Below are 230686 nucleotides of genomic sequence, written 5' to 3'. Positions count from 1 at the left end.
GCCACTATACGGCGGGCGATCTGTTCGGGGCGATCAGCATCCTCAACGGTACGAGCCGTTATAGATTTCAGGCCGAGCAGGAAAGTCTGTGTTATCTGCTGCCCCGCCGGCTTTTCGAGGACATTTGCACCGCGTACCCCGCCTTCGATAATTACTTCCGCCAGCATCTGGCCGAAAAGGCGCGCCATGTGCTCCAGCGGCGGGCGGAAGGGGGCATGAGCATGGCGCGCTTCATGCTGGCCCGGGTGGCGGAATGCATGCGTGAGCCCGTCATGGTCGAGGGGCATACCACGATTGCCGAGGCCGTCACGCACTTGCGCGAGCGTCATGCCGACAGCCTACTGGTCAATCATGCGGGGCGCTGCGGTATGGTGACCAAGACCGATCTTCTCGATGCGCTGGTTCAACAAGGCTTGCCGCAAACGTCCGAAGTAGGCGCTATCGCGCATTTCACGCTGATCACTTCGTATGCCGATGATTACCTCTTTACCGCGCTGGTAAGCATGACACGTCACGAGGTCGCGCGTGTCGTGGTCATGGAGGGCACGCAGGTAGTGGGCGTCGTCGAGCTGACCGACGTTCTGGGCTACTTCTCGAGCCGTGCGCATGTCGTCAGCCTGCAGATCGAGCAAGCCGAGGATATCGATACCCTGGCCCGTGCCAGCGCGGATCTCCCACAACTGATTCAGGCGTTGATGGCGCAAGGGGTGAAGCTGCGCTTCGCCATGGAGCTCATGGCGGCGCTCAATGGGCGTATCATCCACAAGGCATTTCGTTTTCTGATGCCCGAAACGCAACGGGAGCAATCGTGCCTGTTGGTCATGGGCAGCGAAGGGCGCGGCGAACAGATCCTCAAGACCGACCAGGACAATGCACTGATTCTGGCCGATGGCAGCGACTGGCCGGGTATCGAAGAAGCCATGGGGACCTTGACCGACACACTGGGCAGGCTCGGCTATCCACCGTGTCCGGGTAACATCATGGTCTCCAATCCGCAGTGGGTGGCGAGCGAGTCGGCATGGCGAGGCAAGATTGCCCGCTGGGCTTCGAGCCGCGATCCGGATGCGTTGATGAATCTCGCCATCATGCTCGACGCCCATGCCATTGCCGGCAATGCGAGCTTGCTCGAGGGCTTGCGCGAGCATCTGTTTGCACGCGGTTCCCACGATGAGTTACTGCTCTCGTACTTCGCGCGGGGAGTCTTGCGCTATTCCACGCCGCTGACCCTGTTCGGCACGCTCAAGCGCCCGGAGCATGGCATCGACATCAAAAAAGGGGGGCTCTTTCCCATCGTGCATGGTGTGCGCACGTTGGCACTGGAGCGGCGTATCGCGGCCACCTCGACGTTTGCGCGTCTCGAGGCCCTGGTCGAGGATGGTCGTCTCGATCGGCCTTTTGCCGATGATCTGGGCGAGGCCATGGCGCTGTTTTCCGAGCTGCGCCTGCGTCAGCAGTTGGAAAACCTGGAGGGGAGCGACACGTCGCAGGAGTCCAACCGCGTCGTCGTTCAGCGCCTCAGTGGCTTCGAGCGTGACTTGCTGCGCGAGGCGTTGCATACGGTCAAGGAATTCAAGCAGCGCTTGTCGCAGCGTTTTCATCTCGAGTATTGAGGTCTCGTCAGGCAAGGGCCACGAACGGTCGAATCAAACCACGCGGGCTATCGTCAGGGGCATACGGGAGGTTGCGATGATAAAAGCATTACGTCGTGCCGGCGATCGGCGCCGCCAACTGGGTGGGCATCATGCCTGGCGCTTCGCGCCGTATGGCGGCAGCGAGGTCATCGCCCTGGACTGCGAGACGACCGATCTCGACCCGCGGCGCGCGGAGTTGGTGGCGCTGGCGGCGGTCAAGGTGCGTGATGGCCGCGTGCTGACCAGCGAATCGTTGGACTTGCGCCTGCAGCGGCCGGAGAGCTTGTCGGGGGATTCCATTCGTATTCATGGCTTGCGCGGCGTCGATCTGTTGGGTGGCGAGGCGCTGGGCGATGCACTCGAGCGTTTGCTCGACTTCATCGGCAATCGTCCGTTGGTCGGCTGGTGCATCGCTTACGACGTGGCGGTCATCAATCGCCACTTGCGTCCGCGTACGGGGTTCGATCTTCCCAACCGAACATTGGATGTCTGTAAGTTATACGCACGTGAACGTCGGCGCGTGCAACCGGATATCGAGCCGGATATGCGTTTCGAGGTCATGAGCGAGGCCTTGGGCGTACCGGTCATCGGACGGCATACGGCGTTGGGTGATGCCGTGACCACGGCGCTGATGTATCTGCGTTTGTGTCACGGACGCGCGCTCAGCGCCTGAGTGGCCATGCTTGAGACTTCGTCGTGATCGCCTGTGGTGATAACATGGGAGGGTTCACTTACCACGGCAGGTCAAAGCGCTATCGTCATGCACGCACTCACCGGCCAAGACAAACTGGCATTCAACAAGTTGCAAAAACGCCTGCGGCGCCAGGTGGGAAACGCCATCGTCGATTACGGCATGATCCGTGACGGCGACAAGGTCATGGTATGCCTCTCCGGCGGCAAGGATTCCTACACCATGTTGGATATCCTCATGAACCTGCAGCGTAACGCGCCGGTCTCGTTCGAGCTGGTGGCCGTCAATCTCGACCAGAAACAACCGGGCTTCCCCGAGCACGTGTTGCCCGAATACCTGGAAGGCGTGGGCGTGCCTTACCACATCGTCGAGCGTGATACCTATTCGGTAGTCAAGGAGAAGACCCCGGAAGGCAAGACCACCTGCGCGCTTTGCTCGCGGCTGCGGCGTGGCACGCTCTATGGATTCGCCGAGGAGATCGGTGCCAACAAGGTTGCGCTGGGTCATCACCGCGAGGACATGCTGGAGACGTTGTTCCTCAATATGTTCTTCGGCGGCACGCTCAAGTCGATGCCCCCCAAACTACTCTCCGACGACAACAAGAATGTCGTCATCCGGCCCTTGGCGTATTGCCGTGAGGCTGATATCGCCGAGTACGCCGAGTGGCGCGAGTTTCCAATCATTCCCTGCAACCTGTGCGGTTCGCAGCCCAATCTTCAGCGTCAGGTGGTCAAGGAGATGCTTGCGGAGTGGGAAGAAAAATACCCCGGGCGCCTGGAGACGATGTTCAAGTCGATCACCAATGTGGCGCCGTCGCAGCTGGCCGACCGCAACCTCTTCGATTTCGAGGGGCTGGAAGACAAGCAACGCGAATTCCAGAATAAGCGTATCGAGGCATTCGATGTGCTGGCGCGTGAGGCGTGACACTCACTCGCGGACAGGTGTCTCGCCGCGCGCTATGGCAGCGAGGCGCTCGTACTCGAGCAATGTGATTTCGCGGCGTGCCGCTCGAAGCAACCCGGCCTGCTGGAAACGACTCATCAAACGGCTGATGGTTTCCACTGCCAGGCCGAGGTGATTGCCGATATCGGCACGCGCCATGGGCAGGCGAAAGCGCGTGGGGGAGAAACCGCAGCGCTGGAAGCGGCGCGACACGTCGATGATGAAGCTGGCGAGGCGTGCCTCGGCGGTGTGGCCGGCGAGTCGGCAAAGCCAATGTCGGTCGTCGTGAAGCTCGCGGCTCATGCTGCGGTAGAGCGCATGGCGCAGCTCGGGCAGATCAACGGAGAGGCGGTCCAGTTGAGCGAAGGGAATCGCGCATACGGCCGTGGTTTCGAGGGCTTCGACGATCCCCGGATGACCACCGCTGGCGAGGCCGTCCAGACCGACGAGTTCGCCAGGCAGGTAAAAGTGGGTGATGCGCTCCTCGCCGTGTGCTTGCGCGACGCTTTGCTTGAGGCTGCCGCAGCGCACCGCGAAAAGATGGGTGAACGGCGTCGTGGCATCGAAGAGCGTTTCCCCACGCTTGAGGGGCGCGCGTCGCCGAATGATGGCGTCGAAATCATCGAGATCGTCGAGCCCCAGCGCCAGCGGCAGACACAGCGAATTGAGCCGGCATGTTTGACAATGGGCATGCATCGGCGAGGCCGGAATGGCGGTGTCGTCGGTCATGGCGTTTTCTCCTAGGACGCGCCTACCTTAGGGTAGTGCTTGAACCCCGTCAAAGCTGCATAGTGACGCACCCTGCCACCTAATGAGAACTGGCTGACATGAGCTTCGAGCATGCCTATGCCGCGACGCCACGCTCGCTGACGTCATTGCATGAGCGCGGCGTCTCGCCCGGCGTCGCGGCGCAGCATTATTATGTGGACGACCTTGGCCCTCTGGAAGTACGTGGCGAGCCGCGTGTGGGGCGCTTGTTGCTGACCCACGGCGCCGGGGCAGGGCAGACATCGCTTTTCATGCAGCGCTTGCGCGAGTCGCTGGCACTGCATGGCGTGCAGGTCTGGGCCGTCGATTTCGCTTATATGCAACAGATATGGCACGCAGGGCGTCGGCGCCCACCGCCGCGTGTCGATCGCTTGGTCGAAGAGCTGGCCGTATGGCGCGATGCCTTGACCCCGATCGCCGGCGAGACACCATCGTCGCTGTGGTTGGGCGGCAAGTCGATGGGTGGGCGCGTGGCGAGTCTGTTAGCGGCACGTGATCAAACGGCGGGCCTGGCGCTGTTCGGCTATCCGTTTCATCCGCCCGGCAAGCCCGAGCGCACGCGACTGGCGCATTGGCCGGATTTGACCTGTCCCACCTGGGTGTTGCAGGGCACGCGAGACCCGTTCGGGGGGGACTGCGAAGTCCGTGAATATGCCTTGCCAGAGACGGCGCACGTGCATTTTCTCGACGATGGCGATCATGACTGGCAACCGCGACGGCGAGCCGGGCATGATCAGGCAGCGTTGATCGAGGAAGCGGCGCGTGTCGTGGCCGCCGCCATGCAGGCGAGTGAATGAATCGGATGAATGTAATCGGTTGACTTTCCACAGTCTCTCTGTAGAATGCAGCGCCACGTGACCAGGGGTGGTTAGCTCAGTTGGAAGAGCACCAGCCTTACAAGCTGGGGGTCACTGGTTCGAGCCCAGTACCACCCACCATTACGCGAAATGCGTTTCGAGTGATGGGGACACGTAAAAGAAGAATGCAGCGGACCGGTAGTTCAGTTGGTTAGAATGCCGGCCTGTCACGCCGGAGGTCGCGGGTTCGAGTCCCGTCCGGTCCGCCAGTTCTTCATCGGAAAGTCGACAATGTGTGATTAGCGTTGTATTCAGCGGACCGGTAGTTCAGTTGGTTAGAATGCCGGCCTGTCACGCCGGAGGTCGCGGGTTCGAGTCCCGTCCGGTCCGCCACGATTTCCTCGCCGACGCGTCATTGACGATAACGCATGTAAAAGCAACATGTAGCACCAAGCAGTATGCGATCCGGGTGGTTAGCTCAGCTGGTTAGAGCACCAGCCTCACATGCTGGGGGTCACAGGTTCGAGTCCTGTACCACCCACCAATCCGATCACATCGGAACAATGCGGACCGGTAGTTCAGTCGGTTAGAATGCCGGCCTGTCACGCCGGAGGTCGCGGGTTCGAGTCCCGTCCGGTCCGCCACGATCGCCATCGGCCAACCCTGAGTCATCGACTTGGGGCTTTGTCGTTTGTACCTTCCTGTTTCACGCGCGGATGCGTCTGTCGCGCTATCACATCAGCGTCTTCCCCACTCGCGTCGTCCTGATAGGCTCGGCACCAGGCGAGGGCCTGTGCATAGACGTCTTCTGCAGCGTCGGGGTGCGTCAGCATGTCCAGATGAGCGTAATCCCGCCCCTGACCGTTCTCACGTCCCAGCACGTGTAGCGCATGCCGATGTGGGCCGCATTCCTCGACGAAGCGCGCCACGTCTCGGGGATGCCCCAGGGCCTGGTCGCGCTGGCCGGCAAGATGCAGCGTGGGCGGCAATCCTCCCTGTGCCAGGGCGGCGGCGTAATCGAAGCCATCCTCGGCGTCCCGCCAAGGCGTTTCACGCACCCAGGCGACGCTGTCCGCGTGACTGGCGGCGTATTCGTCGTCACTGCCCCAGCGTAGCGAGCGCGCCGGCAGGTAGCCGCATAGGCCACGTGCCAGCGGTGCGAGCCCCTTCCAGATAAGGTCGATATAGAGCCACTTGCTGGGATTCTGGACGCGTACCCGACGCTTGGTGCCGAAATAGACCTGGCTGGCGATAAGCTCGCGACTATCGGGGACGCGCGCCAGATGTGCGGCGATCAAGACGCCACCCCAAGAATGCGCCATGACATGGCAGCGTGACTGGCCACTCAGCTCCAGGCAGGCGGCCAGTGCAGCGGCGACTTCATCGAGGATGACCGCGCGCTGCGAGAACGAAACGCCACGTGCCGGGCGCGGCAAGGCTCTGCCGCGGCCGCGTTGGTCGATCACCATGACGTCGTGCCCCTGCCGGGCGAGCCAGGGCGCCAGCCCCTTGCCGCTACGGCTGTGGAAAATGCGCCCCGATTCGACGGCACCATGCCAGCACAGGATGGGCAGGCCGTTAACGCGCTCGGGCTGGAAGCGGGTGAGATGCAGCTCGCCGCCGGTGGCGACGGGGATGCGATGTCGAGAGCTCTGGTACTCCATGCGGGCCTCGCTTGTCTGGCGTGGGAAGGCAGTCATGTCTGCGCCCTTGGTCGGGATTGTTTCCCGCCGTCGTGTCGCTACACTGTTCATACAGTTGTTTGAAAATGTATGGTGGTTTAAAAACGAGTGCAAGCGAGGACGCGCCGTGACTCATTACCCGCATCTCTTTCGTCCGCTGAACGTAGGGCCCGTGACGCTCGATAACCGCATCCTGATGGGCTCGATGCACACCAATCTCGAGGAAGCTCCCGATGGCTTCGCGCGTCTGGCGGCGTTCTATGCCGAGCGTGCACGGGCAGGCGTCTCGTTGATCGTCACCGGCGGCATTGCCCCCACCCCGGAAGGCGCGGTGTTCGAAGGCGCCGCCAAGTTGAGCGAGTCTCAGGAAGTCGAGGCGCACCGGCAGGTGACGCAGGCGGTACATGCCGAGGGCGGCCACATCTGCCTGCAGATCCTGCACGCCGGGCGTTACGCCTATTCGCCCGCCTTGGTGGCGCCCTCGGCGCTCAAGGCACCGATCAATCCGTTCACGCCCCGGGCGTTGAGCGGTGATGAGGTGGCGGAGCAGATCGCGGCCTATGTCAATTGCGCCAAACTGGCTCGCGAGGCGGGTTACGACGGCGTCGAAGTCATGGGCTCGGAAGGTTACCTGATCAATCAGTTTCTGTGTCGGCGCACCAATCACCGCGACGATGAGTGGGGCGGGGAATTCGAGAACCGCATGCGGTTCGCGGTGGAGATCGTGCGCCGCATTCGACAGGTGTTGGGCGATGACTTTTTGATCATCTTTCGATTGTCGATGATCGACCTGGTCGAGGAGGGTAGCAGCCACGACGAGGTCGTCGCCCTGGGGCGCGCGATCGAGGCGGCGGGCGCCAATCTGATCAATACCGGAATCGGCTGGCATGAGGCGCGGGTGCCGACCATTGTCACCAGCGTGCCGCGGGCGGCCTTCACCGAGGTCACGCGGCGCCTGCGTGAAGTGCTCACGGTGCCGTTGATTGCCACCAACCGCATCAATATGCCCGAGGTGGCCGAGCGCGTGCTGGCCGAAGGGCACGCCGACATGGTCTCGATGGCGCGCCCCTTTCTCGCCGATCCCGAATGGGTGACCAAGGCGCACGAGGGACGCGAGGCGTTCATCAATACCTGTATTGCCTGCAACCAGGCCTGTCTGGACCACACCTTCCAGGGCAAGTTGACCTCCTGCCTGGTCAATCCACGTGCCTGTCACGAGACCGAATTGACGCTCACGCCCGTGACGACGCCGCGTGACATCGCAGTGGTCGGAGCCGGGCCGGCGGGGCTGGCGACCGCCGTGTCGGCGGCGCAGCGCGGCCACCGCGTCACGCTGTTCGAGCGCGAGGCCGAGGTCGGGGGGCAATTCCGCTATGCGCAGCGCATCCCCGGCAAGGAAGAATTCCGCGAGACGCTACGTTATTACCGCAACATGCTCGAGGCGCTGGGGGTGATGGTGTACCTGAATACATCGGCCGAGGCGCAACGCTTGCGGGCCTTCGACGTCGTGGTGCTGGCATCGGGAGTCGCGCCCCGGGCGTTGTCATTGCCGGGTAGCGAGGATCCGCGTGTGGTGGATTATCCCACGGCGATCATGCACCCCGAGCGTGTCGGCGAGCGCGTGGCGATCATCGGCGCGGGTGGGATCGGCTTCGATGTGGCGGAACTCTTGACCCATGCCGAGCATCCCGCACTGGATCGTGAGACGTGGTGCGCCGAGTGGGGCGTCGATCTGTCGTTGGCGGCGCGGGGCGGTCTCGTGGCACCGCAAGCGCCGCAGGTGCCCCGTGAAGTGACGCTGCTGCAGCGCAAGACCAGCAAGCCTGGCAAGGGGCTGGGCACGACTACCGGCTGGGTGCATCGGGCTGCGTTGCGCCAGCGCGGGGTGCGCATGCTCAGCGGCTGCGAGTATCTCGGCATCGACGCTGCAGGGTTGCATATCATGCATGACGGCCACCCAGAATGCCTTGAGGTAGAGACGGTGGTGGTGTGTGCCGGTCAGGTATCGGTGATGGACCTCGAGGCGCCGCTGACGGCAGCCGGCTGCGAGGTGCATGTCATCGGCGGTGCACAGGAGGCGGCGGAGCTCGATGCCAAACGGGCCATCGATCAGGGTACTCGCCTGGCGGCACATATATAAGAGGGTGTTTACAAAAGGACTTCGTTCGTCCGTTTTGTAACTCCCCCTCTAAGAAAGTGCGTGTATAAGAAGGTGTTCACTAGCGGGCTTCCGATGTGAAGCGGCGATGAGTAGACTGGATCGAGACGCAATTTTTTGCAGGTTAACGGCAGGTGTTGGCACCCGGCGCCTGGCGTTACGTTTCAAGCGTCTTTCTTCTCGCCACACATGAGGACAATAAGGCATGGAATCCGACTGTACGCCGCTTTTTCTGGCCAGCGACAATACCTCCGGCATTTGCCCCGAGGCGCTCGACTACCTGTTGCGCGCCAACGAAAGCGATGATCTCGCCTATGGCAACGATGCCTGGACCCAGAAAGCTGCCGACCGTTTTCGCCGTTTCTTCGACTACGACTGTGAGGTGTTTTTCGTCTTCAATGGCACCGCCGCCAACTCGCTGACACTCGCTTCGATGGGGCAGAGCTATCATAGCGTCATCTGCCACGAACTGGCGCATATCGAAACCGACGAATGCGGCGGCCCGGAGTTCTTCTCCAACGGTGCCAAGCTGCTGACGTGCGCCGGTGCGGATGGCAAGTTGACGCCCGAGGGCATCGAATCACTGGTGACGCGGCGCAGCGACATTCACTACCCCAAGCCGCGCACGATCTCGCTGACCCAAGCCACCGAGGTAGGCACCGTGTATACCCGCGATGAGCTGATGGCGATTCGTGCCATGGCGGATAAACATGGTCTGCACGTGCATATGGACGGGGCGCGCTTTGCCAATGCTTGTGCGTCGCTGGGGGCTACCCCGGCAGAGCTCACCTGGCAGGTCGGCGTCGATGCGCTGTGCTTCTCGGGGACCAAGAATGGTTTGCCGATGGGCGAAGCGGTGGTCTTTTTCAACCACGCCCTGGCGGAAGACTTCGACTACCGCTGCAAGCAGGCAGGGCAGTTGGCCTCCAAGATGCGTTTCATCGCCGCGCCTTGGCTGGGGCTGCTGGAAAGCGGTGCCTGGTTGCGTAATGCCGAGCATGCCAATGCCATGGCGGGATATCTTGCGGAGGGCTTCGCGGCCTTGCCGGGGGCCGAGCTGATGTTTCCTGCCCAGGCCAATAGCGTCTTCGTGACGCTGCCCGTCGCAGTCCTCGAGACACTGCGTCAGCGCGGCTGGACGTTCTATACCTTCATCGGCGCAGGCGGTGCGCGCTTCGTCTGTGCCTGGAATACCACGCAAGCGCTGCTCGATCGCTTGCTCGACGATGCGCGCGATGCATTGTCCGCTGCCTGATCGAGTGCCAGGGCGAGGGCACCGATATGCTCTCGCCTTTCCCGCCGTTTGCGGATTTCAACGAACCAATGGCCGTTTATGGGCTCTCATGTCCAGGGCCGTGCCGCTGCGTTGAAAGGAAATACGTTTCGCATCGCCCCCTTTCTTCTCCATCCGTCTACGCTGATACATAGACAGCCCAGAATCCGATGAGCGACCCCGGGTCGTGAAAGGAGGCGTTTGATGAGTATCTTCGATCATGTTCAGAACCGTTACGAGCGCGTTCAGCAAGAGGAGATGAGTCTTCAGGAGTATCTGGAACTCTGCCGCCGGGAGCCAAGTGTCTATGCGAGCGCGTCTGAGCGTATGCTCGAGGCGATCGGCGAGCCGGAGGTCATTGACACCGCCAAGGACTCGCGGCTGTCACGTATCTTCAGTAACAAGGTCATCCGTCGTTATCCGGCGTTTTCCGAATTTTATGGCATGGAAGAGGCCATCGAGCAGATCGTGGCGTATTTCCGGCACGCCGCGCAGGGGCTGGAAGAGAAGAAGCAGATTCTGTATCTACTGGGGCCGGTAGGTGGCGGTAAATCCTCGCTGGCCGAACGGCTCAAGCTGTTGATGGAACATGTGCCGTTCTACGCCATCAAGGGTTCGCCGGTCTTCGAGTCGCCGCTGGGACTGTTCTCGCCGGAAGAAGACGGCGAATTGCTGGAGAAGGAATACGGCATCGCGCCGCGCCATCTGAGTGCGGTGATGTCGCCTTGGGCCGCCAAACGCTTGCAGGAATACGGCGGCGACATCTCGCAGTTTCGTGTCGTGCGGCTCTATCCGTCGCGCCTCAATCAGATCGCCGTCTCCAAGACCGAGCCCGGTGACGAGAACAATCAGGATATTTCCTCGCTGGTGGGCAAGGTCGACATTCGCCAGCTCGAGCTCTATTCCCAGGACGACCCGGATGCCTACAGCTTCTCCGGTGGCCTGTGCAAGGCCAACCAGGGGCTGATGGAATTCGTCGAGATGTTCAAGGCGCCGATCAAGGTGTTGCATCCGTTGCTGACGGCGACGCAGGAGGGTAATTACAACCCCACCGAGGGCATGGGGGCGATTCCCTTCGATGGCATCGTCCTGGCGCATTCCAACGAGAGTGAGTGGCAGACGTTCCGCAACAACCGCAACAACGAAGCCTTTCTGGATCGCGTCTACATCGTCAAGGTGCCGTATTGCCTGCGCGTGAGCGAGGAAATTCACATCTACAAGAAGTTGCTCGAGCATTCATCGCTGAATGCCGCGCCCTGTGCGCCGGATACACTGCGCATGCTGGCGCAGTTCTCGGTGCTATCGCGCCTCAAAGAACCCGAGAATTCGAGCATCTATTCCAAGATGCGGGTCTATGACGGCGAAAATCTCAAGGATACCGACCCCAAGGCCAAGTCGCTTCAGGAGTACCGCGATGCGGCCGGCGTCGACGAGGGCATGGAAGGCCTGTCGACGCGTTTCGCCTTCAAGATTCTCTCCAAGGTCTTCAATTTCGATACCCACGAAGTCGCCGCCAATCCGGTGCACTTGCTGTATGTGCTGGAGCAGCGTCTCGAGCAGGAGCAACTGCCCAAGGAAGCCTTCGAGCGCTACCTGCGGTTCATCAAGGAGTACCTGGCGCCGCGTTACGTTGACTTCATCGGCAAGGAAATTCAGACCGCCTATCTCGAGTCGTACAGCGAGTATGGGCAGAATATCTTCGATCGTTACGTCACCTATGCCGACTTCTGGATTCAGGATCAGGAGTATCGCGATCCTGAGACCGGCGAGTTGTTCAATCGTCAGGCACTCAATGAAGAGCTGGAGAAGATCGAGAAGCCGGCGGGTATTTCCAACCCCAAGGATTTCCGTCACGAGGTGGTCAACTTCGTGTTGCGCGCACGTGCCCAGAACAACGGCATGAACCCCAGTTGGCAGTCCTACGAGAAGCTCAAAGGTGTGATCGAGCAGAAGATGTTTGCCAACACTGAGGAACTGTTGCCGGTCATCTCCTTCAACGCCAAGGCCTCGACCTCGGATCAGAAGAAACATGAGGACTTCGTGGCGCGCATGGTCGACAGAGGGTATACCGAGAAGCAGGTGCGCCTGCTATCGGAGTGGTATTTGCGGGTTCGCAAGTCGCATTAGCCTGAGCTACGAGCTACGAGCTACGAGCTACGAGCTACGAGCTACGAGCTCGAGTCTATCGACAAATATTGGCGACGAGGTGAGCGGCATGACCTACTTCATTGATCGACGCGCCAATGCCAAGCACAAGAGTGCCGTGAACCGGCAGCGCTTCCTGCAGCGCTACCGTGGCCATATCAAGCGCTCGGTGGAAGAGGCGGTCAACCGACGCTCGATCACCGACATGGAGCGTGGCGAAAAGGTTTCGATCCCCACCAAGGACATTTCCGAGCCGGTATTTCAGCACGGCCCCGGCGGCTCACGGACCATCGTCAGCCCCGGCAACAAGGAATTCGTCGAGGGAGATCGGTTGCGGCGTCCGGGGGGTAACGGTGAGGGCGGCACAGGCGAGGGCGGCGTGTCCAATCAAGGCGAGGGCATGGACGAATTCGCGTTTTCCCTGAGCCGCGAGGAATTCCTCGATTTCGTCTTCGATGGTCTGGCACTGCCGCATCTGGAACGCAAGCAACTGCGGGATCTCGACGAGGTGCGACCGGTGCGTGCCGGGGTGACCCGCGATGGCGTGCCATCGCGAATCAACATCGTGCGTTCGATGCGCGAGGCGCAGGCGCGGCGTATCGGCATGCGGGCCCCCATCAAGCGTGCCCTGCGCGAAGCCCAGGAAGCGTTTCAAAAGGAGGAGCGCAAGGACCCGGTACTACGCAATCCGACGCGCATTCACGAGCTCAAGGCCGAAATAGAGCGTCTCGAGAAGCGCCTGGAGGCGGTGCCGTTCATCGATACCTACGACTTGCGCTACAACAACCTCGTCGACCAGCCGCAGCCTTCCAACAAGGCGGTAATGTTCTGTGTCATGGATGTTTCCGGTTCCATGACACAGGGTCACAAGGACATCGCCAAGCGTTTCTTCCTGCTGCTTTATCTCTTTCTGGAGCGCAACTATGAGAAGGTCGAGCTGGTGTTCATCCGTCACCACACCGCAGCCAAGGAAGTCGATGAGGAGGAGTTTTTCTACTCCCGGGAGACCGGGGGGACCATCGTCTCCAGTGCGTTGACCCTCGTCGACGAGATCATCACCGAGCGTTATTCACCCGCGCAGTGGAATCTTTACGTCGCCCAGGCCTCCGACGGCGATAATTGGGACGATGACTCGACGACCTGCCGTGACCTGCTCATGTCGTCGTTGATGGCCAAGCTGCAGTACTACACCTATGTGGAAATCACGCCGCATTCGCATCAGGCGCTGTGGGAGGAGTACGAGCGCGTGCAGGCACGCCACCCTGAGCGCTTTGCGATGCAGCAGATCGTCGAGCCGGGCGACATCTACCCGGTCTTCCGCAAGCTGTTCCGTAAGCGTATAGCGCAATGAGGCGCCGCGCCGAGGAGGTGACATGAGTACCGAATCGACCCCCATCGCGACCGGCTCGGATTGGAATTTCGAGATTCTGACGGCTTATGAGCGCGAGATCGCCAGGTTCGCCAAGGAATACCGCCTGGATATTTACCCCAACCAGATCGAGATCATTACCTCCGAGCAGATGATGGATGCCTACGCCAGCGTGGGCATGCCGGTGGGCTATCATCACTGGTCCTTCGGCAAGCAGTTCCTGTCCGTCGAACAGGCCTATCGGCGCGGTCAGATGGGTCTGGCCTACGAGTTGGTCATCAACTCCGATCCCTGCATCGCCTACCTCATGGAAGAGAACACCTTGATGATGCAGATACTGGTCATGGCGCATGCGTGCTATGGCCACAACTCGTTCTTCAAGGGTAATTACCTGTTTCGCACCTGGACCGATGCCTCGGCGATCGTCGATTACCTGGTATTCGCGCGCAAGTACATCGCCGAATGCGAACAGCGCCATGGCGTTACGGCGGTGGAGCAGCTCCTGGATGCCTGTCATGCACTGCAGAACTATGGGGTCGATCGTTACAAGCGTCCCTCGCCGATCTCCTCCGAAGAAGAGGCGCGCCGCCAGCAGGAACGTGAAGCCTATCTCCAGGCACAAGTGAACGCCCTGTGGCGCACGATTCCGGGGAAAGCGCCACGCGATGAGTCGGAGGTGTTTGCGGAGGATGGCGACGATCCGCTGGGGCTCCACCAGTACGGGCGTTACCCCCCCGAGCCGCAGGAAAATCTGTTGTACTTTCTGGAGAAGAACGCGCCGCTTCTCGAGTCGTGGCAGCGGGAAGTCGTGCGTATCGTGCGTAAGCTGGCGCAGTATTTTTATCCCCAGCGTCAGACCCAGGTGATGAACGAGGGATGGGCGACGTTCTGGCACTATACGCTGATGAATCGGCTCTACGACGAGGGGCTGATCGACGAAGGCACGATCCTCGAGTTTCTGCATTCGCATACCGCCGTCGTGCAGCAGCCGGGATTCGATAGTCCGCATTTCAACGGTATCAATCCCTATGCTCTGGGGTTTGCGATGTTTGCGGACATTCGCCGGATCTGCGAGACACCCAGCGAGGAAGATCGCGAATGGTTCCCGGAAATCGCCGGTAGCGATTGGCTGGACACGGTGCATTTCGCGATGCGCAACTTCAAGGACGAGTCGTTCATTCAGCAGTTCCTGTCGCCCAGGGTGATTCGCGATCTCAAGCTGTTCAGCCTCGTCGATGACGATCGTGATGAGATGCTCACCATCAGCGCCATTCACGATGAGCGTGGCTATCGGCGCGTGCGCGAGGCGCTGTCCACGCAATATGCCTTGTCGCTGCGCGAGCCCAATATCCAGGTCTGGGAGGCCGATATTCGCGGCGATCGTTCGCTGACCCTGCGCCATGTCCAGGATGCACGCCGGCCATTGGGCAAGACCCTGTATCCGGTATTGCGCCACCTGCATCAATTGTGGGGATTTGCGGTCAAGCTGGAATCGGTGGAGGACGACGAGGTCGTGCGCCGCTATCAGTGGCCGCTCCCCGGCGACGCGCGAGAAAGCGGCTGAAACGCGTCGCTAGCCGCAGCGCGCAGGGCTGATATACTGCTTGCGCGCCGTCGGCGAAGTGCCGTGCCGGTGCGTCTTGAGCGTGCCGGTCACAGGCTGGCGCGACGCCCCGAGTGCAGTAGGCTGTAGGAGAGTGTCATGCAAAGCGCGGTGATTCTGATCGACGTGGAAAAAGGCCAGATCAATGCGGTCGCCCAACGGTTGGCCGAGCTGGAAGGTATCAGCGAGGTATTTTCCACCTGTGGCCGTTATGACCTGGTCGCCATCGCCCGCACGCGCGACTTCGAGTCGTTGGCGCAGCTCGTGACCGAGCGCCTGATGGAGGTCGAAGGGATCCATGAGACCGAGACTCTGAATGCCATGCAGGTGCACTCGCGTCACGATCTCGAGACCATGTTCTCGTTGGGCTGGTAGCGGCGCCCTCATCGCCCCGTATAATTACCCTCTTCACGTTTCGTTTTCGCAGGACAAGGACACGTCGCCGGCATGATCGCCGTTATTTCTTATCAGTGTCGGCGCTTGGTGCGTGGCGCGGGCATTTCTCTGATTTTCGCCGTGGTCGGGTCCGGCCTGTGGTATTGGCAGGAGCGCGAGGTTCGCGATCGGCTTAGCTGGATGGGCGTGCCCGAGTGGCAAACCACCAGTTGGCAGGGATTCAACCGGGTGCTGCGCAGTGATGCCTTCCTGGTGGGGTGGTCGGATATTCGGGTCAGCCCTTTATGGGTTAGTTATGCGCTTCATGAAACGCCTGATGCGCCGATCGGTGATCGCCCGCATGGCTTTGCGCGGGACTGGCGCTCGTTGTGGCCGGTCATCTCGGATCAATACACGCACAGCGGCTACGACCGCGGCCACTTGGCCCCCAACTATGCCATTGCACGCGTACATGGGCGTGCGGCGCAGCTCGATACCTTCCAGATGACCAACATCACGCCGCAGCGCCCGGACTTGAACCGGCGCGTGTGGCAACGCCTCGAAGAAGTCGTGATGGATGACTTCTTACCACGCTTCGGGCAGCTTCGCGTGGTCACCGGTCCGGTCTTCGATGAGCGCTTCATGCATCGGGTGGGTTTCACCCAGGTGCCATCGGCGTTTTACAAGATCATCGTGGCGCCTGGCGAGCACCCGCAGGCGCTGGCGTTTCTGATTCCGCAGACGGTGAGTGGCGACGAGCCGCTCGATCGTTTTCTGGTCAGTATCGACGAGCTCGAAGCGAGAACGCGGCTCGATTTCTTTCCGCGCCTGCCGGAAGATGTCGAAACGCCCTTGGAAGCGAATATCGAGACAAAGGGGTGGGCACTGCAGCGTGTCGCACGGCGACCCGGGCGTTACCAATAGAATAATGGAAGTCTTACAGAGAAGGGAGCTTCGAAACGTCGTAAAACAGCATGCACGTTGGTGCCCAGGAGAGGACTTGAACCTCCACGTCCATACGGACACTAGCACCTGAAGCTAGCGCGTCTACCAATTCCGCCACCTGGGCGCGTCATGAAGCTTTACTGATGTTTTTGATGGTGCCCGGAAGAGGACTTGAACCTCCACGTCCATAAGGACACTAGCACCTGAAGCTAGCGCGTCTACCAATTCCGCCATCCGGGCGTTGCCATGTATCGATCTGGCGGGAGATCGATGGTGCCCAGGAGAGGACTTGAACCTCCACGTCCATACGGACACTAGCACCTGAAGCTAGCGCGTCTACCAATTCCGCCACCTGGGCAAGGCGCGATGTATAATACCCATTTTGAGCGTGAATGCAAGCTACCTCTCCATGCCGCATATCTTTTGTCATGCAATGCAGGTGGCCGCCATGGTTGGGTCGACTGGCTGTGCCCGCTATAATGGCGGCATGATTGAATTTCATAACAACGCCATCGGCGCACGACGTTTACTTGCCACCTCGCCTGTAAGGAAGTCATTACCATGAACCCTTGGAAACTCAGTGACGATCCGCATGCGGAACGTGAAGCGAGTAAATACGATAACCCGGTCCCCAGCCGCGAATACTTGTTCGCCCGCCTGGAAGAATACGGTAAGCCCATCACACCCGAAGACCTCAGTAGTATGCTGGTGGTGGACGACGAAGAGCGCCTGGAAGGCGTGCGTCGCCGGCTTGCTGCGATGGAGCGTGAAGGTCAGATACTACGCAATCGGCGCGGGGCCTATGCCCTGATCGACAAGCTCGATCTCATCAAGGGGCGAGTCCAGGGGCACCGTGATGGCATGGGCTTCCTGATTCGAGAAGATGGCAAGAAGCCCGACCTGGTGATGCCGCCACGTCAGATGCGGCGTGTCTTCGATGGCGATCAGGTGCTGGTGCGTGTCAGCGGTCGCGATCGACGTGGGCGTGACGAAGCGACCATCGTCGAGGTCCTTGCTCGCAACACGCAGTCGCTGGTGGGTATCTACCGCCAGAATACCGCCGAATTCGGCGTGCTGATTCCCGAAAAATCACGCATCGCCCAGGAAGTCATCATCCCGCATAGCGCCAGCGGTGGTGCGCGTGACGGGCAGATCGTCTCGGCCCGTATTACCCAGCAGCCGGCGACGCGTGTACAGCCGGTGGGCGAGGTGACGGAAGTGCTCGGCGAACGCATGGATCCAGGGATGGAAATCGATATTGCCATCCGTAGTTACGAGATCCCCGCCGAGTTTCCGCCCGAAGTGCATGCGCAAATCGCCGATATGTCCACCTCCGTGGACGAAGCCGACAAGGCGCATCGCATCGACTTGCGTGATGTGCCGCTGGTGACCATCGACGACGAGTCCGCCAAGGACTTCGACGATGCCGTCTGTGCCTGGAAGACCAAGTCCGGTAGCTGGAAGCTGCTGGTGGCGATCGCCGACGTGTCGCACTATGTGCGTCCGGGCAGTGCCCTGGACCAGGAGGCGATCACGCGCGGCACCTCGGTCTACTTCCCCGGTCAGGTCGTGCCGATGCTGCCGGAGTTGCTCTCGAACGGGTTGTGCTCGCTCAATCCCGAGGTCGACCGCCTGGCGCTGGTCTGCGAGATGAACATTTCGCCGAACGGGGCGATCAGCCGCTATCGTTTCTACGAGGCGGTCTTCCAGTCCCATGCGCGCCTGACCTACAACAAGGTCGCCGGGATCCTCGATGACGAAGGCTCCGAAGGCGAGGCATTGCGCGAGCAGTATCGCGACCTCGTGCCGTCGCTCAAGAACCTCAAGAGTCTCTACACGATCTTGAGGGAAGCCCGCGAAGCACGTGGCGCTATCGATTTCGAGACCACCGAGACGGAAATAGTCTTCAACGACGCGCGCAAGATCGAGAAGATCGTGCCGCGTACGCGCAATGACGCGCACAAGATCATCGAGGAGTGCATGCTGGCCGCCAATGTGGCGACGGCGCGCTTCCTCGACAAGCATGATCTGCCGGCGCTGTACCGCATTCACGAGAAGCCCTCGCCGGAACGCCTGGACAAGTTGCGTCTGTTCCTCAACGAGTTGGGGCTGTCTCTGGGCGGGGGTGATGACCCCACGCCGCAGGATTATCGTGATCTTGCCGAGACGATCAAGGGGCGCCCCGACGCTGACGTCATCCAGACGGTGATGCTGCGTTCGATGAGTCGCGCGGTCTATTCGCCGCAGAACGATGGTCACTTCGGTCTGGCGTATCCCGCTTACGCGCATTTTACTTCGCCGATTCGGCGCTATCCGGACTTGCTCGTGCACCGCGCCATTCGTTCGGTGATTCGCGGGCCGCGGCAGACCAATACGGTGCTGCGTGCCGAAGGCGCCCCGGTAGAGCCACCCAGCAAATGGGCACCGTACAGCTTCGAACAAATGCTCGAGCTGGGTGAGCATTGTTCGATGACCGAGCGTCGTGCCGACGATGCCACGCGTGACGTGGAGGACTGGCTGAAATGCGAGTTCATGTCGGACAAGCTCGGTGAGGTCTTCGAGGGCACCATCGCCTCGGTGACGCAGTTCGGCGTTTTCGTGCGTCTCGACGACGTCTATGTCGAGGGGCTGGTCCACGTGACCTCGCTGCCGTCCGACTATTATCACTACGAGGCCGAGAAACACCGTCTCAAGGGTGAGCGGAGCGGCATGTCCTATCGGCTGGGCGATGGTGTCACCGTGCAGGTGGCACGTGTCGATCTTGACGATCGCAAGATCGACTTCGAGCTGGCCGATGAGAAACCGCGTCCGCAGAACCCGGCCCGGCGCAAGAAACCCGCTAACGATGGCGCATCGGTACGCGGTAAGCAGAGCGCAGGACAAGCCGGCAACGCGGCGAAGAAGGAGCGTGACGGCAACAAGCCGCGTCGTCGTTCTCGAGGCGGCAAGGGCGGTGGCAAGGGTGACAAGCGTTGAATAAGCGCCATGGAACGGGGGGTGAAGCATCATGAAAGCTAAACCTTCCCGGGGGCGTGTCGCGACGCCTGAAGGCCTGGACGCCGTGTATGGCGTGCACGCCGTGCGTGCATTGTTCGAGCGAGGCCAGCCGCCACGCGAGCTGTGGTTACAGGAAGGGCGTGCCGAGGCACGCCTGGAAAGCCTTCAGGAGCACGCCCGTCAGGCTGGCATCAAGTGTGTTGGCGTCGCCCGCGAAACGCTCGATGGCGTGGCAAAAGGCGCTGTGCATCAAGGCGTGATTGCCTTTGCGCCACCGCTGCAGGCCGAGAGCGAAGAGGCGCTTTGGTTTCGCCTGGGTGCCTGGCAGCAGCCGGCTCCGCCGTTGCTGTTGATCCTCGATGGAGTGACCGATCCGCATAACTTCGGTGCCTGCCTGCGCAGCGCCGATGCCGCAGGTGCTCATGGTGTCATCGTGCCCAAGGATAAGGCCGCACCCCTCAACGCGACGGTGCGCAAGGTGGCCTGCGGCGCTGCCGATATCACACCTGTCTATCAGGTCACCAACTTGTCGCGGGCGATGGCGCGCCTCAAGACGCATGGGGTATGGATCGTCGGTACGGCGGGCGAGTCGGCGCAGAACCTGTACGAGGTCGACTTGATGGGGCCCGTGGCCATTGTCATGGGCGCCGAAGGCAAGGGCATGCGCCGTCTGACGCGCGAGGGCTGCGACCTACTCGCCAAACTGCCCATGGCGGGGAGTGTGTCGAGCCTCAATGTGTCGGTTGCCACGGGCGTGTGTCTGTTTGAAGCTGTGCGTCAACGCCATGTCTCTTGAATGTCTGGATGAGCGAGACAAGTTGCAAGCACGCGGGGTGATCACTACAATTGATCGGCTTTCCGGGCATCGTTTCGCGTGTCCGAAAACATAGAGAATTTCTCTCCTTGCTTCTCGTGGTCCGTAGCCCTTGTACTTGGTACTTGTGAATGACGGGCCTCGCGGAAGCTGTCAAACCGTAAGGAGCTATCATGCGTCATTACGAAATCGTGTTCATGGTCCACCCGGATCAGAGCGAGCAGGTGCCGGCCATGGTCGAGCGCTATACTGGGCTCGTTACCGAAAACGGCGGCACTGTGCATCGCCTGGAAGATTGGGGACGTCGTCACCTGGCCTACCCGATCAACAAGATCCACAAGGCCCATTATGTACTGATGAACATCGAGTGCAGCGGCGAAACGCTCGACGAAATCGAGAATATCTTCCGCTTCAACGATGCCATCATTCGTAGCCTGGTGGTGCGTTGCAAAGAGGCGGTCACCGAAGCATCTCCGATGATGAAGCCGGCCGAAGAAAAGCCGCGTCGTCGTGAAGAGAAAAGCGAGCGTCCGAACGCTGAGCGTTCCGAAACGAACGCCGATGCTGATGCCGACGCCGAAGCTGAAGCCAACTGATTCGTACCTCTGGAGGATAAACCATGGCACGCTTTTTCCGTCGCCGTAAGTTTTGCCGCTTCACCGCCGAAGGCGTGAAGTACATCGATTACAAGGATCTTGATACCCTCAAGTCCTATATCACTGAAACCGGCAAGATCGTACCCAGCCGTATTACCGGCACCAAGGCTCGTTATCAGCGTCAGCTGTCCACGGCCATCAAGCGTGCTCGTTATTTGGCGCTGCTGCCCTATACCGACAGCCACCAGTAAAACAAGGCGACTGGCGCGATGCAGGCACTGGCCCGTTGGGTGATGCGCGGTACGCCGCAGGCGGCGATGGTCGCTTTGATTGCGGCGCTGATTCCTTGGTTGTTCTGGCTAAGTGCCGCCGTCGCTGCTTTGGTAACGTTACGTCGTGGTTTGGGTCCCGGTCTGCCTGTATTGATTGCCGCCGCGCTACCTGCCGGCTGGTGGTGGGTACAGGGGGATGCCGTTCCGCTCGCCAGCGTTTTGCTGGTGACGTTGATGGCGACCATACTGCGCGCGCGGATGCATTGGGGCGAGACCCTGATTGGCGGCATGCTGGTATGTGTGGTGCTGGTGCAGTCCGGTATATTCCTGCCGCCCAGTGGGGCGGGGCCGTTGCTCGAGCAGGTCCGCCAGAATTCGGCGGAAGTCGATACCATGCTGACCGAGTTGAGTGCCCAAGGTGTCTCCAGCGAACAGTTGGCGGGCATGTTGATCGGCGGCGTGACAGGCCTAGTGGTACTGCTTGCGGCAGTCGCTTGTTTGGCACTAGCGCGTAGCTGGCAAGCCGGGCTGTACAATCCCGGCGGCTTTCGTGACGAGTTTCACGCGCTGCGCTTGACGACCAAGGAGCTTTTGCTGCTGGTGGGCGTTGGCGTATTGGGCGTGCTGGTATCCATGCCAATGGCGACGATGCTGGTGTGGATACCCCTGCTCGTAGCAGGCATTGCGTTGGTGCATGGTTGGATTGGATTGAAGGGGATGAGCGGGTTCTGGTTGATCGGCTTTTACGCATTGCTGCTGACGACCTGGCCCACGATTCTGGTTGTGCTGTTGCTGGCCGCTGTCGATACTTTCGCGGACTTCCGCGCACGCTTGGCCGGCAACCACTGATGAGAGGTTAACGAGATGGACGTCATTCTGCTCGACAAGATCGGCAAGCTGGGCAACTTGGGTGACCAAGTCGCCGTCAAGGCCGGTTATGGCCGCAATTATTTGGTGCCCTATGGCCTTGCCGTGCCGGCCACCAAGGAAAACGTTGCCGCTTTTGAAGCGCAACGTGCCGAGCTCGAAGCGCAAGCCATCGAGCGTAAGTCCGAAGCCGAAGCGCGCGCTGAACAGCTGGCTGACATCGAGCTGTCGTTGGTCGCCAAGGCGGGTGAAGAAGGCAAGCTGTTCGGTTCCATCGGCCCGCGCGACCTGGCCGACGCACTGACGCAGGCGGGTCTTGATGTACTCAAGAGCGAAGTGCGCATGCCGGAAGGCCCGATTCGCCGGACCGGTGAGTATGACATTACGCTGAAACTGCATGCGGAGGTCACGACCAGCGTGCGTATCGTGATCGTCGCCGAGTAAGCGATCGCGGCGATATGCCGACATGGGGCGCGAGGGGTAACCTTCGCGCCCTTTTTATGCCATGAGCCAAGATCCTGGGATACGTGAGGCAGGGTCCATGAGATGCAACAGTATGGTCATCACGTCATCATAGAGGTGGCTGACATGGTTAACGTGTACTTCGCCGACTTTCGATATCGACTGGTCAGGAAACGAGCATGAGCGAATACGTCGAGCACGACCAGGAAACTGCGGCTCTCAAGGTGCCACCGCACTCGCTGGAAGCTGAACAATCAGTACTCGGCGGGCTGATGCTGGACAACAGCGCCTGGGATACGGTCGCCGAGCGCCTGACCGCCAACGATTTCTATCGCTACGAACATCGTCTGACCTTCAATGCGATGGCGCAGCTCGCCGACGCAGGGCATCCGCTCGATGTGGTCACGCTCTCGGAGGCGCTGGAAAACCGCGATCAGCTGGAAGGTGTGGGCGGATTGGCTTACTTGGCCGAGCTGGCGCGCAACACGCCATCGGCGAGTAACATTCGTGCGTACACTGATATCGTGCGCGAGCGTGCGACCTTGCGCAAGTTGATCCAGGCGGCCAATCAGATCGCCGAAGGCGCCTTTGCCCCGCAGGGCCGGCCCTCTGATGAGCTGGTCAACGAGGCCGAGCGCCTGGTGTTTCAGATCAGCGAGGATCGTCCCAAGACCGGTGGGGCGATCGGCATGAGCGACCTGCTCAGCAAGGCCGTCGATCGTATCGACGAGCTTTTCAACATGCAGGGAGAGATGACGGGGCTTTCCTCCGGCTTTCGGGATCTGGACGAGATGACGTCGGGCCTGCAACCGTCGGATCTGGTAATCATCGCCGGGCGTCCTTCCATGGGTAAGACAACATTCGCCATGAATGTGGTCGAGCATGCAGTCATCTCCAGTGACAAGCCGGTCATGGTATTTTCCATGGAAATGCCCGCAGAGGGTTTGATGCTGCGCATGCTCTCTTCGTTGGGGCGTATCGATCAGACGCGCGTGCGGACCGGGCAACTGGAAGACGAGGACTGGCCGCGCTTGACCTCGGCGGTCAATCTGCTCAAGGACAAGCAACTCTTCATCGACGATACCGCCGGGCTTTCGCCCAACGAGATGCGCTCACGCACGCGGCGTCTGGCGCGCGAGCACGGTAACATTGGCATGATCATGATCGACTATCTGCAGCTCATGCAGATCCCCGGTTTCTCCGAGAACCGTACCGGCGAGATTTCCGAAATCTCGCGCTCTCTCAAGTCATTGGCCAAGGAGTTCAACTGTCCGGTAATCGCTTTGTCACAGCTCAACCGCTCGCTTGAGCAGCGGCCCAACAAGCGCCCGGTGATGTCGGATCTGCGCGAATCGGGGGCCATCGAGCAGGACGCCGATGTCATCGCGTTCGTCTATCGCGATGAAGTCTATAATCCCGACAATCCCGACAACCACGGCCTGGCGGAACTTATTATCGGCAAGCAGCGTAATGGTCCGATCGGGACCGTGCATATGGCCTTCATCGGCAAGTACACACGCTTTGAGGATCTCGCTCCCGACAGCTACGGTCAGCATATGGGCGAGTGATGATGGTAAGTAAAACATGCCGGTGTTGCCTTATAATGCCGGCGAGCAAGTGAACAGGAGGGGAGATGGCGAGCGGATTTCAACGTGGCAAGAAACGTACCCCCAAGCTCGAGGGGCGTGGTCGACTGGAAAGCGTCGAGCGTGAAGGGCCGTTCAAGGAGTGGTTGGGGATGCCCGATCTCTACCGTTATTCCCTGGTCGTCGATGGTGAAACCTACAGTTATCAGACCGAGGATGCCGAATTGCCCGTCGCGATCGGTGACCGAGTGGTGTTTCGCTACAAGGAAACTCGCGCGGGGAACTGGGTCGATCGTAATTCGCTCGGAGTGGCGATCGATCCATCCACATACCAGCGCGATTCTTGATACATGGCGCTGTGCAATACAGGGGGCCGGTACGCCGGCTCCTGGTGAGTCAAGGGCGGCTGGCCGGCGCGCGTGTCACTACTTGAGCATTGATATCTTTTGCTTCCTTCCTGTCTATCTCCCTCGTCATGCGCCCGAGTGGTGGAACTTATCACGGGGCGATGCGTCTCAATAAGTACGTTTTTCCTCTTCTCGGTCCAGGTTTAGGCGCATCGTGTGCCCCTAACCGAGACGTTTACCGCTATCTCCGCCATACTCATATGCAACATTTCTGTCATCTCGGCAAGGCAAGCTGGGCGTGCGCCATAGCAGGTAGCGATGTCTTGTCGAGTTTATTTTCTCAAGGAGAAATCTATGGAAATCAAGGAACTAAAACACTTCGTGGATGCAGAGCATGACTTCGAAATTCGCGTCATCAGTCATGCGGGCAGTCGTCTGTACCGCGTCGAGATGGAGGATATCGAAGGCCAACGCTACCCGCTGATGCGACGTGGCAAACCGATGTTGTTTCGCGCCCTGGATGATGTCTATGCCGAGCTCAAGCGTGCAGGCATTCATCGCGCCTATCTCGTACAGTGGGTTGCCCATGACGAGGTGATCGGACGAGATACGCATTACCAGTCCCCACTGACTTCGCGCATGCCGTTGGTGTTTTGACATACCGCGCATGACGTCATCCGAGTCGCGTTCGGCGCTCCACTCACCCACCGCAATGCTGAATTTATAGCCCGGCTGGCAGCCGGGGCCTAGGTGCGAAGGCACCGGGCATTTCCCTCCTCACGACGTTATCCTCGATTGCTTCCACGCGCTTTTTCAGGGCATGCCTCCCAGGCAAGCCAATACTGTGTGTTAAAGTCTTGGACATAATTTATCCAATTATTGTACAAATCGTGTCTATAGTATAACGCGATAAGCTCAACGTGCCCGTGGCTTGTTACACTGTCCGGCAAAGGTCTTTTACAGGAGAGGTTTCATGGGGTCAGCTCCCTTCGGCGTCATGCTCGTCAATCTTGGCACGCCCGAGGCCCCGACGGCGTCAGCGGTGCGTCGCTATCTGGCGGAATTCCTCGGCGACCGGCGTGTGATCGACCTGCCGCGTGCCAAATGGCTACCGATTCTGCATGGCATCATCCTGCGTATTCGGCCGCCACGTGTCGCCAAATCCTATGCGGCTGTGTGGCGGGAGGATGGCTCGCCGTTGCTCGCCATCGGACGTCGCCAGCAACGCGCACTGAAGGAGCGGCTAGCAACGCGTATGGGGACCGAGATCCCCGTCGAGCTGGCGATGACCTATGGTAAGCCGAGCATGGAGGAAGCCGGCCTGGCGCTGCGTGACGCCGGGGTCGAACGCATCCTGGTGCTGCCGCTGTACCCGCAGTTTTCTGCCACGACGACGGGGGCGGTCTTCGATCGCTTGGCGCGCGCACTGGCGCCGTGTCCGCATTTGCCGGAACTGCGTTTCGTGCGCGATTACCATGATCATCCGGCCTATATCGAAGCGCTGGCGGAAAGCGTTCGCGAGCATTGGGCGACGCATGGTCGGCAATCGCGTTTGCTGTTTTCCTATCACGGTATTCCCAAACGCTATGCCGATACCGGCGATCCTTATCCACGTCATTGCGAAGAAACCAGCCGTCTGGTAGCCGAGGCACTGGGGCTCGAGGCGGATGAGTGGCGACAGACTTATCAGTCGCGTTTCGGGCGCGAAGAGTGGCTCAAGCCGTATACCGACGAGACCTTGAAGGCGTGGGGTGGCGAGGGTCTCAAGGGCGTTGATGTGATCAGCCCGGCCTTTGCCGCCGACTGTCTGGAAACGCTGGAAGAACTGGAAGTCGAGAACCGTGGATATTTCGAAGAGGCGGGCGGCAGTGACTATCAATACATCCCCGCGCTCAATGATCGTCAGGATCATATCGACTTGCTGGCCTCGCTCGTCGAGCAACACACCCAAGGCTGGTAACGCCACTGACCGTTTTGGCAAGGCGTTTATAGGCAAGGCGCCCGATGGCGAATGCCATCGGGCGTCGTCAGTTGGACGTCAGACAATGTTCAGGCTGGTTTGTAACTGTTCAGGGTAGCTTGGAACTGCCCTGGGGCGATTCCTCGGAGGTGTGCTCATCGTCGTCTTCCTGAAGCTCCTGGGGATTGCCGCGGGTCCTGGGATCGCGTTCGAGCTTTTGATGCAATGCGCTCTTGCTCAGTAGATGCGCGGAGACGGGGGCGGTAATGAACAAGAAGATGGTAATCAGCAGCTCCTGCAGGCTAGGGCCGCTGTCGAGCAGGCTGAAATAGGCGATCGAGGCCAGCAGTACACAGCCCACGCCCAGCGTGGAGATCTTCGAGGGACCGTGCAGACGCATGTAGAAATCCTTCATGCGTGCCAGCCCTAGCGAGCCGATCAAGGCGAAGATACTACCGGCGATCAAGAAGAAGGCGATGATGCCTTCCATCAACGTATATAAGGCAATCATGGTCTCTCCACTATTCGATGATGTCGCCGCGTAACAAGTACTTGCAAACCGCTACGGTGCTCACGAAACCGAGCATGGCGATGAGCAGCGCCGCCTCGAAATAGGTGCGGTGCCCCAGCCAGATACCGAATAACACGATCAAGGCGATGGAATTCACATACATCGTATCCAGCGCGAGGATGCGGTCGGGTAGGCTGGGGCCGACCGCGACCCGGTACAAATTGAGTATGACCGCGATCGCGAACAGCACCACGCTGACCTTGAGAGCAAAATCTAGCATTCGAAGATCTCCTTGAGCGTACGCTCATAGCGCTCATGGATATGACGCTTCATGTCGTCGATATCGTCGACATCCAGAGCATGGATCAGCAGGGTCTTGCCATCCATGCGCAGGTGCGCCGATACCGTTCCCGGCGTCAGGGTGATGGTGCTGGCCAGCATGGTGATCGTGAAATTCTCCTGTACCTCGAGCGAATACTCGACGAAGGCGGGGCGTGCCCGTCCTCGCGGATCGAGTATGACCTTGGAGGCCTCCAGGTTGGCGACCACGATATCGAGCAGTACTCGGAAGAAATAGCGCACCATGAGCCAAGGTTTCTTGATCCTGGGTTGTTCTTCCCAGAAGGGCTTGGTGATCAGCGGGATGACGATGGCTAGAAAGCCGCCAAGCAGCCAGTGTCCCAAGGCGATGCTGTTCATCAACAGCAGCCACACGATCAGCAGCAAGACGGATAGCAGGGGCATCGGCAGCCACTTGCGAGGACGAATCATGCATCACCTCCAGTGTCGTCGCGGGCGATGATGGATTCTACATACGCGTCGCGGTCGAGCAATTGGGCGGCGGTCGCCTGAGTAAACGCTGTAATGGGTCCAGCAAAGGCCACCATGAGCGGCGCACCACCGATCAATATGAGCGTGGCGGTGACGCGCAGCGGGCCGAGCGTGATGCCGGTCTTCTCGCCCGACGCCCGCCAGAAGATGGTCGAGCCGGTACGTGATAACGCTATCAAGGACGCTAGCCCGCTACCCAGCAGAATCGGCCACAGCCAATACTGTTGTGCCGTCGTCGCCGCCTGAAGCAGCAGGGCCTTGCCGAAGGCGCCGGATAAAGGCGGTAAACCGGCCATGGCGATGGCGGCGGCGAAGAACAGCAGACCCAGTGTGGCGGGTTGCGTCAGCGTGCGCGATTGTACGATGCGTGCGCCCGCCTTGCCGCGTTGCTGGGCGATGGCATCGACCAGCAGGAACAAGCCGCCACTGACCAGGGTGGTGTGGATCAAGTAATACAGCAGCGCACCCAGCGCGGCTTCATTATGCATGCCGATCCCCGCTAGCAGGGTGCCCACCGAGACCAGGATCAGATACGCCACCTGAGTGCGCATGTCACGTGCGGACAGCACGCCCACGGCACCGAGCGCGAGCGTGGCCAAGCCTAGCCACCATATCCATGGCTGGGCGAGGTTTGCCAGAGGACCGGCTTGCTCGCCGAAGATCAGCGTGTACACCCGGATGATCGAATAGATCCCGACTTTGGTCATGATCGCGAACAGGGCGGCTACCGGTGCCGGCGCGGCGGCATAGGCGCGCGGCAGCCAGAAATATAGCGGCAACATAGCCGCCTTGAGCCCGAACACGATCAGCAGCAACAAGGCGCCGGCCTTGACCAGCCCCAGGTCGGCGGTATCCAGCGTGGGCACGACCGCTGACATGTCGGCCATGTTGAGCGTCCCCATGGTGCCATAGAGGATGCCCAGCGCGATCAGAAACAGCATTGACCCGAGCAAGTTGAGCGTCACGTAATGAAAGCCGGCATGCGTGCGTGCCTTGCCGCCGCCGTGCATCAACAGCGCATAGGAAGCGATGAGCAGGACTTCGAAGAAGACGAACAGGTTGAAGAGATCGCCGGTCAGGAAAGCGCCGTTGATACCCATCAGTTGCAGCTGAAACAACCCGTGAAAGTTGGAGCCTTGTTCGTCGTCACCGGCGCAGGCATAGAGCAAGCTGCCCAGTGCCAGCAATGAGGTGACCAGCACCATCAGGGCGGACAGGCGGTCGAGTACTAGAATGATGCCGAATGGCGGCTGCCAGTCGCCCAGGGCGTAATAGCGGATGGTATCGTCGGTACTTGCGGCGACCAGCAATATCCCCACCACCACCAGCGCGATCGTCGAGAGCACGTTGGCTGTGCGGCGCAAGGTGAGTGCGCCGCCACGGTGGATCAGTAATGCCACCCCCGTAAGCAGCGGCAACAGAACCGGTAGAATGATCAAGTGCTGCATCAGGACTTGTCCTCCCGTGGCTCGTCGACACGGTTGCCGTTGACGTGGTCGCTGCCCACGTCACCGCGCACGCGCATGGCGAGAATCACCGAGAAGGCGGTCATGGCGAAGCCGATGACGATGGCGGTAAGCACCAACGCCTGCGGTAGCGGATCGGCGTACTCACCGCCGCCATCGCCGATCACGGCCGAGCCGTCGGTGGTCAGCCCCCCGGTGGAGAACAAGAACAGGTTGACGGCATACGACAACAACGTCAGGCCGACGACCACGGGGAAGGTGCGCCCGCGTAGCGCCAGGTACAATCCGCTGGCGGCCAGGATCCCCGTGGTGGTCGCGAATAGCGCTTCCATCACGCTTTCTCCTTCTGCTTGGAGGGACGGTGCGACGTGGTCACCTTGCCCAGGTTGGCAAGAATCATCAGCGTGGCACCGACCACGGTAAGGTAGACACCGAGATCGAACAGCAGGGCCGTGGCCAGCTCCATGTCACCGATCAGCGGGATGTGGAAGTGGCCGAAGGACGAGGTCAAGAACGGATACCCGAAGGCCCAACTGCCAACCCCGGTCAACGCGGCAATGGCGACGCCGGCGACGGCGATCGGTTGATACTGGAATGACAAGCGCTGCTGGGCCCATTCGACCCCATGGGCGATATACATCAGGATCAGCGCCACCGCCGTCACCAGCCCCGCGATGAAGCCACCGCCCGGGGCATTGTGGCCACGCAGGAAGATGAACACCGAGACCAGCAAGGCCATGGGCAGCAGCGACTGGGAAACCGATGCCAGGATCATGGGGTAGCGATCCGGCGACCAGGGCCGTCCTTCGCTGTCGCTGGAAGGCATGAACAGACGCAGGCGATTGAGTAGCTTGTAGATGCCAATCCCCGCGATGCATAGCACCGTGATTTCGCCCAGGGTATCGAAGCCACGGAAATCGACCAGAATCACGTTGACCACGTTATGCCCGCCACCGCCGGGTACGCTGTTCTCGAGGAAAAAGTCGGAAATCGAGTTCAAGGGGCGCGTCAGCAGGGCATAGTTGAGGCTGGCCACCACGCCACCGAAGCCCGCCGCCAGCAGGACATCGCGGACGATGCGCGACGCACTCGACTCTTTGGGAGTCTTCTGCGGCAGGAAGAATAGCGCCAGCATCAAGAGGATCACCGTGACCACCTCGACCGCCAACTGAGTCAATGCCAGGTCGGGCGCCGAGAAGCGCGCGAAGATCAGCGATGCCATCAAGCCGACCACCGACAGCATGATCAGCGAAATCAGGCGACGACGATGCAGGAAGGCCGTCGCCAGACCGGCGAAGCAGGTGATCACGGCACCGACGATGATCAAGGGACTGGCCTCTTGCGTGGCCAACTCGCCTTTCAAGGTTTCGATCCCCATCAAACTCATGCCGGCGACGACCAGGGCGCTGATCACCACCCACAGCATGTAGCGTTGCAGCGAACCGTTTTCGAGGGTATCGATAGCCCACTGAGTGAAACGTACCAGGCGCTGAACGGCATTCTCGAAGATTGCCAGCGAATCGCGTGAGGCGAATTGACGATGGAAGGCGAACAGGTGCTGGCGTAGCACGTATACCAAGAGGCCACCGAGCAGCGCGATCGTGCTCATCAGCAAGGGCAGATTGAAACCGTGCCAGATGCTGAGGTGGGGCTCGGGAGCGGGCATCGTCATGGCCGCATCGGTGGCGGCCGTCAACAGTCCCGTGGCGGTCAGGGCGGGGAATAGCCCCACGACCACGCACACGATAGCCAGCACCAGGACCGGCAGACGCAGCAGGAAAGGCGCCTCATGCGGTGTCTTCTTGAGATCGCGTGGCTTGCCGTCGAAGAAGGTATTGCGCACAAAGCGCAATGCATACGCAGCAGACAGGATACTGGCGACTGTGGCCAGGGCGGGGATCAGCCATGCCAGACCACCGAGAAGCGGTGTCTCCAGCGACTCGGTAAGCATCATCTCCTTGGAGAGGAAGCCATTTAGCAAGGGAAACCCGGCCATCGAGGCCGCAGTGATGGTGGCCAGCGCAGTGGTCATCGGCATGTAGCGCCATAACCCCTTGAGCTTGCGAATATCCCGCGTGCCGCACTCATGATCGACGATGCCGGCGGTCATGAACAGCGCTGCCTTGAAGGTCGCATGGTTGAGGATATGGAAAAGTCCGGCGACCAACGCCATCTGGCTGTTGAAGCCGAAGAGCATAGTGATCAGCCCCAGGTGACTGACGGTCGAATACGCCAGGATCGCCTTGAGATCGAGCTTGGTGAGAGCGAAGTAGGCGCCATACAGCATGGTCACCAACCCGGTCAGGCTGACCAGGTAAAGCCACTCTTGCGACCCAGCCAGCGCTGGATGCAGGCGAGCCAGCAGGAAGACCCCGGCCTTGACCATGGTCGCCGAATGCAGAAAGGCCGACACCGGCGTTGGTGCCGCCATGGCCTGGGGTAGCCAGAACTGAAACGGAAACTGCGCCGACTTGGTGAATGCGCCGAGAAGAACCAATAGCAACGCTGGCAGATAACGCGGATCCGCGAGGATGACATCGCGGCTATCGAGCACCGTCTGCATGTCGAAGCTGCCCACGATCTGGCCAATCAGAATAAAGCCGGCAAGCAGTGCCAGGCCCCCCATGCCGGTGACGGCCAGCGCCATGCGAGCGCCTTTGCGCGGAGCCGATTGGTGGCTCCAGAAGCCGATCAGCAAGAATGACGACAGGCTGGTCAACTCCCAGAACATCCATAGCAGGATCAGGTTGTCGGCCATCACGATGCCCAGCATCGAGGTCATGAAGAGCATCAAATACGCATAGAAGCGCGGCATGTTGTCCGCTTCCGCCAAGTAGTGGCGCGCATAGAGAATGATCAGCAGGCCGATCCCCAGGATCAGCAGCACGAACAATAGCGATAGACCATCGAGGCGCAAGGCGAGGTCCAGGCCCAGGGCCGGCACCCACGAGAAGGCCAGGCGTGGGACCTCGCCAGCGAGCACGCCGGGCGTCTCGCGTAAGGTAACCAGCAGTGCGATGAGTGGCATCGCGGCGGTCAACAGGGCGCATTGATGGCGCCGCTGGTTCGAACCCAGCAATGGCAACAGACTGCCAAGCAGCGGCAACAGCACGATCAGTAGCAATGACATGCAACTTGCTCTTGTCGTTTAACGTTTGAGGGTACCCGCGACCGTCCGGGCGGAGGTTCGGATACGAGTATGGACGGCGGCAGCGCGAACGTCAGTCGCGCACGACGGGAGGGTCCGTCAGATAAGGGCGTCTGATACCTCGGGGTGCCAGCATCCAGGCAGGGGTGCGGTCGGTTGCATCGCCGGCTGGCATGTATGACAGACGATGGGCACCGTAATGGCAGGGCATGCACAGCGGCAGGCAGCCGGGCAGGAAGTGTCCTGTCATGGTGTCTCTCCTCCTTCGGAACGCTTCGGCGCGAAGCTGTGTGTACAGCGGCTTGTATTGATTGATGATTTGTTGCGTCGGGCGCCAAAACGAGATGGTTGATCGAATGTACCATGCACCTTCCCGGCCTCGCTATAGCCTGGGCGCCGAAAGATGCAGTGGTGGATGTTATCCCTGGCGCGTTCGCTCTGGTGGCAGCGTCGTCGCCTAGGTAGCATGACCGTGCCCGGCAGCTATGCTTGTCGGTCTGATTCGGTCCGCGTCGCTCGGCGCTTGGCCTCATCGTCGTCATTGACAAGGAACGACATATGAAACGACCCATTTGCAGCCTCGCATTGGGGCTTTGTCTGGCGGGATGCCAAGGCATGGCGACCAGCGATACCACAGCTTCCTCGACCCAGGTCGATAGCGCGCCGGCGAAGACGCCGAGTATCTCCGCCACTCAGGCCGCAGACGACGAACAGGCATCGACCCGGGGGATGCGCCAGGAGTTCGCCGCCTGGGTGGAAGATTACCGGAGACATGCGGCCGCAGAAGGCATTGATGCCGTCACGCTGTCGGCGGCCTTCGACGATGTCCGCTTCCAACCGCGTATCGTCGAGCTCGACCGCTCGCAGCCAGAATTCTCCCAGCCTGTGTGGGCGTATCTGGACACGGCGGTCTCCGATCAGCGCGTCCGCCAGGGGCGTGCAAAACTCGATGACCACCGCGACGCCGCGATGCGCGCTGAGGATCGCTACGCGGTGCCGGCCGACATATTGACGGCGATCTGGGGCGTGGAGAGCAACTACGGTAGCCATTTCGGCAGCTTTTCGACCATCGATGCGCTGGCCACGCTAGGATTCGAGGGGCGGCGTCAGGACTTCGCCCGTCGCGAACTGCTCGCGGCCTTGAAGATTCTGCAAAGCGGCGATATCGACCGTGAGCACATGCGCGGCTCCTGGGCGGGTGCCATGGGGCACACGCAATTCTTGCCGTCGAGTTTCCTCTCCTATGCGGTCGACGCCGATGGTGATGGTCGGCGTGATATCTGGGGCAGCGTGGACGACGTGATGGCCTCGACGGCGTATTACCTCGAAGACGCCGGCTGGCAAGGGGGTGAGCCGTGGGGCGTGGAGGTCACGCTGCCCGAGAATTTCGATTACGCGCAGAGCGAGCTCTCGGTGCGTCATTCCAGCGATGAATGGCGCTCGCAAGGCGTGCGTGCACGCGGTGATGAGTGGCCGTCGTTCGACGACGCCTCGGTGATTACCCCGGCGGGCGCACGTGGTCCCGCCTTCATGGTGGGCGCTAACTTTCGCGTCATCATGCGCTATAACGCCTCCACCAGCTATGCGCTGGCTGTCGCGACACTGGCCGAACGCATTGCGGGTGGTGATGGTATTCAGGGCGACTGGCCGCGCGATCTCGAACCGCTGTCGCGCACCCAGGTCAAGGAAATGCAACGTCGACTCAACGCGCAGGGCTTTTCTACCGGTGGAGCGCCGGATGGCATCGTGGGCCCCAACACGCGTCGTGGTCTGCGTGCATTTCAGCACAGCCAGGACATGACGCCGGATGGTTTCCCTACGCATGCCTTGCTGGAAAGATTGCGTGACGCAGGCGAATCGTGAGCGACCCGCCCCCTGGCTGGAGCGCCGAGGTGGTGGGCTAAGAGGTGTCATGTCGCGGGAGGCGTTGAAAAGAGCGAGGTTAGAATAGCCGTGCCAGCAGGGCGGTCACGGCGGTCTCGACGCGCAGGATACGCTCGCCCAGGTGCACGCCTTCGAAACCGAGGGCTTCGAACCGCTCGACTTCGTAAGGCACGAAGCCGCCTTCGGGGCCGATCGCCAGGGTGACGGGCTCGTCGAGGCCGCGTGGGCAAGTCGTTGCCATGCCGGGGTGCGCGATCAGCGCGCGACGCCCGCTCAACTGCGCGGGTAGGCGATCCTCGATGAAAGGCTTGAAGCGCGGCTCGAATGTCACGCTCGGCAGATGTGTGTCGCGTGCCTGCTCGAGCCCGAGGATGAGATGATGGCGGACCTTCTCGGGCGTCAGTTCGGGTGATTGCCAGTAGCTTTTCTCGACGCGCCGGGTATGCAGCAGGGTAAGCTGTTTGACGCCCAGCGCGGTGACATGCTCGAGCGTGCGCGCCAGCATGCGTGGACGCGGCAGCGCCAGCAGCAGATGAACCGGCAACGGCGCGGGGGGATTGCGATCCAGGGTGACCGTGAAGATGGCACCCGTATCATCCAGTGATTGCAGCCGCCCGTGCCCCAGCGCACCGCCGATCAGGCCCACGCTCAGTTCATCACCGGGCACGGCACGGTGTATTTCGCGCAGGTGGCGCAGGCGCACGGGGTCGCGCAGATGCATGCGCTGGGCGTCGAGGCGATCATTGTCGTCGAAGAGAATGAGGTTCATGAAAGCTCCGCGAATGGCGCGCGTAGTCTACTAGTATGCCCCCGTGCTGTCGTGGGTGGCTTGCGCTGCTCGAATGTCGGTGCACAATGCAATGACAGCCTCAGTAAGGACTGCGCTGTGCGCGTGATACGCAAGTATGCCAAAAGCGGTGAAGATCTGACCCGGTCCATCCTGCTGTCGATCATCACCGAGCAGGAACAGCGTAACGACAACGAGGCCGATGTCTTTTCCAACGCCTTGCTCGAACAATTGATCCGCATTTACGCCATGGCACAGCCCTTGCCGCTGGCCCGTTATCTCGAACAGGGCACGCAATTGATGCTTGAGCAGCAGCGCCGTATGCAGGATCAGTGGCAGCAGGCGATGATACGCCGGAACGCTGATGTCCCGTCCTGTGGTGGCGCACGCTTTCTGCCATAATGGCCCGATATTTTTCGTCATAGCTCCATAAGGTCTTATCCAGATGAAGGTTTTGATCATCGGCGGCGGTGGCCGCGAGCACGCACTCGCCTGGAAGGCAGCCCAATCTCCACGGGTCGATGCCGTTTTCGTGGCGCCGGGCAACGCCGGCACGGCGCGCGAGTCGAAACTCACCAACGTGGATATTGCCGCCACCGATTTGGTGGGGCTGGAGGCCTTTGCGCGTGACAGCGGTGTGGAGCTGACCATCGTCGGTCCCGAAGCGCCACTGGTCGAGGGCGTGGTCGATCGCTTTCAGGCGGCGGGACTGGCGATCTTCGGCCCCACCCAGGCGGCCGCCCAGTTGGAAGGCTCCAAGGCCTTCGCCAAGGACTTCCTGGCCCGGCATGCGATTCCCACCGCTGCCTATGCCACCTTCACCGATATCGAACCGGCGCTGGCCTATGTGCGCGAGCAGGGCGCGCCGATCGTCATCAAGGCCGACGGCCTCGCCGCTGGCAAGGGAGTGATCGTGGCCATGACGCTGGAGGAAGCCGACGCGGCGGTGCGTGACATTCTCGCCGGCAATGCCTTCGGCGATGCCGGTGCGCGGGTGGTGATCGAGGAGTTTCTGGAAGGCGAGGAAGCCAGCTTCATCGTCATGGTGGATGGCGACCACGTATTGCCGATGGCCACCAGCCAGGATCACAAGCGTGCCGGCGATGGCGATACCGGCCCCAATACGGGGGGCATGGGTGCCTATTCGCCGGCGCCTGTGGTGACCCCGGCGGTCGAGCAGCGCATCATGGATGAGGTCATTCTGCCCACGGTGCGCGGCATGGCAGCCGAAGGACAGCCCTATACGGGCTTCTTGTACGCCGGGCTGATGATCTCGCCGCAAGGCGCGCCCAAGGTGATCGAATACAACTGCCGCTTCGGTGATCCGGAAACCCAGCCCATCCTGATGCGCTTGAAATCGGACCTGGTGGCGCTGTGCCTGGCGGCGACCCAAGGCCAGCTTGCGACCCAGCAATGCGATTGGGACACGCGCGCGGCGGTGGGCGTGGTCATGGCGGCCGGCGGTTATCCCGACGCTTACCGCAAGGGTGATGTCATCGACGGCTTGGAGGGGGCCGAGGCCGTTGGCTGCAAGGTATTCCATGCAGGTACTGCCTTGCGCGACGATGGTCGGGTCGTGACCAGCGGTGGCCGCGTGCTATGTGTGACGGCCTTGGGCGCGCGTGTCACGGTGGCGCGCGCGCATGCCTACGAAGGCGTGGCGGCGATCGACTGGCCCGATGCGCTGTATCGCCGCGACATCGCCCACCGCGCGGTGGCCCGGGAGCGCGATGACGCCAACGCATGAGGCGTTCGGCATGCCGCTCTACCAATGATAAGCGACGAGCAGGGTAACGCGACATGGAAGCTGTACGATCGAGCAGTGCCGAGCGCGTGGCCAGCATGCGCCGAGTATTGAGAGTTTTGCGAAGCGGAGAAACGCCCCATGTCGCGTGAATATCCGATCATCGCGGTGACCGGTTCCTCGGGGGCCGGCACCACGACCGTCAAGCGCACATTCGAGCGGATGTTCGCGCGCGAGGACATTCACGCGGCGTTTGTCGATGGCGATGCCTTTCATCGCTATACACGCGATGAGCTGGCGCGCATCTTCGAGGAGGAGCCTAGCCGCAAGTCCGAGCTGTCGCATTTTGCCGTGGAAGCCAACCTGCTCGACCGTCTCGAGGGCCTGTTTCAGGAATACGGCGACTTGGGCATGGGCATGCATCGCCATTATATCCATGCCGAGGACAAGCAATATATCGAGGCCGGATATCAGGTGGGCACCTTCACCGAGTGGGAGCCGGTGCCCGGCGGCACCGACCTGCTATTCTACGAAGGCCTGCATGGCGGGCTGGTGACGCATGAATACGATATTGCCAAGCATGTCGACCTGCTGGTCGGCGTGGCGCCGACAATGAATCTCGAGTGGATCCAGAAGATCCACCGCGACACCAATCTGCGCGGCCATTCCCAGGAGTCGGTGATCGACACCATTCTGGGGCGCATGCACGATTACGTGCGTTATATTCAGCCGCAGTTCTCGCGTAGTCACATCAACTTTCAGCGTGTGCCGACGGTGGATACGTCCAACCCTTTCGAGATGCAAGACATCCCCACCGACGCCGAGTCCATGGTGGTGATTCGCTTTCGCGATCCGCACTCGGTGGATTTTCCGTATCTACTGACCATGATTCGCGACTCTTTCATGACGCGCCCGCATACCCTGGTCGTGCCGGGGGCGCGCATGTCGCTGGCCATGGATTTGATTCTGGCGCCGCTGGTGACGCAGTTATTGGATCAGCGCCGCTTTCGTTAAGTATTTTGCAAGCGGGGCCTAGGCAGCTATTTCTACATCGACGCGAAGAGGAAAGGCTCATGGATTGTCTGTTCTGCAAGATGGTCAACCGCGATATCGAGCCCGATATCGTCTATGAGGACGATCATGTGTTGGCGTTCAATGACATCAACCCCCAGGCGCCCACACATGTGCTGATCATCCCCAAAAAGCACATTGCTACGCTCAACGACATCGAAGCAGGCGATCTGGCGTTGGTCGGACGGCTACAGTATACCGCCGCACACCTGGCGCGGGATCTCGGCTTTGCCGAGGACGGTTATCGCGTGGTGATGAATTGCAATGACCATGGCGGCCAGTCGGTCTATCATGTGCATATGCATTTGATGGGCGGTCGTCGCTTCACTTGGCCAGCGGGCTGACCGTAACGCGCCGGCATCTTGCGCGTTTCTTCCCAGCGATGGACGCATCGATGCTACCGGGTCGCTCCTCGAGTGGCCCGGTTTTACGATGCTCGCGCTTTTACACTCCGCTTCGTTGCATGGAGACTCCCATATGTCCCGTCAGCTTTCCCGCACCGACAATTTGATTCAGCAGTTCGATACCATCCTGCGTACGCTGGTGCCGCATGCCGCCAGTGCTTCTCGTGCCAACCCCGCCGTGGGCAAGCAGGACGTTGAAATGACCGATGCTGAACGTCGCCATGCTGCGGGACTGATGCGCATCAATCATACCGGCGAGGTATGTGCCCAGGCGCTTTATCAGGGCCAAGGGTCAACCGCCAAGCTGCACGAGACGCGCGATCAAATGGAACAGGCGGCGGCCGAGGAAATCGACCATCTTGCCTGGTGCGATGAACGTCTGTGCGAGCTCAATGATCGGACCAGCTATCTCAATCCGGCGTTCTACGCGGCGTCTTTCGGTATGGGCGCGCTCGCCGGGGTGCTGGGCGATAACATCAGCTTGGGCTTCGTCGCCGCCACCGAGGAGCAGGTGGGGCGTCACCTCGACGATCACATGAACAAGCTGCCGCAGGGCGACAGGCGCTCGCGGGCGGTGCTTGAGCAGGTGCGCACCGACGAAGCGCATCACGAACGCTGGGCGCTGGAGGCGGGCGGATCGCGCTTCCCTGCCCCTCTCAAGCTGGGCATGCGGGTGATGTCGCAGGTAATGACCAGGTCGGTTTATAAGCTATAAAGTATAAGTTATAAGATGGCAGTCGGAAGGAACCCCAACGACAAACCCCCGTCGACATTGACCGACAGGGGGTTTTTTTCTGCTTCCAACTTACTGTTTAGTGCTGCGCCGTCATGCGGGTCATGTCGTCACGCACACGCCGCATGGGCTCACGCCTCGACGATCTCGTAAGAGTGCGTCATCTCGACGCCGCCGCGCGCGAGCATGATGGACGCGCTGCAATACTTGTCGGCGGAGAGTTCCACCGCGCGCTTGACCTGGGCCTCCTTGAGGCTGTGTCCCGTCACCGTGAAATGCACATGGATCTTGGTGAATACAGAAGGCGTGCCCTCGGCACGTTCGGCCTCGACGCTGGCCACGCAGTCGGTCACGGCGGCACGTGCCTTGTCGAGAATCTGCATGACATCGAACGAGGTGCAGCCGCCCAGGCCCATCAACATCATTTCCATGGGGCGCGGACCGGTGTTGCGACCGTCGTGCTCGGGATTGCCATCGAGCACTACGCTATGGCCACTGCCGGCCTCGGCGACGAACTGGCGACCGTCGGTCCACTTGATGCTGGTTTTCATGGTCTGGGATTCCTCATCTGTCTGCGTGTAGCGCACGCCGGTGCGTGGTCGGGAAACTACTTTGCATGGTAACGGGCGTGGCGTGTCTGTGTCGCCTCTCGCCGTACGTCGCGTCCACTCAATGTGGGGATGCTCGTGGCCGATCTCAAATGCCGCGCAGGCGGGTGTCCAGCGTCTCGAGGCGCTCGGGGGTGCCGACATCCACCCAGCCACCGCGGTGATGCGTGCCGCCGACACGTTGCGAAGCAATCGCCTCACGAAGCAGGGGCGCCAGCTTGGCGGGTACGTTGTCGGGTAGCGAGGCGACGAGCGCGGGGTCGAGTATCGCCAGTCCGGCGTAGGTTAGGCGTGTCGTGCTGTCGAGCCGCACGCGCCCTGCATCGTCGAGGGCGAAGTCGCCCTCGGCGTGGTGGTCGGGATTGGCGACCAGTACCAGATGGGCGAGGTCGTCCTTCAGTTCGGGTAGCGTCTCCAGCGCGATATCGCACCAGACGTCACCATTGATGAGCAGAAAGGGCGCCTCGCCCAGCAAGGGCAGTGCGTGGCGAATGCCACCTGCCGTCTCGAGGGGCGTCGTCTCGTGGCTGTAGGCGAGCGATACATCGAAACGTTGGCCGTCACCGAGCGCTTCGACGATCTGCTCGGCGCGATAGCTGACGTTGATGACGATATCGGTGATGCCCGCTGTCGCGAGGCGCTCCAGATGGTGCACGATCAATGGCTTGTCGGCGACCGACAGTAACGGCTTGGGGCAGTGGTCCGTGAGGGGGCGCATCCGCGTCCCCATGCCGGCGGCGAGGATCATGGCTTTCATGCAATGCGCTCCTCCAGGGAATGGTCGATGCCACGGCGGTCGAGTTCGCGGCTTAGCGCGGGGGCGAAGATGGTGTCCACCCAGGTGAGGAATTCACCGTGCGCGGGGAGCGCCGTGAGTCCTTGCCGCAAATGCGTCAGGAAGTGCGGCAGGCGCTCCAGATAGCGCGGCTTGGCATCGCGCAGCGTCAGGCGGCAGAAAATCCCCAGTACCTTGAGCGAGCGTTGCACGCCCATGGCCTCGACCTGCCGATGAAAGGTATCGGCGTCGATGGACGTCAGGCGTCCATCCTCCAGCGCCCGCTGGCGGAAATTCTCTATGAAGTCGGTCATGCGCGCCTGTGGCCACAGACGATAGCGTCCGCGCAGCAACGAGACGAGGTCGTAGCTGAGCGGTCCATTGACGGCATCCTGGAAGTCGATGAGCCACAATGCGTCCTCGTGCAGCATTAGATTCATGGCATCGAAGTCGCGGTGGACGGCAACCCGGGGCTGGGCCAGAGCGCTGTCGATGAGTGACTCGCGCAGGGCGTGCCAGCCGGGTGGCGCGGGAAGCTCGAGCAGTTGCGTGAGGCACCACTCGGGGAAAAGATCCAGCTCACGCGCCAGCAGGGCGCGGTCATACTCGGGCAGGACGTCGCGGGGTGCCTGGCGCTGCATACGTTCCAGCAAATGCAGGGCACGCTCGAACCAGGTGAGGGCATCGGCTTCGCTTCCCAAATGCTGATGCATGACGTCGTCGCCCAGATCCTCGAGCTCGACGAAGCCGGCCTCGAGATCGACGGCATACAAGGCAGGTACCGGCAGTTGGGCCTCGCGCCAGGCGCGAGCGATGTCGACGAACGCTTGGCTGTTCTCGTGTTCGGGGGGGGCGTCCATCAGTACACGTCGGGTTCCGTCGGGTAGACGGAAACGATAGTAATGGCGGAAGCTGGCATCGCCGGCGACGTCTTCCAGCGGGCAGGCGTCGAAGGGTAGGGCGTGTTGCCGGGCGACCCAGCGTTGCAAGGTTTCCGCGCGCTCGTTCATGCAGGCTCCTCGTGGGTTGCGTGTTGACGGGCCTGGTTCGCCGCCGCATGCTGGGCGTCGATTCCCTGGCGCGTTCTCCATTCGTCGCGCATTGCCGACGCTCATTGCGCCGCGTGATACGTCTGCGTGCCGCGCTTGGTGTGTCTTCGCGAGGCAGACGCACGCGACAGGGACTGTATAATACCGATTCCACTCGGCAAGGACACAGAGGACCATGGGCAAGCGATTCTTCTGGACTGCCCTCTCAGGCTTGATGACCGCCGCTGCCCACGCAGCGCCTCCCGCTCCCCTGCCCGCGCAGCAGATGGACTGGCAGCCTTGGGGCGATAGCGCGCCGCAAGGCGCGTTGTGTAGCGGACGGTACGTCGAGCCGGGATATCAGCTACCCGCCGGCGACACGCCTCGGCAGATCCGCACCGATTCCGCTGATGCGGCCTATGGCGACGATGGCGGCACCATGCTGTCCGGCGAGGTGGCGCTGCGGCGTGGCGAGACGCAACTCGAGTCGCCGCGCGTGCGTGTCAACGCCGAGCGCGATCATGCCTTCGCCGAGGGACCGACGGCGGTTCGCAACCCAGGACTGCTGGTGCGCGGGGGCGATGCCAGCATGGCGCTGGATAGCGACGCCGCCCAAGTCGACGACGCGCATTACGTCGTTCACGATCAGCGTTTGCGCGGCGACGCCGTCGAGCTTCAACGCCTGGCCGACGGCCGCTATCGCCTCGACGATGCCAGCTTCACCACCTGCGAGCCGGGTAATCGCCTGTGGCGCATGGTGGGCAGTGACGTGACCCTGGATCGTACCGAGGGCTTCGGTACCGCGACCAATGCACGCCTGGAGATGGGCGATGTGCCGGTGTTCTACTGGCCATGGGTGCGCTTTCCCATCGACGATCGTCGACAAAGCGGCTTCCTATGGCCGACGCTGGGGCTCTCGGGCGATGGATTCGACTATACCCAGCCCTACTATCTCAACCTGGCGCCCAATTACGATGCCACCTTGTCACCGCGCTGGATGAGCGAGCATGGCGCCATGCTGGGCGGTGAGTTCCGTTACTTGTTCGGTAGCGATCAGGGAACGGTCGAAGGCGCCTACCTGGCCAGCGACCGGGGCGGCGAAAGCGACAATCCCAACGATCCCGATGACGCCTTCGAAGACGAAGCGCGCTGGTACATCGATTATCAGCATGCGGGACGCTTCTCGTCGCAGTTGGATTATCAACTGGCCTATGGTGCGGCCAGCGATGGCCGCTACTTCGATGATTTCGGGCGCAATTTCGCCGAGCAGGATACCGATCACCTGGATCGTCTGGCGCGCATGACCTATCGTGGCGATACTTGGCGCCTCGACGCGCGTGCCCAAGGGTATCAAAAACTCGACTACCCACTCGACGAGGATGACAAGCCGTTCTATCGGCTGCCCAGCCTGAGCGCGGATGCCCGCTGGAGTCAGGACAACGGCTTCTACCAGGAGTGGAATTCCAATGCGACCTACTTCTGGCGCAACCTCGACGGTGTCGACAGCCAAGGGTTCTGGACGGATGAGGAAACCGGCAATCGGCGTAGAATTCCAGAGCGTGAGGCCGCCAATGGCTCGCGCGTGCATCTGACACCGGCGCTGGGGTGGCGCGCCGATCCCAGTTGGGGCTTTTTAGAGCCGCGTGCGCAGCTCTGGCAGTCGAGTTATCAACTCGATTACGGCAACCGCCAAACCGACCGCGACGAGGACCCTTCCCTGGTGGCGCCGGTGCTGTCGATGGACTCCGGGCTAATTTTCGAGCGCGACACCACAATATTCGGTACCGATTGGCGTCAGACCCTGGAGCCGCGGCTCTACTACGCCTATGTGCCGGAACGTGACCAGAGCGACTTTCCCGACTTCGATACCAGCGAGCGTGCCGTCTCCTGGGGGCAATTGTGGTCGCCTTACCGCTTCTCCGGCGCCGACCGGCTGGGCGATGTCAACAAGCTGTCCTATGGTGCGTCCACCCGCTTTCTGGAAGATGCTACCGGGCGTGAACGCTTGTCGCTGTCGGTGGGTCAGAGCAGCTATTTCTCCAATCGCAACATCGATATGAACGGCGACCCCGACACCTTGCCGGATCGTGAGCGTAACTATCAGGACTGGTACAACGCCACGCGGGACCGCTCGCCGGTGATCACCGAACTGGAATGGCAGATGACCGAGCGCTGGCGTAGTCGCTATTCCTGGTTCTACGATCCCGACCGCAGCATGACCGAGAAGGCCTCGGCGTATGTGCAGTATCAGGATCCCGCCGGCCACGTATTGAACCTTGGCTACAATTGGCAACTCGAAGGGTTCCAGCCGCAGGACGATGCCGAGGATCGTCTGGGCTACAATCGCGAAGATTATGACGTGTCGTTCGCGTACCAGGCGACGCCGAGTCTGGACCTGATCGGTCGTTTCTTGTATGACAACACCAATGACCGCGCCCTGGAGCAATTGGCGGGTGTCCAGTTCAACGACTGTTGCTCCGCCGTACAACTCGTCTGGCGCGAGTGGGTCGAAGACAATGACACTGCTAATCGTATCGATGACGACTACACGGATCGCGGACTGTTCCTGCGCTTCGTCTTCAAGGGCTTGGGGGGCGTTGGTCAGGAAGCCGACAGTTACTTCGAGGAAGCCATTCCCGGTTATCGGGCGACGAGCTTCTAAGCCACATTGGTATCTATTCACTGCCGGTTCAGGCATGCGCCGGCGACAAGACAGTAACGTAGAGAGGACTTCATGCGCTTGAGATCGTTCGCCTCCCTGGGCTTCATGCTACTGATGGTGTTGACACCACTGGTGGCGCTGGCACAGCCCCAGCCGCTGGACCGCATCGTGGCGGTCGTCAACAAAGATGCGATCATGCAGAGCCAGCTCGAGGATCGCATTGCCCAGGTGAGCAAGCAGATGGCTAGCCGCAATGTGCCCGTACCGGACGAGGAGGACCTGCGTCGCCAGGTGCTCGACCGCATGATCGTCGAGCAGATCCAACTGCAGATGGCCGATCGCGCCAATGTGAGCATCGACGATACGCAGCTCAATGCCGCCGTGCGCGAGATCGCCGAGAACAATGACATGTCGCTGGATGAGTTCGCCGACTCGCTCGAGCAAGACGGCATGTCGCTGGCGGCGGTACGCGAACAAGTACGCCGTGAGATGTTGCTGCGCCAGGTGCAACAGAGCCAGGTTGCCAGCCGCGTCAACATTACCGATCGCGAAGTGGAGCGCTATCTCGAACAGCAGGGCGGCCAGGGCGGCCAGGGCGGCCAGGGCGAACAGCAGACGGTGGTCACCGAGAACCAAGTGCGTCATATCCTGATCGGGACCAATCCGAATCGTAACGATGAGCAGGCCAAAGCGCTGGCCGAAGAAGTGCGTCAACGGATCGCGGAGGGTGAGAGCTTTGCCGAGCTGGCGCAGCAGTATAGCGACGACGATGGCAGCGCCCTCGATGGCGGCGAGCTGGGCTGGGTGCGTCCCGGACAGATGGTGCCGGCGTTCGAGGATGCCATGAACGACATGGATGTCGGCGAGTTGTCGCAGCCGGTGCGTTCGCGCTTCGGTTATCACGTGATCGAGCTCGAAGACCGTCGCCAGAAGGACGTGACTCGTGATGCTCAACGCGAACAGGTCCGTCAGACTCTGTTCCAGCGTAAGGTGAACGACGAACTCGAAGCCTGGACGCAGGAAATCCGTTCCGGCGCGTATATCGATAACCGCCTGGAAGACGGCCAACAGTGATGACGTCTTCTCCGGTGCTGGCATTGACGACCGGCGAGCCGGCGGGGATCGGCCCGGATTTGACGCTGGCGTTGGCGGCGGCCTGGCAGGATCACGAGACACGCCTCGTTGCCATTGGCGATCCCGAATTGCTGGCCGAGCGCGCCGCGCACCTGGAACTGGTGGTGCGCATCGCCCCATTGGCCGACGGGGCGCCGGTGCCTGCGCTGCGTGACGGGGTCTTGCCGGTGTGGCCGGTACGACTGCGCGCCCCGGTCGAAGCCGGTCGGCTCGACCCCGCCAATGCCGCCTATGTGCTCGAAACGCTGGATGTCGCCATCGCGGCTTGCCGTGATGGCCTCGCCGATGCCATGGTCACCGCACCCTTGCACAAGGGCGCGATCATCGAGGGCGGCTATCCCGGCTTTACCGGCCACACCGAATACCTGCGCGATGCCTGTGGTGTCGAGGAGGTAGTGATGATGCTGGCCACCGAGCGCACCGAGCCGCCCTTGCGCGTGGCGTTGGCGACGACGCATCTCCCCCTGCGTGAGGTGGCCGATGCCATCGATGCCGAGAGTTTGCGCCGCGTGACAACGATTCTGGATGCGGATCTACGCTGCCACTTCGGCATCGCGCGGCCGCGTATCCTGGTGTGCGGTCTCAACCCGCATGCCGGCGAGGACGGCCACCTGGGCGTCGAAGAGCGTGATATCATCGCGCCGGCGCTGGCCGAGCTACGTCGCGATGGGCTCGATCTCATCGGCCCCTTGCCGGCCGATACGTTGTTCACACCGCATCATCTGAAACACGCCGATGCTGTGCTCGCCATGTATCACGACCAGGGCTTGCCGGTACTGAAATACGCCGGTTTCGGCGAAGCCGCCAACGTGACGCTGGGGCTGCCGCTGATTCGCACCTCGGTCGATCACGGCACGGCGCTCGACTTGGCCGCGAGTGGCCAGGCCGACGCTGGTAGCTTGTGGGTGGCGCTCGATGTCGCCGCCAGAATGGCCCGCCGCGGCCATGTCGCACCTGAATGAATGCCCGATTGCCCCAAGGAATACGCCACCTCCATGTCCAATCGCCCTCCGGTCCACCAGGCCCGTAAACGCTTCGGCCAGAACTTCTTACGCGATCCCGGCGTCATTCAACGCATCGTGCATGTCATCGCACCACGGAGCGATCAGCGCTTGATCGAAATCGGCCCCGGGCAAGGTGCGTTGACGGAGCAGTTACTGGATGCCGCCGGCGTGCTGGAGGTCATCGAGCTGGACCGTGACCTTATTCCGGGGCTGCGGGTGCAGTTCTTCAATTATCCGGGATTCGTCATCCACGAAGGGGACGCGCTCAAGTTCGACTTCTCTGCTCTCGCGGCGGAAGGGGAGACGCCCGGCAAGCCGCTACGTGTCATCGGCAACCTGCCTTACAACATTTCCACGCCGCTGATCTTTCATCTGTTGACGGCGCGCGATGCCATCGCCGACATGCATTTCATGCTGCAAAGGGAAGTCGTCGAGCGTCTGGCGGCGACACCGGGCAGCTCGGCATGGGGCCGCCTGTCGGTCATGGCGCAGTATTATTGCCGCGTGGACAATCTGTTCGTGGTCCCGCCGGAGGCCTTTACGCCGCGCCCCAAGGTCGAGTCGGCGATCGTGCGTCTGGTGCCGCACGCCGAGCCGCCGCATGTCGCGCATGATGAGGCGTTGTTCGGTGACATTGTGCGCGAGGCCTTCGGTCAGCGTCGCAAGACGTTGCGTAACAACTTCAAGGGGCGTCTCGACGATGCGGCTTGGGATACCTTGGAGATCGACGCGGGTCGACGCCCGCAGACGTTGAACGTCGAGGAACTGGTGCGTATCGCCAACCATGTCGCGGGAGCGATGCCATGAACGAAGTGGCTGCGGATGTCCAGGTGGAGGTCGAACCCGCCTACCAGGCAGGTGAATCCGCCCCCGCCGAACAGCGTTATGTCTTCAGTTATACGATTACCGTGCACAATCGTTCGGGGCGCTCGATACAGCTGCTGGCGCGCCATTGGCAGATTACCCAGAGCAGTGGCAAGGTGCAGGAAGTGCGCGGCAAGGGGGTCGTCGGGCAGCAGCCATTGATCGGCCCCGGCCAGCGCTTTCGCTATACCAGCCGCGCGGTGCTCGATGGTCCGGTGGGCGTCATGGAAGGCAGTTACACCTGCCTGGACACGACCGAGCAGCGCGCCTTCGAGGTCCCCATCGCGGCCTTCCGTCTCGCGGGGCCCAACCAGATACACTGAGTGTCGGGAGAAATATGTCGACATATGCTATCGGCGACCTTCAGGGTTGCCATGAAGAATTCGCGGCGCTGCTCGAGCGGATCGCCTTCGATCCGCAGCGCGACCGCCTGTGGCTGGTGGGCGATCTGGTCAACCGTGGCCCAGGGTCGCTTGACTGTCTACGTGCCGTTAAGGCGCTGGGCGACAGTGCCCGGGTAGTACTGGGCAACCACGATTTTCATTTGTTGGCGGCGGCCTGGGCCGACGCACCTCTCAAGCGTTCCGATACGTTGCAACCGATTCTCGAGGCCGATGACCGCGACGAGCTGCTCGATTGGCTGCGTCGCCAGCCGCTGTTGGTGCATGATGCCGCGCTCGACGCCGTCATGGTGCATGCCGGACTGCCGCCACATTGGTCGCTGACCCAGGCGAGCGATTATGCCGCCGAGGTCGAGGCGGTGCTGCGCGGCGATGCGGTGGGCGACTTCCTGGCGGCGATGTACGGCAATTCACCGGCGCGCTGGTCGGAGGACCTGCGTGGCATCGAGCGTTTGCGGGTCATCGTCAATACCTTCACGCGCATGCGCTTCATCGCCGCCGACGGCACGCTCGACTTCGATGCCAAGGAAGGGCTGGATAGTGCGCCCGAGGGGTTCGCGCCCTGGTTCACCTACCCGCGCCATGATGACCCGCGTATCGTCTTCGGCCACTGGGCGGCGCTGGAGGGCAAGACTCCCGACGCCCGTGTGCGTGCCCTGGCGCTGGATACCGGCTGCGTGTGGGGCAGCGAGCTGACCGCGGTCGATCTGGAAAGCGGCGAACGCTACGTCGAGCCGGCCCATCCGCGGCGTTGAGTCTACCCTCAAGGAGCGATTACATGTCCGACGAGACAAACTTTACCCACCTTGCGCCGACTACGTTGGCTGAATGGCTCGATAGTGCCCATGAGCTGACGCTGGTCGATATCCGTGACCCGTTGAGTTATTCACAAGGGCATATTCCCGGCAGCCACCACCTCGACAACGCCAGCGTGGCGGAATTGTTCGAGCAGGCGCCGCGCGAACGCCCGATGGTCGTGGTCTGTTATCACGGTCATTCCAGCCAGCAGGCGGCGACCTGGCTGGCGGCCCAAGGCTTTAGCGATGTCTATAGCCTGGACGGCGGCTTCACCGATTGGGCCGCGCGTCATCCCGAACGGGTCGAGCACTGAGCCCATGAACGCGCCGCGCGATCTGCTCGAAGGTTTCGCCGTCTACCGGGTCGGCGGTGCGGTGCGCGATGCGCGCCTGGGCTGGCCGGTCACCGACGAGGACTGGGTCGTGGTCGGCGCTACGCCGGACGCACTCAGCGCGCGGGGATTCATTCCCGTGGGGCGCGACTTTCCGGTCTTTCTGCACCCGGTGACCCACGAGGAATATGCCCTGGCGCGTACCGAGCGCAAGCAGGGCCATGGGTATACCGGGTTTGTGGTTCATGCCAGCCCCGAAGTGACCCTCGAGGAAGACCTGGCACGCCGCGACCTGACTATCAACGCCATGGCGGAAGACGCTGCGGGGCATCTGGTCGATCCTTTCCAGGGTGCGCGGGATCTCGAGGCGCGCGTGCTGCGTCATGTCTCCGAGGCGTTCGTCGAAGACCCCTTGCGCGTGCTGCGCACGGCGCGCTTCTGGGCGCGCTATCGCGAGTTGGGCTTTGTCATTGCCGACGACACGAAGCGCTTGATGCGCTGGCTGTGCGACAGCGGCGAAATCGGCCACCTTGTCGCCGAGCGTGTCTGGCAGGAGACCGTCAAGGCACTGGGTGAACCGCGTCCCATCGCCTATTTCACAGCGCTGCAAGAGTGCGGGGCTCTGGCCGTGTGGATGCCGGAACTGGACGACGACGCCGACCTCGCGCGGGGCGAGGCCGCGATGGCGATCTTGCCCGCCAACGACGACCCCGCGATGTGGCGCTGGGCACGCTTGCTCGAAGCCCTGGCCGATGATGCGCGTGAGGCCTTGTGCGAGCGCCTGCGCGTGCCCAATACGTGGCGCGATCTCGCTCGCCAGGTGGCACGCACCCGGGCGCTGTGGCAGACGGATAAAGACCGTAGATTGGAGGGCGCCGACGTATTGGCCTGGTTCGATGCCATCGATGCCTGGCGGCGGTCCGAACGTGTCGAGCCCTTGCAGCGTTATCTGGCGCTGGAAGCACCGGCGTTGGCCGAATGTGTGGGTGAGGCTTGGCAGTTCGCGAGTGCGGTTCAGGCGCAGGCGTTGCTCGAGGAAGGCTATCGCGGCAAGGCGCTGGGGGAAGCACTGGCGCAGCGTCGCCTGGCGAGTATCGACGACGTGGTCAGGCTGTATAAGCTGTAAGCCTTGGCCGTGATCGAGATGCGCGAAGCGGAAAGATAGAAACAGCGAGCGGCAAACGCAGAAGGGGCTTTCTAGGCCCCTTCTGCGTTTTCATGCGTTGCGTGTAGGAAGTGGCATTACACGAACAGCCCGATGATCAGCGCCATGACCAGGCCCACCAGCCCGATCAGGGTCTCCATCACCGTCCAGCTTTTCAGCGTCTGCGCCTCGGTCAGGCCGAAGTAGCGGTTGACCAGCCAGAAGCCCGAGTCGTTGACGTGGCTGAGCACGGTGGCCCCGGAGGCGATGGCGATCACGATCAAGCCGAGTACCGGCCCTTCCAGGCCCAGTGTCGAGATCAAGGGCGCCATCAGCCCGGCGGCGGTAATCATCGCCACGGTGGCGGAGCCTTGTACCACGCGCACGGCGGTGGAGATCAGGAAGGCGAGCAGAATCGGCGGCAGCGCGCTATCGGCCATCATCTGGCCCATGACATCGCCGACCCCGGAATCGATCAGCATCTGCTTGAAGACGCCGCCGGCACCGGTGACGAGGATGATGATGCCAGCGGGTTCGAGCGCCTTGGTGGCGACTTCCATGACATTCTCGCGGCTCATGCCACGGCGCGTGCCCAGGAACACGAACGACAGCAGTGTCGCCAGCGTCAGTGCCACGAAGGGATGACCCACGAACGCGAGGGCGGCGACGACCGGGTTATCGTCGGGCAGCACTGCGCCGGAGACGGTGTTGAGCACGATCAGCACCAGCGGCAGCAGAATGATGGCGAGGATCAGCTTGAAGCTCGGCAGGCCGGTGCTGTCGATCTCGTCCTTGGGCAGTTCCATGTAATCGGGAATGCCAACGTCGATATGCTTGGCGATATAGCGTCCGAAGATGGGACCCGCGATGATCATGGCCGGCAAGCCCGCCATGGCGCCGAAGAGGATGACATAGCCCAGGTCGGCGCCGATCAGCTCGGCCACGGCAATCGGCCCCGGCGTCGGGGGAATGAACGAATGGGTAACTGCAAGCCCGGCGAGGAGCGGGATACCATAGTAGAGCAGGGAGCGCCCGGTGCGGCGTGTCAGGGCATAGACCAGCGGCACCAGAATGATGAAGGCGACATCCAGAAAGACCGGAATCGCCACCAGGAAGCCGGTGACCCCCATGGCCCATTGTGAGCGGTTTTCCCCGAAGCGATTGAGCAATGTGCTGGCCAGGCGGTCGACCCCGCCGGAGACTTCCAGCATCTTGCCGAACATCGCACCAAGACCCACGACGGTGGCGACGAAACCGAGCGTTCCCCCCATGCCGTCCTGTACGGATTGAAGAATGGCATCGAGATCCATGCCCGTGGTGAGACCCACGATCAGGCTGACGGTCAATAGCGCGACGAAGGCATGCAGGCGCAGACGCATGACCAGATACAACAGCAATATGATGCCGCCCAGCGCGGAAAGGAGCAGGGTAGTGGCGTTATCCATGTGAACGAAACCTCTATTGGAGGCGCGACCGGCAACGAGGGGATGCGGCGATGGTCGCGTTGTGCCTTGGCGTCGGATTTAGGAAAATGAATGTTACCGGTAACATTACATCCGCAACAATGCTCCGAAAGGCGAATAGAGAAACGAGGAAAAATGAGTATGAACGAGGTGACGAGCAATACGCGGCGAATCATCGTCATGGGTGTATCGGGCTGCGGCAAGACGTCGGTCGGCGAGCGTCTGGCCGAGGCGCTCGACGGGCGCTTCATCGACGGTGACGACTATCATTCGGCGACTAGTGTGGAAAAGATGTCACGCGGAGAACCGCTCAATGACGATGATCGTGCCGGGTGGTTGACGCGTTTGTCCGAGCTGGTACGGGAAGGGCGCGATCACCGGGAGACCGTGGTAATCGGCTGTTCGGCGCTCAAGCGAGAATATCGCGACGTATTGCGTGGTGGCGATGAGGCGCTGTGTTTCGTGCATCTGGCCGGTACGCGCGAGGTGCTGCTGGAGCGTCTGAAGGCGCGGCAGGATCATTTCTTCAAGGGCGAGTCCATGCTCGATAGTCAGTTGGCCACCCTCGAAGTGCCGGGAGAAGACGAAGCTGTTACCGTTAACATCGACGCCTCGCTGGACGATGTCGTTGCCCTCAGCGTGCAGGGTGTGTCGCGTCACGGCGCCCAACAGCCCGCTTGAGCGTGGCCTCAGGTGCTTTGACGCAGGGCGATCTCGAAGCCCATGTCATGGCAGGAAGGATCGCACGGCGCCCCCTGCAAGCGCTCGACGAGAAGACGCGCGGCCTGTTCACCAATGGCACGACGTGGCGTGATCACGGTGGTCAGCGTCGGCCAGGTCGCGTCGGTGATGTCGAGGCCGTTGAAGCCCGCCAGGGCCAACTGCCCGGGGACATCGAGACGCCGCCGTTGGCATTCGAACAAGGCGCCCGCCGCTAGGTCATCGTTACAGCAGAACACGGCATCCATGTCCGGCCAGTGTTCGAGCATGGCTGAAAGCAGTTCCCCGCCGAGTCGATAGGACGAGGGACGCGGCGTCGTCTGGCAGCGCTGCGTCGAGAGCCCAGCTGCTTTCAATGCATCTTCCCAGCCGGCCAGGCGTTGCTGCACTCGGTAATCGAGCCGTGCACCGCAGAACCCGATGCGCCGATAGCCGGCAGCGATCAAGGCTTCTCCGATGGCATGCCCAGCCGCACGTTGATCTAGGCCGACATTGATGTCGAGTGGGTTATCGGTCAGCTCCATGGTTTCCACCACCGGCAGGCGCGCACGATTCAGCAGACGATGAGCGTAGTCGGTGTGCCGGGTACTGGAGAGCACGAAGCCGTCGACACCGTAGGCGAGGAAGGTGTCGATGAGCCGCTCCTCCTCGAGGATCGAGTACCCGGTGTGGCCCATGAGTACCTGATAGCCCGCCTCGCGCAGCCCTTCATCGACGCCTCGTTGGACCTCGGAGAAAACCGAGTTGGAAATCGACGGCACCAGCAGGGCTACGCTCAGGCTGCGCCCGCTGGAAAGTGCCCCGGCTTGGCGGTTGGGTATGTAATCTAGCGCCTCGATGGCTTCTTCGATGCGCAGTCTCACCGTTTCGGAGACGCGCTGTGGCTCACGCAGGCAACGCGAGACTGTGACTTTGCTGACGCCGACGCGTTCGGCGATATCCTGAAGCGTGACGCGACCCGACGAACGACGCGGCATGTGTGTCCCCATCTCCTTGTTATGTTATGCCGCAATGTTAGCGGTAACGTTTTCGGAGGTTAGCATCATCGTCTGGAGATGACTGTTGGGCCATGGTCGCAAGCGAGATTAGAAAGATAGCAAGAGCAAGATCAGCGGTGGCGAGAGTAGCGATAGCAGGAAACCGTTGACGATGGCGATGGGCACGCAGGCCACGCCACCGTGCTGTTGGATGACGGGCAGGGTGAAGTCCATGGACGTGGCGCCGCCATAGCCGATGGCCAGTGGGGCGGCGCGATGAATGACCAGAGGGATGAGCAGGAAGGCGAAGAGTTCGCGTGCCAGATCGTTGAAGAAGGCCACACCGCCGAGCACGGGCCCGAGTTGGTCGCCGATGAGAATCCCGGAGAGTGAATACCAGCCGAAACCGGCGGCCATGGCGAGGCCTTCGTTCCAGCGCAGGTCGAGCAGTGGGGCGGCCAGCAGGCCACCCAGCAGCGAGCTGAGCGCCACGCTGATGGCGATGACCAGGCCATGGCGATTGAGCAGGATCTGCTTGAGTGGCATCCCCGAGTTGCGCAATTGACAGCCGATCAGTGCCAGTAGCAGATAGAGCGTCCATTCGGCGAGCGGCTCCGCCCAGGCGTGTACGATCCCGGCGTCCCAATGGTCGGCCGCAACGCCGCACAGCGTTCCCAGGACCACCACGCCGGCCAGCGATAGCGAGCCGAGCAATGCCGCGCCGGTGCTGGTCGGTGCATCGGGGAGGCGGGGAGACTGTCCGGCGCGCAGGTGGCTGCGACGTGACAGCCAGGCCAGCGCCAGCAGGTTGAGCGGAGTGATGATCGCGAACAAGGTCGCGGCCTGGCCGCTCATCTGCGAGAGCTGGCCGAGCAGATCCTCGAGCCCCGCCAGACTGATGCCCATCAGGAACAGGATGACGTAGACCGAGCCATTGACGCCGCGGTCGATCGTGGCCAGCACGCCAGCATGACGTACTGGCACTAGATAGCCCACGATCAAAGGCAGCAGTATCAACAAAAGTCCGGCCAGCATGCCCGCTCCTGGGAGTGTAAGTCGCCTTGTAAGCGGTCACTCTATGTGAGTCGAGTGGAGCACGCAAAAGCTTTTGCTTATGGGTGGTTAGCAGCTTTCATCGGCTTATTTCGGTCAACGCCATGCGACTCGTCAACTCGCCGTCGCGATAGTATTCCACGCTGATCAGCAAACCGGGCGTGGTCGACGAAAAAGCCAGGCGCAGGCGGCGGTCGGGCTTTTCCGGATTCCACCCATCGACCCAGCGCGCGTCGAACTCGCCGGCCGGGACCTCAAGCGTTTGCGGTGCCGCGACGCGATATGCGAAATGCTCGGTACGTCCCTTGTGGTCGGCATACGCCAGCTTGCATGGTGTGGATTCGCTACCTTGGCAGGGGGCGTCGCCCAACTCGCGGGATAATTGGAACAAGGCGCTCTGGCGATCGGGCAACTTGGCGAGATCGCTTGCCGACAGGTGGTAACGCTCCCCGATGCCGAACAGCGAATAGCCACTGGCATAATGCCAGGCCTGCAGGTCGTCGCCATCGAGGCGGAACTTGCCACGCTCGTAACCCTCGGCGGTGAGGATGCTGGCGCGCATCTCGCTTTGCCAGTCGTTCCCCGAAAGATGGCTGAGACGATGATGGACGTCGGCATCCGGCCAGCCGTCGAGGCGCAGGTGGTAGGTAGCATCGAAGGGCTGGGGAGCGGCGGCATGCGCGCCGGCGATAATCCCGAGACTGGCCCAGCAGGCGACGAGAGCCAGGGCGGCGAAGCGGTGCAATCCATGCATCTTGGGTCTCCATCGAGTGTGGGCGCGTGGCGCCATTTCCATGTGCGAGGCAGCCTAGTAGGCACTACGCTGAAAGAGTAAAAGCAATCCGTTTCCCACCTTCGCGCAGGAGCTCAACGCATGGCCAGAATACTCGTGATTGCCGGTGATTTCGTCGAGGACTACGAGATTATGGTGCCCTTCCAGGCACTGCAGGCGATGGGACATGACGTCGATGCGGTCTGCCCGGACAAGAAAAAGGGCGATAGCGTCAAGACGGCCATTCACGATTTCGAGGGTGATCAGACCTATTCCGAAAAGCCCGGCCACCACTTCATCGTCAATGCCAGCTTCGCCGAGGTCGAAGCATCGAGCTACGAGGCGCTGGTGGTGCCGGGCGGACGCGCTCCGGAGTATCTGCGCCTCGATGAGCGCGTTCTGGCCATCGTGCGGCACTTTCTGGAGGCCGACAAGCCCGTCGCCTCGATCTGCCATGGGGCCCAGTTACTTGCCGCTGCGGCATCGCTTGCCGGACGGCGTGTCTCGGCGTATCCCGCCTGCGCGCCGGAAGTACGCTTGGCCGGTGGCGAATTCGTCGATCTCGCGGCGGATCAAGCGGTGACCTGCGGGCGTTTGGTCAGCGCCCCGGCCTGGCCAGCGCACCCCGAATGGCTCAAGCAATTCAACGCCTTGCTGTGAGCTTCGGTGAGACGACAAGCATGTCGAGCGCCCTTGGGGGCGCTCGCTGTATTTCAGCGCATGGCGTCGAGGTCGTCGCGGGTGGGCAGTGCCGTATAGGCGCCGGGGCGCGTCACGGCGAAGGCCCCGCAGCGACAGGCACGCTGGGTGGCGTCTCGCAAGCGGGCCTCGTCCTGACACCAGTCGCCAAGTGTGGCAGCGGTGACATCGGCCTCGGCCAGTTGCGCCAGCAGGCCGCCCACGAAGGCATCGCCTCCGGCGGTGGTGTCCACGGCCGTCACGTCGGGCGGCGTGACGTGAATGGCGTTGCCAAGCCGATGCACGATGACCGGGGCTGGCCCATCGGTGATCACGATCAGGCGCACACCAGCGGCGAGACGCCATTGCAGCCAGGTATCGGCGTCGTGATCGCCGCGTAGCAGGTCGAGTTCCTCGCGGGACAGCTTGAGCAGATGCGCGTGGTCGAGCAGGGCGGTGACGCGGCCGATATCGACACGATTATCGGGCCACAGGTTGTGGCGCAGGTTGGCATCGACGCTGATCAAGGCTTCGCCGCGCCGAGCAATGTCGGCGATGCTCAGCGTGGTCTCGGCGATGGCGTCATCGGTGAGGCTGTTGCTGCACAGGTGAAGAATCGCCGGCTCGGCGAAGATGCCGGTGGGCAAATGCTCGAGACGGTAAAGCAGATCCGCCGCGGGCGGGCGATAGAAGTCGAAGCGCCGTTCGCCCTGGGCATCGCGTGAGACGAATGCCAGGGCGGTACGTGCCTCGCGCGTGCGGCGGATGTCCTCGACCGACACACCATGCCGCGCGAGTTCCTCGACGAGAAAATCGCCGAAGCGATCCTCGCCGAGCATACCCAGGAAACGACTCGACATTCCCAGACGGGCGCAGGCCACGGCGACATTGGCCGGGGCGCCGCCGGCGTAGGGCGTGAAGGTTTCCGGGGTGTCTTCGGTGGCACCATCCAAACGATTCGAGAGCATGTCGACGAGGGCTTCGCCGAAGGCGATCAGCGGTGTCATGACGCATTCCCCTGGGGTTTCTTGCCACGCGCTTTTGTCTTGTTCTGGGTGGTCGCGGTCGGGAAGTGCTCACGCACCAGCGACAGCAAGCCTTGGGTCGAGGCGTCGAAATCTGCGGCATTGGTGTCGATACGTTCGCTGATCTCACCGGCGATACGCTTGCCGAGCTGCACACCCCATTGGTCGAAGGAGTTGATGTTCCAGATTACGCCCTGAACGAAGACCTTGTGTTCGTATAGCGCGATGAGTGCGCCCAGGTTCTTGGGTGTCAACTCATCGAGCAACAGGGTGCTCGAGGGGCGGTTGCCGGGGCAGCTGTAGGGATCGAGCTGGCTGCCGTCCTGGCTGCCTTCCATGAAGGCGTTGGCCTGCGCCAGCATGTTGGTGAGCAAGGCGAAGTGATGATCCTCGAATTCCGGCTCGGGCTTGAGCGAGGCGATGAAGTCGATGGGGACGTAGCGCGTGCCCTGGTGCAGCAATTGAAAGAACGCGTGTTGTCCATTGGAGCCTGTTTGCCCCCAGACGATGGGGCCGGTCTTGTAATTCACCGGCTGGTCGAAAATATCCACCGACTTGCCGTTGGATTCCATGTCGAGCTGCTGGAGAAACGATGGTAGCTGATGCAGTGCCTGGTCGTAGGGCACGATGGCTTGCGTTTCGGCGCCGATGAAATTGATGTACCAGATACCGATCAACGCCATGAGCACCGGCATGTTCTCGGCGAACGGTGCCTCGATGAAGTGCTGGTCCATCTCATGGGCACCTTCGAGGAGCTCCATGAACCCTTCGAAGCCGATGGACAGCGCGATGGGCAGTCCGATCGACGACCACATCGAGTACCGTCCGCCGACCCAGGCCCAGAATTCGAAGACGTTCTCCTCGCGAATGCCGAACTCCATTGCCGCTTTGCGGTTGGTCGAGGCGGCAATGAAATGCGCGCCGACGTCGGCGTCCTCACCGGCATTGTCGAGGAACCAGCGGCGTGCGGTCTTGGCGTTGAGCAGCGTCTCCTGGGTAGAGAAGGTCTTGGTCGAGACGATGAACAGCGTGGTTGCCGGGTCGAGCGCTCTCAGCACTTTCTGAATGTGCGCGCCGTCGACATTGGAAACGAAGTGGAAGTTGAGCTCGTTGTGGCGGTACTTGAGCAACGCGCGGCAGGCCATGTTGGGCCCCAGGTCGGAGCCGCCGATGCCGATGTTGACCACGTCCTTGATACGCTTGCCGCTGTAGCCCTTCCATTCACCGCTGCGTACTTCTTCGGAGAAGCGCTTGATCTGTTCGCGTGTGCTCTGGATCTCGGGCATGACGTCCTTGCCATCGGCATAGACCGGCTCGTTGCCCAAATGGCGCAAGGCGGTATGCAGGACCGGACGGTCTTCGGTGACATTGATGATGTCACCGGAAAACATCTGCGCACGGCGCTGCACCAGCGCTGAATGATCGGCGAGCTCGAGAAGCTTGGCGAGCACGGCATCGGAGATATGATGCTTGGAGTAATCCAGGAACAGGCCACCGACTCGCAGGCTCATCTTGTCGAAGCGCTTGGGGTCGGCGACGAAGTAGTCGCTGATGCGGTCGTTGGCGGTCTCGCGGTTGAGACGTTCGAGAGCGCGCCAGGTGACGCTGCGCGTGAGTTGAAACATGGCGTCATCCTTCTTCATGAATCGAGCAACATGACCATACGGGTCTGATAGGTGAATCGTGTCAGCTTGCCCTGGGTTCCACAATGGACCTTCGACGAAAGCCGCATACGCTTCACCGTCTAGGTCACACGGTGGCTGCGTGCCTCTTCGAGGAGCGCGAACCAGGTGGTGCGGTCGAGCATCAGGTTACTGTCACGGTGCAATGCTTGGATGCGGCTGTCCTTGAGAGTGCCGATGACGGGGGCGGGATGCCCCGGCAGGCGTCGTAACCAAGCCAACGCCAATCCGGCGGTACTCGAATCGAAGGCGTTGGCGAAGCTTTCCAGCGCACTCCCCAGGACATCCTCGAAGACCAGACCGCCCCCCAGCGGCGACCAGGCCATAGGGGCCAGACCGTCGGCGATCACGGCATCGTAGAAGCCATCGAAAAGCACTTCCGGACGTGCCAGCGACAATTCGAACTGATGCGCGCCGAGTGGATGGCGCATGGCGGCCTGCAGGCGCCGCCACTGCTCGGGAAGGAAGTTGGAAACTCCCACTGCGCCGATCTTGCCAGCATCGATGGCGGCATCCAGCGCCGCTGCAGTGGCATGGGCATCGAGGAGAGGGTCGGGACGGTGCAGCAGGAAATGCTCGAGGCGCTCGACACCGAGCTGCTCCAGTGAAGCATCGATCCGCGCGTTCAAGTACTCGGGGGAGGTATCGTAATGCTTGACCCCGAAACGCGACGTGTCGCGAGCGGGCAGCACGATATCGGCCTTGGTGATTACCTTGACACGGGTCTTGAGCGCGGGGCGTCGGGCCAAAGCTTCGCCGAACAAGCGTTCACACTCGCGATTGCCGTAGATGTCGGCATGATCGAACCAATCGAGCCCTTCATCGAGGCGCGCCTCGATCCAGTCGGCCAAGCGTGTGGCGTCGGCCAGCTCGGGGCGCTCGTGGAGGCGCATCATACCCAGTACGAAGGGGACGTCGAACGTTAGCTCATCGCTCATTGCGGCATGTCCTCACGGGTCAGAGTGGTGGCCAGGAGGTGCTGGGCGCCAGGGACCAGCCATACGGGGTCGACACGGGTGCAGGCGGCCTCGACGCACAGGAAGCGATGCCCGATGTCGGCGGGTGTGTCGCCGGGCAATTCAGCGTCAGGATGCCAGACCACTGTGGAATCGCTGCCTTGTTTGGCGATCTTGAGGCGGCGTGTGCCGTCATCGAGCATCAGAGGACGGTTGGATTCGTAGATGCGATCCAGCGGGCCGCGTACGCCGAGTTCACCCTGCTGGTGCGCCTCGGAGAAGTCCTGGCGCTTGTCCAGATAGCGTGCGCCGGCCAGGCCTTCGACACGGCATTGGTGGGTATGCGCAACACTCAGGTAGCTATGCAATGCCGCAGTCAACTTTACTGGTGTTTCGCCGAGATGTTCGGTAATCAGCTCGACATGCAGGCGTCGGGCGCTGGCGTGAATCATCACGCGGGGAGCGAGTTGTTCGTCGAGGCGCGTGGTCGGCGACAAATGCACTTCGACGCCTTCTTCCTCTTCGTCCACCCCATCCACTCGCCACTCGGCCTGACGGGCAGTGCCATGCATGGGGCCGCGGCCGTCCGGCGACTCGTCGGCGAACCACGGCCAACATACCGGGATGCCGCCGCGTATGGTGCCCGGCAAGGTTTGCGGTGTGGGCGTTACCCACAACCAGCCATCCTCCGTGCCGGACACGAAAGGTGAATAATGTAATACTTGAGCGCCTTGTAGAGAGACCGCCAATTCGCCCCAGTCGGCGTTGAACAACAGTACGCGGCGCCCTTGCCATTCGGCTTCGCGCTGCCCCTGAGTCGCGTCAAGCAACTGACGCAGGGAGTCGGGAATCATGCTACCTCCTCGTTATGTAACGCTTCGCAGGCACCCAGCAGCCCATTCCAGGGTGCCGTGACCACCCACACGGGAATGTGAGCAGTGTACGCGTGCATGCGCCCTTTGTCGGCGAAGGCGTCACGGAATTGGCTGTGGGGCAACCAATCGAGCAGGCGCGGCAGGATACCGCCACACAGATAGACGCCGCCGCGCGCACCGAGCATCAAGGCCGCATCGCCGCTGACATCGCCGAGAATCTTGAGGAAGCGTTCGAGGGACTGACGCGCCAGTGGATCGCCGGCGCGTGCCGCGCCGGTGACCTCGGCGGGGGTGTTGTAGTGGGCAATCTGCTTGGCCAGATGCGCATTGGCACGATAAAGATCGAGCAAGCCCTGCCCGCAGAGAATACGCTCCACCGAGACGCGCCCATAATGCTGGTGAAAGTACGCCAGCAGATCGCGTTCATGCGCGTCGGTGGGCGCGAAGGATACGTGTCCGCCCTCGGTGGGCAGCGGAATCCAGTCGTGCTGACCGGGAAAGAGACCCGCCATGCCCAGGCCGGTGCCGGGGCCGAAGATCAATCTGGCGCTGCCCGGCGCGGCCTCGCCTTCCCCCAGCGATACCAGGTCCTTGGCATCCACATGGGGAACACCAAGCGCTTGTGCAGTGAAGTCGTTGATGACCTTGAACAGCTCGAAACCGAACTCCTCGGTGACCTGGCGCTTGGAAAAGCACCAGGCGTTATTGGTCATGCGGACTTCATCGTTGTGCACGGGGCAGGCGAAGGCGAGACAGGCCTCGCGGGGAACTTCCGCGCCTACCTCGTCTAGGTAGGCGCGAATCGCCTCGGAGAGGGTCGGATAATGCGCACAAGGAAGCGTTCGAATGGCCTGCAGATCGAACTCTCCCGGCGTCACCAAGGCAAAGCGGGCATTGGTGCCGCCGATGTCGCCAATCAAGGCAGGTCGACTCATTCAGGCATCCTCGTTATGGATTTGCGCTCCCTGACGCTCAAGGTCATCGGCCTCGAATCCGCCCAGTACGCTGCAACCTTCCTCGCCGCGCATGGCGAGCTGGCGGAAGCCGGCGAAGAGCTCGCGTCCCAGCCCCACGTGGTAGTGGTCGAGGTCACCGACACGCTGCTTGCGTTCTCCCCAAGTCTGTGCGTCGAGCTTCACTTCCAGGCTGCCATTGTCGGCGTCGAGACGCACGACATCGCCGTCACGCAACTTGCCCAAGGGGCCGCCGTCGAGAGCTTCGGGCGTCATATGAATAGCGGCGGGCACCTTGCCGGAGGCGCCGGACATGCGGCCGTCGGTGACCAGCGCGACCTTGTAGCCGCGATCTTGCAGGACCCCGAGATAAGGCGTGAGCTTGTGCAGCTCGGGCATGCCATTGGCCTGAGGGCCCTGGAAGCGAACGACGGCGATGACGTCGCGGTCCAGCTCGCCCGCTTCGAACGCGCCCTTGAGGTCATCTTGATCCTCGAAGATCCGGACCGGCGCCTCGACCAGGCGATGTTCCGGCTTCACGGCGGAGATCTTGATCACGCCACGCCCCAGGTTGCCGTCGAGCACTGTCAGTCCGCCGGTCGGGGAGAAGGGGTTCGATACTGGGCGCAGGACATCCTCGTCGAGGCTTTGCTCGGGGCCTTCGCGCCAGATCAGTTCGCCGTCCTCGAGGAAGGGCTCTTTGGTGTACGCCGTCATGTCAGTGCCGAACGCGGTCGGGATGTCGCTGTGGATGAGCCCTGCCTTGATCAGTTCACGGAACAGGAAGCTCATGCCGCCCGCGGCCTGGAAGTGGTTGATGTCCGCCTGGCCGTTGGGATAGACGTGCATCAGGCTCGGCGTCACCGCAGAAAGATCAGTGAAGTCGTCCCAAGTCAGGGTCAGCCCCGCAGCAGCGGCCATGGCCACCAGGTGCAGGGTATGGTTGGTGGAGCCGCCCGAGGCGAGCAGGCCGACGATGGCGTTGACGATGGCACGCGCGTCGATTTGCTTGTAGAAAGGCCGGTAATCGCCACCCGGTTCGGTATTGCGAATCGTCTGCTGGGTGGCGAACTGAGTCAGCGCTTCGCGCATTTCGGTGCCGGGGTTGACGAACGACGTGCCTGGTAGGTGCAGGCCCATCATCTCCATCATCAACTGGTTGGAGTTGGCGGTGCCGTAAAAGGTGCAGGTGCCAGGGCTATGATAGGACTGCGATTCGGCTTCCAGCAGATCTTCACGCGTGGCCTTGCCCTCGGCAAATAGTTGGCGGACTCGGGCCTTTTCCTTGTTGGGCAGACCGCTGGGCATCGGACCGGCGGGCACGAAGGTGGCCGGTAGATGGCCGAAACGCGCCGCCGCAATGAATAGCCCTGGGACGATCTTGTCACACACCCCGAGGTAGAGGGCGCCATCGAACATGTTGTGCGACAGCCCCACTGCCGTGGCCATGGCGATGACATCGCGCGAGAACAGCGACAGCTCCATGCCCGGCTGGCCCTGGGTGACGCCGTCGCACATGGCGGGGACGCCACCGGCGAACTGGGCAGTCGAGCCCATTTGGCGAGCGGCGTCCTTGATGGTGGCGGGGAAGGTCTCCAGGGGCTGGTGGGCCGACAACATGTCGTTGTAGGCCGAGATGATGCCCAGGTTGGCGGAGTTCATCAGCTTGAGCTGATTTTTGTCCTGGCTGCCGCAGGAGGCGACGCCATGGGCAAGGTTGCCGCAGCTGAGCTCGCTGCGATGGACGCCGCGCTTATACTGATCGTGCATGCGCTGTTCGTAGAGCGCACGGCGTTCCTTGGAGCGTTCTTCGATGCGGCGAGTCACGTCGGCAACGGTCTGATTCAGTGTCATGTCAGGACCTCATCAAGTGCGGTGGGTGATCATGTAAGTAAATTTAGCAAAAAATACCTTGATGGTCGTGGGTATTTTGGCCAAATTACGGGAATAGTTGTAGTATTCTTCCAAAAGGTACTTGTCGTATCCTTGGGTGCACGCCAATCAAAAAGCCAGTCATCAAGAGAGGAAGCCATTATGACGCTACGTATTGCAATCAACGGGTTTGGGCGTATCGGCCGTAACGTTCTGCGGGCTCTCTACGAAAACGGTTATCGCGACCGTGTCGAGGTCGTGGCCATCAACGATCTGGGCGACGCGTCGCTCAACGCTCACCTACTCAAGCATGATAGCGTGCATGGTCACTTCATGTTCGAAGTGGGCCACGACGACGAGTCGCTGAGCATCGATGGCGACCGCATTCGTATACTTTCCGAACGCGACCCGACTGCCTTGCCGTGGAAATCGTTGAATGTCGATCTGGTGATGGAATGTACGGGGATTTTTGTCGCTCGCGATGCGGCTGCCAAGCACATTGAAGCCGGCGCCGAGCGCGTGTTGATCTCCGCGCCCAGCGGTGACGCCGACGCCATGGTGGTGTTCGGTGTCAACGAGGCGGTGTTGACCAGCGAGCATCGCGTGGTTTCCAACGCTTCTTGCACCACCAATTGCCTGGCGCCGGTCGCCAAGGCGCTCAACGACGCGGTGGGCATCGAAAACGGTCTGATGACCACGGTACATGCTTATACCAACGATCAGAACCTGTCCGACGTCTACCACAAGGATCCGTTCCGTGCGCGTAGCGCGACCCAGTCGATGATCCCTACCAAGACGGGTGCCGCAGCGGCCGTGGGTCGGGTGCTGCCCGAACTCGAGGGCAAGTTCGACGGTCTGGCGGTGCGTGTGCCAGTGATCAACGTCTCGCTGGTGGACCTGAGCTTCACCGCTGGCCGCGAAACGACCAAGGATGAGATCAACGCCATCGTCGAGAAGGCCGCCGCCAAGTCGCCGATCATGGCCTATAACGACGATCCACTGGTGTCGATCGACTTCAATCATGATGCGAACTCGTCCACCTTCGACGCCAATCACACGCGCGTCAACGGTCGCCTGGTCAAGGTGATGGCGTGGTACGACAACGAATGGGGTTTCTCCAATCGTATGCTGGATACGGCACTGGCAATGCACGCGGCCAAGTAAGGCCGGCGTCGGTGACGTAACCACCCCGAGTGGGAGCGTCCGGACACACGTCTCGCGCACTCACGGCTCCGCTCGATCGTTGTCCGTTCGCTCTCGCATTTCATCGGGTACATCAGGTGCCCGGGAAATCAGGCGCCTCAGGGCGCCTTTTTTCTGCCGTGACACTCAAGATTCGATATTCTTCGGCCGATGTTCAAGGCAAGGCAGCACCGCATCGCCATCGGCATATTGCAACTTGCGTGACGATGCCTCAGTTCCTGTCCTGTAGAGAATGACGAGATGCCATAATAGGTCCATTATCACGTCATGATCGGGTTTATCCCGTTCCTGTGATAAACTGCGAAAGGCATGCATCATTTCTCATCAACGGAACGGGCATCATGCGCGATTTTGTGCAACAGGCTCATCGGCTGGTCGGTGTCATGCTGCGCGACGGACACCGCAACCGCCAAGGAAAGATCACCGGTGTCGATCAATCGCGCGACACGCCTGCCGTCTACGTCGCTTGGTCGGGAGAGTCCCGTTGCGAGCGTGTGGCGCTGAGCATTGAAGAGCTGCGCACTCTGGTGTCGGCCTATCTCGAGACGCATGATCGCCGACCCGTTGAGCAAGTGGAGCCGGAGGCCTCACCGGTCTCGCCGTCGCAGCGGCGCACTGGGGTGCGATAGTCCGCTTGTGCCTTCGTCGAGTCAGTGGTCGTGTGAATTCGTCACTAAGCCTGTGAAGTGGGGCGATGACTCATTATGGACATACCGGCCGCGAAGGGTTTCTCCACGCTTTCCAGCGATTGCGATGCGTTGCTGGAGCGCTCTCCCGCCATTCTGTATGCGACCGGCCCCGGCTGGTGGCGCAACGATCTGCACTACGTTAGCTATAATCTCGCGACGCTGATCGGCGTCACGCGGGCGCAACTCCAATCCACTCCTGCTTTGTGGCTGGAGCATGTGTACGATGCTCAGGAAGTCGAAACGCGTCTGCTAGCGGCGCTGGCGGCAGGTGAGTCGCGTATTCGCCTGTATTACCGCATCGCGTGTGCAAAGGGGCATGTTCGCCATATGCAGGATGATATCGCGGTGCAGCGTGACGCCACGGGCGAGGCGATCGAGTTGATCGGCTCTCTATCCGATATCAGCGAGACCCAGGTCGCGCTGGCTCATCTGGAGGCGCAAGCCGACAGTGAACGCCGTTATCGCTTTATCGTCGAAAACGTCAACGATGCCATCTTGTTGATGGATGCCGAAGGGGAATGTCGCTTCGCGTCGCCGTCGATTCGTGATCTGCTTGGGCATCGTCCTGAAACCTTGCATGATCGCGGGCTGCTGGCGTTGTTGCCGCCGGACGATGCACCGCGCGTGCAGCGTCTGATCCACGATGCCTTGCGGCATGGCGAGCCCCTGCGCATGGAGCTTCGCATGCGTCATCGGCTCGGTCATTATGTGTGGTTGGAGACCTGCTGCTCACCCTATTTGAATCCTGCCAGCGAGTGTTACGAATGGATCCTTGCGGTGGCCCGCGATATTACCGATCGTAAGCATCGCGAGCATCGTCTGCATGAGCTTTCGACAACTGATAGTCTCACCGGGGCGCTCAATCGTGGCGCCTACTTGAGTAGCTTGCGTAGCGGTCTGGAAGCCGCCGATCATGTGTTTCAGCGCGAGTCCCTGGTGATTTTCGATATCGACCATTTCAAGGCGATCAACGACACTTGGGGGCATGCGGCTGGCGATCTGGTATTGGCTTGTGTGGGTGAGATATGCCGTACTGCATTGCGCGATCACGATGTGTTCGGACGCATCGGCGGGGAAGAGTTCTCGTTGATGCTGAGCGGCCAGTCGCTGAACGATGCGGTATTGCTGAGCGAACGACTGCGCAAGAAATTCGAAAGCGTCCGGGTCGAATTTCACGGCGAATGGCTGAGCTTCTCGGTAAGTTTCGGCGTGGCGGAACGCCAATCCCGCGAGGGCGTGGAGTCGCTGCTACATCGTGCCGACATGGGGCTCTATGCCGCCAAGCACAACGGCCGTAATCGCGTGCATCAGGCACCACCGCAATCCGTATGAGCACGTTATACAATTACTCGACCCGCGTATGCCACATCGCGGAGTGTTAGCTGGATACGGCGTAAGAACCAAGGAGAAGAACATGATGCGAATTCTGCTGGCCTGTTTACTGAGCATGCTGAGCCTCGGTGCCTGGGCGGAGACCGTGGAAGGCCCGAAGGTCGTCGGCGAGACGTTCGAATACGCCACTGGCGGGGAGACGTATCAGGGGTATCTGGCACGTAACGTCAACGACGAGGAGCCGCGCCCGGCGGTATTGCTGGTGCACGAATGGTGGGGGCTCAACGATTACGCCAAGTCACGCGCCGATCAGTTGGCGGCCCTGGGCTTCGTCGCCTTGGCGGTCGACATGTACGGTAAAGGTAAAACCACTCAGCACCCTGACGATGCGCAGGCTTTTTCCCAGCGAGTGATGAGCGATTGGCCCACGGCGCGTGCGAGTCTTGAAGCCGCCATGGCCAAGCTCCGGGAAGAGCCCTACGTACGTGACGATCGCATGGCGGCATTGGGATATTGCTTCGGCGGCGGCGTGGTGATGAACATGGCACTGGCCGGCATGCCCATCGAGGCGGCGATCAGTTTCCACGGCAGCCCCACTCAGGCGGTCTCCGACCCGCAGCCCTTCGATGGCATCGTGCAGATTCATAATGGCGAGGACGACGGCCTTGTCGAGTCGGATGCGCTGGAGTCGATGGCACAGACGCTAAGCGATCAGGGCGCCGAGGTGCGCGTAGTGCAGTATCCGGGCGCCAAGCATGGGTTCAGCAATCCGGCGTCCGATGCCCAGGCCGACGAGTTCGATTTACCCTTGGGCTATGATGCCGCTGCCGACGCGGCTTCGTGGCAATCGGCCCTGGTGGCGCTGGATCGCGCCCTCAATAAGGACTAATAGGCAATTGGCGGCGCGTGTTGCGCCGCCCTTGTCTTGTCCCGGAGATGAATCAGGCACGCCGGGAGAGGGCCAGAACGCGCTTGGCGAGTTCGATCATGTTGGGGTCGCCGGTGTTCTTTTCGAGGACATCGGAGAGCTTGATCACCGGGATCCAGTGTTGTCCCTCTGGGCGTGCCTCGGTCATCTTGATGACCATGTTCATTGGCGTGACACCGACATCGTTGGTGAAGTTGGTGCCGATACCGAACGCGGTGTTGATGCGTCCACGGCAGAAATTGTAGATGCGTTCCACGCGCTCGGGGGTCAAGGCATCGGAGAAGATGATGGTCTTGGTGCGCGGGTCGATGCCCAAGTGATCGTAATGATCAATGGTGGCAGCCGCGAAGTCGAGCGGGTCGCCGCTGTCGTGACGTACGCCGTCGAAGAGCTTGGCGAACTTCTTGTCGAAGCTGTCGAAGAAGGTGGCGGAAGTGAAGGTGTCGGTGAGTGCAATACCCAGGTCGCCGCGATAGACATCCACCCAATGCTCCAGCGCCAGGCTGTTGGCCATCTTGAAACCGAAGCGCGCGCCGTGAAACATGAACCACTCGTGAGCATGCGTGCCGATCGGCTTGACGCCATGGCGCATGGCGAGATGCACGTTGCTCGATCCGGAGAAGGTGTCGCCACCGTGATGGCATAGCGATGTCACGACGCGGTCATGGACATCGTAGGAATAGCGCCGACGAGTGCCGAACTCGGAAATCTTGAGTCCCAGTCGCTTGTAATGCTCGATCTTGTCGCGAGTGCGGAGGTCGATGAGCGCATCAGAATCGCGCTGAGTGTTGCTCATGCGATACCAGATCTCGCTGATCAGCGCCATCAAAGGCACTTCCCAGAGGATGGTACGGTACCAGAGCCCCTCGATGCGCAACGTGAAGTGTCCGCCCTTCTGGACGATTTCGACCTCGCTCGGGTCGTAATGAAATCCCGAAAGAAAGTCGAGATAGGTCGGGTCGAGGTAGGGGCAGGTGCGCTCCAGGAAACGCTTCTCCTCGAGGGTCAGTGTCAGCTCCGCCATGGCGTCCACCGCCTCGCGCAGTCGTTCGGCAAAACCGGCGGGGAAGGCGTGATTGCCCCGGTTGATGAACGCATAACGGGCGCGCGCATAGGGAAAGCGCTTGATGACCGCGTTTTGCATGGTGAACTTGTAAAAGTCGTTGTCGAGGAGCGAATCCAGCATCGTGCATCCTATACGGCGAGGTTCCGGAACGGGGGCGCCAGCTTAGCGCAGCTACGCGGCAGGCACCACTGTGCCAGGCTGGATGTCGGTTGGAGAAGCGCCTACATGAGGGCCATCACGCCGAACATGGTGATCATGAAGCCGCCGAACAACAACAGACCTGCAATCGATAGTAGCAGCAGCAAATAACCGAGGATGAGTGCCGCCAGGGCCCAGGCATCGCCCTGCTCGCCCGTGCGGCGGATCTGGTGGCGTGCTAGGTGGCCGCAGACAATACCTCCCAGCACGCTAGGCAGCACGAAGATGCCTAGAACGCTGAGTGCAAAAGCGGCCAGCGCCATGGTGTTGAGCTGGGGCGTTGGGGGCGGCGTGGATGGCTCGGGCGTGACGCGGGGCATCGCTTGCTCCAGAAATGAGTTGGCCTCACCCTAGCATGAGCCGTGATATTCGGGAATCCGCTTCGGGAGGCGTGGCGATGAGCTTGACGATACGGGAGCTGACGCGCGTTGCCGACGTCCCGCTCGAGACATGGAATGCGTTGGTGGAAAGGCACTACCCTTTTCTGCGGCACGAGTTTCTGGATGCTCTGGAAAGTACCGGCTGTGTGGCCACCGAGAGCGGCTGGGTGCCGCGTCATCTCTCACTGTGGCAGGGTGAACGACTAGTGGGCGTGCTGCCGCATTATCTCAAGACGCACTCTTTTGGCGAGTACGTTTTCGACTGGAGTTGGGCCGACGCTTGGGAGCGTGCCGGTGGACGGTATTACCCCAAGCGCTTGAGCGCGATTCCCTTCACCCCTGCTGTCGGGCCGCGACTGGCGGTGGCATCCGACATCTCGTCCGCCGAGGCCATGCAGGCAGTGGCAGCCTTTCTCGAGGAGCGGGGCGACGACTTGTCGAGCTGGCATTTGTTGTTCGCCGATGAACGCGAAGTCACGCAGTGGCAAGCGCAGTGGCCGGCCCTGTTGCGGCGTGAGGCGGTACGTTTCGAGTGGCGCGATGCCGATTACGGCGATTTCGAGGGCTTCCTGGCGTCGATGGTGGGGAAACGGCGCAAGGAGATTCGCCGTGAACGCCGTAAGGTCGCCGAACAGGGATTGAGTCTGCATCGCCTGAGCGGGGATGATATCGATGCCGCCGCATTGGCCCACTTCTATCGCTGCTACCGCATCACCTATCTCGAACGCGGGCAGATGCCCTATCTCAGCGAAGCGTTCTTCACGCGGCTGCACGCGACGATGGGCGAGGCGCTGATGCTGGTACAGGCACGACAGGGCGATACGCCGGTCGCCGCGGCGCTCTATCTACGCGGTGGCGATACATTGTATGGACGCTACTGGGGTAGTGAAGTCGTTGCCGACTGCCTGCACTTCGAAGCATGTTATTACCAAGGCATCGAATACTGCCTGGAGCAGGGGGTGAAACGCTTCGATCCCGGTACCCAGGGGGAGCACAAGTTGATTCGCGGCTTTTCGCCCGAACTGAGCAATTCGCTGCATTACTTGCCGCATCCGGGATTTCGGGAAGCGGTCGCGCAGTTCTGCGTCGAAGAGCGCCAGGCTATGGAGCACTATCGCCTGACATGCCGCGAACGTTTACCGTTTCGCCACGCACAATGAGCAGGAATCATCGCTGGGAAACGTTTCGTGGCGCGGTCATGGAAGGCTTATATGAGGAAGGCTAGCGCATGAACTTTTTCTATGAGGCAGCGGTACTGCTAGGCGCAGCCATCATCGCCGTGCCGCTGTTTCAGCGCCTGGGATTGGGCTCGATACTCGGCTATCTCGCGGTGGGGTTGCTGCTAGGGCCGTCCGTGCTCGGTTTCATCGCTGAGCCTGAAGAGGTGCTGCATTTCTCCGAGTTCGGTGTGGTGATGTTGTTATTCCTCATCGGCCTCGAGATGGAGCCCTCGCGTTTGTGGGGCATGCGCAAGAAGCTGTTCGGGCTGGGGTTCTTGCAACTGCTGGGGTGTGGCGTTTTATTGACGCCCATCGGGCTGGCACTGGGGCTGACATGGGAGCTTGCGGTGCTGCTGGGGCTGATCCTGGCGTTGTCTTCCACGGCATTCGCCCTGCAGCTTCTCAATGAACAGCATCGTCTGGCGACACCTCATGGCCAGACGGCATTCTCCATCCTGCTATTCCAGGACCTGGCGGTCATCCCGTTACTCGCCTTGTTGCCGTTATTCGCGGGTGATCTTGGTGGTCACGGTAGCGCGGTGTGGCTGGGTATCGGCAAGGCCGTGGGCATGGTGATGGCGGCGGTCGTCTTCGGGCGTCTGGTCTTTCCGCGCATCCTGGCGCTCATCGCGCGCAGCGGTGTACATGAGGTGTTCACCGCTGCAGCGTTGTTCCTGGTGCTGGCCTTGGCTCTGGTCATGGAATGGGCAGGCCTGTCCATGGCGTTGGGAGCCTTTCTGGGGGGCGTCATGCTGGCGGATACGGTCTATCGGCACGAGCTAGAGGCCAATGTCGAGCCCTTCAAGGGTATCCTGCTGGGGCTGTTTTTCATCGCCGTGGGCATGTCGGTCGACCTGGCGCTGGTCTTCGATAACGTAGGGTGGGTGCTGGGCATCACGTTGGCGTTATTGGTGGCCAAACTGGTTGTCATCACCCTGGTGGGCATAGTGGCACGCTTGCCGCGCCAGGAGATCCCGCGCTTGGCGACGGTGATTGCCCAGGGCGGCGAGTTCGACTTCGTGTTGCTCAGCGCGGCGGTCAGTGTGGGGGTGTTCGATCAGCGTATCGCCAGCTTGTGCATCGCAGCAGTGACCTTGAGCATGGCGCTCACGCCGTTTCTTTATCGTGGCGGTAATCGACTTGCCGCCCGCATGGGGGAGAGTCGCCCCTACGACAAGGACTTCGGCGATGAGACGCCGCCGGTCCTGATCGCGGGGCTGGGGCGCTTCGGGCAGATGGTGGCGCGCGTACTCAAGTTGCAGGGCATCAGCTTTACCGCGCTCGATCCTAATATCACCCAGGTGGAATTTATTCGTCGCTTCGGGTCGCGTATTTATTATGCCGACGCTGCGCGCCTCGATGTCCTGCGCTCGGCGGGGCTCGCCCAGGCCAAGATGCTGGTGATCGCGGTCGACGATGAAGAGGCGGCGCTGACCATCGCGCGGCTGGCGCGCAACCATTATCCGCAGCTCAAGGTCTTCGCCCGCGCGCGTAACCGCCATCATGCTTGGCAATTGATGGAGATCGGCGTCGATACCGTGGTACGCGAGACGTTCGCCTCGAGCATGGAAATGAGCGTGGAAGTGCTCAAGGGACTGGGCTACCCCGGTTCCAATGCGCTGGACGCCGTGCGCACCTTTCGTGACTTCGACAACCAATTGCTGGCGTCGTCCTATACCCATCGCCATGACTCGGAAGCCTTGATGAAGTCCGAGCGCGAAGCCATGGCCGAATTCCAGACGCTATTTCAGCAAGAATTGAAGCAACGTCGAGGCAAGGAAGCGAGTGCCGATACGGCATCGGAGACGGCGAGCACGTCGACCTCGGACGAACGCTGAGTACGCGTCGCCCTCCATAAAGTTACGGGGCAAGGCGTCTGCGGTTCAGGAAAGGGACACCGATTAACGGGAGGTCAGTATGCAGGAGTCGCTGCGTGCCGTGTTGGCATCGCAACATCTTGTCGCTCGGGGCGAGCCTCGAGCCTTGGCGGGGGGCGATATCGCCGAGGTCGCCTGGCTGGAAACCGACCAGGGCGCGGTGGTGATCAAGCGCGACACTCCTCAGGCCCTGGTCGCCGAAGCCGAGGGGTTGCGCGTTCTGCGCCGGGCGAACACGGAGTTGAAAGTGCCGACGGTGATCGCTCAGGAAGGAGAATGGTTGATCATGGAGGCACTGGCAGCGGGCGGCAAGCGCGACGCAGCGAGGTTGGGCGCGGGCCTGCGTGGATTGCACAGCGTCCATGGCGAGCGTCATGGATGGCCGAGTGACAACCGCTGCGGACCCACGGCGCAGCGCAACTCGCCCTGTGATGATGGTCGCGTGTTTCAACGCGAGCAGCGGCTGATGCCGCTGGGTACGGCCTGCGTCGAACGCGGTTTGCTGTCCGCCACGACGCTGGACGCCCTGGGTGATGTCGCCGGCCGGCTCGAGACGTGGTTGCCGGACGTGTCGCCAAGCCTCGTGCATGGCGACCTGTGGTCCGGCAATGTGCTCACCACGCCTGAGGGCCCGGCCATCATCGATCCTGCCGTCTATTATCATTACCCCGAGGTGGACCTGGCGATGCTGACGCTGTTCGGCGCGCCAGGCGAGGCGTTCTTCGAGGCTTACTGGGACGGCGCTTGCCCCGATGACTGGGAGCGCCGCCAGACGTTGTTCCAGTTGTATCCGCTGCTCAATCACCTGCTGCTTTTCGGCGGTACCTACCGAACGGGTGTCGAGCGGGCCATCGCGCGCTTGCAGACAGGTTAAGACCGGGCGCTTCGTGTGATGAGCTGGAATAGACTGTCGATCGCTTCGCCGCCGCTTTCGCGTAGCGAGAAGCTATCGGGCGCTCGCAGCCAGTCGTGTACCAGACCGCCGATCATCGAGTGCAGCATCAGGGTGGCAACGTCCGGTGCGATCTCGTCGATGAGCAGGCCCTCGTCGTGGGCCTGCTGAAAACAGCGCCGCACGACTTCGCGGCAATCCGAGGCCAGGCGGTTCTGAAGCTCCACGGGATTGATGTCGCTGATGAATTCGCAGCGATGCATCAGGATAGTGTGGACACGACACGAGCGCGGGCGCTCGAGCATCTCGAAGGCGTGTAGCGTGGCTAGACGCAGTGTATTCAGCGGCCCCGAGGCCTGTCGCTCGGCGGTGATGTCATCGATGATCTGCTGGAGCGGCATCTTGACCCGGTCGAGCATGGCATGGAACAGGTCCGCCTTGTTCTTGAAGTGCCAATACACAGCGCCGCGCGTCATGCCGGCATGACGCGCGATATGTTCGAGCGAGGTGCGCGAAACGCCCTTTTCGAGGAAGACGTCTTCGGCGGCATCGAGCAAGGCTTCTCGCGTGGCCTCGGCTTCGGCTTTGGTTCTGCGGGGCATGGCGTGATCTCGTTGATGAATCCAGCCAGACGGCGGGAGTGAGTACCCTCTGGCGAGACTTTTTCGCCATCATACCCCAAGTGAATGGCATTTACATTCATGTATGTATGCGTGTAATCTTAGCCCATCATTGATCTCGATCAAACAAGGTAAAACACCGATGGTATCCACGACAGGGAATGAGCACCGGGGCTTTTTAGCCGTGGTGTTGGCGGGCGTTCTGCTGATGGGCTGTGGCAGCGATGACGATGCCCAGCAGCAGGCGAGCGACGCTTCTTCTCCGCCGCCCAAGAAGGCGCAGGTCATGGAAATGGCCAAGCGCGACATCTCGCTCGATAAATCCTATCCCGCCATGCTGCGTAGCGATAATGAAGCGACTGTCGTGGCCCGTGTCAACGGTACGCTCGAGGAGCGGCATTTCGAGCCCGGACAACAGGTCGAGAAGGGCGATAGCCTCTACACCATCGAGCCTGAGGTGTATGAAGCCACTGTGCGTCAGCGCGAGGCGGATCTGCAAAGTGCCCAAGCCGATGCGGAACTGGCGCAAACCAATGCTGATCGCTATCAGCGCCTGCTCAAGCAGAATTCCGTCAGCGTTCAGCAGCGTGACCAGGCCCAGGCCGATCTCAAGGTGGCGCGTGCCAGTGTCGCCCAGGCGCAGGCAGCGCTCGATAGCGCGCGTATCGATCTCGATTACACCGATGTCGAGGCGCCCGTGTCGGGCATGATCAGCCTGAGCGAGGTGAATCTCGGCAATCTCGTCAACGATGGCACCGAGTTGGCGACGATTACGCCGCTCGACCCCCTCGAGGTTCGTTTCCAGCTTCCCCAGGAGGAAGCCTTCGAACTGCGGCGTCAGCGCCAGCAACAGGGTAAGGAGGCGATTACCGCCGAGCTGCAGATTCCGGCGTTGCCGGGACAGACCCTCAAAGGGCGGGTGGAGTTCCTGGGCTCGCGTGTCAGCGAAAGCACCAGCACCGTGCAGGCCAATGCCTTCTTCGACAATCCCGATGGCATGTTCATGCCAGGACAATTCGTGCGTGTCGAGTTGGAAGGCCTGAAGCGCTTCGATGTGTTCGCCGTGCCGGAAATCGCCGTGACACAAGGCCTGATGGGGCCGCAAGTCTATGTGTTGAATGAAGAAGGCAAGGTGCGCACGCAGACCGTGCAGCTTGGTGATACGGCTGGGCCGTGGATGATCATCAAGGATGGGGTCAAGGAGGGGGACCGCGTCGTGGTCAGCGATCCCGGCAACATCAGCGCTGGTGCGGCCATCGATCCTCAGCCGTTCGACGGTGATGCCGAAGCGCTTTCGGGCGCCGAAGAAGGTGAGGCTACAGCTGGCGACAAGGCCGAGAAGGATGCTTCATCCGATGCCCAAGGCCAAGCTAACGAGGAAGGTGGAGCTTAACGGATGAATATTTCCAACTTCTTCATAAAACGGCCGGTCTTCGCCACCGTTATTTCGATCATCGTGGCGGTGATCGGGATAATGGCGATGCGTGTCTTGCCTATCGAGCAATATCCTAGCGTGGTACCGCCAACGGTCTCCGTACAAGCGACCTACCCCGGTGCCAATGCCGAGACGGTTTCGAAGACCGTGGCGGCTCCGATCGCCGAGGCGATCAACGGGGTCGAGGACATGATCTACATGACCTCGACCAGCGCGGACAACGGTTCGATGCGGATGAATGTCTCGTTCGGCATCGGTACTGACGGTGATATCAACACCATCAACGTCAATAACCGTGTCCAGCAGGCGCTGTCCCAGTTGCCTGAATCGGTGCAGTCGCAAGGGGTCACGGTCGAACTGAGCTCGAGTAGTATCTTGATGTTGGTGGCATTGACGTCGCCGACGGATGAATACAACAACATTTACATGCAGAACTACGCCACGCTCAATATCCTCAATGAACTCCGCCAGGTGCCTGGCGTGGGGACGGCCGAGGTGTTGGGGGGCGGCGAGTTCGCCATGCGTATCTGGCTCAATCCGGATAAGTTGGCGCAGTACGACATGACCTCCGCCGAGGTGGCTAGCGCCATCCGCTCGCAGAATACCGAAATTCCGGCGGGGGCCCTGGCTCAGGCGCCGCAAGACGATCCGCGGGCGTATACGTATACCATCACGGCGCCGGGGCGTCTGGCCGATGCGGACCAATTCCGCGATATCATCCTGCGTACCAACAACGATGGCTCGACACTGCGCTTGAGCGATGTGGCGCGTGTCGAGCTGGGGGCGTCCTCCTACTCGGTCAACGCCAACATGAACGGCGCCACGATGACGCCGATCATGATCAATCAGCAGCCGGGGGCCAACGCCCTGGAAACCGCCGAGGCCGTCAAGAGCAAGATGGACGAGCTCTCCGAGCGGTTCCCGCCGGGACTCGAGTATGAAGTGCCTTACGACACCACGTTGTTCATCGATGCCTCGGTGGAGTCTGTCTTCCATACGTTCATAGAGGCGTTGCTGATCGTTGCAGTGATCGTGTTCATCTTTCTGCAGAATTGGCGGACCACGATCATTGCCATGTCGGTGGTGCCGGTCTCGGTAGTGGGGACCTTCGCCGGACTGTATATGTTTGGTTTCTCCATCAACCTATTGTCGCTTTTCGCCATGGTGCTGGCGATCGGCATCGTGGTCGATGACGCGATACTGGTGGTGGAAAACGTCGAGCGATTACTGGAGGAAGATCCCGAAATACCCATACGCAAGGCGGCCATCACCGCCATGAAAGAAGTTAGCGGCCCCGTTATCGCGACTTCGTTCATCATGGCGGCTGTGTTTGTGCCGGTGGCCTTCTTGGGTGGGTTTACCGGTCAGATCTACCAGCAGTTCGCGTTGACGATCGCGATCTCAGTGGCCATCTCGGCGGTCGTGGCCTTGACCTTCACACCGGCGATGAGTGCGCTTTTCGTCAAGCACAAGTCAGAGATTGGCGGCTCCAAGATTGCGCGTGCCGCCTCGACGCCATTCCGTCTGTTCGATCGCTTCTTCGCGTGGGTGACGCGGGGTTACATGGCAGTCGTACGCTTGCTGGTCAAGGCCTGGGTGCTGACGCTGGTTTTGGCGGCACTCATCATCGGCTTCTCTTATTGGCTGTACCAGAACAATCCCTCGACATTGATTCCCGAAACCGATCAGGGGATCGCCATCGCGAGTATCACCTTGCCGCAGGGCTCGTCCGTGGCGCGTACCACCGAGTATATGGACAAGCTGAGCGACAAGATCGAGCAGGATCCGGCGGTGGCATATTCCACGGCCATAGCTGGCTATGACATGCTTTCCAGTGCGGTCAACACGGCGAAGGGCGTGATGTTCATCACCATGAAACCGTGGGGAGATCGTGATAAATCCGTCGAGGATATGATTGCCAAGATCAATCGAATTGGGGCTGGTATGGAGGGGGGCACGACCATGGCTTTCAACATGCCGCCGATCATCGGGCTTTCCACCACAGGGGGATTCACCGGTTATCTGCAGTCCTATGGCGGGGCCGACTCTCAGGAGTTGATGCAGGCCTCCGGTAAAATAATGCAAGCCGCCAACAAGCGTCCGGAGCTGGCCCAGGTATTCACCACTTTCGATGCCTCGGTGCCATCGTATCGGGCGCATATCGACCAGGAAAAAGCCCTGAGTTACGGCGTATCGATCGATGATCTCAATGCGACGCTTTCGAATACCCTAGGCAGCGGTTTCGTGAACTATTTCACGTATCAGAACCGCAACTTCCAGGTCTACATGCAAAACGAGGATACGTTCCGGCAAACGCCCGACGATCTCGACAAGATCTTCGTGCGTGGCGGCGATGGCGAGCGTATTCCGATTTCCGAGTTCGTGACGCTCGAACGTCAGTCTGCACCCGCCGTGGTCTCGCGCTTCGGGGTCTATCCGTCGGCACAGTTCCAGGGGGGGCCAGCGCCGGGCTACAGCTCGGGGCAGGCGATCGCCGCAATGCAAGAGGTAGTCCAGCAAGAACTCGGCAACGACTGGGGCATGGGCTGGACAGGCACGTCCTTCCAGGAGGCGACTGCTGGCAATGCCGCGATTATTGCGATTACTTTCGGGATCTTGATGGTCTTCCTGATCCTGGCGGCCCAGTACGAGAGTTGGGCATTGCCGCTGGCGGTCATCACGGCGGTGCCGTTCGCCTTTATCGGGTCTATCGGCGGTATCGTGCTGCGTGGGTTGGACACTAGTGTCTACGTCCAGGTGGGCATGCTGGTGGTGGTCGGGCTGGCGGCCAAAAACGCCATCCTGATCGTCGAGTTCGCCGAGTTGCAGCGGCGCGAACTTGGAAAGTCTATCCGTGATGCCGCATTGACCGCTTCCGAGTTACGTTTTAGGCCCATCGTGATGACCTCGCTGGCATTTATCTTCGGGACCTTGCCATTGGCCATCGCGAGTGGTGCCAACGACACCAATAGCCATCATATCGGCACTACGGTGGCAATGGGGATGGTCTCGGTGGCCGTGCTGGCGAGCCTCTTCGTGCCAGCCTTCTATGCCATGATCGCCAACGTGCAGGTATGGCTGCAGAAGAAACGTGGCGTATCCTCTCATGACGAGGACGACGAGACGTCGGCAACATCCACGCCACCGACAAACAGTCACTGAACTTCGATTGAACCGACTACGGCCAGGGCCTTGCGCCCTGGCTTTTTTTATGCGCGCCAGCTCATGCGCGCTAGTGGTTGGTTGCGGCACGCGGCTAAGGCACTCTGTAATGATGAGAAGACGAGGTGAGGTGAGCATGATCAAGGGAGCGATGCACTGGTATCGAGGGGTCGTCCTCTTGTGTGCGCTACTGGTGTTTGCCGGCAGTGCGTGGGGCCAGGGCGCGTCCCCGCTGGCGGCACTCTCCGGGGGCGGTAACAGTCAGGCATCGCAAGATGAGGTGCCCTCGAACGAGCAGGCGCGTGAATCGTTGGATAGCGTCATCTCGATGCTCGAGGATCAACAGCGCCGCGATGATCTGCTCACGCAGTTGCGTGAATTGCGAGCCTCGCTGGAAGGCGTCAATGCCAACGCCGAGGCTGAGTCGCCGCGTGGGTTGCTGGGCGCTATTGCGGATTCGCTGACCTCGCTGAGCGATTCCGGGGAGATCGTGACGCCACTAGAGTATTGGCAGCGGTTGGGCGAACGGGCGGGGGACACGCTGACCCGGCGCGTCGCGTCGCTGGATGCGCTGCTGGATCTCGTCGGTGATTTCGTCTGGGTGCTGGGGTTATGGGGTGGCAGCGCAGCGCTGATGGTGTTCGGCGGGCGCAGCTTGGCCAAGCGCATGAACATGCAGCTTACGCTCGGCGCTGAACCGAGCACCTGGATGCTGATGCGCCATATGCTGCGGCGCTTGCTGCCTTGGGGGCTCGCTTTCGGTCTTACCCTGGGGGTCGTGCACGGCATGACGTCTACGTTGGGGATGACGCTGGCGATGGTGATCGCCTATATCACCCTGTGCGGTATTTTGTTCACCGCCGTCTGCGAAGTCGTCTTTTCGCTGTTCGCCAATGGTCATCGGCGTGTCGCCCTGCGCATTCTGCATCGCCGTGCCGCCCGCTGGCTGTTCATTATCGGCGCGCTGGTCGCGTTGGGCGATGCCGCGAATTCTTCGGAATTGCGCTCTACCCTGGGGGCATCATTGGCGGAGATGGTCTCGATGCTGGCCAATGTCACGGCGGCCTTGTTGACGGGGGCGTTCGCGATCCGGTTCAAGCGTCCGGTCAAGCACCTGATCCGCAATCGTCCCTATCGTTACCGGCGTGACAAGCGTGCCAGCAGTGAGTTGATTCAGGTGATTGGATCATTGTGGCATGTGCCGATTCTGCTCATGGTGGTGGTCTCGCTGATCGCCATCTTGACTTCCGAAGGCGATTCGCGCAGCGCCTTTGCCAAGGCCATCGTGACCGCAGGATTACTGGTGGTGACGCTGATCGTCAATGGTCTGATTCATCGCCATGCCGAACAGCCTTCCAGGCTGCGCCGTCAGTCACAGTATCGGCGGCGTTTGATGCGCTTTGGCTATACCTTGGCGCATCTACTCAGTTGGCTGACCTTCGCCGAGTTGGCGATGCGTGTCTGGGGGCTGTCGTTGCTGGCCTTTGGCGGGGACGAGGGTATCAGCCAGCGTATCGGGCAATCGCTTATCAGCATCGGCATGACGTTGTTGTTGGCATGGTTGATATGGATCCTTGCCGATACCGCGATCGAGCGCGCATTGCTGTCTTCTAAACGGGGGCGTAGTGCGCGGGCACAGAGCACGCGGGCACAGAGCACTCGTGCGCAGACCATTACTCCGCTGATTCGCAAGGTGGTCTTCGCCACCATCGTGATCATCGCGGTCATCGTCGCGTTGGCCAATCTGGGGGTCAATGTCACGCCGCTACTGGCTGGTGCCGGGGTGATCGGTCTGGCGGTGGGCTTCGGCGCTCAGACGCTGGTTCAGGACCTGATCACGGGGCTGTTTATCCTTATCGAGGATTCGTTGGCGGTCGACGACTTCGTCGACCTGGGCGGACACATGGGGACGGTCGAGGGATTGAGTCTGCGTACGGTACGGCTGCGGGATCTGGATGGCATTGTGCATATTATCCCTTTTAGCCAGATCAAGGGCATTCAGAATTTTTCCCGGGAGTTCGGCGTCGCCTTGATGCGTATCCGTGTGGCGCATCATATGAAAGTCGACGAAGCGATCGCTATCGTCCGTGAAGTGGCCGAGGAACTGCGTAGCGACCCGATGATGCGGCATTACATCTGGTCGCCGCTGGAACTTCAGGGGGTGGAAAGTTTCGATGCTGGCGCGGCGATTCTGCGCATGCGTATGCGCACAGCCCCGGTCATGCAGTGGGACGTGGCCCGAGCTTTTAACCTGCGGCTCAAGCGGCGCTTTGATGAACTCGGAATGGAGCTTGCCATGCCGCGTATGAGCGTGAACCTCGAGCAGTCATCGGGGAAGGTCTCGAATTTGCCGACTTCGACCGAACATGCCGCAAAAGCTAGTGGTGAGGTCAGCGATGCGCCATCCGATACGAGCTGATGGTGATTGCGAAGATGGTTATCCAGGAAAAAGTGGATGACTCATGTCATGGCGTCGTCGTTAAAGGTATGCAAAAAGCGGCCGATGCTCATAGGATGCTCGCACACTAAGTGGCGATTACCTATAACGAACAACCCGAAAGCCAGGAGCTGGCATGGCATCATCGCGCTTTACGCCTTTCGAGCGCTTATTGCTCAGCAGTCGTAACGAGGCCGATACGGCCGCGTTGTTGTTATTGGCGTGGTTGGCGATGAGCGATGGCCAGGGCGTCTTGAGCGACCGCAAACGCGCCTTGCTCGACGAGCTCACCGGCGACTTTCGCCACGACCATGGCTATCAGTTGATCGTCGATCTGGCGAGTGCGCCGGATTTCGTGGCTTTGCAGCTCGCGGCGGAAGTATTGCAGCGCTATTATCGTGGGCCGCGCCGGGAAACCTTTCTCCGCCAGGCGATTCATGTGGCTACCCAGGAAGGGGCGTTGGCGGTCGGCCAGCACCATGTGCTGCGTTTTCTAGCCGACCTTCTGAGCGTAGCGCCTGAGACGTTCGAGATATTGTTTCGGGATGTTGCCGGTTACCCACTGGCGATGCCCGAGGATCCGAGTGCCGCGCATTACTGGCGGTCACGCGAGAGTGCCGATTATCGCCATTCCTCCCGGCAAGGCGGTCACAGCACGCATGGCGAAGATTCTCGAGAACATACGGCTGGAGAGAAGGGCAACGCAAAAGGCTCGCGAGAGCGTCATCGTCAGGAGCGGCGCTATCGTCAGCGCGAGCATTCCAAAGACGAGAGTGACGAAACTCGACGGCGTCGCTGGCGTTGGCGGCGCGAGCAAACCGGGCAGCATGAGCAAGCGCATGCAGGCCAGCATTCGGACGAGGGCAAGCGGCACCGCGAGGGTTTTTCCCATGAGGGTTTTTCCCATGAGGGTTTTTCCCACGAAGGTGCGCACGCCACGGGGCATGCCACGGGGGATGAAAAGGCCCAGCGGGCATTGGCCGTGCTGGGTTTGATGGAAAACGCACAGAAGAGTGATATTAAACGTGCTTATCGACGTCTGGCTCAAAAATACCATCCCGATCGCTATCATGCGCAGAGTCAGGAGGCGATGGTCACGGCGTCGCTGCGCTTTCAGCGAATCAAGAATGCCTACGATTATTTGATGCGCCAACATGCGTGATCTTTATCGGCGATTGGACATACATGTGTCGGCGAGCGACGCGGATATCGCACGCGCCATTGCGCGTTGCGAGAATCAGGCCGTCAAGACGGATGCTGAAGAGGTCTTGTGCGTCGAATCGCGCAAGCGTGAATACGACCAGCTCTATGGTACCTTGACGGGTATCGGGCTGCTGCGTGCGCGCATGGGGTTGAGTCATGCGCCGTATTGGAACGGCAACGTGGCCAACGACTTCTCGATCAGCGCCGATGGCGAGTACGCCCGCTATGCGGAGTTAAAGGCCAAGGTGGCACGTGCCGTACGCGTCCACGACACCTGGCAGCGAGTGCGCAGGATGATGCTATGGAGCGGTGGGATTTCGCTGGCTACGGGCACCGGCGTGGCGTTGCTGGTGTTCGTGCCGGATCTTTTCTGATTCCAGGCCATAGCGTCGTTGAGGGATCCTGCACTACCCTACAATCGTATGAGCGTCTGCTCAGTCAAGAGGCTTAGGGTGCGACATGACTGCGGCAATTGGTCGCTTCTATTTCACCTGATTTTGCTTCAGAATGCCGTCCCGTCGGTTCTCCCTGCTTGCTGTTCGTGTTCGCTCGGATGGCGATCTTTTAGCAGGCAGGCTAGGGACGAGATGGCGTAAGCGATGTGTGCTCGTTAATGGCGGAGATATCCGTCATTGCCTAGCATGCGCGGTACGCCCAACCTTCAGAGCACATTACACTCGTGTCATTGGCAGCCGGGAAACCGGTGGCTGGTCGGGATGCATGTCATGGGGCGTTTCCAAGTGGTCAGCAAGCCAAGAGCCGACCATTTGGACACGCTCCAGGTCGCTGAGGTTCCGTCGGCGAATGTGCCACTGCATTTTGACCGCCGGGCCTAACGGGTCGCCAGCGGAGGAAAGCATTCAATGAGCAAGCGCTGCAACGTCTTCCCATGCTTGAGTGAGGCCATGCAATGAGAATGAAGAAGAACCTGGGATGGCTCGGTATCCTGCCCTTGATCGCAGTGCTGCTTAGTGGCTGTGACGGGGCGCTCGTGGATCCCAAGGGCCAGATCGGGGTAGAGCTGAAATCGCTGATCATTACCGCCTTCTGGCTGATGATGATCGTAGTGATCCCCGTTATCGTCATGACGGTGGTTTTTGCTAGGAAATATCGGCATAGCAACCATGCCGCCAAATACATGCCGGACTGGGCGCACTCCAACAAGATCGAAGCGGTCGTGTGGCTCGTACCCTGCGTAATCATCCTGTTTCTGGGGATCATTACCTGGAAAACGTCCCATTCACTGGATCCGCACAAGCCGATCGAATCCGATGCCGAAACCATGGAAGTACAGGTCGTCGCCTTGGATTGGAAGTGGCTGTTCATCTATCCCGAGCAAGGCATCGCAACGGTCAACGAAGTGGCCATGCCCGTCGATGTCCCGGTCCATTTCCGCGTGACCTCGGCGTCGGTGATGAACTCGTTCTTCATTCCCACGCTGGGAAGTCAGATCTATGCCATGGCCGGCATGGACAACGACGTTTACCTAGTCGCTAACGAAGAAGGCGTCTACGACGGCAAGTCCTCCAACTACAGTGGCGAGGGTTTCTCGGAGATGACCTTCGATGCGCATGCCATGTCGCAGGATGACTTCGACGCCTGGGTCGACAAGGTGGGGCAGTCGTCCGAAACGCTCTCGTACGACGGGAGCTACCAAGAGTTGGCGGAACCGTCCACGGACCATCCTGTGGAGTATTTCTCCGACGTAACGTCAGACCTGTACCGCGACATCGTCGAGAGTTTCCATGGCGGCAACGGTGAAGGTGGACACGATGGCGATCATGGCGAGACGTCCATGAGCGCAGAGGCAGCGGAGTAAGATTATGTTCGGAAAACTTGGACTCGACGATATTCCCTATCACGAGCCGATCATCGTCGTGACCGCGCTTGTCATGGCGCTGGGCGCGTTGGTCGTGGTCGGTGCTCTCACGTATTTCAAGAAGTGGAAGTGGTTGTGGACGGAGTGGCTGACCTCCGTCGACCACAAGAAACTGGGTATCATGTACTTCCTCGTAGCGTTGGTCATGCTGCTGCGCGGCTTTGCCGATGCCATCATGATGCGCACCCAGCAGGCCCTGGCCGCCGGGGGCTCCGAGGGCTATCTACCGCCTCACCATTACGATCAGATCTTCACCGCGCACGGTGTGATCATGATCTTCTTCGTGGCCATGCCCATGGTCATCGGCTTGATGAACCTGGTCGTGCCGCTGCAGATCGGCGCGCGCGACGTCGCTTTCCCGTTCATGAACAACCTGAGCTTCTGGCTGTTCGTCGCAGGCGTCGCACTGACCATGATATCGCTGCTCATCGGTGAGTACGGCAAGACGGGGTGGTTGGCCTACTCGCCATTATCGGGAATAAAGTACAGTCCTGGCGTAGGGGTCGATTACTGGATATGGGGGCTACAGATATCGGGGATCGGCACCACCCTGACCGGTATCAACTTCTTCGTCACCATCTTGAAGATGCGCACCAAGGGCATGAAGTTGTTCCGCATGCCGATCTTCACCTGGACGTCGCTGTGCGCGAACGTTCTGATCATTGCTTCTTTCCCGATTCTGACTGCGACCATCGCGCTGCTGACACTCGATCGTTACCTGGGGATGCACTTCTTCACCAACGATATGGGCGGCAACATGATGATGTACGTCAACCTCATCTGGGCCTGGGGCCATCCTGAGGTATACATTCTCATTCTGCCGGCGTTCGGGGTGTTCTCCGAGGTCATCGCGACCTTCGCCAAGAAGCGCTTGTTCGGTTATAACACCATGGTCTGGGCGACGGCCTGTATCACTATCCTGTCGTTCATCGTGTGGTTGCATCACTTCTTCACCATGGGGGCGGGCGCCAACGTCAATGCCTTCTTCGGCATCGCGACGATGATCATCGCCATTCCCACCGGGGTGAAGATCTTCAACTGGTTGTTCACCATGTATCGCGGTCGCCTGGAGTTCACTTCGCCGGTGTTGTGGACACTGGGCTTCATCATCACCTTCACCATCGGTGGCATGACGGGTGTGATGCTGGCAGTGCCGGGTGCGAACTTCGTGCTGCACAACAGCCTGTTCGTCATCGCTCACTTCCACAACGTCATCATTGGCGGTGTGGTATTCGGCATGCTGGCGGGCTTGACTTACTGGTTCCCGAAGGCCTTCGGCTTCAAGCTCGATGAAAAATGGGGCAAGCGTTCCTTCTGGTTCTGGATCACGGGTTTCTACCTCGCCTTCATGCCGCTCTATATCCTGAGCTTCATGGGTGCGGTGCGTCGTATGCAATCTTATGCGAACCCCGAGTGGCAGCCGCTGATGATCGTGGCGTGGGTCGGTGCCGTGCTCATTCTGTGCGGTATCGCCTGCACCGTGATCCAGTTCATCGTGAGTATTCGCGATCGCGAGAAGAATGCCGACATCACGGGCGACCCGTGGGATGCGCGTACACTGGAGTGGTCGACGTCTTCTCCTGCACCGTTCTATAACTTCGCGCATCTACCCGTCGTGGGCTCCGTCGATACCTTCTGGGAAGCGAAGAAAGAGAAGGGCATGGCAGCGGACAAGCCGGCCCAGTACGAAGACATTCATATGCCGAAGAACACCGTGGCAGGGCCGATCATTGGCCTGATCAGCATCGCGTTCGGGTTCGCGTTGGTCTGGCATATCTGGTGGCTGGCCGGTGTAACTGCCATCGGTATGTTCGTAGCCTTCATGTTCCGTGTCTTCAACGACGATATCGACTATTACGTCCCGGCGGCGGAAGTCGAGCGTATTGAGCGCGAGCACCATAAACGGCTGGAGATGCAGGCGTAATCATGACGACGCAAACTGTTAATCAACATGAATCTCATGCTCATGACGAGCATGAGCACCACGATGCTGGTGCCATGAAGGTATTCGGCTTCTGGGTCTACCTGATGAGTGACCTGGTCATCTTCGGGAGCCTTTTCGCCACCTATGCCGTGCTCATGAATGGCACGGCGGGCGGCCCCTCTGGGGCCGATATCTTCGAGCTCCCGCTGATTCTGATCAGTACTTTCCTGCTGCTATTCAGTAGTTTCACTTATGGCATGGCCGTACTGGCCATGCATGCCGATCGTGTGGCGCAGGTGAAAGGATGGCTGGGCATCACGTTCTTGTTGGGTGCCGGCTTCATCGGATTGGAAATCTATGAATTTCATCATCTGATTGCTGAAGGCTTCGGACCGGATCGTAGTGCTTTCCTATCCTCCTTCTTCACCCTGGTCGGTACGCACGGCCTTCACGTGGCCTTCGGCCTGATCTGGATGCTGGTGATGATCATCCAGCTTTACACGAAGGGCCTTAACGACAAGACGCGTCCGCGGATCATGTGCCTGAGTCTGTTCTGGCACTTCCTGGATATCGTGTGGATCTGTGTCTTTACCTTCGTCTATCTGATGGGAGTTCTGTAATGAGCGATGCACATGCTTCCCACGATGGTGGCAACCACGGCAGCGTCAAGTCCTATGTAATTGGCTTGATTCTCTCTCTCGTGTTGACGGTCATCCCATTCTGGATGGTCATGAGCGGTGGCTTCAGCAACATGACTGTCGTCGTGACGATCTCGATCATGGCGATTGCTCAGGTATTGATACAGCTAGTCATGTTCATGCATCTGGACTTCAAGACCGAAGAAGGGTGGAACGCAGGGTCCTTTATCTTCACGGCGTTGATCCTGGTCATTCTGGTGGGCGGGTCGCTGTGGATCATGCAGAACCTGCACGCCAACATGATGCTTGGTGGGTGAGTCGCTCGGCGTGATGCTCAAAAACCCCTACGTCTCCATTACCAAGCCGGGTATCATCTTCGGCAATCTGATCTCCGTGGCCGGGGGCTTTTTCCTCGCTTCCCAGGGAAGCGTGGATGGCATGCTCTTCCTGGCCACGGTCATCGGGATTGCGTTGGTGATTGCGTCCGGGTGCGTGTTCAACAACTACATCGATCGCGATATCGATCGTTTGATGGAGCGCACCCAAGGACGTGTCACGGTCCAGGGACTGATTTCACCCGGTATCACGCTGGCGTACGGCAGTGTGTTGGGCATCGTCGGCTTCTTGACTCTGGTGCTGGGCACCAATGCCTTGGCGACGCTGTTCGCCTTGCTCGGGTTCGTCGTCTATGTCGGGCTTTATAGCCTGTATCTCAAGCGACACTCGGTGTATGGCACCCTGGTGGGCAGCTTGTCGGGCGCGGCGCCTCCGGTAGTTGGCTATTGTGCGGTTAGCGGTCAGTTTGATCTCGGTGCGCTGACACTGCTGTTGATCTTCTGTCTGTGGCAGATGCCTCACTCATATGCCATCGCCATCTTTCGCTATCAGGACTATCGCGCGGCATCGATCCCGGTGCTGCCGGTCACGCATGGTGTGAGGGCGGCTAAGCATTATATCTTCTGGTATATCCTGGCGTTCTTGGGCGCGACCCTGATGCTCACGCTAGCTGGTTACGCCGGTTATGGTTACTTTGCGGTAGCGGCAGCGATGGGGCTTTATTGGCTCGTCATGGCGCTTCGTGGTTACCGCACCGGCGATGATCGTGTGTGGGCCAAGAAGGTGTTCATCTTTTCGATCTTCACCATCACGGCGCTCAGCATCATGATGTCGATCGACTTTCAGGTGACCGATACCGAAGTGCTGATGACCTCGCTGCGCTGATCACGCCTGACGTGCTCGAAATGAAAAGCCACGCCATATAACGGCGTGGCTTTTTTCGTCTCGCGGGCGTGTTAGACCTCGCGATATAAGTGGCCGCCTTGCTCGCGGAACTTCTCCGCTTGCTCTTTCATGCCACGCCTCACTGCCTCTGCGTCGCTTTCAAGTCCGCGTTCGGGGGTGCGGTCCTTGTAAGCATCGCGTACTTCATGGCTGATCTTCATCGAGCAGAACTTGGGCCCACACATCGAGCAGAAGTGCGCCACCTTGGCTGAATCCTTGGGCAGGGTTTCGTCGTGATACGCGCGGGCGGTATCCGGGTCGAGCCCTAGATTGAACTGATCTTCCCAGCGGAATTCGAAACGCGCTTTCGAGAGCGCGTTGTCGCGGCGCTGGGCGGCCGGGTGTCCCTTGGCCAGATCGGCGGCATGTGCCGCGATCTTGTAGGTGATGATGCCGGTCTTGACGTCATCCTTGTTGGGCAGGCCGAGATGCTCCTTGGGGGTGACGTAGCAGAGCATCGCGCAGCCGTACCAGCCGATCATCGCCGCGCCGATACCCGAGGTGATGTGGTCATAGCCCGGCGCAATGTCGGTGGTCAGCGGGCCGAGGGTATAGAAGGGCGCCTCGTCGCACTCCGCGAGCTGCTTGTCCATGTTCTCCTTGATCAGGTGCATGGGCACGTGGCCGGGGCCTTCGATCATCACCTGAACGTCGTGCTTCCAGGCGATCTTGGTCAGCTCGCCGAGGGTTTCGAGTTCAGCGAACTGGGCCGCGTCGTTGGCATCGGCCACCGAACCGGGGCGTAGGCCATCGCCCAGCGAGAACGCCACGTCGTAGCGCTTGCAGATTTCGCAGATATCCTCGAAGTGGGTGTAGAGGAAACTCTCTTCATGGTGGTAGAGACACCACTTGGCCATGATGGAGCCGCCTCGGGAAACGATGCCGGTGACGCGCTCGGCGGTGAGCGGCACGTAGCGCAGCAAGACGCCGGCATGAATGGTGAAGTAATCCACACCCTGCTCGGCTTGCTCGATCAGGGTGTCGCGGAAGATTTCCCAGGTCAGATTCTCGGCGACGCCGCCGACCTTTTCCAGGGCCTGATAGATCGGTACGGTGCCAATGGGCACCGGGGCGTTGCGGACGATCCACTCACGCGTTTCGTGGATGTTGGCCCCGGTGGAGAGGTCCATGATCGTATCCGCGCCCCAGCGGATGCCCCAAGTCATTTTGTCGACCTCGTCCTCGATGGCCGAGCTTACCGCCGAGTTCCCCAGATTGCCGTTGATCTTCACCAGGAAATTACGACCGATGATCATCGGCTCGGTTTCCGGATGGTTGATGTTGCAGGGGATGATCGCGCGGCCTTCGGCCACTTCGCGGCGCACGAACTCCGGGGTGATCTCGTCCGGGAGGCGCGCACCGAACCCTTCGCCCGGATGCTGCTGGCCGAGGATGCGCTCGACTTCCTCGCTGCCTGAGTACGCTGTAGAGAGCGCCTGGCGACGCTGATTCTCGCGGATGGCGATGAATTCCATCTCGGGGGTGACGATGCCCTGACGCGCGTAATGGAGCTGGGTCACGTTCTTACCCGATTTGGCGCGTCGCGGTGTGCGAGTCAGTTCGAAGCGTAACGGGGCGAGCATGGGGTCGTTGGCGCGGCGTCGGCCGTATTCGGACGTGGGGCCGTCGAGGAATTCGGTATCGCTGCGTGCGTCGATCCAGCGACGTCTCAGTTCCGTCAGACCCTTGCGTAGGTCTACCTTCGCGCCGGGATCGGTATAGGGGCCGGAGGTATCGTAGACCAGCAGGGGCGGATTCTCTTCGTCCTGGCCGGAGGTACGGGTCGGTGATAGCGATATCTCGCGGAAAGGTACACGGATATCCGCGCATGAGCCTTCCACGTATATCTTGCGCGAGCCGGGGAGCGCCTGAATGGCGGCCTCGTCGACGTGGGCGGTGTCGGAAAGAAATTGCGGTGATGTCATATGTGCTCCAGGTCATGACGCAAGTCAGGCCGGCGCACAGCGTAGGCGGGAGAAGTAAGCAACGACGGATGATGTTCCGATGCTGCGGACTCCGCTTGATCCCTACGCCGGTACTAGCCGGGTCAGGTTCGTCGGGATCCGTCGTGGCGTCCGCCTTGATGGCGAGCGCAGGACGATCTCAGCCGGTTCCACCGGCACCCCGTCAAGCTGTCGTCTAGAGTCTATCAAGGTATTGGCCGAATGAAATCCCCTGTGCGATGCGTATGACGAGAGGGACGTCAAACCCTCGTTTGCATGCTAATATTCAGGGAAGAACACAGCAAAGGAGGGTTGAACATGAAAGTAGGATTCATTGGTCTGGGGGCCATGGGGCGTGGCATGGCGCAGCAGTTGCTCGAAGCAGGGCATGAGGTCACGGTGTGGAACCGCTCTTCTGAGGCTGCCGAGGCGCTCGCCGAGCAGGGTGCCAAGATCGCCAAGACACCGGCTGACGCGGCACGGCATGAGGTGCTGGTAAGCATGTTGGCGGACGACCAGGCAGCGCATCAGGTGCTGGTGGAGAGCAAAGCCATCGAGGCGATGAAGAAGGGCAGTGTTCACGTCAACATGGCCACGGTGTCGGCGGCTTTCGCCCGTGGCATGGCGGCGCTTCACGAACGTCTGGGCGTCGGCTATGTCGCCGCGCCGGTGCTGGGACGGCCGGACGTCGCAGCGGCGGGCAAGCTCAATATCATCGCCGCCGGCGACACGACGCACATCGAACGGGTAAGGCCCGTGCTCGACGCCATGGGTCAGGCCGTCTGGCCCTTGGGAGAGTCGCCCGAGCGCGCCAATGTGGCGAAAATCGCCGCCAATTTCATGCTCGCCAGTGCCATCGAATCGATGGCCGAGGCCTCGACACTGACCCGTGCATACGGCATCGAGGCCAGCGATTTTCTGGATATCGTCACCAATACGTTGTTCGCCTCGCCGGCTTATCAGGGCTACGGCAAGATGATCGCCGAAGCTCGCTTCGAGCCCGCCGGATTCACGATGCGCCTTGGCCACAAGGATGTCGGGCTGGCCTTGAGCGCGGGTGATGAGCAAAACGTCGCCTTGCCATTGGGTAGCGCGGTCCGCGACCGTTTGCTCGATGCTCTGGCCAATGGCGATGGCGACAAGGATTGGTCGGGACTCGCCGAGGTCGCGGCGCGCCAGGCGCATCTGGACAAGCGCTAGGATTTCTCGGATCAGGGCGTCAGGCGGTACAACCCGGTATCTCCACTGTCGGTGGTGAAATAAAGCGCGCCGTCGCGGTAGGCGATACCGGCGGGGCGTGCCCAGCGTTCGCCGCTTTCCGCCTGGAAGCCGCCGACCAGATCGATCACCTGGCCCTGGCGGCCGTCGTCTTCGAGTCGAATGCCGACGATCTTCGGCGGTCGGCGGGTAGCGCGGCCCCCGGATGCTTGCGTGGCCCAACTGCCATGGATGGCGGTGACCATATCCACCTGCCAGGGATTGTCATCAGGCAGGAAGGTCAGGCCGATGGGAGCGCTACGCGCGGCAAACGTCGCTACTGGCGGCGCGAGCGTGTCACGCCCGGCGGGCGGCGTCGAATTGATGCACTCATCACGCTGCCACTCGCCCTCATTCCATTGATACCACGGCATGCCATGGAAGCTCTCGGCCTCGGCGCGTACCAGTAGTTCGGGCGGTGCTTCGTAGCCCCAATGGTCGGGGCCGTTGTTGTTGAGGTAGAGAGCCCCTTGTGGGCTCCAGGCCATGCCGATGGGGTTGCGTAGTCCGCTAACGTAGGGCGTCCATTCAGGCGTCTCGCGTGTGGGGTCGAGTACCATTACCCCGCCTCGCCGATCCTCGAAGGTTGTGTCCTTGCTGACGTGCTGCGCCGAGCAGTTGCCTTGAAGGCCGAGCGCGACATAGAGCCTGCCGTCGGGCCCCACGGATAATGAGCGCGAAGCGTGGCCGCTACCGCCGGGCAGATCGGCGACGCCCTCGAAATCCGTCTCTGTGACGTCCTGTCCTGGCGAATACGCCGTGCGATAGAGACGCTCGGTGGTCGCTACGTACAAGTAGCCTTCGTGCACCACAGCGCTGTGCGGGTAACCGGGTAGTGAGATCTCTGCATCGACACGGTCATAAGGCGGTTCCAGGCGATACAGGCGCCCCGACTGGGAGCCGATGAACATCTCGTCTTCGGGACCAAAGCTGATCAAGCGGGGTGCACGCAGCGAGACCCGCTTATCGAGCGTGGCACCGCCGGGCACATTGGCTCGTTCCGCGTTGCCGGCAACCTCTACGGGCGTCAGTGCCTGGGCCTGACCGGAGGCGATCATCATGGCCCCCAGCCAGAGGCTGGCAAGCGCCGGTGCGCGTCGTCTCAGGGCCTGGGTAGTGGGATGAAACATCATGCACGACTCCTCGAGAAACTCTCTGGAGCAGTGTAGACAACAATCAGCGACGTGCCCGGGGGTCAGTAGATGCGAAAGCGCTTGAAATCGGGATGCTTGGCGGCTTGTTGCGGGGTCTTGCGGAAGCGCTTGTATTCCCATTGATACTGAGCGGGCTCCAAGGCGATGGCATCTTCCACGCTGGCGTTGACGCCGGTGGCGGAGAGCGTCTCATCGCTCGAGTAGACGCGTTCGTCGGCGGCGAGAAAGTGCAGCGCAAAGCCCTTGCCGTCGGAGAGGCGTCGTGCCACGCCGGTGACGACGCGCGCCTCGGTGCGCGCCACGAGCTTGGGCAGTAAGGTGGCGGTATAGGCCGGACGCTGGAAGAAATCGGCAAAGACGCCGCTTCCCCAGCTCGGCTCCTGGTCGGGGAGGATGCCGACTGCCTCGCAGCGCTTGAGTGCCTTGAGTAGCGAGGCGACACCGCGTGGATTGGTAGGGACCAACTGGGCTCCCATGCGTTCGCGGCCATGGCGGATCACCGGATCGAGCGCGTCGATCTTGGGAGGTTCGTACATGGCGGTGAACGGGAAGTGGCTGGAAAGCCAGAAATTGAGCACTTCCCAATTACCGTAATGCGGTGCCAGCACGATGACGCCACGTCCCTGGGTGCGGGCGTCATCGAGTAGTTCGCGGCCGTACACGGCGCGGATCGAATCTTCGACGCGCTTCGGTGCAGCCATCCAGGCAAACCCCAGCTCGAGCATGGTCGCCGAGGAGTGCGTCAGGCTGTCCCGTGTCAGGCGACGTTGCTGACGTGCTGGCATATCCGGATAGACGTGTCTGAGATTGGTGCGCGTCACGTTTCGTTCGCGGCGGCTGAAGGCGAGAATCAGCGGACCGATCAAACGGGCCAGTTGCCACAGCCGGCGCGGTGTCAAGCGTGCCAGGGTGCGCCACAGCAGAGCGATGGCACGTGCGCGTAAAGGAGAAGGAGCGTCTTCGGACATCGAACTCATGGCATCATCGGTTACGGCGGACGATAGGGCCCGTATTATACAGATTGCGCAGCGTATGCCTGCCCGCACGTGCGTACAATGTCGGCGACCCTCTTGTCAGTTTAGCGGCGCCCGGGGCGTGAAATCTCGATCAGGTTGCCATCTGGGTCGCGTACGTGAAGCGTGTCGGCAGCGCTATGTTCAGCCGGCCCTTTATCCATCGGTACTCCAGCCAACGGTACCCCTAGCGCTTCCAGATGCGTCTTCACCTCTGCCAGGGGTAGGGCACTGCGAAAGCCCATGGTCTGATTGCCTGGCATGGCAGAGTGCATTTTGTCACCCGTGGCCTGGGTAGCGTGCAAGTGCAAGGCGAAATCGTCCAGGTAGAGATCGGTGCGTGTCGCATCGTGGTAGCGTGCCTCGAGCCCCAGCACGCGTGTGTAGAAATCGATGCTGCGCTCGAGGTCGGTGACGTTTACCACCAAATGGTCGATGGCATTGAGCATGGCAGATTGTCCAAAAAAGTGACGGTTGGCCCCCAAGGGGGAAAGACATCATGCACGCTTGAGGTGATCTGTATCCAGTCTAAAGATGCGCAAGTACGTGTCTCGAGAGTGCCGGCCGGTGAAATGCTCGCCGCCGGGTAAATCCATATGCTGAGTCATGCGAGGCTCAATGACAGAACGAGCAACATCGCCGGCGATTACGCCAGCATGCCCCTTGTGTGCCGCGACCCACAGCGTGCCCTCGTCGGGTGCGCCGCCACGCACCTATTATCGCTGCCCGGTTTGTGCCTTGATCTTTGTCGCTCCCGGGGAGCGCCCCTCGGCCGAGGAAGAGCGCGCGGTTTACGATCTCCACGAGAATTCGCCGGACGATCTGGGCTATCGACGCTTCCTGGCGCGCTTGTGCGACCCCTTGCTGGCCCGTCTGCCGCCCGCTTCGCAAGGGCTCGATTTCGGTTGCGGGCCGGGGCCGACATTATCGGTCATGCTGGAGGAGGCCGGTCATCACATGACGGTCTTCGATCCTTTCTATGCGCCGTACCCCGAACGTTTGGCACGCAATTACGACGTCATCACCGCCAGTGAGGTGGTCGAGCATCTGCATGCGCCGGGGCAGGTATTGTCCGACTTGATCGCGCGACTGCGGCGCGGCGGCTGGTTGGGCATCATGACCCAGCGCAGCGATGGCGTCACCGACCTTACCCGCTGGCGTTACATGCGTGATTCGACGCATGTCTGCTTCTTTGCCAAGCGCAGCTTTGACTACCTCGCCGAACAGCATGGGCTGACGGTGACGTTTCCGCGTAACGATGTAGTGCTGTTGCAGCGCCGATGACGGTTAGCCTGAAGATCCTGCGGCCGCGTCGAGTCAGGGATTGTCAGCAGGTTTCGATTACGAAAAATATTAGGACTTAGAGGATGAGCATTCCCTTTTTTGGCTTTAGAGGCTTTGGTAGGGATGTCTTTTAAATCTCGTATACAGCACGTCAAGCAAGAAAAATCACTGGAATATACTTGTTAGAGCCGCATAGCTTTCGGCTATAGGGGCAATTGTTAGATTCATTATTGCGTTTATTGTTAGCTTGCTATATAGTTTACTCAACGTTCGCAAGCGAACATGAACACGCAAGGAGATCTATCATGCAAGTACGTACCCTTATTGCCGCCATCGCACTCGCCGCTCTGCCGGTTGCCGCTCAAGCCAGCATCGCTTCCAGCGAAGCGCTACAGGTCAACCATGAAGCACTGCAGACCGACCAGAGTGCCGATCAGGCATCCGTGAGCTTCCAGGAGCTCGATACCTCTGGCGCCGACAGCGCGGCCCTCGCCAAGGCGCAGCACTACATTTCAGAGCACAACACCCAGCAGACCAATCTGCCCAGCGATACGCAGGATCAATCGAAGATCGGTCATCGCGCTGACTGGTAAGAGGTGTTTGACGGCGTTGTCTAGGCGCCGTCTGTGCAGGTATGTAAAAGCCACCCGCCTTTCGAGGCGGGTGGCTTTTATTGTGCCGGTGGCAGGGAGATTCAAGCGTCACGCAATGTGCATCAACCGGCCTGACTTCGGGGCGTCAATCCGGGCAAGAGATCGTATGGCCACGCCAAGTTAAAGCCACAGGCCATAGGTGTTGGTCGCCGTTCGTGAACGCGGCCCACAGCGCAGCATAAGAGTGTCCGACTTCGGGATGCGGGGTCTCCGGCAGCAGTTCGGCGAGTGGCTGCAACACGAACGCGTGGTGGAGGATCTCGTCACGCGGGAGATCGACGCCTTCTATATGGCCGCATCGGTCGCCCACTGTGAGCAAGTCGATATCCAGGGTGCGTGGGCTGAACTTGGGGCTGCCTGGCAGGCGCCCGTTGTCGGCTTCGATCTGCTTGCACCAGGCTTGTAGCTTGCCGACCGAAAGAGTGGAGTGGAACGCCGCGACGAGGTTGTAAAAATTGCGCCCGTCCTCGAAGCCGACCGGTTCGCTTTCGAAGACGCGCGATACTTGCACGTCTCCGAAGGTGTCGGCGAGGGCGTCAAGGCAGGCGAGAACGTGGCGTTCGCGGTCGATATTGCTGCCGATGCTGACGGTCACCTGTGTCATGCCTGCCCCCGTGTGATACGCACGCCTACGCTGGCGGCATTGGCGACTGCATCAGGCTTGCGGACGGTCAGGCTGAGCCAGGCGATGGCGAATTCCTGGCGCAGGGCCTCGGCCAAGCGTTCGGCAAAGGTTTCGACCAGCGCGAATTGATGGGCCTCGGCGAAGGTCCCAATACGCTCGCTGATGGCGGCGTAGTCGAGTGTCAGTTGGATATCGTCCCGCTCCGCAGCGGGACAGATGTCGGTCGCCAGTTCGAGATCCAGCCGCAGCCGCTGGCGTAAGGTGCGTTCCCAGTCGTAGACACCGATGACAGTATCCACTTCCAGTGCCTCGATCAGCACGTGATCCACGGCGTATCCTCATTAGGTCGGGCATTCATGCGGCGAAGCTTCGTCAGTACTTCGCGGCGTTGCATACCTTAGATTGTACGTCATGGAGGTGGCAGAATCATGGGCGAGGCCTATGCATCGGTGTCGCCCGCGCCATGAAGGAGTCCAGCCCATGTCTCCAGTCTTGCCTATCGCTACCTTAGTGGTTGCCGGTTATTTGAGCGGTTCGCTGCTCGGCGCCGTCTGGGTGTGTCGTGCGCTGGGGCGTCGCGATCCGCGTTACGCAGGGTCGTGCAACCCGGGGTTTTCGAATGTTCTGCGTGTGCATGGGGCGGCGCCGGCGGCCTTGACCCTGATGGTCGATGCGGTCAAGGCCATGCCGGTGTTGTGGATAGCACAGCGCGAGGCATTGCCGCTGTGGATACAGGGCGCAATAGGACTGTCGGTACTGGTGGGGCACAGCTATCCAGCGTGGCATCGTGGGCGCGGTGGCAAGGCCGTGGCGAGTGCTTTCGGCGTGCTGCTGATGATCGCCACGCCAGTGGCCTGGGCCTGCGCGCTGTGCTGGGTGCTCCTGGCCTGGTTTTCACGCACTGCGGCGGTGGCATCTCTGGCTGCGGCGCTGCTTGCCCCCTTGGCCAGTTACTGGCTGGCGCGCGAGGCGACGCTGGTGGTGAGCGCCTTTTCGGCGTTGGTACTGGTACGCCATGCCTGGAACATTCGTTGCCTGGGACGTGGTGGTACCTCCGACTTGAAACACGAGGATGAGATCAAGCCGCCGGAGGAATGAGCGTCGCCAGCGGCCAGCGTGGCGTTGCCTGCATGGTCGCGTCGTCGCGTTCACCGGCGAGCAGGCGTTGCGCGCCGACGTAGGCGATCATCGCCCCGTTGTCCGTGCAGAAGCGTCCACGCGGATAGAAGGCCTGTGCCTGGCGCTTGGAGGTTTCACGGTCGAGACGTTCGCGCAGGCGATGATTGGCGCTGACGCCACCGGCTACCACGAGTCGCTTGAGTCCTGTGGCATCGAGGGCGCGGCGACACTTGATGACTAGCGTATCGACGACGGCTTCCTCGAAGGCGCGGGCGATGTCGGCGCGGTCCTGAGCGCTCAGGGAGCCGGCTTCCTGGAGCTTTCTGGCGGTGGTCAGCGTGTGCGTCTTGAGTCCGGAGAAGCTGAAGTCGAGCCCCGGCCGGTCGGTCATGGGGCGCGGGAAACGAAACCGCGTGGGATCGCCACCTTCGGCGAGCTTGGCCACTTGTGGGCCGCCGGGGTAGGCTAGGTCGAGCATCTTGGCGGCCTTGTCGAAGGCTTCGCCGGCGGCATCGTCGACCGACTCGCCGAGCAGACGATAGCGTCCGAGACCATGGACTTCGACGAGCTGGGTGTGCCCGCCCGAGACCAGCAACGCCACGAATGGAAAGTCAGGCGGCGTGTCCTCGAGCATCGGCGCCAGCAAATGCCCCTCCATGTGATGCACGCCGAGTACCGGGATGCCCCAGGCGCGAGCCAGACCGTGTGCGGTCGAGGCGCCCACCATCAGGGCGCCGACCAGTCCGGGCCCGGCCGTGTAGGCGATGGCGTCGAGCTCCGCGCCGTCAAGCGCGGCATCGTCGAGCACCTGGCGAATCAGCGGCAGCAATTTGCGAGTATGATCGCGCGAGGCGAGTTCCGGTACCACGCCGCCGAATTCGGCATGCATCGCCATTTGGCTATGCAGCGCATCGGCGAGCAGGCCGCGCTCGGTATCATAGATGGCGACGCCGGTTTCGTCGCAGGAGGTCTCGATGCCCAATACCCGCATGTGTCGTCATTCCCCGCTATCCCGTGAAGCCCATCATTCTACGCTTTTCGCGGCATGCGTGGCAGGGGCGGAGGTAAAGGCTTTGCAAAGCGATCTTATGGTGACTAGAATACTGTGTTCTGCAAGACTGGGTCGTGCACTCGTCATGCCGTTCGGCATAAGCCGAACATGGTCTGACTAGGTGTGCGTTCAATCCGAACTCATCTTTCTTCAAGGTAGGTGATTGGTTAATGCCTTCTGTAAAAGTACGTGACAACGAGCCGTTCGACGTCGCCCTGCGGCGTTTCAAACGTTCTTGCGAAAAAGGCGGCGTTCTCTCCGAAGTTCGTCGTCGTGAGACCTATGAAAAGCCGACCGCAGTGCGCAAGCGCAAGGCAGCTGCGGCGGTCAAGCGTCATGCCAAGAAGCTGCAGCGCGAGCGCAAGCGTTTCGAACGGCTGTATTGATCCGTACTAGAAGTGACTTCGGTCGCTTCTTAGAGGGACGCCAAGCGGCTGCCATCGGGTGGCCGCTTGTTTTTCCCACCCCGCTGTTTCCGCGATGCCTGGCTCCGTGATTTCCGCGATACAGACAACGTTTCGTCGAGCGCTACCCCGCCATGGCTGGACAGATACCCCAACGCTTCATCGATGATTTGCTGGCCCGCACCGATGTAGTCGAGGTCGTCGGTGAACGCGTTCAGCTCAAGAAGGCTGGTCGCAACTACTCAGGCTTGTGTCCCTTCCATCAGGAAAAATCGCCGTCGTTCACCGTGAGTGCCGAAAAGCAGTTCTATCACTGTTTCGGCTGCGGTGTGCATGGCAATGCGCTGCGCTTCTTGATGGAGTTCGACCATTTGCGCTTTCCTGAGGCGGTCGAGCAGTTGGCGTCGCGATTGGGGCTGGACGTGCCTCGTGAGGGTGATGACGATCCGCGCGCCCAGCAGCGCGAGCAGCGTCGCGAAGAGGCGGTCAATCTGCTCGAGTTGTCGGCGAGCTTCTTTCGAGAGCGCCTGGCGATGCCTGAGGGCCGTGACGCGCGCGATTATCTCGAGCGTCGCGGGTTGTCCGAAGATATCGTACGCGAGTTCGGGATCGGCTTTGCCCCGGACAAGTGGGAAGCGCTCAAGCGACACTTGGGTGAGCGCGGCATCAGCGATGCGGTACAGATCGAATACGGATTGTTGGTGCATCGCGAAGATTCTGGGCGCAGCTACGACCGCTTTCGCGACCGCGTCATGTTCCCGATTCGCGATTGGAAGGGGCGCACCATCGCCTTCGGCGGGCGTGTGCTCGGCGACGCCAAGCCCAAGTACCTGAATTCGCCCGAGACGCCGGTATTCCACAAGGGACGCGAGCTATATGGCCTCTATGAGGCGCGTCAGGCCAACTCGCGGCTGGAACGCATGCTGGTCGTCGAGGGGTACATGGATGTCGTGGCGTTGGCCCAGTTCGGGATTCGCAACGCCTGCGCAACCCTGGGCACCTCGCTTAGCGAAGATCATTTGCAGCGTCTGTTTCGCCTCGTCGGGGAGGTGGTGTTCTGTTTCGATGGCGATCAGGCCGGACGCCAGGCGGCACGCCGTGCGCTGGAGACGGTGCTGCCGTCGATGATCGACGGGCGCCAGGTGCGCTTTCTGTTCCTTCCCGAAGGCGAGGATCCGGACACCCTGATACGGCGTGAAGGCACCGAGGCCTTCGAGAATCGGGTATTGTGCGCCGCGCCTCTTTCGGAGTTTCTCTTCGACCAGGCGGCGGAGGGGCGTGACCTCAAGCACATCGAGGAGCGCGAGCGTTTCGTCACCACGGTGTTGCGCGCCTTGGAGCGTCTGCCGGAAGGTGTGTTGAAATCGCTGTTGCTACGCGAACTCTCGCAGCGCACGGGCGTCGAACAAGCAAACTTTCAGGCATTGCTGGCGCGTGCCGATAAGACACATGAGGCCGATGATGCCGGCCTCACCGACGCGTCGGAGGATGCGTCTTCCGAGGCTGCGTCCTCCAGGGGAAATGCCTCTGGTGGGCGGCGCGGCGCCTTGAGCCTTGTCGGTCGATTGTTGCATTTGTTGGTCCATGAGCCTGGTTTAGTGAACCGCCTGCCCGAGTCGCTCGATTGGTGTCCCGACGACGAGGGTGACGGTGCCTTGTGTCATGAAGTGGTGCGCTTGATCCGTGCGGGTGGCTATCGCAACGCGCAGGTCTTGCTGGCGCATTTTCATGGCACGCCCGAAGGGGAGCGACTAGCCTGGCTGGCGCGTCGGGAGCTATTGATGCCACGTGACGCACGCGGTGCCGAGGTGGAAAGTCTGGTCGACGGGTTGCGTCAACGTCACTCGCAGCGTTCGCCGCAGGAAGAGTACGAAGCCCTGTTGGCCCGTGTGCAGGCAGGGGAGTGTCTGTCCAGAGAAGAGCGCCAGCAGTTGAATGAGCTGCTGATGGAGTTGAAGGGCGGTGCTCGTCCAACATGATGGTCGTGATGAAGATGCCTGCCGCGACGGGTTGAATTGGCGCAAAACGTCGCCATTTACTAGGCAATATCGAAAAGGGTAGCCGAACACACTAGCACACCTGGATGACAAGACAAATACGACACTGGCAGTAAAATGTCCTTAGCGGCTATACTGGCAGGCTTAGCAGCGTTTCGATCCGTTCGCTTCCAGGTGCTCCATTGTCGAGATAGGGTTTCTATGGCTGGAAATACGCAGCAGTCACGTCTGAAGGAGTTGATCGCCCAGGGTAAGGAGCAAGGCTTCCTGACCTATGCGGAGGTCAATGACCACCTTCCCGAGGATATCGCCGATCCCGATCAGGTGGAAGACATCATCGCGATGATCAACGACATGGGTATCAGCGTCGTCGAGGAAGCACCTGACGAAGATACCCTGATGATGTCCGACCAATCTGCCGATGAGTCGGCGGCGGAAGAAGCCGTTGCTGCCTTGGCGGCGGTCGAGAGCGATGTCGGGCGCACCACCGACCCTGTGCGCATGTATATGCGCGAGATGGGCACGGTAGGGTTGTTGACGCGCGAAGGCGAGATCGAGATCGCCAAGCGCATCGAGGAGGGCACCCGCGAGGTGATGTCCTCGCTGGCTTATCTGCCGGGGGCCGTGGATTCCGTCCTCGATGCCTACGATGCCACCCAGGACGAGGAAGCGCCGGGACGGCTTTCCGATTTGTTCTCAGGCTTCATCGATCCCGACGAAGGGATTCCCGGTGTGGCCGAGGCAGAGGTGCCTGGGCCGGAACCCGAGCCAAGCGCCGCAGATGGCGACGTCTCCGAGGATGACGACGAGGCCGAAGAAGAAGAAACCGGCGGCGGTCCGGATCCCGAGGAAGCGAAGGCGCGTTTCGAGCAGATTCGCGAACAGAACGAACGTGCCAAGGCCGCGATCGACAAGCATGGCCTGGGGTCGTCGGAGGCGAATAAAGAGCAGGAGCGTCTTGCCGAGCTGTTCTCGCCGATCAAACTGGTGCCCAAGCATTTCGAGCGTCTGGTGGGGCAGGTCCGCATCAGCATCGAGCAGGTCCGCAGCCAGGAAAAGGCTATCATGCAGGTCTTTGTGAAGCAGGCCAAGGTGCCGCGCAAGACCTTCATCGGCTCTTTTCCCGGCGCCGAGTCCGACCTCGAATGGCTGGACCGTTTCAAGGCCAAGCATGCCAAGTACGCCGAGCGTCTCGAGCCGTTCCGTGCCGATATTCTGCGTGCCCAGCGCAAGATCGGCTTCGAGGAAGAGATGGTGCGTTTGCCGGTCACGAACATCAAAGAGGTCAATCGCCGCTTGTCGATCGGCGAGGCCAAGGCGCGTCGTGCCAAGAAGGAAATGGTTGAGGCCAACCTGCGCTTGGTAATCTCGATCGCCAAGAAGTACACCAACCGCGGCCTGCAGTTCCTGGATCTCATTCAGGAAGGCAATATCGGGTTGATGAAGGCGGTAGATAAGTTCGAATATCGCCGTGGCTACAAGTTCTCGACGTATGCCACCTGGTGGATTCGCCAGGCGATTACGCGCTCCATCGCCGACCAGGCACGCACCATTCGTATTCCGGTGCACATGATCGAGACCATCAACAAGCTCAACCGTGTCTCGCGCCAGATGCTGCAGGAAATGGGCCGCGAGCCGACGCCGGAAGAGCTGGGCGAACGCCTCGAGATGCCGGAAGACAAGGTCCGCAAGGTACTCAAGATCGCCAAGGAACCGATCTCCATGGAAACGCCGATCGGCGACGATGACGACTCGCATCTCGGTGATTTCATCGAGGATGGCACCATGCTGCTGCCGATCGACTTGGCCACCGGTGAGGGGTTGATCGAGGCGACTCGCAACGTGCTGGGCGGTTTGACGGCGCGCGAAGCCAAGGTGCTACGCATGCGCTTCGGGATCGACATGAACACCGACCACACGTTGGAAGAGGTCGGTAAGCAGTTCGATGTAACGCGTGAGCGCATCCGCCAGATCGAAGCCAAGGCGCTGCGTAAGCTGCGTCATCCGTCGCGTTCCGAGCCGCTGCGCACGTTCCTCGACGAGTGAACCAGGCGCGAGCCAAAAACCCGCGAGATCACTCGCGGGTTTTTTTATGCGCCACGTATGAAAGCGACCATGTCAGCTATGATGGCGGAAGCGCCGACGCACTAGTAGCACCAGCTCGATGCAGGCGAAGAAGAGCAGCATATAGCCGGCAAGTTCGGTGACCTCCTCGGCGGCATCCTTGATGACGCGCTGAAAGTGATCGCCGAGCATGGCCTCCCAGAACGTGGAACGGCCATAAAGGCGCGAGAAGACATAAGTTGTAAGGAAGCCAGCGGTGAACATCCCGAAGCCAAGGCTGTTGGAGATCGATTTGAACTCCTCGGTGAAGGCATGCCGATGGCGAATCACCACGAACAGTGTCGGCAGCACGATTAAGGTCACGATGACCTGCCAGGCACCGTCGAAGACGTAGCTGTCCAGCCAGGCGTCGTTTTCTCGAACGAAGGATGCGAACATGAAGGCACCGAGCAACAGGCTGACATTGGGAATGGCATCGGGACGGCGGTATATGTAGAGCATCAACAACGCGCCCAGCAGCAGCAATGTCGACTGCGTGAGTTCGGTCAATGACGTCTCGGAAAATCGGTCGACGCCGGATTGAGCGTCCAACATGACTAACTGCATGATGCCGGCGACGATCAAGATATAGCACAGTGCGCGAAGGCAGGTCGCCTTGAAGCTGATCGTGACTTCGGGAGGCAGGGGCGAATGCGTCATACGGAGTCTCTAGCGTGGGTCGAAGCGACGGTGATTAGGGTATCGATTGATGTTGAATATTAGCAAGAAAACGACTCTTAAGAAACACCGTTTCCAATCTTCAGGATAGTCCTTTACAGAACTCGAGTGGAATCTCAGACTAACGGTATTGTCCTACTATTGCCGGAGAGCGGTCGCATGCAAGTAGAATTGCTGGAGATTCGTCAGCACATGGCGCAGTTTCCGCCCTTCGAGCAGTTGTCTGACGACTTGCTCGATGAGCTGGCCGGTCAGGTCGAGGTCGGGTACTTCCAGGCCGAGACCGATATTTACCGCCATGGGGATGCCGTCGAGTATCTTCACTACATCCGTAGTGGCGCTATCGATCTTTATCGCCGCAACGGTGATCTTTACAACCGTCTCAGCGAAGGCGATGTTTTCGGCCAGTTCGACCTGCTCAGGGACCGCCTCGTGCGTTTCCCGGCCCGGGCGATCGAAGACACGCTGATCTACTTCATTCCCTTCGCGACGTTTCAACACTTGTGCGAAGCGGACGATAACTTCGCCGATTTCGTCGAGGTCGAGCGCCCGCGCCTGGAGTCCACCGTCGACCAGCAGCGCAAGGGTCACGAAATGCTGGTGACGCGGGTGCGCAAGCTGGTTTCCCGGGCCCCGGTGATGGTGGAAAACGATGCCACTGTGCAGGAGGCAGCGCAGCGTATGGGCGAGCACAGCGCATCTTCGGTGCTGGTGCTGGCGATGCCGCAAGTGCCGGATGACTCGCACGCCTTCACGCATGTGGACGGGCAACTGCGCCGTATGGTCGGTATCCTCACCGACCATGACCTGCGTAACCGTGTTCTGGCCGAAGGACGGCCGGCGAGCACCACTGTAGGAGAGCTGATCGAAGGACGCCCGATCACCATTCAGTCCGACGAGTCGGTGTATGAAGCGATGCTGCGCATGCTGCGCAATAATATTCATCACCTGCCGGTCCTTCATCGGCGGCGCCCGGTCGGCGTATTACATCTATCCGATATCGTGCGCCACGAGACCAACAGTAGCTTGTATCTGGTGGACAATATCTTCCGCCAATCCAATGTCGAGGGGCTGGCCGCGTTGAGACGCGATGTGCGCGCAGCGTTCGTGCGCATGGTCAACGAAGACGACAATTCGCAGATGGTGGGCAGTTCGTTGTCGAGCATCGGACGCGCGTTTACACGCCGCTTGCTGGAGCTTGCCGAGGAAGAACTGGGGCCGCCCCCGGTGCCATATTGTTTCATGGTGCTGGGGTCGATGGCGCGCAATGAGCAGTCCATCGTCACCGACCAGGACAATGCCTTGGTGCTCGATGACAGTTTCGACCCTGAGCAGCATGACGCCTACTTTCTGGCATTGGCGCAACGTGTCAGTGATGGGCTGGCGGCTTGCGGTTACAGCTATTGCAAGGGTGATGTCATGGCGACCAATTCGCGTTGGCGCCAGCCGTTGCGCGTGTGGCAGCAATATTTCCGTGACTGGATCGACGATCCCAGTGCCGAGCGTTTGCTGCATAGCTCCATTTTTTTCGATCTCGATAGCGTTTATGGCGACGAGGCCTTCGTCGAGCGCCTGCAAGATCTTGTCGCCGAACGCGCCTCCCAGCGTCCGCACTTTTTGGCCGCGATGGCGCGCAATGCGCTGAATCGTACGCCCCCGCTCGGGTTCTTCCGCACCTTCGTGATGGAAAAGGATGGTGAGCAGAACAACACGATCAATCTCAAGCGACGCGGTACGGCGCCCTTGGTTGATCTGATCCGTGTACATGCGCTGGCCTGCGGCTCGCGGGCACAGAATTCCTTCGACCGTCTTGAGGATATCAACAAGACTCGCTTGCTCGCGGGTCATTCCGGCGAGCGGATTCGCTACGCCCTGGAATTTATCGCCATGGTGCGTATTCGTCACCAGGTCATCGATATCCAGGAAGAGCGCAAACCGGACAATAACATCGAGCCCGAAAACGTCTCTGATAACGAGCGCCACAATCTCAAGGATGCCTTCCAGGTTCTGAGCAACGCACAGAAGTTCCTGAAGTTCCGTTATCCCATGCCTTCTCAGAAACGCTGATATTCGAATGAAGCCACTGTTACCACGCCGATACCCGGCGCCGCCGACATGGGCGGACTATTTCACGGCGCGTCGCGAGAAAACGCGTGATACGGCACTGGAACGCTACTTCGATGTCGGCGTACCTTCACCTGAGACGCCCATCAGTGATGTGCCGATGTTGGCCATGGACATGGAAACCACCGGCCTCGACGAGCAGCGTCACGCCATCGTCAGTATCGGCGTAGTGCCTTTCGACCTGCAGCGTATCCGGCTCGCCGAGCGGCGTTACTGGATCGTGAGGCCGCCGCGTCCCCTCGATGAGCGCTCGATCACCTTTCACCATATTACCCATAGCGAGATCGAGCAGGCGCCCGATCTCGACGAGGTGCTCGATGAGTTATTGGCCGCGATGGCCGGACGCATCGTCGTGGTGCATTATCGCCATATCGAGCGCACCTTCTTGAATGCCGCCGTCAAGGCACGGCGTGTCGAGGGGATTCATTTTCCGGTGATTGACACCATGTCGCTTGAGGCGCGTCTGCATCGTCAGTCGTGGTGGGCACGTCTTAGGCGCTGGCTGGGGCGTCCGCCGGCGTCGATTCGCCTACCCGATAGTCGCACGCGTTATGGCCTGCCGCCTTATCAGGCACATCATGCATTGATCGATGCACTGGCGACTGCCGAATTGCTGCAAGCTCAGATCGCGCATCGCTACAGCCCCGAAACGCCGCTGAGCGAGATCTGGAGCTAGTCAGGCGGACGTTGCGTCTTGCACAGAGGGCGCTGTCGCGAGATAGGCTTGGAAACGAAGAAGGCGGCCCGTGGGCCGCCTTCTGTGTGTCGCGAATTCAGGAATTCGCTTAGTTGGTGCGCGGTTCGCTCTTCAGGCCTTTGACGATGGCGTAGCAGGCCGCCAGCAAGACCAGCGTGAAAGGTAGTCCTGTGGTGATGACCGCCGTTTGCAGCGCTGTGAGACCGCCACCCAGCAGCAAGGCGATGGCGATGGCACCTTCGATCAACGCCCAGAAGACGCGCTGCGGCTTGGGTGCGTCGACCTTGCCGCCGGCAGTGATCGAGTCGATGACCAGCGAGCCGGAGTCCGAGGAGGTGATGAAGAACACCATCACCAGTACGATGCCCACGAACGAGGTGATCGCCGTCAGCGGTAGCTGGCCGAGCATGGTGAATAGCTGCAGCTCCAGTGCCGCGTCCTTGACGCCTTCGAAACCGCTGTTGACCTGTTCGATGGCGGTACCCCCGAAGGCGGTCATCCACAGAATCGATACGAGTGTCGGCACCAGGAGTACTGCGATCAGGAATTCACGCACGGTGCGGCCGCGGCTGACGCGGGCGATGAACATCCCGACGAACGGTGACCAGGAAATCCACCAGGCCCAGTAGTACGCCGTCCATCCTTGTGTAAAGCCGGTATCTTCACGGCCGAAGGGATTGGACAAGGCGGGCAGGTTCTTGGCGTAGCCCCACAGATTCTCGAAGAACCCGGTCGCGATCAGCAGCGTCGGCCCGACGAAGATCACGAAGATCAGCAGCAGGAAGGCGAGTGCCATGTTGAGCTGCGAGAGGCGTTGCACGCCCTTGTCGACCCCGGCAAGGACCGAGCCCAGCGCCACCAGCGTGATAGCAAAGATCAGTATCACCATGGTGACGTCGGTGTTGGGCGTATCGAATAGATAATGCAGCCCTGCGGAGGCCTGCGATGCCCCTAGCCCCAGCGAAGTTGCCAGACCGAAGAGCGTGGCGAAGACCGCCAGGATATCGATGACATGGCCGGGCCATCCCCATACGCGCTCACCCAGAATCGGGTAGAAGATCGAGCGCATGGTCAGCGGCAGGCCCTTGTTATAGGAGAACAGTGCCAGCGACAGGGCGACGATGGCATAGATGCCCCAAGGGTGCAGTCCCCAGTGGAAGATCGTTGCCGCCATGCCCAACTGTGCTGCCGCTTGCTCGTTACCTTCGGCGCCGCCCAGGGGAGCGCTACTGCCACCCGCAAGCGAGGTGCCGAAGTGGGTCAGCGGCTCGGAAACGCCATAGAACATCAAACCGATGCCCATCCCCGCTGCGAACAGCATGGCAAACCAGCCAGCATAGCTGAAATCCGGCGTGGCGTTGGCGCCGCCCAAACGGACCTTGCTCAGTGGGGTGAAAATCAGTACGACGGCGAGTACCACGAAAATATTCGCGGCAAGAATGAAGAACCAGTCCAAGTTGCCCGTCAGGAACGAGAACATTGCATTGAAGACCGGTGCCACCTGGTTCTGGAACGCCAGCGTCACGATGACGAAAAACAGGATCACCAGGGAGGAGATCGTGAACACCTTGCCGTGTAGATCGAAGTCGATACCGAACTTCGTGGAGGTGATGTTGTCTTGGCCTATTACATAGTCGGTATCGATCAGGTTCGCCGGCCCATCCGGAGCCGGAATACCCTCTGAGCCTTCATTTGGCTCTTGCGTATCGTCCTGCGAACGTTTGTCCATGAGAATTCTCCGTCTCAGGTAAGCATCGATTGCGTCGTTGACGCGAGATATGCCGCTTGGCGGCTAGCGTATTGTCGTTAAAACGTCTCGTACTCAATAAGTCTGCATAGTTGAGTCGTTTTTGCCATTAAGACCTTAAACGTTTCGTGGCGCGTTTCGCAAAGATGTCTCGCTGGCGTCGACGAATTCAACGTTCACCGCTGCGTGTCGCCTCCTCGACGATCCAGTCGTGCACGGCGCGCACCCGTCGATCGTCCAGTGCCCCGGGATGATAGACCAGGCCATAGCGCTTGCCGGTGGCGACGGCGCCGACGAACGGCGCGATCAGTGCGCCAGTGTCGAGTTCATCGGTGATCAGCGTGCGCCGTGCAATTGCCACACCCATGCCGGCGATGGCTGCCTCCACGGTCAAGTGATTGCGATTGAAGGTGTAGCCACGCCGCACGTTGACCGATTCGTCGCCCAGTGCATGCAGGTAGTGCTCCCACTCGGCGTAGTCGTGGCTACCGCGCCACGCGGTCACGTCATGCAGCAGCGGGTAGTAGCCCAGATCCTCGGGACGCACCAGCGGTGGGCGTCGGCGCAACAGTTGCGGCGAACATACCGCGAAGATCTCTTCATCCATGAGTGGCGTGATCTGGAAGCCGGGGTAGCGTCCATCGTTGAGGTCGATGGCCAGCTCGAACTCACCCTCGCGCAGTGACAGGTTGCTGTCTTCGGAAGCGACATGCAACTCGATGTCGGGAAAGCGCGCTTGTAATCGCGTCAATCGCGGCATCAGCCACTTGGCGAGAAATGAGGGTACACAACGCAAGCGTAGTACGCCACTCATGACCCCCGTACGCAGGCGACGCACCTCCATGCCTACTGCATCGTAGGCCTGATCGACCACCGATGCCAGGCGCTGGCCCTCGTCGGTGAGTTCCAGACGCCGCGGCAGGCGGCGGAAGAGCTTGAAGCCCAGTCGTGCCTCGAGTTGCTTGATCTGCTGGCTGACCGCGCCGGTGGTCACGTGCAGTTCTTCGGCGGCGCGGGTAAAGGAAAGGTGCCGCGCGCTGATCGCGAAGACCTTGAGCCAGGCGTGGGTTTGGGCGTGCAGGGTACGGCTCATGGTTTAGCCATTCTAAATCTTGGTCGAATTATTCTCCGTTGCCCGGCATGCAGGCTGGCTTCAAGCTAAAGTGAAATCGAGCGCCTAACAAGCTCGTTTAGTAATTTTGATTCATCAAGACTGCTCGAGGTGGCACGCATGGCAATCAGTGTGTTCGATCTGTTCAAAGTGGGCATTGGGCCGTCCAGTTCGCATACGGTCGGCCCCATGCGTGCGGCCTGCGACTTCATCGATGCGCTGCGCTCGCATGATTGGTTGACACGTGTCACGCGCGTCGAAGTGCATCTGCATGGCTCACTGTGCGCCACTGGCAAGGGGCATGGCACCGACCAGGCCGTGATCATGGGGCTCATGGGTGAGCGCCCCGAGCGTATCGACCCCGAGATCATGCCCGCCTGCATGGAGGAGCTGCGCGAATCGCAGACCTTGCTGCTCGCCGCTCAGCGGCCGATCTCTTTTCCCTGGGCACGTGACATGCAGTGGCATGATGAACCGCTTGCCTATCATCCTAACGCGCTGCGCCTCATCGCCCATGCCCACGGCGAAGAGTTGTATCGCAATACCTATTACTCCGTGGGCGGCGGCTTCGTCGTCGACGAGGCCCAGGCCGCCAGCGGTGCGCTGGATGCCGATTCCCCCGGCTTGCCCTACGATTTCGCCACGGCGGAAGAGCTGCTCGTGCTGTGCCGCACGCATGGGCTGCGCATCAGCGAGTTGATGCTCGAAAACGAGAAGGCCTGGCGCGATGAGACAAGCGTGCGCGACGCGCTGTGGCGTATCTGGGAGGCGATGAAGGCCTGCGTCGACAACGGTTTGCGCCATGATGGCGTGCTGCCCGGCGGGCTCAACGTCAAACGCCGCGCCAGCACGTTGCATCGGCGTCTGCAGTCGGCGACTGCCGATACCAGCGTGATCGCCTCGACTTTTTCGGCGATGGACTGGGTCAACGTCTTCGCCCTGGCCGTCAATGAGGAAAATGCCGCCGGCGGTCGGATGGTGACCGCGCCGACCAACGGCGCGGCGGGTATCGTCCCGGCGGTGTTGCACTACTACATGCAGTTTCAGCCCGGCGCCTGTGAGCGCGATGTGGTCGACTTCCTGCTTGCGGCCGGCGCCATCGGTATTCTGTGCAAGAAGAATGCCTCGATTTCCGGCGCCGAGGTGGGGTGCCAGGGCGAGGTCGGGTCGGCCTGCGCGATGGCTGCAGCCGGTCTCGCCGAGGTCATGGGCGGCACACCTGCACAGGTCGAGAACGCCGCCGAGATCGGCCTCGAGCACAACCTTGGATTGACCTGCGACCCCATTGGCGGCCTGGTGCAGGTGCCGTGTATCGAGCGCAACGCCATCGCCTCGGTGAAGGCGATCAACGCCGCGCAGATGGCGCTGGGCGGCGACGGCGAGCATTTCGTAACCCTCGACCGCGTCATACGTACCATGCGCGATACCGGTGCCGACATGCAGGACAAATATAAGGAAACCTCACGGGGCGGCCTGGCGGTGAATGCCATCGAATGTTGATACTGAATCGTTTGATCAACCCTTTGGGACGCCCGCGTGGCGTCCTTTTTTTAATTCGGGATCGCACCACGCGGCCTTCTATGGTTTTATTGCGTCGGAAAATAGCGCGCTTGGTGTTGCCGGGGTAGGCTCGGCGCACTGCTCCCGACGTCCGACGAGATAAGATAAAGAAGGTCGCTCATGAGCGAGACAGATAGCTGCATCATCCGCCATTTTCGGCATTACGCGAACCTTACCGAGAGTGACGAAGCGCTGTTGGACTCGCTAGAACGCGAGCCGCGCGAGGTCGAGCGAGGGGAAGCCTTGTGGCAAACCGACGACCCGGCGGGGCGTTTCTGCACGCTCTCCAAGGGCTGGGCGTATTCCTTCCGTGACATGGAGGATGGCTCGCGCCAGATTCTCGAGATATTGCTTCCAGGGGATGTCATCGGTCTGCGCGAATTCGCCTTCCATGAGCGCCTCTCCGGGGTCATGATGATCGATGATGGCGTCGTCTGCGATTTCCCGCATCGTCGCTTGGTCGAGGTGTTTCGCGAATCCTCTACGCTTTCGATGATCTTTTTCGCCGTATCCTCACAACAGCAGGCCTTGTTGACAGAGCGCCTGATCAATCTGGCACGGCGTAGCGCGCGCCAGAAGTTGGCCCACCTGATCTACGAGATGTACATACGCCTGCAGCGCACCATGCCGTACGCCACGCGGCGTTTCCGTCTGCCGCTGTCGCAACAGCAACTGGGCGACGCTCTGGGGCTCACCTCGGTGCATGTCAGCCGCACGCTGAGCGGGTTCCGCGAGGATGGCCTGCTGATCCGCGAACGCCAGTGGGTCGAGTTGCTCGATCCCGACGCCCTGGCGCATGAAGCCGAATTCGCCGGACGCTATCTGCGGGATAGTCTATGGCCGACCTCGGGGGAGTGAACCTCGAAGCTGTCACGGGAGCATGAATCAGATCTGTAGCGTATCCGGCAAATGCGCGACCAGGAAGTCGACGAACTGACGCACCTTGGGCGAGAGGTGCCGGTGGCGCGGATAGATCGCCCACACTGCGGTGTCGGTGAATTGATAGCTATCCAGCACCGACACTAGCTGTCCCTGCGCCAGATACGGCGCCACGTAGTAGTCGGGTAGCTGCGCCAGCCCCAGACCTTTCAATACCGCATCGAGCAACGCCGGCCCCGAGTTGGCGCGCCAGCAACCCTCGATGTGCACCTCCCGACGCTGGCCATTGACCTCGAACAGCCAGCTATCGCGGGAGCCGCGCAGGCAGTTGTGATGGCTCAACTCGGCCAGCGAATGTGGCGGCGCGGCGCGCTCGAAATACGCCCGCGTGCCGACCACATATTCGCGCCGCTCGCACAGCCGCCGCGCGATAAGGCTCGAGTCACGCAGCACGCCCATGCGGATAGCGACGTCGAAGCCTTCCTCGATCAACTCGACCTGGCGGTTGGTGAAATGCATGTCGACTTCGAGCTGCGGGTGCAAGCGCTGGAAATCGTTGACCAGCGGAGCGATATAGCGCTCGCCGAACGTGGTGGCACAGGTCAGTCGCAAGGTGCCCTTGGGCCGCGACTGAAAGTCGACGATGGCTTCCTCGGCCTCTCGAAAGCCATCGAACAAGTGGCGGCAATGCCGGTAGTAGAGAGCGCCGGCGTCGGTAAGACGCGTCTGGCGCGTGGTGCGATACAACAGCGTCGTGCCGAGCTGGCTCTCGAGCTGCCCAATCAAGCGACTCACGTGCGAGGTGGAAACTTTCAGATGCCGCGCGGCGGCGGAAAACGTGCCCAAGCGGGCGACTTCAATGAAAGCCTCGATACGATCCCAACGCTGCATTGTTGCTCCACGGCAATAATCTTGTGGCGTTGTAAGTATTTATCCAAGCGCGCCAACTGCCTAGACTGGTGAGGTTAAACACGCGCGCTTAGACAGCCTATGCTGGCGTCCTGGGCGCCGCCACGATCGACGAAGGAGAATGCCTGATGAAATCACGCGCCGCCATCGCTTGGGAAGCCGGCAAACCGCTGGAGATCGCCGAGATCGACGTCCAAGGACCCAAGGCCGGCGAGGTACTGGTACAGATCAAGGCGACCAGCGTATGCCATACCGACGCTTTCACCCTCTCCGGCGCCGATCCGGAAGGTAACTTTCCGGCGGTGCTGGGCCACGAGGGCGCCGGCATCGTGCAGGAAGTCGGCGAGGGTGTCACCAGTCTCAAGCCCGGCGATCACGTCATTCCGCTGTATACCGCCGAGTGCGGCCAGTGCAAGTTCTGCCTCTCCGGCAAGACCAACCTGTGCAGCTCGGTTCGTGCGACCCAGGGCAAGGGCGTGATGCCCGACGGCACTTCGCGCTTTTCCAAGGATGGCCAATCGCTGCATCACTACATGGGCTGCTCGACATTCAGCGAATATACCGTGCTGCCGGAAGTCTCGCTGGCCAAGGTGTCTTCTGAAGCACCGCTGGACAAGATCTGCCTGCTGGGCTGCGGCGTCACCACCGGCATTGGTGCGGTAATGAATACCGCCAAGGTCGAGCCGGGCGCCACCGTGGCCGTGTTCGGCCTGGGCGCCATCGGTCTGGCGGTCATCCAAGGGGCTCAGATGGCCAAGGCGAGCCGTATCATCGCCATCGACATCAATCCCGACAAGTTCGACCTGGCGCGTCAGTTCGGTGCCACCGAGTTCGTCAATCCCAAGGATTATTCGGATCCGATCCAGCAGGTGATCGTCGATTTGACCGACGGCGGCGTCGATTACTCCTTCGAGTGCATCGGCAATGTCAATGTCATGCGCTCGGCGCTGGAGTGCTGCCACAAGGGTTGGGGCGAGTCGATCATCATCGGTGTTGCCGGCGCCGGAGAGGAGATCTCCACACGTCCGTTCCAACTGGTCACCGGGCGCGTCTGGAAGGGCTCCGCCTTCGGTGGCGTCAAGGGGCGCAGCGAACTGCCGGGTTATGTCGACGATTACATGAACGGCAAGCTCAAGATCGACGAGTTCGTCACCCAGGATATGGCGTTCGAGGAGATCAACGAAGCGTTCGAGTTGCTGCACGCCGGCAAGAGCATCCGTACCGTGCTGCACTATTGATTTATCGCGCCCAATGCTGCGCGAAGGGTGCTTATTGATTTATCGCGCCCAATGCTGCGCGAAGGGCGCTTATTGATTCATCGCGCCCGATGCTGCGTGAAAGGGCGTTCGAGACGTGCCCGACGCTGTATGACTGATACGCGGGCGTCGGTAACCGACGCCCGCCCGGCATGATACAAGGAGGATACATGACCATATCCGAATCGCTGGAACTGGTCTCCGCGACCAAGTCGTTCGGCGGCTGGCTGAAACGCTACAAGCATCACTCGCGCGCGCTCGACTGCGAGATGATCTTCGCCATTTACCTGCCTCCCCAGGCGGAAACCGAGAAGGTGCCGCTGTTGTGGTGGCTCTCGGGGCTGACCTGCAACGACGAGAACTTCATGCAGAAGGCTGGCGCCCAACGCGTGGCCGCCGAGCTGGGTATGGCCATCATCTGTCCTGACACCAGCCCGCGAGGCACCGATCTCCCCGGTGAGCACGAAAGCTACGATTTCGGCTCCGGTGCGAGCTTCTACGTCAATGCCAACCAGGCGCCGTGGTCCAAGCACTACCGCATGTACGACTACGTCACCGAGGAACTGCCCTCGGTGGTGCGTCAGCATTTCCCGCTCAATGGGCGGGAAGCCATCAGTGGGCATTCCATGGGCGGTCATGGTGCGCTGGTCTTGGCTCTGCGCCAACCCGGGCGTTATTCCTCGGTCTCGGCGTTCGCGCCGGTCGTCAATCCCATTGTCTCGCCCTGGGGGCAGAAGGCATTCACAGCCTATCTCGGCGAGGATCATGGCAAATGGACGCAATACGACGCCTGTGAACTGATCGCCAAGGGAGCATCGCGCCAGCCGCTGTTTATCGATCAGGGCGAGGCGGATAACTTCCTCGACGAGCAGCTGATGCCCGAGCGCATCGAAGCCACCTGCGAGAAGCATGACCATCCGCTGACTCTGCGCCGTCAGCCGGGCTACGATCATAGCTATTTCTTCATCGCTACCTTCATCGAAGAGCACCTGCGCTATCATGCCGAGCATCTGCAGCGAAAGCGTTAGACGACTCGCCGGATCGATGCCCCGCTCAGGCGATGAACTGGCGCGGGGCATTTTCTTGAAAACGTCATACGGATGTCGTTTTTGATAGCGTAAGGCGACGCTTTTAGATACGTTGAGGGGGCGCCTTCTCGTCACACTCAAGGCGTTGAACCTGACTTTCTACAATGACAATACATCCCTGGTGAAGCACTACCAGTGGCTCCGAACGTGACCCGAGGAGAACCGCTGATGGCCATGACGAGTGACCGTCCCGCGCCGCCTACCGCCCCCGATGCGCCGCTGCGGTTGGGCTTCTTGTTGATGGATAATTTCACGCTGATCTCGTTGGCCTCAGCGGTAGAGCCGTTGCGTATGGCCAACCAACTGGCCGGGCGTGAACTCTACCAGTGGACCACGTTGAGTACGGACGGTGAGGCGGTGCGTGCCAGCGATGGTTTACTGATCACGCCTGATAACGGCATGCACGAGCCACTCGCGCTCGACATGGTGTTCGTGTGCGGTGGGGTTGGGATCCAGCGCCATGTCACGCGTGAGCATGTGCTGTGGCTGCAGGCCCAGGCGCGTCAGTCGCGACGCATCGGCGCGTTGTGCACAGGCAGTTGGGCGCTGGCCAAGGCGGGGTTGCTCGATGGCTACGAATGCAGTATTCACTGGGAGTTTCAGGCCGCCGCGCAGGAAGCCTATCCGCGTGCCACGCTGACCACGCAGCTTTTCTCGATTGATCGCGACCGTGCTACGGCGTCTGGCGGGACCGCGCCGCTGGACATGATGCTGACGTTGATTGGCCGCGATCACGGCCGTGAGTTGTCGGCGGCGATCTCCGATATGTTCATCTGCGACCGCATGCGTGGCGAGCAAGACCAGCAGCGCGTGCCGTTGCGGCATGTGTTGGGCACCAGTCAGCCCAAGCTGCTCGAGATCGTGTCGCTGATGGAAGCCAACCTGGAAGAGCCCATCGCCCTCGACGAGCTGGCGCACTACGTGAACGTTTCGCGGCGTCAGCTCGAGCGGTTGTTCCAAAAATACCTGAGTTACTCGCCGTCGCGCTATTACCTCAAGCTGCGCCTGACCCGTGCCCGACAACTGCTGCGTCAGACCTCGATGTCGATCATCGAAATCGCCTCGGTCTGTGGGTTCGTTTCCACACCGCATTTCTCCAAGTGCTATCGGGAATACTTCGGCACGCCGCCGCGTGACGAGCGTCTGACGCGTTTAGCAAGCGCTCGCGTGACATTGACGCCCGCCAATCTGGCTGCGGGCAATGAAGACGACGCCTATGTCGCGCCGCGCGCCTCCAGTGCGATGCAGGCCCTGGCCCAGGCACAAGGCGAACCCACCTACGCGAGTGTGCGCCTGGGATAGCGCGCACCACGCGATACCTGGCGTGTGCCACCCACGGGGCCGTCCGATCATCGGGCGGCCCCGTTGCGTTCAGGTCGACGACAAGGCGTGACGCATTTGGAATTCTCCTCGTCGCTTCCAAGCGTCGGCGGCCGCGGCGACGGGGCTAAGCTGGCCGCATGAAGCCATCCCCCGGAGCGACGACATGACCGCCCAAGCACTGCACGACGACGCCATCGTCATCGATGGCCTGATCATCGCCAAATGGAACCGCGAGCTTCTCGAAGACATGCGCCGGGGCGGCTTGACCGCCGCCAACTGCACCGTCTCGGTTTGGGAGGGGTTTCAGGCCACCGTCGACAACATTGTCCAGACCAACGCGCTGCTCGCGGCATGTGACGATCTGGTGCGGCCCGTGCATACCACCGCCGATATCACTCGCGCCAAGGAAGAGGGCAAGACCGGGATCATATACGGTTTTCAGAACGCCCATGCCTTCGAGGATCAGATCGGCTACGTCGAGGTCTTCAAGCGCCTCGGCGTGGGCATCGTTCAGATGTGCTACAACACCCAGAATCTGGTCGGTACCGGCTGTTACGAGCGCGACGGCGGTCTTTCCGGCTTCGGTCGCGAGATCGTCGCCGAGATGAATCGCGTGGGCGTGATGTGCGACCTGTCCCACGTCGGCGAGACGACTTCTCGCGAAGTCATCGAGACGTCCGAAAAGCCGGTCTGCTACTCCCATTGCCTGCCGTCCGGCCTCAAGGAACATCCTCGCAACAAGTCCGACGCCGAGTTGCGCTTCATCGCCGAACATGGCGGTTTCGTCGGCGTAACCATGTTTACCCCCTTCCTGCGTGCGGGTGTCGATGCCACCGTCGACGACTACGTCGAAGCCATTGAATACGTGATGAATATCGTCGGCGAGGACGCCATCGGTATCGGCACCGACTTCACTCAAGGGCAGGATCAAGCCTTCTTCGAATGGCTGACCCACGACAAGGGCTACGCTCGTCGCCTGACTAACTTCGGCACCATCATCAATCCCGAGGGCATACGCACCATCGGTGAGTTCGGCAACCTCACCGAGGCGCTCTTGCGACGCGGCATGAGCGAGCGACAGGTGCGCAAGATCATGGGGGAGAACTGGATGCGAGTGCTCAAGGATGTTTGGGGAGAATAAGCCACGAGCGGCGAGCCATGGGCCGTGAGATATAAGCGGCGAGCTACGGGCTGCGAGCTAAAATGCTGCCGAAGCCCGAAGCCGCGGTAGGGCCATAACAATCAGCAAGATTTGAGGAATACGACCGTGACCAAGATGCCTCCCGAATTGCCCATCGAGGTGGATAGCGAGACCGGCGTGTGGACCACCGATGCGCTGCCCATGCTCTATGTGCCGCGCCATTTTTTCGTCAACAACCACGTCGCCGTGGAGCAGGCGCTGGGCATCGAGACCTACGCCGAGATTCTCTATCAAGCGGGCTACAAGAGTGCCTGGCACTGGTGCGAGAAAGAAGCCGAATGCCACGGCATCACAGGTGTGGACGTCTTCGAACATTACATGAAGCGTCTCTCGCAACGAGGCTGGGGTCGCTTCTTCACCGAGGCGATCGACCTCGACGCGGGCACTGCCTGCGTGCGTCTGGAAGACAGCGCTTTCGTTTATCAACAGGGCAAGGTCGGCCACAAGGTGGATTACATGTTCACCGGTTGGTTCGCCGGGGCGATGGATCAGATCCTCGCCGCGCGCGGCAGCGAGCTGCGCACCGTCGCCGAGCAGACCCAGAGCGCCGCCGAGCCCGCCTGCGATGTCGGGCGCTTCCAGGTCACTCCCCGCTCTCAATCCGCCGGCTGAGGTTTCCACGATGGCATTCGACGCACTTTTTCAACCCATCGAGATCGGCAAGCTGACGATTCGCAACCGCGTGGTCAGCACCGCCCATGCCGAGGTCCATGCCACCGATGGCGGCATGACCACCGAGCGTTACGTCAAATACTACGAAGAGAAAGCCAAGGGCGGTGTGGGGCTTTCTATCTGCGGCGGCTCGTCGCCGGTATCGATCGATAGCCCCCAAGCCTGGTGGAGCTCGGTGAACCTGACCACCGACCGCATCATTCCGCACTTTCAGAACCTCGCCGATGCCGTCCACAAGCATGGCGGCAAGATCATGATTCAGATCACCCACATGGGGCGTCGCTCACGGTGGGACGGTCACGACTGGCCGGTGCTGCTGTCGCCTTCGGGGATTCGCGAGCCGGTGCATCGCTCGACCTGCAAGACCATCGAAGAAGAAGACATCTGGCGGATCATCGACGATTTCGCCCAGGGCGCGCGGCGCGCCAAGGAAGGTGGGTTGGACGGCGTCGAGCTGTCCGCCGTGCACCAGCATCTGATCGACCAGTTCTGGAGCCCGCGCGTCAACAAGCGCACCGATGAGTGGGGCGGCAGCTTCGAGGGCCGCATGCGGTTCGGCATGGAAGTGCTCAAGGCGGTACGCGCCGAGGTCGGCGACGATTTCGTGGTCGGCATGCGCATCTGTGGCGACGAGTTTCATCCGGATGGTTTGACCCACGACGATATGAAGGACATCGCCGCCTACTACGATGCTACCGGCCAGGTCGACTTCTTCGGCGTGGTGGGCTCGGGCTGCGATACCCACGATACCCTGGCCAACGTGATCCCCAATATGGCCTACCCGCCGGAGCCGTTCCTGCATCTGGCGGCGGGCATCAAGGAAGTGGTCAACGCCCCGGTGATCCATGCCCAGAACATCAAGGATCCCACCCAGGCCAACCGCATTCTCGAAGGCGGCTATGTCGACATGGTGGGCATGACCCGCGCACACATCGCCGATCCGCACCTGATCGCCAAGGTCCAGATGGGCCAGACCGATCGGATCAAGCAGTGCGTGGGCGCCAACTACTGCATCGACCGCCAGTACCAGGGCCTCGACGTGTTGTGTATCCAGAACGCGGCGTCGTCCCGCGAATACATGGGCCTGCCGCACGAGATCGAGAAAAGCGCCGGCCCCCAACGCCAAGTAGTGGTCGTGGGTGGCGGGCCGGGCGGCATGGAAGCGGCGCGGGTCGCCGCCGAACGTGGCCACTCGGTCACGCTGTTCGAGGCTGCCGAGGCGTTGGGCGGACAGATCACGCTGGCCGCCAAGGCGCCGCAGCGCGATCAGATCGCCGGCATCACGCGCTGGTTTCAGCTCGAACTGACGCGGCTCAAAGTCGATGTCCGACTGGGTGCGCGCGCCGACGAGGCGACCATCGAGGACCTGCGTCCCGACATCGTCGTCCTCGCCACTGGCGGCCAGCCGTTTCTGACCCAGGTACCCGAATGGGGCTATGCACAAGACCGCGACGAAAGCCTGGTCGTCAGCGCCTGGGATGTCCTCGGCGGTGAGGTGGCGCCGGGCAAGAATGTGCTGGTGTTCGATACCCTCTGCGAATTCACCGGGGTCTCGGTGGCCGACTACCTGGCCGACAAAGGCGCCCAGGTGGAAATCGTCACCGACGATACCAAGCCCGGCAGTGCGGTCGGCGGTACGACCTTTCCCACCTATTACCGCAGCCTTTACGAGAAGGAGGTCATCATGACCTCGGACCTGGCGCTGCATAAGGTCTATCGCGAGGGCACATCGCTGGTGGCGGTATTGGAGAACGAATACACCGGGGCCCAGGAAGAGCGCGTGGTCGATCAGGTGGTCGTCGAGAACGGCGTGCGTCCGAATGAATCACTGTATTACGCGCTCAAGGAACGCGCGCGCAATCACGGTCAGCTCGACCTCGAGGCGCACTACGCCGCCGCGCCGCAACCCAGCCTGGCGACGCTGGACGACGATGCACAATCCGGCTTCCTGCTGTTTCGCGTGGGCGACTGCACCGCGCCGCGCAATACGCATGCGGCGATCTACGACGCTCTGCGGATTTGCAAGGATTTCTGAAGGCGCTTCGCGTCAGCCACGAGCTTCGGGCAACGAGCCGCGAGCAACACTGTTGTAGTCCGAAGCCCGAAGCCCGAAGCCCGAAGCCCGAAGCTCGTAGCTCGTAGCCCCAAAGTGAGGTGGTTAATATGCTCGATATCCTCTTGCCGACCCTAATCTTTGCTGCCTTGGCCCTGGCGGCGCTGGGTGCCTGGCGGCGTGTGCGGTTGTGGCGCCGGGGGCGGGCGTCGAAGGTGGCTTTCTTACGTGGCCTGGCTGCGATGCCGCGACGTTATCTGGTCGATCTGCACCATGTGGTGGCGCGCGACAAGGTGATGGCCAATACTCATGTGGCCACCGCCGGCGGCTTCGTCGCGGCGCTGGGGCTGGCAGTCATCGTGCACGGCCTGGGACTGGCCGAGGGTATGCTCGGCTGGTTGTTGTTGGCGGCCAGCGCGACCATGTTTGCGGGTAGCCTGTTCGTCGTCCGGCGGCGGCGCAACCCGCCGGCACGCTTGTCGAAGGGGCCGTGGATGCGCCTTCCCAAGAGCCTGATGGCGTTCTCGCTGGGTATCTTCGTCGTCACCCTGCCGGCGGTGGGCGTACTGCCATCCGGCTTTTCACAAGGCGTGGGCGGCTGGCTGGTCGCCTTGTTGCTGGCCGGTGTGGTGGCCTGGGGGCTGGCGGAATTGGTAGTAGGCATGACCTGGGGTGGGCCGATGAAGCATGCCTTCGCCGGTGCCTTGCATCTGGCCTTTCATCGCCGTCCCGAGCGCTTTGCCGATACGCAACACGGTGGCTATCCATCCACCGGCCTCAAGGCGCTCGATCTCGACGATACCGAGGCGCCATTGGGTGTCGGCCAGCCCACCGATTTCACCTGGAACCAGTTGCTGGGCTTCGATGCCTGCGTGCAATGCGGGCGCTGCGAAGCGGTCTGCCCGGCCTTCGCCGCCGGCCAGCCGCTCAACCCCAAAAAGCTGATCCAGGACATGGTGGTGGGTATGGCCGGAGGCAGCGATGCTGGCTATGCCGGTAGCCCTTACCCTTCACAAGGGCTTGAGGACCGGCCGGTGGGTGAGCACCAGGGCTCACCGCATGGTCCCATTGTCGCGCCAGCTTCCACAAAAGACGGCAAGGCGCTGGTCGATGCCGAGACGCTGTGGTCCTGCACCACCTGCCGGGCCTGCGTCGAGGAGTGTCCGATGATGATCGAGCACGTCGATGCCATCGTCGACATGCGTCGTCATCTGACCCTCGAAGACGGTGCGACCCCCGGCAAGGGCGCCGAGGTGATCGACAACCTGATTGCCACCGACAATCCCGGCGGTTTCGACCCCGGCGGACGACTCAACTGGGCGGCGGATCTCGAGCTGCCGTTGATGGCCGACGTCGAGCGCGCCGAGGTGTTGCTGTGGCTGGGTGACGGCGTCTTCGATATGCGCAATCAACGCACGCTGCGCGCCCTGGTCAAGGTGCTGCGCGCCGCCGGTGTCGACTTCGCCGTGCTCGGCAACGAAGAGCGCGACAGCGGCGACGTGGCGCGCCGTCTCGGCGACGAGGCAACCTTTCAGTCGCTGGCGCGGCGCAATATCGCCACGCTTTCCCAGTATCGCTTCGAGTGTATCGTTACCTGCGATCCGCACAGCTTCCATGTGCTCAAGAATGAATACGGCGCCTTCTATCCGCCAGGGCAGGAAAGCAGCTACCCGGTCTGGCATCACAGCACCTTCATCAATCAGTTGATCGAGTCCGGTCGGTTGCGACTGGCGCCGGGCCAGGCGTCGCGGGTGACCTATCACGACCCCTGCTACCTGGGCCGCTACAACGGCGAATACGAAGCCCCCCGCGCGGTGCTGAAAGCGCTGGGCGTCGAGCTGGTCGAGATGCAGCGCTCGGGCTATCGCTCGCGTTGCTGCGGTGGCGGTGGCGGGGCGCCGATTACCGATGTTCCCGGCAAGCAGCGCATCCCCGACATGCGCATGGGTGATGTGCGCGAAACCCAGGCCGAGCAGGTCGTGGTGGGCTGCCCGCAATGCACGGCCATGTTCGAAGGTGTCGTCCCGCCAACGGGCGACGAAGAGGTCGCGGTCAAGGATATCGCCGAGATGGTTGCCGTCGCGCTGGATACCACGCCTGCGGCGACGCTGGCGCCGCGTGATGCCTCGACCCCGCAGGCCACCGAGGAGGTCATGTCATGAGCGATCTTCCACGTCGCGATCCCCGCCAGGAATGGATCGCCCGCAATCGTCTGCATCCGCGCCATGCTGAAGTGCTCCTGGCGGCGGGCCAGGGCGCGGCCAGTGAATGGCAGGGTCCCAACGGTCTCGTACGCAGGAATCCGCACGCGATTGGGTTCGTCGGTCCCAATGGCGTAAAGCGCATCGACCGTAGCGGCACGCAGCAAGGTGCGGGTGGCGGCGGTGCGACGACACCGGCTGCCGAGCGTAAGCCGCTGGTCGAGATCGAAGCGCCCGCCTTCCTGGTCGCGGTGGTGCCGGATATGGCCGGCGGCCGCCTGAGCGGGCATGATCGCGATCTGCTCGGCCTGGCGCGCCAGCTCGCCGATGCCGATCCGGTAGCCCGGGGCGCGGTGGTCGCGGTGATCTTCGGTCCCCATAAGGAGACGAGCTTCGCCGAGGCGGGAGTCGATCGCCTGCTGCATCTCGATTCACCGGATGTCGCAGGCTACGCCCCCGAGGCGCGTCTGGGCGCGCTGACCCTGGTCGAGGAGGCCTGGGCACCGCGCCATTGGTTGCTGCCGGATTCCAAGCTGGGCGGCGGCGAGCTGGGCCGGCGCCTGGCGGTGCGTCTCGGCGAACGGCCGGCGACGAGCGTCTGGCAGGTCGCAGCGGATACCGAGGCGGTCATGGGTTGGCAGTGCACCGCGCGGGGCGCGGCGGGGTCGCTGGACATTCGGCGCCCCTTGTCGCGAGTCGCCCTGGCGCTGGCCGAATGTGCCGAACCGGTCAGCGAGACGCGTCATGCTGCCGCCGAACTGGCCTTGCCTCAGCCGTTGCCGTCGACCTTGTCGCGTATCCAGGATCTTGGGCAAGTCAGCGTCGATCCGTCCGGCGTGGCATTGTCAGAGGCCGAATTCATTCTTTCCGCCGGCAATGGCGTCAAGGATTGGCCAGGTTTCCACCATGCCGCCGAGGTGTTGGGGGCTACCGAAGGCGCCTCACGTGTGGCGGTGGATGATGGCTTCATGGCCCGCGACCGTCAGGTGGGCGCCACCGGCACCTGGGTGACGGCGAGAGTCTATGTCGCCGTGGGCATCAGCGGCGCCATCCAGCACCTGCAGGGGATCCAGACCTGCGACAAGGTAGTGGCGATCAACATGGACCCAGGGTGCGACATGATCAAGCGCGCCGATCTCGCGGTGATCGGGGACGCGACCCAGATACTCGAGGCGCTGGTCACCCTGGTGGCACAAGCGCGAGAGGAGAAACGCGATGCAGCCTGAAGTTACCACGATGCCAGCGCTCGAGGTGACGGTGCTGGTTTCCGTCGGTCGTCACCCGTTGACAGGAAGGGCGCGGCGTGCCGACCAGGACGCGCGAGGCGTTGAGCTGGCGCGCTCGCTGACGGATGCCGAGGTACGTCTGCTGCATGCCGGTGAGCGGGATGTGAGCAGCGACGCGGCATTGCGCGGCTATCTGGGCATGGGCTTCACCGAATTGTCGCTACTCGAGCAGCCCGAAGGCGCCGATGTGCTGCCCGCGCTCGCTGAGATCCTGGACGAGACCTCGCCGCAACTGGTAATCACCGGCGAGCGTGCCGAACGGGGCGAAGGCTCGGGTCTGCTACCCTACCTGCTTGCGGAGCGCCTCGGTTGGCCCCTGGTGAGCGGTCTGGCAGCGGTGGAAAGCGTGGAGGACGGTGTGGCGACCTTGCTGCAGGCCCTGCCGCGTGGGCAGCGGCGGCGCCTCAAGGTTCGACTGCCGGCTATCGTCACTGTCGATAACGCGGCCCCTACGCCGCGCCAGAGCGCCTACGGGCCGGCGCGACGCGGTACATTCGAGACGACGGCAGGGCCGGTGAGCGATGATGAAGAATGGGCCGCATGGCAAGTGCAACCCGCCCGTCAGCGTCCCAAACGCCTCAAGATCGTCAAGGCCGCCTCGGCACGAGACCGCTTCAAGGCCGCCGCCGCCAAAGCCGAAGGCGGTGGTGGCCAGGTATTGACAGACGTGACCCCGGAACAGGGCGCCGAGGCGATCCTGACGCTACTGCGTGAAGAAGACGTACTGCGGTGAGGTCCCGCTCAGCGAGCCGAGGCGTGCTCGGGCAGCCCGCTGGCGAGGAAGATGCTGACCACGCCGCCGCCCAAGGCGATCCACAGTGGTGCGGCGGGCGCCCAGAGCGCGGCGACCGGCCCCAGTAGCATCACGCCGAGGGCCGCCAGTGCGTTGGCCAGGCCCAGCGCCATGCCCGATCCCAGCGAGCGGTTCTCGGGCAGGATGTCCTGGGCGATGAGGATGCCCAGCGGCAAGGTCGCGAACAGGCTGATGCCCAGCACGCCGAGCACGATCCACAGCCAGATGCCTTCGGCCATCAGGAAGGCCGCCAGCATGATGACCGAAATACTCATGGCGACGATCAACACCGGGCGTCGGCCGAAGCGATCCGAGAGCCGTCCGCCGCCGAGGTTGCCGATCACGCCGACGACCAGCATGACGGTGATGAAGCTGGCGCCGGTGGTTAGATCGCCCCCGCCCTGAGCCCACATCAACGGTACATAGGTCACCACCGAGAGAATCATCAGGGAACGCAGGGCGGAAAAGGCCACCAACCGCGAGAGCGGGCCGGCATGCAGACGCCAGGCGATGGGGGTGGCATTCGCGTCGCGCGGCGGCAGGCGCGGCGCCCAGTGCAGCACGAACGGCAGCGTGACGAGCGCGGGCAGGGCGAGCAGCCACAGATACCCCAGGCCCCACTGCACCACCACCCAGCTTGCCAGAGCCGGCCACACACCACGTCCTACCTCGCCGCCGACCATGAAGATCGACATCGCGGTCCCCGGGCGTTCGCCACCCAGGCGACGAATCCCGGCCAGTGCCTGGGGATGGAAGAAGGCGTTGGAGATCCCGATCAGCATCAGAATGCCGAGCAGAGGCCAGAAACCCGAAGCAAAGCCTACCAGGGCGCCGCCCAGTGACGAACCGGCGAGCCCCAGAGCGACCATGACGCGGCCACCGACCCGGTCGGCGAAAATCCCCACCAGCGGTTGCAGTGCCTGGCCCATCAACAAGGCCGCCATGATCGTTCCGGCCAGCGCCACCGACAGGTTGAGCGAGATCAGAATCGCCGGCAGCACGCCCGGCAGATAATTGGCGGCGCCGTCGTTGAGAAAATGCGTCCAGCTCATGCCGGTCAGGCGAGCGGGATGTGAGTGGGAACGAGGCGAGGCGGTGGCGGTCGAGGCCTCCATGGCGAACTCCGGTGGCGGGCGATGCCTCATGGGGCATCTTTGAGTATTGGCTTGAATAACATGGCTCTACAGCGGGAACAAGCCCTGCTTACGATAAGACGACTAAGCAAATCGTGGTAGGTCGACGTTTGTGTGGCGTTATGCGTCGGGCGGCAAGAACGCCGGATTGCGTTCTTCGATGTCTCTTTTGGGCATGGCGATGACTCGCTGGGAACATTACGCGCCAGCAAGAGGGCTATGGTCGAAGAGTGGCGTTTGACGCCACGACGCCTCTCACCACGAAATAAAGGACAATCACCATGAGTGCAGCCAACCGCGGCGTGATCTACATGGGTGCCGGCCATGTCGAGGTCCAACCGATCCCCTTTCCCGAACTGGCGCTGGGCAATCGCAAATGCGAGCACGGCGTGATTCTCAAGGTCATCACCACCAACATCTGTGGTAGCGATCAGCACATGGTGCGCGGGCGCACTACCGCGCCGAGCGGCATGGTGCTCGGGCACGAAATCACCGGCGAAGTCGTCGAGTGTGGACGTGACGTCGAGTTCATCGGCGTCGGCGACGTCGTCTCGGTGCCCTTCAACATCGCCTGCGGGCGTTGCCGCAACTGCAAGGAAGGCCAGACCGGCATCTGCCTCAATGTCAATCCCGCGCGTCCGGGCGCTGCCTATGGTTATGTCGACATGGGCGGCTGGGTCGGTGGTCAGACCGAGTACGTCATGGTGCCCTACGCGGACTTCAATCTGTTGAAGTTCCCCGACCGCGACATCGCCATGGACAAGATTCGCGACCTGACGTTGCTCTCCGATATCTTCCCCACCGGCTTCCACGGTTGTGCCACCGCCGGTGTCGGCCCCGGCAGTACCGTCTACATCGCCGGGGCTGGCCCGGTCGGTCTGGCCGCAGCGGTGTCTGCCCAACTGTTGGGTGCCGCCTGCGTCATCGTCGGCGATATGAACCCGCAGCGTCTCGGTCAGGCCGAAAGCTTCGGCTGCGAGACCCTGGATCTGCGCCAGGACACGCCGATGGCCGATATGCTGGAACCCATCCTCGGCGCACGTGAAGTGGACAGTGCGGTGGATGCAGTGGGCTTCGAGGCGCGTTGTCATGGCCACAACCACTCGCACGAGCAGCCCGCCACGGTGCTCAACGCCTGCATGGATGTCACTCGTGCCGGCGGTCAGATCGGCATCCCCGGGCTTTATGTTACCGAAGACCCCGGCGCCGAGAGCCAGGAAGCCCAGCAGGGTAACCTGTCGATGCGTCTCGGCCAGGGCTGGGCCAAATCCCACTCCTTCCATACTGGCCAGTGCCCGGTGATGAAGTATCACCGGCAACTGATGCAGGCGATCCTGTTCGACAAGGTGAACATCGCCGACGCCGTCAATGTCGAGGTCATCTCTCTGGACGAAGCACCGCGCGGCTATGCGGACTTCGACGGTGGCGTGGCCAAGAAATTCGTCATCGACCCGCACGGCAGTGTGGCCGCCTGAGCGGCAATCAATGGCCCCGGTGCGAGACCGGGGCTAACATGCAACGAGGCGCCTGTCTGCGGACAGGATGCCGATAGCCGGGTGGCGTTTTCCATGGTGGTCTGTCCCGCCGGATAACACACTCCCGGGCAAGTCGAGTAAGAGCCTACCGATAATAATGAGCACGCCATGACCGTCGAGACCCTCACTCCCAAGCGTCGTTTCCGCGGCAAGGCCCGTGGCCGTGATTTGGCTCCTGTCGCGCTGGCGGCGCTTCGGGCGCTTCTCGGCGACGAGCGCAGCCACCCGGAGCTGCGACGTCGCGATCTGTTGATCGAGCATCTGCATGCCATCCAGGACGCGCGAGGGCATCTCGCCCTCGCCGAGCTGCGCGCGCTGGCCGACTATATGAACCTGCCCATGGCGGCGGTCTACGAGACGGCAACCTTCTATGCCCATTTCGACGTGGTTCACGACGATCAGGCGTTACCGCCTGAGGTGACGGTGCGGGTCTGCGATTCGCTTTCCTGCCAGTTGGCCGGCGCCGAAGCGCTCAAGGCGGAACTAATGGCCGGGGTCGATCCAGAGGCGGTCAGGGTGGTGCGTGGCCCCTGCATGGGCCGCTGCGAGACGGCGCCGGTGGTCGAGGTGGGGCATCACCATGTGCTCTACGCCACCGCCGAGGGTGTCGAGGCGGTGGTCGATACTGGCCACTTCCATCCCGAGGCGATTCTCTGGCAACGCCTGGCGGACTATCGCGCCGAAGGCGGTTATGGGTTGCTGGCCGATTGCCGCGAGGGACGTGTCACGGTCGAGGCGCTGATGCAGACGCTGGAAGCCGCCAACCTGCGTGGTTTGGGTGGCGCCGGCTTCCCGACCTTCAAGAAGTGGTTCTTCGTGCGTCAGGCAGCGGGGCCGCGCTATTGCGCCATCAACGCCGACGAGGGTGAACCTGGCACCTTCAAGGACCGCGTCACTCTAGAGCGCTCGCCGCATCGCTTCCTCGAGGGCGCGTTGGTCAGCGCCTGGGCGGTGGAGGCCGAGGCGTTGTATATCTATCTGCGCGACGAATACCCCGGCCTGCATCGGGTACTGCGCGAGGCGATCGGCGAGCTCGAGACCGCCGGTCTGGTAGCGCCCGACTATATTATCCTGCGGCGTGGTGCCGGGGCCTACATCTGCGGCGAGGAGTCGGCGATGATCGAGTCGCTGGAAGGCAAGCCCGGCAAGCCGCGCCATCGCCCACCCTATGTCGCCCAGAGGGGCCTTTTCGATTGCCCGACCCTGGTCAATAACGTCGAGACCGTTGCCTGGATCCCGTTGATCTGGGAGAAGGGCGCCAACTGGTTCGCCGGTCAGGGGCGCCATGGCCGCAAGGGCCTGCGTAGCTTCTCGCTCTCGGGTCGGGTCAAGCGCCCAGGCGTGCACCTGGCGCCCGCCGGCATCACCCTCAATGAGCTGATCGAGGAGTATGGCGGCGGCATGCCCGAGGGGCACCGTCTGGCCGGCTACCTGCCCGGTGGTGCCTCTGGGGGACTTCTTCCGGCGAGCAAGGCGGATATCCCGCTGGACTTCGACACGCTTCAGGAGCACGGCGGCTTTATCGGCTCTGCTGCAGTGATCGTGCTCTCCGATCAGGACGACCTGCGCGACGTGGCCACCAACCTGCTGGCCTTCTTTGCCGACGAATCCTGCGGTCAGTGCACACCCTGTCGGGTGGGTACCGAGAAGATGCTGAGCCTGCTCGAACGCGACGAGTGGCAGTCCGATGAGCTCGAACGCCTGTCGCAGGTGATGATGGACGCCTCCATCTGTGGCCTCGGCCAGGCGGCCCCCAATCCCGTGTTGGGGCTACTCAAGGATTTTCGTGGCGAACTCGCCGCCCAGAACCTGATCGTCAAGGGCTAAGGGAGATGAACATGAGCGAGCAGAGCTGGAACGAAGGTTTTACCCTGACCCTGGATGGCGTCGAGGTCAGCGCCTGTCCCGGCGAGACCCTGTGGCAGGTGGCTAAGCGCGCCGGCGAGACCATTCCGCATCTGTGCTTTCGAGACGCGCCCGGCTATCGCGCCGACGGCAATTGTCGCGCCTGCATGGTGGAGATCGAGGGCGAACGCGCCCTGGCCGCCAGTTGTCTGCGCGAGGCGACGTCGGGAATGGTGGTCAAGAGCGCCACCTCCGAGCGGGCCCGGGTGTCCCGCGAGGGAGTGCTGGAGTTGCTGATCGCCGATCAGCCCGAGCGCGGCGACAGTCCCGACCGCTCGAGTCATTTCTGGAACATGGCCGACCAACTGGCCATCGACGCCACCGCAGTGCGCCAGCGACTGCCGGCGCGGGCCTATCGAGATGCGCCTACGGTGAATCATGTGCGTCTTCCCGAGCATTCCCTAAGGGCCTCGGCGACCCATGACGCCAGTCATTCGGCGATGAACGTCAACCTCGACGCCTGCATCGAGTGCAACCTCTGCGTGCGTGCCTGTCGCGAGGTGCAGGGGAATGACGTCATCGGTCTGGCCCATCGCGGGGCCGCCTCCAAGATCGTCTTCGACTTCGACGACCCCATGGGCGAGAGCACCTGCGTGGCCTGCGGCGAGTGCGTCCAGGCCTGCCCCACCGGGGCGCTGATGCCGGCGACCCTGATCGACGAGACGGGCCGTGGCGATTCAGCCGTCGCCGACCGTACCGTCGACTCGGTGTGCCCCTATTGCGGCGTGGGCTGCCAGCTCACCTACCATGTCAAGGATGATGCAATCCTCTTCGTCGAGGGACGCGAGGGGCCTTCCAATCAGAACCGGCTGTGCGTCAAGGGGCGCTTCGGCTTCGACTATCCGCGCCATCCGTCGCGGCTCACTACGCCGCTGATCCGTCGCTCCGGCGTGGCCAAGGGCCTCGATCCCGACTTCGATCCGGCACAGCCGCTGACCCACTTCCGCGAGGCGAGTTGGGAGGAGGCGCTGGACCTGGCCGCCGGAGGACTTTCTGACCTCAAGACGGCTAATGGCCCCGAGGCCCTGGCCGGCTTCGGCAGCGCCAAATGCTCCAACGAAGAAGCCTGGTTGTTCCAGAAGCTGGTGCGCACCGGCTTCGGCAGCAATAATGTCGATCACTGCACCCGGCTGTGCCACGCAAGCTCGGTGGCCGCGCTCATGGAATGTATCGGCTCGGGGGCGGTGACGGCGTCGTTCATGCAGGCGCTCGAGGCCGATGTGGTGATCCTCACCGGTTGCAACCCGGCGATCAACCACCCGGTGGCGGCCACCTTCTTCAAGCAGGCAGCCAGGAATGGCACCAAGCTGATCATCCTCGACCCTCGTGGCCAGTCGCTGGACGCCTACGCCCACCGCAGCGTGCGCTTTACCCCTGGCGGCGACGTCTCGCTGTATAACGCCATGCTCAATGTCATCATCGGCGAGAAGCTTTTCGACCAGGCCTATATCGATGCCCACACCGAGGGCTTCGAGGCCCTCGAGGCCCATGTGCGTGACATGACGCCCGAGGCGATGTCACCCGCCTGTGGCGTCGAGCCTGAGTTGATTCGCGAGCTCGCGCGGCTTTATGCGCAGGCCGAGCGGGCGATGATCTTCTGGGGCATGGGTATCTCCCAGCACGTGCATGGCACCGACAACGCCCGTTGCCTGATCTCGCTGGCACTGGCCTGCGGCCAGACCGGCCGCCCCGGCACCGGCCTGCATCCGCTGCGCGGTCAGAATAACGTTCAGGGCGCCTCCGATGCCGGGCTTATCCCCATGGTGCTGCCCGATTACCAGCCGGTGGGCGATGCCCAGATGCGCAGTGCCTTCGAGGAGCTATGGAACACGCCGCTGGACGAGACGCCGGGACTCACCGTGGTGGAGATCATGGATGCCATCGCGGCCGGCACCATCAAGGGGATGTACATTCTCGGCGAGAATCCCGCGATGTCCGACCCCGACCTCGAGCATGCACGCAAGGCGCTTGGCAAGCTCGAGCATCTGGTGGTGCAGGATCTGTTCGTCACCGAAACTGCGCAGTTCGCCGATGTGATCCTGCCGGCCTCGAGCTGGCCGGAGAAAGATGGCAGCGTCACCAACACCAACCGCCAGGTGCAGCTCGGCCGCGCCGCCGTGCCGCTGCCTGGCGACGCCAAGCCCGACTGGTGGATCATCCAAGCGCTCGCCAATCGCCTGGGGCTGGGCTGGGAGTACACGCATCCGGGTGAGGTGTTCGCCGAAATGAAGCAAGGTATGGCGTCGTTCGAGCATATCTCCTGGGAGCGTCTCGAGCGCGAGAGCTCGGTGACCTATCCCTGCCCGGCCGAGGACGCCCCGGGTGCCGATGTGGTGTTCTCTGACGCCTTCCCCACCGCGAGCGGACGGGCGACGTTCACACCGACGCGGCCATTGCCGCCGGATGAATCCATCGACGACGACTACCCCACGGTGCTGATTACCGGACGCCAACTGGAACACTGGCACACCGGTTCCATGACCCGGCGCACCCGTGTACTCGACGATCTCGAGCCCGAGGCGGTGGCAAGCCTCTCCCCATCGGAGTTGGGGCGCCTGCGGCTGGCACCGGGCGAGCCGATCACCATCACTACCCGGCGTGGCAGTATCACCTTGAAGACGCGCGCCGACCCGATGATGCAGCAAGGCATGGTGTTCGTACCGTTCTGCTATCTGGAAGCGGCGGCCAATATGCTGACCAACCCGGCGCTTGACCCGTTCGGCAAGATTCCCGAGTTCAAGTATGCCGCCAGCCGGTTGAGCATTGGGTAGCCGTGTACGTCGGCGTGGCAACCTGGTGCTCGTACCACCTGCTCTTTGGTGGGTGGGGGGACGTTGACCCGCACAGCAGCATGGCTGTTTGAAAGTCGTGGCGTGCTGCTGGCCGCGCCAGGGAGAGCACCCCTATGTGTTCGATTTCCATTTGGAGCTGCCACTTGCCTTTGGTGCTGCCGTCACTTTCTAGGCGAGAGTCCTGAAGGCTAGCAAGTTGCCTGTAACCAGTTGGGAAGAGTGTCTGTCGTATGCCCGGTAACAAGTGCTGACACGCACTCGGCGAGGCTTCCAAAGCGGACTTCGCGTCCGCTAAGGCCTGGCGCGTAGTGGGCGTATTTGCCGGAGTTAGTCATCAATGTGCGTGCTTTCGGCGGAAAAACAGGCTCGGAGATCGAACACCAGCAAAGATCGGTGTGCAGGCGCAGTCCGGCGGCTTCAAGTGACTGTGCGCTACCTTCCTGCCGCGCCGCCTCGAGCGTGTCGCGCCCTAGGGTGACGATGCCGGTAACCGTTGGGTGGCAGCGCTGATCGTCCATCAGTTTGGCAAGCTTTCGACACTCGGCAAGCGAGAAGTGCGGGCTACCGAAGGCGACAAGTTCGATGTCGACGGCGCCAGCGTTGAACTGCTGCCAGACGTTTGCCAGATCGGCAACCGTGATGGTCGCCCGGTCGGCGTCCGGGGCGATACCAGAGGCCCCAGGAGTGACGCCCTCAATCTGCAGCATGGGCGCGGCAGACGTTGTGCCGAAGGTGGCACAAAGTGCTTTCAAGTCGTCGTCGCTGGGCGCTAGAGTGTCGATACCGGTGACCAATGGTATGCAATCGGGGGCGAGTTGTCCCAGCCGATAGCCCAAGAGCGACCAGAGCGAATCGTCGTGTTCGGTGGGTACGTTGACGGCGATGGTTCGCCGCGCACGGCGCTCCTCATCAAGGTAGACGCCGTGGCAAGGTGCGCGTCCGGTCAGCGCGATGCATAGATCGAGGAGATCGGGGTGCTTGGCGGTACGCGCGCCGAGCACGCTGTTGGCGTAGATAACAGCGTTGGATTCGGCCCAGGCGATTACCTCGTTGGCGACGGGCGTATCCTGAAGCAGGTAAGGCGCACATGTGTAGGTGGGCCGTGCGCCCATTGCCACATAAATATCTGCCAAGCGGCTGGCGGGTATGCCGAAGGCCTCCGGGACTCCTTGCACCTGCCATTGGGTGTGTTCGACCGAGATCGAGTTCATGGTGGTGGGCACTTGCACGCGGCCGCCCATATCGGCAAAGACTTCAGCAAAACTCAGCAGAGCGGGACTGGCATAGATACAGCCGTCGATATGTACCCGTGAAACATTAATCAGGCGTGTGGCACCCTCGATCACGGCCATGTCGTGGAGAATACGCATTGCGCTCTGTGCCGCGTCGCCTTCGTGGCCTTCGAGTAGTGCGCGATCATAGTCTGTCAACATGAGCGCCTCGCTTGAAAGAGGCGTGAGGGGAACATCCATTCCATTGGCCACCAGACGCTGATCATCGATATACACCCGCTCACAGCGCCAGAGCCGCTCGAACGATTCGGAATCGAGCTGGACCACTGGAATCGTTTGGTCGAAAAGATGCCGAGCGACGAGCGCCCCGAGGGTCAGAATACTCTCTGCTTCACTGAACACCAGCGCCGCCGGGGCGTTACCGTTGGCGATCAACTCGAGAAGTATGCCGCTCCCGGTGCAAGAGCCACGGCTGGTAGGCATAGCCAGTATTTTTCCACCCAAGTTTTGCCCTTTAAGTGGGTGCTGCGAATCGATTACTTCGCCGGTAGCGGCGTCCACGCCGCCCCAGAAGCTCAAGCCTTCATGGGAGGCGAGGAGAGTGGCATCGGCGTAACCTGTAATCACACGTCGTGACATGTTCTGTTCCTCTGCGTGATGACTCGATATAGCGCCGGAGCGCACAACGTTATGCCTGTACGGTACTGGCGAATAGTGTCACGGCGCCGGTGGGAGGCGTGCGTCAATCAAGCACTCGTGAAGCGCTCCGGCCGGAACGGTGTCAGATTAATTGTCGGGGTGCGATTCATTAGCTGATCGGCGACCAACTCGGCGGTAATCGCGGCCTGTGTCAGTCCTAGGTGCTGGTGCCCGAAGGCGAACTGAACTTGTGAATGTCGTGGGTGCTGACCAATCACCGGAAGGGAATCGGGCAACGTTGGGCGAAAGCCCATCCAGTCGCTGGCTTGTTCGATGCCGGTGGTATCGCTCAACAGTGCTGAAGCATGATGCTTGAGAGTACGCGAACGTTTGGAGTTGGGCTTGAGTGCCAGCCCACCCAGCTCGGAGAAGCCAACTATCCTGAGCCCACTCTTGAGAGGTGCCATCACCACGTTGCGCTCGGCTGATCCGACCGGTTGGCGTAGTGCATCAACACGATCGGCTATGGTGAGATGGTGTCCGCTTTCGCTCTCCAACGGCATCTTCAGGCCTAATTGCTCGGCAAGCCGACTGCTCCATGCGCCAGTGGCGATTAGTACTCGGTTCGCCTCGATACGACGCTGGCTTGCACGAACCTCGACACCTTCATGGGTCGCACTGATCTTTTCGACGCTCTCGCGCACGATCTCGCCACCGGCGCTTTGAAATGCCTCGACCAACCGTTGTACTACGCGATATGGATCGCTGACCTGGTGGGCATTGGGAAATAGCAGGGCGTGGTGAATATGTCTGCTCAGCCCACTATCTTGCGCCTGCACCGCATCGGCATCCAGCAGATCGGTCCGAATGCCATACTTGCCGAGTTTATCTTGGTGGTAGCGCGCCTTCTCTAACGTGCGTTCATTTTCCCACACCATCAGGTACCCCGAGGCGATCAGCTCGTCTTCGGCGCCGATACCGTTCAGACAACGCTGCCAGGCGATCAGCGCCTGACTGTTGAGCGCGGCCAATGCCTGGCGTCCAGTATTCACGCTGGGTTTGCGCGCCGCCATCGCAAAGCGTGTAAGCCAGGGCAGCAGGCGTGGCAGATAGCGCGGTGGTAGCGCCAGTGGGCCATGTGGGTCGAGCAGTAGTGTTGGTGCCTTGCGCAGGGTCTCGGGCGTCGAGAGCGGTTCGATGAGTTCTGTAGCCAGGTACCCGGCATTGCCGAAGGAGGCCCCTTTGCCCGGGTCATCGCGGTCAACCACCAGCACGCGAAGCCCCTCCTGCTGTAACTTCAAGGCGCTGGTCATGCCGATCAACCCAGCCCCGACGACCACGACGTCGGGGCGGAGTGAGGATGTACTAGCACTCATGATGTACCCGAGTTCTGTAGTGCAATATTCTCATCGCCCGGCGGAATCGGCCCCTCTCCCTCGTCCTGCGAGGACAGCCGTGCGGGCTGGTCGCTGTTAGGGCGCTTCTCAGGATCCGCTTTATGGGAAAAAAGCCCGAGCTGTGCGTAGATGATGCTTATAAGGGGGGATAGCCAGCAGGCAAAGGCAAACGGAATGTAGAGCAATGCGCTTAGGTCACCATCACTTACCGTGAGTCCCAGAGTCGTCATCACGAAGGCCCCGCCGACGTTCCAGGGGATCAGTGGTGAGACCAATGTGCCTCCCTCTTCAATGGCGCGTGACAGGTTGAGTCGTGAATAGCCAAGGCGATCATAGGCGCTGACATACATGCGACCTGGCAGAGCGATGGAGAGATAGACATCGCCAGCGATGGTGTTGACGAAAATCGGGGTAAGGACTGCGCTGGTCTGAAGTGCCCTGAAGCTGCGTGCCTTTTCGGTGATAGTGGTCACGACCTTTTCGAGACACCGAGTCTTCTCCAGAATGCCGCCGAAAATTAGCGCGAATATGATCAGCGTGACTACCCAGGTCATGGAAGTGACGCCGCCACGGTTAAGCAAGGTATCCAGCGGGCCAATGCCCGTGTCGACCGTGTAGCCGCTATGGGCGTAGGTCAGCACATCATGGAAGGAAACGCCTTGGGTCAGCATGGCGATGACGCCGCCCAGACAGGTTGCTGTGAATAGGGCCGGAATGGGGGCAATTTTCAGGAAGGCCAGCGTCAAAATGACGAGCAATGGGATCAATTGCCAGAAGCCCAATTGAAAGGCATCGGTCAGGCCTTCGCGGATATCGGCGATACGTGCCAGTGATGACGCGCCTTCCGGATCGCCGCCTCCCGCCCAGGCATAGATCACTAGTGCGATCAGCATGGCGGGCACCGTGGTTGGCAGCATGTTCTTGATGTGATCGAAAATATTGGTTTCGGTCACCGCTGGCGACAGGTTGGTGGTATCCGATAGCGGCGACATCTTATCGCCGAAGAAGGCACCGGAGACGATGGCCCCCGCGGTCCAGTAGACGGGCACTTCAAGGGCTATACCGATCCCCATCAGTGCGAGCCCCACCGTACCAACGGTGGTCCAGGAAGAACCGACTACCAATGAAACTACCGCACACATCAGCATGGTGGCGGCTAGAAACCATTGTGGGCTGAGTAACTCGAGGCCGTAGTAGATCAGCGTTGGGACGGTGCCGCTGGAAATCAGCACCCCGATCAGCATGCCCACCACAATCAGAGTAGCCACTGCAGGCATGGCGACGTGGAGCAGTTTGAAGCCACCCGCTTGCATCTCTTGCCAGCGATAACCACGGGCCCAGCCGAAGATCGCGGCTATGGCGGCACCGAGTGCTAACGGTATGTGGGGCGTGAAGTCGCCATAATAGAAGAGTTGGATGGCAAGCAAGCCAATCGTCAATAGTATTGGCAGCAGTGCCATGCCTAGCGAGGGGAGCGCGATGGGCTGAGTTTCATTTTTCATGCTGTATTGTTCCTTTTGTTCAGCAGTAAGATGGATGTTGACGCAAGTGCTTAGCGGCTGCGCCTTTCGTAAGCGGTAATGGCGGCTGCCAGGTCTTCGCATGATGCGCCCACCGCCTTGAATACTGTGATCGCTTCATCAGGGCTGCTCAATTCGCTACGCCCTTGATGACGTGTTGCGCACAGGTCGAAGAAGTCGGCCAGTACATCGGCTTCACTGATGGCACCTGAGGCGATAGGGTCGATTAGATCGCCACTTTCGGCCAGTGCTCCGGCACGGGTATCGACAAACACTTGTCCTCGGCGCATGACCTCGTCGTCTGCCTCGCGCATCGATGGCGTGAAGCTGCCCACTAGGTCGACGTGGGTGCCTGGCGAGAGCCAATCACCGTGAATCAAAGGAGTCTGGCTGAGCGTGGCACAACTGATGATGTCTGCTTCACCGGCTGTCCGTTGCAGATCGTCTGCGGCGACCTGCTCGGCCTGATACCCCTGTTCCTTCAGCTCCGCGACCAAGGTAGCGGCCGACTCGGGATAAATATCCCACACGCGTACACGATTAATCGGTCGTACGGCGGCATGCGCCGGTACCAGGCGGCGTGCCATGCGTCCGGCGCCTACCATGAGCAGTTCTTGAGCATCGTCGCGGGAAAGGTAGCGAGAGGCCAGTGCCGAAGCGGCTGCGGTGCGACGCGAGGTCAGCTCATTGGCCTCGAACTGCGCCAGATGACGTCCCGTACGGGCGCAACTAAGCAGATAGTGGCCGGTCAGACCAGGTTCGCCCCGCGCCGTATTGCCGGGGAATACGTTGACCTGTTTGACGCCCAAGTAACGGTCTTCAATCCAGGCGGGCATTAAAAGTAGCGTGGCATCCGGATCGCCACTCACGGACAGGTGATGGTGGTGGCGAATGGGGGAGTTTACCTCGTGGGTGAAAATATCATCGAGGGCGTCGATGAGTGCCGGCCAGGGGAGGGCGTCAGCGACTTGTTCAGCGTTGCAATACATGACAGTCTCCAGTGAGTGATGTTTATCGCTGTAGACTATGATGCTTGCAACCAGAGTGGCTTGACTCGAACTCCGCAATCTTTGCCTTGAGTTCCGGTGTGATGCCCGCTCTGATGCCTCTTCGGTGACCGTTATGCAACAGACCCAGGCCCGACGCAATCATATCGCTCGCACACAAGGCGAACATTGCCACGACTTTCCGCAGTTGTTGCTCGGTTGGCGTGGTGAGATGGAGTGTGCATTCGATCGCGAGTCGCGGCGCCTATGTAGCTCAACGGCGGCAGTAGTGCCTGCCAATACCCGCCATCATTTTGCCGGCTGCGATGATAGAAGCGAGCTACTCGTGGTCGACTTGAGTAGCGTCGATAGCTGCCTCACAGCACTAGAAGAAGCAAGCCGCGTCGACTTTGTGGGAAGGCTTTTTTCGAACTCGGGGTTTTTCGAGATGCCGCCCGTCATGGTGTCGACGATCAACGTGGCAGTTGAGCAGCTGCGCTTTTTCGGCTCACATGATCCGCATCATTTGCTGCGTCGACAGCTCGCCATGATGTTCGTCACTCAGGTTTACGAATTGATGGAATTCGGCAGTGATAATGCCCTGCCGAGGGAGCGACGCTTCTCGCTTGACGAAATCAATGCCTTTATCGATGCTTCTTTGGAAACACCGCCGTCCAACGCCGCCCTTGCCGATTTTATGCACTTGGGGCAAAGCCAACTGCATATGCTGTTTCTGCGCCACTTCGGAAAAACTCCGCAACAATATGTGCTGCAGCGACGTTTGCAGTGGGCCATGACATGGTTGCAAACCACCCGCTTGTCGCTAGGGCGCATTGCCATGGATCTTGGTTTCTCCGATAACTCTTCTTTCTCTCGCGCCTTTCGCCGGCATTTTGGGTACCCACCCTCGACAATCAAGAAGAAGTCGTGCTGAAACGCTGACCGCTGGACTTCATCGGCGTGTCGCAAACGCATCCGGCCATGACGTTTGCAAGCACTCCGCCGGAGGGGCGACAGGGCTACCATCGCGGTATGTGAAGACACGTCGTCGTGCCAGTCCAGAGCACGGGGGCCGCGCAGGAGAGAGGTTATGCAACGTTATTCAGGCTTCGGGCTCGTCAAGCACGCGCTGCGTCACCACGAGGATTGGCAACGTCAGTGGCGCAATCCCACGCCCAAGCCGCGCTACGACGTGATTATCGTCGGTGGCGGCGGGCATGGCTTGGCGACCGCTTACTATCTGGCCAAGGAGCACGGCATCACCAATGTGGCGGTGGTGGAAAAGGGCTGGTTGGGGGGCGGCAATACCGCGCGCAACACCACCATCGTGCGCTCCAACTATCTTTGGGATGAATCGGCGGCGCTCTACGAGCATGCCATGAAGCTGTGGGAGGGTCTCTCCCAGGACATCAACTACAACGTCATGTTCTCCCAGCGTGGGGTGCTCAACCTGGGTCATACGCTGCAGGACATGCGTGACATTCAGCGCCGGGTCAACGCCAATCGCCTCAACGGCATCGACGGTGAAGTGCTCGACGCCGAAGGCGTGCAGTCGTTGGTGCCGATCATGGATTGCTCTAAACGTGCTCGGTATCCGGTCATGGGCGCTTCCTGGCAACCGCGCGCCGGTGTGGCCCGCCACGACGCCGTGGCCTGGGGCTACGCTCGCGCCGCCGACGCGCTGGGCGTCGATCTGCTGCAGAACACCGAGGTCACCGGCTTCAAGATTCGCGACGGGCAGATCCAGGGCGTGCATACCAATCGCGGCGATATCGAGGCCAAGACCGTGGGCTGCGTGACGGCGGGCAATTCCAGCGTGCTGGCGCGCATGGCCGGTTTCAATCTACCGCTGGAATCGCACCCACTGCAGGCGTTGGTCTCCGAGCCCCTCAAGCCGGTGCTGGATACCGTGGTGATGTCCAATCACGTACACGGTTATATCAGCCAGTCGGATAAGGGCGATCTGGTCATCGGCGCGGGAATCGACGGCTACAACGGCTACGGTCAGCGGGGCAGCTATCCCACCGTCGAGCACACCTTGCAGGCCATCGTCGAGATGTTTCCGATCTTCTCGCGCGTACGCATGAACCGTCAGTGGGGCGGCATCGTCGATACCTGCCCGGATGCCTGTCCGATCATCTCCAAGACCAAGGTCAAGGGGCTCTACTTCAACTGCGGCTGGGGAACGGGCGGTTTCAAGGCGACGCCGGGGTCGGGGCATGTGTTCGCCGCAAGCCTGGCCAAGGGCGAGATGCATCCCATCGCCGCGCCGTTTTCCATCGACCGCTTCCACAGCGGAGCACTGATCGACGAACACGGCGCGGCCGGGGTGGCCCATTGAATGCGCGATTGTTTATTCCTCGAGATGAGCGCCGGTGGCAGGGCGGTGCGAGGGTCTTTTGCCATGGAAGGCAAAAGTAGCGCCCATGGAAGGGGTTACAGCGCCCTCGCGTAGCCCTGCCAGCGAAAAAGCTTATCGTCGCCGTATCGTGAAAGACGCTCCAAGGGAGAGCCACCATGTTCCATATCTACTGCCCCTACTGCGAAGAATTGCGCGAGGAAGAGGAATTCCACCCCAAGGGCCAGGCGCATATCGCCAGACCCGAGGAGCCGGATGCCTGCAATGACGAAGAGTGGGGCGATTATCTGTTCTTCCGCGACAACCCGCGCGGCATCCATCACGAGATGTGGCTGCACGCGGTGGGCTGCCGCAAGTTCTTCAATATCACACGCAATACCGTGAGTTACGAGATTCTCGAGACCTACAAGATGGGCGAACAGCCGACGATCACTGCCGAGCATCTGGCGCGTGAGGAAAAAACCGCGCGTGAGGAAAAAACTGATAGCGCGCAGGTCGCCGAGGGCGGCCAGCAAACCGTGGGTGCCAGCGACGCCGCCGTGGCGTCGATCAAGGGAGCGCAGGCATGAGCCAGTCAGCATCACAGCCCAATCGCCTGACGCAAGGCGGCCAGGTCGACCGCACGCAGGCGTTGACGTTTACCTTCAATGGCCGCTCCTATACCGGCCATCCCGGCGACACCCTGGCCTCGGCCTTGCTGGCCAATGGCGTGGACCTGGTCAATCGCAGCTTCAAGTACTCGCGCCCGCGTGGCATCGTCGCCGCCGGTGCGGAAGAACCCAACGCGGTGGTTCAACTGGGCGCGACGGAGGCGACCCAGGTGCCCAATGTGCGTGCGACCCAGCAGGCGCTGTACGACGGTCTGGTCGCGCGTAGCACCAACGGTTGGCCCGACGCGCAGCGCGACATGATGCGCTGGATCGGCAAGTTGGGCGGCCCGTTCATGCCGCCGGGGTTTTATTACAAGACCTTCATGGCGCCGGCCTCGATGTGGATGACCTACGAAAAATACATCCGCAAGACCGCCGGTTTGGGGCGCAGCCCGACACAGCCCGATCCTGATATCTACGATCACATGCATCGGCATTGTGACCTGCTCGTCGTCGGTGCCGGCCCCGCGGGCTTGAGCGCGGCGTTGACGGCGGCGCGTGCCGGGGCACGGGTGCTCCTGTGCGATGAACAGGAGACGATGGGCGGCTCGCTGCTCGACACGCGCGAAACGCTGGACGATCAACCCGCCGCTCAATGGCTGAAGACGACGCTGGCGGCGCTGGCGGAACATGACAACGTCACCTTGCTGCCGCGTACCACCGCGCATGGTTATCACGATCATCACTTCGTGACGCTCCACGAACGCCGCACCGAGCATCTGGGCGATAGTGCGCCGTCTCAGGCCGGTCATCGCCAGCCGCGCTCACGTCTGCACCGGGTGCGTGCCGGCCAGGTGATCCTGGCGACCGGCGCTCATGAACGTCCGCTGGTGTATGCCAACAACGACGTCCCTGGCAACCTGCTGGCGGGGGCGGTGTCGACCTACATTCGCCGCTACGGCGTGGCGCCCGGCCACAAGCTGGTACTCTCCACCAGCAACGACCATGCTTATCGCGCGGCTCTCGACTGGAAGGAGGCGGGCCGCGAGGTGGTCGCCATCGTCGATGCCCGCACCGCGCCGGAAGGCGATCTCGTTGCGCAGGCCAAGGCGGCGGGCATTCGTGTCATCACCGGCAGCGCCGTGCTCGAGGCCAAGGGCGAACAGCGCGTCTCGGCGGCACGCGTGGCGGCCATCGACGTGGACGCCTTCAAGGTCACCGGAAAGGTCGAAACGCTCGCGTGCGATACCATCGCCAGCTCCGGCGGCTACAGCCCGGTGATCCATCTGGCTTCGCATACCGGCGCGCGTCCGGTATGGAACGATGCCATCATCGGCTTCGTGCCTTCGACCGTGGCGGGCGTCGCCGCGACGGGCGCTGCGCGTGGTGTCTATCCGCTGGGCGAGGTATTGGCGGACGGCGTCGAAGCCGGTACCAACGCGGCGACGGCACTGGGATTCGCCGCCAGCGTGGACGATGCGGACCTGCCACGGGTCGCGTCGCGCCATGAAGGCTCGGCCTGCGCACTGTTCGAGATACCGCATGAGAAAGCCACGCTGCGCGCGCCCAAGCAGTTCGTCGATCTGCAGAATGACGTCACCGCCGCCGCCATCGATGTCGCCACGCGCGAAGGGTTCGAATCCATCGAACACGTCAAGCGCTACACCGCCATGGGCTTCGGCACCGACCAGGGCAAGCTGGGCAACATCAACGGCATGGCGGTGGCCGCGCGCTGCCTGGGACAAAGCATTCCCGAAACCGGCACAACGGTGTTCAGGCCCAACTACACGCCGGTGACCTTCGGTGCCATCGTCGGTCGCCACTGCCGCGAGCTCTTCGATCCCGAACGCTACACGCCGATGCAGGCCTGGCATGTCGCTCGAGGCGCCGAGTTCGAGGACGTCGGCCAGTGGAAACGCCCCTGGTACTATCCACGCAAGCGCACCGATGGCGGGCTCGAGAGCATGGCAGAAGCGGTGGCCCGCGAATGCCGCGCGGTCCGCGAAGGTGTGGGCATCCTCGATGCCTCGACGCTGGGCAAGATCGATATCCAGGGGCCGGATGCCCGCGAGTTCCTGGGGCGCATCTATACCAACAAGTGGCAGAAGCTGGCCCCCGGTCGCGTGCGCTACGGACTGATGTGCGGCGACGACGGCATGGTGATGGATGACGGTACCACCAGTTGCCTGGCCGAGAATCACTTCCTGATGACCACCACCACGGGCAACGCCGCGCCGGTGCTGGAATGGCTCGAACTCTGGCACCAGACCGAATGGCCGGAACTCGAAGTGTACTTCAACTCGGTCACCGATCACTGGGCGACGATGACCGTGACCGGCCCCGAGGCGCGCAAGCTGCTCACCGACTTGACCGATATCGACCTCGACCGCGAGGCGTTCAAGTTCATGGACTGGCGCGAGGGGCATGTGGCCGGCGTGCCGGCGCGGGTGTTCCGCATCTCCTTCACCGGCGAGCTGGCCTTCGAGATCAACGTTCAGGCGCATTACGCCATGCACGTCTGGGACGCGCTTTTCGCCCGTGGCGAGGCTTTCGATCTGACGCCCTATGGCACGGAAACCATGCACGTCCTGCGTGCCGAAAAAGGCTTCATCATCGTCGGCCAGGACACCGATGGCTCGGTGACACCGGAGGATCTCGGCATGCACTGGGCCATCGGCTATGACAAGCCGTTCCCGTGGGTCGGCAAGCGGGCGCTGACGCGTTCCGATACGCGCCGCGACGGGCGCAAGCAGCTCGTCGGCCTCAAACCCAAGGACCCGGGCGTGGTGCTGGAAGAGGGCGCTCAGATCGTCTTCGAGCCGAATCACGCCATCCCCATGCCCATGGTGGGCCATGTCACTTCCAGCTATTACAGCCCGACGCTGGAAAGCGGCTTCGCGCTGGCGGTGGTCAAGGGCGGGCACCAGCGCATGGGCGAGAGCGTCTACCTGCCCATGGCCGATGGTCGCGTGCATGAAGCCGAGATCGTCGGCACCCAATTCGTCGACCCCAAGGGAGAACGCCAGCATGTCTAACTCGGTCCATGTCTACGACGCCCGTGCCGATCACGCCACCGTCACCGCCGAATCACCGCTGGCGTATTCCTACCAGCGCAGCGGTATGCCCGCGCCCGGAGAGGCGTCTGGCGAGGAAAGCTGTGCGGTGATTGGCGAGCGAGCATTCCTGGGGCATCTCATCCTGCGCGGCGGTGCCATCGTTCTCGACGAGGCATTGCGCGAGGTGCTCGGCATCGGCCTGCCCGGGCGTCCCAATTCGCTCAACGTAGACGCCGAGGGCCAGCGCTCCGTGCAATGGCTGTCGCCCGACGAGTGGCTGCTGATCGTGCCCGGCGATGAGACCTTCGGCCTCGAGACGCGGCTGCGCGCGCAGCTCGGCGGGGCGCATGTCGCTATCGTCGACGTCAGCGCGGGGCAGACGCTGATCGAACTCACTGGGGAAGCGGCGCACGAAGTGCTGATGAAGTCGACGGTCTATGATGTCGATCCGCATGCCTTCACGGTGGGCAAGGGCGTGACCACGCTCTTCGCCAAGACCAGCGTGATCCTGCGTCGCCCTGACGAGTCGCGCTGGGAACTCATCGTACGGCGCAGTTTCGCCGACTACGTGTATCGCTGGCTGCTGGATGCCGGCGAGGAATATGGCATCGGTGTCGCCCGAGAAAGCCGCCATGAGTCGCAGTGACGATACCTGGATCCTCGCCGCGCAGTGTCCCAGTCGCCTGGGCACCGTGGATGTCGTGACCCGCTTCCTCAAGGAGCGCGGTTGCTACATCACCGAACAGCAGTCCTTCGACGATCGCCTGGGCGAGCGTTTCTTCATCCGTACCGAGTTTCGGCCCCAGGCGTCCGACTTCGATGCCGAGGCCTTCAAGGCCGGCTTCGCGCCTCGCGCCTTGGAATTCGAGATGGATTTCGAGCTGACGCCGCCCGAGCGCCGCACGCCGGTGGTGATCATGGTTTCCAAGGCCGATCATTGCCTCAATGACCTGCTGTATCGCTATCGTACCGGGCAACTGCCACTGGACATTCGCGCGGTGGTTTCCAATCACCCCGATCTCGAACCGCTGGTGGCCTGGCATGGCCTGGTGTATCACCACTTCCCGATCACGCCCGAGACCAAGGCAGAGCAGGAAGCCCGGGTTCGCGAAGTGATCGAGGCCACCGGCGCCGAGCTGGTGATCCTGGCGCGTTACATGCAAGTGCTCTCACCCGAGATGTGCGAATTGCTGAGCGGCCGCGCGATCAATATCCACCACTCGCTGTTGCCGGGCTTCAAGGGTGCCAAGCCGTATCATCAGGCGTTCGAAAAAGGCGTCAAGCTGGTCGGCGCCACCGCGCACTACATTAACGACGATCTCGACGAAGGGCCGATCATCACCCAGGGCGTGGAGCCGGTCAGCCATGCCGATGACCCCGAGGATCTGGTGGCCAAGGGGCGCGATGTCGAATGTCTGACCCTGGCGCGCGCCGTCTCGCTACATCTGGAGCGCCGGGTGTTTCTGCATGCCAGGCGTACCGTGGTGTTCACGCACTGACTATGTTTGCACACTGATGGCGGGAGCGGGCATTTTGTCCCCGCTCTCCTAAACTTTGGATAACGTCTCTGGCGACAAGCGTTCGCGCCAGTGGTAAGCCACAACAACGACCATTGCGGCCGCGACAGACGATACTGGCTAGCGCGCGGTCACTCGAGGAGGGAAAGACATGATGCTCGCGGATCTGATCGACGGCGACGACTTTCGCCAGCGCTTGCAGGCACTGGGCGTGCGCATTCCCGACGGCGCGTGTCCTGAAACCTGTGCCCGTATGGCGGCATGCAAATACAACGAAGCCGGTGTGGAAGGCTTGCCCGAAGCCATTCACGACATGTTGCAGCACAGCGATGAAATGCTGCCCTCGGTTCGTCAGGCAATCGACACCCATTTACTGCCTCGCCTGCGGGCGAGCGAATAAGCACAGCCTTTAACGCCCAATATGCCCAACGCCGCGCTGATTTCAGCGCGGCGTTAGCATGCCATACTATTACATGACGCCGGGGGTCAGCCCTGCACGACCTGCAACGAAGGCGTTTCCGATTCCAGGTAGGAGAGCAGGGTTTCGCTGTACCAGTCGACGAAGTCGATCACGCCGAATTCGTAAGTCTCGGAGTAGGGGCCGGGCTGGTAGGCGATGGAGTTGATGCCGCGCTGGTTCTCCTCGGCCAATTGCCGGTCCTGATCGTTGGTGGCGTCCCATACCTTGCGTAGCCACTCTGGGTCGTAGTCGACGCCTTCCTGGGCGTCCTTGCGGACCAGCCACTTGGTGGTCACCAGGGTTTGTTGCGGGCCCAGCGGCAGTACGCGGAAGACTACGGCATGATCGCCCATGAAATGGTTCCAGGAATTGGGCAGGTGCAAAATGCGCAGCGAGCCCATGTCCGGGCTTTGCAGACGCCCCATCAGCTTTCCACAGCCGGGTTTGCCGTCCATCGTCATCGACACGACGCCGTCGATCATCGGTGTACGGGTCAGACGGTTTTGCTTGCCGAACCGTTGAAGCGCCCAGGGCACTTGCTGGCAATCCCAATGCGCTTGCTGGCGGGCGACCAGTTCGCGATAGGCAGGCGTGGCACGTGGGTCGTCGGTGTCGTCGTACTCGATCAGCGAGTTGAGCAGCTCCGGGTGGGCGCCGTTGCAGTGATAGCACTCGCGGTTGTTCTCGATGACCAGTTTCCAGTTGGCCTGCTCGACGATATTCGATTCCGCCGCGACCTTGACGTTGTCCATCTCGTAAGGCGCCAGGTACTCCTCCAGCGTGGCCAGGAAGTCGTCGATGGCCGGCGGCTGCTCGGCGAGGCTGACGAAGATGAAGCCGCCGGCACTCTTCACTGCCACCGGCTTGAGGCCATGTTCGGAAAGATCGAAATTCTCGCCCATGTCCTGCCCGGCGAACAGCAGACGGCCGTCGAGCTCGTAGGTCCATTGATGATAGGGGCAGACCAGCTTGGCGACCTTGCCTTTCTCCTGCGTACACAGCCGCGATCCGCGATGCCGGCACACGTTGTGGAAGGCATGTAGTGTGCCCTGATCGCCACGCACCACGATGATGGGATTGTCGCCGATCTGCGCGGTCAGGTAATTGCCCTTGGCGGGCAGCTCGCAGGTCATGCCGACGAACAGCCACTCATGGGTGAAGATTTCCTGCATATCCAGCGCGAACACGCGTGGGTCGTTATAGAAGGGTTGCGGCAGCGAATACGTGCGCCGACGCTGGCGAAGCATGTCGGCGGTCGCGTCACGCGCGGCGGCCAAGGGATCGTCGAGTGTGGATGTAGCGATCAGATCCATGAAGGCATCCTCTTCCTCTTAGTGCGCCGTGTCGGATAACGGGGGCGCCATGACGTTGGGTGAGTGGGCGTGAGAGGCGTGTATGTCGAGGAGTGTGGCGTATCGCCACTAGTGTGAATTGTCTGCCCGCGACATCCGCCGATGCCGTGACGACGTCAGTTGGCGACTGTCCGCGTGGCGGCGGCTGGAGCAGACATGCGCGTGTCGTTGGCAGGTAAGTGGCCGATGCGGAGGGCGGCCACAATGCGTTTGACAGTCAGATACCGCCGCGCGACCAGGTAGCCATCTCATGAGCTTGAACTACTTCAATCCCGTCACTACTCAGACCTGGACCAATGGGCGCCATAACGTGCGCTGCGTGAAGGTCATCCAGGAAACCTGGGATGTCCGCACCTTCTGCTTCATGGCCGATCAGCCGGTGCTGTTCTTCTTCAAGCCCGGGCAGTTCGTGACCCTGGAACTGGAGATCGACGGCGAGCCGATCATGCGCTCCTACACGATTTCCAGTTCACCCTCGGTGCCCTACAGCTTCTCGATCACGGTCAAGCGCTTGCCCGGTGGGCGTGTTTCCAACTGGCTGCATGACAATCTACAAATCGGCGATGAGCTGGTGGTGCATGGCCCGGTGGGGGATTTCAACGTCATCGACTATCCCGCCGACAAGGTGCTCATGCTCTCCGGTGGCGTCGGGATCACACCTCTGATGTCGATGACGCGCTGGTTCTTCGATACCAACGCCAACGTCGACCTGCAGTTCGTGCACAGTGCGCGCTCGCCGCGCGACATCATCTTCCACCGTGAGCTGGAACATATCTTCTCGCGAATTCCCGATTTTCGGATGCATATCGTCTGCGAGCGCGATGATGAAAACGGCGTGGCCTGGGCAGGATTTCGCGGCTATCTGGTGCAGGCGATGCTCGAATTGATGGCGCCGGATTATCTGGAGCGCGAGATATTCTGCTGCGGCCCCACGCCGTACATGAATGCCATCAAGCAGGTACTGAAGAGCCATGGCTTCGACATGAGCCATTATCACGAGGAGGTGTTCGGCGCCACGCCCGCCGATGTCCGGGCGGATGTGGAGGAACTCGCCGAGCAGGCCGAGGCAGAAATGGAGGCCGTCGATACTGCCGATATGCTGCAGGTCGAATTCAGCAATACTGGCAAGAGCATTCGTATTCTACCCGAGGAAACCGTGCATTCCGCCGCCGCCAAGCTTGGCCTGCATATTCCCAAGGCTTGCGGGATGGGCATCTGCGGGACCTGCAAGGTCAAGAAACTCTCGGGCGACGTCAACATGGAGCACAACGGCGGCATCACCGAGGACGACGAAGCGGATGGCTATATCCTGAGTTGCTGCAGCACGCCCAAGAGCAACGTCGCTATCGAGTTCTGAGAAGAGGCAGAATGCCCCGCGCGAGGCGCCGTTCAACGAGGCTCGGTGGACGGCATGCCGAGTCTCTCTGCCTCGCGCGCTTGGCGCAGCTCGCCGCGTGCCTGACGGGCGATCTTCCACCCGCCGGACAGCGAAAGAAACGCAAACACCCCGCCGACGATCAGGTCGGGCAGGGCGGTGCCGCTGCCGAACACGCCCAGTGCGGCGAGCAGCACCGCTCCGTTGCCGATAACGTCGTTACGCGTGCAGATCCACACGCTTAGCATATTGCTGTCGCCCTCGCGATAGCGCATCAACAGCAGCAGTACCGCGAGGTTGGCGAACAGCGCCAACAACCCTACCGCACCCATGGTGGGTGCATCCGGGTAACTACCCGCCAGCAGGTTATGCAACGTCACGCCCAGCACCACGACACCGAACCCGGCCAGGGTCGCGGCCTTGACCAGCGACGCGCGAGCACGCCAGATCAGGCCCATGCCCAGTACGCCGAGGCTGATGGCGTAATTCGCCGCATCGCCGAGGAAATCGAGCGAGTCGGCCATCAGCGAAGTCGAATCCGCCTTCATGCCTGCCAGCATCTCGACGCCGAACATTACCGCGTTGACGAGCAGCGCAATCCACAGCACGCGCCGGTAACGCGGCGTTGATTGTGGAGAAGGGGAAGAACCGCAGCAGCATGCCATGAGAAAACCTCGTATCGTTCGTCGGCCAATATATTTCGATTCTACAACCCTGGAGTGCGCTTCAGGGCAAGCGCTCGTTCGCAAGCGAGCGTAATTTGAACGCACAATCAAAATTATGAATAATGGAAAGGACAGTTTTGGATAATAATTCAATATCAGAGGAGTCTCATGACACATTTTCGATGGCACCTCGCGCCGCTGGCGGCACTGACGCTGGGCGCCGCCTCGCTGGCGCAGGCCGATGTCAGTGTTACGCGCGGCGCGACCGACATTCCCGATGGCGAGGCGACTAACGCCGAAGACATTACCGTTGCCAACGACAAGCTGGCCTTCGCGCTGGCCGTCGAGTCGCGGCCACCTTGGGGCGTGCCGCGTGGCACCCTGGTCGACCTGGCGGCGGTGAAGGCCGGCGAGATCGATCTCGATCGCGTCGCCTTCGCCGACTTCATCCCCAACAACTGGTCCGCCTGGCCCAACGACGGCAAGAAGGTCGAGGTCGTTGAGAAGTCGCCCGAGCGCGCGGTGATCCGCGTCAGCCGCAATTTCGGCGAGACGATGGTCAAGACGACCTACACGCTGGACGCCGACAGCGACCGCGTGCATCTGGAAACGGTGCTCGACAACCAGGGCGACGAGCCGCTGGAAGCCATTCGCTCCGGCTTCACGCTATGGCCGGATACCGGCTATCTGTTTGGCGTACCCGGCCTGGGCGACGCCAAGGAAACCGAGGCCAGCGACGCGCTCACCGACCGCATGGTCGCCTATGACCAGGGCTGGGCCTTCGCCCTGCATGCGCCGTATTTCGACCGCATCAATTACGAAGGCCAGGACATGTACCTCGAGCACAGCCTGAAGGCCGGCGAGTCGCGCAGTTTCGAGGGCTGGTTGCAGGTGGTGCCGGAAGGCGATCTGTCGCCGGTGGTGGCCAGCGAGATAGAGCGCAAGAATCTCGATAGCGGCGAGATTCACGGCCAACTACGCGATGGCGACGGCGAAGCACCCGCCAATGGCCTGGTAATGATCGAGAAGGAAGGCGCGCCCTACGCCTGGACGCTGGCCGACGACGGCAAGTTCTCGATGCCGCTGCCGGCAGGCGAGTATCAGGCCTACGCCACTGCGGAAGGCTTCGCCAACGCCGAGCCGGTCGAACTGAATGTCACCACCGGCAGCGAGCGCGAGCTGACCTTTGACGACATGCGCGGCCCCGGCACCTTGTCGCTGGATATTCGCGGCGCCGACAACGACACCCCGCGCGATGCACGGCTGACCGTGCTCGAAGGCCAGCAGCCGCCGGTGGAATTCCTCGGCAAGCAGACCTTCTTTACCGAACTCGACCCGGCCGGGCATGCCGAGCTCAAGCTGGCGCCTGGCGATTACCGCCTGGGCGTCAACGCCGGCGCCGGCTTTACGGCGCGTGAGCAGACGCTGGAAGTCAGCCTCGAAACCGGCGAAGAGATAGACAAGACCGTCGAGATCGAGCGTCTCGTCGAACCCAACGACGAACACTGGTACGGCGCCGATCTCCACCACCACGCCAATGTGCTGGAAGGCACCACGCCGCCGGACATGGTAGTGCGTGCGCAGTTGGCCACGGATCTCGACCTGACCTTCATCAGCGATCACGACTCCACTACCAACCACGACACCTTCCGCGAGCTCTCCGCCGAGCGCGGCGTGCCGTTCATTCCCTCCATCGAGATTTCGCCCTCGTGGGGCCACATGAATCCGTTCCCCATCGAAATGAACGGTGAGCTCGACGTCGACCCCGGCACCGATGACGTGCAGGACATCGTCGCCGATGCGCACCGCCTGGGTGCCGAGGTGATTCCCATGAATCACCCGTACAACGCCTACGGTTATCTGCAGAATTTGGGTGATGGCAAGGTGCCCGGCGGCTTCACTACGGGCTTCGATCTGCTCGAGCTGAACGCCGAGGTAGATAATGCGCCGACCTTGAAGGCTGCACACCGTTTGTGGGACCAAGGCACGCGTGTGTACTTCACGGCGGGTACCGATACTCATGACGCCTGGAACGACCTTACCGGCCGCATCCGCATGATGGGCTACGTGCCTGGCGAACTGAGCCCGCGCGCCTTCGCCCGAGCCCTCAAGGACGGCCATGGCTATGCGACCCAGGGGCCGCTGCTGTTCCCGGAGAACCACATGTTCGGTGACAGCCTGCGCCTGGTGGAAGACGCCAAGGGCGAATGGACGGTGAACGCCACCGCCGTCAATGGCCTCGAGGAAGCGCGCCTGATCGGCGAGGGCGGCGAGGTGATTGCCACGCAATCCCTCGACGGCACTGACGCGACGTTGACCTTCGAGATTCCCGGCGACGCTGAGGGCTGGGTCGCGCTGGAAGTCGACGATGCCGATGGCGACATCGCCTGGACGAATCCGCTATGGATCGAGCGCTCCAGCAAGGCCGACTATCTCGGTGACAAAGACGGCGACGACGAGGAAGATGCCTGATCGCGCGATCCGGCCCGCGTCACCACAACTACGATAATGCGCCGTCAAGACCCCTGTTCAAAGGGGCTTCAAGGGAATGCCACGCCTTCGGGTGTGGCTTTTTTGTGGAAGGGAAACGGCGTGGCGATCTCGCTAAAAGCAACGGTGTCGGCACTAGTGTCAGGATGTCCCGCTTCGTTGAGGCAGCGTTGATCACGTTCTTGCTATGCTCTACGAACTCAAGGTGTCTACATCGGTCCGTATTGATGTGTGGGCCCGTCGTCAGGGAAGCCTGTTGAATTAAAAAGCACCGTCTGCATAAAGATCGATCCGTTAAACAGCGTTGTCAGTGACTACCGAAGGAGTCGAGGGATGAACGCAAGCAAAATACTGCAGCAATTGATGCAACAAGCCGGTGGCAGTCAGAAGGGCAGCGGTGTCGATGTAAAAGGCATGTTGGGTGGCCTCTCGAAACAACTGGGCGGCAATGCCTCAGGTGATAAATCCAGCGGTGGGTCTTCGGGCGGCTTCGATATGAAAAGCCTGCTCGGCGGCGGTGCCATGGGCATGCTGGTCGGCTCCAAGCGGGGCCGCAAGCTGGGCGGTAAAGCACTCAAATACGGTGCTATTGCCGGTGTCGGCGTATTGGCCTGGAAAGCGTGGCAAAGTTCTCAAAACAAAAATTCGGGCAGCGAGCCACAAGCCGCTGGCGAGGGCGAGCGTGTCGAGACGCTCAATGGCGAGTACCAGGAGCGGCGGAGTCTGGAATTATTGCAGGCAATGATCATGGCGGCCCGAGCCGATGGCCACATCGACGAGCAAGAACAGGCGATGATCACCGAGCAGATCGATGCATTAGGGGCCGATGACGAAATGCACCGCTGGGTCGAACAACAGCTAAATGCGCCGCTGGATGCCAAAGCGCTGGCCCGTGAAGCGGACTCGCCCCAAGCGGCGCGGGAAATGTATCTAATCAGCGTCGCCGTGATCGATGAACAAAACCCGATGGAACGCGCCTGGCTCGATCAATTGGCCAGTGCCCTTGATTTGCCTCAAGAGATGACCGTCGAACTTGAAAACCAGGCACAGCAGGCCGGTTAATGCCCGGATCTTCAGCGATGCGAGGCTGCCAAGGTCCCACCGGCGGCGATGAACAAGCTGCCCGTGGTGCGATTGAAGAGCTTCACGCGGCGCGGACTATGGAACCAGCGACCGATCCCCGACCCCATCGTGGCGTAGCTCGACATGGTGGCGAGGTCGATGGCCAACCAGGTCAGCGACAGGATCGCGAATTGCGGCAGTTGCGGGGCGCCGAGGTCGATGAAGCCGGGAAACAATGCGCCGAAGAAGAGCAGGTCCTTGGGGTTGCTGATACCCACTGTAAAACCGCGCCGGAAGAGGGCTCTCGTGCTGGTGCGCTCGACGTGCTGTGGGCTCTGCGCGGTATCGTCCGTCATCGACGCCGTCACCGGTGCGCGCCAGGCCAGCACGCCCAGATAGATCAAGTACGCCGCGCCTACACCCTTGAGCAACGTGAAGGCGAGCTCCGACGTGGCCAGAATCGCCCCCAGCCCTAACGACGACAGCCCCATGAGCACCAGCGATGCCGTCGCCCCACCGATCACCGTCGCCAGTGCACGTTGGCGACCATGGCGCAGCCCATGATGCATGCATAACAAGGCCACCGGGCCGGGAAAGGCGATCAATGCGGCGATAACGCCGACATAGGTCAACCACGTCGTCAGTTCCATGGAACTAATCTCCGTTCATGAGTGAGCAGCTTTTTATGAATGAGCGCGAATGGCCGCCGGATATTCGTGACGGCTGATCAAGCGATGATATAGCAAACCGAATCCTAATATAGCCAAAGCACCCACTCCTACGGGAAAAACTAAAAACTGCCAAGACTGGCCGGTTAACATGATTACGAGCGGGTTGGCGCCAGCGGGTGGGTGAGTGGTTTTGGTCATCAGCATGAAAAAGACGCCCAATCCTACCGCGAGCCCTAGTGACAGCGGCGTCACGCCTAAGGCATGCAGAATGATGACACCTACCATGGAAGTGATGAGATGCCCAAACAGTATATTACGGGGCTGGGCGAGAGGGCTTGAGGGCAAGCCGAACAAGATCACCATCGTCGCTCCAAATGGCGCCATCAACCACATTATCGATGTGTCGAGATGTTCAAGATAGGCAAGCAGCGTGATGCACGCCATGGCGCCGAATCCCGCAATGGCGGCTGAAAAGATAGGAGGGAGGAGAGATTTCATGGAGCCGACTCCTGAAGGTGGATGTATACCGATCTGTCTACTTGTGTATGGTAGACAGATCGGTATACAAATATCAAGCTATGTTGATCCACGGGGAGCAGGGCTTTGTCTCAAGCAAGCAACAGATTGGAAAAACGTGACCAACTGATCTCCACGGCGTTTTCACTTTTTTATCGCTATGGCATACATGCCGTCGGTATCAATCAGGTTATCGACGTGGCGGGAGTCGCAAAAAGAACGCTGTATCACCACTTCGATAGCAAAGAAGCATTGATCGCGGCGACGCTGGTGTATCGAGATCAGCAATTCCGCACATGGCTTGAAGCACGCATAGAGCAGGCGCCGCCAGGAGAAGGTGCGCTTTTAGCGGTATTCGATGCGCTAGATGACTGGTTCAACGAGCGTGACGAGGCCATCATGCCGTTCCATGGGTGCTTCTTCATCAATACCTGCGCGGAATACACCGACCCGCAGAACGTTCATCATCAGCAGTGCCAAACGCATAAGCGCCTTGTGCGTGAGATGCTATTTCGTCATGCATACCAGGTTAATGCCGAGAGAGCCGACGAATTATCTCAAGAACTCGTCTTTCTAAAGGAAGGCGCGATTGTCCAGGCGCATGTCATGGCGGACCCTCAAGCGGCTCTCGTTGCCAAGGGCATGGCCAAGCGTCTACTCCAGTCGTATGCGACATAGCTTGGAGCGCGCCCGTCGTGTCGACACGCTGAAACCGACCGGCAACATCACCGGGCTTGGAGATCGACCTTCGTCGGGCATAGAGTGAGACAGGCGCGGCGCATGACCGCTCTGGCGGCATAAGCCGCCCTGGCCAAGAAACAAGTCAATGCTCACTCTCAACCGGGTGCCGAGAAACGCCGGTTTTTGTATTGATGATCGGTGACATGCGTTGGAGGTGAGTCATTACTAATCTAGCTCCAGCCCCGCCCTTCACCCACACTCGTTCCAAGCGCTAACGCGAGGGAGGGACAGGATAATGTTACCAGGATTTCTATGTGCGACATGCGGGGTGCAGTACCCCGCGAGCGAGACACCGCCGTCGCGGTGTCCGGTGTGTGAGGACGAGCGGCAGTACGTGCCGGCATCGGGCCAGCAGTGGACGACGCCGGCGGCGTTAATGGCGGGGCATACCAATACCTTTCGCGAGATGGCGCCGGATCTACTAGCGTTGGGCACGGTACCGAAATTCGCCATCGGCCAGCGGGCGTTCTTGTTGCGCACGCCGCAGGGCAATGTGCTGTGGGATTGCCTGAGCCTGCTGGACGCGGCGACGGTCACGTTGATCGAGGCGCTGGGCGGGCTAAAGGCTATCGTCATTTCGCATCCGCATTACTACGCCACCATGGCGAGCTGGGGCCGCGCGTTCGAGTGCCCGGTGTACGTGCACGCGGCGGACCGCGAGTGGATCATGGTGCCGGACGAGGCGCTGCATCCGTGGGAGGGCGAGACACTGGAGGTGCTACCGGGGATAACGGCGCACCGCCTGGGCGGGCATTTCCCCGGCGCCAGCGTGCTGCATTGGGAAGCACGGGGGCTATTGTTGACGGGAGACACGCTGCTGGTGACGCCGGACCGCATGGCGTCGTTCATGTGGTCGTATCCCAATAACATTCCGCTGCCTGCCGATGAGGTGTCACGCATCGGCGAACGCTTGCGCACTCTGGAATTCGAGGCCGCCTACGCGGCATTCTGGGGCAGTGAGATCATCGGCGATGCCAGCACCGTGGTGGCTCTGTCGGTGGCACGTCATTGCCAGGCATTGAGGGTGTCTCGGGAGAAGTGAACGCACACCTTTGCAACACGATATGACAATCTTGGAGCGCATGATATGAAGCTGTATCTCAAGCCGGGTAGCTGTGCGATGGCCGTGCACATCGCGCTGGAAGAGGCCGAGTTGACCTACGAGATCGAGAAAGTGGATCTGGTCGCCAAGAAGACGGAGAGCGGCGAGGATTACCTGGCGATCAGTCCCAACGGTTACGTACCCGCCCTGGTGCTGGACGACGGCGAGGTGATGACCGAGGCGGCGGCGATTCTTCTCTACGTCGCCAATGTCGTGCCGGAGGCGAAGTTGGCGCCCACGCCGGGGAGCAAGGCGTATTTTGAACTATTGAGCCAGCTGGTATTTATCTCCACCGAATTGCACAAGAACTTCAGCCCCTTCTTCAAGCCCAATAGTGGCGACACCTGGCGCAACATCGCGCAGAAGAACCTCGAGACGCGCCTGTCGCTGATGAACGAGCGCCTGGCGTCGCGCGACTACGTGGTGGGCGAGCACTTCAGCGTCGCGGACGCCTACCTGTTTACGGTCCTCGGCTGGGCGCGGGTGGTGGATATTTCACTGGACGCGTGGCCCCATCTGCAGCGCTTCGTGGCGCGCATCGCCGAGCGAGGCTCGGTTCAGCGCGCCATGCAGGCCGAAGGCTTGAAATGAGCGATCGCTTGCGCTCGGCCCGTGCGATCAGTCGTGATCGCGCGGTTCGGCGTCGCTGACGTCGATATCCACCTCGACCATCATCCCCGGGCCGATGCGGGTTTCCTGAGGTAGCCCCACGCTGCGCTGCAGACTTTGGTCTTACGTCTTTGGTCGACTGTGATGGGTGTGATCCCCAATACTTAGGGGGCGTATGAATATGATGATCGAATAGATATCACTTTTAGCCACAAAACACATTAGATGGCTATCGGTAAACGCATTAGGTTGTCGTCTCGCCGTCGCTGAGCGGCGTTCAGCCACCAATGCGAGGACCGTATGGACACCGCATTCGCTTTCTCTCTATCGACGCCGGGTCTGCTTGCAGTGGCCGCCGGGGCGATCGCCATCCTGCTATTTCTGATTATCAAGGTGAAGCTGCATCCCTTCCTTGCCCTGGTAATCGTGAGTATTGCCACGGCGCTGGCGACCGGCGTGACCGTAGACGATTTGCTCTCGACACTGCTTTCCGGTTTCGGCGAGACCCTGGGCAACGTGGCATTGTTGATCGGTTTCGGTGCGATTCTCGGTCGTATCGTGGCGATCTCGGGTGGCGCCAAGGTATTGGCGGATACCCTGATTCGAATCTGCGGTAAGGACAAAGCGCCACTGGGGCTGTCCATCGCCAGTTTATTGTTCGGCTTTCCGATCTTTCTGGATGCCGCCTTCGTGGTGATGCTGCCGGTGATCTATTCCATCGCGCGCGAGCTGCGCGGCTCGTTACTGATCTATGCGTTGCCGGCGGCGGGTGCGTTTCTGGTGATGCACGCTTTGGTACCGCCGCACCCCGGCCCGGTGGCGGCAGCGGTCTTCCTTGAGGGCGACATCGGCATGGTGCTGCTGGTGGCGCTTATCGTGGGGCTGCCGACCTGGTATCTGGCGGGCTATCAGCTATCGCTGTGGCTGGCCAAGCGTACGCCGTTTCATCCGGTACCGGACTTGATGGGCGGCGCCGACAGCGACGAAGTCGAGCGCACCACGCTGCCGCGTTTCTCGACGATTCTGCTGGTGTTGCTGTTGCCGCTGGTGCTGATCTTCATGAATACCGGCATCACCACTCTGATCAGCGCGGGTACCTTGCCGGAAGACAATCCCGTGCTTGGCGCGCTGACGCTGATCGGCGAGACGCCGGTGGCGTTGCTGATCAGCTTGTGCCTGGCAATGTGGCTGTTGCTGTTGCGCGGCCATGAGAAAGGCGCCATGGGCGCCGTCAACGAGACCATCGAGAAAGCGCTGGCTCCGGTGTGCAGCATCATCCTGATCACCGGCGCGGGCGGCATGTTCGGTGGCGTGCTCACCGCCAGTGGTATCGGCGAGGCATTGGCCGATAGCCTGCAGACACTGGGGCTGCCCATCCTCGTGGCGGGGTATGTGATCGCGGCGGTGATCCGCATCGCGCAAGGCTCGGCGACGGTTGCCGGGACCACAGCGGCTGGTATTCTCGCCCCGGCGGTGCTCGACTCCTCGCTGAGTGGCATGCCGCTGGCATGTGTCGTGGTCGCCGTGGTGGCGGGCGCCATTGGCTATTCGCACGTCAACGATTCCGGCTTCTGGCTGGTCGGGCGTTTCCTGGGCATGGAAACCAAGACCATGCTCAAGACCTGGAGCGTGGTTTCCACAGCGATTTCGCTGATGGCCTTCGGTCTCGCCTGGATACTCTTCGCCGTGCTGACGTAAGCACCGTCAAAGCCGCCGCCGAACGTGCGGCGGCGGCATGCCAGCGAACAGGCCTGATATACTCCTTCGTCATGATGCTGCGACCCAATAAGGCTAACGCATGACGCGGGATTGGCTGCGCAGGGGACTGCGCTTTTTGTTGTTCGTAATACTCGGCTTCGTGGGGCTGTCGGTGCTCCTGGTGCTGGTGTTTCGCGTGGTGCCGGTATTCGGTTCAACGGTGATGCTGGAACGCAAGATCGAGTCGTGGGTGAGCGGTGAACCGATCACGATTCAGCAGCAGTGGCGGCCGTGGGCGTCGCTTTCCGACAATGCCAAGCTGGCGGTGATCGCTTCCGAGGACCAGCGCTTTCCCATGCATCACGGCTTCGATTTCGATCAGATGCAGAAGGCGCTCGACGCTTGGTTCAGTGGCGATAGCCTGCGCGGTGCCAGCACCATCAGCCAGCAGACCGCCAAGAATCTGTTCCTGTGGACCGGGCGGACCTGGGTGCGCAAGGGCTTCGAAGCCTGGTTTACGGTATTGATCGAACTTCTGTGGCCCAAGGAGCGCATCCTCGAGGTGTATCTCAATGTGGTGGAGTGGGATAGTGGCGTGTTCGGTCTCGAAGCCGCTGCGCAGCATTATTTTGGGGTGAGCGCGGACCAGCTTACTGCAGCGCAGGCGAGCCGCTTGGCGGCGATTCTGCCCAATCCGCGCGAGTGGAGTGCATCGCGGCCGTCGGCGTATATTCAGCAGCGTAGCCGGTGGATTCAGCGGCAAATGCGTCAGTTGGGCGGCAGCGCCTACCTTGAGCGCCTGTGAGCGCTGGCATCCCGGTCAGGAATGGATCTGGGAGGCTGGCGGCTTGGGTGTGTTCGACCCCGGCGTTCCGCGATGTGCATGATGCCGAGTATCCCGGACTCTACGCACGCTTTGCCGAGCTCATCGCCAATGGCGAGAGCGATGTCGATGTGGCACCGCTACGCCATGTCGCCGATGCCTTCCTGCTCGGTCAGCGCGTCGAGGTGGGGGCCTTCCACGAGTGGTCGCATCTTTTTTGGGTACGATTCAGTGCCCGCGGATGATCTCGCGCAGGGTCGACATCAACGCCGCCGCGCCGGGTGAGAGGCGCTGTTCGCGTAGACTGACCAGGCCGTAGGGTTGCACGCTCAACGCCTCCGGAAATGGCAGGATGCGAAAGCGCGGTTGGTCGCAGAGCAGCTCCGCGACCTGCCGCGTGGTGACCGTCACGGTATCCGATTTATCGACCATGGCCAGCGCCACGAGGATGTCCGGCGTGTCGATGATCTGACGCGGCAACGCTACGCCGTGATGCAGGAACAGATGGTCGACCCGCTGGCGCATCAAGGCACCGGGTGGTTGCAATACCCAGGGGTAGTCGACCATCGCCTCCAGGCTCAGCGACTCGCGTTGGGCCAATGGATGGTCGGCGCGGCACACGAAGCATAGCGCCTCCTCGCCGATCTCTTCGAAGACGAAATCGCCCGCCGGAAGCGTCGAGGGAATCCGCGCGATAGCGAAATCGAACTCGCCCTCCATGAGACGCGGAATCAGCTCGTGGCTGACATCCACGTCGATGCTGACCTTGAGGTTAGGGCGGTCGCGATGCACGTGCTCCACCGCGCTGGTCAGCAGCGTGACGGCGGGTGCCATCACCGTGCCCACCGAGACACTCCCCGCGCTGCCCGCATGCAATGCGTTCAATTCGTCGCCCGCCTGGTGGAGCGACGAGATGATGCCGCGCGCGTGTCGAATCACCGTCTCGCCGTACCAGTTGGGGGCGATGCCGCGCGGGTGTCGGTCGAACAGCACGAGGCCGAGCTGGCCTTCCAGTTCCCCCAGCAGCTTGGACGCCGCCGGCTGACTCATTCCCAGGCGCTCGGCGGCGCGGTGCAGGTTGCGCAACTCGTCCAGTGCGATGAATAGCTGTAAATGGCGCAACTTTAGTCGCACCTTCATGAACCAGTCAGTGGGCAAGGAGCTCATTATGTCTGGCCTCAGGACAAAACAATAACAAAATGGATATCGGTATTTCTGTCAAGAGCCATTAGTAGGTTATATGTAAAAACGTTACCGTAGACTGCAAAGTACTTCAGGAGAGCCCATTACATGCAACTCGCACAAGCCAGAATCGACAGTGGAGACCGTGTGGTCCTGGCGATCGACGATGACCCGACTCAGGCTCGCCGCCTGGAAGGCGTGGAAAGCGTGCATGCCCTGGCGCTCACGGCGCTTGAGCGTGGCGTCGGGCTGTCCGCGCTGATCGATGAGTGGCCGGGAGACGCACGCGTTGATGCTGTGGCGTTGTCCGATAAAGGGCAACTGTTGGCGCCGCTCGATCATCCCGATCCGGCACACTTGTTGGTCACCGGCACCGGGCTGACGCATCTCGGCAGCGCCGAGGGTCGCGACAAGATGCACCGTCAGATGAACGAGGCGGACCAGAGCGAAGCGCCGCTCACCGACTCGATGAAGATGTTCCGCAAGGGACTCGAGGGCGGCAAGCCGGCCGGCGATGATTTCGGCGTACAGCCGGAGTGGTTCTACAAGGGCGACGGCGGCATCGTCATGGCGCCGGGCGAGGCTCTGAACATGCCGCATTTCGCGCTGGATGGCGGCGAGGAACCGGAAGTCGCCGGCCTGTACCTTATCGACAACAACGGTGTGCCGCGTCGCATCGGCTATGCGCTGGGCAACGAGTTCTCTGATCACGTCACCGAGCGCGAGAATTACCTGTACCTGGCGCATTCCAAGCTGCGTGTCTGTTCCTTCGGGCCGACGCTGCTCGTCGACGAACTCCCCAGCGACGTGCAAGGCACCTCGCGCATCCGGCGCGATGGCGGTGTTCTATGGGAGAAGCCGTTCATCTCCGGCGAGGACAACATGTGCCACAGCCTCGCCAATCTCGAGGCGCATCATTTCAAGTACGCGCAGTTCTGCCGCCCGGGGGACGTACATGTACATTTCTTCGGCACCGCGACGCTGAGCTTCAGCGACGGCATCAGCGCCCAGCCGGGGGATGTCTTCGAGATCGACGCCAAGCCGTTCGCCTTGCCGCTGCGCAATCCGCTGGCCAAGGACGCCACCGCGCCGGTGCCGCGCGTCAAACCTTTGTAAGTCTGGTGGGTAAGCCCCGCGAGCCAACCTCTCGAGCCCTTTCGGCTCGATATAACAACGGCCGCTGGAGCATTCCAGCGGCCGTTGGCGTTGAGGCGGGGAAAGACGTCGGTCAGTTCATCGCTTGTGGCAGGTAGAGCACGATCTCGGGGAACAGGTGCAAAAACACCACGGCGAGGATCATCAGCAGGAAGAACGGCAGGGTAGCGCGGGTGATGGTGATGATGTCCTTGCCGATGAGGCCCTGAATGACGAACAGGTTGAAGCCGACCGGTGGTGTGATCTGTGACATCTCCACTACGATGACCAAGTAGATGCCGAACCAGATCAGGTCGATGCCCGCGCCTTCGATCAGCGGCATGATGATCGACGTGACCAGCAGGATCAGCGAGATGCCGTCGAGGAAACAGCCCAGCACCAACAGAAAGAGCGTCAGCACCACCAGCAGCATGGTCGGTGAAAGCCCCATCTCGGTGATAGCGTTGGCCAGTTGCATGGGCAGTTGCGTGAAACTTAGCGCCGAGGACAGAAACGAGGCGCCGGCAATGATGAAGGCGATCATGCAGGCCGTGCGTAGCGCCGCGAAGAGTGAATCGAGGAAGATGGCCTTGTTGAAATGACCGTTGCCTCGCGCGATCAGCATCGAGAGCACCACGCCCACGGCGGCGGCTTCGGTCGGCGATGCGAGCCCGCCGTAGATGCTGCCCAGGATGCCACCGATGAGTACTAGCAGCGGTATCAACTGAGCGCTGTTGCGGATTTTCGATATCAGTGGCATGCGGGCCTCTGCCTGCCCGGCACGCTGCTGGCGGTTGCCGATTAGTAACGACCAGCCGATCAGGTAGGTCATGAATAGGCCCAGCAACAGCAGGCCGGGCCCGATACCCGCCATGAACAGCCGCGAGATGGACTGCTCGGTCACTACGCCGTAGACGATCATCATGATCGAGGGTGGAATCAGCAGGCCCAGCGTTGAGGCGCTGGCCAGCGTGCCGATGGCAAGGTTGCCGTCGTAGCCGCGGCGTTCCAGCTCGGGCAGCGTCATCTTGCCGACCGTGGCGCAGGTTGCCGCCGAGGAGCCGCATACGGCGGCGAACAGGCCGCTGCCGATGATATTGGAGTGCAGCAAGCGTCCCGGCAGGCGGTTGAGCCAGGGCGCCAGGGCACGAAACATGTTGTCGGCAAGACCCGAGCGAAACAGGATTTCGCCCATCCACACGAACATTGGCAGAGCGGTCAAATCCCAGCCGTAGCTGGCGCCCCAGAAGTCGGACGCCAGGATGGGTCCGGGCTCGAAGCTGCCGAAGAACGTCAGCGCGATCCAGCCGGTACCCAGCAGGGCAAAGGCGATCCACACGCCGCCGCCGAGTAGCAGCGCCAGGGCGAGGATCGTGACGAGGGTAAGGGTCAGCATGACAAGGCATCCTCTCGCGTATGGTGGGTCATGAGTCACCGTCCGTTTCGGGTGCCACATAGGAAGCGGGCGCGGTAAAGGCGATGCGCAGCGTGCCGATCAGTGTCTCGATCAATGCCAGGCACATCAGCGCGATGCCGACGACGAGAACGCTTTGCGGTATCCACAGGGGGATGGAAAGCAAACCCGAAGAAACATCCTCGTAATTGATGCTTTCGCGTACCAGGCCCACCAGCTCCCAGGTGAGCAACATGCTCAGCGCCATCGTCAATAGTAGACAGAGCGTCTCGACCCATACGCGAGCACGCGGCGGCAGGCGTGAAATGACCAGCGTCACGCGGATATGCGCGTGATGCGTGAAGGTATAGGCCATGCTCAGGAAGGTGGCGCCCACCAGCAGGTAGGCGGCCATTTCCGAGACACCGGGAATTTCGAGCCCCAGGGGTGCGCTGCCCACCGCAGCCAGCAGCGCATCCAGGCAGCGCAGCAGCACTTGAAAAGTGACGATGGCGCAGATCGCCAACATGCAGGCCGCGGCGCCCCAGGCACCGAGGCGATAGAGTCTGTCGAGTCGATAGGTCATGTCGGTCACTCACGAATGCGAGGGTGAGGACGGGGCCCTGCTCACCGTCGATAACGACGCGTGAGCGGGGCTTGCAGGTCTTGCTTCAAGGCGTGGATGCGTTATTCGGCGGCCTGGCGTTTGCGGTAGCGCTCGATCAGCGTCTTGGCCTGATCGCCGGCGCGTTCCTGCCAGTCTTCGAACAGCGAGTCGCCGGCGGCCTCGAGATCATCAGCCAGCTGGCCGCTGGGCTTGGAAATCGTGATGTCATGTTCCTTCAAGGCCTTGGCGCTCTCGGCGCTGTCCTCGCGGCTGGCCTGCCAGCCACGCCGTTCGGCCTCGGCGGCGGCATCCAGCACGGCCTGCTGCGTCTCGTCATCGAGGCGATCGAAGGCGCGCTTGTTGATGAACACGATGTTCTTGGGCAGCCACAGGTTGGCGTCACTGTAATTCGAGACATAGTCCCAGGCGGACATCGACTTGCCGGTGGAGACCGAGGTGATCATGGCGTCGACGCGCCCAGTGCTGAACGCGGTGGGAATATCGGCCTCTTCGGTTTCCGTGGGCGTGCCGCCGAGATTTTCGACGAAGCGCTGCGTGTTGATGTTGGGAGCGCGCACACGCAGCCCCTCGAACTGCGAGACATCGGTCAGCTCGAAGTCGGTATAGATACCCTGCGCCGGCCATGGCACGGCATACAGCGGCATCAGCCCTTCCTTGGCGAACATCTGGGTGATGATCGGCTTGGAGGCTTGCCAGAGGTCGTAGGCGTCTTCGTAGCTACCGGCCAGCCCCGGCAACGTATCCACTTCGTAGATCGGCGATTCGTTGGAGAGCGAGGAAAGAAACACTTCGCCCGCCTGCACGGTGCCACGCCGAACGGAAGGTTTGATTTCGGAGTGCGCGATCAACGAGCCGCCGCTGTGCACGCTGATATCCAGTTCGCCATCGGTAGCGTCGGCGACGTTCTCGGCGAATTGCTTGGTATTCTGGGTATGAAAGCTGGCATCGCCGTAGGGAGAGGCGAGGTTCCATTGCGCGGCCATGGCGCTGCCGGCAATGCCGAGCGAGCCGATTGCCGCCAGCCAGACGAAAGAATGCATCGTACGCATGTTCAATTCCTCATTGTTATTGAACTCGGAAGACGGATTCATTCTTCAAGTGGCGATGCACTGGCGTCAAATCGTTAATTCTGATGTCAAGTATCGACGTAGCCTTTCACAGTGGTAGGCGATGAAAGCTTTCCGTGATCTTGGGCGTAATCGGCGGCGCACTGCTTGGCCAGGCGAGCCACGCTTGCGCAGAAGCTCGGGTAGTTGGAGCGGCGCCAGATGGCGTCATAGATCATCGGTGGCAACGGTTCTTCCAGCGTCAGGCGTTCCAGGCTGCCTGCGTCCACGGCATCGCGAACCGTGGCAACCGGCAATACACCGATGCCCAGTCCCTCGATGCTCATACGCATGATCGTCATCAGCGTGCTGGTGGAGTGAATGCGTGGCGTGTCGATGCCCAGTGCGGTGAGGTAGGCGACCAGCTCGCTGTACGGCCGTGCCTGTTTGCTGAAGGAAATGAACGCCGTGTCGGCGAAGGTTTCCATGTCGCCATGGCGCAGTGTGGCGGCCAGCTCGGGGGCCGCGAACATGCCCATCTCGAAGGTGCAAAGCGGCGTCTGGATGGCGCAGAGCCCCGGCGCCAGGCCGTCCATGGCGAACAGCATGTCGAGGTCGTTCTCGGCCAGGCGTTGATGCAGGAAGGGGGAAATATCCACCATCAACTCGATGGTCAGTTGTGGGTAGCGCTCGGCCAGACGACGCATGAAGGTCGGGCACCAACTGCTGGCGATGGTCTCGATGACTCCCAGACGCAGTGTGCCGGAGAACGATTCTTCGTCCTGAAACAGGCGCATGGCCTCGTCGCGGCCCTCGAGCAGGCGCTCGGCATGCGTGAAGAACTCGCGGCCGCGAAGCGTGGGTTGCACGGGACGCGCCGAGCGGTCGAGTAGCGACTCGCCGACGCTGTCTTCCAGCCGGGTGATGCGGTCCGAGATCGACGGCTGGGTGACGTGCAGCTTGGTCGCGCCCTTGCGAAACGAGCCCAAGCGCACCACCCAGACGAAGGCCTCGAGTTCCTTGAAGTCGAACATCGGTGATCCTGCACAGGTCGCCGCGCGATCCCCGCGCGGCGGAAGGGAAGCGGCGGCGGATACTATGTTTTCTTGAACAACTGCGTCTCGCGGTCCTTGAAGGCCTTGAACTCCAGGGCGTTGCCTGAGGGGTCGTAGAAGAACATGGTGGCCTGCTCGCCGGGTTCGCCTTTGAAGCGCACGTAGGGTTCGATCTCGAAGGCCACGTCGTGTGCGCGCAGCTTGTCGGCCAGGGCTTGCCAGGCACTCATCTCGAGGACCACGCCGAAATGCGGTACCGGTACGCCATGGCCATCCACCGGGTTCTTGTGGCTAGCGACGGCGGTGTCCTTCAGTGCAGGATTGAGGTGGCAGACGAACTGATGACCAAAAAGGTCGAAATCCACCCAGCTCTCCGATGAGCGACCTTCGGGACAGCCCAGGAAGTCGCCGTAGAAACGCCGGGCTTCGTCGATATCGCGGACCTGCACGGCAAGATGGAAGGGATCGCTGACAGCCATGGAGGCCTCCTCGGGATCTGTTGTGATTGGCATTCGTGAACTGTGATTCTTTAACCCGGCGCTGTGCGCCGTCAACTCGTTTTCCCATGCGCTGCGATGAAAGGTTCCACCGATATCGCGCATCACGAAAAACGATTGGACCGGGCCGCGCGGGCTTTCATAGAGTGAAATAACGAAATCATGAAAGCCGACGACAATAAAAGAGGTCATGTTCATGCCCCTACCGCTTCTCAACTGCGACATGGGAGAGAGCTTCGGCAACTGGAAAATGGGCCTCGACGATGAGGTCATGCCCTATGTCGACTGCGCCAATATCGCCTGTGGCTTTCATGCCTCCGACCCCGACATTATGCGGCGTACCGTGGCGCTGGCCGTGCAACACGGCGTCCGCGTCGGGGCGCATCCTGCCTATCCCGACCTGCAAGGTTTCGGGCGGCGTTCGCTGGCCTGTACGCCGCGCGAGGTCGAGGACATGATGCTGTATCAGATCGGCGCGCTGGAGGGCATGTGTCGCGCCGAGGGCACGACCGTGAGCTACGTCAAGCCGCACGGTGCGTTGTACAACGACATGGCTCGCGACCCGGAACTGATGCGCGGCGCCATGCGCGCGGTGCTGGCTTATGATCGCCGCTTGCCACTGCTGGCCATGGCCACGGCGGATCCGGCGCCGATGCGGGCGCTGGCCGAGGAAATGGGCGTCACGCTATGGTTCGAGACCTTCGCCGACCGTGCCTACGACCCTCAGGGGCGGCTGGTGTCGCGACGCGAGCCGGGCGCCGTGCATCAAGATCGCGAGACCATCGTGGCCCAGGCGGTGACGCTCGCCAAGGGCGAAACACTGACCGCCAATGATGGCAGCGCGCTGCGTCTGGCCGCCGATACGCTCTGCGTTCATGGCGATAATGCCGAGTCGGTGGCCGCTGTGCGCGCCATTCGCGATGCCTTCGATGGCCTGGCACGGGAGTGAGCCGGTGAACGATCCGAGTATCGAAACGGTAGGCATGGACAGTCTCATCGTGCGCCTCTTCGACAGCATCGACGAGGAACACATGCCGTGGATGCTGGCCGCCGACCATGCCCTGCGCGAGGCCTTCGGCGAGGCGCTGATCGACCTGGTGCCATCCTACACCACGCTGCTGGTGCACTACGATATCCAACGCCTGGACCTGCAGGCTGCTCGTGCCCGGGTAAGCGAGGCGCTGAAGGGCTTGACGCCGGCGACGAGTGGCGAAGGTCAGCGGCATGTGATCCCGGTGTGGTACGACGTCAGTGTCGGCCCGGAGCTCGAGCGTATCGCCGAGCGTCTGGGCGTCAGCCACGAGGACGTGATCGCTCGGCACTGCGCGCGGGATTACAGCGTCTTCGCGTTGGGCTTTGCGCCGGGTTACGCCTTCATGGGACGTCTCGACGATGAGCTGGCCACGCCGCGCCTGAAGACGCCACGCCAGCAAGTTGCCGCCGGCAGCGTGGCCATCGCCGAGCGCCAGACGGCGGTCTATCCCACGCTCTCGCCGGGTGGCTGGAACATCATCGGGCGTACGCCTGTGGCGCTGTTCGGCCGCGACCGCGAGGGCTACAGCCTGTTTCGGCCCGGCGATAAAGTGCGTTTCGAGGCAATTTCCCGCGAGGCGTTCATCGAGCAAGGCGGCGATTCGACGCCGTTGGCCGAACGCGGCGATACCCCCACGGAGGCCCAGACATGAAGGGATTGATCGTCGAACGCGCGGGGCCGCTGGCGCTGGTTCAGGATGGCGGACGCTTCGGTGTGCGCCATCTCGGCGTGACCCAGGGCGGTGCCGCCGATTGGGTATCGTTGGGATGGGCCAATTGGCTGCTGGGTAACGCGCCGCAAACCCCCGGCGTGGAAATTACCGTCGGCGGCTTGGTTCTGTATGCCGAGACCTCGGCGACGCTGGCCCTGACGGGGGCGGATCTGGGCGCGACCCTCGACGATGCGCCATTGCCGCCGGGGACGCGCTTCACCATTTCTGCCGGCCAGCGCCTGGCCTTCGAGAGTCCTCGGACGGGCTTGCGCGCCTATCTTGCCTTCCCGGGTGGGCTCGATGCCATGCCGGTGCTGGGTAGCGTGGCGAGTACGGTGCGCGAAAGTCTGGGCGGGCTCGATGGCCAGGGGCGGGTGCTGGACGAAGGCGATTGCCTGACATGGGCAGGCACGACCGGAGCCGAGCGCACGCTGCCCTCGAGCATGGGCACGTTACCTGGAGATGGAGAACGCGTGATGTTGGCACTGGTGAGCGGTGCGCAGATCGCCGATTTCAGCGGTACCAGCGTATTCGAGGCCTTCAACACACCATGGCAGGTCGATCAGCGAGCGGATCGCATGGGCGTGCGTCTCACCGGTCCCGAACTGCGTTACCTGGGCGAAGGAATGGTCTCCGAGGGAATTCCGCTGGGCGCCGTTCAGGTACCCGCCGATGGCCAGCCCATTGTGCTGCTCAATGACCGCCAGACCATCGGTGGTTATCCGCGTCTCGGCGCATTGACGCCGCTGGCCTGCGCGCGCTTGGCGCAATGCCAGCCGGACACTGAGGTATGGCTGACGCCGGTGGCGGCGAGGCAGGCGCGTGATGCGCATCTTCGCCAGTTGGCGTGCTGGCGCTGATGGACTGAGCAAGGCATCCTCGAAGCGTTCTCGCTGCTTTCCTTATGCCATATTCTCAGGAGTTTGCCATGCTTGCTTCCACGACATCCCCTGATGTCTCGGGGCCCGCACCCAGCGCCGCCGATTGGCTGGGCCGGGGTTATGCCGATGATCACAACGCCACCGCCGCTTCGGATACGCTGTTGATCAACGAGCAGTCGCGTCTACTCGAAACGCAGGGGCGGCGCATCATCAAGTTCGGTTTCGGCCAATCGCCGTTTCCGGTCTTCGCCCCGGCGGTGGAGACGCTGGCCGAACATGCCGCCGACAAGGCCTATCTGCCGGTGCAGGGCATGGCCGCGCTGCGCGATGAGGTGGCAGCTTTCCACCGCCACATGGATGGTACCGACTGGCGAGCCGAACGCGTGTTGGTGGCGCCGGGAAGCAAGCTGCTGCTGTTTGCACTGATGAAGGCCCTACCGCGTTCTGAGGTGCTCATTCCGGCGCCGGCCTGGGTGTCCTATGCGCCGCAGGCGCGACTGGCGGGACAGCCGGCGGTGCGCCTGGAAACGAGTTTCGATAATCGCTGGCTGATCACGCCGGCACAGCTTGACCGGCATTGCCGCGAGCATGGCCCCGGCCTGCGGCTTTTGATCCTCAACGTGCCGGGCAACCCTACCGGCCTGTCGTACGATCCCGAGATGCAGCGTGAACTGGCGGCGGTCGCCAAGCGTCATGGCGTGCTGGTGCTCTCTGATGAGATCTACGGACCGCTCGATCATCGCGGGGCGCATCGCTCCTTTGCACGCGATTACCCTGAGGGCACCCTGACCACCAGCGGTCTTTCCAAATGGTGCGGCGCAGGCGGTTGGCGCCTGGGCGTCATGAATGTGCCCGAGGCGCTGGGTGATGAGTTGCTGATACGTTTGCTGGGCATCGCCTCGGAAACCTGGTCGAGCGTGGCGAGTCCGGTCCAGGCGGCGGCGATCACCGCGTATAGTGTCACGCTGGCGCTGGAGATGTATCTCGACGCCCAGCGGCAGTGGTTGAGCATGATCGGCCAATGGTGCGCGCAACGCCTCGAGGCGACCGGGATTCGCACCCATGCGCCGGATGGCGGCTTTTATCTGTTCCCCGATTTCGGTGCATACCGTGAGGCACTACGAGCGCGTGGGATTACCACCAGCGCCGAATTGACTGCGGCGCTGCTTGAGGAAGCGGGTATTGCGCTCTTGCCGGGCAGTGCATTTGGCTGTGAACCGACGCAACTGACAGCGCGCTTGGCTTATGTAGACTTCGATGGCGCGGCGCTGTTGGCACGCCCTTGTCCCGACGATCCCGAGGCGGCGATGGCTGCGCCCGAGCTGGCCACAGTGCGTCATGGCATCGAGGCGATGTTGGTTTGGCTGTCTACTGTTTGATAATTTACAATCTGTTACACGAAAAATGTGAACTCACCCACTAGAGTGGCGTCACAATAGCCACGCACACGCAATAACCTGGAGGTATTCATGCAACGGATCACTGCTCTTGTTTCAGCGGCTATGCTGACGACCGGAATGGTAGCGGCACAGGGCGCCATGGCACAGCAGGAAGACCCGGCAGCAAGCGGGACAACCCAGACTCAGGGTGCGTCTTCTCAGGATTTTTCTGATCAACAGCTTCAACAGTTCGCCGATGCGTCTGAGGAAATTTCTCAAGTTTCCCAGAAGTACACCGAGCAGCTTCAGAACGCGGATGGCGAAGACGAGCAGCAGGAGCTTCGTGAAAAAGCCAATGAAGAGATGGTCAGTGTTGTTGAAGATAGCGGCATGAGCGTCGAAGACTTCAATGCCGTTGGTCAGGCGATCCAGCAGGATCCTGAGCTCATGCAGCGCGTTCAGGGCATGGTCCAAGGCCAGCAGCAGTAAGCGAAAGGCTCGATATCACTGTCGACGTAACCTTCGCGGAAAAGGCCACCTTAGGGTGGCCTTTTTCATGCTCGGTCGCCATACCTCAGCCCACACGAGGTAGGAGGGCAATTATATGTGTGCCGTCAGTTCAACATGAAAAAGGCCCACCATTGATGGCGGGCCTTCTCGATACTTCACTCTTTACAGGCGAAGAGTCCGACGATCAGTTGTCGTTAAGGGCATCGCTGGCATCGTCCAGTAGATCGGCGGTGGCCGACTTGGTGCTTTGCCAAGCGCTTTCGGCGCCCTGCTTGGTATCGTCCCATGCCTGGCGAGCTTGCCCTTTGGCATCCTGCCACCAGTCGTTGTCGTACTCAGGCAGCTTGGCGACCTCATCGCGCGTCATGTCGAGCGTGACACGATACTCCAAGTCATCGAGATCATCGGCGTTCTGCGTCTCGAGGGTAAAGTTGTCGCGATCGACGACACGATGCGTATCGCCAAGATCGAGAACGCCCCCGGTGTCGATGACCAAGGCTTGAACGCTCATGTCCTCGCCCAGCAGCACGTCCTCGACGTCACCCACGTCTTCGTTGGGGTTGTCCGAGAGGAAAATATCGGCGTCCATCAATTCGTCAGCCGAATATAGTCCTTGGGGCTGAGTATCTGATTGTGCGAGGGCGGCGCCTGTCAGGCTCAGGCTGCCGATGAGAATGGCGGTTTGCGTCATGCGATGCAGTGAGTGGCGCATTGAGAAGCTCCTTCTTCGTCGATTCTATCTATTCGGCGGGTGTCGAATGACTGGCGAGATGCGCGATCAGACCGAATGAGCCCAGTCATCGGCGCGCTTTTCGGCTTCTTCCTTGGTGATCCCGTATTTGGTCTGCAGCTTGCCGATCAATTGATCGCGCTTGCCGGCGACCTGGTCGAGTTCGTCGTCGGTCATTTCGCCCCAGGATGCTTTGGCTTTGCCTTTGACCTCGGTCCAACGACCTTCTATCTGATCCCAATTCATGGCGGTTCCTCCTGAACGGTTGCCAACAACACGAGCGCTTCCTGCGCGTCGCGTGCATTAGGAAGAATAACAGAGATGTGTGCGTTGGCAATTACACACCCCGCGCCAGCGAATGCAGGCTACATGAACAGCGCCAGCAGCAGCGGCACGTAGATGAAGGCCAGCAACGTGGAGCAGAACACCAGGCTGGCGACGTATTCCGGTTCGCGCTGTGAACGTTGTGCAAAAAGGTAATTATAGACCGCTACGGGCATGCTCATCTGCATCACGAGCACGCTCTGCGCCAGGGGCGGAAGGTCCAGGAGCCAGCCCACGCCGAAGGCCACGCAAACGGCGAGCGCCGTGCGTATGAGGCTGAATGCGAGCCCCGAGGACAGACTGCGCACCTGGATGTTGGCCAGCGAGACGCCGAGGGTGATCAGCATCAAGGGGACGGTGAAGCCAGAGATCAGCTCCACGGTGTTGTCGATCCACAATGGCAGGTCGGTATCCGTGAGCAGGATGGCCACCGACAGCAGAATGCTATACACGGTAGGCGTGCGCAGCAGGCTCTTCAGCGGATTGCTGCGGCTGATCATCATGATCCCGAAGGTGAACTGCACCAGGGCGACCGTCACCATCACGGTGATGGCATAGGCGAAGCCCTCGCTGCCGAATGCATAGAGTGCCACCGGCAAGCCCATGTTGCCGGTGTTGGGGTACATCATGGGTGCCAATAGCACGCGCCAGTTCTTGCGCAGCAGTATCGCCATCAGCCAGGTGGCCAGCGCCATGACCAGCAGCACGCCCAGCGTGCTCAGCATGGTGCGCCCGAAGGTGTGGGCGTCGATGTTGGCGCCGGAGAGCGAGGCGAGAATCAATGACGGCGTGCCGACATTGAAGACCAGTTTGGTGACGAAGTCGGTGGGATACGCGTATCCCAGGCGTATCCAGAAAAATCCGATACTGGCGCCCACGAACACGGGGGCCATGACAGCGAAGAGTTGGGCGAGCATGTGTGTGCCTGAGTCAGGGTTCAGGCCTGCGCCCGTTGTGCAGCGGGCGGACGGGCCGTTGTGAATGCGGCCGTGACGGTCGCGGGATGTGCCATATTAGAAGGCTATTGTCGCCAATCGCAGTGAAGCGTTGCAACGTGCATACGAAAACGAGAATCCTTTACCTTGACGTGGCGCGAGAATTGGCAAGAATCGTGGGCCACGCTGACATTCATCGACGTCGCGTATAACGCGGCGCGTCGCCACTTTCAAAATAACGTCTAGAGAACTGCATGGAACTTTTGCGCGTCGTCTATCGCGATTATCGTTGGCCGTTCATCGGCGTCATGGTGTTGAGCCTGGCCAGCGCGGGGCTGGGTATCGGGGTCATCGCCTTCATCAACCAGTACTTGATCGAGGCTCAGGGCGACCCGCTTCTAGTGCTGCCTCAGTTCCTGGGGCTGATCGCCTTGCTGCTGGCGGTCACGCTGGGTTCGCAACTGGCGCTGACCGTGCTCGGCCACCATTTCGTCTATCGTCTGCGCGGACGTCTCATCAAGCGGATTCTGGATACCGACATCGAACGACTCGAGCGGCTGGGCAGCGCGCACCTGCTGGCCAGCTTATCCAGCGACATTCGTAATATCACCATCGCCTTCGTGCGCCTTCCCGAGCTGGTGCAGGGGGTCATCCTGACGCTGGGGTCGGCCGCGTATCTGGCCTGGCTCTCGCCGGGGATGCTGTTCATCACTGCGCTATGGGTGGCGGTGACCGTGGTGGGGGGCTGGTATCTGGTGTCGCATGTGTATCGCCATCTGGGAAAGGTGCGCGACACCGAGGACCGGCTCTACAAGGATTACGAGGCGGTGATCGACGGCCGCAAGGAACTGGCGCTCAATCGCGACCGTGCCCGGTCACTGTATGAGGATGTCTACGAGCGCGACGCCAAGGCCTATCGGCATCACATCATCCGCTCCGACACCTTCCACCTGAGCGCGGTGAACTGGTCGAACATCATGATGCTGGGCGCCATCGGCATGGTGTTCTTCCTCGCCAATGGCCTCGGTTGGGCCAATACCAACGTGGCGGCAACCTATTCGCTGACGCTTTTATTCCTGCGCACGCCCTTGATCCAGGCGGTGGGGGCATTGCCCACGCTGTTGAGTGCCCAGGTCGCCTTCGACAAGCTCAGGACACTGGCATTGACCGAGTATCGCGCGGAGTTCGGCGAGAGCGCCGCGCACGGCGACTGGCAGACGCTGGAGCTGCGCGGCGTGACCTTTGCCTATGCTGCGGGCGAGCATGGCCGTGGCTTTGAAGTGGGGCCGGTCGATCTCACCTTGTCGCGCGGTGAACTGGTGTTTCTGATCGGTGGCAACGGCAGTGGCAAATCGACGCTAGCGCGCCTGCTGACCGGCCTTTATCAGCCGTATGCCGGTGAGATCCTCATCGATGGCGTTCCCGTCGATGACGCCGGCTGGCAGGCGTTTCGTAGTCGCTTCGCCGCCGTATTCACCGACTTCTACCTCTTCGATCAGGTGATCGGCCCTGATGGCGAGGCGCCGGACACGGCCTTGGTCGACGCCTGGATCGCGCGCCTGGGGATGGGCGAGAAGCTGCATTTCGATGGCTGGCGAGTGACCGACACGCAGCTTTCCCAGGGGCAGCGCAAGCGCCTTGCGCTGCTGCTGGCGGTGGCCGAGCAGCGCGATATCCTGTTGCTCGACGAATGGGCGGCGGATCAGGACCCGCAGTTCCGGCGCATCTTCTATCGAGAACTGCTGCCCTTGCTGCGCGAACACGGCAAGACCGTCTTCGCCATCAGCCACGACGATCACTACTTCCAGCACGCCGACCGGCTACTGGAGATGCGCGCAGGGCAGTTGAGCGAATTGACCGGCGAGATGCGCGATCGCGTCAGCCGCGACGCCGTGGCTCGGCTCGAAGACACATCAGGCAACGTGTGACGGGCGGCGACTGCTTGCAGCGGCATCCAGCGTCATGCGGCTGAGATATCGGTGGTATTCCAGACGAGGCTTTCGGTGGGGCCGTCGTCCAGGTCGGAGCACGTGTCGACACGTAGAACCGTCGTCGTTTCGCATATGACCTGCAGGCGACCATGCTCACCATCTTGCTCCCATCGCCACAGGATGTGTCGCCGGTGTTCGTTGCCGGTGTCGTCCTGTAACGTCAGGTTGGCCGTCGGGTATCGTTGTTCAAGAAAGCTCAGGACTGCGAGCTGGGCACACTGCTGCGCGGGTGTCAGCCGGGAGTCGCCGCGATAGCCGGGCAGAAAGCGACGGCCTTGCGCCTCGGCATGGAGAAAAGGTAATGCCTGCTGCGGTGTGATGCGGCCGTACTTGCGCACCGGTGAGAGCAGGATAATGCTGGCGGCGAGGCGGCAGCCGCCCAGATGGCTGCTTTCCCAGACATCGAAGGGCAGCTCATATGCCGCGACGACCTGGGCCAATTGCTTGTAGGTCCGGTGACCATACTTGGCGCAGCATTTGTCCTTCTTGCCGTGAGTGCAGCAAAGCAGCAGGTCGCGGTCGACCGCTTCTCCCTCCCATGCTGTCAGTGGCGCCCCTGACTGCCACGCGGTCAGAAACGCCTCCAGTGCCTCGCGAGGCACGACAAACCGTCGGCGTTCAGGCATCAGAAATACCTGGTGGCTGTCGCTGGCCTGTTCACGCCGATGAATCAGATTGACCCGCCGCCCGTCGGCGGCGATGGCGTCGAGGGTTTGTACCAGGCTGTCCGGCATGTCGTGGGCATGGCGCAGATTGCGTGTCCATTTGGCGCGAGGCCAACTGATCAGGAGGTTGCGCTCAACGTGCGCGGCACTGCCGGCCAGCGGATCATGCCGCTCACGGCTGAGATCGGCGCAGAATCGATGGCTCATGAAGCACAACGTTGGTGGGCGGTGGGTTGGGCACGCCGGTGGGATCCCCGTTTCTTGTGTGGCACGCAGATCGGACTGCCAGTCTCGGGATCCTCGAGCACATGGGCATCGAGATCGAAGACATGCTTGAGGTTGGTGGCCGTGAACACCTCCCCAGGCGCGCCACTGGTGACAATACGCCCTTCACGCATCATCACCAGTTGATCGGCGTAGGCCGCCGCCAGGTTCAAGTCGTGCAGCACCAGCAGCAGGGTGCGGCCGTGCTCGTGAGCCAGGCGGGATAGCAGCTCCAGCAAGTCTACCTGCACCTTGAGGTCGAGGAAGGTTGTGGGCTCATCGAGCAGGATCAGGTCGGTCTGCTGAGCCAGCACCATGGCGATCCAACAACGCTGCCGCTGACCGCCGGAGAGCGCATCGACGCTGCGCTCGGCGAACGCCGTGACGTCGGCATAGGCCATCGCCTCGCGAATGGCCAGGGCATCCTGCTCGGCATCCTGTCGCCACAATCGCTGGTGAGGAAAGCGCCCCATGCCGACCAGTTGCCGGACCGTCAATCCCTCCGGCGCGGAAGGGCCCTGCGGCAGGATGCCCAGGCGCTGGGCGACCTCTCGCGTATTGCGGCGGTGAATATCCTTGCCATCGAGACAGACTTGCCCGGCACTGGGTATCAGCGTGCGCGCCAGCGTCTTCAGCAGTGTTGATTTACCGCTACCGTTGGGGCCGAGCAACACCGTCAGCTTGCCCTCGGCCACTGCCAGATCGACACCATCCAGTACGCGTTGCGATTCGTACCCGACGCACAGGGCTTCGCCTGTCAGACGCGGCGGCTTGGCAGGTATTGAGGGCATGAAGGTGGCTCGTTGGGATGATCCTTAGGCTGGCAACCGTAAGACAAAAAATTCTCATTTTCAATATTGCGGGGTAGGTCCACTCGCTCTTCCACCATGATGGGGGAGCTAATGATTCGTGCGGCGGACATGTGCAAGCGTTGACTTTAATCTTTATTATAATCATTCTCATTAGCAAGTGAGCCGGCGACTACCCAAGCATCGGCACCGATGATCTAAGCGTATCGCTGTTCTCACCACTCGATCGACATAACAAGCACGACCATCCAGTAGGACGTTGCCCACTCAGTATGACGTTGCAACGTGGCTAGCGAGGGACGCGCGGACTTACTTGCCAGCAGAAACCTTGCACTGACGGCACGGTTGGCCATGAGGCAGGTGAGGTTCAAAAGGAAGGTATTGTTGCGGAGGCTACATGAGCTACGCCCGTTTCTCTCGCTTACCTGGCGAGATAAGCCGACACGCATCCATGCATGCGTTGCTGAATTGCATTATCAAGGAAGTGGCAATCCCCCATGACACGGTGTTCCATCGATGGCCGACTCGGCGCGATGGACTTCCGGAGCAGGTGCACGGCATGCCCCTGCTGATCGAGTGGTCGGCATCGTTGTCGCTGTTCGTGATGGTGGACCGACGTTCGGTCATCGGTAGTCACTTCTATCTTTCCGAGGTCTATCTGCGAGAGGCAGAGGGTACTGGCTGGCATGCCCCTGAAATGGTGGAATTGATCGCTGCGCTGTTGGAGCACTGCCGGTGGAATGAAGGCACGCTCAATCAGGAATTGTGCGACCAAGTCGTGCAAAGCCAGGACATCATGACGGCGATCGTCGCGCATGCCGTCGGGCAGCCCAGGCTTCATCCGTTGGCGGATTACCGTTGCAGTGAGCAGGGGCTTTGGTTTGGGCATCCCAATCATCCCACGCCCAAAGCCCGGCAATGGCCGCCCCAACTGCTGCAGGACGAGAAACCTGCTTACTCCCCCGAGTTCGGTGCCACCACGGCCCTGCACGAGTTTTCTTTTCCCGTGGCCGGGCTGAGCGTCCAGGCCAATCGGTTGAACGCTCTGGATGTGTTGTCGCATGCGGCAGATCAGCGCCGCGCCGAGGATCTCGATCGTGTGGTGATTAGCATGCACCCGGTCCAGGCCGATCTCTTTCGCCAGGATGCCCGGGTGGCAGAGATGATCCAGAAAAAGGTGATCGGCGATCTCGGGCCGGGTCGTTGGCATGCTGCCCCTACCGCTTCCATGCGTACCTGGTATCTCGAGGGGCATCCCTGGTTCATCAAGGGGTCGCTCAATGTGCGCATCACCAACTGTGTGCGCAAGAATGCTTGGTACGAGCTGGAAAGCACGCTGGTCATCGATCGCATCATGCATCGGCTCGCCGAGTCGAAAGACGCGGCACTGGAGGCGCTATGCGTGGCACAGGAACCGGCCACGGTTCACTGGGCGCCGCCCCAGGGCGACGAGGCCGATCAGCGTTGGTTTCGGGAGCAGACTGGCGTGATTCTGCGGGAAAACTTCTGTCAGCGATTCCGACCGGAACGCTGCCTGCTCAGCGCGACGCTTTTTGCCCGCGATGCGCAGTTGGTGCCCCTGGTGTTGTCTTTCATCGCAGGGTCGACGTCAGCCGAGGGACACGACGCACTGCCCTCGGAAGCACAGTCCCGTGCGTGGTTCCAGGCCTACCTGCGTACGCTGGTGGCACCGGTCATGGGCTTGTTCTTTCGGCATGGCATCGTCATGGAACCCCATCTGCAGAATTGCGTGCTGATCCATGACCAGGGCATGCCCCGGCAGATGCTGCTGCGCGACTTCGAAGGGGTCAAGCTGACCCATGACAAGGGAGTGGACTGGCTCACTGGAGAGTCGCTGCATCCCCACGTCAGGGAGTCGATGACCTATTCTCGCGAGCAGGGCTGGAACCGTATCGCTTATTGCCTGCTCGTCAATCATGTCGCCGAAGCGATCCTGGCGCTGAGTTGGCAGCGCCCGGCCCTCGGCGATGCGCTGTGGCAGGACACCTTGGACGAACTGCATCGCGTTCGCCAGACCCTGGGTACGTCCGCCCCCGAGCTGGATGCACTGCTGGAAGGCGGTGACCTGCCCTGCAAGACCAACTTCAAACTACGGCTGCTGGCCCAGGCAGATCGCCAGGCCGAGTATGTGGCATTGCCCAATCCCTGGTGTGTCACTCGGGCCGTGGGCCAGGAGGTGGCCTATGGGTGAGCCCGTTACCGTTCCCGAGTATGTGCTCGATGCCATCGCCTCGCATCGACAAGCGTGCCGCGAGCCCATGGCGGCATTCTTCTATGACCTTCCGGCGCTCGCCGCGCATGGTCGTGCCATGAAGGCGGCGTTGCCCCCGGGCGTCGAGCTCTACTATGCCATCAAAGCCAATAGCGAGGCGGCCATCCTCGATACGCTGGCACCCGTAGTGGACGGGCTGGAACTGTCGTCCGGCGGCGAGATCGCGCGGGCCTGCGCCTGCTCGACGCCGCGCCCCTGGGTGCTCTCCGGCCCGGGCAAACTGAATACCGACATGCATGAGGCCATGACGCGAGGCGTCGAGGCCTTGCATGTCGAAAGTCTCGGGGAAGTAGCCCGCCTGCAGGCAGTCGCGGCCTCGCTGGAGTGCGTGCAACCGGTGCTGCTACGCATCAACCCCGCTCTGCCCGAGGACCTCTCCAGTCGTCTAAGGATGGCCGGCACGGCCACGCCCTTCGGCATCGACGAGGCGCAGTTGATCGAAGCCGTCCGGGCTGTCGATGACGCTGCGAACCTGACGCTGGTCGGCTTTCATGTTCACGCCATGTCGCACCAGACATGCGAACGGCGTCACCAGCGGCTGCTGGCCTCCTACCTGGAGCGCTGGCCACAGTGGCGAGCGTTGGCACGCCACCCCGAGCGTGTCACCCAACTCAACGTGGGAGGCGGTATCGGCGTGAACTATCTCCAGCCGTCCGAACAGTTCGACTGGCCCGGCCTGTGTGAGGCTTTGGGTCAGCATCTGGCGGCCATGCATGAGCCACCGCGAGTGCGTTTCGAAATCGGCCGTTTCCTCACCGCCTTCTGCGGCTACTACGCGATCGAAGTGCTCGATACCAAGATCAGCCATGGAGAGGGCTTCGTCGTCTGTCGAGGCGGTACGCACCAGTTCCGCCTGCCCGCCGCCCAAGGGCACGATCATCCGGTCGTTCACCTGCCACGCGACACTCACCGCGTGAACCAGGGAGAGCGTCGGCCATGGACGGTGGTGGGGCAGCTGTGTACTCCCAAGGACGTGCTGAGTCGTCGTCAGGCGCTGTCCGGGGTGGCGGTGGGCGATCTATTGGTACTGCCGCTGGCCGGTGCCTATGGCTACAACATCTCCCATGCGGACTTCCTCTGCCATCCCCGTCCCGATCAGATATTCATCCGTAACGCCCGTGAGGACAGCGAATCCTCGAGTCGAAGGCGTCAGTACGCCGAGTCGGTGAACTGAGCGAGGGATTTCACGTGTCAATTTTCCAGGTTTTGAAGGTGCATCATGTCATCTCATGAACGTGTCATGCCGCTGGCTTCGGCCAGCGACGGTAATGCCGAAGCTCGGCCGTGCGCTGCCTTGCCCTTTGCCCATGCATCGGACTGGCGTCATCACGCTCGCATCGAGCAGCGCGTTGCCGGCCAGCTTTTGCAGACCTTGCTCTACGAGGACGTACTGCCCCATGGGGCCGTCGCCGAGTCAGAGGCAGGGGGCTGCGGGGCCACAATATTTTTCCTGACCCTGGGTAAGCGCCGCTACCGGGTCAGTGGCTGGCGATGCCATAGCTTCCGTCTGATTCGCCTCGAACACTCGTCGCTGGTGGTCGAGGAGGCGGAGGATGACTCCGTGACGGTGAGCTTGCCGCAGTTCCTCGAGGATCTCGAGGCGACGCTGGGCGATGTGGCGATCCAGCCCGGCTTCGTCGATGAACTGACGCAGACCCTGATCAAAGACATGCAGTCATCCGCGTGGCCGGTGCCCTGTCACGCGTCTCCGCAGACCCTGGATGCCGACGCCCTCGAGCAGTATTTCACTGATGCGCACAGCTACCACCCCTGCTACAAGTCACGGCTGGGTTTCTCACTGCGTGACAATCAGCGTTACGGGCCGGAGTTCGCCCAGCCGTTGAAGGTCTTGTGGCTGGTCGTGCCGACGCGCCTGGCGCATCGGGGAGCTATCGACGGGCTGGCGCTCGCCGAGCGGATCGCACAGGAGGCGGGCCCGCAGGTGATGGCTAGCCTGGACGATTACCTTGCCAGGCGCCAGATGGTGCGGGACGACGTCGTGCTGATGCCGGTGCATCCCTGGCAGTGGGAAAACGCTCTGGTGGCAGCACTCTATCCGGAGCTCGCCCGCGGTGAGGTCGCCCTGCTCGGCGAGGGCGGGACGACCTACACCGCGCAGCAGTCGATTCGTACTCTGGCGCCGCAGGACACGCAGCAGCCGTATCTCAAGCTGGCGATGAGCATGACCAATACGTCCAGCACGCGTATCCTGGCGCGCCATACCGTCACCAACGCCCCCGTCATCACCGAATGGCTCCAGCGGCTCATCGCGACCGACGAGACGGCCAGCGCCGCAGGCTTCGTGATTCTCGGCGAAGTGGCGGGCGTGGCGCTGGATGAGCGGGCCTTCCCGGACGCTCGTTACCACGACGTGTACGGCAAGGTTGGTGCTATCTGGCGCCAGAATATCGACGAGTTTCTGCAAGACGGCGAGCAGGCCGTGCCCTTCAATGGGTTGAGCCAGTTCACTCGCGATGCCGAGGGAATGCCCGTCAGCCCCTTCATCGCGCCCTGGGTGGAACACCATGGACTGGACGCCTGGACCCGGCAACTGGTGCATGTCGCCACCTGGCCGATCATCCACCTGCTGTTCGCCGAGGGCGTGGGCATGGAGTCCCATGGCCAGAATATCGTGGTCATTCATCGCGACGGCTGGCCGCTCCGGGTGGCGCTGAAGGATTTCCACGATGGCGTGCGCTTCAGCCCCTCGCACCTGGCGCGCCCCGAGCTGGCGCCGGACCTGGAGCCCGTCCCCGAGCGCCACGCTGCCCTCAACCGCAACTCCTTCATCGTCACTGATGACCCGCACGCGGTTCGGGACTATTCCTGCGATGCTTTCTTTTTCATTGCCCTGGCGGAGATGGCGATCTTTCTGCAGCGGCATTTCGGGCTGCAAGAGTCGCGGTTCTGGGCCATGGCGGCGGACGCGATCAAGTCCTATCAACGTGCCCATCCTCAGCATGCCGAGCGCTACCGGTGCTTCGATGTCTTCGCACCGTGGTGGGAGGTGGAAGCCCTTACCCGACGTCGCCTGTTCGGTGATGACACCCCCCAGGTCAAGCACGTTCCCAACCCGCTGGCAGTTTTCGCGCCCGGTGAGGAGGCGGCATGCTGAGGACCAATCGACTCAAGCAGTCGTTAGCCGAGGGCAGGGAGGTCCATGGGATTCTGGCCTCCCTGCCAGCGGCCGCTTCCATCGAGTTGATCGCCGAGGCGGGCTTCGACTTCGTGGTGATCGACACCGAGCACGTGCTGATCAACCCGGAAACCGTCGAGCACATGATTCGTACCGCCGAGAGCTACCAATTGACACCGCTGGTGCGGGTGGCGGATGCCGACCCCAAGACACTGCTGCGTCTTCTCGACGGTGGTGCCCAGGGAATCGTGTTGCCTCAGGTGGAAGACGCCGCGACCCTCGAGCGCGCCGTGGTTGCGTGCAAGTACGCGCCAGAGGGCGAGCGCAGCCTCAATGCCGGGCGGCCAGGAAGCTTCGGCAAGGCGTCGCTAGCCGAGTACGTCGCCGAGGCCAATCGGGAGATCATGGTGGTCGCCATGATCGAAAGCCATCGCGGCGTGGCAGAGATCGAGTCGATCTGTGCGGTTCCGGGGCTCGACATGGTGCTGGAAGGGGCGGCAGATCTGTCCCAGTCACTGGGTGTGACTTGGCAGACCGGCCATCCCGATGTCGTCCAGGCATTGGAAGCGGTCCAGCACACTGCAAATGAGCATCGCATCCCTTATTGCGCCTTCCTGCGTAATCCCGAAGCCAAGGCTCGGTGGCAGGCGCGCGGCGTCGGCGCCTTCATGCTGGGCGATGAGCGTGGGATTGCCTTTCGCGCCCTGCAGCGAGCGCTCGACGATGCTCGGGCGCCGTTGGATAGCGAGGCGATCCGCTTATGAGGTCACCGACGGTGCAGGGTTCCATTTCCGATACTCCCATTTCCGAATCCCCCATGGAGCGCACGACCATGCAATCTCTCGATGCCCAGCGCCATGCCCAGGCGCAGATCATGCAGTCGCTGGTGGACGGTCTGCTGGTCGAAGGACTACTGGATGACTTAGGGGCCGCCTGGTTGGCCACCACCGAGATTGATCACTGGATCACCCAACTGCCGGTGTTCGAAGGCCATGTCGATGATCCTTCGACGCGATTCTGGCACTGGCCGCAGGGTCGAGGTGACGGGATTGGCATGTTGTTGCAGCCCGGTATCGCCCAGGCGTGGGAAAAGGTGCCACGAACCCCGGTGATCTTGTTGGATCGCGAGAGCGGGGAGTGGGATGCGCTTGATCCGGTCACCTTCATGCGCCGTGTCTTCGGTGCCGTGACGCAGGATGACGATCAGATACTGGGGCAGGGACAGCGGGTGTTCCTCGAGGCGTTGTCCGATAGCCTCTGGCAGGCGGAAAGTTCCGTGGCGCACCGGGTAGAAACGCATGATCTGCCCTCCCGTGACACGGCCGCGCACTTCGCGATCATGGAGCAGTGGGCATCGTTGCTCGACCGACCCTACCATCCCACAGCGAAGGCCAAGCAGGGGCTCAGCGAGAATGAATATCGTGCCTACATGGCCGAATTCAATGCGCCTATCACGTTGCGCTGGGTCGCGCTGGCCCGCGATCAGGTCATGACCGGTGCCGGCGTCGACGAGGCTGGTGCCGAGCCGGTGCAGTGGCTCACCGATGACGAAGACCGTAAGGCGCTCGAGCGTGAGATGACAGCGCGCGGTCTGGTCCGGACTCACGTCGCTATCCCCGTGCATCCCTGGCAGCACGAGCATGCGTTACCTCACTGGTTGGAAGCGGCCTTCGCGATGGGGGACTGTGTCTCGCTGGAGTCGGTCACGGCGCCCTGGCTCGCGACGTCCTCGCTGCGCTCGTTGGCGCCGACCACAGCGAGCCCGCATTTCCTGAAACTGCCGATGGCCATTCACTCGCTGGGTGCTTCGCGTTATTTGCCGGCGGTCAAGATGCTCAACGGCGATCTCAGCGCTCGCCTGTTGCACCAAGCCAGGGAGAAAGACGTCCGGCTCGCCGAGACGCTCTATCTGTGCGACGAGGGCAAGTGGTGGGCGTATATGCCGGAGGGGGCGACGCTGTTCGACGAAGCTCCCAGGCATCTGTCCGCCATGGTGCGTAGCTATCCCCCCGAACTGCTGGATGACCCGGGCGTGCGTTTAGTGCCCATGGCGACCCTGGGCACTCCGCTACCGGGCGGCGAGCACCATGTGGTCGACGACTGGCTGGCGCAGCGCGGCATGGCGGCCACTGCTGTCTCGGTGCAGGGGCTATTCGGCGAGCTCTGCGAGGTGTTTTTCGACATCAACCTGCGCATGTTGCGGCTCGGCATGCTGGCGGAAGTGCATGGCCAGAACGCCGTGCTGGTCTTCAGAGACGGCCAGTGCCAGGGACTGCTGCTGCGCGATCACGATTCGCTGAGGATCAGCGTCGAACGCCTCGAGCGGCACGGCATGCAGGACCCTTGCTACTGCATCAAGCCCGGCCATGCCAACACTCTCTATCACGATAGCTTAGAGGCTCTGCTGTTCTGGCTGCAGACACTGGCGATCCAGGTCAATCTGCGCGCGATCATCGATACCCTGGCGGATCACTACACGCTGTCGCGGGATGACCTGTGGAGGGAAATGGCGATGCGTCTCGAAACTCGAATCGACGCTCTGCTCTTCGACGATCATGATCGAGAAATGCTCAAGGAGCAGCTCTTCGAGGGGGAGCAATGGCCTTACAAACGGCTCATCGCGCCGATCATCGAGCGTGCCGGCGGGCCCGGCAGCATGCCCTTTGGCACCAGCGCGACCTGTAATCCTTTCATGCGGGTGAGGCGACAGGCCGGTGAAAGCATCAAAGAGGCACTGACCGAGGCCTGAGGTTTGATACCTATACCGCCCGACATAGCATCGGGCGGTTTTTTCATACAGGTGGCGTTTTCTGCGTAGCGGTTACTTCAGCGAAACCATTCGGGAAACTCGGCCGCGAGGGCGTTTCGTTTCTCTTCCTCCTGAGCCTGCTTACGTTCTGCGGCATCGGCGAGTGCGTCGGCACGATGCGGAGGAATGACGAAAAGCCCGTCGTCGTCACCTACTACAAGGTCTCCCGGGTTGATCGTCACCCCGTCGATGGCGACTGGCGTGTTGATCTCGCCTTCCAGCTCCAGCGCGCGGGTTGTCAGTGGGCTACTCGTCTGGGCATAGGTGGGCAGGCTAAGCCGGGAAAGGGCATCCCGGTCGGTGATGGCACCGTTGGTGACAACGCCTGCGAGTTGCTTGCGTAGTGCCGCATAGGCGCGAAATTCGCCCCAGCAGGCGCGATGCTGATCGCCGGACACGTCGATCACCAGCACATCGCCTGGGCAGGCCAACTTCAGCGCTTCACGGATGATGCTACCGTCGACGTGGGGAATTCTGATCGTTAGGGCCGTGCCAAGCAGTCGCACGGGACGCTGGAGCGGCGAGAGGGTGGCGATGGCACCGAAGTCGGTAAAATGTCCCAGGGTGGAAGTGGCAATGGTTCGATAGCGTTGCCGTTGCGTCGCCGTAATGGTGTCCTGACGGGGAGCGATATGAAACATGGGGGTTCCCTTATCTGCCATGGGTATCAGCGATGAATGGGTATCAGCGATGAAGAGTGAGTGATGATGGGCGAATCGCTTCAATGATTCTGGTAGCGGGTGCGGTGCAGCAGATAGACGAAGAAGGGCGCGCCCACGCCTGATACGAAGATGCCGGCGGGTAGGTCCTTGGGCAGGAACGCCACTCTGCCCAGCAGGTCGGCATAGAGGACGATCAGCGCCCCCACCAGGGCGCTGGCAGGGACCAATCGGCCGAATCCCCGCCCTACCAGGCGGGCGGCGATATGGGGGGCGATCAAGCCCACGAAGCTGAGCCCCCCGGCAAAGGCCACGGCCGCACCCGCCAGCGCTACGCTGCAGGCCATCAGCACCAGCCGGCTGCGCAACACATTCACGCCCAGCCCCAGAGCCACGTGATCCCCCAGCGCCATGGCATCCATGTGGCGTGCATAGGTCAGGCACAGGGGAACGGCGACCAGTAGCCAAGGGAGCATGCCGAGCACGTCCTGCCATTGGGCGGCATAGAGGCTGCCGGTCAGCCACACGTAGGCGACCATGGCGGCGGCATCGTCGCTGATCACGATCAACAGGGTGGTGACGGCGCCCATCGCGGCGGAGAGCCCGATACCGACTAGCACCATGCGCGAAGGTGAAATACCCCCCTTCCAGGCGAGCAAGAACACCAGCAAGGCGGAGAACACCGCCCCGAGCAGCGCGGAGGCCGGCAGCCAATGGATACTCAGGCCGGTACCGAATAGTGCCAGGAAGGTCACGGCGGCCATGGCGGCGCCACTGGTGATGCCGATCACGTCCGGCGAGGCCAACGGGTTGCGTACGATGCCCTGGAGGATAGCGCCGGCCACGGCCAGGGCCGCCCCTACCAACACTGCCAGCAGGATGCGCGGCAGGCGCAGTTCCCAGACGATGAAGGCGATGTCGCTGTCCTGCGGCGCGGTCAGCGCGTGCACCACCTGGTTGAACGAGGTGGGGAAACTGCCCAGGCTCAGCGAGAGCCCCATACTGGCCAGAAGTACTAGCGCGAGCAGGGCGCTGAGGATGACAGCGCGGTTCGTGGCGGCGGTGTCGTTGCCTGGCCGTGTCAGGGAGGCGGAATGCGTCATGGTCAGACCTGCTTCCTGCGTGCCAAGTAGATGAAGAAGGGTGTGCCGATCAACGCCGTCATCACGCCTACTGGCACATCCTGAGGTGGCATCAGGAAGCGCGAGGCCACATCGGCCAGCAGCAACAGGCTCGCGCCCAGCAGGGCACAGGCCGGCAGCAGCCAGCGATGGTCGACGCCGAAGAGCCCCCGCGCCATGTGCGGCACGATCAGGCCGACGAAACCGATCATGCCGGCGAGCGCGACCGAACTGCCGGCGAGCAGGATCACCACCAGACCCAGTAACAGCTTGATAGTGCCGGCGCGCATGCCCAGGCCCTTGACCATGTCATCGCCCAGCATCAAGGCATTGGCATGACGGACCAGCAGCATGCACAGCAGCAGGGCGATGCCGAAGAGCGGGAGCAGAGGGACAACGACCGACAGCTCGCGCCCTGACACGGAGCCGGCCAGCCAGTAGAGCACGCTTTCGAAGCTCTGTTGGTCGACGATCAAAAGGCCCTGGCTGAACGAGACGAACATGGCGGTGACGGCCACGCCCGCCAGCACGACCCGCAACGGCGACAGCTCCCCATGACGACCGCGACTCAGCATGACCACCAGACAGGCCGCGACCAGGGCGCCCAGTAGCGCCGCCCAGACGTACCCGGCCGGGGTGTGGAGGGGCAGCAGCGAAACCGCGATCACCACGAAGAACATGGCCCCCGCGTTGATTCCCAGTATGCCCGGCGAGGCGAGGGGGTTGCGGGTCATGGTCTGCATCAGCGCGCCGGCGATGGCCAGGCTGGCGCCGACCAGAGCAGCGATGACCGCGCGTGGCAGGCGCTCCGTGACAATGATGATATGTGCGACCCGTGCGGGGTCGTAATGTAAAAGCGCCTGGATGAAGGTCGACGGGGCGATATCCGTGGTGCCCAGCATGACGCTTGCGGCGAAGGCCGCTGAGACCAGTGCCAGCCCCAACAACAGTCCCGTCATTCGGGAAGCGCAATGATTCAGCATGCACTCGACTCCTTGTCGTGGGCGCGAGACGTCGAGGACGTTTCATCGGCGCAGGCTGCGGCGGACGTCGTAGGCGCATGAGGATCATCCAGCCCGTAATGGGTGTAGAGGTCATCCAGCATGGCATTGGCAGCCAGAATGCCACCGCCCATGATCCAGTCCACCGCGTTCACCTCGAAGACACGCTCGTCTTGCACGGCATCCAGTCGTTTCCAGAGAGGATGGGAGGTCCAGTGCCGATAGTTCCGCATGATGGCGGGATCGTTCGGTTCCAGTAGCACGAAGATCACATCGGCATTCATGACCGGAATGTTTTCTTCGCTGGTCAGCTTCATGCCCCAACCCTGGTCGTGCAGGGAGTTAGGTTGCTCGAAACCCAGCTCATTGAGGATGGAACCGGCGAAGCCCGTCGAGTAGATGCGCACATGGTCGCTCTTGAAGCGCACCACGGCGGCTTTCTGCGGCCAGGCGTCGCCCAGTGTATCGGCGATTCTTTGGCGGAAGTCCGCCACGCGCGTATCCCAGTTGCGTAGTAGCTCGCGGGCGCGGGCTTCTCGTCCGGTGGCCTCGGCGATCAGTTTCAGGGTGGCCTTGAAGTCGAAGACGGTGTCTGTAGCGACCGTTGGCGCGATCTTCTCCAGCAGCGGCCGCACCCGCTCGTGGCGAAAGCGCGTGGCCACGATCAGGTCGGGCTCCAGCCAGGCAACCTTCTCCAGGTTGGGTTGGGTCTCCAGGCCGACATGCTCCACGCCGGCGAGATCATCACGCAGGTAGCGATACATGGGCTTTTCCAGCCAGGAATCTACGACGCCGACCGGCGTGATGCCCAGTGCCACGGCGCTGTCCGTCGCGCCCTGGTAGAGGGTGACGACACGCTGCGGGCGGGCGGGAATATGGGTGTCGCCGAACGCATTGGTGACGGTGCGTTCATCGTCGGCGCTGGCTCCTAGCGGGAGGAGTGACGCCAGCAACGCCGCTAGGCATAGGCACCAGGTTCGGGTGCGCGTTTTCATTCCGGCCTCCTGGTGGATGCGGTCTTCAAGGGATTATTGGAGTCGCCAGCAGATGATGACACAGCGTCTAGCGATGCAGCGTCGTTTCGTGTCACGGCGCGGCCGAGTCGCCAGGCCAGCGGTAGGCAGCAAGCGGCGATCGTCGCCAGTGCCAGGAAGGCATGGTGCAGGGCGGAGGCACTCGCCTCGGTATAGGAAATGCCCTGGCTCAGTGAAGTCTGCACGGCGGTATCGTAGTAGATAGAAAGCGCGACGATGCCGAGCGACGAGATCAGGCGGCGGGACATGTTATTCATGGCGGAGGCCTGGGCGACGTGTGGCTCGGGCAGGTTCTTCATCCCCACCGTGGTGGAGGGCAGATAGGCGCAGCCGAGGCCGAGGCCGCGCAGGCCCATCCAGGCACCGATCATCCACACGGGTGTGGCTTTTGTCAGAGTGGCGAGCCCCGCCAGACTTATCATGGTGATCAGTAGTCCGACGCCGATGCACCACTGTGGGGGATAGCGGTCGATCAGACGTCCTGCAATGGGCGAGCAGGCGGCGGCGGCCAGCGCAGTGGCCAGAAATACCAGCCCAGTGGTCAGTGGTCCGAAGCCCAGCGCATTTTGCATCCACAGCGGCACCAGCAGGATGCAACCGAAGAGGATGATGGACTGCAAGCAGGCCAGGATGACGCTGAGCCGATACCTGCGATGGGAAAACAGTGAGAGGTCGAGCAAGGGCGTGTCGGTGTGCCGCTCGACGCGCACGAAGAGCACGAGTGCCAGCAGGCCGACCGCGAGCGTCAGCAGGGCCTCGACGCGCAAGAGATCCGTCAGCGTCTCCACTCGGCTGAGGGAAAATAGCACTGTGCCCATTCCCAGGGTGATCAGCGCGAAGCCAGGCAGGTCGAACCGACGCCGGCGATTGGCGGCTTCGGCCGGGAGATAACGATAGCCGCACATGAGCCCCAGCAGTGCGAACGGCATGTTCATCAGGAATAGCGCCCGCCAGTGGCTGACCTCGAGCAGCAGCCCGCCGACGCTGGGACCGATGGCCGGGGCGAGCATCACCGCGAAACCCCATATTCCGCTGGCGCGGCCTCGCTGGTCGCTGGGGTAGGCGGAGAAGATCAATGACAGGGACAGGGGGATCATCAGCCCCGCTGCCACGCCCTGCAGTCCGCGTGCGAGGATGATGCCAGCCAAGCTCTGGGCCATGGCGCCGAGCGCCGAGCCGGCCAGAAACCCCCACAGACCCAATAGGTAGACGTGCTTACGACCGAAGCGATCGGCGAGATAGCCGGTAAGCGGCATGGTCATGCCCATGGTGATCATGAACAGCGTTACCACCCAACTGACTCGTGTGGCGCTGGCATCGAAGGTAGCCATCAATTCGGCCACGGCAAGATTCAGGGCGCTGTTATTGAGGCTGACGGTAAAGGTACCCAGCAGCACACTGACCAGCACCTTTCCGCCATGCTGGGTAGCATGCGGCATGGATACTCACTTGATGGGAGTACAGAGGGCATCGCTCGAGCATAACGCTAATGAGGAATGCGTCATGGAGTAGGATAATGACACGGTGCGCATTTTAATGCAAAACATTATCAATTGCGATTGGTTTCGAGAAGGCGACGCTCGAGTCAAGTGATGGCGCGTCTGCGGCACACTTTGCGTAAAAGATGATGGGCTACAAAAAAGCGACGCCATGGAGGCGCCGCTCAACAAGCCAGATCTGTCGGATGTTGTTGCTTAGAAGTCGAGCTGATAGCTCAGGGTGAAAGTACGTCCCCGGCCCTTGAAGTACAGGTCGTCTTTAAGAGCGTCCCCTTGGGGGAACGATTGTGAGTAGTAGGTAAAGTAGTCCTTGTCGGCGAGGTTCTCCACGCCCAGGCTGGCACGGCCTATAGGCAGGCGATAAGCCAGTGAGGCGTCGATCAGGCCGTAGCCGTCGAATTCGAGCTCGGGATCGTCGAAGCTGCGGTCACGGTAGTAGCTGTATTGCAGGTGCGAGGAGAGCTTGTCGTTCCAGGCTGCGCTCCAGGCGAGCTTGAAGGTGTCCGGGGCAAGGTCCCGGCCCGTCAGCTTGGTATCCACGCTGCCGTCGCCGTCTTGGTCCGACTTGCCCTCGGCGTGGGTATAGGTAAGCCGCAAGTTGTGAGCGTCATTCACCTGGGCATCGCCGGTGATCTCATAGCCTTGGATCTCGGTCTTCTCTCGCTTGACCCGGTAGTTGTTCTGGGCATCGGGTTCGATGCGTTGGCCGAGGTCGGAATTCGACTCGTAATAACTCAGTTCGAGGCCGTAGCGATCCCAGTCGAAGCGAGCGCCGATCTCGCGGTTGTCGGTGACGATGGGGGAGAGGTCGATCAGGGTATCGACGTCCCGGCCGGCTGAATCGTCGTCGCGCAGCACCCGGCCCACGTCGGGCATGCCGAAGCCCTCCGAGTAGTTGGCGTAGAGCTGGGCCCAGTCAGTGGCCTGATAGACGATACCGGCATTGAACAAGGTTTCGTCGAAACTGGGGTTACCGCCGTCCACCGCGGCCAGGTCGTTCTCGACGCTGGTGCTCTGATCCACGGGCGAGTAGTCGTCGACGTTTAGCGTGGCATGCTCCTGGCGCACCCCGGCGTGCAGGCTCAGCGCCTCGGTCAGGTCGTAGTCGCCCTGCAGGAAGGCCGCCACGTTGCGGAAGCGGGTTTCGGGCACATAGTTGCGGTCGGTCTGGACCAGCACCTGTTGGGTCTCGTTCTGCAGCAGGTCGAGGCCAGTGGTCAGCTTGAGGCGGTCGTCGAGCAGGCCGTCGCGGCTTAGAGTGAACTTGGCGCCGACCTTGTCGGACTCGTTGCGCGTGTGGTCGTAGCGGGTATTGCCCGCGTCGTCCTGGTAAGGAAAGGAGCCGAGACCGGTGGTGCCAAACTGGGCGCGGAAACGCTGAGTATAGAGCTGGGCATTCAACTCATTGCCAAGCCAGTCACGGTTCTCGTAGGACAACCGGGCGGTGGTGGCCCTATTATAACCTGGGTCGTTAACGGGATTGCCTTTCTTGGCCCTGGTCGGTACGCCCTTATCGCGATTACCGGATACCGGCACGTAATCGTCGCCGACGTCGAGGTCGTAATGATTGAGGGAGAACTCGACGTTCTGGTCGTCATCGATCCAGTAGGCCGCCTTGGCCATCAGGTCGTAGCTCTCGGAGTTCTGAATCTCGCCATGGTAGGCCATGCCGACGATCTCGTCGTCGCCATCGTAGTAGACACCGCGTTTTTGGCGACTAGCGGCGAACATATAGTCCCAATCGCGTGTCTGGCCGCTGAGGCGGTAGTCCAACTTGTGACCGAAGCCTTCCGACTCGAAATCGTCGCCACTGGTCAAGCTGACGCCGACATGCTGGCTTATCCCGGCGCCTTCGGGTCGCTTGGTCACGTAGTTGATGATGCCGCCGGTCGCGCCCAGGCCTTGTTCGGCGCTGGCGCCATGAATAACTTCGATGCGCTCGACCATGGAAAGGTCGATAGTGTAGCTGTCTCTTCCACCATCACGCATCGGATTGGACTGGGGCACGCCATCCACCATGAATAGGACTGAACGACCGCGGAAGGTCTCGCCGGTATTGTTGAGCTTCTGGCGGCTGGGCGAGTAGGAAGGGATCAAGTTACTGAGCACTTGACTGGGATCCTGGGTGATCGCCAGCTGCTGCTCGATCTGCTCGCGGTTGATGACGGTGACCTTCTGCGGGGTCTCGCCTTCGCTGCTGCGGTTGCGGGTGGCGGTGATGACCAGTGGATCCAGCCCCTGGTCGTTGGCATCTTGCGATTCCGTGCTCGTGGAGGCTTGGGCCAGTGCCGTGGCGGGCAGAGCAGAGACAAGTACCAATGGGAGCAGTGAGAGCTGCTTATGACGTGGTCGTTGAAAGGCTTGCATGGTAAACCGATATCCCCTTGCTGGATTTGATGTATTGATTTTTGCTGTTATAGATATTGAATCTTTATGCTAATGATAATTCTTTTTGTTTGCAATAGGGGTGCGTTGCACGATCTGCGTAGTGCGGCAGGGGCGTCATGCCACGTTTTCTCTTGGAGGGGGGGCGGAACAGCCTTGGTTGGGTGCCATGGTGCGACCGAGGGCTCGTAGGCAGTGTACGAGGGGACAAACCGTGCGTTGAAAGCTCGTAATTGTGAAAGTAAATCACAATTCTTATCATATGCGATAGGCTTTGCTTGACGCGCGTGCTCCCGCCCGTCTGCCAATAAAATGTCACAAGGAAACCTCATGTCCCGCTCCCTTTCCCCGTCGCTGCCGATCAACGTGCTGTCGCCCTCGGCACGTCGCCTGGCCATGGCAACGTTGCTGCTGAGCTGCCCGCTGGCGGCGCAGGCACAAGATGCCAACGCCCAAGAATCCGATACCGTGGTGGTTACGGCCACGGCGATGAAGGTTGCTACTCCACTGGTTGAGACGCCACGTGCCGTGTCGACTGTCCAGCGAGAGGAACTGGAAGAGCGTAATGTCCAGAGCCTCGACGAGACGCTACGCTATCGCTCGGGCGTGCTGTCCGGCCAATACGGTGCTGATAACAATACTGATTGGCTTAAGATCAGGGGGTTTGATCAGGCAACTTATCAAGATGGCTTGCGCATCTACCGTACGGGATACTATCAGTGGTTACCCGAGCCCTATGGCCTAGATCGAGTAGAAGTATTCAAAGGGCCCGCTTCCATCCTCTATGGCGAAGCACCCTCGGGTGGGATAGTCAATGCCGTCAGTAAACGTCCCACCGCCGAGAAGCGTGGTGAGATCGAGATCCAGGCCGGTAACCGCAATCACCGCCAATTCGGGATCGATACATCAGGGCCCGTCACCGAAAGCGGTGATGTACGCTATCGGATGGTGGGGCTATATAAAGAACGCGATGGTGATTTGAATGACACGGATAATGAGCGGGTCTACTTCGCGCCGAGTCTCGAGTGGGATATCTCCGATGACACTCAGTTGACCGTGCTGGCCAGCTACCAGAAGGACGATGGTGTTCCTGTCAATCCGTTCAAGACGCCTTATGGCACCGTGCAGGACACGCCGTTCGGTAAGGTGGACCCGGAGACGAATTATGGTGCTCCGGACTACGACAAAGACGAGCATACCCAGACGGCCATCGGTTATGAATTCAAGCATCAGCTCGATGACACCTGGGAATTCGAACAGGATTTCCGCTATAGCCATCTTGATTTGAATTTGCGTAGCACCTATATCTTGTCACCTATTGATGAGCGAACAGCTACTCGTGGCCACCTTCAGCGTGATGGCGATATAGATAGCTTTACCATCGACAACCGAATGGTAGGTAAGTGGTACACCGAGCGCACGGAAAATACGCTATTGCTTGGAGTGGATTACCAAGATCTCAGTCTCGATGGCAAGGAATACGATAGTGATTTTAGTGGTTATGACACCGTCGATATCTTCGATCCACAAGGAGATATCGCTTCTGTTCCCGACGATCAGCTAAAACGCCGCCGAATCGATAAAGAGCAACTAGGTCTTTATGTGCAGGATCAGTTGCGTATCGACGACCGGTGGGTGCTTCTGGGAGCTGTTCGCTACGATCAGGCCGAGACTGATAATGCTGATCGTACTGCTGATACAACGGAACGAGCCGATGATAACCAGGTGTCTTGGTCTGGTGGAGTGATGTATCTAGGGAATCAAGGCATCAACCCGTATCTCAGTTATACCGAGTCTTTTGAGCCACAGACCAGCGTTGATGATGGTGGTAATCTCTACGAGCCTCTTGAGGGTGAGCAGTGGGAGTTCGGTGTTAAGGTCGCTCCGTCTGGCTGGGATGGCTATTTTACAGCTGCAGTTTTCGATCTGGAACAACGTAATAGCCTTGTGGCCTCATCAAGCGGTGGTCGTCAGGAGCAGAGTGGTAAGCAGACATCTCAGGGCTTCGAGTTAGAGGGTGTCGGTTATTTGACCGGTCAACTGCAGCTCACTGCTGCCTATACTTACACTGATGCTGAAGGCGAGAATGGTGAGCGCAAAGACTTGATTCCACGTCATCAAGCATCGGCCTGGCTAGATTATGATTTTGAGGGGACTGCACTTAATGGGCTAAAGGCTGGTGCGGGTATCCGTTATGTAGGCGAGTCCTCTGGAGGCAGCACCATTACGGTGCCTGACTATACTGTGGCAGACGCCATGGCGAGTTACGATTTCAATACTCATTGGACTGCTCAAGTTAACGTTAATAACGTCACCGACGAAGAGTATGTGGCAAGTTGTGAGGCTGACTATTACTGCTACTACGGTGAATCGCGCAGCGTGATCGGTAGTCTCAAGTACCGTTGGTAAGCGTAAAGTTATAAGACGTCAGAAAGAAGAGGTAAGAAAATGGCCCGAAGCGCTGGAAAGCACCTCGGGCCTTTTTTATAGCTGCTTTTCTTCGGTTTCAAAATATGATTGAGGCGCTTCTCCCTAGCGCGCCTCGTGGCCAGGCAAAGGCTCGACGCTTGAAAGCTCGGCCAGTTGCGTCATTGAACGATCACGAATGGCTACGAGACCGATGATGAATGCTGCAATCGGAATCAGCGCGAGTACGGTACTGATACCTGCGCCTAGCCCAGTGACCTGTGTGAAGTTACTCAGCACCAAGTAAAGGATGAAAGCCAATAACAGGCAGGCAATCAAGGGAACTACGCGTGTGGTCACGCCGTGGCCCGGCGCGAGGTGGGGCGAGCGGTAGAAGAATACCGCAGCCGCGATAGAGGTTAGCAGCATGAGAATTACCATGCCGACGGTGGCAATGCCGGCCATTGAGCCGAACACGCCGACCAGTGGGCTCGCGCCGCTGAGTGCGCACAGGGCCACAAGCACGATAGCGGTTGCTGTTTGGAACAACGATGATATGTGAGGTGAACCGTGCAACGCGTGACTCCTTGCGAAGAAACGGGGCAGGATGTCGAAGTTCGCAAGCACAAACTGGTAGCGTGTCACAATGTTATGGAACGACAGGATGCAGGCGACGAGGCTGGTGAGCAGTAATACCTCCATGATATCGGTGAGGACGCGGCCGGTATAGAAGCGGGCAGTGTCGAGCACCATGTTGCCGCCGTTGTTGAGATAGTTATTGGCCACCGCATGCACGGTGTCTGGGCCCCATGCATAGACCAAGTACCAGCAAGACACCGTATAGAATCCCCCGATGATGAAGACCGCCCAATAAGTGGCCCGTGGGATGGTACGGCTCGGGTCACGAGCTTCGTCGCGAAAGACTGCAGTGGCTTCGAAGCCGATGAAACCGGTCACGCTGAATAGCACAGCGATGCCAAACGGCCCTGTACTGCTGGACGCCGCAGGTATATCGGCAAGACTGGTCAAGGCACTGCCGGATGGTTCGAATGCAATTGCGGCGTTCATGACCAGTACGACACCAATTTCAAGGATGAGCGCCACGGCAAGCACTTTCGAGCTGAGCTCGATGTTTCGGTATCCGAGTGCGGCGACAAGCATGAGTGCCGCCCCGGCGTACAACCACCAGGGAATTGCCGGTCCGCCGATATTGCTCACCGTGTCGGCTGCTGCCCACCCGAAAAATCCATAGATGCCAAGCTGGATAGCGGAGTAAGTGATCAGCGCCACGAATGCAGTAGCCTGACCGGCACGCGGTCCAAGCCCGGTCCCAACGTAGGTAAAAAAAGCCCCAGCCTCCTTCACATAGGGCGTCATTGCCACGAAGCCGACCGAGAACGCGAACAGTACGAGCGAGGCGAACGCGAAGCCCAGCGGGGCCATTGCACCGTTGCCGAGGCCGATGGCCAACGGTGTATTGCCGTTGACCACTGTCAATGGAGCGGCAGCAGCGACGACCATGAACACGACACCAGCAGTGCTCAATCGGCCAGATAGTCGGTTCCTGTTGTTCGAGGATGTTGTATATGGATTGCTGTTATTCATTGTTGATTCAACTCCGTCTTGTGTTGTTTTTAGGAAGCGCCACTCGAGCGGCGCAAGAAAAAATCAATCGTTCCTTTCTCCGATGGTGATACCGGCTCGGCTTAATAACGGCTCGAGTCGTTCCAGATCGAGGGCGGGGCACCAGCCCTCTGGCTTCCTCATGGGCGCGCCTCTGGCCATGAACAGAGCGTTGAGCACGGCTTCGTCGGTCGCTTGCACGACAGCCATGTAGAAGTCATCGAAATACGCGTCGTTTATGTGGCGCATCTGTTGCTGGGCCGGCCCGAGCTGCGGCAAGGGCCCCTCGTTAGCCGTGCTGAAGGCTAGAAACATATCGCCTGAATCGTTGCCGCCGGGGCTGCCGGAGCGTGCGATACCCAATCCGGCACGTTGGGCAAGACGCTTGAGCTGATGGGGTAGCATTGGAGCGTCCGTAGCGATGATGGCGATGATAGAGCCGCGTTCGCGGTTGAGTTCTTCGGGCCAGTCGGCGTCATTCAACGCCTCTCCAACAGGCACGCCGAGCACTTTCAACCAGTCCCGCTTGCCGTGGTTGGCCTGGACCAGAACGCCCACTGTATAGGCCTGCCCATCGATGGTGACTCGGCGCGAAGCGGTACCCGTTCCGCCTTTGAAGCCGTAACAGATCATGCCGTTGCCGCCGCCGACGTTTCCTTCTTCTATGGCGCCACCACTTGCCTTGGTGAGGGCGGCGTGAACATGGGCGGCTTCCACGTGCTGGCCGTTGATATCATTGAGTACACCGTCATAGGTCTCCGCGACCACGGGCATTGCCCACAAATGGTGCGAATCGAAAGTCTGAGCGTAGTTATCGAGCATCCAGCGTGTCGCGGCGTGATGGACGATGCCCACGCTATGCGAATTGGTCAGGCATATCGGGCCGACGAAATAGCCGCCCTGTTCAATCCAGTGGGTTCCTGTCATTTCCCCGTTGCCATTGAGCGCATGAAAGCCGGCCCAGACAGGAGTAGGTGTGTTGCTTCGGCCTCGCGGCAGAATGGCGGTCACGCCGGTCTTGATCGGCCGTCCGCTTCTAGTTGTTCCATCAATCGTTTCATAGCCGACCAACACGCCCGGCACGTCCGTCATCGCATTGTTCAAGCCCGGTTCGCCTGGCAGGGGTAACCCCATCGCGCGTGCTCGCATTCGTTGCATTGAAATGATCTCCTCACGATCAGTGCTAGAATTGCTTCGTCGACGCCTTGCATCGGCATGAAAGTGGAACGCTACCTGTGCGATAGCAGGGTATCGGCCTCGCCCCGTTCCACTGGGACACTCTTTTCTTTTATGACATTTAAATACCAAATGCAATATAGGTGACATTGTAATGTCAATATCGAAAGCTGGCGCCCATCTGGCACAAGAAGTCGATGCGCTGAAGGGCGGACTTTCGCCTGCGGAACGCGCGCTCTACTCGACACTGCAGGCGAATCTCGAGAATCTGGCATTCGAAACCGGTGCAAGCCTTGCTCAGAAAAGTGGCGTTAGCCCGAATACCGTGAGTCGGTTCATGCGGCGCCTGGGTTACAAGGGGCTGAATGGCCTGAAATCGGCATTGCGCAACGAGCTACGCTCGAGTTCGCTCCTGAACGCCACGCTGATCGAGCGTGTGGAGCAGCCGTCGGCCGACCTGATGACTCATCTCAACGCCGAGATCGAAGCACTGAAGGCCTTCGCCGAACAGCTTACCGGCCAACATTGGCAAGACATCGTGCAGCGCGTGAGTGCCGCCGAAAAGGTGTTCGTGTGTGGGTTCCAGACTGTGCGCGGCCTGGCCGAGGATTTCGCGAATCGCCTGGCGCTCGTACGACCCGGCGTCGAGTTTATTGATTTGTACAGTGGCGTATTGGGGCAGTGGATGGATAGCCAGGGCGCTCGTTGCTGCGTGATTCTGATCGACATCACCCCCTATGCCGAGGCCGGGATCACTTTCGCCAATGACTGCTTGGCCAATGAGGCTGATCTCGTGGTGTTCAGCGACGAATATGGCATAGCACGTTATATCGATACGCCTTATATCATTAGCATGACCACCGAGACCGGTTTAATCCTCGAATCTACCGGTGGTTTGACGAGTGCCTTGAATGTTCTGTTGCACTGCGTGGCTGCAGCACATAAGGGCGAATTACGAGAGCGGATGGAGGCCTATCGTGCCCGGGTACAGCAACTGAGGTTGTATGCGAATTAGAGATACGAGAAAAGGAAGGTGCAATAAGAATGACCCGGGGGCAGTTCATGCTCCCGGGCCATTTTTATTGAGCCTTATACCTCACGTGCCAATACTATTGCCTTCCATCTTCCATCTTCCATCTTCCATCTTCCATCTTCCATCTTCCCCCTATAGCTTCCTCAGCGACCACATGAAGTAGGCGCCGCCGAGCAGCGAGGACATCAGGCCGGCGGGGATTTCCTGCGGGAAGAGCCACTGACGCCCCAGCCAGTCGGCGAGGACCATCAAAAGTGCGCCCAGCAAGGCGGCGGCGAGTAGGTGAGCGCGTGCCCGCGATGCCCCCAGCAGGCGTGCCATGTGCGGCGCGAGCAGCCCGACGAAGGACAGCGGCCCGACCACCAGCGTGGCGGCGGCGGTGAGCAGGGCGACGACGCCGAGCAACGCCAGGCGCGCCCGGTCGACGTTGACCCCTAGCGCGCGGGCGCTGGAGTTGCCCATCGGCAAGAGATCCAGCCAGCGTGACAGGCATTGCAATGCCAGCGTCAGCACTACGGCGCTGGCCGCGACGACGATGGCCAGCGAGGTGTCGACGTAATAGGTCGAGCCCGACATCCAGGCCAGAAGTTGCTGCGTGCGGGGATCGCCGTTGGCGAGCACGATGCTGCGCAGCGGGTCGAACAGCGCGGTGATGGCGATGCCCGTCAATAGCACGCGCTCCGGCTGGAAACCGCTGCGGCGGTTGATCAGCAGCAAGATGCCCAGCGTCGCCAACGCGCTCAGGGTGCCGGCGAGCAGTAGCATCGGCAGGCCTACACCCGGCACGAACAGCACCACGCCGATCAAGCCGATGGCGGTGCCGCCACTGATCCCCACGACTTCCGGACTGGCCATGGGGTTGCTGGTCACTCGTTGAATCAAGGTCCCGGCCAAAGCTAATAGCGTGCCGGCTCCCGCTGCCGCCAGGGTGCGTGGCAAGCGCCATTCGTACGTGGCGTGCCACACCGCCCACGAGGGCCAAGCCCAGCCGTTACTGTTCTGGCCGAGCAGCAGGGAGGCCGCGAGCGCCCCCAGAAGCGCCAGCCCCAATACCATCAGCAGGCGGCCCGGTGTCCGGCGACGCGGCGCCGTCAGCATGGGTGCTGTATTGGGACGCTCCCCGCCTAGCTTGAGACGCGGGATCAGCCATAACAGCAGTGGCGCGCCCAGAGCGGCGGTGGTTGCCCCGGTAGGAATCATCGTCGGTAGCGCGCCGGAAAAGCGCTGCAGAAGCTGGTCGGTCGTGGTCAGCAGCAAGGCGCCCAATAGCGGTGCCCACAGCAAGCGCTGGGGCAGCGTGCGTGCGCCCAGCAAGCGGACGATGGCCGGTGCCGCCAGGCCGATGAAGCCAATGATGCCGATCACGCTGACCACGCAGGCGGTGATGAAGACCGCCAGTCCCAGGCTCACCAGGCGCAGGTGCTTGAGCGAGACCCCCAGGCTGCGGGCGTTGACGTCGTCGAGTTCGAGGATCGCCAGTGGGCGCAGCATGAGCCCGGCCAGCACCAGCGCGATGGCCAGACGCGGGAGCAGGTAGAGCACGCCGTCCCAGCTATTCTGCGAGAGCGAACCCGCGCCCCACACCATCAAGCCTCGCAGCTCTTCCTGATGAAAGAGGATCAGCGTGGTACTGACCGCGCCCAGGTAGAGATTGACCACCAACCCGGCGAGTACCACCACCATGGGTGCGAGCCTGCTACGCCACGCCAGCGCGAATACCAGCCCCATGGCCAGACCGCCCCCCGCCACGGCGACCCATTCACGGCCGAGGAGGAGCAGGCTGGGGGCAAACAGCGTGGCGAGCAGCAAGGCGAGCTGAGCCCCCGTCGCGACGCCAAGGGTCGTGGGCGCGGCCAGGGGATTGCGCAGCACTTGCTGCATCAGGACCCCGGCGATGCCCAGCGCACCACCGGCCAGCAAGGCGATGGTCCAGCGCGGCAGCCAGCTGTAGTGGACCAATATTTGATCGATATTGGTGTTATTGGGCGCAAAAAGGGCCTGAGCCCATTGCGTGACGGGCAATTGTGTCGCCAGGGAGAAACCGCTTAGAACGAGGCAGAGCAGGGCAAGCAGCGTGCAAAGGCGCGCCGGTGTCATGATGATATGCGGAAACGGCAGCGAATGAGAAATCCAGTCACGCATCGGGCGTCTCGTGGGTCGGCGGCGTTGCGGACGCATCGATGAGCGCCTGGCTCAGATGCTCGGCGAAACGCATAGCTGAGGGCGCTCCGCCGAAGCTCCATACCGGCGGTAGCGTGAGCACGTCATCACTGCGTACGGCCGGCACATGCTGCCATAGCACGCTCGTCTCGAGATCTTGCTCAACGCCTACCGGCATGGGTTTGACGATCACCAGGCGAGCGTTCTCGTACTGGGCGAGCGCTTTCAGCCCCACGGTAGCGAAGCCCCAGTAATTGGTGGTGCCGCGCCAGGCGTTTTCTAGCCCTAAGCGCTGCATGACAGCGTTATAGAGACTATGTTCGCCGAATACGCGCACGTGACGGTCGTCGATGAACTGCACGACGAGCAAGGGACGGTCACTGACGTCCTGAGTATCGAGGGTTTGCCGCAAGAGGGCGAGGTGAGCGTCCAGCCAGGCGAGCAGCGTGTCCGCTTCCGCCTCGTGGTCGGCAATGGCGGCGATCTCGCGGGTGGCGCTTTTCAGTCGTGTCCACAGATCGCTGCCGGGAGTATAGAGCGCGACGGTGTCGGTCGGGGCGATGCGTCCGAGGCTGGGGGCCAGGGTACTGAACATCGGCGAGAGCAGAATGCGGTCGGGCGCGAGCTGGGCCAGCAGTTCACGATTGGGCTGCGCACGTAGGCCGATATCGACCACCTCATCAGGCAGCGGCGGCGCGCCGACCCATTCACGATAGGCATCCGTTTGCGCCACGCCTACGGGTGTCACGCCGAGCGCCAGCAGCGTTTCAGCGATGGTCCAGTCGACGGTGGCGATACGTGGCGTGTCGGCGGCGCTGGCGTTATACGACCCGGCGAGCAGCACCAGCAACGCCAGGGAAAGGAGTTGAAAGCGGAGATTGTCTCCGCGCATCGACAATGGCGTCACAGCGACTCCATCAATGCAGCACGGCGATGGGGTGCTCGCCGCCGGGATGAGACATGACCCGCATGGGGATGCCGTAGATGGCTTCCAGAGTGGCATCGCACATCAAGTCGCGGGGCGCGCCCTGGGCAAGCACTTGCCCGCTGTGCAGCGCGATCAGGTGATCGCAGTAACGCGCCGCCATGTTGACGTCATGAAGAACGATGACGACGCCCAGCCCCAGCTCACGACACAGTGACCGTACCAGGGCCAGCACCTCTACCTGGTGCGCGATATCCAGCGCCGCTAGCGGCTCGTCCAGCAGCAGGAAGCGACTTTCCTGGGCGAGCAGCATCGCCAGCCACACGCGCTGGCGCTCGCCTCCGGAAAGCGTATCCACCAGGCGGTCGGCGAAGGCTTCGGTATGGGTCAGCGCGATGGCACGCTCGATCTGGGTCTGGTCCTTGCCGTTGAGGCGCCCCAGCAGGCCGTGCCAGGGGTAGCGCCCAAAGCCCACCAGCTCACGGCCGGTGAGGTTGTCGGCGCTGGGAAGATGCTGCGGCAGGTATGCCACATGGCGAGCGAATTCACGCGTTCCCCAATCGGCGAGTGGGCGCCGGTCGAGACGAATATGGCCACGACTCGGCGCTTGCTGCTGGGCAAGCATCTTGAGCAGGGTCGACTTGCCCGAACCGTTATGGCCGATCAGCCCATAGACCTTACCCTCCTCGAAGGTGAGGTCGGTGGGGTGCAATAGGCACTGGCCGTTGACCTCGAAGCTGGCAGCGTCGACGTTGAACATCACAGGTGAACCCCAAGCGGGAGAATCTTAGAGCGCAATCGTAATTCAAATAAGAACGGTTATCAAAAATCTCGAGGCGGTATCGTCTCAGGGGGAGGCGAAGAGAAAGGCGAGGGGGGAGGCAACGCCCGTCTCAATAACGGGCGTTACATGGCGCTGGCTATGCAAAGGTGGGTGTAGTTATCAGTAACTGTGTGACCAGCTCAATGTATAGGTGCGCCCACGACCCTTGAGATCCCACAGCGACTGGGCGCCATAGGCTTCATAGAACACGGCGGCACGCTGGCCCCAGATCGTCACGTAGTCTTCATCGAGCAGGTTTTCGATGCCCAGGCTGACGGTGCCGAAGGCCGTATCCTGACTGGCCGTGGCGTCGACTGTGGTGAAACCGTCGAGCTCATTGCCGGAGGCATCGTCGAGATCGAAGGTACGATTGACCTGCAAGCGGGCGCGGGTGTCGATGTCCGACCATTCGCCGTAGAGGGTCGCCTTGGGCATGCTGGCATCAGTGACGCTGCTGTCCTCCCATTCGCCGCCGATCTTCTCCTCGGACTTCACGGCGTTGAACGTCGAACCCAGCGTCCAGTTTTGACCGAAGAAGCGCTCGACCTTGCCTTCCACACCGTAGGTTCTGACGTCCTTGTCGATGGTGGTGACGCCGATCTCGAGATTGCCGTCGTTGCTGTAGAGGTAATCGATCGCCTTGTCCGACCAGCTATAGTAGGCGGCGACTTGTGTCTGCCAGTTGCCACCGTTGAAGCGCCAGCCGGTCTCGAGCTGCTGGGTCTTGATGCCGTCCACGGGATTGTCCGAGATGTCGAAACTGACTCCGCGATAGGCCTTGGCGATATCGGGAATCTCGAAGCCCTGAGTGTACGACAACCAGGTCTGGTGGCCGTTGTGGAAGTCGTAAAGCGCCTTGAGATTGAACAGCGAGACATCGTAGCTGTTGGAACCGCCGTCGTTGCCGCTCTGCGGGTCGACCTCGACATCGGTTTGCTCGAAACGCGCACCACCGGAGAGTTGCAGGTTCCGGGTGAGCTGATAATCCGCCTGGGCGAACGCGGCCAGGGTATCGGCCTGGAACGACGGGTAATACGGATCGAGCACGTCGGTCTGGTCGAGCTCCAGCCCGCCGTCGGAAGGCGCCAGCGTGTAACGTTTGGAGTCGAACTCCTCCCGGGATAGATCGAGCCCGTAGGTCACGCTCAACGGCTTGCTGAGCTGCGCGGTGAACGCCGCCTTGGCGCCGGTCAAGTCGGTATTCTGCTCCGAGACGGTAAAGGTGCTTGCCCCGGGAAACGGATTGAAGACCGAGGATTCTTCGCGATGATAGGCCTGAAAGTAGAATTCCTGACCCAATAGCGCGCGGTGATGATAGTTGGCGTTGAGGTACAGGCGCTCGGTTTCGGGGTCGACATCCGAGTCGTAGCCATCGCGGACCTCGCTACCCTGGATTTTCTCCGAATACGTCGCGCCGCTATCGTAATTCGGGTAATAAAGACCCTTGTCACCCGCATAGGCCGAATCGTAATACTGGGCCGTAACATCGAGCCGTTCATTCTCACTGATCTTGACGGCGAGATTGCCCATGAGATCGACGGAGCGGTTTTCCTGCAAGCCCGATTGAGCGATGTCGGGCTTGATGATCTCGCCATCGGCATCGTAGAAGGAGCCATTCTCTTGCACCGCGATGGCCAGGCGCCCCTTCACGCGTTCGTTGCCGCCCGAGATGGATTGCGCCGCCCGTTTGGTGAGATCGTCCGAATCGTTGAAGCCGCTGGTCACGCCCAGCTCGCTCTCGAAGTTGAGACCTTCCTCGCCTTTCTTGGTAACGATATTGATGATACCACCGGTGGCGCCGCCGCCATACAGACTGCTGGCGCCGGAAAGCACCTCGACGCGCGCGATATTGAACGGGTCGATGGAATCGAACTGCCGCGATAGGCTGCGTGAGCTGTTCAGCGATACGCCATTGATCATCACCAGCGCATCGCGTCCGCGGAAGTTCTGTGCATAGTTGGTGCGATTGGTGCTCGAACCGAAGTCGAAGCCAGGAATCAGCCGCCCCAAGGCCGATTTCAAGGACTGCCCCGCGTTTAGTTGTTGCTGGAGCTGCGCTTCATCCACCACCCATGCCGCGCCGGGGATCTGGCTGATCTCCGTGGGTGTACGCGCGCCGATCACCACCATGGTGTCTTGCGTGTCCTGTGCCTGAGCAGGCAACACTGAGCCGCCGGCCGCTGCGATGAGGCCGAAGGTAAGTGTCTTTTTCATTAGTATCCCCTTGATATTGAGCATTATTTTCGAGCGTGCTCTAGGGTACAGAGGAGGAATTAAAACTCAATAACAATGATTGTTATTTAGATTTATTGATGATATGAAAAGCCAAAAGGTTGGAAGCAGGAACAAGAAGGAAGAGAAGCAGTAGGGAGGACGAAAGGGAGGTAGGTGGCAGTGAAACCAGATGCGACGAGCTGCCCAGTGATTAACGGATTGAGTTCGAAGGAATGGCCACGAGACTCAGCAGGCGTGAGGCTGTTTCGGTGTACTGACCCTCGAGCGTCGCGCCCGCCGCCCAGCCGTCGCAGAGGGTGCGACGCAATTGCAGCGTGATATGCCCCGTGGCAGGACGCCACTCGACGAGCGCGGCATCCTGAAAGTAGAAGCGCACGCCGATCAAGGGATATAACGCCTTGAAGAGGCTCTCCTTGCTGGAGAATGCCAGGGTGGTGAACAGCGCCTGGGCGTCACTGTCGAGGCCATCGCACCAGGCACGTTCTTCCGGGGTGAGAATCTCCGACGCCAGGCGTCCGGTGCGCACGGGGCTCAATAGCGTTTCTGCATCAAGCCCCAGCCCTTGCCAGGCACCACGCGGCGCCGCCAGGGCGGCGGCGAAACCGTCGCTATGGGTGATGCTTCCGAGTGTATCTTGGGGCCAGCAAGGTGCACGGTCGGCCGCGATGCCCGGCACTTCGCCACATCCTGTGGCGGCGTGCAGGGCCTCGCGGGCGCATAGACGCCCTGCCAGAAATTCGCCCCGGCGCTTGGCGATTGCCGTGGCCAGTTGTGGCGGTAATGCGATGCCTCGGGTGGCAAAGTCCGCTTCGCACACCGAGGGCGCCGTGAAATCCACCCCGCGCCAGGCGACGCCAGCGAGCGGGCGCGGCCAAGGCCACTGGGTTTGCCAGCCCTGACAACCGGCGGGGAGATCGCATACCGCGGGCATCGCTTAGCGGTCCACCAATACGGCATCCAGCTCGACCGGCACCTCGTCGTCGATCTGCTGATAGCCGAGCAGCCCGAGCACGGTGCGCGCGGTCTGGTTCTGCATGATCGCACGGCCATCCAGCGACACCGATTCGGCATTGCGTACACGAATCTCGCGTTCGCTGTCACGCGTGAAGCGCACCTTTAGCGGCTCCTGCTGCGACGCATCGCCATCCTTCACGCTGAGCATCAGCGTCTCGGTACGGGACTCACCTACGGGCAGGTCATCGAGCACTTGGGGATCGAGCTGTGTGACCACCGTGGTCAGCTCGGTATCCGACAGGCTCGCCATCCACGGTGGCAGCTCGCCCAACTGATCGAGGATGTCGGTCTGGTTGAGCCGCACCGGCAAGCGTAGCGTTCCATCCGCGGCGATATGCCCGTTCATGCGCTTCAGCGCGTGCTGATGCGCCACCTCCCCACCAGACGAGGTGATCTCGGTGATCGTCGCCTCGACGCGTGATTTCTCCGGATCGAGCTGCCAATCCGCCTGCGCCACGCAAGGCAGCGCGACCATGCCCAACGCCGCCACCCAGGCAGCACGACGCGCCATTTGCTTCATTTGATACATCGCCACACCCTCCATGGGATGGAATCACACTCCAGGAGCCAATCACCCCTAGTCTCGTTTATCGGCATCCGCTATGATACTGCCCCGTTGCGTCGGGGCCTATAGCTCAGTTGGTTAGAGCAGAGGACTCATAATCCTTTGGTCGGCGGTTCGAGTCCGCCTGGGCCCACCATTTCCAATACCCCTCCCTCACATCTAGCGCGACACTCAAAGGCTGCCACTAGCCACTATCTCCCGCCATAGAATCTCAATCATGATTTCCATCAGGGGGCACAATCATGACTCAGCTCACACCTGATACTCAGGAAATGTTGGATAGCCTCCGTGCTGCTGTTTCGGAGACCTTGGAGCGCAAGCAGCGCTTGGGCCACTATGCTGTTATTTGGCAGGGCGATAAGCCTGTGCTGGTTGGTGACGATGCCCCTGATCAGGTTGATCGCCAGTCGCCCGGCGCCCCGGCACTGGACTGATTTCCTCCAAGTGTGTAGATTCACGATCATCGACATACGCTTCCTCGCTATCGGCTTCGAGTCTCGGTCAATAAGGCTGCTTGGTGCCTGACCCCTTGAGTGAGCGTCTTCAGGGCGTTGTCGTGTTGTAGCAACCCGATCGCCTCAAAATGGCGCGGCGAATCGCCTCGCGCTGCTCCTCCCATGGTGGTCATTTCACGCAATACCTTAATCATACCCTCTTTCGAGCAGGTGCTTTGTGAAGGACTTCGAGTCGCGTGGCATCGATATGCTCAACCCGTGGGAGTGTCGCCCGGCGCCAAGATCGTAGGTGCCGGTCGACTCTCCCATGTTATGGGGTTCATGCCTTGGCCAACAAGGCCGCCTCGTGCTGCTTGCTAACCATTGATGGTGCGTATGCCCTCCCTGGAGTCAGAACATCGCTGCAACCGGTAAGTCCTGGAATCTTTTGCCGATATCCTTGTCTCAATGGCGGCGGTGGCATGCCGTGATGCGAAACCCGACGCACTCGAGCAATCCCGATGAGATGAAGCGATGTAAAGGCGCCTAGGTGGTATGAAACAAATCTTCGAAATCTATTGGCTGCGGTTCTATGGCTGCCTTGCCGTTTTCCTCTACCACCTGCTTGATCGGGTCAACCAGTATGCCGATAATGTCTATCTCGACCTGACGCGTTTATCCACTGTACTGGGAACGCCGACGTTCATCTTCATTTCCATTTTCCTGTTCACGATACGCTACGGTAAGACCATCCCCGCAGGCTTTCTCAGCCAACGGATCAAGTACCTACTGATACCGTATATTACGTATGCGATTATCTATTCTGGGTCCGAGTACTTTCTCGCAGAGGGGCATCCTCTGGATTCGGGCTATGGTCAACTATTCGTCAATTATTTGATCTACTGTGACTGGCACGGCTACTTTCTGCTGATCGCCATCCAATTCTATGCTTTCTACTGGTGTTATATCCGCTATGATCTGGGGCGTTATCTCAACGTGACCGCCGGTGTGATGGTCGGCACGCTGATAAGTATGCTTTATTGGGGGAGTGCAACGGCTCTGGATATTACATTGCCGGGGTATCTGCTCTGGGTGATTCCCATTGGTTGGTTATATATCTTCTTTTTCGCCATTCGTGTTGCTCACCAATACTATTACGATAGATTAAATAGTGGGTTGGGTCTGCGAGGACAAGCAGCGTTGCTGGCCGTCTCTTTCATGGTGATGATCGGCGTGGTCCTCATGACCGATATCGAACTTTCCTCGAAAGAAGCTTGGGTCATGCCTCTTTTCCTGCTGTTCATCGGCGTAACGATGCGACTGTTCAAGGGACGAGGGGCGCCCGCATTCGTGAGGATGATCAACCGGCACTCATTCGGCATCTACCTGTCTCATCCGATATTTTTCGGTATCTTCGAGGTCATCAGTCAAAAATTGGACTTCGGATTGATCGGCTACACCCTGCTACTCGGCATCGTCGGTTTTCTGTGTTCGCTTGGCCTTAGCGCCCTGGCTAACAGGCATCCGCTGAGCGGTCTGATCATGGGCCGCCAGCTTCGGATCGGTGCCGCCGCCGGCGTTTCATCTCAAACCGCAGCGCATGCTGACCGTCAATATAATCTGAGAGTAACGTGAAGGTGGCCACGGGTAACGGCTCGTGGGGCGCGTAAAGGTATTTCGGAAATGATGAGGCCCCAAGCGTGTCAGTGATCCCGACGCTGCGGAAATCGCCATTGATAGCTGTGATGGGATAGGTATGAAAGAGCCTTTCCATGGCCGGTGATGACGCGGAAAGAAGGGCGAGTCGCGTTGATTGAGTTGGATGTCGCAGAGAAGACAATGATCCGTATGTAGGTACTTACCATGGCTGCGAATTTCAACAACAAGTGTGATTCGCCATGGTCTATACCGCTGCCATCGTGCTGAGCCTCATCGGCTACTTCATTATCGGCAACCTGGCCGGCCGCCGGGTCAAGGATCTCGACGACTACTTGGTCGCTGGGCGTAACGCTCCCACGCTGATGATCCTCGGCACCTTGGTCGCCAGCTACCTGAGTACCAGTGCCTTTCTGGGCGAGACCGGTTTCGCCTACGATGGCTATCCCTTTGTCATGCTGATCTTTGCCGCTATCAGCACCTCGGGCTGTCTACTCGGCGCGCTGGTGTTCGGTCGCTACCTGCGTCGTAGCGAGGCGCTGACAGTGCCGGAGTTCTTCGGCAAGCGCTTCGCTTCGAAGCGCGTGCAGATGATCGCCGGGCTAACCACCGTATTTGGCCTGGGTGCCTACCTGCTGGGCGTGATGCAGGGTGCCGGCATCATGTTCGAGGAATTGACCGGGTTGCCCTACTGGGTCGGGTTGGTGCTGGTGTGGCTCACCTACACGGGCTTCATTCTGTATTCCGGCTCCCAGGGCGTGGTGCTGACCGATACCGTGATGTTTGTGATTTTCGCTGTCGCCGCGGTGGGTGGCTCGCTCTATATAATCAGCGATCTCGGCGGCTGGTCGGGGGTGATCGAGGGCTTGCTGGCGCAGTCCGACAAGCCCGATATCGCGCTGTGGCATGGCGTGATCGAAGGCGAGGGAGCGACCTTCTCCTTGCCTGGCGAGGCGCTCATCTGGGGGCTGACGCTGGGGCTGGTATGGGCCACGGTGCTGGCAGCCAGCCCCTGGCAGGCGAGCCGCTATCTGATGGCGCGCAACGAACATGTCGTGATGCGCTCAGCGATGCTTACCGCCGTGGTACTGGCGATCTTCTACGCGCTGATGATGATGACCGGCGCGGCGATCAACCTCTATGACCCGACGCTCGACGGCGAGCGTGCCATGGTGTGGGCAGCGCTCAACGTGCTGCCGAGCTGGCTCGGTGTGATTATCCTCACCGGGGTGTTTGCTGCCGGGCTCTCCTCATGCTCGACCTTTCTGTCGATCATCGGCTTCAGCCTCGCTCATGACATCCTGCCCGCCTCGCGCGGTGAGCGCGGCGCCATGCGAGCGAGCCGTATCGGCGTGCTGGTGGCCGGGCTGGTGGCGCTGCTGCTGGCGCTCTTCCAGCCGCCGGCGGTGATGGCGGTGGTGTGGTTCGCCGCCACGCTGTTCGCTTCCTCCTGGGGGCCGGTGGCGCTGATGAGCATCTGGAGCCGTCGGATTACCGCCGCCGGTGCCGGCTGGGGCCTGGGGGTTGGCTTCGTCGGCAACTTGATCCTGTCGCTGATGGAGCAAGCCGAGTGGGTCTCGCTGCCGGTATATCTCCACCCGGTGTTACTGAGCACTCTAGTGGCGCTGGTGGCGATCGTGGTCGCCTCCAAGCTGACCCGCGTCAGCCAGGCAGAGAGTGAGTACCATGCCTTCCTGCATCGCAGTCCGGTGGAGAACGAGCGCAGTTGGGCGGCGGTCAGCCGACGGGTGGCCGTGGCGACCATGCTGACCGGCGTCGCGGTAGGGGCCTTTCTATGGTGGCAGTACGCCGGCTCACTGGCGGCGCTGGCTGGACGTTTCGGCGTGGCCGATAGCGTGGTGACCGGCGCCTACCTACTGGCGACGGGATGCGGCGTCATGCTGGTAATCGCCGGCGCGGTGGGCTTCTGGCTGGTAAGAGCACGCAGTGCGGATGCCGATAACGCCTGAATGGCGAAGTCCTGATAGGGTGAGTGGTCGTGCCTCTCTTCGTGCATAGACCGTTATAGGTACTTTTGATGGTTTAGTGCTATCATTGATTGCATTGAGATCGAATAGAGAGGCTCGTATGGCATCGATCACGATTCGCAATTTGGACGAGCAGATAAAGGCTCAGCTTCGTATGGAAGCGGCCAAGCATGGCCATTCCATGGAAGAGGAGGTGCGTATTATTCTCCGCGGCGCCTTGAGTCAACCTCAAAAAGGGGGACTAGGCAGTCGTATACGAGAGCGCTTTGCAACAGCGGGAGGTGTCGAGCTGGAGATGCCAGCCAGGTCTGATAAGCCTCGCGCTCCGGACCTCGACACATGATCGTCCTGGATACCAACGTGCTATCCGAGCTTATGCGGCCCGAACCGGACGCGTGCGTCGTCGACTGGTTGGATAGCCAGGAGGCAAGTGCCGTGACTATTACCGCTATTACCGTGGCGGAAATTCTCTATGGCATCGAGCGCTTGCCCAGTGGCAAGCGCCAACGCCGTTTCGCCGCCATGGCAGCAGCAATGTTCGAGGAAGATTTTGCAGGCCGCGTTCTGCCGTTCGATGAGGTCGCGGCGGTGCACTACGCAGAACAAGTAGCAATCAGTGAGCGTGCAGGCAGGGTGGTGCATACCGCTGACGCTCAAATCGCCGCGATCTGTCGACAGCATCACGCGACGCTGGCTACACGCAACGTGAAGGATTTCGAGTCGCTTGGCATCGACATACTCAACCCGTGGGAGCATCGCTCAGCGCCAAGACCTTAAACGCCGGGGTGCTCCCTCGTCATTGACGTCAGGCTTCGGTCAACAAGGTTGCTTCGTGCCGGACTTCATCGGTCAGCGCCTTCAGGGCGTGATCGTGCTGCAGCAGCTCGATCGCATCACAGACGGCGCCGCGAATCGCGTCGCGCTGTTCTTCCATGGTGGTCGTCCCGCGCAGCACGTCGAGCAGGGGTGTCTCCAGGTACAGAGGATGATGGCGATTGGCCGGGCGTTCCTCGAGGTGATCGTAGAAGTGCCAGCCCCGGTGAGGCGTCCGCTCGCGAAGCTGTTGCACGAGTCGCCGATAGCTCGGTAGTTGCGGGTAGATGTCGTGCAGCTTGACCGAGAAGTCGAGAATGACGTTCAGCATCACCCGGTCGGTATGCCGGTTCTGCACCAGGTGGTCGCGCCCGTCGAGAATCACCCCCACGAACAGCCCCGGCATCCAGTGAAGGGGCCCACCGGCGGGGATCAGCTCGAACCCCAGCCGGCCCCAGCGCGTCTTGGGGCTGCGTCCTTCATAGCGCTCCGCGAGCGGCCATTCCTCGTACGCCAGCGGTGTCAGAGCATCCGCCAGTTGCTCTGGAAAACGCCACGCCACCGGGTAGAACGCCACCGCCTGATGGCTGATCGGCGCCGCCGGATGCAGCCCCTCGTGCCGTAACAGGGCCAGGAAGCTGGCGATATGAAAGTGCTCCGCCGGGTCGCTCAGCGTTTCGTGGCGTGCCTCGAGCAGTTTGTACACGTCCTCCCAGCACAGGCAGCCGTGCGCTTCCGGCCGATGCTGACCGGTATTGGCGGAGACCACGATCACCCGCGCGGACTTGCCGGGAAACTCCGACGCCGCCAGTTCGCGATACTTGTTCACCTGCTCGGCCACTGGGCGAGCATGTCGAGCCGCGCTCCCGGATAGGGCGCTTGTGTCTCCCAGGTGATGTCCTGATCGGCATCGGGCAGCTCGAGGCGATCCGCTTCCGGCACATGGCTCATGACGGTGTCGAGAAAGGCGTAGGCCACCTCGCGGGAATTTCGCAGCAGCCAGGCGAAAATCTCGGTGAGGTAATCCTCGAGACTATCGCGCCCTTCTCGGGGGCGATAGCGGCGGAGGCTGACCAGCAGGGAGTCGTCCATCGATGCAGTCCTGGCAGTAAAGGGAAGGGGCGCCATGTGTCACGGCGCATAAAGGTACCTCGGAAAGGGCGCGCCCCCAAGTTCGGTTGCCATCTCAGATGTTCAGTCGCGCCTGCTGTTCTAGGGTGAGAGCTTTTCCCATAAGTTTTTTCAAAAACAATGTAGTACTAGCCAAATAAAGTAAGCCGCTAGGAGTCTTAGGCTTGGCTTGATGCAGGAGTATGGTCGTGTTGATAAAAGTTGTAACCATGGTGTGCTTGTTTTTTATGAGAAATTGATCGAAATTTATTAACGGTTATATGCGTGCCAAGCTTTTATTGCTTGCTATTTTGAACTTTTGAGATGGCGCGGTAAATGTGTATTGGTTTTTGGTTTCTCAGTAGGTCAATGACACGCATGCGCCTAAAGACCAGTATCATTAAGGCACTTGAAGACATGATGCATGCAATATAAAAAGCGACTCTTAGTGGTTTTTGGTCTTTTCTTATGAGACTATATCCAAGATCAGATAAAATATTTTCAATGGTTGGAAGTAAGTAAGTTATAGCAGCTGTTATGATAAAGAAGGCCACTTTGTTTTTGGAGATGTAGTTAGGGTTTCTAGGTTCTATTTTACCTGTGTAGTGATCGTACTTAACTTCCCCCATTGTTTTTGCAAGTCGTTTGGAGTTTAAGAAAAAGGCGGGGCTGTTGGCAACTGTAGTAAGGCAGAATGGGCAAATATATTTTCGGAATAGAAGTTGTGTTTCATTTTGTATGGATAAGCTGTCGTGTTGATCTATATATTTCTTAGATATTATGTCGCAAAGACGCTTAATAAGGGTTTGGTGGCTTTGTTTTTTTAATGATAGACGCCTTCCAAGAAATAGCCTATCCCTTATGTAATATATTCCGAGAAGGAGTAAGGGGATTGAGGAAAGCTTGAGTATATAGATTGATGTGTCTATGTAAATTAGAGGGGTCATGGTGGTGTCCGTTTTCTTGAGGTCAGGTTAAAAAGTAAAGATTTTAATGTTGGTGAGCTTTATCTTTTGTCAGGTTTTTGGCAAGATTGATGGTGTCGGGTTAACACAGTGCCTAGGTTTTTTGGTGTTTGCATGCCCGATAAGAACGAGGTGGCCGGATAATTAATATGTTTGATACTTTTGCCTGTCTTGGTCAGCATAGGTGCACTATATAGGATATGCTTCTTAGAGCGTGCAATCATATCTCAGTAGAATAAATATTCATACGTACCAAGAAACTTGGATGCACGCGTTGAGACTCACCACGACTCGTCGATTTTCCAGGCCTGCTTCAATCGCGCCACGGTATGATCCCATTTGGGAGCCGTGGGCTTGCAGACCGTGTTTTGATTGCCGAACAGGCCGACTTCGCTGAACGCCTGGGACGCCGGGAAAGAAGCGATCCAGCGAACCGGTACGAGGTATTCCGCAGCTTCCTCGTCATCGGCATCGATAGCTCGGTAAAGATGCGGATAATCGTTGGCCGTCGTGATGTCCTGAAGTCGTGCACTGCCTTGATCTGTCTGCACCATGAACTGATCGGCGCGGCAACGTTCGCCGATCACGACACCAACGCCGACGTAGCCCGTCTTGGGAATATTGACCCAGACGCGATCACCTTGGGATAGCATGGCAAGTGTCTTCGAATACCATGCTGCGCCGCGGCCGGCGATAAAGCCATAGTGGCGTGCCAGCTCCCAAGGGCGATTATCACCAAAAGAGGCGTAAAACTCGCCGTTCCAGGGCTCCTTGCGTGTCTTGTGGGCGGCCGGCTGGGGTGGTTCGTCCGGGTCGATCATCCAGGCTCGACTCAGATAGCGGTTGCCCTGATCTTCAAAAGAGGCGAAGAACATGGCGTTTATAGAGAGCTGGGCGTACTCGTTGAGGTAGTTAATGATCCGTTCGCTGCTGGCGTCGAGCTGAGTCGCTACGACCACTAACTGATGGTTCTCGTTGAGCGTGACGCCATCCAGGGGAATGCCGAACTTGGCTTCGAAGGCGTCCTCGAGCGTCGTGTGAGGGCGCTGATAGCGCTCGGCGAAGGTCTGATAGATTTCGATCAACTGATAGTCGGCCAGGGTGACCACCCAAGAGGCATAGTCGATGGCCTGGGCCACCACATCGCGGGGCGTCTTGTCGCGCTTGAGCTCGATGATGATCATCGTGCCATTGGCGTCGATGGCCAGCAGGTCGATCAGCTTGTCGAAGCCGGTGCGTACCTGCCGCCCGATCAGCAGCCAATCCCGGTTTAGGATCGAGACATCCTGCATGATCTGCTCTTCCAGCTGCCCCTCGTCGGCGAGTCCCATGGGCCGCAGCTTCTGCGGCTGCTCACCTGTACTGCCTGCCAGCTTCCAGATTCCTTGCTCGATCGCCATGTTAGCTCACTTATTCTAATTGGCTATATAAAACCCTTTGCACGCGTAGAAGGTAGCAACTAAGATACGCTTCAACACGGCCCCTATCGGTGCGACTGCTCGGCAGTAGCGCTGCTTAGGGGTTTTTTATTGCCGTTCTTTCCATTTCCAATCATGCCAGCCATCAATGATGCCCATTCCCTTCAAGTTAAGCCCGGTCGGCGTCAGGTCTGGAAAGCTAACCAATAGCTCGCTTAGACGCTGCCACCAAGTAGAGGTAGGGTTTGTCGTCATCAGCAAATGCTGAACGATGCAGAACAGTAGAAACGGGCGCGCCTGGACATGCGAGTCCTGCCAGGCGTGCTCGAAAAGCGGTACTTCTCCCAGCGCGGGTTTTCGAGGCTGGTCGGCCATGTTCCGGTTCCAGAGACGGCTGTGATGTGCACAAACGTTGCGCAGATAATTAAGGCTGCGCAGCCAGGAAGCGAAGACACGACCGTTGCTGATTCCGTATCGAGCGGCGATGGCGTCCTGCTCGCGCTCGCGCATGCCACCAAACAGATGCGATAGCGTTCCGAAATCCCAAATCTCGCTAGCAATCCAGATCGGTACGGGCAAGCCATATTTCTTCTTGTGATGCTCGATGAAGGTCTCCTTCGAGCGGTTGATCAGCCTCGCCTGGTTTTCCTGCCATTTATGCAGCTGCGTCAGTCCGGTTTTCTGATCGATTTTTTGGGCGAATTCATCGTGTAGCAGGGAAGGGTTCAAATAGGCGTAAGGGTCCAGCCGCCCCAGCGTATGCGCAATATCCACTCGCAGCCCGACCTCGATGCGCTCTAGTGCGTCCAATGCCAGGAGGCGAAGCCGCTTATCGAACACATATAGATCCACAGCTTGTTGAAAGGCGGCACCTGGCTTGAAGGTATCGAGCATCAGGTGATCTGTCTTACCTTTCTTTAGCATGGGGATGCCACTCTTGCTCAACGGGGAACATGCCCCCGAGCGCTGGCGAAAAGCATACCAATAACCGCTCAGGCGGTAGTAGCCGATCCGCTGCAAGTGAGCCAGAGCCCTCTGCTCATCGGTTATTGTCAGGCCTCGATCTTTCAGCTGCTGTAGCTGTTCAAGGTAACTGAGCCAAGGTTTGTCGTAAGCCATCAGGACACTGCCTGTTCCATGATTGTCTCGGCCAGCTGGGACCGGGTCTTGCCGGACTCGCTCAGGCGCGATTTTAGCTGGTCGCAGAGGGTCATCAGCTTGTCGACTTTTTCGACGATGCGGTGTTGTTCATAAGGTGGGGGGAAAGGGCAAATATACCTTGCTAGCTTGTCGCCAGGTAAGTGCTTGATAGTCGCTCCAGTGAAGAGCTTACTGAGCTGGCCATTTGTTGCAGAAACAGTGAGGCATATTTTTAGGAAGTGTGGGCTTACTCCTCCAAAAGTTCTGTGTCGATGAATGGCCTTTTGAATGTAAATCTCTTGTTCAGCGTTTTCCCAGACTGCGCAGCGTCCTGGCTCCCCACCTTCGCAGATTAAAAGGTCTCCATTTTTTACCGAGTATTCGCTAAGCTCATGTTCTTCTAGGAGGAGGGTTTTTATATCAGATAAGTCAAATTTCCACCACTTTACATTGGTGTTTCTTAGGTATTTCTTGTGTTCTCCTTGGTTTTTTGCTTTATCAAGCATCTTGCCAAGCCGGGTATATCCCGTGGATTGAAAGTAAGTCCACTGCCAACTGTTAGGAAGTTCGTGAGGTTTTTCTGACTCATAAATCGGTGGAAGTTTTTTCGGCTTCTTGATCTCTCCTTGCTTGACCAGCCGCTCCCTCTCTTCGACGATTCTTTCTAGTAGCACACTGGCCGGCTCGTCATTAGGATTTTGCGGCACCAGCCGTCCCATCACCGCCAGCTGCAAGACAGTCTGCTTGAGCTTGTCGATGCTGGCTTCGGTGGTGAAGAGGGCATCGAAATGCTCGGCCACGCGGGCCCAGTTCTCGCCTAGCTCGGGAGCATCCGTGGAGCGAGTCAGGGCGTTGAGGAGGGTGTCGACCAGGACTTCATGGGCTTCCAACTGGTCGCCGACTTGCTGCTCCAGCCGGTCGCAGAGGGCCATCAGCTCATCGACTTTAGCGACGATGCGGTGTTGTTCTGCCAAAGGTGGAAAAGGAAGTGGTTCTCCCGCAAAGTAGTCTTTGGGGACACGCTTCTGCCCGGCGGAACCAGTCATTTTCTTTTCGCCGTTGCTTAGGAAGCGAGGCGATTTCAGGCAGAGAAGCACATAGAGGGGGTTTAGTGTGGCCCCATAGGGACGAGCAATATGGAGTTCTGTAGTGCCAGCACCGATACCATTTTCCAAGTTGCGAAAAACAGCAGCCTTGCTGTTCTCAAAGCAGGGAGTGATTTTCGCAATGGCAATGTCGCCATCAGCAAAGTGGGTATAGCCTTTCTTTATCTCACTCCATGGACGAGGCTCCTGACCATGCTCTCCATAATATGAAGTCGATATCAGGGGCATGGGAACAAAGGTTGCTTGTAAGTTATCTTCAGCATCGTTTCTTGGGTTAATTTGGCTTATATTGCCAAGACAGGTCCATTGCCAGCCATAAGGCAGCCCAAACGGCTTCTCATCCTCGGCAATCTCCGGCAACTCTTTCGGCTTCTTGATCTTGCCTTCCTTGACCAGCCGCGCCTTTTCCTCGGCGATGCGCTCCAACAGCACGCTAGCAGGTTCATCGTTCGGGTCCTGCTCGACAAGCTTGCCGCGTACGGCGAGCTCCAGAATCAGCTCGCGCAGTTTCTTGATGCCGGTCAGTTCGATTTTTCCGTTCTTACCCGATGCGCCACGCCCGGTGCCGCTCTTGTGGGTAACGGCGCCGGTCCAGAGGTCGAGGTGGTCGGTGATCAGCTTATGTGCACTCATGCCTGACCTTCCGTGTCGCGGGTGAGGGCGGTGCCGAGGATGGTCTTGAGCTGGTCGCGTAGTTCCTGGATTTCCGCCTGCTGTTGGGCGTACTGCTCAAGCAACTCATCCGGGTCATGGCTGACTTCTTCGTCTTGCCAAGGGTTCTTGATATCCAGGTTGTAGTTACGCGCCTTGATCTCGTCGATGCCGACCTTCCAGGCCTGCTCGGTTTCCTGGCGGCTGGTGAAGCCGTCGGCTTCGTCGCCCCACCAGTCGATCTCAGTCGCGAACTCCTCGACGCGCATGGGCTTGGTCTTGCTGTAGTTCTTGTAGCCCTCGGGGTAGGGGTGCTCGTAGTACCACACTTGTTTGGTCGGCTGGCCCTTGGTGAAGAACAGCAGATTGGTCTTGATGCCGGTATAGGGGTTGAACACGCCGTTGGGCAGGCGAACGATGGTGTGCAGGTTGCACTCGTTCAGCAGCTTTTCCTTGAGCCGGGTTTTCATGCCTTCGCCGAACAGAAAGCCGTCCGGCAGCACCACGGCGGCACGGCCGCCGGGTTTCAGCAGGCGGATGAATAGCGTCATGAACAGGTCGGCGGTCTCGCGGGTGCGGAATTCCGCCGGGAAGTTGCTCTCGATGCCGTCTTCCTCGGTGCCGCCGAACGGTGGATTGGCAACGATGACATTGACCCGTTCGCTCGGTCCCCAGGCCTGGTAGGAGCGGTTCAGGGTATTGTCGTGACGAATCTGGCTGGGTACCTCGATGCCGTGCAGGATCATGTTGGTGGTAGCCAACAAGTGAGGCAGCGGCTTCTTCTCCCAACCGTAGAGGCTGTATTGCAGCGCCTGCTCGTCGGCGGGTGTCTGCACGTAGTGCTTGCGCTTGTGCTCGATGGCACAGGTGAGAAAGCCGCCGGTGCCACAGGCGGGATCCATGACGCTCTCGGCAAGCTTGGGGTCGACGCGATTGACCATGAACTCCGTCACCGCGCGCGGGGTATAGAACTCCCCGGCGTTGCCGGCGCTCTGCAGGTCCTTGAGGATCTGCTCGTACATGTCGCCGAAGGCATGGCGCTGCTGGGAGGCATTGAAGTCGATGCCGTCCTGGATGCGGTTGATCACCTGGCGCAGCAGGTGGCCGGACTTCATGTAGTTGTAGGCATCCTCGAACACGCTGCGTATCACAGCTGCGCGGGCATCGCTGCCGGCATCCAATTGCTGCAAACCGGGGAAGAGGGTGTTGTCGATAAAGTCCTTCAGCGCCTCGCCGGTGATGCCCTCCGGATTGGCGGCCCAATTACTCCAGCGTAAATGCTCGGGAATGGGGCTCACGTAGTCGTCGTAGAGCACCTCCCACTCCTGTTCGCGGTCATCGTAGATCTTCAGAAACAGCATCCAGACCAGCTGGCCGATGCGCTGGGCATCGCCGTCGACACCGACGTCCTTGCGCATGATGTCTTGAATGCTCTTGATGGTACTGCTGATGCTCATGGGAATCCCGTTTCAATAACCAGAAGCGCGCCAGCGGAGCCGCTGGCGCGCAGAATGCGACGTATTGTACCTAGCCCGGTCAGACGGCTGTAGCGGCATCGGCGTAGAGTGTTTCTTCGAGCTCCCGCACGGCCTCGTGATAGCCTGCTTTGCCGCCGAAGGCCTGGGTCAACTCCACTGTGGTGCCAAGCCGGTCCAGCGGCGTCACCTGTAGCACCTTGGTATCTTCGATGGTGGCTACGCCGCTATCGGCGTATTTGTCGAGCAGGGCATCCAGCACGGCGCGCGCCTGGCCCTCATAGCGCGCGAAGTAATCCGACTGGCGAGCTTTGGCCGCGCGCTGGCGGCGAGTCAACGCGGGCTGGCCGTAGACGATATGCACGATGGCATCGAAGGGATCCGGCGTATCACCAAGCGTCTTCTCGACCTCACTGGTCAGCTCTTCCCAGAACACGCCTTGCTCTGCCAGCTCATCCAGCACGGCCTGCTTGCGTTCGCTGGTTTCCCAGCGGCGCAGGAAGTCGTTCAGGGTGGCGTAGTGAGCGCGTACCGTCTTGCGGGTGTAGTCGGTCAGCTCTTCGGTGATCAGCTTGCCGTCCGGTCCCAGGTACTGCACACGACGCCCAATGACGGCCACGCTGACATCATTGACCACATATTTACTTGGAGGCTCGCCAAGGCCGTCCGTGCCGTCGTCGCCATCACCCAGTGGCGGATCATAAGGATCTGACGTTGAATCGCCGTCTGGTGAATCGCCGCCTTCATCTGGGGCTTCGTCATCTTCGCCATCGTCTTCTGGAGCATTATCATCGGGCAGCAGCGGGTCGCCGTCGCTGGGCACGTAGACCTGCTCGGGGTCGCCATCGAAGGCGGGGTCGGCGAACAGTTCCGTTGCCTTGCGGAAGTCGAGAATGGTGAACCAGAACTTGTCGTGTTCGGCGTCGATACGGGTGCCGCGCCCGATGATCTGTTTAAACTCGGTCATCGACTGGATGCGCTGGTCGAGCACTATCAGCTTGCAGGTCTTGGCATCAACACCGGTGGTCATCAGCTTGCTGGTTACCGCGATGACAGGGTAGGGCTCCTCGGGATCGGTGAAATGGTCCAGCTCGGCCTTACCCTCGAGCTCGTCCCCAGTAATGCGCATTACGTACTTGCGGTTCTTCGCGACCTGCTTCGGGTTGAGGTTGACCAGCGCCTGGCGCATCCGCTCGGCATGATCGATGTTCTCGCAGAACACAATGGTCTTCTGCATCGGGTCGGTCTGGGCCAGATAATCGGTGAGGGTACGCGCGACCAGCTCGGTGCGCTGGGTCAGTACCAGGTTGCGGTCGAAGTCGCGCAGGTTGTAGATGCGATCCTCGATAAGCTCGCCGTGGATATCGGTTTGACCATCGCTGGGGCGCCAGCCTTGCAGGTCGCGGTCCAGGTCGACCCGAATCACCTTGTAGGGCGCCAGATAGCCATCGTCGATGCCCTGCTTGAGCGAGTAGGTGTAGATGGGCTCGCCGAAGTAGTGGATGTTGGAAACCTCGGTGGTTTCCTTGGGCGTCGCGGTCAGCCCGATATGGGTAGCGCCGCTGAAATAGTCCAGAATGGCGCGCCAGGCGGAGTCTTCGGCGGCACTGCCACGGTGGCACTCGTCAATCACGACCAGATCGAAGAAGTCCGGCGAGAACTGCTTGTAGATGTTCTGTTCTTCTTCGCTGCCGGTAACGGCTTGGTACAGCGAGAGGTAGATCTCGTGTGATTTCTCGATCTGGCGCTTGGTGATCTTGGTCATCGCCTGGCCAAAGGGCTTGAAGTCGCCTCTCTTGGTTTGGTCCACCAGCACGTTGCGGTCAGCCAGGAACAGGATGCGCTGCTTGCGACCGGCCTTCCATAGCCGCCAGATCAGTTGGAAAGCGGTGTAGGTCTTACCGGTGCCAGTGGCCATTACCAGCAGCAGGCGATTCTGCCCTTTGGCGATGGCCTCGACCGTGCGATTGATGGCCACTGCCTGGTAGTAACGGGGCGCACGGCCGCTGCCGTCATTGAAGAAGGGCTGCTCGATGACCGGTCGAGTCTCTTCATTCAAGCCTTTCCAGCGGCGATACCCGTGCCAGAGGGTATCCGGTCCCGGTAGTTGATCAAGCGCCAGCTCAGTCTCGGCCTGATCGAACACCAGCCGATGCGGATCGCTGAACAGAAAGCCGCTGCCATTGGAGCTGATGGCAAAAGGCACATCGAGCTTTTCCGAGTAGGCCTGCGCCTGTTGCATGCCATGGGCCAGGCTGTGGCTGGCATCCTTGGCCTCGATAACGGCGATGGGCTGGTTCTTCTGAAAACACAGCACGTAGTCCGCCCGGCGCGGATGAGCGCGGTGGTGCATGCGGCCCCGCACGATGATGCGGCCGTCACTGACCGGGTACTCTTCGCGAACTTGGGTATGAAGATTCCACCCCGCCTGCTGGACGGCTGGAGTGATGAACTTGGTACAGATATCCCGTTCGCTGAAAGCTTGCTTGGCCATAGCGGCTTCCCTGCTGCGTCTTATAGATTGGGTAACACTTTTTACGTTAGATTACGTGAAAAGGCACCGAAACGCATTGGGCCTGGGCATCACGCTCAAGAGGCAGTCGTCTAGTGCCTGTATGAGCTAGCTGCTTGAAGAAGACAATATCATCGGTGTCAGCAAGGTGGGCGCCGGCAAGCCCATGATCTTGAGAAGCAACGCCTCGCTGGGGAAGAAAGTCACCGACGCCGTACTCGGTAGCATGAGCGATCAAGAAAAGCTCAGCATGCCGCTGCTGGAGAATGAGGAGGCGGGCAGGCAGTTTGCGCTGTTGATTCTCAAGCTATTGGCGGGAAGGGCGGACGAGAAGTACAGCAGTAAGGGGCGATAATCGCCGATGAAGTCGAACTCCCACGACAATAATCTATGAATTTTCCAATACGTGACTCACGCAGGGAGCGCGCCACATGGACAAGTCATCACTTCAGCAAAAACTAGAGCTGGCTCGCCATGAGCTCCTCGACATGGGCTTGCGGGGCAACCCGCTGCTGCATGTGCCCAGCAACAAACGCTTTCTCGACATCGTGGATGAGCGGTCAACTGAGGTCGCTAATATTCTGGTCGAGGAAAAAAAGGCCATGCGATTCCTGCCGCTGCCGGAGGCCTACGAGAAGGAAGAACCTGACTCAGATGACGAGCAGAATGTAGAGCAAGACGAGGAGCAGGAGCCGCTACCGCCTCTCGAGGCTTATCTTGAGCAGGAACAGGGCGAAGACCGATTCAGTGATCTCTATCTACAGACGCGCCTCCCGGCTCGAGAGCTGGACACACGGCTAGTGAAGCTGGAAAACGAAGCTCATACCCTACTTCAGGAGCAGGGTATTGAGGTGCTGTATCTAGCAATGGGGTTCCTGGAATGGTACGAGGATGAGAACGCTCATACAGCGCGTTATGCACCGCTGATCTTGGTGCCCGTAGAACTTCAACGCGAGTCCGCTCGCGCCGGCTTCACTTTGTCGTTCACCAATGCCGAGATGGGGGGCAACCTGGCATTAGCCGCCAGGCTGAAACAGGACTTTCGCTTGACGCTTCCCGAATTCGACGAAGAGACGTCGTTGGTAGACTATTTCGGGCACGTCCAGCAGATGGTCGCCGACCGTCCCCGTTGGAAGGTCCATGTTGACCAAATTCGTCTGGGGCTCTTCTCGTTCGGCAAGTTTCAGATGTACACGGATCTCGACCCAGCCAACTGGCCGGAATCTCATGCGCTCTTGGAGCATCCTCAACTCGAAAAACTGTTTGAATCAGGGTATCGCGAGGATGCCGAGCGCCTTGAGGCCTCTTCAGGCCATGACCTGCTCAAGACGCCTGAGGCGCTTCACCTGGTCAAGGATGCCGACTCTAGCCAGCTCGAGGCCATTCTCGCGGTGATGGAAGGCGCTAGTCTGGTAGTGCAGGGCCCCCCTGGAACTGGCAAATCACAGACCATCAGCAACCTCATCGGAGAGGCATTGGCTCGTGGCAAGAAGGTCTTGTTCGTTGCCCAGAAAATGGCGGCTCTGGACGTTGTCAAATCACGTTTGGACGAGTGCCATCTCGGTGATGCCGCGCTGGAACTGCACAGCCACAAGAGTAACAAGAAGGCGGTCCTTGATTCGCTTCGTCGGGTGTTCGATAACGGGCGCCCCAAGGTGCCGGATCGCACCCACGAGTATCAGCGCCTCACCGAGGTTCGCGAGTCGCTGGACAGCTATGTGGAAGAGATTCGGGTACCCATTCTTAATTCCAAGACCGATTATGTGACGGCTCTGGGACGTATGCTGGAGCTGCAAAGTGATAACCGCTTGCAAGCCCTATCCCGGATCGACTTCCAGTATCTGAGCGAATGGGGGCCACAAGAGCTATCGCGAGGCCAGCGTACCATGGATGCCATGGGTGATTATTTGGCTGAGTACGGGCCACCCTCCGAGAACCCCTACCGTTACTCGCAGCGCCAGGCCTTGTCGCCCAATGAGGAGCTGGAGCTTCGCAAGCTGGTTCAACGGGCCTCCGACCAACTGACGGAATTGACTGACAATGCCGTTATCTTGGCCAAGGCGATGCAGTTGCCGGTTCCTCAAGACTTCGACGACATTGCCATCTTGCAGCGAGCCGGCCAGCGTGCGCTCAATGCGCCGCATTTGGCCGGAGTGAAAGTGAACACCGAGCAGTGGCAAGCCCGGCGTGACGAGGTGCATCAAGCCATTACCGCCGGTCAGGCGCTGTCCCGTACTCGCGACGCCATGCAACCACGCTTCATCGAGGCAGTGTATGACGTCGATTTGCTGCCGGTTCGCACCGGTCTCGCTGGGCGGGCAGACAAGTGGTGGCGTTTTTTCTCCGGTGAGTATCGTCGGGCCACGGCCACCTTGAGAGGCTATGCTCGCGGCCAACTGTCAGGCAGGCCGGTAGACTGGTTAGGGTGGGTTGATGAGTTGTTGGAAGCCCAGCAGCATCGTAAGACACTGGAGCGTGTGTCGCCCACTTGCCAAACCCTTTTCGGAGCTCAGTGGCAGGGCGAAGAGAGCGATTGGTTGGTGCTGGCGCAGCTCGCCGAGTGGATCGTTGATTTATATGATGCGATCGGTAAGGGAGAGTTGCCGCCGGGGCTGGCCGACTTCTTGGATGGTAACCCCGATCTGCGGGAACATGCTGACCAAGTAGAAGCACTGCAAGCACAGTCAGAGCGCATCCAAGGGTTGCTGCAGGAGCTTTGCCACCAGGTCCAGTGGCAGGGTGAAGTGTCACAAGTTGATCTGGTCACCTGGCATCAGCGGCTCTCCGGCTGGCAAGACAGTGCTCAGTTGTATGCAGTGGTTCGCTTTAACCAGCTAAGTGAAGATCTTGAGACATCGGGCCTTGGACATCTGACAGAGACATTGGCCAACTGGTCTCATGCTCCGCGCGCTCTTAGCAGATGGCTCGAACTGAGCTATTTCGGCGGTCTGGTGGATCATGCCTATGTGAAGCGCCCGCGTCTGGCTCGCTTTGATCGATTGACTCACGAGCGCCTCATTCAAGAATTCAATCAGTTGGATGAGGCCAGTTTCCGATATGCCCAGGAGTCACTGGTCGAGCGCCTGTATGCCAACCTTCCGTCTAAGCATGCTCCGGGAGAGATGGAGGTCCTGCGCAAGGAGTTCACAAAGAAACAACGCCACTTGCCCATTCGAAAGCTGCTGCGTGAGGCGGGGACCGTTATCCAGCAGGCCAAGCCGGTGTTCATGATGAGCCCGATGTCGGTGGCAGGCTATCTCGCTCAGGGGAACTTGGATTTTGACCTCGTGATCTTCGACGAGGCGAGTCAGATTCCGGCCCCCGAGGCCTTGGGGGCCATTCTTCGGGGGCGCCAGGTCGTGGTGGTGGGCGACAGCAAGCAGATGCCGCCCACCAACTTCTTCGGCCAGTCCGTCGAGCTCAGTGACGAGGAGGCCGATGAAAGCGCCACGGCTGACGTGGAAAGCATCCTCGGCATGATGAAGGCCCGCGGCATGCCCGAGCGCATGTTGCGCTGGCACTACCGTAGTCGCCATCACTCCCTGATCGCCGTCTCGAACGATCAGTTCTACGATAATCAGCTGCTGATCTTCCCCAGCCCCGGTGTCCATCCAGAGGCCAGAGGGCTGCGTTTCCGTCACCTGCCTGAGACCCACTACGACCGCGGTGGCTCGCGTACTAATGCGGGCGAGGCTCGTGCTGTTGCCGAGGCGGTCATCCAGCATGCGCAAGCAACTCCCCAGCTGTCGCTCGGGGTGGTGGCCTTCAGTACCGCCCAGCGAGAAGCCATTTTGCTGGAGGTGGAGCGTCTACGCCGAGAGCATGATGAGCTCGAAAACTTCTTCCGCCATCATGACGGAGGGGATGAGTTCTTCATCAAGAACCTGGAAAACGTTCAGGGCGATGAGCGCGATGTGATCTTCATCAGTGTCGGATATGGACGCACGTCGGCAGGTCGTCTCGGACAGAATTTCGGCCCGATCAACAAGACCGGGGGCGAGCGACGCCTGAACGTGCTGATTTCTCGCGCTCGGCTGGCCATGGACGTCTTCGCCAACTTCCAGGCTGATGAGTTGAAGGCCACTGAGTCATCCCCGTTCGGGGTTCGTGCCCTGCAGGCTTTCCTCAAGTATGCCGAGACGGGAGAGCTGCCTACTTACGAAATCAACGAGAGGGAGCCCGACTCACCTTTCGAGTGGGCAGTGATGCGTGCCATTCAGGACCTGGGCTACGAGGTCCAACCGCAGGTCGGTAGTCAGGGCTTCTTTATCGATCTGGCGGTACGCGATCCCGAGGCTCCCAGTCGGTTCCTGCTGGCTGTGGAGTGCGACGGTGCCAGCTATCACAGCAGTACCATCGCGCGTGACCGAGATCGCCTGCGTCAATCCGTTCTTGAAGGGCTGGGGTGGCGCTTCCATCGTATCTGGAGCACTGAGTGGTTCCGTAATGCGGCTGCCGAGACGGAACGCTTGAAGGAGGCTTTGGAGGCCGCCAGTCGTCACCAGAAGGACCTGGAAGCGCGTGCCAAGGCGGCAGCCGAGGACATCACGACGATGCGGGATGACGAGCCTCAAATTGAAGAAGCGACCGAGGCGGAAGTCTCTAGCGGCATAGCGCGGGAAGCCGAAACTGACCTAAATCCAGGCATACCGGCATACGCTCCCGTCGACACGACGCGGATTGGCTTATCCAGTGCAGATAGCCAGTTCGACGAGATCCCCGCGAGCCGCTTGCAAAAGGCCATCCTGGCCGTGGTCGAGGGCGAGGGGCCGATCCACAGAAAGATGCTGCTGGTCAGGCTGACCGAAGCGACCGGGGTTCAGCGTGCCGGCGCCAGGATCCAGCGTCGCGTGGATGCTGAGTGTCGGTCCTTGGTGAAGAAGGGGACACTGAATCAGGATGAGGACATTCTCGATGTCATGAACCGAGAGGTGCTGGCGCTGCGTGACTGGAGCGTGTTGCCTTCAAGTCAGCGCAAGTTCGAGTTGGTACCAGAGGTAGAGCTAGAAAATGCGATTCTGCAGACGCTTCACGATGGTGTCTCGGTTGGACCAGAGGACGCCATGAGTGCTGCCATCAATCAGTTGGGCTTCAAGCGGTTGACTGGACTGATTCGCCAGCGTCTCGAGGCTCTCATCGGTAGTTTGATGGATAAGGATAAGGTGCAGGAGCGCCGCGGGCGACTGCAATTGAGTCAAGTCACAGCTACTAGTAGCTGATCCAAGAGCGGCGAACCAGTCATGGCCCAGATTCGGATCAATGAACGCGACTGGGCCATGCACGGCCTGCTCCCTAAGAAGGCCCCTGACGGTTTGCTCGGTGCCCTCGCGACCTTAAGACGCTCAGCATGCCGCTGCCGGAGGATAAGGAAATGGGGCGAGAGTTTACATTGTTGATTCTGAAGCCGCCAGCGGGGAGGGCAGGGCGCAATGAGTAGCCAAACAAATGAGTTGCCGACTTTCCGATTCGCAGATGCGTGGTTTAATGGGGGGCAGTCACCGATTCTTCTTGAAGTTGAAGGTGGGGCGGATGCAGGTTCTGAGTGCAACACCGTTAATGTGTCGATGATGGAGCCTCATGGTACTTCGCCATCTCCTCGCCCATCACCTCGGGGCACTTGAAGTCGAAGCGCTTTCGCGGGCGAATGTTCAGCTCAAGCGCGATCTCATCCAATTCTTGCTGGCTATAGACCGATAGATCCGTCCCTTTGGGCAAGTATTGACGTATGAGGCCATTGATATTGAGGGGGCGGCCAGCCGCTTGGCGCCCCTCTGCCATGGGCTGTGCGGGTCACAGAAGTAGATGGCGACCCCCGTATTCTGGGTGACCTTGGCATGCTGCGTCATCTCACGTCCCTGGTCATACGTCAGACTCTTCCGTACAGCCAGCGGCATACGATTCAGCGCGGCGCTGAAGCCTTCTACAGCAGAGGTGGCCGTCGCATCGTTCATCTTCGCCAGAATCAGGTAACCGCTTTTGAGTTCGATGAGGGTGCCGACAGCCGATGCATTGTTCTTGCCCTTGATCAGGTTGCCCTACCAGTGGCCAGGAAACTCATGTTTCTCCACCTCTGGAGGACGGGGTGAATGCTCACCATATCCGGAATCTGGTTGCGCCGTATCTCTCGACTGATCGTCGCTGGGGATCGTTCGAGCAGAGCCGCGACCTTCCTGATGCTCAAGCCTTGTGCGAGGCTGACCTGGATAGTGGCACGTTCTTCAATGCCAAGTTCAGAATATGACATGGGGTCAACACCTTGCCGGTTTGGTCAGGTGTTGCACTCAGAATTTGCGGCCAAGGGGGCTGATCCCGTTGGTTCGCAACACCAGCGAGTGCGGCACACCCTGATCGCGCAAGCGCGAGGGCTACTGATCATCAAGACGGCTGGTCGCCAGGATCAAGCCGTCACACACCTGTTGCAGGCCATGGCCCACGCTGGGCATGCCTGGTGGGAAACGGAGCAAAGTATAGAGTTATATATAATGGACTTTAAATGTTGGGTGTGCTAATGTCATGGTAGATTGCGCGTCAAATTTCATAAGCGTTGAACTCAAAGCTTAGCGATATTTCAATATCGAGGCTCTACAATGACAACCGATATTACGCAAGCTCTATTAGAGGAACTCATAAATAAAAGAACAAAAGATCAGTATATCTGTTTTCTGGGTGAAGTAATGGAGCGTGTTGGGATTGAGAAATATGCATATGTATATGTGCCATTTGAAATTACAGAGGCTAAAAATATTACGGTTGTTGGTAATTATGATCAGCAATGGATAAGGAAGTACAAGAAAGAAGGTTATCATCACATTGATCCTGTTATGAGGTATTCCAGTAGAACTTCAGAAGAGTTTTTTTGGGATGAAATCCCGGTTGAAAAAGTCACTCACAACAGGGTTGTATATGAAGAAAGTGCCAAGTATGGTATCGAGCAAGGTTTCACTATACCCATGCACGATGCAGGTCTTGCATTTAGCACGATAAATCTTGCAGCTAATGGCGATGATGCTGAATTTCCGGGTAAAATAAGCCGCAATCTTCCAGTGCTCAAACTTGTGACAGCCTATGCGCATCAATATCTACAGGCAGAGAAGAGCTGCCATCTGCTAAACGTTCTCTCATCTCAAGAGAAGAAGTGTCTTGCTTGGATTGCAAGTGGAAAAACTTATGAAGAAACTGGTATGATAATGTTAATTAAAGAAAGAACCGTAAAGTTTCATGTCAAAAATAGCATGGAAAAGCTTGACTGTGTCAATATTAAACAGGTTGTGGCCCGTGCCGTAAGGCTTGGAATACTGGGGTGAACGTAGATTCATCCCACAAGTGAGTTAGGGGGCATTAGTTAATTTTTTAAATTGTTTTTATAATATGTCTCAGTTTCTTCAACTGCTCGACGTTACAGGGCAAAAAACAATAGAAGGTGGCTTCGCTTTGACTTCCAGTTCCCTCGTTAAGTAATATCGGATGCCAGTCGGACCTACACAGTATTCTATACATTGCTTTATCAATTACAATTTCATAACTGTCGATTCCATATGTGAGGCCATGCTCGACCATCGCATGGAAAACAGAGACTGTTCGTATATCTAATCCTTTCCTGTCACGGTGGGTTTGCATATTGAAATTGATGCAAAAACGGCTCGCCTCCCAAATATTCATATCAGCGATACCGTTCAGGGGCAAATGAAAGCCGAATTGTTCACGCGTGAAATTTCGACAGTGGCTTGGTCTTAATCGGACTGTAGCGGTACATTTTCTATCCTGAGCTAGCAAAATATAAAAAGAATCTTCATCATCGTAGCTGTCGAGTTCATACTCCCCGCCTGAATAGCTATCTATATCCCAGTTCCGTCTATCAATAAATGAGGCTTTGCGAAGTGCAAACATGTCTTTTATGAGAGGGAGCGGTAACGAAGCCTTATAGCCCTTATAGGTTTCTATGTCATTAGTCACGGCTTCCTCTCCTAGCATTGGAGGAATATAGTTAACACACATTCCTCAAGCCGTTACCTGTCCTAAGGGACAGGTGCTATCGCCCGCCCCGTATGCCATGGTTGAGTCTTGGGATTAGGGCCTACGATAGCTCATGAAATGTAATACTGGCGCTTGCTGATTTTCATAATCCGGAAAAAATCCGTTACAAGTATTAAGGACAAAACTATGGACAAGCCTGTCTTCGTTCTCGTTGATGCCTACTCCACCGGCAACTATCTTCCACATGCATTCCATGACATCAATGCAACGGTCGTGCATGTGCAGTCGACCCCTGAATTGCTACCGACAATGTTGGCCCCTGACCTCGAAAACTTCGAAGCCAATATTGTGCACAGGAGTATCGCTAGCACCTGCGAGGAACTTCGTCATTTCAAACCTTTGGCAGTTCTGGCCGGACAGGAATCTGGAGTTAATCTAGCTGACGCACTTTCGGAGGCGATGGGGCTGATGACTAATGGGGTCCATCTCAGTCCGGCCCGGCGTAACAAATATCTCATGATTGAGCGATTGCGAATGTTTGGCGTTCGCACCGCTCAGCAACTGAAGACGACTAGTGTGGCAGAAGCCAGGAAATGGGTGGGTGAGCTTGGTGATAAGGCCTATGTGGTCAAACCTCTGAGTTCAGCTTCAACGGACGGCGTTTTTATCTGCAGCCAAGTGAGCGAGCTCAATCACGCATTCGAATATATCCTTTCCTCAAGGGATATTTTTGAACACTCGAACACTGAAGTGCTAGTGCAGAGTTACCTAGCGGGTACAGAGTATATTGTGGATACGGTTTCTAGCTGTGGCCATCACTACATCTGTGGAATCTGGCGTTACCAGAAAATTGATCTTCCCAATGGTAAGAGAATCTATGACAAAGATATATTGGTTTCCCACGAAGAACCAATCGCAGGAGAGCTTGCGGACTATGTCCGATCCGTACTTGATTGTCTGAACATTTCCCATGGGCCATCGCATGCTGAAATAATCATGACAGATACAGGTCCTACATTGGTGGAAATCGGTGCTCGGCTCAACGGGAATATGCATCCCCAGTATCATGATCAGTGCTTAGGACACAACCAAGCGTATCTAACCGCGCTGGCCTATGCTTCGCCTATCCGGTTTGTCGAGGAATATGGTGGCCAGTCATATCGGCTCAGAATGCCCGCAGTGGTACTGAATACCGCGACCTTGCACGAAGGTACGGTTAAAGGATTTAATCAACATGCGATTGATAAAATAAGAAAACTCGATAGCGTTTACTCGTTAAGCGTCAAGTATTCTATTGGGAAGTCGCTCAAGCCTACCGAGGACCTCCTCAGCAGCCCGTTGCGAGTATTCCTGACTGGTAGTACCTATGAGCAAATATTCCAAGATTGTGAAACAATTGAGACAAAAAAAGACGAAATTTATACTCTCCATGCTTAAACAATCTTTCCAATTGGTTCGCTCACTGAACCCACAATTGCGAGTGCTTTTCGTGACCACCCTGATTTATAGGGTGTCCACCATGGCTTTTCCTTTTCTATCAGCGTGGCTATATGCGCAAGAAGAGTTGCCTGCCTATCAAGTGGGAGTCGTTGTCGGGGCCTTCGGAATAGGTGCGCTAGTAAGCGATCTCCTTATTTCGCCAATTCTCAGAATAATGAGTGCAAGTCAAGCGATCAAGATCGGCTTGTGTATTTATGCCATAGTTTTGCTTTTTATTCCCCATTTAGAAAGTAAATACTCACTGGTGCTGATGACGTTCGCTTGGGGGATGGCTTACGAGATGTTTACCCCCTCGGCTTTTTCTATGACGATTGAGTATTCTGCAGAAGAAAATCGGAAGGTTGCTTTTTCCTGCAACCGCTTGGCCATTAATATCGGAATGGCCATAGGTCCGGCATTAGGAGGACTGATTTTCGCTTTTCAGAGTGATCTCGTGTTCTACGTTAATAGTGTAGTGGTTCTTATGACTCTGATCTACTTCTCGATTATGCAGCGTCAGCTCGTTTCATCGGGTCGCTCAACTAGAAGGGACTTAAAGCCCGAGCAGGGTCATCAGGAAAGTACCAACCGGTCGGTCTATTTTTGGAGTTCTTTCATTCTATCACTGCCCATTCACCTGGCCTATGCACTCCCCCCAACGGTGCTGAGCGTATACATGGTCAATGGCCTAGGATTAGAAGCGTACTGGGTTAGTGGTGTGTACATAACCAATGCCCTGCTAGTCACATTGTTCGAGTTGCCAATCAATAACTATATGAAACACATGACCAGCTATGTCTCTATTCTTATTGGTTATCTTCTGGGAGCAATGGGGTTCATAATCATGGGCATTGCCCAGATAGGTCCCATGTTGATTCTTGCCACTGTAATTTGGACGCTCGGAGAACTTATTGTTTTCCCTAGCTTGCTAGACTACATTAGCAAGTCATCTGGTAAAGGAAAGAAGTCCCGAAATCTAGGGCTTCATTCGGCCGGGGTTAATATTGGGATTATTTTTACTCCAGCCATTGTATCCCTCCTGACGGTGCAGACTGGTGATCCATCATTCGCCTGGGTGTCTGCTGGTGCTCTGGTGTTCATTAGCATGGTTATGCTCTATCTATCCGAAAAAGCTAACTTCTTGAAGAGGGTGTGATAATGATTCATTTTAACACCGCTGGTGCTGGGCTAACTGAAACATCGGTTACGGCCAATGTCCAAACTTTGACCACATTCGATTTTGGCGTGATGCTTCCTGTCTAACGGCATGTGCGTGGCGCCGACGACTACTCTCTTGGGCAACGCGAGGCCGGATTCGATTCAGCGCTCTCCAGTAGTGCATATTCGATGCCACTCACTACTTGTTGGGATAGCGATACCGACTGGGATCCAGCTCCAGCTTTTGCAGCCGATAGGCCATCTTGGCCCGCGTGATGCCCAGTTCGCGGGCGGCGAGGGAGACGTTGCCTTCGGTGTCGCTGAGTATTCTTTTGAGC

General features: G+C 60.6%; 196 protein-coding genes, 9 tRNA genes, 2 pseudogenes and 1 riboswitch (2 of these 208 only partly in view). Of the genes and pseudogenes, 123 read left to right on the top strand and 84 right to left on the bottom strand.

The window, feature by feature from the left end:
- The 3 genes from L1073_RS04870 to ttcA form a co-directional block, all read left to right on the top strand.
- Positions 1-1610, top strand: the 3' portion of a protein-coding gene (locus L1073_RS04870) for a putative nucleotidyltransferase substrate binding domain-containing protein (RefSeq protein ID WP_246897206.1). It extends 208 nt beyond the left edge of the window; 1610 of the gene's 1818 nt are visible here — the last part of the coding sequence; its start codon lies beyond the left edge, outside the window; its stop codon occupies positions 1608-1610.
- A 76-nt stretch (positions 1611-1686) separates the two neighbouring features.
- Positions 1687-2304: a 3'-5' exonuclease gene (locus L1073_RS04865; protein WP_246897205.1), complete on the top strand. Its 618-nt coding sequence runs from the start codon at positions 1687-1689 to the stop codon at positions 2302-2304.
- An 87-nt stretch (positions 2305-2391) separates the two neighbouring features.
- Entirely contained in the window at positions 2392-3246 is an 855-nt protein-coding gene (ttcA, locus tag L1073_RS04860) for a tRNA 2-thiocytidine(32) synthetase TtcA (RefSeq protein WP_246897204.1), read from the top strand.
- A 3-nt stretch (positions 3247-3249) separates the two neighbouring features.
- Here the strand turns inward: ttcA and fnr are convergent, their stop codons facing one another.
- Positions 3250-3993, bottom strand: a complete 744-nt coding sequence (fnr, locus tag L1073_RS04855) for a fumarate/nitrate reduction transcriptional regulator Fnr (protein ID WP_246897203.1) — start codon at positions 3991-3993, stop codon at positions 3250-3252.
- A gap of 98 nt (positions 3994-4091) precedes the next feature.
- Here fnr and L1073_RS04850 point away from each other — a divergent pair, with 98 nt between their 5' ends.
- From L1073_RS04850 to L1073_RS04825, 6 genes are all read left to right on the top strand, one after another.
- A complete protein-coding gene (locus L1073_RS04850) occupies positions 4092-4829 on the top strand; it encodes an alpha/beta family hydrolase (RefSeq protein ID WP_246897202.1) in 738 nt (245 codons plus the stop codon).
- 65 nt (positions 4830-4894) lie between these two features.
- Positions 4895-4970, top strand: a tRNA-Val gene (locus L1073_RS04845).
- A 51-nt stretch (positions 4971-5021) separates the two neighbouring features.
- Positions 5022-5098 (top strand) — tRNA-Asp (locus L1073_RS04840).
- Between the two features lie 47 nt (positions 5099-5145).
- A tRNA-Asp gene (locus tag L1073_RS04835) sits at positions 5146-5222 on the top strand.
- A gap of 74 nt (positions 5223-5296) precedes the next feature.
- Positions 5297-5373: transfer RNA gene (locus L1073_RS04830), tRNA-Val, on the top strand.
- Between the two features lie 23 nt (positions 5374-5396).
- Positions 5397-5473, top strand: a tRNA-Asp gene (locus tag L1073_RS04825).
- Positions 5474-5497: 24 nt separating this feature from the next.
- Here the strand turns inward: L1073_RS04825 and L1073_RS04820 are convergent.
- Positions 5498-6529 (bottom strand): alpha/beta fold hydrolase, encoded by a 1032-nt coding sequence (locus L1073_RS04820; RefSeq protein ID WP_246897201.1) that lies wholly within the window; start codon positions 6527-6529, stop codon positions 5498-5500.
- A 109-nt stretch (positions 6530-6638) separates the two neighbouring features.
- On the opposite strand from L1073_RS04820, the gene L1073_RS04815 reads away from it, so the two are divergent.
- From L1073_RS04815 to L1073_RS04785, 7 genes are all read left to right on the top strand, one after another.
- Complete coding sequence (locus L1073_RS04815; RefSeq protein ID WP_246897200.1) at positions 6639-8651, top strand: FAD-dependent oxidoreductase; 2013 nt, start codon at positions 6639-6641, stop codon at positions 8649-8651.
- A gap of 223 nt (positions 8652-8874) precedes the next feature.
- The gene (locus L1073_RS04810) at positions 8875-9924 is read left to right on the top strand and encodes a threonine aldolase family protein (RefSeq protein ID WP_246897199.1); all 1050 of its coding nucleotides are present in this window, start codon (positions 8875-8877) and stop codon (positions 9922-9924) included.
- 222 nt (positions 9925-10146) lie between these two features.
- Positions 10147-12069, top strand: coding sequence for a PrkA family serine protein kinase (locus L1073_RS04805; RefSeq protein WP_246897198.1), 1923 nt, complete (start codon positions 10147-10149; stop codon positions 12067-12069).
- An 88-nt stretch (positions 12070-12157) separates the two neighbouring features.
- Positions 12158-13438 (top strand): YeaH/YhbH family protein, encoded by a 1281-nt coding sequence (locus tag L1073_RS04800; RefSeq protein WP_246897197.1) that lies wholly within the window; start codon positions 12158-12160, stop codon positions 13436-13438.
- A gap of 22 nt (positions 13439-13460) precedes the next feature.
- Positions 13461-15020 carry a SpoVR family protein gene (locus L1073_RS04795; RefSeq protein ID WP_246897196.1) on the top strand — a complete coding sequence of 520 codons (1560 nt, stop codon included), beginning with the start codon at positions 13461-13463 and terminating at the stop codon, positions 15018-15020.
- A gap of 138 nt (positions 15021-15158) precedes the next feature.
- Positions 15159-15434, top strand: coding sequence for an Lrp/AsnC family transcriptional regulator (locus L1073_RS04790; protein ID WP_246897195.1), 276 nt, complete (start codon positions 15159-15161; stop codon positions 15432-15434).
- Between the two features lie 72 nt (positions 15435-15506).
- Positions 15507-16358 carry a DNA/RNA non-specific endonuclease gene (locus L1073_RS04785; protein ID WP_246897194.1) on the top strand — a complete coding sequence of 284 codons (852 nt, stop codon included), beginning with the start codon at positions 15507-15509 and terminating at the stop codon, positions 16356-16358.
- Positions 16359-16416: 58 nt separating this feature from the next.
- Here L1073_RS04785 and L1073_RS04780 read toward each other — a convergent pair.
- The 3 genes from L1073_RS04780 to L1073_RS04770 all read right to left on the bottom strand — a co-directional run bounded on the left by L1073_RS04780 (position 16417) and on the right by L1073_RS04770 (position 16737).
- Positions 16417-16503 (bottom strand) — tRNA-Leu (locus L1073_RS04780).
- Between the two features lie 29 nt (positions 16504-16532).
- Positions 16533-16619 (bottom strand) — tRNA-Leu (locus L1073_RS04775).
- Positions 16620-16650: 31 nt separating this feature from the next.
- Positions 16651-16737, bottom strand: a tRNA-Leu gene (locus L1073_RS04770).
- A 203-nt stretch (positions 16738-16940) separates the two neighbouring features.
- Here L1073_RS04770 and rnr point away from each other — a divergent pair.
- The 10 genes from rnr (at position 16941) to hemH (ending at position 26280) form a co-directional block, all read left to right on the top strand.
- Positions 16941-19355, top strand: a complete 2415-nt coding sequence (rnr, locus tag L1073_RS04765; protein WP_246897193.1) for a ribonuclease R — start codon at positions 16941-16943, stop codon at positions 19353-19355.
- 31 nt (positions 19356-19386) lie between these two features.
- Positions 19387-20172 carry a 23S rRNA (guanosine(2251)-2'-O)-methyltransferase RlmB gene (rlmB, locus tag L1073_RS04760; protein WP_246897192.1) on the top strand — a complete coding sequence of 262 codons (786 nt, stop codon included), beginning with the start codon at positions 19387-19389 and terminating at the stop codon, positions 20170-20172.
- Positions 20173-20363: 191 nt separating this feature from the next.
- Positions 20364-20786, top strand: coding sequence for a 30S ribosomal protein S6 (gene rpsF / locus L1073_RS04755; protein ID WP_097022761.1), 423 nt, complete (start codon positions 20364-20366; stop codon positions 20784-20786).
- 23 nt (positions 20787-20809) lie between these two features.
- Positions 20810-21037: a 30S ribosomal protein S18 gene (rpsR, locus tag L1073_RS04750; RefSeq protein WP_040244525.1), complete on the top strand. Its 228-nt coding sequence runs from the start codon at positions 20810-20812 to the stop codon at positions 21035-21037.
- A gap of 18 nt (positions 21038-21055) precedes the next feature.
- On the top strand, positions 21056-21907 hold the full coding sequence (locus L1073_RS04745; RefSeq protein WP_246897191.1) for a hypothetical protein: 852 nt from the start codon (positions 21056-21058) through the stop codon (positions 21905-21907).
- Between the two features lie 15 nt (positions 21908-21922).
- Entirely contained in the window at positions 21923-22369 is a 447-nt protein-coding gene (rplI, locus tag L1073_RS04740; protein WP_246897190.1) for a 50S ribosomal protein L9, read from the top strand.
- A 197-nt stretch (positions 22370-22566) separates the two neighbouring features.
- Complete coding sequence (gene dnaB / locus L1073_RS04735; RefSeq protein ID WP_246897189.1) at positions 22567-23955, top strand: replicative DNA helicase; 1389 nt, start codon at positions 22567-22569, stop codon at positions 23953-23955.
- Between the two features lie 65 nt (positions 23956-24020).
- Positions 24021-24320 carry a hypothetical protein gene (locus tag L1073_RS04730; protein WP_246897188.1) on the top strand — a complete coding sequence of 100 codons (300 nt, stop codon included), beginning with the start codon at positions 24021-24023 and terminating at the stop codon, positions 24318-24320.
- A gap of 354 nt (positions 24321-24674) precedes the next feature.
- Entirely contained in the window at positions 24675-24977 is a 303-nt protein-coding gene (locus tag L1073_RS04725; protein ID WP_246897187.1) for a DUF6482 family protein, read from the top strand.
- Positions 24978-25293: 316 nt separating this feature from the next.
- A complete protein-coding gene (hemH, locus tag L1073_RS04720; RefSeq protein WP_246897186.1) occupies positions 25294-26280 on the top strand; it encodes a ferrochelatase in 987 nt (328 codons plus the stop codon).
- A 109-nt stretch (positions 26281-26389) separates the two neighbouring features.
- Here the strand turns inward: hemH and L1073_RS04715 are convergent, their stop codons facing one another.
- From L1073_RS04715 to L1073_RS04685, 7 genes are all read right to left on the bottom strand, one after another.
- Positions 26390-26791, bottom strand: a complete 402-nt coding sequence (locus L1073_RS04715; protein WP_246897185.1) for a Na+/H+ antiporter subunit G — start codon at positions 26789-26791, stop codon at positions 26390-26392.
- A gap of 10 nt (positions 26792-26801) precedes the next feature.
- Positions 26802-27071 (bottom strand): K+/H+ antiporter subunit F, encoded by a 270-nt coding sequence (locus L1073_RS04710; RefSeq protein ID WP_246897184.1) that lies wholly within the window; start codon positions 27069-27071, stop codon positions 26802-26804.
- On the bottom strand, positions 27065-27562 hold the full coding sequence (locus tag L1073_RS04705) for a Na+/H+ antiporter subunit E (RefSeq protein WP_246897183.1): 498 nt from the start codon (positions 27560-27562) through the stop codon (positions 27065-27067). The genes L1073_RS04710 and L1073_RS04705 overlap by 7 nt, the downstream gene beginning before the upstream one ends.
- Positions 27559-29073, bottom strand: coding sequence for a monovalent cation/H+ antiporter subunit D (locus L1073_RS04700; protein ID WP_246897366.1), 1515 nt, complete (start codon positions 29071-29073; stop codon positions 27559-27561). The genes L1073_RS04705 and L1073_RS04700 overlap by 4 nt, the downstream gene beginning before the upstream one ends.
- Positions 29070-29420, bottom strand: coding sequence for a Na+/H+ antiporter subunit C (locus tag L1073_RS04695; RefSeq protein WP_246897182.1), 351 nt, complete (start codon positions 29418-29420; stop codon positions 29070-29072). The genes L1073_RS04700 and L1073_RS04695 overlap by 4 nt, the downstream gene beginning before the upstream one ends.
- The gene (locus L1073_RS04690; protein WP_246897181.1) at positions 29420-32218 is read right to left on the bottom strand and encodes a monovalent cation/H+ antiporter subunit A; all 2799 of its coding nucleotides are present in this window, start codon (positions 32216-32218) and stop codon (positions 29420-29422) included. Before L1073_RS04690 ends, L1073_RS04695 begins: the two co-directional genes overlap by 1 nt.
- Positions 32219-32309: 91 nt before the next feature.
- A complete protein-coding gene (locus tag L1073_RS04685; RefSeq protein ID WP_246897180.1) occupies positions 32310-32486 on the bottom strand; it encodes a hypothetical protein in 177 nt (58 codons plus the stop codon).
- 308 nt (positions 32487-32794) lie between these two features.
- Between L1073_RS04685 and L1073_RS04680 the strand changes: the two genes are divergently transcribed.
- Positions 32795-34099 (top strand): lytic murein transglycosylase, encoded by a 1305-nt coding sequence (locus L1073_RS04680; RefSeq protein WP_246897179.1) that lies wholly within the window; start codon positions 32795-32797, stop codon positions 34097-34099.
- Between the two features lie 79 nt (positions 34100-34178).
- Here the strand turns inward: L1073_RS04680 and L1073_RS04675 are convergent, their stop codons facing one another.
- Positions 34179-34889, bottom strand: a complete 711-nt coding sequence (locus L1073_RS04675; protein WP_246897178.1) for a 16S rRNA (uracil(1498)-N(3))-methyltransferase — start codon at positions 34887-34889, stop codon at positions 34179-34181.
- Positions 34890-35027: 138 nt separating this feature from the next.
- Between L1073_RS04675 and L1073_RS04670 the strand changes: the two are divergent.
- The 5 genes and pseudogenes from L1073_RS04670 to coq7 all read left to right on the top strand — a co-directional run.
- Positions 35028-35255, top strand: a pseudogene (locus L1073_RS04670) (polyhydroxyalkanoate synthesis repressor PhaR); the annotation flags it as partial.
- Between the two features lie 97 nt (positions 35256-35352).
- Complete coding sequence (gene purD / locus L1073_RS04665; protein WP_246897177.1) at positions 35353-36654, top strand: phosphoribosylamine--glycine ligase; 1302 nt, start codon at positions 35353-35355, stop codon at positions 36652-36654.
- A gap of 138 nt (positions 36655-36792) precedes the next feature.
- Positions 36793-37665 carry a phosphoribulokinase gene (locus tag L1073_RS04660; RefSeq protein ID WP_246897176.1) on the top strand — a complete coding sequence of 291 codons (873 nt, stop codon included), beginning with the start codon at positions 36793-36795 and terminating at the stop codon, positions 37663-37665.
- 59 nt (positions 37666-37724) lie between these two features.
- Positions 37725-38066: a histidine triad nucleotide-binding protein gene (locus tag L1073_RS04655; protein ID WP_246897175.1), complete on the top strand. Its 342-nt coding sequence runs from the start codon at positions 37725-37727 to the stop codon at positions 38064-38066.
- A gap of 133 nt (positions 38067-38199) precedes the next feature.
- Positions 38200-38841 carry a 2-polyprenyl-3-methyl-6-methoxy-1,4-benzoquinone monooxygenase gene (coq7, locus tag L1073_RS04650; RefSeq protein ID WP_246897174.1) on the top strand — a complete coding sequence of 214 codons (642 nt, stop codon included), beginning with the start codon at positions 38200-38202 and terminating at the stop codon, positions 38839-38841.
- Between the two features lie 149 nt (positions 38842-38990).
- On the opposite strand, the gene L1073_RS04645 is transcribed toward coq7, so the two are convergent.
- The 3 genes from L1073_RS04645 to L1073_RS04635 all read right to left on the bottom strand — a co-directional run bounded on the left by L1073_RS04645 (position 38991) and on the right by L1073_RS04635 (position 41252).
- The gene (locus L1073_RS04645) at positions 38991-39410 is read right to left on the bottom strand and encodes an OsmC family protein (protein ID WP_246897173.1); all 420 of its coding nucleotides are present in this window, start codon (positions 39408-39410) and stop codon (positions 38991-38993) included.
- A 145-nt stretch (positions 39411-39555) separates the two neighbouring features.
- Positions 39556-40224: an N-acetylmuramate alpha-1-phosphate uridylyltransferase MurU gene (murU, locus tag L1073_RS04640; RefSeq protein WP_246897172.1), complete on the bottom strand. Its 669-nt coding sequence runs from the start codon at positions 40222-40224 to the stop codon at positions 39556-39558.
- Positions 40221-41252 (bottom strand): aminoglycoside phosphotransferase family protein, encoded by a 1032-nt coding sequence (locus L1073_RS04635; RefSeq protein ID WP_246897171.1) that lies wholly within the window; start codon positions 41250-41252, stop codon positions 40221-40223. The genes murU and L1073_RS04635 overlap by 4 nt, the downstream gene beginning before the upstream one ends.
- Positions 41253-41466: 214 nt before the next feature.
- Here L1073_RS04635 and L1073_RS04630 point away from each other — a divergent pair, with 214 nt between their 5' ends.
- From L1073_RS04630 to L1073_RS04595, 8 genes are all read left to right on the top strand, one after another.
- Entirely contained in the window at positions 41467-43932 is a 2466-nt protein-coding gene (locus L1073_RS04630) for an LPS-assembly protein LptD (protein WP_246897170.1), read from the top strand.
- A gap of 72 nt (positions 43933-44004) precedes the next feature.
- Positions 44005-45006: a peptidylprolyl isomerase gene (locus tag L1073_RS04625; RefSeq protein WP_246897169.1), complete on the top strand. Its 1002-nt coding sequence runs from the start codon at positions 44005-44007 to the stop codon at positions 45004-45006.
- Positions 45006-46028, top strand: coding sequence for a 4-hydroxythreonine-4-phosphate dehydrogenase PdxA (pdxA, locus tag L1073_RS04620; RefSeq protein ID WP_246897168.1), 1023 nt, complete (start codon positions 45006-45008; stop codon positions 46026-46028). The genes L1073_RS04625 and pdxA overlap by 1 nt, the downstream gene beginning before the upstream one ends.
- A gap of 33 nt (positions 46029-46061) precedes the next feature.
- Positions 46062-46877 (top strand): 16S rRNA (adenine(1518)-N(6)/adenine(1519)-N(6))-dimethyltransferase RsmA, encoded by an 816-nt coding sequence (gene rsmA, locus L1073_RS04615; RefSeq protein ID WP_246897167.1) that lies wholly within the window; start codon positions 46062-46064, stop codon positions 46875-46877.
- The gene (gene apaG, locus L1073_RS04610) at positions 46874-47257 is read left to right on the top strand and encodes a Co2+/Mg2+ efflux protein ApaG (RefSeq protein WP_246897166.1); all 384 of its coding nucleotides are present in this window, start codon (positions 46874-46876) and stop codon (positions 47255-47257) included. Before rsmA ends, apaG begins: the two co-directional genes overlap by 4 nt.
- Positions 47258-47271: 14 nt before the next feature.
- Positions 47272-48090 carry a symmetrical bis(5'-nucleosyl)-tetraphosphatase gene (locus L1073_RS04605; RefSeq protein ID WP_246897165.1) on the top strand — a complete coding sequence of 273 codons (819 nt, stop codon included), beginning with the start codon at positions 47272-47274 and terminating at the stop codon, positions 48088-48090.
- A 23-nt stretch (positions 48091-48113) separates the two neighbouring features.
- On the top strand, positions 48114-48446 hold the full coding sequence (gene glpE / locus L1073_RS04600; RefSeq protein WP_246897164.1) for a thiosulfate sulfurtransferase GlpE: 333 nt from the start codon (positions 48114-48116) through the stop codon (positions 48444-48446).
- Positions 48447-48450: 4 nt separating this feature from the next.
- Positions 48451-49590: a tRNA nucleotidyltransferase/poly(A) polymerase-related protein gene (locus tag L1073_RS04595; protein ID WP_246897163.1), complete on the top strand. Its 1140-nt coding sequence runs from the start codon at positions 48451-48453 to the stop codon at positions 49588-49590.
- Positions 49591-49706: 116 nt separating this feature from the next.
- On the opposite strand, the gene L1073_RS04590 is transcribed toward L1073_RS04595, so the two are convergent.
- Positions 49707-51053, bottom strand: a complete 1347-nt coding sequence (locus L1073_RS04590) for a GntT/GntP/DsdX family permease (RefSeq protein ID WP_246897162.1) — start codon at positions 51051-51053, stop codon at positions 49707-49709.
- A gap of 159 nt (positions 51054-51212) precedes the next feature.
- Between L1073_RS04590 and L1073_RS04585 the strand changes: the two genes are divergently transcribed.
- Complete coding sequence (locus L1073_RS04585; RefSeq protein WP_246897161.1) at positions 51213-51752, top strand: gluconokinase; 540 nt, start codon at positions 51213-51215, stop codon at positions 51750-51752.
- Positions 51753-51760: 8 nt separating this feature from the next.
- Here the strand turns inward: L1073_RS04585 and L1073_RS04580 are convergent, their stop codons facing one another.
- The 3 genes from L1073_RS04580 to L1073_RS04570 all read right to left on the bottom strand — a co-directional run bounded on the left by L1073_RS04580 (position 51761) and on the right by L1073_RS04570 (position 54575).
- On the bottom strand, positions 51761-52768 hold the full coding sequence (locus L1073_RS04580) for a LacI family DNA-binding transcriptional regulator (protein WP_246897160.1): 1008 nt from the start codon (positions 52766-52768) through the stop codon (positions 51761-51763).
- Between the two features lie 108 nt (positions 52769-52876).
- A complete protein-coding gene (locus L1073_RS04575) occupies positions 52877-53803 on the bottom strand; it encodes a LysO family transporter (protein WP_246897159.1) in 927 nt (308 codons plus the stop codon).
- Positions 53804-53900: 97 nt separating this feature from the next.
- Positions 53901-54575 carry a hypothetical protein gene (locus L1073_RS04570; protein ID WP_246897158.1) on the bottom strand — a complete coding sequence of 225 codons (675 nt, stop codon included), beginning with the start codon at positions 54573-54575 and terminating at the stop codon, positions 53901-53903.
- 120 nt (positions 54576-54695) lie between these two features.
- On the opposite strand from L1073_RS04570, the gene L1073_RS04565 reads away from it, so the two are divergent.
- The gene (locus L1073_RS04565) at positions 54696-55253 is read left to right on the top strand and encodes a DJ-1/PfpI family protein (RefSeq protein ID WP_246897157.1); all 558 of its coding nucleotides are present in this window, start codon (positions 54696-54698) and stop codon (positions 55251-55253) included.
- Between the two features lie 53 nt (positions 55254-55306).
- Here L1073_RS04565 and L1073_RS04560 read toward each other — a convergent pair whose 3' ends face one another.
- The 6 genes from L1073_RS04560 to edd form a co-directional block, all read right to left on the bottom strand.
- Positions 55307-56278 carry a carbohydrate kinase family protein gene (locus L1073_RS04560; RefSeq protein WP_246897156.1) on the bottom strand — a complete coding sequence of 324 codons (972 nt, stop codon included), beginning with the start codon at positions 56276-56278 and terminating at the stop codon, positions 55307-55309.
- Positions 56275-57921, bottom strand: coding sequence for a glucose-6-phosphate isomerase (pgi, locus tag L1073_RS04555; protein ID WP_246897155.1), 1647 nt, complete (start codon positions 57919-57921; stop codon positions 56275-56277). Before pgi ends, L1073_RS04560 begins: the two co-directional genes overlap by 4 nt.
- A 119-nt stretch (positions 57922-58040) precedes the next feature.
- Positions 58041-58916, bottom strand: coding sequence for an aldo/keto reductase (locus L1073_RS04550; RefSeq protein ID WP_246897154.1), 876 nt, complete (start codon positions 58914-58916; stop codon positions 58041-58043).
- A complete protein-coding gene (locus L1073_RS04545) occupies positions 58913-59788 on the bottom strand; it encodes an aldose epimerase family protein (RefSeq protein WP_246897153.1) in 876 nt (291 codons plus the stop codon). The genes L1073_RS04550 and L1073_RS04545 overlap by 4 nt, the downstream gene beginning before the upstream one ends.
- Positions 59785-60744, bottom strand: a complete 960-nt coding sequence (gene glk, locus L1073_RS04540; RefSeq protein WP_246897152.1) for a glucokinase — start codon at positions 60742-60744, stop codon at positions 59785-59787. Before glk ends, L1073_RS04545 begins: the two co-directional genes overlap by 4 nt.
- Complete coding sequence (edd, locus tag L1073_RS04535) at positions 60745-62616, bottom strand: phosphogluconate dehydratase (RefSeq protein WP_246897151.1); 1872 nt, start codon at positions 62614-62616, stop codon at positions 60745-60747.
- A 180-nt stretch (positions 62617-62796) separates the two neighbouring features.
- Between edd and gap the strand changes: the two genes are divergently transcribed.
- The 4 genes from gap (at position 62797) to L1073_RS04515 (ending at position 66747) form a co-directional block, all read left to right on the top strand.
- Positions 62797-63798 (top strand): type I glyceraldehyde-3-phosphate dehydrogenase, encoded by a 1002-nt coding sequence (gap, locus tag L1073_RS04530; protein WP_246897150.1) that lies wholly within the window; start codon positions 62797-62799, stop codon positions 63796-63798.
- Positions 63799-64178: 380 nt separating this feature from the next.
- On the top strand, positions 64179-64466 hold the full coding sequence (locus L1073_RS04525) for a hypothetical protein (protein WP_246897149.1): 288 nt from the start codon (positions 64179-64181) through the stop codon (positions 64464-64466).
- A 75-nt stretch (positions 64467-64541) separates the two neighbouring features.
- On the top strand, positions 64542-65858 hold the full coding sequence (locus L1073_RS04520; RefSeq protein WP_246897148.1) for a sensor domain-containing diguanylate cyclase: 1317 nt from the start codon (positions 64542-64544) through the stop codon (positions 65856-65858).
- Positions 65859-65940: 82 nt separating this feature from the next.
- Positions 65941-66747 (top strand): dienelactone hydrolase family protein, encoded by an 807-nt coding sequence (locus L1073_RS04515; RefSeq protein ID WP_246897147.1) that lies wholly within the window; start codon positions 65941-65943, stop codon positions 66745-66747.
- Positions 66748-66799: 52 nt separating this feature from the next.
- Here L1073_RS04515 and pncB read toward each other — a convergent pair whose 3' ends face one another.
- Together pncB and L1073_RS04505 are read right to left on the bottom strand one after the other, a co-directional pair.
- Complete coding sequence (gene pncB, locus L1073_RS04510) at positions 66800-67972, bottom strand: nicotinate phosphoribosyltransferase (protein ID WP_246897146.1); 1173 nt, start codon at positions 67970-67972, stop codon at positions 66800-66802.
- A gap of 101 nt (positions 67973-68073) precedes the next feature.
- On the bottom strand, positions 68074-68370 hold the full coding sequence (locus L1073_RS04505) for a DUF4190 domain-containing protein (RefSeq protein WP_246897145.1): 297 nt from the start codon (positions 68368-68370) through the stop codon (positions 68074-68076).
- 77 nt (positions 68371-68447) lie between these two features.
- Here L1073_RS04505 and L1073_RS04500 point away from each other — a divergent pair, with 77 nt between their 5' ends.
- From L1073_RS04500 to L1073_RS04490, 3 genes are all read left to right on the top strand, one after another.
- Positions 68448-69590, top strand: a complete 1143-nt coding sequence (locus tag L1073_RS04500) for a GNAT family N-acetyltransferase (protein ID WP_246897144.1) — start codon at positions 68448-68450, stop codon at positions 69588-69590.
- Positions 69591-69658: 68 nt separating this feature from the next.
- Positions 69659-71488, top strand: coding sequence for a monovalent cation:proton antiporter-2 (CPA2) family protein (locus L1073_RS04495; protein WP_246897143.1), 1830 nt, complete (start codon positions 69659-69661; stop codon positions 71486-71488).
- A gap of 79 nt (positions 71489-71567) precedes the next feature.
- Positions 71568-72401: a fructosamine kinase family protein gene (locus tag L1073_RS04490; RefSeq protein ID WP_246897142.1), complete on the top strand. Its 834-nt coding sequence runs from the start codon at positions 71568-71570 to the stop codon at positions 72399-72401.
- Here the strand turns inward: L1073_RS04490 and L1073_RS04485 are convergent.
- A complete protein-coding gene (locus L1073_RS04485) occupies positions 72398-73021 on the bottom strand; it encodes a TetR family transcriptional regulator (protein WP_246897141.1) in 624 nt (207 codons plus the stop codon). The two genes, L1073_RS04490 and L1073_RS04485, sit on opposite strands and share 4 nt — an antisense overlap.
- 160 nt (positions 73022-73181) lie before the next feature.
- Between L1073_RS04485 and L1073_RS04480 the strand changes: the two genes are divergently transcribed.
- The 10 genes from L1073_RS04480 (at position 73182) to cyoE (ending at position 86938) form a co-directional block, all read left to right on the top strand.
- On the top strand, positions 73182-74432 hold the full coding sequence (locus tag L1073_RS04480; RefSeq protein ID WP_246897140.1) for an efflux RND transporter periplasmic adaptor subunit: 1251 nt from the start codon (positions 73182-73184) through the stop codon (positions 74430-74432).
- A gap of 3 nt (positions 74433-74435) precedes the next feature.
- Positions 74436-77636 carry an efflux RND transporter permease subunit gene (locus L1073_RS04475; protein ID WP_246897139.1) on the top strand — a complete coding sequence of 1067 codons (3201 nt, stop codon included), beginning with the start codon at positions 74436-74438 and terminating at the stop codon, positions 77634-77636.
- Between the two features lie 136 nt (positions 77637-77772).
- The gene (locus tag L1073_RS04470) at positions 77773-80055 is read left to right on the top strand and encodes a mechanosensitive ion channel family protein (protein ID WP_246897138.1); all 2283 of its coding nucleotides are present in this window, start codon (positions 77773-77775) and stop codon (positions 80053-80055) included.
- A gap of 154 nt (positions 80056-80209) precedes the next feature.
- Positions 80210-81235, top strand: a complete 1026-nt coding sequence (locus tag L1073_RS04465; protein ID WP_246897137.1) for a J domain-containing protein — start codon at positions 80210-80212, stop codon at positions 81233-81235.
- Complete coding sequence (locus tag L1073_RS04460; protein WP_246897136.1) at positions 81228-81650, top strand: hypothetical protein; 423 nt, start codon at positions 81228-81230, stop codon at positions 81648-81650. The genes L1073_RS04465 and L1073_RS04460 overlap by 8 nt, the downstream gene beginning before the upstream one ends.
- Positions 81651-82186: 536 nt before the next feature.
- Complete coding sequence (gene cyoA / locus L1073_RS04455; protein WP_246897135.1) at positions 82187-83095, top strand: ubiquinol oxidase subunit II; 909 nt, start codon at positions 82187-82189, stop codon at positions 83093-83095.
- Between the two features lie 4 nt (positions 83096-83099).
- Positions 83100-85079: a cytochrome o ubiquinol oxidase subunit I gene (gene cyoB, locus L1073_RS04450; RefSeq protein ID WP_246897134.1), complete on the top strand. Its 1980-nt coding sequence runs from the start codon at positions 83100-83102 to the stop codon at positions 85077-85079.
- A gap of 2 nt (positions 85080-85081) precedes the next feature.
- Positions 85082-85699 carry a cytochrome o ubiquinol oxidase subunit III gene (locus tag L1073_RS04445; RefSeq protein WP_246897133.1) on the top strand — a complete coding sequence of 206 codons (618 nt, stop codon included), beginning with the start codon at positions 85082-85084 and terminating at the stop codon, positions 85697-85699.
- Positions 85699-86034 (top strand): cytochrome o ubiquinol oxidase subunit IV, encoded by a 336-nt coding sequence (gene cyoD, locus L1073_RS04440; protein ID WP_246897132.1) that lies wholly within the window; start codon positions 85699-85701, stop codon positions 86032-86034. Before L1073_RS04445 ends, cyoD begins: the two co-directional genes overlap by 1 nt.
- A gap of 13 nt (positions 86035-86047) precedes the next feature.
- Positions 86048-86938, top strand: a complete 891-nt coding sequence (gene cyoE / locus L1073_RS04435) for a heme o synthase (RefSeq protein WP_246897365.1) — start codon at positions 86048-86050, stop codon at positions 86936-86938.
- A 71-nt stretch (positions 86939-87009) separates the two neighbouring features.
- Here cyoE and thiC read toward each other — a convergent pair whose 3' ends face one another.
- Positions 87010-88923, bottom strand: a complete 1914-nt coding sequence (gene thiC / locus L1073_RS04430) for a phosphomethylpyrimidine synthase ThiC (protein WP_246897131.1) — start codon at positions 88921-88923, stop codon at positions 87010-87012.
- Positions 88924-89005: 82 nt separating this feature from the next.
- Positions 89006-89135, bottom strand: a riboswitch (TPP riboswitch).
- Positions 89136-89259: 124 nt separating this feature from the next.
- Between thiC and L1073_RS04425 the strand changes: the two genes are divergently transcribed.
- Entirely contained in the window at positions 89260-90141 is an 882-nt protein-coding gene (locus L1073_RS04425; RefSeq protein WP_246897130.1) for an NAD(P)-dependent oxidoreductase, read from the top strand.
- A gap of 11 nt (positions 90142-90152) precedes the next feature.
- On the opposite strand, the gene L1073_RS04420 is transcribed toward L1073_RS04425, so the two are convergent.
- The 3 genes from L1073_RS04420 to L1073_RS04410 form a co-directional block, all read right to left on the bottom strand.
- Entirely contained in the window at positions 90153-91331 is a 1179-nt protein-coding gene (locus tag L1073_RS04420; protein WP_246897129.1) for a PQQ-dependent sugar dehydrogenase, read from the bottom strand.
- A gap of 62 nt (positions 91332-91393) precedes the next feature.
- Positions 91394-92329 (bottom strand): lysophospholipid acyltransferase family protein, encoded by a 936-nt coding sequence (locus tag L1073_RS04415; RefSeq protein WP_425531566.1) that lies wholly within the window; start codon positions 92327-92329, stop codon positions 91394-91396.
- A 101-nt stretch (positions 92330-92430) separates the two neighbouring features.
- On the bottom strand, positions 92431-92814 hold the full coding sequence (locus tag L1073_RS04410; RefSeq protein ID WP_246897128.1) for a VOC family protein: 384 nt from the start codon (positions 92812-92814) through the stop codon (positions 92431-92433).
- A 169-nt stretch (positions 92815-92983) separates the two neighbouring features.
- Between L1073_RS04410 and L1073_RS04405 the strand changes: the two genes are divergently transcribed.
- Both L1073_RS04405 and L1073_RS04400 read left to right on the top strand, forming a co-directional pair.
- Entirely contained in the window at positions 92984-93649 is a 666-nt protein-coding gene (locus L1073_RS04405) for a class I SAM-dependent methyltransferase (protein WP_246897127.1), read from the top strand.
- A 305-nt stretch (positions 93650-93954) separates the two neighbouring features.
- Positions 93955-94242 (top strand): hypothetical protein, encoded by a 288-nt coding sequence (locus L1073_RS04400; protein ID WP_246897126.1) that lies wholly within the window; start codon positions 93955-93957, stop codon positions 94240-94242.
- A gap of 145 nt (positions 94243-94387) precedes the next feature.
- Here L1073_RS04400 and folK read toward each other — a convergent pair whose 3' ends face one another.
- Positions 94388-94906: a 2-amino-4-hydroxy-6-hydroxymethyldihydropteridine diphosphokinase gene (gene folK / locus L1073_RS04395; protein ID WP_246897125.1), complete on the bottom strand. Its 519-nt coding sequence runs from the start codon at positions 94904-94906 to the stop codon at positions 94388-94390.
- Positions 94903-95256, bottom strand: a complete 354-nt coding sequence (gene folB / locus L1073_RS04390; RefSeq protein WP_246897124.1) for a dihydroneopterin aldolase — start codon at positions 95254-95256, stop codon at positions 94903-94905. The genes folK and folB overlap by 4 nt, the downstream gene beginning before the upstream one ends.
- Positions 95257-95407: 151 nt before the next feature.
- Here folB and L1073_RS04385 point away from each other — a divergent pair, with 151 nt between their 5' ends.
- Positions 95408-96025 carry a glycerol-3-phosphate acyltransferase gene (locus tag L1073_RS04385; protein ID WP_246897123.1) on the top strand — a complete coding sequence of 206 codons (618 nt, stop codon included), beginning with the start codon at positions 95408-95410 and terminating at the stop codon, positions 96023-96025.
- On the opposite strand, the gene tsaD is transcribed toward L1073_RS04385, so the two are convergent.
- Positions 96006-97037, bottom strand: coding sequence for a tRNA (adenosine(37)-N6)-threonylcarbamoyltransferase complex transferase subunit TsaD (tsaD, locus tag L1073_RS04380; RefSeq protein WP_246897122.1), 1032 nt, complete (start codon positions 97035-97037; stop codon positions 96006-96008). The genes L1073_RS04385 and tsaD overlap by 20 nt on opposite strands.
- Positions 97038-97267: 230 nt before the next feature.
- Here tsaD and rpsU point away from each other — a divergent pair, with 230 nt between their 5' ends.
- The 3 genes from rpsU to rpoD all read left to right on the top strand — a co-directional run bounded on the left by rpsU (position 97268) and on the right by rpoD (position 101544).
- Positions 97268-97483 (top strand): 30S ribosomal protein S21, encoded by a 216-nt coding sequence (rpsU, locus tag L1073_RS04375; protein WP_040244373.1) that lies wholly within the window; start codon positions 97268-97270, stop codon positions 97481-97483.
- A 152-nt stretch (positions 97484-97635) separates the two neighbouring features.
- On the top strand, positions 97636-99480 hold the full coding sequence (dnaG, locus tag L1073_RS04370) for a DNA primase (RefSeq protein WP_246897121.1): 1845 nt from the start codon (positions 97636-97638) through the stop codon (positions 99478-99480).
- Between the two features lie 219 nt (positions 99481-99699).
- Complete coding sequence (rpoD, locus tag L1073_RS04365) at positions 99700-101544, top strand: RNA polymerase sigma factor RpoD (RefSeq protein WP_246897120.1); 1845 nt, start codon at positions 99700-99702, stop codon at positions 101542-101544.
- Positions 101545-101616: 72 nt separating this feature from the next.
- Here the strand turns inward: rpoD and L1073_RS04360 are convergent, their stop codons facing one another.
- Positions 101617-102261, bottom strand: a complete 645-nt coding sequence (locus L1073_RS04360; protein WP_246897118.1) for a hypothetical protein — start codon at positions 102259-102261, stop codon at positions 101617-101619.
- A 177-nt stretch (positions 102262-102438) separates the two neighbouring features.
- On the opposite strand from L1073_RS04360, the gene L1073_RS04355 reads away from it, so the two are divergent.
- Together L1073_RS04355 and L1073_RS04350 are read left to right on the top strand one after the other, a co-directional pair.
- Positions 102439-104346, top strand: a complete 1908-nt coding sequence (locus tag L1073_RS04355; protein ID WP_246897116.1) for a DUF294 nucleotidyltransferase-like domain-containing protein — start codon at positions 102439-102441, stop codon at positions 104344-104346.
- Between the two features lie 7 nt (positions 104347-104353).
- Entirely contained in the window at positions 104354-105079 is a 726-nt protein-coding gene (locus L1073_RS04350; protein WP_246897115.1) for a 3'-5' exonuclease, read from the top strand.
- Positions 105080-105188: 109 nt separating this feature from the next.
- Here L1073_RS04350 and L1073_RS04345 read toward each other — a convergent pair whose 3' ends face one another.
- Together L1073_RS04345 and L1073_RS04340 are read right to left on the bottom strand one after the other, a co-directional pair.
- Entirely contained in the window at positions 105189-106829 is a 1641-nt protein-coding gene (locus tag L1073_RS04345) for a BCCT family transporter (protein ID WP_246897114.1), read from the bottom strand.
- Between the two features lie 187 nt (positions 106830-107016).
- Positions 107017-107940, bottom strand: a complete 924-nt coding sequence (locus L1073_RS04340; protein WP_246897113.1) for a LysR substrate-binding domain-containing protein — start codon at positions 107938-107940, stop codon at positions 107017-107019.
- 138 nt (positions 107941-108078) lie between these two features.
- Here L1073_RS04340 and L1073_RS04335 point away from each other — a divergent pair, with 138 nt between their 5' ends.
- Both L1073_RS04335 and L1073_RS04330 read left to right on the top strand, forming a co-directional pair.
- Entirely contained in the window at positions 108079-109458 is a 1380-nt protein-coding gene (locus L1073_RS04335) for an L-serine ammonia-lyase (protein ID WP_246897112.1), read from the top strand.
- A 180-nt stretch (positions 109459-109638) separates the two neighbouring features.
- Positions 109639-110376 carry a Crp/Fnr family transcriptional regulator gene (locus L1073_RS04330; RefSeq protein WP_246897110.1) on the top strand — a complete coding sequence of 246 codons (738 nt, stop codon included), beginning with the start codon at positions 109639-109641 and terminating at the stop codon, positions 110374-110376.
- Between the two features lie 27 nt (positions 110377-110403).
- Here L1073_RS04330 and L1073_RS04325 read toward each other — a convergent pair whose 3' ends face one another.
- Positions 110404-111288 (bottom strand): LysR family transcriptional regulator, encoded by an 885-nt coding sequence (locus tag L1073_RS04325; RefSeq protein ID WP_246897108.1) that lies wholly within the window; start codon positions 111286-111288, stop codon positions 110404-110406.
- A 146-nt stretch (positions 111289-111434) separates the two neighbouring features.
- Here L1073_RS04325 and L1073_RS04320 point away from each other — a divergent pair, with 146 nt between their 5' ends.
- From L1073_RS04320 to etfB, 9 genes are all read left to right on the top strand, one after another.
- Positions 111435-112544: an S-(hydroxymethyl)glutathione dehydrogenase/class III alcohol dehydrogenase gene (locus L1073_RS04320; protein WP_246897107.1), complete on the top strand. Its 1110-nt coding sequence runs from the start codon at positions 111435-111437 to the stop codon at positions 112542-112544.
- A gap of 188 nt (positions 112545-112732) precedes the next feature.
- A complete protein-coding gene (fghA, locus tag L1073_RS04315; protein WP_246897106.1) occupies positions 112733-113590 on the top strand; it encodes an S-formylglutathione hydrolase in 858 nt (285 codons plus the stop codon).
- Positions 113591-113818: 228 nt separating this feature from the next.
- Entirely contained in the window at positions 113819-114952 is a 1134-nt protein-coding gene (gene gbdR, locus L1073_RS04310; RefSeq protein ID WP_425531565.1) for a choline metabolism transcriptional regulator GbdR, read from the top strand.
- A 184-nt stretch (positions 114953-115136) separates the two neighbouring features.
- Positions 115137-116114 (top strand): dipeptidase, encoded by a 978-nt coding sequence (locus L1073_RS04305; RefSeq protein ID WP_246897105.1) that lies wholly within the window; start codon positions 115137-115139, stop codon positions 116112-116114.
- A gap of 126 nt (positions 116115-116240) precedes the next feature.
- Positions 116241-116786 (top strand): DUF5943 domain-containing protein, encoded by a 546-nt coding sequence (locus L1073_RS04300; RefSeq protein WP_246897104.1) that lies wholly within the window; start codon positions 116241-116243, stop codon positions 116784-116786.
- Positions 116787-116796: 10 nt separating this feature from the next.
- Positions 116797-118881, top strand: a complete 2085-nt coding sequence (gene dgcA, locus L1073_RS04295) for a dimethylglycine demethylation protein DgcA (protein ID WP_246897103.1) — start codon at positions 116797-116799, stop codon at positions 118879-118881.
- Between the two features lie 128 nt (positions 118882-119009).
- Positions 119010-121061, top strand: a complete 2052-nt coding sequence (locus L1073_RS04290) for a (Fe-S)-binding protein (protein ID WP_246897102.1) — start codon at positions 119010-119012, stop codon at positions 121059-121061.
- Positions 121058-122326 carry an electron transfer flavoprotein subunit alpha gene (etfA, locus tag L1073_RS04285; protein WP_246897101.1) on the top strand — a complete coding sequence of 423 codons (1269 nt, stop codon included), beginning with the start codon at positions 121058-121060 and terminating at the stop codon, positions 122324-122326. Before L1073_RS04290 ends, etfA begins: the two co-directional genes overlap by 4 nt.
- Positions 122316-123119, top strand: coding sequence for an electron transfer flavoprotein subunit beta (gene etfB, locus L1073_RS04280; RefSeq protein ID WP_246897100.1), 804 nt, complete (start codon positions 122316-122318; stop codon positions 123117-123119). Before etfA ends, etfB begins: the two co-directional genes overlap by 11 nt.
- An 8-nt stretch (positions 123120-123127) precedes the next feature.
- Here etfB and L1073_RS04275 read toward each other — a convergent pair whose 3' ends face one another.
- Complete coding sequence (locus L1073_RS04275; protein ID WP_246897099.1) at positions 123128-124324, bottom strand: MFS transporter; 1197 nt, start codon at positions 124322-124324, stop codon at positions 123128-123130.
- Between the two features lie 269 nt (positions 124325-124593).
- On the opposite strand from L1073_RS04275, the gene fdhA reads away from it, so the two are divergent.
- The 3 genes from fdhA (at position 124594) to fdhF (ending at position 130523) form a co-directional block, all read left to right on the top strand.
- The gene (gene fdhA, locus L1073_RS04270; protein WP_246897098.1) at positions 124594-125787 is read left to right on the top strand and encodes a formaldehyde dehydrogenase, glutathione-independent; all 1194 of its coding nucleotides are present in this window, start codon (positions 124594-124596) and stop codon (positions 125785-125787) included.
- A gap of 168 nt (positions 125788-125955) precedes the next feature.
- Positions 125956-127674 carry an NADH-ubiquinone oxidoreductase-F iron-sulfur binding region domain-containing protein gene (locus tag L1073_RS04265; RefSeq protein ID WP_246897097.1) on the top strand — a complete coding sequence of 573 codons (1719 nt, stop codon included), beginning with the start codon at positions 125956-125958 and terminating at the stop codon, positions 127672-127674.
- 11 nt (positions 127675-127685) lie between these two features.
- Entirely contained in the window at positions 127686-130523 is a 2838-nt protein-coding gene (gene fdhF / locus L1073_RS04260; RefSeq protein WP_246897096.1) for a formate dehydrogenase subunit alpha, read from the top strand.
- A 209-nt stretch (positions 130524-130732) separates the two neighbouring features.
- On the opposite strand, the gene lhpI (L1073_RS04255) is transcribed toward fdhF, so the two are convergent.
- From lhpI (L1073_RS04255) to lhpI (L1073_RS04240), 4 genes are all read right to left on the bottom strand, one after another.
- Positions 130733-132415, bottom strand: a complete 1683-nt coding sequence (lhpI, locus tag L1073_RS04255) for a cis-3-hydroxy-L-proline dehydratase (protein WP_246897095.1) — start codon at positions 132413-132415, stop codon at positions 130733-130735.
- A 107-nt stretch (positions 132416-132522) separates the two neighbouring features.
- Entirely contained in the window at positions 132523-133791 is a 1269-nt protein-coding gene (locus L1073_RS04250; RefSeq protein WP_246897094.1) for an NAD(P)/FAD-dependent oxidoreductase, read from the bottom strand.
- Positions 133788-135314: a Na+/H+ antiporter NhaC gene (gene nhaC / locus L1073_RS04245; RefSeq protein ID WP_246897093.1), complete on the bottom strand. Its 1527-nt coding sequence runs from the start codon at positions 135312-135314 to the stop codon at positions 133788-133790. The genes L1073_RS04250 and nhaC overlap by 4 nt, the downstream gene beginning before the upstream one ends.
- Before the next feature lie 50 nt (positions 135315-135364).
- Positions 135365-136321 carry a bifunctional Delta(1)-pyrroline-2-carboxylate/Delta(1)-piperideine-2-carboxylate reductase gene (gene lhpI, locus L1073_RS04240; protein ID WP_246897091.1) on the bottom strand — a complete coding sequence of 319 codons (957 nt, stop codon included), beginning with the start codon at positions 136319-136321 and terminating at the stop codon, positions 135365-135367.
- A 133-nt stretch (positions 136322-136454) separates the two neighbouring features.
- On the opposite strand from lhpI (L1073_RS04240), the gene L1073_RS04235 reads away from it, so the two are divergent.
- From L1073_RS04235 to L1073_RS04205, 7 genes are all read left to right on the top strand, one after another.
- Positions 136455-137252: an AraC family transcriptional regulator gene (locus L1073_RS04235; RefSeq protein ID WP_246897090.1), complete on the top strand. Its 798-nt coding sequence runs from the start codon at positions 136455-136457 to the stop codon at positions 137250-137252.
- Between the two features lie 156 nt (positions 137253-137408).
- Positions 137409-138659, top strand: a complete 1251-nt coding sequence (locus L1073_RS04230) for a sarcosine oxidase subunit beta family protein (RefSeq protein WP_246897089.1) — start codon at positions 137409-137411, stop codon at positions 138657-138659.
- A gap of 176 nt (positions 138660-138835) precedes the next feature.
- The gene (locus L1073_RS04225; protein ID WP_246897088.1) at positions 138836-139246 is read left to right on the top strand and encodes a sarcosine oxidase subunit delta; all 411 of its coding nucleotides are present in this window, start codon (positions 138836-138838) and stop codon (positions 139244-139246) included.
- Positions 139243-142302, top strand: coding sequence for a sarcosine oxidase subunit alpha family protein (locus tag L1073_RS04220; protein WP_246897087.1), 3060 nt, complete (start codon positions 139243-139245; stop codon positions 142300-142302). The genes L1073_RS04225 and L1073_RS04220 overlap by 4 nt, the downstream gene beginning before the upstream one ends.
- The gene (locus tag L1073_RS04215; RefSeq protein WP_246897086.1) at positions 142295-142969 is read left to right on the top strand and encodes a sarcosine oxidase subunit gamma; all 675 of its coding nucleotides are present in this window, start codon (positions 142295-142297) and stop codon (positions 142967-142969) included. The genes L1073_RS04220 and L1073_RS04215 overlap by 8 nt, the downstream gene beginning before the upstream one ends.
- Positions 142956-143822 (top strand): formyltetrahydrofolate deformylase, encoded by an 867-nt coding sequence (purU, locus tag L1073_RS04210; protein WP_246897085.1) that lies wholly within the window; start codon positions 142956-142958, stop codon positions 143820-143822. Before L1073_RS04215 ends, purU begins: the two co-directional genes overlap by 14 nt.
- Before the next feature lie 169 nt (positions 143823-143991).
- Entirely contained in the window at positions 143992-144240 is a 249-nt protein-coding gene (locus L1073_RS04205; protein ID WP_246897083.1) for a hypothetical protein, read from the top strand.
- 86 nt (positions 144241-144326) lie between these two features.
- On the opposite strand, the gene L1073_RS04200 is transcribed toward L1073_RS04205, so the two are convergent.
- Entirely contained in the window at positions 144327-145613 is a 1287-nt protein-coding gene (locus tag L1073_RS04200) for an aromatic ring-hydroxylating oxygenase subunit alpha (RefSeq protein ID WP_246897082.1), read from the bottom strand.
- Positions 145614-145902: 289 nt separating this feature from the next.
- Between L1073_RS04200 and L1073_RS04195 the strand changes: the two genes are divergently transcribed.
- Positions 145903-147009, top strand: a complete 1107-nt coding sequence (locus tag L1073_RS04195) for an FAD-binding oxidoreductase (protein WP_246897081.1) — start codon at positions 145903-145905, stop codon at positions 147007-147009.
- Between the two features lie 32 nt (positions 147010-147041).
- On the opposite strand, the gene L1073_RS04190 is transcribed toward L1073_RS04195, so the two are convergent.
- Positions 147042-147692 carry a cation efflux transmembrane domain-containing protein gene (locus tag L1073_RS04190; protein WP_246897079.1) on the bottom strand — a complete coding sequence of 217 codons (651 nt, stop codon included), beginning with the start codon at positions 147690-147692 and terminating at the stop codon, positions 147042-147044.
- A gap of 168 nt (positions 147693-147860) precedes the next feature.
- Here L1073_RS04190 and L1073_RS04185 point away from each other — a divergent pair, with 168 nt between their 5' ends.
- Positions 147861-150164 carry a CehA/McbA family metallohydrolase gene (locus tag L1073_RS04185; RefSeq protein ID WP_246897078.1) on the top strand — a complete coding sequence of 768 codons (2304 nt, stop codon included), beginning with the start codon at positions 147861-147863 and terminating at the stop codon, positions 150162-150164.
- Between the two features lie 351 nt (positions 150165-150515).
- Entirely contained in the window at positions 150516-151244 is a 729-nt protein-coding gene (locus tag L1073_RS04180) for a tellurite resistance TerB family protein (RefSeq protein WP_246897359.1), read from the top strand.
- 11 nt (positions 151245-151255) lie between these two features.
- On the opposite strand, the gene L1073_RS04175 is transcribed toward L1073_RS04180, so the two are convergent.
- Both L1073_RS04175 and L1073_RS04170 read right to left on the bottom strand, forming a co-directional pair.
- Positions 151256-151894 (bottom strand): LysE family translocator, encoded by a 639-nt coding sequence (locus tag L1073_RS04175; protein ID WP_246897076.1) that lies wholly within the window; start codon positions 151892-151894, stop codon positions 151256-151258.
- A 33-nt stretch (positions 151895-151927) separates the two neighbouring features.
- Positions 151928-152413, bottom strand: a complete 486-nt coding sequence (locus tag L1073_RS04170; protein WP_246897075.1) for an HPP family protein — start codon at positions 152411-152413, stop codon at positions 151928-151930.
- A gap of 105 nt (positions 152414-152518) precedes the next feature.
- On the opposite strand from L1073_RS04170, the gene L1073_RS04165 reads away from it, so the two are divergent.
- The 6 genes from L1073_RS04165 (at position 152519) to L1073_RS04140 (ending at position 157649) form a co-directional block, all read left to right on the top strand.
- On the top strand, positions 152519-153109 hold the full coding sequence (locus L1073_RS04165; protein WP_246897073.1) for a TetR/AcrR family transcriptional regulator: 591 nt from the start codon (positions 152519-152521) through the stop codon (positions 153107-153109).
- A 298-nt stretch (positions 153110-153407) separates the two neighbouring features.
- Positions 153408-154214, top strand: a complete 807-nt coding sequence (locus L1073_RS04160; RefSeq protein ID WP_246897072.1) for an MBL fold metallo-hydrolase — start codon at positions 153408-153410, stop codon at positions 154212-154214.
- 45 nt (positions 154215-154259) lie between these two features.
- On the top strand, positions 154260-154865 hold the full coding sequence (gstA, locus tag L1073_RS04155) for a glutathione transferase GstA (RefSeq protein ID WP_246897070.1): 606 nt from the start codon (positions 154260-154262) through the stop codon (positions 154863-154865).
- Between the two features lie 318 nt (positions 154866-155183).
- Positions 155184-156581 (top strand): GntP family permease, encoded by a 1398-nt coding sequence (locus L1073_RS04150; protein WP_246897069.1) that lies wholly within the window; start codon positions 155184-155186, stop codon positions 156579-156581.
- Between the two features lie 100 nt (positions 156582-156681).
- On the top strand, positions 156682-157386 hold the full coding sequence (gene mtgA / locus L1073_RS04145; protein ID WP_246897068.1) for a monofunctional biosynthetic peptidoglycan transglycosylase: 705 nt from the start codon (positions 156682-156684) through the stop codon (positions 157384-157386).
- Entirely contained in the window at positions 157383-157649 is a 267-nt protein-coding gene (locus tag L1073_RS04140) for a hypothetical protein (RefSeq protein WP_425531564.1), read from the top strand. The genes mtgA and L1073_RS04140 overlap by 4 nt, the downstream gene beginning before the upstream one ends.
- Here L1073_RS04140 and L1073_RS04135 read toward each other — a convergent pair.
- Positions 157633-158571 carry a LysR substrate-binding domain-containing protein gene (locus tag L1073_RS04135; protein ID WP_246897067.1) on the bottom strand — a complete coding sequence of 313 codons (939 nt, stop codon included), beginning with the start codon at positions 158569-158571 and terminating at the stop codon, positions 157633-157635. The genes L1073_RS04140 and L1073_RS04135 overlap by 17 nt on opposite strands.
- Before the next feature lie 123 nt (positions 158572-158694).
- Between L1073_RS04135 and araD1 the strand changes: the two genes are divergently transcribed.
- Positions 158695-159702: an AraD1 family protein gene (araD1, locus tag L1073_RS04130; protein WP_246897066.1), complete on the top strand. Its 1008-nt coding sequence runs from the start codon at positions 158695-158697 to the stop codon at positions 159700-159702.
- A 112-nt stretch (positions 159703-159814) separates the two neighbouring features.
- Here the strand turns inward: araD1 and L1073_RS04125 are convergent, their stop codons facing one another.
- The 5 genes from L1073_RS04125 to L1073_RS04105 all read right to left on the bottom strand — a co-directional run bounded on the left by L1073_RS04125 (position 159815) and on the right by L1073_RS04105 (position 164321).
- Positions 159815-161116 (bottom strand): TRAP transporter large permease, encoded by a 1302-nt coding sequence (locus L1073_RS04125; RefSeq protein ID WP_246897065.1) that lies wholly within the window; start codon positions 161114-161116, stop codon positions 159815-159817.
- Between the two features lie 28 nt (positions 161117-161144).
- Positions 161145-161699: a TRAP transporter small permease gene (locus L1073_RS04120; RefSeq protein WP_246897064.1), complete on the bottom strand. Its 555-nt coding sequence runs from the start codon at positions 161697-161699 to the stop codon at positions 161145-161147.
- Positions 161700-161800: 101 nt separating this feature from the next.
- Positions 161801-162781: a TRAP transporter substrate-binding protein gene (locus tag L1073_RS04115; protein ID WP_425531569.1), complete on the bottom strand. Its 981-nt coding sequence runs from the start codon at positions 162779-162781 to the stop codon at positions 161801-161803.
- Positions 162782-162876: 95 nt separating this feature from the next.
- A complete protein-coding gene (locus L1073_RS04110) occupies positions 162877-163821 on the bottom strand; it encodes a LysR family transcriptional regulator (protein ID WP_246897062.1) in 945 nt (314 codons plus the stop codon).
- 62 nt (positions 163822-163883) lie between these two features.
- Positions 163884-164321 carry a VOC family protein gene (locus L1073_RS04105; RefSeq protein WP_246897061.1) on the bottom strand — a complete coding sequence of 146 codons (438 nt, stop codon included), beginning with the start codon at positions 164319-164321 and terminating at the stop codon, positions 163884-163886.
- A 214-nt stretch (positions 164322-164535) separates the two neighbouring features.
- On the opposite strand from L1073_RS04105, the gene L1073_RS04100 reads away from it, so the two are divergent.
- The 5 genes from L1073_RS04100 to L1073_RS04080 all read left to right on the top strand — a co-directional run bounded on the left by L1073_RS04100 (position 164536) and on the right by L1073_RS04080 (position 168833).
- Positions 164536-165288 carry a 5-oxoprolinase subunit PxpA gene (locus tag L1073_RS04100; RefSeq protein WP_246897060.1) on the top strand — a complete coding sequence of 251 codons (753 nt, stop codon included), beginning with the start codon at positions 164536-164538 and terminating at the stop codon, positions 165286-165288.
- 4 nt (positions 165289-165292) lie between these two features.
- Complete coding sequence (locus L1073_RS04095; protein WP_343322457.1) at positions 165293-166024, top strand: 5-oxoprolinase subunit B family protein; 732 nt, start codon at positions 165293-165295, stop codon at positions 166022-166024.
- The gene (locus L1073_RS04090; RefSeq protein ID WP_246897059.1) at positions 166021-166944 is read left to right on the top strand and encodes a 5-oxoprolinase subunit C family protein; all 924 of its coding nucleotides are present in this window, start codon (positions 166021-166023) and stop codon (positions 166942-166944) included. The genes L1073_RS04095 and L1073_RS04090 overlap by 4 nt, the downstream gene beginning before the upstream one ends.
- Positions 166945-167012: 68 nt before the next feature.
- Positions 167013-168344: a pyridoxal phosphate-dependent aminotransferase gene (locus L1073_RS04085; protein ID WP_246897058.1), complete on the top strand. Its 1332-nt coding sequence runs from the start codon at positions 167013-167015 to the stop codon at positions 168342-168344.
- Positions 168345-168434: 90 nt separating this feature from the next.
- The gene (locus L1073_RS04080) at positions 168435-168833 is read left to right on the top strand and encodes a DUF4168 domain-containing protein (RefSeq protein WP_246897057.1); all 399 of its coding nucleotides are present in this window, start codon (positions 168435-168437) and stop codon (positions 168831-168833) included.
- A gap of 205 nt (positions 168834-169038) precedes the next feature.
- Here L1073_RS04080 and L1073_RS04075 read toward each other — a convergent pair whose 3' ends face one another.
- The 3 genes from L1073_RS04075 to L1073_RS04065 form a co-directional block, all read right to left on the bottom strand.
- Positions 169039-169566 carry a PRC-barrel domain containing protein gene (locus tag L1073_RS04075; protein WP_246897055.1) on the bottom strand — a complete coding sequence of 176 codons (528 nt, stop codon included), beginning with the start codon at positions 169564-169566 and terminating at the stop codon, positions 169039-169041.
- Between the two features lie 66 nt (positions 169567-169632).
- Positions 169633-169830 carry a CsbD family protein gene (locus L1073_RS04070; protein WP_246897054.1) on the bottom strand — a complete coding sequence of 66 codons (198 nt, stop codon included), beginning with the start codon at positions 169828-169830 and terminating at the stop codon, positions 169633-169635.
- Positions 169831-169949: 119 nt separating this feature from the next.
- The gene (locus L1073_RS04065) at positions 169950-170825 is read right to left on the bottom strand and encodes an AEC family transporter (RefSeq protein WP_246897053.1); all 876 of its coding nucleotides are present in this window, start codon (positions 170823-170825) and stop codon (positions 169950-169952) included.
- A 272-nt stretch (positions 170826-171097) separates the two neighbouring features.
- On the opposite strand from L1073_RS04065, the gene L1073_RS04060 reads away from it, so the two are divergent.
- The gene (locus tag L1073_RS04060; RefSeq protein ID WP_246897052.1) at positions 171098-172771 is read left to right on the top strand and encodes a multidrug ABC transporter permease/ATP-binding protein; all 1674 of its coding nucleotides are present in this window, start codon (positions 171098-171100) and stop codon (positions 172769-172771) included.
- 32 nt (positions 172772-172803) lie between these two features.
- On the opposite strand, the gene L1073_RS04055 is transcribed toward L1073_RS04060, so the two are convergent.
- Entirely contained in the window at positions 172804-173706 is a 903-nt protein-coding gene (locus L1073_RS04055; protein WP_246897051.1) for a ferredoxin family protein, read from the bottom strand.
- Positions 173703-174554, bottom strand: coding sequence for an ABC transporter ATP-binding protein (locus L1073_RS04050; RefSeq protein WP_246897050.1), 852 nt, complete (start codon positions 174552-174554; stop codon positions 173703-173705). Before L1073_RS04050 ends, L1073_RS04055 begins: the two co-directional genes overlap by 4 nt.
- Before the next feature lie 577 nt (positions 174555-175131).
- On the opposite strand from L1073_RS04050, the gene L1073_RS04045 reads away from it, so the two are divergent.
- Genes L1073_RS04045 through L1073_RS04025 form a run of 5 tightly spaced genes read left to right on the top strand, consistent with a single transcriptional unit; the run spans position 175132 to position 182750 of the window.
- The gene (locus L1073_RS04045; protein ID WP_246897049.1) at positions 175132-176784 is read left to right on the top strand and encodes an IucA/IucC family protein; all 1653 of its coding nucleotides are present in this window, start codon (positions 175132-175134) and stop codon (positions 176782-176784) included.
- Positions 176777-178039 (top strand): type III PLP-dependent enzyme, encoded by a 1263-nt coding sequence (locus L1073_RS04040; protein WP_246897048.1) that lies wholly within the window; start codon positions 176777-176779, stop codon positions 178037-178039. The genes L1073_RS04045 and L1073_RS04040 overlap by 8 nt, the downstream gene beginning before the upstream one ends.
- A gap of 45 nt (positions 178040-178084) precedes the next feature.
- The gene (locus L1073_RS04035) at positions 178085-179980 is read left to right on the top strand and encodes an IucA/IucC family protein (protein WP_246897047.1); all 1896 of its coding nucleotides are present in this window, start codon (positions 178085-178087) and stop codon (positions 179978-179980) included.
- Positions 179974-180765 carry an HpcH/HpaI aldolase family protein gene (locus L1073_RS04030; protein WP_246897046.1) on the top strand — a complete coding sequence of 264 codons (792 nt, stop codon included), beginning with the start codon at positions 179974-179976 and terminating at the stop codon, positions 180763-180765. Before L1073_RS04035 ends, L1073_RS04030 begins: the two co-directional genes overlap by 7 nt.
- On the top strand, positions 180762-182750 hold the full coding sequence (locus tag L1073_RS04025; protein WP_246897045.1) for an IucA/IucC family protein: 1989 nt from the start codon (positions 180762-180764) through the stop codon (positions 182748-182750). Before L1073_RS04030 ends, L1073_RS04025 begins: the two co-directional genes overlap by 4 nt.
- Before the next feature lie 77 nt (positions 182751-182827).
- Here L1073_RS04025 and L1073_RS04020 read toward each other — a convergent pair whose 3' ends face one another.
- The 6 genes from L1073_RS04020 to L1073_RS03995 form a co-directional block, all read right to left on the bottom strand.
- A complete protein-coding gene (locus L1073_RS04020; protein WP_246897044.1) occupies positions 182828-183451 on the bottom strand; it encodes an RraA family protein in 624 nt (207 codons plus the stop codon).
- An 80-nt stretch (positions 183452-183531) separates the two neighbouring features.
- Positions 183532-184572: a FecCD family ABC transporter permease gene (locus L1073_RS04015; RefSeq protein ID WP_246897043.1), complete on the bottom strand. Its 1041-nt coding sequence runs from the start codon at positions 184570-184572 to the stop codon at positions 183532-183534.
- A gap of 2 nt (positions 184573-184574) precedes the next feature.
- Positions 184575-185573 (bottom strand): FecCD family ABC transporter permease, encoded by a 999-nt coding sequence (locus L1073_RS04010; protein WP_246897042.1) that lies wholly within the window; start codon positions 185571-185573, stop codon positions 184575-184577.
- Entirely contained in the window at positions 185567-186586 is a 1020-nt protein-coding gene (locus L1073_RS04005) for an ABC transporter substrate-binding protein (RefSeq protein ID WP_246897041.1), read from the bottom strand. Before L1073_RS04005 ends, L1073_RS04010 begins: the two co-directional genes overlap by 7 nt.
- Positions 186583-188064 (bottom strand): MDR family MFS transporter, encoded by a 1482-nt coding sequence (locus tag L1073_RS04000; protein WP_246897040.1) that lies wholly within the window; start codon positions 188062-188064, stop codon positions 186583-186585. Before L1073_RS04000 ends, L1073_RS04005 begins: the two co-directional genes overlap by 4 nt.
- Positions 188065-188319: 255 nt before the next feature.
- Positions 188320-190491, bottom strand: a complete 2172-nt coding sequence (locus tag L1073_RS03995; RefSeq protein WP_246897039.1) for a TonB-dependent receptor — start codon at positions 190489-190491, stop codon at positions 188320-188322.
- A gap of 348 nt (positions 190492-190839) precedes the next feature.
- Here L1073_RS03995 and L1073_RS03990 point away from each other — a divergent pair, with 348 nt between their 5' ends.
- Entirely contained in the window at positions 190840-192918 is a 2079-nt protein-coding gene (locus L1073_RS03990) for a TonB-dependent siderophore receptor (protein ID WP_246897038.1), read from the top strand.
- Positions 192919-193041: 123 nt separating this feature from the next.
- Here the strand turns inward: L1073_RS03990 and L1073_RS03985 are convergent, their stop codons facing one another.
- Together L1073_RS03985 and L1073_RS03980 are read right to left on the bottom strand one after the other, a co-directional pair.
- A complete protein-coding gene (locus tag L1073_RS03985) occupies positions 193042-194520 on the bottom strand; it encodes an APC family permease (RefSeq protein WP_246897037.1) in 1479 nt (492 codons plus the stop codon).
- Between the two features lie 63 nt (positions 194521-194583).
- Complete coding sequence (locus tag L1073_RS03980; RefSeq protein ID WP_246897036.1) at positions 194584-195642, bottom strand: DmpA family aminopeptidase; 1059 nt, start codon at positions 195640-195642, stop codon at positions 194584-194586.
- Positions 195643-195868: 226 nt separating this feature from the next.
- Between L1073_RS03980 and L1073_RS03975 the strand changes: the two genes are divergently transcribed.
- Complete coding sequence (locus L1073_RS03975) at positions 195869-196729, top strand: MurR/RpiR family transcriptional regulator (RefSeq protein WP_246897035.1); 861 nt, start codon at positions 195869-195871, stop codon at positions 196727-196729.
- A 150-nt stretch (positions 196730-196879) separates the two neighbouring features.
- Here the strand turns inward: L1073_RS03975 and fhuB are convergent, their stop codons facing one another.
- From fhuB to L1073_RS03945, 6 genes are all read right to left on the bottom strand, one after another.
- A complete protein-coding gene (gene fhuB / locus L1073_RS03970; RefSeq protein ID WP_246897034.1) occupies positions 196880-198889 on the bottom strand; it encodes a Fe(3+)-hydroxamate ABC transporter permease FhuB in 2010 nt (669 codons plus the stop codon).
- Positions 198882-199814, bottom strand: coding sequence for an ABC transporter substrate-binding protein (locus tag L1073_RS03965; protein WP_246897033.1), 933 nt, complete (start codon positions 199812-199814; stop codon positions 198882-198884). Before L1073_RS03965 ends, fhuB begins: the two co-directional genes overlap by 8 nt.
- 10 nt (positions 199815-199824) lie before the next feature.
- Positions 199825-200592, bottom strand: coding sequence for an ATP-binding cassette domain-containing protein (locus tag L1073_RS03960; RefSeq protein ID WP_246897032.1), 768 nt, complete (start codon positions 200590-200592; stop codon positions 199825-199827).
- 183 nt (positions 200593-200775) lie between these two features.
- Positions 200776-202869 carry a TonB-dependent receptor gene (locus L1073_RS03955; RefSeq protein ID WP_246897031.1) on the bottom strand — a complete coding sequence of 698 codons (2094 nt, stop codon included), beginning with the start codon at positions 202867-202869 and terminating at the stop codon, positions 200776-200778.
- A 211-nt stretch (positions 202870-203080) separates the two neighbouring features.
- The gene (locus tag L1073_RS03950) at positions 203081-203821 is read right to left on the bottom strand and encodes a 4'-phosphopantetheinyl transferase family protein (RefSeq protein WP_246897030.1); all 741 of its coding nucleotides are present in this window, start codon (positions 203819-203821) and stop codon (positions 203081-203083) included.
- Positions 203822-203824: 3 nt separating this feature from the next.
- Positions 203825-204433, bottom strand: coding sequence for a hypothetical protein (locus L1073_RS03945; RefSeq protein WP_246897029.1), 609 nt, complete (start codon positions 204431-204433; stop codon positions 203825-203827).
- Positions 204434-204528: 95 nt separating this feature from the next.
- Here L1073_RS03945 and L1073_RS03940 point away from each other — a divergent pair.
- The 6 genes from L1073_RS03940 to L1073_RS03915 all read left to right on the top strand — a co-directional run bounded on the left by L1073_RS03940 (position 204529) and on the right by L1073_RS03915 (position 209324).
- Positions 204529-204605: transfer RNA gene (locus L1073_RS03940), tRNA-Ile, on the top strand.
- 106 nt (positions 204606-204711) lie between these two features.
- Positions 204712-204903, top strand: coding sequence for a hypothetical protein (locus L1073_RS03935; RefSeq protein ID WP_246897028.1), 192 nt, complete (start codon positions 204712-204714; stop codon positions 204901-204903).
- Positions 204904-205458: 555 nt separating this feature from the next.
- A complete protein-coding gene (locus L1073_RS03930; RefSeq protein WP_246897027.1) occupies positions 205459-206538 on the top strand; it encodes an acyltransferase family protein in 1080 nt (359 codons plus the stop codon).
- Positions 206539-206801: 263 nt separating this feature from the next.
- A complete protein-coding gene (locus L1073_RS03925) occupies positions 206802-208529 on the top strand; it encodes a sodium:solute symporter family protein (protein WP_246897026.1) in 1728 nt (575 codons plus the stop codon).
- A gap of 118 nt (positions 208530-208647) precedes the next feature.
- Complete coding sequence (locus L1073_RS03920; protein WP_246897025.1) at positions 208648-208890, top strand: FitA-like ribbon-helix-helix domain-containing protein; 243 nt, start codon at positions 208648-208650, stop codon at positions 208888-208890.
- On the top strand, positions 208887-209324 hold the full coding sequence (locus tag L1073_RS03915) for a type II toxin-antitoxin system VapC family toxin (protein WP_246897024.1): 438 nt from the start codon (positions 208887-208889) through the stop codon (positions 209322-209324). Before L1073_RS03920 ends, L1073_RS03915 begins: the two co-directional genes overlap by 4 nt.
- Before the next feature lie 28 nt (positions 209325-209352).
- Here L1073_RS03915 and L1073_RS03910 read toward each other — a convergent pair whose 3' ends face one another.
- From L1073_RS03910 to hsdR, 7 genes are all read right to left on the bottom strand, one after another.
- Positions 209353-210189, bottom strand: a complete 837-nt coding sequence (locus L1073_RS03910; protein WP_246897023.1) for a hypothetical protein — start codon at positions 210187-210189, stop codon at positions 209353-209355.
- Positions 210186-210452, bottom strand: a complete 267-nt coding sequence (locus L1073_RS03905; RefSeq protein ID WP_246897022.1) for a hypothetical protein — start codon at positions 210450-210452, stop codon at positions 210186-210188. Before L1073_RS03905 ends, L1073_RS03910 begins: the two co-directional genes overlap by 4 nt.
- A gap of 1264 nt (positions 210453-211716) precedes the next feature.
- Complete coding sequence (locus L1073_RS03900; RefSeq protein WP_246897021.1) at positions 211717-212835, bottom strand: PDDEXK family nuclease; 1119 nt, start codon at positions 212833-212835, stop codon at positions 211717-211719.
- 126 nt (positions 212836-212961) lie between these two features.
- The gene (locus L1073_RS03895) at positions 212962-213972 is read right to left on the bottom strand and encodes an Abi family protein (RefSeq protein WP_246897020.1); all 1011 of its coding nucleotides are present in this window, start codon (positions 213970-213972) and stop codon (positions 212962-212964) included.
- A complete protein-coding gene (locus L1073_RS03890) occupies positions 213972-215732 on the bottom strand; it encodes a restriction endonuclease subunit S (RefSeq protein ID WP_246897019.1) in 1761 nt (586 codons plus the stop codon). The genes L1073_RS03895 and L1073_RS03890 overlap by 1 nt, the downstream gene beginning before the upstream one ends.
- Positions 215729-217207 carry a type I restriction-modification system subunit M gene (locus L1073_RS03885; protein WP_246897018.1) on the bottom strand — a complete coding sequence of 493 codons (1479 nt, stop codon included), beginning with the start codon at positions 217205-217207 and terminating at the stop codon, positions 215729-215731. The genes L1073_RS03890 and L1073_RS03885 overlap by 4 nt, the downstream gene beginning before the upstream one ends.
- Positions 217208-217286: 79 nt before the next feature.
- Entirely contained in the window at positions 217287-219719 is a 2433-nt protein-coding gene (gene hsdR / locus L1073_RS03880; RefSeq protein ID WP_246897017.1) for an EcoAI/FtnUII family type I restriction enzme subunit R, read from the bottom strand.
- 184 nt (positions 219720-219903) lie between these two features.
- Here hsdR and L1073_RS03875 point away from each other — a divergent pair, with 184 nt between their 5' ends.
- Entirely contained in the window at positions 219904-220092 is a 189-nt protein-coding gene (locus L1073_RS03875; protein ID WP_246897016.1) for a hypothetical protein, read from the top strand.
- A gap of 76 nt (positions 220093-220168) precedes the next feature.
- A complete protein-coding gene (locus L1073_RS03870; protein WP_246897015.1) occupies positions 220169-224956 on the top strand; it encodes a DUF3320 domain-containing protein in 4788 nt (1595 codons plus the stop codon).
- 334 nt (positions 224957-225290) lie between these two features.
- Here the strand turns inward: L1073_RS03870 and L1073_RS03865 are convergent.
- Positions 225291-225981 (bottom strand): annotated as a pseudogene (locus tag L1073_RS03865) (IS30 family transposase).
- Positions 225982-226324: 343 nt separating this feature from the next.
- Here L1073_RS03865 and L1073_RS03860 point away from each other — a divergent pair.
- Positions 226325-227041, top strand: a complete 717-nt coding sequence (locus L1073_RS03860; RefSeq protein WP_246897014.1) for a LuxR family transcriptional regulator — start codon at positions 226325-226327, stop codon at positions 227039-227041.
- 46 nt (positions 227042-227087) lie between these two features.
- Here L1073_RS03860 and L1073_RS03855 read toward each other — a convergent pair whose 3' ends face one another.
- Positions 227088-227690: an acyl-homoserine-lactone synthase gene (locus L1073_RS03855; RefSeq protein ID WP_246897013.1), complete on the bottom strand. Its 603-nt coding sequence runs from the start codon at positions 227688-227690 to the stop codon at positions 227088-227090.
- A gap of 207 nt (positions 227691-227897) precedes the next feature.
- On the opposite strand from L1073_RS03855, the gene L1073_RS03850 reads away from it, so the two are divergent.
- Positions 227898-229148, top strand: a complete 1251-nt coding sequence (locus L1073_RS03850; RefSeq protein ID WP_246897012.1) for an ATP-grasp domain-containing protein — start codon at positions 227898-227900, stop codon at positions 229146-229148.
- The gene (locus L1073_RS03845) at positions 229078-230346 is read left to right on the top strand and encodes an MFS transporter (RefSeq protein WP_246897011.1); all 1269 of its coding nucleotides are present in this window, start codon (positions 229078-229080) and stop codon (positions 230344-230346) included. The genes L1073_RS03850 and L1073_RS03845 overlap by 71 nt, the downstream gene beginning before the upstream one ends.
- Before the next feature lie 201 nt (positions 230347-230547).
- Here L1073_RS03845 and L1073_RS03840 read toward each other — a convergent pair whose 3' ends face one another.
- On the bottom strand, positions 230548-230686 hold the final stretch of the coding sequence (locus L1073_RS03840; protein WP_246897010.1) for a sigma-54-dependent Fis family transcriptional regulator. It continues 1658 nt past the right edge of the window; the window shows 139 of its 1797 coding nt (coding positions 1659-1797); its start codon lies off the right edge, out of view — the gene reads right to left on this strand; its stop codon occupies positions 230548-230550.

Origin of the sequence: Chromohalobacter nigrandesensis (genome assembly GCF_023061285.1) — a bacterium.
Lineage (GTDB): Bacteria > Pseudomonadota > Gammaproteobacteria > Pseudomonadales > Halomonadaceae > Chromohalobacter > Chromohalobacter nigrandesensis.
Note: the sequence above shows the minus strand (reverse complement) of the source record. Positions and strands in the feature narration are given on the sequence as shown.

Coding starts and splice junctions, on each gene's coding strand:
- L1073_RS03915 (WP_246897024.1), top strand. CDS start 208,887: ATGATCGTCCTGGATACCAACGTGCTATCCGAGCTTATGCGGCCCGAA.
- L1073_RS04480 (WP_246897140.1), top strand. CDS start 73,182: ATGGTATCCACGACAGGGAATGAGCACCGGGGCTTTTTAGCCGTGGTG.
- L1073_RS04000 (WP_246897040.1), bottom strand. CDS start 188,064: ATGCCGCATGCTACCCAGCATGGCGGAAAGGTGCTGGTCAGTGTGCTG.
- L1073_RS04120 (WP_246897064.1), bottom strand. CDS start 161,699: ATGACCTATCGACTCGACAGACTCTATCGCCTCGGTGCCTGGGGCGCC.
- rpsR (WP_040244525.1), top strand. CDS start 20,810: ATGGCACGCTTTTTCCGTCGCCGTAAGTTTTGCCGCTTCACCGCCGAA.
- L1073_RS04810 (WP_246897199.1), top strand. CDS start 8,875: ATGGAATCCGACTGTACGCCGCTTTTTCTGGCCAGCGACAATACCTCC.
- cyoE (WP_246897365.1), top strand. CDS start 86,048: ATGCTCAAAAACCCCTACGTCTCCATTACCAAGCCGGGTATCATCTTC.
- pncB (WP_246897146.1), bottom strand. CDS start 67,972: ATGCTGGATTCGCTCCTCGACAACGACTTTTACAAGTTCACCATGCAA.
- L1073_RS04545 (WP_246897153.1), bottom strand. CDS start 59,788: ATGATTCCCGACTCCCTGCGTCAGTTGCTTGACGCGACTCAGGGGCAG.
- L1073_RS04220 (WP_246897087.1), top strand. CDS start 139,243: ATGAGCCAGTCAGCATCACAGCCCAATCGCCTGACGCAAGGCGGCCAG.
- rpsU (WP_040244373.1), top strand. CDS start 97,268: ATGCCTTCTGTAAAAGTACGTGACAACGAGCCGTTCGACGTCGCCCTG.
- L1073_RS04135 (WP_246897067.1), bottom strand. CDS start 158,571: ATGAGCTCCTTGCCCACTGACTGGTTCATGAAGGTGCGACTAAAGTTG.
- L1073_RS03990 (WP_246897038.1), top strand. CDS start 190,840: ATGTCCCGCTCCCTTTCCCCGTCGCTGCCGATCAACGTGCTGTCGCCC.
- glpE (WP_246897164.1), top strand. CDS start 48,114: ATGTCCGACGAGACAAACTTTACCCACCTTGCGCCGACTACGTTGGCT.
- rnr (WP_246897193.1), top strand. CDS start 16,941: ATGAACCCTTGGAAACTCAGTGACGATCCGCATGCGGAACGTGAAGCG.
- purD (WP_246897177.1), top strand. CDS start 35,353: ATGAAGGTTTTGATCATCGGCGGCGGTGGCCGCGAGCACGCACTCGCC.
- L1073_RS04030 (WP_246897046.1), top strand. CDS start 179,974: ATGCTGAGGACCAATCGACTCAAGCAGTCGTTAGCCGAGGGCAGGGAG.
- hemH (WP_246897186.1), top strand. CDS start 25,294: ATGGGGTCAGCTCCCTTCGGCGTCATGCTCGTCAATCTTGGCACGCCC.
- L1073_RS04070 (WP_246897054.1), bottom strand. CDS start 169,830: ATGAATTGGGATCAGATAGAAGGTCGTTGGACCGAGGTCAAAGGCAAA.
- cyoD (WP_246897132.1), top strand. CDS start 85,699: ATGAGCGATGCACATGCTTCCCACGATGGTGGCAACCACGGCAGCGTC.
- L1073_RS04625 (WP_246897169.1), top strand. CDS start 44,005: ATGCGCTTGAGATCGTTCGCCTCCCTGGGCTTCATGCTACTGATGGTG.
- L1073_RS03870 (WP_246897015.1), top strand. CDS start 220,169: ATGGACAAGTCATCACTTCAGCAAAAACTAGAGCTGGCTCGCCATGAG.
- L1073_RS04505 (WP_246897145.1), bottom strand. CDS start 68,370: ATGCCCCGCGTCACGCCCGAGCCATCCACGCCGCCCCCAACGCCCCAG.
- glk (WP_246897152.1), bottom strand. CDS start 60,744: ATGAGTCGACCTGCCTTGATTGGCGACATCGGCGGCACCAATGCCCGC.
- L1073_RS04495 (WP_246897143.1), top strand. CDS start 69,659: ATGAACTTTTTCTATGAGGCAGCGGTACTGCTAGGCGCAGCCATCATC.
- L1073_RS04345 (WP_246897114.1), bottom strand. CDS start 106,829: ATGGACAAACGTTCGCAGGACGATACGCAAGAGCCAAATGAAGGCTCA.
- L1073_RS04850 (WP_246897202.1), top strand. CDS start 4,092: ATGAGCTTCGAGCATGCCTATGCCGCGACGCCACGCTCGCTGACGTCA.
- hsdR (WP_246897017.1), bottom strand. CDS start 219,719: ATGGCCAAGCAAGCTTTCAGCGAACGGGATATCTGTACCAAGTTCATC.
- L1073_RS04385 (WP_246897123.1), top strand. CDS start 95,408: ATGTCTCCAGTCTTGCCTATCGCTACCTTAGTGGTTGCCGGTTATTTG.
- L1073_RS04790 (WP_246897195.1), top strand. CDS start 15,159: ATGCAAAGCGCGGTGATTCTGATCGACGTGGAAAAAGGCCAGATCAAT.
- L1073_RS03995 (WP_246897039.1), bottom strand. CDS start 190,491: ATGCAAGCCTTTCAACGACCACGTCATAAGCAGCTCTCACTGCTCCCA.
- L1073_RS04460 (WP_246897136.1), top strand. CDS start 81,228: ATGCGTGATCTTTATCGGCGATTGGACATACATGTGTCGGCGAGCGAC.
- L1073_RS04565 (WP_246897157.1), top strand. CDS start 54,696: ATGGCCAGAATACTCGTGATTGCCGGTGATTTCGTCGAGGACTACGAG.
- L1073_RS04050 (WP_246897050.1), bottom strand. CDS start 174,554: ATGCCCTCAATACCTGCCAAGCCGCCGCGTCTGACAGGCGAAGCCCTG.
- L1073_RS04290 (WP_246897102.1), top strand. CDS start 119,010: ATGCTCGATATCCTCTTGCCGACCCTAATCTTTGCTGCCTTGGCCCTG.
- L1073_RS04590 (WP_246897162.1), bottom strand. CDS start 51,053: ATGGATAACGCCACTACCCTGCTCCTTTCCGCGCTGGGCGGCATCATA.
- etfB (WP_246897100.1), top strand. CDS start 122,316: ATGCAGCCTGAAGTTACCACGATGCCAGCGCTCGAGGTGACGGTGCTG.
- L1073_RS04190 (WP_246897079.1), bottom strand. CDS start 147,692: ATGGCATGCTGCTGCGGTTCTTCCCCTTCTCCACAATCAACGCCGCGT.
- L1073_RS04690 (WP_246897181.1), bottom strand. CDS start 32,218: ATGTCATTGCTACTGATCGTGCTGTTGCCGCTGCTTGGCAGTCTGTTG.
- L1073_RS03975 (WP_246897035.1), top strand. CDS start 195,869: ATGTCAATATCGAAAGCTGGCGCCCATCTGGCACAAGAAGTCGATGCG.
- L1073_RS03860 (WP_246897014.1), top strand. CDS start 226,325: ATGACAACCGATATTACGCAAGCTCTATTAGAGGAACTCATAAATAAA.
- L1073_RS04160 (WP_246897072.1), top strand. CDS start 153,408: ATGTTACCAGGATTTCTATGTGCGACATGCGGGGTGCAGTACCCCGCG.
- L1073_RS04335 (WP_246897112.1), top strand. CDS start 108,079: ATGGCAATCAGTGTGTTCGATCTGTTCAAAGTGGGCATTGGGCCGTCC.
- L1073_RS04525 (WP_246897149.1), top strand. CDS start 64,179: ATGCGCGATTTTGTGCAACAGGCTCATCGGCTGGTCGGTGTCATGCTG.
- L1073_RS04110 (WP_246897062.1), bottom strand. CDS start 163,821: ATGTTCGACTTCAAGGAACTCGAGGCCTTCGTCTGGGTGGTGCGCTTG.
- L1073_RS03955 (WP_246897031.1), bottom strand. CDS start 202,869: ATGAAAAAGACACTTACCTTCGGCCTCATCGCAGCGGCCGGCGGCTCA.
- lhpI (WP_246897095.1), bottom strand. CDS start 132,415: ATGTCACGACGTGTGATTACAGGTTACGCCGATGCCACTCTCCTCGCC.
- L1073_RS04745 (WP_246897191.1), top strand. CDS start 21,056: ATGCAGGCACTGGCCCGTTGGGTGATGCGCGGTACGCCGCAGGCGGCG.
- L1073_RS04115 (WP_425531569.1), bottom strand. CDS start 162,781: ATGCATTCTTTCGTCTGGCTGGCGGCAATCGGCTCGCTCGGCATTGCC.
- L1073_RS04425 (WP_246897130.1), top strand. CDS start 89,260: ATGAAAGTAGGATTCATTGGTCTGGGGGCCATGGGGCGTGGCATGGCG.
- edd (WP_246897151.1), bottom strand. CDS start 62,616: ATGACACTGAATCAGACCGTTGCCGACGTGACTCGCCGCATCGAAGAA.
- L1073_RS04170 (WP_246897075.1), bottom strand. CDS start 152,413: ATGAAATCTCTCCTCCCTCCTATCTTTTCAGCCGCCATTGCGGGATTC.
- L1073_RS04515 (WP_246897147.1), top strand. CDS start 65,941: ATGATGCGAATTCTGCTGGCCTGTTTACTGAGCATGCTGAGCCTCGGT.
- pgi (WP_246897155.1), bottom strand. CDS start 57,921: ATGTTTCAACTCACGCGCAGCGTCACCTGGCGCGCTCTCGAACGTCTC.
- pdxA (WP_246897168.1), top strand. CDS start 45,006: ATGACGTCTTCTCCGGTGCTGGCATTGACGACCGGCGAGCCGGCGGGG.
- L1073_RS03905 (WP_246897022.1), bottom strand. CDS start 210,452: ATGGACGACTCCCTGCTGGTCAGCCTCCGCCGCTATCGCCCCCGAGAA.
- L1073_RS03985 (WP_246897037.1), bottom strand. CDS start 194,520: ATGAATAACAGCAATCCATATACAACATCCTCGAACAACAGGAACCGA.
- L1073_RS03890 (WP_246897019.1), bottom strand. CDS start 215,732: ATGAGTGCACATAAGCTGATCACCGACCACCTCGACCTCTGGACCGGC.
- L1073_RS04800 (WP_246897197.1), top strand. CDS start 12,158: ATGACCTACTTCATTGATCGACGCGCCAATGCCAAGCACAAGAGTGCC.
- mtgA (WP_246897068.1), top strand. CDS start 156,682: ATGACGCGGGATTGGCTGCGCAGGGGACTGCGCTTTTTGTTGTTCGTA.
- L1073_RS03930 (WP_246897027.1), top strand. CDS start 205,459: ATGAAACAAATCTTCGAAATCTATTGGCTGCGGTTCTATGGCTGCCTT.
- L1073_RS04185 (WP_246897078.1), top strand. CDS start 147,861: ATGACACATTTTCGATGGCACCTCGCGCCGCTGGCGGCACTGACGCTG.
- fghA (WP_246897106.1), top strand. CDS start 112,733: ATGACCATATCCGAATCGCTGGAACTGGTCTCCGCGACCAAGTCGTTC.
- rpsF (WP_097022761.1), top strand. CDS start 20,364: ATGCGTCATTACGAAATCGTGTTCATGGTCCACCCGGATCAGAGCGAG.
- L1073_RS04360 (WP_246897118.1), bottom strand. CDS start 102,261: ATGACGCATTCGCCCCTGCCTCCCGAAGTCACGATCAGCTTCAAGGCG.
- L1073_RS04325 (WP_246897108.1), bottom strand. CDS start 111,288: ATGCAGCGTTGGGATCGTATCGAGGCTTTCATTGAAGTCGCCCGCTTG.
- L1073_RS04575 (WP_246897159.1), bottom strand. CDS start 53,803: ATGCTGGCCGGACTTTTGTTGATACTGCTGCCTTTGATCGTGGGCTAT.
- gbdR (WP_425531565.1), top strand. CDS start 113,819: ATGGCCATGACGAGTGACCGTCCCGCGCCGCCTACCGCCCCCGATGCG.
- L1073_RS03950 (WP_246897030.1), bottom strand. CDS start 203,821: ATGCCCGCGGTATGCGATCTCCCCGCCGGTTGTCAGGGCTGGCAAACC.
- dnaG (WP_246897121.1), top strand. CDS start 97,636: ATGGCTGGACAGATACCCCAACGCTTCATCGATGATTTGCTGGCCCGC.
- L1073_RS03850 (WP_246897012.1), top strand. CDS start 227,898: ATGGACAAGCCTGTCTTCGTTCTCGTTGATGCCTACTCCACCGGCAAC.
- L1073_RS04025 (WP_246897045.1), top strand. CDS start 180,762: ATGAGGTCACCGACGGTGCAGGGTTCCATTTCCGATACTCCCATTTCC.
- L1073_RS04080 (WP_246897057.1), top strand. CDS start 168,435: ATGCAACGGATCACTGCTCTTGTTTCAGCGGCTATGCTGACGACCGGA.
- rplI (WP_246897190.1), top strand. CDS start 21,923: ATGGACGTCATTCTGCTCGACAAGATCGGCAAGCTGGGCAACTTGGGT.
- rsmA (WP_246897167.1), top strand. CDS start 46,062: ATGTCCAATCGCCCTCCGGTCCACCAGGCCCGTAAACGCTTCGGCCAG.
- L1073_RS04605 (WP_246897165.1), top strand. CDS start 47,272: ATGTCGACATATGCTATCGGCGACCTTCAGGGTTGCCATGAAGAATTC.
- L1073_RS04660 (WP_246897176.1), top strand. CDS start 36,793: ATGTCGCGTGAATATCCGATCATCGCGGTGACCGGTTCCTCGGGGGCC.
- thiC (WP_246897131.1), bottom strand. CDS start 88,923: ATGACATCACCGCAATTTCTTTCCGACACCGCCCACGTCGACGAGGCC.
- etfA (WP_246897101.1), top strand. CDS start 121,058: ATGAGCGATCTTCCACGTCGCGATCCCCGCCAGGAATGGATCGCCCGC.
- L1073_RS04685 (WP_246897180.1), bottom strand. CDS start 32,486: ATGACAGGACACTTCCTGCCCGGCTGCCTGCCGCTGTGCATGCCCTGC.
- L1073_RS04410 (WP_246897128.1), bottom strand. CDS start 92,814: ATGCTCAATGCCATCGACCATTTGGTGGTAAACGTCACCGACCTCGAG.
- L1073_RS03885 (WP_246897018.1), bottom strand. CDS start 217,207: ATGAGCATCAGCAGTACCATCAAGAGCATTCAAGACATCATGCGCAAG.
- L1073_RS03920 (WP_246897025.1), top strand. CDS start 208,648: ATGGCATCGATCACGATTCGCAATTTGGACGAGCAGATAAAGGCTCAG.
- L1073_RS04205 (WP_246897083.1), top strand. CDS start 143,992: ATGATGCTCGCGGATCTGATCGACGGCGACGACTTTCGCCAGCGCTTG.
- L1073_RS04265 (WP_246897097.1), top strand. CDS start 125,956: ATGACCGTCGAGACCCTCACTCCCAAGCGTCGTTTCCGCGGCAAGGCC.
- L1073_RS04225 (WP_246897088.1), top strand. CDS start 138,836: ATGTTCCATATCTACTGCCCCTACTGCGAAGAATTGCGCGAGGAAGAG.
- L1073_RS03845 (WP_246897011.1), top strand. CDS start 229,078: ATGAGCAAATATTCCAAGATTGTGAAACAATTGAGACAAAAAAAGACG.
- dgcA (WP_246897103.1), top strand. CDS start 116,797: ATGGCATTCGACGCACTTTTTCAACCCATCGAGATCGGCAAGCTGACG.
- murU (WP_246897172.1), bottom strand. CDS start 40,224: ATGAAAGCCATGATCCTCGCCGCCGGCATGGGGACGCGGATGCGCCCC.
- dnaB (WP_246897189.1), top strand. CDS start 22,567: ATGAGCGAATACGTCGAGCACGACCAGGAAACTGCGGCTCTCAAGGTG.
- L1073_RS04795 (WP_246897196.1), top strand. CDS start 13,461: ATGAGTACCGAATCGACCCCCATCGCGACCGGCTCGGATTGGAATTTC.
- L1073_RS04230 (WP_246897089.1), top strand. CDS start 137,409: ATGCAACGTTATTCAGGCTTCGGGCTCGTCAAGCACGCGCTGCGTCAC.
- L1073_RS04585 (WP_246897161.1), top strand. CDS start 51,213: ATGAACGAGGTGACGAGCAATACGCGGCGAATCATCGTCATGGGTGTA.
- L1073_RS04655 (WP_246897175.1), top strand. CDS start 37,725: ATGGATTGTCTGTTCTGCAAGATGGTCAACCGCGATATCGAGCCCGAT.
- L1073_RS04040 (WP_246897048.1), top strand. CDS start 176,777: ATGGGTGAGCCCGTTACCGTTCCCGAGTATGTGCTCGATGCCATCGCC.
- L1073_RS04065 (WP_246897053.1), bottom strand. CDS start 170,825: ATGCTCGCCCAACTCTTCGCTGTCATGGCCCCCGTGTTCGTGGGCGCC.
- L1073_RS04350 (WP_246897115.1), top strand. CDS start 104,354: ATGAAGCCACTGTTACCACGCCGATACCCGGCGCCGCCGACATGGGCG.
- L1073_RS03945 (WP_246897029.1), bottom strand. CDS start 204,433: ATGTATCAAATGAAGCAAATGGCGCGTCGTGCTGCCTGGGTGGCGGCG.
- L1073_RS04820 (WP_246897201.1), bottom strand. CDS start 6,529: ATGACTGCCTTCCCACGCCAGACAAGCGAGGCCCGCATGGAGTACCAG.
- L1073_RS04085 (WP_246897058.1), top strand. CDS start 167,013: ATGCTTGCTTCCACGACATCCCCTGATGTCTCGGGGCCCGCACCCAGC.
- L1073_RS04045 (WP_246897049.1), top strand. CDS start 175,132: ATGCCCCTGCTGATCGAGTGGTCGGCATCGTTGTCGCTGTTCGTGATG.
- L1073_RS04320 (WP_246897107.1), top strand. CDS start 111,435: ATGAAATCACGCGCCGCCATCGCTTGGGAAGCCGGCAAACCGCTGGAG.
- L1073_RS04805 (WP_246897198.1), top strand. CDS start 10,147: ATGAGTATCTTCGATCATGTTCAGAACCGTTACGAGCGCGTTCAGCAA.
- L1073_RS04630 (WP_246897170.1), top strand. CDS start 41,467: ATGGGCAAGCGATTCTTCTGGACTGCCCTCTCAGGCTTGATGACCGCC.
- L1073_RS04405 (WP_246897127.1), top strand. CDS start 92,984: ATGACAGAACGAGCAACATCGCCGGCGATTACGCCAGCATGCCCCTTG.
- L1073_RS04035 (WP_246897047.1), top strand. CDS start 178,085: ATGTCATCTCATGAACGTGTCATGCCGCTGGCTTCGGCCAGCGACGGT.
- L1073_RS04015 (WP_246897043.1), bottom strand. CDS start 184,572: ATGACGCATTCCGCCTCCCTGACACGGCCAGGCAACGACACCGCCGCC.
- fdhA (WP_246897098.1), top strand. CDS start 124,594: ATGAGTGCAGCCAACCGCGGCGTGATCTACATGGGTGCCGGCCATGTC.
- L1073_RS04635 (WP_246897171.1), bottom strand. CDS start 41,252: ATGAACGAGCGCGCGGAAACCTTGCAACGCTGGGTCGCCCGGCAACAC.
- L1073_RS04090 (WP_246897059.1), top strand. CDS start 166,021: ATGAAGGGATTGATCGTCGAACGCGCGGGGCCGCTGGCGCTGGTTCAG.
- L1073_RS04500 (WP_246897144.1), top strand. CDS start 68,448: ATGAGCTTGACGATACGGGAGCTGACGCGCGTTGCCGACGTCCCGCTC.
- L1073_RS03925 (WP_246897026.1), top strand. CDS start 206,802: ATGGTCTATACCGCTGCCATCGTGCTGAGCCTCATCGGCTACTTCATT.
- fhuB (WP_246897034.1), bottom strand. CDS start 198,889: ATGCGTGACTGGATTTCTCATTCGCTGCCGTTTCCGCATATCATCATG.
- L1073_RS04520 (WP_246897148.1), top strand. CDS start 64,542: ATGGACATACCGGCCGCGAAGGGTTTCTCCACGCTTTCCAGCGATTGC.
- L1073_RS04215 (WP_246897086.1), top strand. CDS start 142,295: ATGTCTAACTCGGTCCATGTCTACGACGCCCGTGCCGATCACGCCACC.
- L1073_RS04415 (WP_425531566.1), bottom strand. CDS start 92,329: ATGAGTTCGATGTCCGAAGACGCTCCTTCTCCTTTACGCGCACGTGCC.
- L1073_RS04695 (WP_246897182.1), bottom strand. CDS start 29,420: ATGGAAGCGCTATTCGCGACCACCACGGGGATCCTGGCCGCCAGCGGA.
- apaG (WP_246897166.1), top strand. CDS start 46,874: ATGAACGAAGTGGCTGCGGATGTCCAGGTGGAGGTCGAACCCGCCTAC.
- L1073_RS04005 (WP_246897041.1), bottom strand. CDS start 186,586: ATGAAAACGCGCACCCGAACCTGGTGCCTATGCCTAGCGGCGTTGCTG.
- L1073_RS04680 (WP_246897179.1), top strand. CDS start 32,795: ATGAAACGACCCATTTGCAGCCTCGCATTGGGGCTTTGTCTGGCGGGA.
- L1073_RS04150 (WP_246897069.1), top strand. CDS start 155,184: ATGGACACCGCATTCGCTTTCTCTCTATCGACGCCGGGTCTGCTTGCA.
- L1073_RS04550 (WP_246897154.1), bottom strand. CDS start 58,916: ATGAGCGATGAGCTAACGTTCGACGTCCCCTTCGTACTGGGTATGATG.
- coq7 (WP_246897174.1), top strand. CDS start 38,200: ATGTCCCGTCAGCTTTCCCGCACCGACAATTTGATTCAGCAGTTCGAT.
- L1073_RS03960 (WP_246897032.1), bottom strand. CDS start 200,592: ATGTTCAACGTCGACGCTGCCAGCTTCGAGGTCAACGGCCAGTGCCTA.
- L1073_RS04865 (WP_246897205.1), top strand. CDS start 1,687: ATGATAAAAGCATTACGTCGTGCCGGCGATCGGCGCCGCCAACTGGGT.
- L1073_RS04330 (WP_246897110.1), top strand. CDS start 109,639: ATGAGCGAGACAGATAGCTGCATCATCCGCCATTTTCGGCATTACGCG.
- L1073_RS03900 (WP_246897021.1), bottom strand. CDS start 212,835: ATGGCGATCGAGCAAGGAATCTGGAAGCTGGCAGGCAGTACAGGTGAG.
- L1073_RS03875 (WP_246897016.1), top strand. CDS start 219,904: ATGATCTTGAGAAGCAACGCCTCGCTGGGGAAGAAAGTCACCGACGCC.
- L1073_RS04485 (WP_246897141.1), bottom strand. CDS start 73,021: ATGCCCCGCAGAACCAAAGCCGAAGCCGAGGCCACGCGAGAAGCCTTG.
- L1073_RS04180 (WP_246897359.1), top strand. CDS start 150,516: ATGAACGCAAGCAAAATACTGCAGCAATTGATGCAACAAGCCGGTGGC.
- L1073_RS04730 (WP_246897188.1), top strand. CDS start 24,021: ATGGCGAGCGGATTTCAACGTGGCAAGAAACGTACCCCCAAGCTCGAG.
- purU (WP_246897085.1), top strand. CDS start 142,956: ATGAGTCGCAGTGACGATACCTGGATCCTCGCCGCGCAGTGTCCCAGT.
- L1073_RS04195 (WP_246897081.1), top strand. CDS start 145,903: ATGAGCTTGAACTACTTCAATCCCGTCACTACTCAGACCTGGACCAAT.
- nhaC (WP_246897093.1), bottom strand. CDS start 135,314: ATGAAAAATGAAACTCAGCCCATCGCGCTCCCCTCGCTAGGCATGGCA.
- L1073_RS04580 (WP_246897160.1), bottom strand. CDS start 52,768: ATGCCGCGTCGTTCGTCGGGTCGCGTCACGCTTCAGGATATCGCCGAA.
- L1073_RS04710 (WP_246897184.1), bottom strand. CDS start 27,071: ATGCTAGATTTTGCTCTCAAGGTCAGCGTGGTGCTGTTCGCGATCGCG.
- L1073_RS04355 (WP_246897116.1), top strand. CDS start 102,439: ATGCAAGTAGAATTGCTGGAGATTCGTCAGCACATGGCGCAGTTTCCG.
- L1073_RS04715 (WP_246897185.1), bottom strand. CDS start 26,791: ATGATTGCCTTATATACGTTGATGGAAGGCATCATCGCCTTCTTCTTG.
- L1073_RS04465 (WP_246897137.1), top strand. CDS start 80,210: ATGGCATCATCGCGCTTTACGCCTTTCGAGCGCTTATTGCTCAGCAGT.
- L1073_RS04340 (WP_246897113.1), bottom strand. CDS start 107,940: ATGAGCCGTACCCTGCACGCCCAAACCCACGCCTGGCTCAAGGTCTTC.
- L1073_RS04420 (WP_246897129.1), bottom strand. CDS start 91,331: ATGATGTTTCATCCCACTACCCAGGCCCTGAGACGACGCGCACCGGCG.
- L1073_RS04055 (WP_246897051.1), bottom strand. CDS start 173,706: ATGAGCCATCGATTCTGCGCCGATCTCAGCCGTGAGCGGCATGATCCG.
- rpoD (WP_246897120.1), top strand. CDS start 99,700: ATGGCTGGAAATACGCAGCAGTCACGTCTGAAGGAGTTGATCGCCCAG.
- L1073_RS04785 (WP_246897194.1), top strand. CDS start 15,507: ATGATCGCCGTTATTTCTTATCAGTGTCGGCGCTTGGTGCGTGGCGCG.
- ttcA (WP_246897204.1), top strand. CDS start 2,392: ATGCACGCACTCACCGGCCAAGACAAACTGGCATTCAACAAGTTGCAA.
- L1073_RS04490 (WP_246897142.1), top strand. CDS start 71,568: ATGCAGGAGTCGCTGCGTGCCGTGTTGGCATCGCAACATCTTGTCGCT.
- L1073_RS04075 (WP_246897055.1), bottom strand. CDS start 169,566: ATGCGCCACTCACTGCATCGCATGACGCAAACCGCCATTCTCATCGGC.
- L1073_RS04470 (WP_246897138.1), top strand. CDS start 77,773: ATGATCAAGGGAGCGATGCACTGGTATCGAGGGGTCGTCCTCTTGTGT.
- L1073_RS04705 (WP_246897183.1), bottom strand. CDS start 27,562: ATGATTCGTCCTCGCAAGTGGCTGCCGATGCCCCTGCTATCCGTCTTG.
- L1073_RS04725 (WP_246897187.1), top strand. CDS start 24,675: ATGGAAATCAAGGAACTAAAACACTTCGTGGATGCAGAGCATGACTTC.
- L1073_RS04060 (WP_246897052.1), top strand. CDS start 171,098: ATGGAACTTTTGCGCGTCGTCTATCGCGATTATCGTTGGCCGTTCATC.
- L1073_RS04200 (WP_246897082.1), bottom strand. CDS start 145,613: ATGGATCTGATCGCTACATCCACACTCGACGATCCCTTGGCCGCCGCG.
- L1073_RS04105 (WP_246897061.1), bottom strand. CDS start 164,321: ATGGCTGTCAGCGATCCCTTCCATCTTGCCGTGCAGGTCCGCGATATC.
- L1073_RS04235 (WP_246897090.1), top strand. CDS start 136,455: ATGCAACAGACCCAGGCCCGACGCAATCATATCGCTCGCACACAAGGC.
- L1073_RS04125 (WP_246897065.1), bottom strand. CDS start 161,116: ATGCTGACCCTTACCCTCGTCACGATCCTCGCCCTGGCGCTGCTACTC.
- L1073_RS04475 (WP_246897139.1), top strand. CDS start 74,436: ATGAATATTTCCAACTTCTTCATAAAACGGCCGGTCTTCGCCACCGTT.
- folK (WP_246897125.1), bottom strand. CDS start 94,906: ATGACACAGGTGACCGTCAGCATCGGCAGCAATATCGACCGCGAACGC.
- L1073_RS04020 (WP_246897044.1), bottom strand. CDS start 183,451: ATGTTTCATATCGCTCCCCGTCAGGACACCATTACGGCGACGCAACGG.
- L1073_RS04100 (WP_246897060.1), top strand. CDS start 164,536: ATGCCCCTACCGCTTCTCAACTGCGACATGGGAGAGAGCTTCGGCAAC.
- fdhF (WP_246897096.1), top strand. CDS start 127,686: ATGAGCGAGCAGAGCTGGAACGAAGGTTTTACCCTGACCCTGGATGGC.
- L1073_RS04175 (WP_246897076.1), bottom strand. CDS start 151,894: ATGGAACTGACGACGTGGTTGACCTATGTCGGCGTTATCGCCGCATTG.
- L1073_RS04570 (WP_246897158.1), bottom strand. CDS start 54,575: ATGCATGGATTGCACCGCTTCGCCGCCCTGGCTCTCGTCGCCTGCTGG.
- L1073_RS04010 (WP_246897042.1), bottom strand. CDS start 185,573: ATGCTGAATCATTGCGCTTCCCGAATGACGGGACTGTTGTTGGGGCTG.
- L1073_RS04305 (WP_246897105.1), top strand. CDS start 115,137: ATGACCGCCCAAGCACTGCACGACGACGCCATCGTCATCGATGGCCTG.
- L1073_RS04560 (WP_246897156.1), bottom strand. CDS start 56,278: ATGACACCGCTGATCGCCTTCGGCGAAGCCCTCGTCGACATGCTCTCG.
- L1073_RS03895 (WP_246897020.1), bottom strand. CDS start 213,972: ATGGCTTACGACAAACCTTGGCTCAGTTACCTTGAACAGCTACAGCAG.
- gstA (WP_246897070.1), top strand. CDS start 154,260: ATGAAGCTGTATCTCAAGCCGGGTAGCTGTGCGATGGCCGTGCACATC.
- cyoB (WP_246897134.1), top strand. CDS start 83,100: ATGTTCGGAAAACTTGGACTCGACGATATTCCCTATCACGAGCCGATC.
- L1073_RS04400 (WP_246897126.1), top strand. CDS start 93,955: ATGCAAGTACGTACCCTTATTGCCGCCATCGCACTCGCCGCTCTGCCG.
- L1073_RS04250 (WP_246897094.1), bottom strand. CDS start 133,791: ATGAGTGCTAGTACATCCTCACTCCGCCCCGACGTCGTGGTCGTCGGG.
- araD1 (WP_246897066.1), top strand. CDS start 158,695: ATGCAACTCGCACAAGCCAGAATCGACAGTGGAGACCGTGTGGTCCTG.
- L1073_RS04595 (WP_246897163.1), top strand. CDS start 48,451: ATGAACGCGCCGCGCGATCTGCTCGAAGGTTTCGCCGTCTACCGGGTC.
- L1073_RS03935 (WP_246897028.1), top strand. CDS start 204,712: ATGACTCAGCTCACACCTGATACTCAGGAAATGTTGGATAGCCTCCGT.
- L1073_RS04645 (WP_246897173.1), bottom strand. CDS start 39,410: ATGAAAACCAGCATCAAGTGGACCGACGGTCGCCAGTTCGTCGCCGAG.
- L1073_RS04675 (WP_246897178.1), bottom strand. CDS start 34,889: ATGAACCTCATTCTCTTCGACGACAATGATCGCCTCGACGCCCAGCGC.
- L1073_RS04275 (WP_246897099.1), bottom strand. CDS start 124,324: ATGAGGCATCGCCCGCCACCGGAGTTCGCCATGGAGGCCTCGACCGCC.
- rlmB (WP_246897192.1), top strand. CDS start 19,387: ATGAAAGCTAAACCTTCCCGGGGGCGTGTCGCGACGCCTGAAGGCCTG.
- tsaD (WP_246897122.1), bottom strand. CDS start 97,037: ATGCGGGTATTGGGCATCGAGACCTCCTGCGACGAAACCGGCGTCGCC.
- L1073_RS04445 (WP_246897133.1), top strand. CDS start 85,082: ATGACGACGCAAACTGTTAATCAACATGAATCTCATGCTCATGACGAG.
- lhpI (WP_246897091.1), bottom strand. CDS start 136,321: ATGTATTGCAACGCTGAACAAGTCGCTGACGCCCTCCCCTGGCCGGCA.
- gap (WP_246897150.1), top strand. CDS start 62,797: ATGACGCTACGTATTGCAATCAACGGGTTTGGGCGTATCGGCCGTAAC.
- cyoA (WP_246897135.1), top strand. CDS start 82,187: ATGAGAATGAAGAAGAACCTGGGATGGCTCGGTATCCTGCCCTTGATC.
- fnr (WP_246897203.1), bottom strand. CDS start 3,993: ATGACCGACGACACCGCCATTCCGGCCTCGCCGATGCATGCCCATTGT.